The sequence below is a fragment of the Parahaliea aestuarii genome, from assembly GCF_008064635.1.
In the GTDB taxonomy this organism is placed as follows: Bacteria; Pseudomonadota; Gammaproteobacteria; order Pseudomonadales; family Halieaceae; genus Parahaliea; species Parahaliea aestuarii.
In genome coordinates, this window is record NZ_VRYZ01000003.1 from 57,672 (window position 1) to 283,868 (window position 226,197).

The 226,197-nt window shown below is 63.6% G+C and carries 218 protein-coding genes (1 of these 218 cut by a window edge); 105 read left to right on the top strand and 113 right to left on the bottom strand.

From position 1 onward, the window contains the following. A protein-coding gene (locus FVW59_RS07440) for a YqgE/AlgH family protein (RefSeq protein ID WP_148063629.1) crosses the window boundary here: on the top strand, positions 1-395 show its 3' portion. Its footprint begins 196 nt before the window's first position; only the last 395 of its 591 coding nucleotides appear in the window; its start codon lies off the left edge, out of view; it ends in the stop codon at positions 393-395. Positions 396-435: 40 nt separating this feature from the next. Further along, positions 436-852 carry a Holliday junction resolvase RuvX gene (ruvX, locus tag FVW59_RS07445; protein ID WP_148063630.1) on the top strand — a complete coding sequence of 139 codons (417 nt, stop codon included), beginning with the start codon at positions 436-438 and terminating at the stop codon, positions 850-852. Here the strand turns inward: ruvX and FVW59_RS07450 are convergent. Continuing rightward, complete coding sequence (locus FVW59_RS07450) at positions 849-1,985, bottom strand: PilT/PilU family type 4a pilus ATPase (protein ID WP_148063631.1); 1,137 nt, start codon at positions 1,983-1,985, stop codon at positions 849-851. The genes ruvX and FVW59_RS07450 overlap by 4 nt on opposite strands. A 41-nt stretch (positions 1,986-2,026) precedes the next feature. Next, positions 2,027-3,061 carry a type IV pilus twitching motility protein PilT gene (locus FVW59_RS07455; protein WP_148063632.1) on the bottom strand — a complete coding sequence of 345 codons (1,035 nt, stop codon included), beginning with the start codon at positions 3,059-3,061 and terminating at the stop codon, positions 2,027-2,029. Positions 3,062-3,203: 142 nt separating this feature from the next. On the opposite strand from FVW59_RS07455, the gene FVW59_RS07460 reads away from it, so the two are divergent. The 8 genes from FVW59_RS07460 to hemW all read left to right on the top strand — a co-directional run bounded on the left by FVW59_RS07460 (position 3,204) and on the right by hemW (position 9,483). Next, complete coding sequence (locus tag FVW59_RS07460; RefSeq protein WP_148063633.1) at positions 3,204-3,887, top strand: YggS family pyridoxal phosphate-dependent enzyme; 684 nt, start codon at positions 3,204-3,206, stop codon at positions 3,885-3,887. A 60-nt stretch (positions 3,888-3,947) separates the two neighbouring features. Further along, positions 3,948-4,769, top strand: a complete 822-nt coding sequence (gene proC, locus FVW59_RS07465; RefSeq protein WP_148063634.1) for a pyrroline-5-carboxylate reductase — start codon at positions 3,948-3,950, stop codon at positions 4,767-4,769. Positions 4,770-4,805: 36 nt separating this feature from the next. Then, positions 4,806-5,393 (top strand): YggT family protein, encoded by a 588-nt coding sequence (locus FVW59_RS07470; protein WP_148063635.1) that lies wholly within the window; start codon positions 4,806-4,808, stop codon positions 5,391-5,393. Beyond that, a complete protein-coding gene (gene metX, locus FVW59_RS07475; protein WP_148063636.1) occupies positions 5,394-6,554 on the top strand; it encodes a homoserine O-succinyltransferase MetX in 1,161 nt (386 codons plus the stop codon). After that, positions 6,554-7,144, top strand: coding sequence for a methionine biosynthesis protein MetW (gene metW, locus FVW59_RS07480; protein WP_148063637.1), 591 nt, complete (start codon positions 6,554-6,556; stop codon positions 7,142-7,144). The genes metX and metW overlap by 1 nt, the downstream gene beginning before the upstream one ends. Next, positions 7,144-7,602, top strand: coding sequence for a DUF4426 domain-containing protein (locus tag FVW59_RS07485; protein WP_148063638.1), 459 nt, complete (start codon positions 7,144-7,146; stop codon positions 7,600-7,602). The genes metW and FVW59_RS07485 overlap by 1 nt, the downstream gene beginning before the upstream one ends. 1 nt (position 7,603) lies before the next feature. Further along, on the top strand, positions 7,604-8,224 hold the full coding sequence (gene rdgB / locus FVW59_RS07490) for an RdgB/HAM1 family non-canonical purine NTP pyrophosphatase (protein WP_148063639.1): 621 nt from the start codon (positions 7,604-7,606) through the stop codon (positions 8,222-8,224). 116 nt (positions 8,225-8,340) lie between these two features. Beyond that, positions 8,341-9,483, top strand: coding sequence for a radical SAM family heme chaperone HemW (gene hemW / locus FVW59_RS07495; RefSeq protein ID WP_148063640.1), 1,143 nt, complete (start codon positions 8,341-8,343; stop codon positions 9,481-9,483). A gap of 3 nt (positions 9,484-9,486) precedes the next feature. Here the strand turns inward: hemW and rfbB are convergent, their stop codons facing one another. Continuing rightward, a complete protein-coding gene (gene rfbB, locus FVW59_RS07500) occupies positions 9,487-10,548 on the bottom strand; it encodes a dTDP-glucose 4,6-dehydratase (protein WP_148063641.1) in 1,062 nt (353 codons plus the stop codon). A gap of 4 nt (positions 10,549-10,552) precedes the next feature. Beyond that, on the bottom strand, positions 10,553-11,449 hold the full coding sequence (gene rfbD / locus FVW59_RS07505) for a dTDP-4-dehydrorhamnose reductase (protein WP_148063642.1): 897 nt from the start codon (positions 11,447-11,449) through the stop codon (positions 10,553-10,555). Positions 11,450-11,553: 104 nt separating this feature from the next. On the opposite strand from rfbD, the gene FVW59_RS07510 reads away from it, so the two are divergent. Then, entirely contained in the window at positions 11,554-13,089 is a 1,536-nt protein-coding gene (locus tag FVW59_RS07510; protein ID WP_148063643.1) for a hypothetical protein, read from the top strand. On the opposite strand, the gene FVW59_RS07515 is transcribed toward FVW59_RS07510, so the two are convergent. Next, complete coding sequence (locus tag FVW59_RS07515) at positions 13,077-13,691, bottom strand: sulfotransferase family 2 domain-containing protein (RefSeq protein WP_222711449.1); 615 nt, start codon at positions 13,689-13,691, stop codon at positions 13,077-13,079. The two genes, FVW59_RS07510 and FVW59_RS07515, sit on opposite strands and share 13 nt — an antisense overlap. Positions 13,692-13,844: 153 nt before the next feature. On the opposite strand from FVW59_RS07515, the gene FVW59_RS07520 reads away from it, so the two are divergent. Both FVW59_RS07520 and FVW59_RS07525 read left to right on the top strand, forming a co-directional pair. Beyond that, positions 13,845-14,531 (top strand): lipopolysaccharide kinase InaA family protein, encoded by a 687-nt coding sequence (locus FVW59_RS07520; RefSeq protein WP_187275811.1) that lies wholly within the window; start codon positions 13,845-13,847, stop codon positions 14,529-14,531. Then, on the top strand, positions 14,528-15,304 hold the full coding sequence (locus tag FVW59_RS07525; protein WP_148063645.1) for a sulfotransferase: 777 nt from the start codon (positions 14,528-14,530) through the stop codon (positions 15,302-15,304). The genes FVW59_RS07520 and FVW59_RS07525 overlap by 4 nt, the downstream gene beginning before the upstream one ends. A gap of 43 nt (positions 15,305-15,347) precedes the next feature. Here the strand turns inward: FVW59_RS07525 and FVW59_RS07530 are convergent, their stop codons facing one another. Genes FVW59_RS07530 through tfpB form a run of 9 tightly spaced genes read right to left on the bottom strand, consistent with a single transcriptional unit; the run spans position 15,348 to position 26,652 of the window. Further along, on the bottom strand, positions 15,348-16,199 hold the full coding sequence (locus FVW59_RS07530) for an alpha/beta hydrolase (RefSeq protein WP_148063646.1): 852 nt from the start codon (positions 16,197-16,199) through the stop codon (positions 15,348-15,350). A gap of 5 nt (positions 16,200-16,204) precedes the next feature. Continuing rightward, entirely contained in the window at positions 16,205-16,972 is a 768-nt protein-coding gene (locus tag FVW59_RS07535; protein WP_148063647.1) for a lipopolysaccharide kinase InaA family protein, read from the bottom strand. Beyond that, a complete protein-coding gene (gene rfaP / locus FVW59_RS07540) occupies positions 16,969-17,811 on the bottom strand; it encodes a lipopolysaccharide core heptose(I) kinase RfaP (RefSeq protein ID WP_222711450.1) in 843 nt (280 codons plus the stop codon). Before rfaP ends, FVW59_RS07535 begins: the two co-directional genes overlap by 4 nt. Continuing rightward, positions 17,804-18,943 (bottom strand): glycosyltransferase family 4 protein, encoded by a 1,140-nt coding sequence (locus FVW59_RS07545; protein ID WP_148063648.1) that lies wholly within the window; start codon positions 18,941-18,943, stop codon positions 17,804-17,806. Before FVW59_RS07545 ends, rfaP begins: the two co-directional genes overlap by 8 nt. Before the next feature lies 1 nt (position 18,944). After that, positions 18,945-19,937: a lipopolysaccharide heptosyltransferase I gene (waaC, locus tag FVW59_RS07550; RefSeq protein WP_148063649.1), complete on the bottom strand. Its 993-nt coding sequence runs from the start codon at positions 19,935-19,937 to the stop codon at positions 18,945-18,947. Beyond that, positions 19,925-20,971 (bottom strand): lipopolysaccharide heptosyltransferase II, encoded by a 1,047-nt coding sequence (waaF, locus tag FVW59_RS07555; RefSeq protein ID WP_148063650.1) that lies wholly within the window; start codon positions 20,969-20,971, stop codon positions 19,925-19,927. The genes waaC and waaF overlap by 13 nt, the downstream gene beginning before the upstream one ends. Positions 20,972-21,005: 34 nt before the next feature. Continuing rightward, on the bottom strand, positions 21,006-21,932 hold the full coding sequence (locus tag FVW59_RS07560; RefSeq protein ID WP_148063651.1) for a branched-chain amino acid transaminase: 927 nt from the start codon (positions 21,930-21,932) through the stop codon (positions 21,006-21,008). 13 nt (positions 21,933-21,945) lie between these two features. Next, on the bottom strand, positions 21,946-24,852 hold the full coding sequence (gene glnE / locus FVW59_RS07565) for a bifunctional [glutamate--ammonia ligase]-adenylyl-L-tyrosine phosphorylase/[glutamate--ammonia-ligase] adenylyltransferase (RefSeq protein WP_246139668.1): 2,907 nt from the start codon (positions 24,850-24,852) through the stop codon (positions 21,946-21,948). 24 nt (positions 24,853-24,876) lie between these two features. After that, positions 24,877-26,652: a type IV pilus assembly ATPase TfpB gene (gene tfpB / locus FVW59_RS07570; protein ID WP_148063652.1), complete on the bottom strand. Its 1,776-nt coding sequence runs from the start codon at positions 26,650-26,652 to the stop codon at positions 24,877-24,879. 133 nt (positions 26,653-26,785) lie between these two features. On the opposite strand from tfpB, the gene FVW59_RS07575 reads away from it, so the two are divergent. From FVW59_RS07575 to FVW59_RS07595, 5 genes are all read left to right on the top strand, one after another. Beyond that, a complete protein-coding gene (locus tag FVW59_RS07575) occupies positions 26,786-27,466 on the top strand; it encodes a TIGR00153 family protein (RefSeq protein WP_148063653.1) in 681 nt (226 codons plus the stop codon). Positions 27,467-27,478: 12 nt separating this feature from the next. After that, the gene (locus FVW59_RS07580; protein WP_148063654.1) at positions 27,479-28,756 is read left to right on the top strand and encodes an inorganic phosphate transporter; all 1,278 of its coding nucleotides are present in this window, start codon (positions 27,479-27,481) and stop codon (positions 28,754-28,756) included. 494 nt (positions 28,757-29,250) lie between these two features. After that, a complete protein-coding gene (argE, locus tag FVW59_RS07585) occupies positions 29,251-30,402 on the top strand; it encodes an acetylornithine deacetylase (RefSeq protein WP_148063655.1) in 1,152 nt (383 codons plus the stop codon). A gap of 90 nt (positions 30,403-30,492) precedes the next feature. Beyond that, on the top strand, positions 30,493-31,812 hold the full coding sequence (gene argA / locus FVW59_RS07590; protein ID WP_148063656.1) for an amino-acid N-acetyltransferase: 1,320 nt from the start codon (positions 30,493-30,495) through the stop codon (positions 31,810-31,812). A 108-nt stretch (positions 31,813-31,920) separates the two neighbouring features. Further along, entirely contained in the window at positions 31,921-32,478 is a 558-nt protein-coding gene (locus FVW59_RS07595; RefSeq protein WP_148063657.1) for a DUF3833 domain-containing protein, read from the top strand. 30 nt (positions 32,479-32,508) lie between these two features. On the opposite strand, the gene FVW59_RS07600 is transcribed toward FVW59_RS07595, so the two are convergent. Next, complete coding sequence (locus FVW59_RS07600) at positions 32,509-33,615, bottom strand: carboxylesterase/lipase family protein (protein WP_148063658.1); 1,107 nt, start codon at positions 33,613-33,615, stop codon at positions 32,509-32,511. A gap of 119 nt (positions 33,616-33,734) precedes the next feature. On the opposite strand from FVW59_RS07600, the gene thpR reads away from it, so the two are divergent. Then, positions 33,735-34,265: an RNA 2',3'-cyclic phosphodiesterase gene (thpR, locus tag FVW59_RS07605; RefSeq protein WP_148063659.1), complete on the top strand. Its 531-nt coding sequence runs from the start codon at positions 33,735-33,737 to the stop codon at positions 34,263-34,265. A gap of 108 nt (positions 34,266-34,373) precedes the next feature. Further along, complete coding sequence (ilvD, locus tag FVW59_RS07610) at positions 34,374-36,218, top strand: dihydroxy-acid dehydratase (protein WP_148063660.1); 1,845 nt, start codon at positions 34,374-34,376, stop codon at positions 36,216-36,218. Between the two features lie 6 nt (positions 36,219-36,224). On the opposite strand, the gene FVW59_RS07615 is transcribed toward ilvD, so the two are convergent. Genes FVW59_RS07615 through FVW59_RS07630 form a run of 4 tightly spaced genes read right to left on the bottom strand, consistent with a single transcriptional unit; the run spans position 36,225 to position 39,230 of the window. Next, positions 36,225-37,097: a DUF6279 family lipoprotein gene (locus FVW59_RS07615; protein WP_148063661.1), complete on the bottom strand. Its 873-nt coding sequence runs from the start codon at positions 37,095-37,097 to the stop codon at positions 36,225-36,227. A gap of 28 nt (positions 37,098-37,125) precedes the next feature. Then, complete coding sequence (locus tag FVW59_RS07620; RefSeq protein ID WP_148063662.1) at positions 37,126-37,563, bottom strand: VOC family protein; 438 nt, start codon at positions 37,561-37,563, stop codon at positions 37,126-37,128. Between the two features lie 4 nt (positions 37,564-37,567). Then, positions 37,568-38,515, bottom strand: coding sequence for a pyridoxal-phosphate dependent enzyme (locus tag FVW59_RS07625; protein WP_148063663.1), 948 nt, complete (start codon positions 38,513-38,515; stop codon positions 37,568-37,570). A gap of 1 nt (position 38,516) precedes the next feature. Beyond that, positions 38,517-39,230, bottom strand: a complete 714-nt coding sequence (locus FVW59_RS07630) for a hypothetical protein (RefSeq protein WP_187275812.1) — start codon at positions 39,228-39,230, stop codon at positions 38,517-38,519. Between the two features lie 133 nt (positions 39,231-39,363). Here FVW59_RS07630 and FVW59_RS07635 point away from each other — a divergent pair, with 133 nt between their 5' ends. The 7 genes from FVW59_RS07635 to FVW59_RS07665 all read left to right on the top strand — a co-directional run bounded on the left by FVW59_RS07635 (position 39,364) and on the right by FVW59_RS07665 (position 45,999). Next, positions 39,364-40,710 (top strand): alanine/glycine:cation symporter family protein, encoded by a 1,347-nt coding sequence (locus FVW59_RS07635; protein WP_148063665.1) that lies wholly within the window; start codon positions 39,364-39,366, stop codon positions 40,708-40,710. A gap of 130 nt (positions 40,711-40,840) precedes the next feature. Continuing rightward, entirely contained in the window at positions 40,841-41,629 is a 789-nt protein-coding gene (locus FVW59_RS07640) for an SDR family NAD(P)-dependent oxidoreductase (RefSeq protein ID WP_148063666.1), read from the top strand. A gap of 102 nt (positions 41,630-41,731) precedes the next feature. Beyond that, entirely contained in the window at positions 41,732-42,919 is a 1,188-nt protein-coding gene (locus FVW59_RS07645; RefSeq protein ID WP_148063667.1) for an amidohydrolase family protein, read from the top strand. A 1-nt stretch (position 42,920) separates the two neighbouring features. Continuing rightward, the gene (locus FVW59_RS07650; RefSeq protein ID WP_148063668.1) at positions 42,921-43,913 is read left to right on the top strand and encodes a Rieske 2Fe-2S domain-containing protein; all 993 of its coding nucleotides are present in this window, start codon (positions 42,921-42,923) and stop codon (positions 43,911-43,913) included. A 13-nt stretch (positions 43,914-43,926) separates the two neighbouring features. Then, entirely contained in the window at positions 43,927-44,751 is an 825-nt protein-coding gene (locus FVW59_RS07655; protein WP_187275813.1) for an acetoacetate decarboxylase family protein, read from the top strand. After that, positions 44,744-45,607: an SDR family NAD(P)-dependent oxidoreductase gene (locus tag FVW59_RS07660; RefSeq protein WP_148063670.1), complete on the top strand. Its 864-nt coding sequence runs from the start codon at positions 44,744-44,746 to the stop codon at positions 45,605-45,607. The genes FVW59_RS07655 and FVW59_RS07660 overlap by 8 nt, the downstream gene beginning before the upstream one ends. Positions 45,608-45,612: 5 nt before the next feature. Continuing rightward, entirely contained in the window at positions 45,613-45,999 is a 387-nt protein-coding gene (locus FVW59_RS07665) for a VOC family protein (RefSeq protein WP_148063671.1), read from the top strand. An 18-nt stretch (positions 46,000-46,017) separates the two neighbouring features. Here FVW59_RS07665 and FVW59_RS07670 read toward each other — a convergent pair whose 3' ends face one another. From FVW59_RS07670 to leuA, 4 genes are all read right to left on the bottom strand, one after another. After that, entirely contained in the window at positions 46,018-46,953 is a 936-nt protein-coding gene (locus tag FVW59_RS07670) for a LysR family transcriptional regulator (RefSeq protein ID WP_187275814.1), read from the bottom strand. Positions 46,954-47,025: 72 nt separating this feature from the next. After that, positions 47,026-49,314: a TonB-dependent receptor gene (locus FVW59_RS07675; RefSeq protein ID WP_187275815.1), complete on the bottom strand. Its 2,289-nt coding sequence runs from the start codon at positions 49,312-49,314 to the stop codon at positions 47,026-47,028. Beyond that, a complete protein-coding gene (locus FVW59_RS07680) occupies positions 49,298-50,686 on the bottom strand; it encodes a spinster family MFS transporter (RefSeq protein ID WP_148063674.1) in 1,389 nt (462 codons plus the stop codon). Before FVW59_RS07680 ends, FVW59_RS07675 begins: the two co-directional genes overlap by 17 nt. Positions 50,687-50,854: 168 nt before the next feature. Beyond that, the gene (gene leuA / locus FVW59_RS07685) at positions 50,855-52,528 is read right to left on the bottom strand and encodes a 2-isopropylmalate synthase (protein ID WP_148063675.1); all 1,674 of its coding nucleotides are present in this window, start codon (positions 52,526-52,528) and stop codon (positions 50,855-50,857) included. 368 nt (positions 52,529-52,896) lie between these two features. Between leuA and FVW59_RS07690 the strand changes: the two genes are divergently transcribed. From FVW59_RS07690 to FVW59_RS07710, 5 genes are all read left to right on the top strand, one after another. Then, a complete protein-coding gene (locus FVW59_RS07690; protein WP_148063676.1) occupies positions 52,897-53,373 on the top strand; it encodes an Lrp/AsnC family transcriptional regulator in 477 nt (158 codons plus the stop codon). A 194-nt stretch (positions 53,374-53,567) separates the two neighbouring features. Then, a complete protein-coding gene (locus tag FVW59_RS07695) occupies positions 53,568-54,347 on the top strand; it encodes an SDR family NAD(P)-dependent oxidoreductase (RefSeq protein WP_148063677.1) in 780 nt (259 codons plus the stop codon). Positions 54,348-54,399: 52 nt separating this feature from the next. Further along, positions 54,400-55,605: a multidrug effflux MFS transporter gene (locus FVW59_RS07700; protein WP_148063678.1), complete on the top strand. Its 1,206-nt coding sequence runs from the start codon at positions 54,400-54,402 to the stop codon at positions 55,603-55,605. 55 nt (positions 55,606-55,660) lie between these two features. After that, entirely contained in the window at positions 55,661-56,668 is a 1,008-nt protein-coding gene (locus tag FVW59_RS07705; protein WP_148063679.1) for a cysteine synthase A, read from the top strand. 100 nt (positions 56,669-56,768) lie between these two features. Beyond that, positions 56,769-57,389: an NADPH-dependent FMN reductase gene (locus FVW59_RS07710; protein ID WP_148063680.1), complete on the top strand. Its 621-nt coding sequence runs from the start codon at positions 56,769-56,771 to the stop codon at positions 57,387-57,389. Positions 57,390-57,445: 56 nt separating this feature from the next. Here the strand turns inward: FVW59_RS07710 and FVW59_RS07715 are convergent, their stop codons facing one another. From FVW59_RS07715 to FVW59_RS07725, 3 genes are all read right to left on the bottom strand, one after another. Next, entirely contained in the window at positions 57,446-58,084 is a 639-nt protein-coding gene (locus tag FVW59_RS07715) for a thiol:disulfide interchange protein DsbA/DsbL (RefSeq protein WP_148063681.1), read from the bottom strand. A 136-nt stretch (positions 58,085-58,220) separates the two neighbouring features. Next, complete coding sequence (locus tag FVW59_RS07720; RefSeq protein WP_148063682.1) at positions 58,221-58,850, bottom strand: c-type cytochrome; 630 nt, start codon at positions 58,848-58,850, stop codon at positions 58,221-58,223. A gap of 36 nt (positions 58,851-58,886) precedes the next feature. Then, positions 58,887-59,192: a c-type cytochrome gene (locus FVW59_RS07725; RefSeq protein ID WP_148063683.1), complete on the bottom strand. Its 306-nt coding sequence runs from the start codon at positions 59,190-59,192 to the stop codon at positions 58,887-58,889. 131 nt (positions 59,193-59,323) lie between these two features. Here FVW59_RS07725 and yihA point away from each other — a divergent pair, with 131 nt between their 5' ends. Then, positions 59,324-59,989 carry a ribosome biogenesis GTP-binding protein YihA/YsxC gene (gene yihA, locus FVW59_RS07730; RefSeq protein WP_148063684.1) on the top strand — a complete coding sequence of 222 codons (666 nt, stop codon included), beginning with the start codon at positions 59,324-59,326 and terminating at the stop codon, positions 59,987-59,989. Between the two features lie 272 nt (positions 59,990-60,261). Here yihA and polA read toward each other — a convergent pair whose 3' ends face one another. Next, complete coding sequence (gene polA, locus FVW59_RS07735; protein ID WP_148063685.1) at positions 60,262-62,979, bottom strand: DNA polymerase I; 2,718 nt, start codon at positions 62,977-62,979, stop codon at positions 60,262-60,264. Between the two features lie 388 nt (positions 62,980-63,367). Here polA and FVW59_RS07740 point away from each other — a divergent pair, with 388 nt between their 5' ends. Beyond that, positions 63,368-63,646 (top strand): hypothetical protein, encoded by a 279-nt coding sequence (locus tag FVW59_RS07740; RefSeq protein ID WP_148063686.1) that lies wholly within the window; start codon positions 63,368-63,370, stop codon positions 63,644-63,646. A 52-nt stretch (positions 63,647-63,698) separates the two neighbouring features. Here the strand turns inward: FVW59_RS07740 and FVW59_RS07745 are convergent, their stop codons facing one another. The 4 genes from FVW59_RS07745 to FVW59_RS07760 are packed head-to-tail and all read right to left on the bottom strand — an operon-like array spanning position 63,699 to position 66,773. After that, on the bottom strand, positions 63,699-64,358 hold the full coding sequence (locus tag FVW59_RS07745; RefSeq protein WP_148063687.1) for an SCO family protein: 660 nt from the start codon (positions 64,356-64,358) through the stop codon (positions 63,699-63,701). Between the two features lie 36 nt (positions 64,359-64,394). Further along, positions 64,395-65,300, bottom strand: a complete 906-nt coding sequence (cyoE, locus tag FVW59_RS07750; RefSeq protein ID WP_148063688.1) for a heme o synthase — start codon at positions 65,298-65,300, stop codon at positions 64,395-64,397. A 21-nt stretch (positions 65,301-65,321) separates the two neighbouring features. Next, positions 65,322-66,002: a hypothetical protein gene (locus FVW59_RS07755; RefSeq protein ID WP_246139669.1), complete on the bottom strand. Its 681-nt coding sequence runs from the start codon at positions 66,000-66,002 to the stop codon at positions 65,322-65,324. Continuing rightward, complete coding sequence (locus tag FVW59_RS07760; RefSeq protein ID WP_148063689.1) at positions 66,003-66,773, bottom strand: SURF1 family protein; 771 nt, start codon at positions 66,771-66,773, stop codon at positions 66,003-66,005. A gap of 73 nt (positions 66,774-66,846) precedes the next feature. Here FVW59_RS07760 and FVW59_RS07765 point away from each other — a divergent pair, with 73 nt between their 5' ends. Beyond that, a complete protein-coding gene (locus FVW59_RS07765) occupies positions 66,847-67,113 on the top strand; it encodes a DUF2909 family protein (protein ID WP_342779692.1) in 267 nt (88 codons plus the stop codon). Here FVW59_RS07765 and FVW59_RS07770 read toward each other — a convergent pair whose 3' ends face one another. From FVW59_RS07770 to coxB, 4 genes are read right to left on the bottom strand one after another with little or no spacing between them, the layout of a single operon-like run. Further along, positions 67,114-68,079, bottom strand: coding sequence for a cytochrome c oxidase subunit 3 (locus FVW59_RS07770; RefSeq protein ID WP_148063690.1), 966 nt, complete (start codon positions 68,077-68,079; stop codon positions 67,114-67,116). It abuts the gene before it with no gap. Positions 68,080-68,124: 45 nt separating this feature from the next. After that, positions 68,125-68,685: a cytochrome c oxidase assembly protein gene (locus tag FVW59_RS07775; RefSeq protein ID WP_148063691.1), complete on the bottom strand. Its 561-nt coding sequence runs from the start codon at positions 68,683-68,685 to the stop codon at positions 68,125-68,127. A 14-nt stretch (positions 68,686-68,699) separates the two neighbouring features. After that, positions 68,700-70,280 carry a cytochrome c oxidase subunit I gene (gene ctaD / locus FVW59_RS07780; RefSeq protein WP_148063692.1) on the bottom strand — a complete coding sequence of 527 codons (1,581 nt, stop codon included), beginning with the start codon at positions 70,278-70,280 and terminating at the stop codon, positions 68,700-68,702. A 15-nt stretch (positions 70,281-70,295) separates the two neighbouring features. Then, positions 70,296-71,450, bottom strand: coding sequence for a cytochrome c oxidase subunit II (gene coxB / locus FVW59_RS07785; protein WP_148063693.1), 1,155 nt, complete (start codon positions 71,448-71,450; stop codon positions 70,296-70,298). A gap of 386 nt (positions 71,451-71,836) precedes the next feature. Here coxB and FVW59_RS07790 point away from each other — a divergent pair, with 386 nt between their 5' ends. Next, positions 71,837-73,117 (top strand): MATE family efflux transporter, encoded by a 1,281-nt coding sequence (locus FVW59_RS07790; protein WP_246139670.1) that lies wholly within the window; start codon positions 71,837-71,839, stop codon positions 73,115-73,117. 109 nt (positions 73,118-73,226) lie between these two features. On the opposite strand, the gene FVW59_RS07795 is transcribed toward FVW59_RS07790, so the two are convergent. Further along, a complete protein-coding gene (locus tag FVW59_RS07795) occupies positions 73,227-73,469 on the bottom strand; it encodes a YheV family putative zinc ribbon protein (protein WP_148063695.1) in 243 nt (80 codons plus the stop codon). A gap of 88 nt (positions 73,470-73,557) precedes the next feature. Between FVW59_RS07795 and FVW59_RS07800 the strand changes: the two genes are divergently transcribed. Continuing rightward, positions 73,558-74,115 (top strand): gamma carbonic anhydrase family protein, encoded by a 558-nt coding sequence (locus tag FVW59_RS07800; RefSeq protein WP_148063696.1) that lies wholly within the window; start codon positions 73,558-73,560, stop codon positions 74,113-74,115. A 50-nt stretch (positions 74,116-74,165) separates the two neighbouring features. Here FVW59_RS07800 and aroE read toward each other — a convergent pair whose 3' ends face one another. The 6 genes from aroE to FVW59_RS07830 form a co-directional block, all read right to left on the bottom strand. Beyond that, positions 74,166-75,002: a shikimate dehydrogenase gene (gene aroE, locus FVW59_RS07805; RefSeq protein ID WP_148063697.1), complete on the bottom strand. Its 837-nt coding sequence runs from the start codon at positions 75,000-75,002 to the stop codon at positions 74,166-74,168. Positions 75,003-75,030: 28 nt separating this feature from the next. Beyond that, the gene (gene hemF / locus FVW59_RS07810; RefSeq protein ID WP_148063698.1) at positions 75,031-75,939 is read right to left on the bottom strand and encodes an oxygen-dependent coproporphyrinogen oxidase; all 909 of its coding nucleotides are present in this window, start codon (positions 75,937-75,939) and stop codon (positions 75,031-75,033) included. Positions 75,940-75,991: 52 nt separating this feature from the next. Further along, a complete protein-coding gene (gene tsaC, locus FVW59_RS07815) occupies positions 75,992-76,552 on the bottom strand; it encodes an L-threonylcarbamoyladenylate synthase type 1 TsaC (protein WP_148063699.1) in 561 nt (186 codons plus the stop codon). Further along, positions 76,552-77,055, bottom strand: a complete 504-nt coding sequence (gene purE, locus FVW59_RS07820; RefSeq protein WP_116368468.1) for a 5-(carboxyamino)imidazole ribonucleotide mutase — start codon at positions 77,053-77,055, stop codon at positions 76,552-76,554. The genes tsaC and purE overlap by 1 nt, the downstream gene beginning before the upstream one ends. Positions 77,056-77,188: 133 nt before the next feature. Continuing rightward, on the bottom strand, positions 77,189-78,319 hold the full coding sequence (gene dprA, locus FVW59_RS07825) for a DNA-processing protein DprA (RefSeq protein ID WP_148063700.1): 1,131 nt from the start codon (positions 78,317-78,319) through the stop codon (positions 77,189-77,191). Between the two features lie 227 nt (positions 78,320-78,546). After that, positions 78,547-79,572 (bottom strand): LysM peptidoglycan-binding domain-containing protein, encoded by a 1,026-nt coding sequence (locus FVW59_RS07830; protein WP_148063701.1) that lies wholly within the window; start codon positions 79,570-79,572, stop codon positions 78,547-78,549. 214 nt (positions 79,573-79,786) lie between these two features. Between FVW59_RS07830 and def the strand changes: the two genes are divergently transcribed. From def to FVW59_RS07855, 5 genes are all read left to right on the top strand, one after another. Next, positions 79,787-80,293 (top strand): peptide deformylase, encoded by a 507-nt coding sequence (gene def / locus FVW59_RS07835; RefSeq protein WP_148063702.1) that lies wholly within the window; start codon positions 79,787-79,789, stop codon positions 80,291-80,293. Next, on the top strand, positions 80,286-81,248 hold the full coding sequence (fmt, locus tag FVW59_RS07840) for a methionyl-tRNA formyltransferase (RefSeq protein WP_246139671.1): 963 nt from the start codon (positions 80,286-80,288) through the stop codon (positions 81,246-81,248). Before def ends, fmt begins: the two co-directional genes overlap by 8 nt. After that, positions 81,248-82,540 carry a 16S rRNA (cytosine(967)-C(5))-methyltransferase RsmB gene (rsmB, locus tag FVW59_RS07845; RefSeq protein WP_148063703.1) on the top strand — a complete coding sequence of 431 codons (1,293 nt, stop codon included), beginning with the start codon at positions 81,248-81,250 and terminating at the stop codon, positions 82,538-82,540. Before fmt ends, rsmB begins: the two co-directional genes overlap by 1 nt. A gap of 154 nt (positions 82,541-82,694) precedes the next feature. Further along, positions 82,695-84,071 carry a Trk system potassium transporter TrkA gene (gene trkA, locus FVW59_RS07850; RefSeq protein ID WP_148063704.1) on the top strand — a complete coding sequence of 459 codons (1,377 nt, stop codon included), beginning with the start codon at positions 82,695-82,697 and terminating at the stop codon, positions 84,069-84,071. A gap of 18 nt (positions 84,072-84,089) precedes the next feature. After that, a complete protein-coding gene (locus FVW59_RS07855) occupies positions 84,090-85,538 on the top strand; it encodes a TrkH family potassium uptake protein (protein WP_148063705.1) in 1,449 nt (482 codons plus the stop codon). Positions 85,539-85,547: 9 nt separating this feature from the next. Here FVW59_RS07855 and djlA read toward each other — a convergent pair whose 3' ends face one another. Beyond that, positions 85,548-86,345: a co-chaperone DjlA gene (gene djlA / locus FVW59_RS07860; RefSeq protein WP_148063706.1), complete on the bottom strand. Its 798-nt coding sequence runs from the start codon at positions 86,343-86,345 to the stop codon at positions 85,548-85,550. Between the two features lie 47 nt (positions 86,346-86,392). Then, a complete protein-coding gene (locus FVW59_RS07865) occupies positions 86,393-87,286 on the bottom strand; it encodes a lysophospholipid acyltransferase family protein (RefSeq protein ID WP_148063707.1) in 894 nt (297 codons plus the stop codon). A 96-nt stretch (positions 87,287-87,382) separates the two neighbouring features. Here FVW59_RS07865 and glyQ point away from each other — a divergent pair, with 96 nt between their 5' ends. From glyQ to gmhB, 3 genes are read left to right on the top strand one after another with little or no spacing between them, the layout of a single operon-like run. Further along, positions 87,383-88,339 (top strand): glycine--tRNA ligase subunit alpha, encoded by a 957-nt coding sequence (gene glyQ, locus FVW59_RS07870; protein ID WP_148063708.1) that lies wholly within the window; start codon positions 87,383-87,385, stop codon positions 88,337-88,339. Beyond that, complete coding sequence (gene glyS, locus FVW59_RS07875) at positions 88,336-90,426, top strand: glycine--tRNA ligase subunit beta (RefSeq protein WP_148063709.1); 2,091 nt, start codon at positions 88,336-88,338, stop codon at positions 90,424-90,426. The genes glyQ and glyS overlap by 4 nt, the downstream gene beginning before the upstream one ends. Before the next feature lie 6 nt (positions 90,427-90,432). Beyond that, complete coding sequence (gene gmhB, locus FVW59_RS07880; RefSeq protein WP_148063710.1) at positions 90,433-90,996, top strand: D-glycero-beta-D-manno-heptose 1,7-bisphosphate 7-phosphatase; 564 nt, start codon at positions 90,433-90,435, stop codon at positions 90,994-90,996. Positions 90,997-91,109: 113 nt separating this feature from the next. Here gmhB and FVW59_RS07885 read toward each other — a convergent pair whose 3' ends face one another. After that, entirely contained in the window at positions 91,110-93,278 is a 2,169-nt protein-coding gene (locus tag FVW59_RS07885; RefSeq protein ID WP_148063711.1) for an FdhF/YdeP family oxidoreductase, read from the bottom strand. A 137-nt stretch (positions 93,279-93,415) separates the two neighbouring features. Between FVW59_RS07885 and FVW59_RS07890 the strand changes: the two genes are divergently transcribed. The 3 genes from FVW59_RS07890 (at position 93,416) to FVW59_RS07900 (ending at position 96,690) form a co-directional block, all read left to right on the top strand. Further along, the gene (locus tag FVW59_RS07890; protein WP_148063712.1) at positions 93,416-94,759 is read left to right on the top strand and encodes a DNA recombination protein RmuC; all 1,344 of its coding nucleotides are present in this window, start codon (positions 93,416-93,418) and stop codon (positions 94,757-94,759) included. A gap of 108 nt (positions 94,760-94,867) precedes the next feature. Then, positions 94,868-96,166: an energy transducer TonB gene (locus FVW59_RS07895; RefSeq protein WP_187275816.1), complete on the top strand. Its 1,299-nt coding sequence runs from the start codon at positions 94,868-94,870 to the stop codon at positions 96,164-96,166. Between the two features lie 5 nt (positions 96,167-96,171). Continuing rightward, on the top strand, positions 96,172-96,690 hold the full coding sequence (locus tag FVW59_RS07900) for a hypothetical protein (RefSeq protein WP_148063714.1): 519 nt from the start codon (positions 96,172-96,174) through the stop codon (positions 96,688-96,690). Positions 96,691-96,727: 37 nt separating this feature from the next. Here FVW59_RS07900 and FVW59_RS07905 read toward each other — a convergent pair whose 3' ends face one another. The 19 genes from FVW59_RS07905 to dnaA form a co-directional block, all read right to left on the bottom strand. Continuing rightward, positions 96,728-97,051 carry a hypothetical protein gene (locus FVW59_RS07905; RefSeq protein WP_187275817.1) on the bottom strand — a complete coding sequence of 108 codons (324 nt, stop codon included), beginning with the start codon at positions 97,049-97,051 and terminating at the stop codon, positions 96,728-96,730. 322 nt (positions 97,052-97,373) lie between these two features. Further along, positions 97,374-97,778, bottom strand: a complete 405-nt coding sequence (locus FVW59_RS07910; protein ID WP_148063716.1) for a hypothetical protein — start codon at positions 97,776-97,778, stop codon at positions 97,374-97,376. 25 nt (positions 97,779-97,803) lie between these two features. Next, complete coding sequence (locus FVW59_RS07915) at positions 97,804-98,286, bottom strand: hypothetical protein (RefSeq protein ID WP_148063717.1); 483 nt, start codon at positions 98,284-98,286, stop codon at positions 97,804-97,806. An 8-nt stretch (positions 98,287-98,294) separates the two neighbouring features. Then, positions 98,295-103,163, bottom strand: a complete 4,869-nt coding sequence (locus tag FVW59_RS07920; protein ID WP_148063718.1) for a hybrid sensor histidine kinase/response regulator — start codon at positions 103,161-103,163, stop codon at positions 98,295-98,297. Between the two features lie 38 nt (positions 103,164-103,201). After that, positions 103,202-105,658, bottom strand: a complete 2,457-nt coding sequence (locus FVW59_RS07925; protein ID WP_148063719.1) for a FimL-related protein — start codon at positions 105,656-105,658, stop codon at positions 103,202-103,204. Between the two features lie 3 nt (positions 105,659-105,661). After that, positions 105,662-106,513 carry a CheR family methyltransferase gene (locus FVW59_RS07930; RefSeq protein WP_148063720.1) on the bottom strand — a complete coding sequence of 284 codons (852 nt, stop codon included), beginning with the start codon at positions 106,511-106,513 and terminating at the stop codon, positions 105,662-105,664. Then, complete coding sequence (locus tag FVW59_RS07935) at positions 106,510-108,606, bottom strand: methyl-accepting chemotaxis protein (protein ID WP_148063721.1); 2,097 nt, start codon at positions 108,604-108,606, stop codon at positions 106,510-106,512. The genes FVW59_RS07930 and FVW59_RS07935 overlap by 4 nt, the downstream gene beginning before the upstream one ends. Continuing rightward, positions 108,603-109,166 carry a chemotaxis protein CheW gene (locus tag FVW59_RS07940; protein ID WP_148063722.1) on the bottom strand — a complete coding sequence of 188 codons (564 nt, stop codon included), beginning with the start codon at positions 109,164-109,166 and terminating at the stop codon, positions 108,603-108,605. Before FVW59_RS07940 ends, FVW59_RS07935 begins: the two co-directional genes overlap by 4 nt. Positions 109,167-109,169: 3 nt before the next feature. Then, the gene (locus FVW59_RS07945; RefSeq protein ID WP_116368492.1) at positions 109,170-109,580 is read right to left on the bottom strand and encodes a response regulator; all 411 of its coding nucleotides are present in this window, start codon (positions 109,578-109,580) and stop codon (positions 109,170-109,172) included. Positions 109,581-109,752: 172 nt separating this feature from the next. Beyond that, on the bottom strand, positions 109,753-110,376 hold the full coding sequence (locus FVW59_RS07950; protein ID WP_187275818.1) for a chemotaxis protein CheB: 624 nt from the start codon (positions 110,374-110,376) through the stop codon (positions 109,753-109,755). Next, positions 110,366-110,971 carry a hypothetical protein gene (locus FVW59_RS07955; protein WP_148063724.1) on the bottom strand — a complete coding sequence of 202 codons (606 nt, stop codon included), beginning with the start codon at positions 110,969-110,971 and terminating at the stop codon, positions 110,366-110,368. Before FVW59_RS07955 ends, FVW59_RS07950 begins: the two co-directional genes overlap by 11 nt. Then, complete coding sequence (locus FVW59_RS07960) at positions 110,964-112,265, bottom strand: AAA-type ATPase lid domain-containing protein (RefSeq protein WP_148063725.1); 1,302 nt, start codon at positions 112,263-112,265, stop codon at positions 110,964-110,966. Before FVW59_RS07960 ends, FVW59_RS07955 begins: the two co-directional genes overlap by 8 nt. A gap of 98 nt (positions 112,266-112,363) precedes the next feature. Beyond that, positions 112,364-113,809, bottom strand: coding sequence for a serine hydrolase domain-containing protein (locus FVW59_RS07965; protein WP_246139672.1), 1,446 nt, complete (start codon positions 113,807-113,809; stop codon positions 112,364-112,366). A gap of 62 nt (positions 113,810-113,871) precedes the next feature. After that, positions 113,872-115,848 (bottom strand): metallophosphoesterase family protein, encoded by a 1,977-nt coding sequence (locus FVW59_RS07970; RefSeq protein WP_148063726.1) that lies wholly within the window; start codon positions 115,846-115,848, stop codon positions 113,872-113,874. Between the two features lie 27 nt (positions 115,849-115,875). After that, positions 115,876-116,226: a DUF3127 domain-containing protein gene (locus FVW59_RS07975; protein WP_148063727.1), complete on the bottom strand. Its 351-nt coding sequence runs from the start codon at positions 116,224-116,226 to the stop codon at positions 115,876-115,878. Positions 116,227-116,281: 55 nt separating this feature from the next. Continuing rightward, on the bottom strand, positions 116,282-118,699 hold the full coding sequence (gene gyrB / locus FVW59_RS07980) for a DNA topoisomerase (ATP-hydrolyzing) subunit B (protein WP_148063728.1): 2,418 nt from the start codon (positions 118,697-118,699) through the stop codon (positions 116,282-116,284). A gap of 30 nt (positions 118,700-118,729) precedes the next feature. Beyond that, on the bottom strand, positions 118,730-119,866 hold the full coding sequence (gene recF / locus FVW59_RS07985) for a DNA replication/repair protein RecF (RefSeq protein WP_148063729.1): 1,137 nt from the start codon (positions 119,864-119,866) through the stop codon (positions 118,730-118,732). Positions 119,867-119,953: 87 nt separating this feature from the next. Then, positions 119,954-121,057, bottom strand: a complete 1,104-nt coding sequence (gene dnaN / locus FVW59_RS07990; RefSeq protein WP_148063730.1) for a DNA polymerase III subunit beta — start codon at positions 121,055-121,057, stop codon at positions 119,954-119,956. Positions 121,058-121,164: 107 nt separating this feature from the next. Next, positions 121,165-122,628, bottom strand: a complete 1,464-nt coding sequence (dnaA, locus tag FVW59_RS07995) for a chromosomal replication initiator protein DnaA (protein ID WP_148063731.1) — start codon at positions 122,626-122,628, stop codon at positions 121,165-121,167. A gap of 514 nt (positions 122,629-123,142) precedes the next feature. Between dnaA and rpmH the strand changes: the two genes are divergently transcribed. The 5 genes from rpmH to mnmE all read left to right on the top strand — a co-directional run bounded on the left by rpmH (position 123,143) and on the right by mnmE (position 127,118). Next, positions 123,143-123,277, top strand: coding sequence for a 50S ribosomal protein L34 (gene rpmH / locus FVW59_RS08000; protein WP_148063732.1), 135 nt, complete (start codon positions 123,143-123,145; stop codon positions 123,275-123,277). A 16-nt stretch (positions 123,278-123,293) separates the two neighbouring features. Continuing rightward, positions 123,294-123,704 (top strand): ribonuclease P protein component, encoded by a 411-nt coding sequence (gene rnpA, locus FVW59_RS08005; RefSeq protein ID WP_148063733.1) that lies wholly within the window; start codon positions 123,294-123,296, stop codon positions 123,702-123,704. Then, the gene (gene yidD / locus FVW59_RS08010; RefSeq protein ID WP_148063734.1) at positions 123,704-123,931 is read left to right on the top strand and encodes a membrane protein insertion efficiency factor YidD; all 228 of its coding nucleotides are present in this window, start codon (positions 123,704-123,706) and stop codon (positions 123,929-123,931) included. Before rnpA ends, yidD begins: the two co-directional genes overlap by 1 nt. 12 nt (positions 123,932-123,943) lie before the next feature. After that, positions 123,944-125,668: a membrane protein insertase YidC gene (gene yidC / locus FVW59_RS08015; RefSeq protein ID WP_148063735.1), complete on the top strand. Its 1,725-nt coding sequence runs from the start codon at positions 123,944-123,946 to the stop codon at positions 125,666-125,668. A gap of 70 nt (positions 125,669-125,738) precedes the next feature. Beyond that, on the top strand, positions 125,739-127,118 hold the full coding sequence (gene mnmE, locus FVW59_RS08020) for a tRNA uridine-5-carboxymethylaminomethyl(34) synthesis GTPase MnmE (RefSeq protein WP_148063736.1): 1,380 nt from the start codon (positions 125,739-125,741) through the stop codon (positions 127,116-127,118). Here the strand turns inward: mnmE and FVW59_RS08025 are convergent. Next, positions 127,077-127,991 carry a DMT family transporter gene (locus FVW59_RS08025; protein WP_148063737.1) on the bottom strand — a complete coding sequence of 305 codons (915 nt, stop codon included), beginning with the start codon at positions 127,989-127,991 and terminating at the stop codon, positions 127,077-127,079. The two genes, mnmE and FVW59_RS08025, sit on opposite strands and share 42 nt — an antisense overlap. A gap of 540 nt (positions 127,992-128,531) precedes the next feature. On the opposite strand from FVW59_RS08025, the gene FVW59_RS08030 reads away from it, so the two are divergent. From FVW59_RS08030 to FVW59_RS08095, 14 genes are all read left to right on the top strand, one after another. After that, positions 128,532-129,404 (top strand): DUF2971 domain-containing protein, encoded by an 873-nt coding sequence (locus FVW59_RS08030; RefSeq protein WP_148063738.1) that lies wholly within the window; start codon positions 128,532-128,534, stop codon positions 129,402-129,404. Positions 129,405-129,497: 93 nt separating this feature from the next. Next, positions 129,498-131,396, top strand: coding sequence for a tRNA uridine-5-carboxymethylaminomethyl(34) synthesis enzyme MnmG (mnmG, locus tag FVW59_RS08035; protein ID WP_148063739.1), 1,899 nt, complete (start codon positions 129,498-129,500; stop codon positions 131,394-131,396). A gap of 6 nt (positions 131,397-131,402) precedes the next feature. Beyond that, positions 131,403-132,047 carry a 16S rRNA (guanine(527)-N(7))-methyltransferase RsmG gene (gene rsmG / locus FVW59_RS08040; protein WP_246139673.1) on the top strand — a complete coding sequence of 215 codons (645 nt, stop codon included), beginning with the start codon at positions 131,403-131,405 and terminating at the stop codon, positions 132,045-132,047. Positions 132,048-132,115: 68 nt separating this feature from the next. Beyond that, positions 132,116-132,967 carry a ParA family protein gene (locus FVW59_RS08045; protein ID WP_148063740.1) on the top strand — a complete coding sequence of 284 codons (852 nt, stop codon included), beginning with the start codon at positions 132,116-132,118 and terminating at the stop codon, positions 132,965-132,967. Continuing rightward, the gene (locus tag FVW59_RS08050) at positions 132,964-133,869 is read left to right on the top strand and encodes a ParB/RepB/Spo0J family partition protein (RefSeq protein WP_148063741.1); all 906 of its coding nucleotides are present in this window, start codon (positions 132,964-132,966) and stop codon (positions 133,867-133,869) included. Before FVW59_RS08045 ends, FVW59_RS08050 begins: the two co-directional genes overlap by 4 nt. 214 nt (positions 133,870-134,083) lie before the next feature. Then, the gene (locus tag FVW59_RS08055) at positions 134,084-134,539 is read left to right on the top strand and encodes an ATP synthase subunit I (protein ID WP_148063742.1); all 456 of its coding nucleotides are present in this window, start codon (positions 134,084-134,086) and stop codon (positions 134,537-134,539) included. Beyond that, positions 134,540-135,418: a F0F1 ATP synthase subunit A gene (atpB, locus tag FVW59_RS08060; protein WP_148063743.1), complete on the top strand. Its 879-nt coding sequence runs from the start codon at positions 134,540-134,542 to the stop codon at positions 135,416-135,418. Between the two features lie 45 nt (positions 135,419-135,463). Next, the gene (gene atpE, locus FVW59_RS08065) at positions 135,464-135,691 is read left to right on the top strand and encodes a F0F1 ATP synthase subunit C (protein ID WP_009020576.1); all 228 of its coding nucleotides are present in this window, start codon (positions 135,464-135,466) and stop codon (positions 135,689-135,691) included. 76 nt (positions 135,692-135,767) lie between these two features. After that, complete coding sequence (locus FVW59_RS08070; RefSeq protein ID WP_148063744.1) at positions 135,768-136,238, top strand: F0F1 ATP synthase subunit B; 471 nt, start codon at positions 135,768-135,770, stop codon at positions 136,236-136,238. A 12-nt stretch (positions 136,239-136,250) separates the two neighbouring features. Continuing rightward, positions 136,251-136,787 (top strand): F0F1 ATP synthase subunit delta, encoded by a 537-nt coding sequence (locus tag FVW59_RS08075; protein WP_148063745.1) that lies wholly within the window; start codon positions 136,251-136,253, stop codon positions 136,785-136,787. Between the two features lie 16 nt (positions 136,788-136,803). Then, on the top strand, positions 136,804-138,348 hold the full coding sequence (gene atpA, locus FVW59_RS08080; protein ID WP_148063746.1) for a F0F1 ATP synthase subunit alpha: 1,545 nt from the start codon (positions 136,804-136,806) through the stop codon (positions 138,346-138,348). 16 nt (positions 138,349-138,364) lie between these two features. Continuing rightward, on the top strand, positions 138,365-139,228 hold the full coding sequence (gene atpG, locus FVW59_RS08085; protein WP_148063747.1) for a F0F1 ATP synthase subunit gamma: 864 nt from the start codon (positions 138,365-138,367) through the stop codon (positions 139,226-139,228). A gap of 84 nt (positions 139,229-139,312) precedes the next feature. Beyond that, positions 139,313-140,710: a F0F1 ATP synthase subunit beta gene (atpD, locus tag FVW59_RS08090; RefSeq protein ID WP_148063748.1), complete on the top strand. Its 1,398-nt coding sequence runs from the start codon at positions 139,313-139,315 to the stop codon at positions 140,708-140,710. 20 nt (positions 140,711-140,730) lie between these two features. Next, on the top strand, positions 140,731-141,159 hold the full coding sequence (locus tag FVW59_RS08095) for a F0F1 ATP synthase subunit epsilon (RefSeq protein WP_148063749.1): 429 nt from the start codon (positions 140,731-140,733) through the stop codon (positions 141,157-141,159). Between the two features lie 103 nt (positions 141,160-141,262). Here FVW59_RS08095 and FVW59_RS08100 read toward each other — a convergent pair whose 3' ends face one another. Then, positions 141,263-142,012, bottom strand: a complete 750-nt coding sequence (locus FVW59_RS08100) for a TrmB family transcriptional regulator (RefSeq protein WP_246139674.1) — start codon at positions 142,010-142,012, stop codon at positions 141,263-141,265. Positions 142,013-142,141: 129 nt separating this feature from the next. Between FVW59_RS08100 and glmU the strand changes: the two genes are divergently transcribed. After that, positions 142,142-143,515, top strand: a complete 1,374-nt coding sequence (gene glmU / locus FVW59_RS08105; protein WP_148063750.1) for a bifunctional UDP-N-acetylglucosamine diphosphorylase/glucosamine-1-phosphate N-acetyltransferase GlmU — start codon at positions 142,142-142,144, stop codon at positions 143,513-143,515. A gap of 2 nt (positions 143,516-143,517) precedes the next feature. Then, complete coding sequence (gene glmS / locus FVW59_RS08110) at positions 143,518-145,347, top strand: glutamine--fructose-6-phosphate transaminase (isomerizing) (protein WP_148063751.1); 1,830 nt, start codon at positions 143,518-143,520, stop codon at positions 145,345-145,347. A gap of 85 nt (positions 145,348-145,432) precedes the next feature. Here glmS and secF read toward each other — a convergent pair whose 3' ends face one another. From secF to ahpC, 15 genes are all read right to left on the bottom strand, one after another. Beyond that, positions 145,433-146,338: a protein translocase subunit SecF gene (secF, locus tag FVW59_RS08115; RefSeq protein ID WP_148063752.1), complete on the bottom strand. Its 906-nt coding sequence runs from the start codon at positions 146,336-146,338 to the stop codon at positions 145,433-145,435. Between the two features lie 573 nt (positions 146,339-146,911). Further along, positions 146,912-148,060, bottom strand: coding sequence for a DUF6607 family protein (locus FVW59_RS08120; RefSeq protein WP_148063753.1), 1,149 nt, complete (start codon positions 148,058-148,060; stop codon positions 146,912-146,914). A gap of 40 nt (positions 148,061-148,100) precedes the next feature. After that, the gene (locus tag FVW59_RS08125; RefSeq protein ID WP_148063754.1) at positions 148,101-149,477 is read right to left on the bottom strand and encodes a class II fumarate hydratase; all 1,377 of its coding nucleotides are present in this window, start codon (positions 149,475-149,477) and stop codon (positions 148,101-148,103) included. A gap of 101 nt (positions 149,478-149,578) precedes the next feature. Beyond that, positions 149,579-151,267, bottom strand: a complete 1,689-nt coding sequence (locus tag FVW59_RS08130) for a Na(+)/H(+) antiporter subunit D (protein WP_148063755.1) — start codon at positions 151,265-151,267, stop codon at positions 149,579-149,581. Further along, positions 151,264-151,554, bottom strand: coding sequence for a hypothetical protein (locus FVW59_RS08135; RefSeq protein WP_222711452.1), 291 nt, complete (start codon positions 151,552-151,554; stop codon positions 151,264-151,266). Before FVW59_RS08135 ends, FVW59_RS08130 begins: the two co-directional genes overlap by 4 nt. Before the next feature lie 4 nt (positions 151,555-151,558). Then, a complete protein-coding gene (locus FVW59_RS08140; RefSeq protein WP_148063756.1) occupies positions 151,559-153,025 on the bottom strand; it encodes a proton-conducting transporter transmembrane domain-containing protein in 1,467 nt (488 codons plus the stop codon). Then, complete coding sequence (locus FVW59_RS08145; protein WP_148063757.1) at positions 153,022-154,506, bottom strand: monovalent cation/H+ antiporter subunit D family protein; 1,485 nt, start codon at positions 154,504-154,506, stop codon at positions 153,022-153,024. The genes FVW59_RS08140 and FVW59_RS08145 overlap by 4 nt, the downstream gene beginning before the upstream one ends. After that, on the bottom strand, positions 154,500-154,853 hold the full coding sequence (locus tag FVW59_RS08150; RefSeq protein WP_148063758.1) for a cation:proton antiporter subunit C: 354 nt from the start codon (positions 154,851-154,853) through the stop codon (positions 154,500-154,502). The genes FVW59_RS08145 and FVW59_RS08150 overlap by 7 nt, the downstream gene beginning before the upstream one ends. A 3-nt stretch (positions 154,854-154,856) precedes the next feature. Then, positions 154,857-155,849: a Na(+)/H(+) antiporter subunit B gene (locus FVW59_RS08155; RefSeq protein WP_148063759.1), complete on the bottom strand. Its 993-nt coding sequence runs from the start codon at positions 155,847-155,849 to the stop codon at positions 154,857-154,859. Positions 155,850-155,864: 15 nt separating this feature from the next. After that, the gene (gene mnhG / locus FVW59_RS08160) at positions 155,865-156,209 is read right to left on the bottom strand and encodes a monovalent cation/H(+) antiporter subunit G (protein WP_148063760.1); all 345 of its coding nucleotides are present in this window, start codon (positions 156,207-156,209) and stop codon (positions 155,865-155,867) included. Next, positions 156,209-156,403: an MrpF/PhaF family protein gene (locus tag FVW59_RS08165; RefSeq protein WP_246139675.1), complete on the bottom strand. Its 195-nt coding sequence runs from the start codon at positions 156,401-156,403 to the stop codon at positions 156,209-156,211. The genes mnhG and FVW59_RS08165 overlap by 1 nt, the downstream gene beginning before the upstream one ends. A 74-nt stretch (positions 156,404-156,477) precedes the next feature. Beyond that, positions 156,478-156,948, bottom strand: a complete 471-nt coding sequence (locus FVW59_RS08170) for a Na+/H+ antiporter subunit E (RefSeq protein ID WP_148063762.1) — start codon at positions 156,946-156,948, stop codon at positions 156,478-156,480. A 51-nt stretch (positions 156,949-156,999) separates the two neighbouring features. Continuing rightward, complete coding sequence (locus FVW59_RS08175) at positions 157,000-157,455, bottom strand: Rap1a/Tai family immunity protein (protein WP_148063763.1); 456 nt, start codon at positions 157,453-157,455, stop codon at positions 157,000-157,002. Positions 157,456-157,616: 161 nt separating this feature from the next. Further along, complete coding sequence (gene ahpF, locus FVW59_RS08180; protein ID WP_148063764.1) at positions 157,617-159,209, bottom strand: alkyl hydroperoxide reductase subunit F; 1,593 nt, start codon at positions 159,207-159,209, stop codon at positions 157,617-157,619. 140 nt (positions 159,210-159,349) lie between these two features. Further along, positions 159,350-159,913 carry an alkyl hydroperoxide reductase subunit C gene (gene ahpC, locus FVW59_RS08185; RefSeq protein ID WP_116367829.1) on the bottom strand — a complete coding sequence of 188 codons (564 nt, stop codon included), beginning with the start codon at positions 159,911-159,913 and terminating at the stop codon, positions 159,350-159,352. 143 nt (positions 159,914-160,056) lie between these two features. On the opposite strand from ahpC, the gene FVW59_RS08190 reads away from it, so the two are divergent. Then, positions 160,057-160,989 (top strand): hydrogen peroxide-inducible genes activator, encoded by a 933-nt coding sequence (locus tag FVW59_RS08190; protein WP_148063765.1) that lies wholly within the window; start codon positions 160,057-160,059, stop codon positions 160,987-160,989. Between the two features lie 156 nt (positions 160,990-161,145). On the opposite strand, the gene FVW59_RS08195 is transcribed toward FVW59_RS08190, so the two are convergent. The 3 genes from FVW59_RS08195 to FVW59_RS08205 form a co-directional block, all read right to left on the bottom strand. Further along, positions 161,146-161,520: a hypothetical protein gene (locus FVW59_RS08195; RefSeq protein ID WP_148063766.1), complete on the bottom strand. Its 375-nt coding sequence runs from the start codon at positions 161,518-161,520 to the stop codon at positions 161,146-161,148. A gap of 61 nt (positions 161,521-161,581) precedes the next feature. Next, positions 161,582-162,640 (bottom strand): SPOR domain-containing protein, encoded by a 1,059-nt coding sequence (locus FVW59_RS08200; RefSeq protein WP_148063767.1) that lies wholly within the window; start codon positions 162,638-162,640, stop codon positions 161,582-161,584. A 68-nt stretch (positions 162,641-162,708) separates the two neighbouring features. After that, positions 162,709-163,569, bottom strand: a complete 861-nt coding sequence (locus tag FVW59_RS08205; protein WP_246139676.1) for an SIS domain-containing protein — start codon at positions 163,567-163,569, stop codon at positions 162,709-162,711. A gap of 139 nt (positions 163,570-163,708) precedes the next feature. Here FVW59_RS08205 and uvrD point away from each other — a divergent pair, with 139 nt between their 5' ends. Both uvrD and FVW59_RS08215 read left to right on the top strand, forming a co-directional pair. After that, positions 163,709-165,859 (top strand): DNA helicase II, encoded by a 2,151-nt coding sequence (uvrD, locus tag FVW59_RS08210; RefSeq protein WP_148063768.1) that lies wholly within the window; start codon positions 163,709-163,711, stop codon positions 165,857-165,859. Between the two features lie 85 nt (positions 165,860-165,944). Next, positions 165,945-167,123, top strand: a complete 1,179-nt coding sequence (locus FVW59_RS08215; protein ID WP_148063769.1) for a TRAP transporter substrate-binding protein — start codon at positions 165,945-165,947, stop codon at positions 167,121-167,123. Here the strand turns inward: FVW59_RS08215 and FVW59_RS08220 are convergent, their stop codons facing one another. The 3 genes from FVW59_RS08220 to FVW59_RS08230 are packed head-to-tail and all read right to left on the bottom strand — an operon-like array spanning position 167,124 to position 169,404. Then, positions 167,124-167,516, bottom strand: a complete 393-nt coding sequence (locus tag FVW59_RS08220) for an acyl-CoA thioesterase (protein WP_148063770.1) — start codon at positions 167,514-167,516, stop codon at positions 167,124-167,126. It lies immediately after the preceding gene. Positions 167,517-167,536: 20 nt separating this feature from the next. Then, a complete protein-coding gene (locus tag FVW59_RS08225; protein WP_425468399.1) occupies positions 167,537-168,877 on the bottom strand; it encodes a TRAP transporter large permease in 1,341 nt (446 codons plus the stop codon). Positions 168,878-168,900: 23 nt separating this feature from the next. Further along, on the bottom strand, positions 168,901-169,404 hold the full coding sequence (locus tag FVW59_RS08230; RefSeq protein ID WP_246139677.1) for a TRAP transporter small permease subunit: 504 nt from the start codon (positions 169,402-169,404) through the stop codon (positions 168,901-168,903). A 108-nt stretch (positions 169,405-169,512) separates the two neighbouring features. Between FVW59_RS08230 and yaaA the strand changes: the two genes are divergently transcribed. The 6 genes from yaaA (at position 169,513) to FVW59_RS08260 (ending at position 174,253) form a co-directional block, all read left to right on the top strand. After that, the gene (yaaA, locus tag FVW59_RS08235) at positions 169,513-170,295 is read left to right on the top strand and encodes a peroxide stress protein YaaA (protein ID WP_148063773.1); all 783 of its coding nucleotides are present in this window, start codon (positions 169,513-169,515) and stop codon (positions 170,293-170,295) included. 41 nt (positions 170,296-170,336) lie between these two features. After that, positions 170,337-171,800 (top strand): flavin-containing monooxygenase, encoded by a 1,464-nt coding sequence (locus FVW59_RS08240; RefSeq protein WP_148063774.1) that lies wholly within the window; start codon positions 170,337-170,339, stop codon positions 171,798-171,800. 3 nt (positions 171,801-171,803) lie between these two features. Further along, complete coding sequence (locus tag FVW59_RS08245; protein WP_148063775.1) at positions 171,804-172,406, top strand: DUF938 domain-containing protein; 603 nt, start codon at positions 171,804-171,806, stop codon at positions 172,404-172,406. A 3-nt stretch (positions 172,407-172,409) separates the two neighbouring features. Beyond that, entirely contained in the window at positions 172,410-173,276 is an 867-nt protein-coding gene (locus tag FVW59_RS08250; RefSeq protein ID WP_148063776.1) for a sulfotransferase family protein, read from the top strand. Positions 173,277-173,386: 110 nt separating this feature from the next. After that, positions 173,387-173,809 (top strand): thiol-disulfide oxidoreductase DCC family protein, encoded by a 423-nt coding sequence (locus FVW59_RS08255; RefSeq protein ID WP_148063777.1) that lies wholly within the window; start codon positions 173,387-173,389, stop codon positions 173,807-173,809. Positions 173,810-173,902: 93 nt separating this feature from the next. Next, complete coding sequence (locus tag FVW59_RS08260; RefSeq protein ID WP_148063778.1) at positions 173,903-174,253, top strand: DMT family protein; 351 nt, start codon at positions 173,903-173,905, stop codon at positions 174,251-174,253. Between the two features lie 12 nt (positions 174,254-174,265). Here FVW59_RS08260 and FVW59_RS08265 read toward each other — a convergent pair whose 3' ends face one another. From FVW59_RS08265 to FVW59_RS08275, 3 genes are read right to left on the bottom strand one after another with little or no spacing between them, the layout of a single operon-like run. Next, complete coding sequence (locus tag FVW59_RS08265; protein WP_148063779.1) at positions 174,266-175,426, bottom strand: GNAT family N-acetyltransferase; 1,161 nt, start codon at positions 175,424-175,426, stop codon at positions 174,266-174,268. Then, complete coding sequence (gene ubiA / locus FVW59_RS08270) at positions 175,423-176,289, bottom strand: 4-hydroxybenzoate octaprenyltransferase (RefSeq protein ID WP_148063780.1); 867 nt, start codon at positions 176,287-176,289, stop codon at positions 175,423-175,425. The genes FVW59_RS08265 and ubiA overlap by 4 nt, the downstream gene beginning before the upstream one ends. A gap of 36 nt (positions 176,290-176,325) precedes the next feature. Next, a complete protein-coding gene (locus FVW59_RS08275; RefSeq protein WP_187275819.1) occupies positions 176,326-176,949 on the bottom strand; it encodes a chorismate--pyruvate lyase family protein in 624 nt (207 codons plus the stop codon). A 232-nt stretch (positions 176,950-177,181) separates the two neighbouring features. On the opposite strand from FVW59_RS08275, the gene FVW59_RS08280 reads away from it, so the two are divergent. Together FVW59_RS08280 and FVW59_RS08285 are read left to right on the top strand one after the other, a co-directional pair. Continuing rightward, entirely contained in the window at positions 177,182-178,552 is a 1,371-nt protein-coding gene (locus FVW59_RS08280) for an FAD-dependent oxidoreductase (protein ID WP_148063782.1), read from the top strand. Next, complete coding sequence (locus FVW59_RS08285) at positions 178,552-179,112, top strand: DUF1415 domain-containing protein (RefSeq protein WP_148063783.1); 561 nt, start codon at positions 178,552-178,554, stop codon at positions 179,110-179,112. The genes FVW59_RS08280 and FVW59_RS08285 overlap by 1 nt, the downstream gene beginning before the upstream one ends. A gap of 10 nt (positions 179,113-179,122) precedes the next feature. Here FVW59_RS08285 and FVW59_RS08290 read toward each other — a convergent pair whose 3' ends face one another. Both FVW59_RS08290 and recG read right to left on the bottom strand, forming a co-directional pair. Beyond that, the gene (locus FVW59_RS08290; RefSeq protein WP_148063784.1) at positions 179,123-179,575 is read right to left on the bottom strand and encodes an SRPBCC family protein; all 453 of its coding nucleotides are present in this window, start codon (positions 179,573-179,575) and stop codon (positions 179,123-179,125) included. 99 nt (positions 179,576-179,674) lie between these two features. Next, positions 179,675-181,762 (bottom strand): ATP-dependent DNA helicase RecG, encoded by a 2,088-nt coding sequence (gene recG / locus FVW59_RS08295; RefSeq protein ID WP_148063785.1) that lies wholly within the window; start codon positions 181,760-181,762, stop codon positions 179,675-179,677. Positions 181,763-181,860: 98 nt separating this feature from the next. Here recG and FVW59_RS08300 point away from each other — a divergent pair, with 98 nt between their 5' ends. Then, complete coding sequence (locus FVW59_RS08300; protein ID WP_148063786.1) at positions 181,861-182,751, top strand: NAD(P)H-binding protein; 891 nt, start codon at positions 181,861-181,863, stop codon at positions 182,749-182,751. 16 nt (positions 182,752-182,767) lie between these two features. Here the strand turns inward: FVW59_RS08300 and FVW59_RS08305 are convergent, their stop codons facing one another. The 5 genes from FVW59_RS08305 to FVW59_RS08325 form a co-directional block, all read right to left on the bottom strand. Next, the gene (locus FVW59_RS08305) at positions 182,768-183,151 is read right to left on the bottom strand and encodes a RidA family protein (protein WP_148063787.1); all 384 of its coding nucleotides are present in this window, start codon (positions 183,149-183,151) and stop codon (positions 182,768-182,770) included. Positions 183,152-183,174: 23 nt separating this feature from the next. Beyond that, positions 183,175-185,304 (bottom strand): bifunctional GTP diphosphokinase/guanosine-3',5'-bis pyrophosphate 3'-pyrophosphohydrolase, encoded by a 2,130-nt coding sequence (gene spoT / locus FVW59_RS08310; protein WP_148063788.1) that lies wholly within the window; start codon positions 185,302-185,304, stop codon positions 183,175-183,177. Positions 185,305-185,343: 39 nt separating this feature from the next. Next, positions 185,344-185,604: a DNA-directed RNA polymerase subunit omega gene (gene rpoZ, locus FVW59_RS08315; RefSeq protein WP_148063789.1), complete on the bottom strand. Its 261-nt coding sequence runs from the start codon at positions 185,602-185,604 to the stop codon at positions 185,344-185,346. Positions 185,605-185,803: 199 nt separating this feature from the next. Then, on the bottom strand, positions 185,804-186,421 hold the full coding sequence (gmk, locus tag FVW59_RS08320) for a guanylate kinase (protein ID WP_148063790.1): 618 nt from the start codon (positions 186,419-186,421) through the stop codon (positions 185,804-185,806). Positions 186,422-186,514: 93 nt separating this feature from the next. Further along, complete coding sequence (locus FVW59_RS08325) at positions 186,515-187,399, bottom strand: YicC/YloC family endoribonuclease (protein ID WP_246139678.1); 885 nt, start codon at positions 187,397-187,399, stop codon at positions 186,515-186,517. Between the two features lie 116 nt (positions 187,400-187,515). Here FVW59_RS08325 and rph point away from each other — a divergent pair, with 116 nt between their 5' ends. Continuing rightward, complete coding sequence (gene rph / locus FVW59_RS08330; RefSeq protein ID WP_148063791.1) at positions 187,516-188,238, top strand: ribonuclease PH; 723 nt, start codon at positions 187,516-187,518, stop codon at positions 188,236-188,238. A 1-nt stretch (position 188,239) separates the two neighbouring features. On the opposite strand, the gene FVW59_RS08335 is transcribed toward rph, so the two are convergent. After that, on the bottom strand, positions 188,240-189,013 hold the full coding sequence (locus tag FVW59_RS08335; protein WP_148063792.1) for an exodeoxyribonuclease III: 774 nt from the start codon (positions 189,011-189,013) through the stop codon (positions 188,240-188,242). A 226-nt stretch (positions 189,014-189,239) separates the two neighbouring features. Here FVW59_RS08335 and pyrE point away from each other — a divergent pair, with 226 nt between their 5' ends. After that, on the top strand, positions 189,240-189,887 hold the full coding sequence (gene pyrE / locus FVW59_RS08340) for an orotate phosphoribosyltransferase (protein WP_148063793.1): 648 nt from the start codon (positions 189,240-189,242) through the stop codon (positions 189,885-189,887). A 44-nt stretch (positions 189,888-189,931) separates the two neighbouring features. Continuing rightward, positions 189,932-190,558: a hypothetical protein gene (locus tag FVW59_RS08345; RefSeq protein WP_148063794.1), complete on the top strand. Its 627-nt coding sequence runs from the start codon at positions 189,932-189,934 to the stop codon at positions 190,556-190,558. On the opposite strand, the gene slmA is transcribed toward FVW59_RS08345, so the two are convergent. The 4 genes from slmA to coaBC all read right to left on the bottom strand — a co-directional run bounded on the left by slmA (position 190,559) and on the right by coaBC (position 195,948). Further along, positions 190,559-191,200: a nucleoid occlusion factor SlmA gene (gene slmA, locus FVW59_RS08350; protein ID WP_148063795.1), complete on the bottom strand. Its 642-nt coding sequence runs from the start codon at positions 191,198-191,200 to the stop codon at positions 190,559-190,561. A 106-nt stretch (positions 191,201-191,306) separates the two neighbouring features. Then, positions 191,307-192,209, bottom strand: a complete 903-nt coding sequence (gene argB, locus FVW59_RS08355) for an acetylglutamate kinase (protein ID WP_148063796.1) — start codon at positions 192,207-192,209, stop codon at positions 191,307-191,309. 36 nt (positions 192,210-192,245) lie between these two features. Further along, on the bottom strand, positions 192,246-194,702 hold the full coding sequence (locus FVW59_RS08360; protein WP_148063797.1) for a phosphomannomutase/phosphoglucomutase: 2,457 nt from the start codon (positions 194,700-194,702) through the stop codon (positions 192,246-192,248). Between the two features lie 43 nt (positions 194,703-194,745). Further along, positions 194,746-195,948 carry a bifunctional phosphopantothenoylcysteine decarboxylase/phosphopantothenate--cysteine ligase CoaBC gene (coaBC, locus tag FVW59_RS08365; RefSeq protein WP_148063798.1) on the bottom strand — a complete coding sequence of 401 codons (1,203 nt, stop codon included), beginning with the start codon at positions 195,946-195,948 and terminating at the stop codon, positions 194,746-194,748. A gap of 132 nt (positions 195,949-196,080) precedes the next feature. Here coaBC and radC point away from each other — a divergent pair, with 132 nt between their 5' ends. The 5 genes from radC to FVW59_RS08390 all read left to right on the top strand — a co-directional run bounded on the left by radC (position 196,081) and on the right by FVW59_RS08390 (position 198,703). Further along, positions 196,081-196,755 (top strand): RadC family protein, encoded by a 675-nt coding sequence (gene radC, locus FVW59_RS08370; RefSeq protein ID WP_148063799.1) that lies wholly within the window; start codon positions 196,081-196,083, stop codon positions 196,753-196,755. 200 nt (positions 196,756-196,955) lie between these two features. Further along, on the top strand, positions 196,956-197,192 hold the full coding sequence (gene rpmB, locus FVW59_RS08375; RefSeq protein WP_148063800.1) for a 50S ribosomal protein L28: 237 nt from the start codon (positions 196,956-196,958) through the stop codon (positions 197,190-197,192). 27 nt (positions 197,193-197,219) lie between these two features. Then, complete coding sequence (gene rpmG, locus FVW59_RS08380) at positions 197,220-197,375, top strand: 50S ribosomal protein L33 (RefSeq protein ID WP_009576369.1); 156 nt, start codon at positions 197,220-197,222, stop codon at positions 197,373-197,375. A gap of 97 nt (positions 197,376-197,472) precedes the next feature. Beyond that, positions 197,473-198,288 carry a bifunctional DNA-formamidopyrimidine glycosylase/DNA-(apurinic or apyrimidinic site) lyase gene (gene mutM, locus FVW59_RS08385; RefSeq protein WP_148063801.1) on the top strand — a complete coding sequence of 272 codons (816 nt, stop codon included), beginning with the start codon at positions 197,473-197,475 and terminating at the stop codon, positions 198,286-198,288. A gap of 52 nt (positions 198,289-198,340) precedes the next feature. Further along, positions 198,341-198,703 (top strand): hypothetical protein, encoded by a 363-nt coding sequence (locus tag FVW59_RS08390; protein WP_148063802.1) that lies wholly within the window; start codon positions 198,341-198,343, stop codon positions 198,701-198,703. 20 nt (positions 198,704-198,723) lie between these two features. Here the strand turns inward: FVW59_RS08390 and coaD are convergent, their stop codons facing one another. Beyond that, positions 198,724-199,212, bottom strand: a complete 489-nt coding sequence (coaD, locus tag FVW59_RS08395; RefSeq protein ID WP_148063803.1) for a pantetheine-phosphate adenylyltransferase — start codon at positions 199,210-199,212, stop codon at positions 198,724-198,726. A 76-nt stretch (positions 199,213-199,288) separates the two neighbouring features. Beyond that, positions 199,289-199,879, bottom strand: a complete 591-nt coding sequence (rsmD, locus tag FVW59_RS08400; RefSeq protein WP_148063804.1) for a 16S rRNA (guanine(966)-N(2))-methyltransferase RsmD — start codon at positions 199,877-199,879, stop codon at positions 199,289-199,291. Positions 199,880-199,960: 81 nt separating this feature from the next. On the opposite strand from rsmD, the gene ftsY reads away from it, so the two are divergent. The 6 genes from ftsY to trmB all read left to right on the top strand — a co-directional run bounded on the left by ftsY (position 199,961) and on the right by trmB (position 204,970). Then, positions 199,961-201,193, top strand: coding sequence for a signal recognition particle-docking protein FtsY (gene ftsY / locus FVW59_RS08405; protein ID WP_148063805.1), 1,233 nt, complete (start codon positions 199,961-199,963; stop codon positions 201,191-201,193). Positions 201,194-201,196: 3 nt separating this feature from the next. Beyond that, positions 201,197-201,859, top strand: coding sequence for a cell division ATP-binding protein FtsE (gene ftsE, locus FVW59_RS08410; RefSeq protein ID WP_148063806.1), 663 nt, complete (start codon positions 201,197-201,199; stop codon positions 201,857-201,859). Next, positions 201,859-202,827, top strand: coding sequence for a permease-like cell division protein FtsX (gene ftsX / locus FVW59_RS08415; RefSeq protein ID WP_148063807.1), 969 nt, complete (start codon positions 201,859-201,861; stop codon positions 202,825-202,827). Before ftsE ends, ftsX begins: the two co-directional genes overlap by 1 nt. Positions 202,828-202,958: 131 nt before the next feature. Beyond that, a complete protein-coding gene (rpoH, locus tag FVW59_RS08420) occupies positions 202,959-203,813 on the top strand; it encodes an RNA polymerase sigma factor RpoH (RefSeq protein WP_148063808.1) in 855 nt (284 codons plus the stop codon). Positions 203,814-203,888: 75 nt separating this feature from the next. Next, the gene (locus tag FVW59_RS08425; RefSeq protein WP_148063809.1) at positions 203,889-204,266 is read left to right on the top strand and encodes a DUF423 domain-containing protein; all 378 of its coding nucleotides are present in this window, start codon (positions 203,889-203,891) and stop codon (positions 204,264-204,266) included. Beyond that, complete coding sequence (gene trmB / locus FVW59_RS08430; protein ID WP_342779694.1) at positions 204,263-204,970, top strand: tRNA (guanosine(46)-N7)-methyltransferase TrmB; 708 nt, start codon at positions 204,263-204,265, stop codon at positions 204,968-204,970. Before FVW59_RS08425 ends, trmB begins: the two co-directional genes overlap by 4 nt. Positions 204,971-205,000: 30 nt before the next feature. Here trmB and rfbC read toward each other — a convergent pair whose 3' ends face one another. Beyond that, a complete protein-coding gene (gene rfbC, locus FVW59_RS08435; RefSeq protein ID WP_148063811.1) occupies positions 205,001-205,549 on the bottom strand; it encodes a dTDP-4-dehydrorhamnose 3,5-epimerase in 549 nt (182 codons plus the stop codon). Then, positions 205,539-206,444 (bottom strand): glucose-1-phosphate thymidylyltransferase RfbA, encoded by a 906-nt coding sequence (gene rfbA, locus FVW59_RS08440; protein WP_148063812.1) that lies wholly within the window; start codon positions 206,442-206,444, stop codon positions 205,539-205,541. The genes rfbC and rfbA overlap by 11 nt, the downstream gene beginning before the upstream one ends. 313 nt (positions 206,445-206,757) lie before the next feature. Here rfbA and FVW59_RS08445 point away from each other — a divergent pair, with 313 nt between their 5' ends. Genes FVW59_RS08445 through FVW59_RS08455 form a run of 3 tightly spaced genes read left to right on the top strand, consistent with a single transcriptional unit; the run spans position 206,758 to position 209,772 of the window. After that, the gene (locus tag FVW59_RS08445) at positions 206,758-207,990 is read left to right on the top strand and encodes a glycosyltransferase family 4 protein (RefSeq protein ID WP_246139679.1); all 1,233 of its coding nucleotides are present in this window, start codon (positions 206,758-206,760) and stop codon (positions 207,988-207,990) included. Next, the gene (locus FVW59_RS08450) at positions 207,977-208,693 is read left to right on the top strand and encodes a class I SAM-dependent methyltransferase (RefSeq protein ID WP_148063813.1); all 717 of its coding nucleotides are present in this window, start codon (positions 207,977-207,979) and stop codon (positions 208,691-208,693) included. Before FVW59_RS08445 ends, FVW59_RS08450 begins: the two co-directional genes overlap by 14 nt. Next, positions 208,690-209,772, top strand: a complete 1,083-nt coding sequence (locus FVW59_RS08455) for a prenyltransferase/squalene oxidase repeat-containing protein (protein ID WP_148063814.1) — start codon at positions 208,690-208,692, stop codon at positions 209,770-209,772. Before FVW59_RS08450 ends, FVW59_RS08455 begins: the two co-directional genes overlap by 4 nt. A 27-nt stretch (positions 209,773-209,799) precedes the next feature. Here FVW59_RS08455 and FVW59_RS08460 read toward each other — a convergent pair whose 3' ends face one another. Then, positions 209,800-210,414 (bottom strand): class I SAM-dependent methyltransferase, encoded by a 615-nt coding sequence (locus tag FVW59_RS08460; RefSeq protein ID WP_148063815.1) that lies wholly within the window; start codon positions 210,412-210,414, stop codon positions 209,800-209,802. A 142-nt stretch (positions 210,415-210,556) separates the two neighbouring features. Between FVW59_RS08460 and hldE the strand changes: the two genes are divergently transcribed. After that, positions 210,557-212,002, top strand: a complete 1,446-nt coding sequence (hldE, locus tag FVW59_RS08465; protein ID WP_148063816.1) for a bifunctional D-glycero-beta-D-manno-heptose-7-phosphate kinase/D-glycero-beta-D-manno-heptose 1-phosphate adenylyltransferase HldE — start codon at positions 210,557-210,559, stop codon at positions 212,000-212,002. A gap of 15 nt (positions 212,003-212,017) precedes the next feature. Here the strand turns inward: hldE and FVW59_RS08470 are convergent, their stop codons facing one another. Together FVW59_RS08470 and FVW59_RS08475 are read right to left on the bottom strand one after the other, a co-directional pair. After that, positions 212,018-212,809, bottom strand: a complete 792-nt coding sequence (locus FVW59_RS08470) for an aldo/keto reductase (RefSeq protein ID WP_148063817.1) — start codon at positions 212,807-212,809, stop codon at positions 212,018-212,020. After that, positions 212,806-214,002: an FAD-dependent oxidoreductase gene (locus FVW59_RS08475; protein ID WP_148063818.1), complete on the bottom strand. Its 1,197-nt coding sequence runs from the start codon at positions 214,000-214,002 to the stop codon at positions 212,806-212,808. The genes FVW59_RS08470 and FVW59_RS08475 overlap by 4 nt, the downstream gene beginning before the upstream one ends. Positions 214,003-214,051: 49 nt before the next feature. Here FVW59_RS08475 and waaA point away from each other — a divergent pair, with 49 nt between their 5' ends. Further along, the gene (waaA, locus tag FVW59_RS08480) at positions 214,052-215,416 is read left to right on the top strand and encodes a lipid IV(A) 3-deoxy-D-manno-octulosonic acid transferase (protein ID WP_342779695.1); all 1,365 of its coding nucleotides are present in this window, start codon (positions 214,052-214,054) and stop codon (positions 215,414-215,416) included. Between the two features lie 18 nt (positions 215,417-215,434). Here waaA and FVW59_RS08485 read toward each other — a convergent pair whose 3' ends face one another. Next, positions 215,435-216,850 carry a TolC family outer membrane protein gene (locus tag FVW59_RS08485; protein WP_148063819.1) on the bottom strand — a complete coding sequence of 472 codons (1,416 nt, stop codon included), beginning with the start codon at positions 216,848-216,850 and terminating at the stop codon, positions 215,435-215,437. A gap of 294 nt (positions 216,851-217,144) precedes the next feature. Here FVW59_RS08485 and FVW59_RS08490 point away from each other — a divergent pair, with 294 nt between their 5' ends. The 5 genes from FVW59_RS08490 to FVW59_RS08510 all read left to right on the top strand — a co-directional run bounded on the left by FVW59_RS08490 (position 217,145) and on the right by FVW59_RS08510 (position 222,095). Further along, complete coding sequence (locus tag FVW59_RS08490) at positions 217,145-217,594, top strand: DUF1249 domain-containing protein (RefSeq protein WP_148063820.1); 450 nt, start codon at positions 217,145-217,147, stop codon at positions 217,592-217,594. 19 nt (positions 217,595-217,613) lie between these two features. Further along, the gene (gene cpdA, locus FVW59_RS08495) at positions 217,614-218,459 is read left to right on the top strand and encodes a 3',5'-cyclic-AMP phosphodiesterase (RefSeq protein ID WP_148063821.1); all 846 of its coding nucleotides are present in this window, start codon (positions 217,614-217,616) and stop codon (positions 218,457-218,459) included. Positions 218,460-218,520: 61 nt separating this feature from the next. Then, a complete protein-coding gene (parE, locus tag FVW59_RS08500) occupies positions 218,521-220,410 on the top strand; it encodes a DNA topoisomerase IV subunit B (protein ID WP_148064042.1) in 1,890 nt (629 codons plus the stop codon). Between the two features lie 74 nt (positions 220,411-220,484). Beyond that, complete coding sequence (locus FVW59_RS08505) at positions 220,485-221,087, top strand: YceI family protein (RefSeq protein ID WP_148063822.1); 603 nt, start codon at positions 220,485-220,487, stop codon at positions 221,085-221,087. Positions 221,088-221,099: 12 nt separating this feature from the next. Continuing rightward, positions 221,100-222,095, top strand: a complete 996-nt coding sequence (locus FVW59_RS08510; RefSeq protein WP_148063823.1) for an alpha/beta fold hydrolase — start codon at positions 221,100-221,102, stop codon at positions 222,093-222,095. 16 nt (positions 222,096-222,111) lie between these two features. On the opposite strand, the gene FVW59_RS08515 is transcribed toward FVW59_RS08510, so the two are convergent. The 3 genes from FVW59_RS08515 to FVW59_RS08525 form a co-directional block, all read right to left on the bottom strand. Beyond that, positions 222,112-224,370, bottom strand: a complete 2,259-nt coding sequence (locus FVW59_RS08515) for a tetratricopeptide repeat protein (RefSeq protein ID WP_246139680.1) — start codon at positions 224,368-224,370, stop codon at positions 222,112-222,114. A 102-nt stretch (positions 224,371-224,472) separates the two neighbouring features. Further along, positions 224,473-225,555 (bottom strand): glycosyltransferase family protein, encoded by a 1,083-nt coding sequence (locus FVW59_RS08520; protein ID WP_148063824.1) that lies wholly within the window; start codon positions 225,553-225,555, stop codon positions 224,473-224,475. 10 nt (positions 225,556-225,565) lie between these two features. Then, a complete protein-coding gene (locus tag FVW59_RS08525; RefSeq protein WP_148063825.1) occupies positions 225,566-226,024 on the bottom strand; it encodes a phosphatase PAP2 family protein in 459 nt (152 codons plus the stop codon). Between the last annotated feature and the right edge of the window lie 173 nt (positions 226,025-226,197).

The following is a 226,197-nucleotide window of genomic DNA, read 5'->3' on the forward strand; positions in this document are numbered from 1 at the left end:
ACCTGGATATCGAGGCCGGTGATGACTTCAGCGACAAGCCGGTGATGGCTGGCGGCCCGGTGCAGATCGACCACGGTTTCGTCCTGCATCGCGACCCCGCCAGTCGCTGGGAAGCCAGCCTGAAGGTGACAGAGGGCATTTCCCTCACCACCTCCCGCGATATCCTGCGCGCCATCGCCGCCGGACACGGCCCCGACCAGTACCTCATCGCCCTCGGCTACGCCGGCTGGTCCGCCGGGCAACTGGAGCAGGAGCTGGCCGACAATGCCTGGCTGACCCTGCCCGCCAGCAGTGACATCATCTTCGGCACCCCCCATCAGCAGCGCCTCAACGCCGCCGCGGCCCAGCTCGGCATCGACATGAACCTGATTTCCAACCAGGCCGGCCACGCCTGAGCCAACGCCGATTTTGCCCCGCACTCCCCCACAGACCGCCATGGCCTTCGACTACGGCCTGCGCCAGATTGGCGTAGCCACCGGCAACTGCCTGCTCGGCACCAGCCAGCCACTGACCGTACTGAAAGCGCGGGACGGCATACCGAACTGGGACGACATCGAAAAACTGTTGCGGGAGTGGCAGCCCGATGTGCTGGTGGTGGGGCTGCCGCTGAACATGGACGGCAGCGTCAGCAAACTGAGCCAGCGGGCGGAGAAGTTTGCCCGCCGGCTGCACGGCCGCTTCGGCCTGCCGGTGGACATGGCCGACGAGCGCCTGTCGAGCTTCGAGGCAAAATCGCAGCAGCGGGAACGAGGGCACCGGGGCGACTACAAGGCCAGCCCGGTCGACAGTCAGGCGGCGGAACTCATCTTGCACACCTGGCTGGCCGAGCGGGACAGCGCGCGCCCCTCCTAGCGAACATAGTGGCCGCTGGAATCCTTCTCGTCGTAGCTCAGGCCCTGCCCCTCCTCGAAGGTCAGCTTGCCTTTCTCGTGCATCTTGATCATCAGCCGCACGTCGTTGCCGGAATCGGCATAGCGTTCGGCATCATCGCGGGTAATACGGCCGGCCTTGTAGGCCTCGAACAGGGACTGATCCAGCGTCTGCATGCCAATCTCGTTGGATTTGGCCATCACTTCCTTGATCAGGTGAACCTGGCCTTTGCGGATGTAATCCTGCACCAGTGGTGTATTGAGCAGTACTTCAATCACCGGGGTGCGCCCCTTGCCGGACCGGGAGGGCAGCAACTGCTGGGCAACCATGGCCTTGAGGTTGAGTGACAGGTCCATCCACACCTGGGAGATCAGCTCCGCCGGGAAGAAGCTCTGGATTCGGTCCAGAGCCTGGTTGGCGTTGTTGGCGTGCAGGGTACACAGGCAGAGATGGCCGGTTTCGGCAAAGGCCAGCGCCTGCTGCATGGTATTGGCGGAACGCACCTCGCCAATCATGATCACGTCCGGCGCCTGGCGCAGGGAGTTCCTCAGCGCCACGTCAAAGGACTCGGTATCCATGCCCACTTCGCGCTGGGTGATGATGCAGCCGGCGTGCTCGTGGATGAACTCGATGGGATCTTCAATGCTGATGATGTGGCCGCGACTGTTGCGGTTGCGGTAACCGACCATGGCCGCCAGCGAGGTGGACTTGCCGGTGCCGGTGGCGCCGACGAAAATCACCAGGCCACGCTTGGTCATGGCCAGTTCGCGAATGATCGGTGGCAGGCCCAGGGCGTCGATCTCGGGGATCTTGGTCTCGATGCGCCGCAACACCAGGCCACAGGCGCCGCGCTGCACAAAAGCGCTGACACGGAAGCGGCCCAGTTCATCGTCGGCCAGGGCGAAATTGGCCTCGTGGTGCAGGCGGTAGTCTTCCTGCTGGGCCTTGGTCATGGTGGAGAGCACAATGTCCTCCGCCTCGTCCTCGCTCAGCACCTTGTCGGCGATGGGGTAAATCTGGCCATCGACCTTGATGCAAGGCGCGGCGTGGGCGGAGATGAAGCCGTCCGAGGCGCCTTCCTTGACCACCCGTTCCAGTAGCTCCCGAATCTTCATCGTTCCTCCGCGCGGGTCGTTGACGCCCGGCTTCTGTGCCTCTAGAAATTCTCCGGCATGCGCGCCTTCTCGCGGGCGACTTCCCGCGAAATAACGCGCTTGTCCACCAGTTCGTGCAGACACTGATCCATGGTCTGCATGCCCAGCGCCTGCCCGGTCTGGATGGCGGAGTACATCTGCGCCACTTTGTCCTCGCGGATCAGGTTGCGGATGGCTGAGGTGCCGCGCATGATTTCGTGGGCCGCCACCCGGCCGCCGGTGGTGCGCTTGAGCAGGGTCTGGGACACCACCGCCTGCAATGATTCTGACAGCATGGAGCGCACCATGGCTTTCTCGGCCGCCGGGAACACATCCACTATCCGGTCGATGGTTTTCGCCGCGGAGGTGGTGTGCAGGGTACCGAACACCAGGTGGCCGGTTTCCGCGGCGGTCAGCGCCAGGCGGATGGTTTCCAGGTCGCGCATTTCGCCCACCAGGATAATGTCCGGGTCCTCGCGCAGGGCCGAGCGCAGGGCTTCGGCGAAGCCGAGGGTGTCGCGGTGCACTTCGCGCTGGTTAACCAGGCATTTCTTCGACTCGTGCACGAACTCAATCGGGTCCTCGATGGTCAGCACGTGTTCGTACTTGTTGTCGTTGATGAAATCCATCATCGCCGCCAGGGTGGTGGACTTGCCGGAGCCGGTGGGCCCGGTCACCAGCACCAGTCCGCGCGGCATCATGGCAATATCGCGGAACACCTGGCCCATGCCGAGATCCTCCATGGACAAGACCTTGGAGGGGATGGTGCGGAACACCGCGCCGGAGCCGCGGTTCTGGTTGAAAGCGTTGACACGGAAGCGGGCGACGCCGGGCACTTCGAAGGAGAAGTCGGTTTCCAGGAACTCCTCGTAGTCCTTGCGCTGCTTGTCGTTCATGATGTCGTAGATGAGTTCGTGTACCTGCTTGTGCTCCATCGGCGGCAGGTTGATGCGACGCACGTCGCCATCGACACGAATCATGGGGGGCAGGCCGGCGGAAAGATGCAGGTCAGAAGCGCCCTGCTTGGCGCTGAAGGCGAGTAACTCTGTAATGTCCACCGTCCCCTCCCCTGGGCGACCCAGCCTGGCAACTATCCCCGGTGCCAAACGGCTGGCCTGCGCGGGCGTGCTGCCCGTGCGTGTTATTCTTGCGCTGCCGCCCGGACTGACACGCGGGCGTGAACCGCTTCAGGACCAGTACATGAGTGAGCGACAGCTTTCCGACAATATAGCAAACCTGCTGGCGAGAGTAAGCCGGGCGGTCGAGAAATACCAGCGCAATGCCGACGAAGTGACGGTATTGGCAGTGAGCAAGACACGGCCCGCAGGGACTGTGCGGGCAGCGGCGCAACTCGGCCTGCGAGCCTTCGGGGAGAATTACCTGCAGGAAGCGCTGGAGAAAATGGTCGACCTTGCAGACCTGGACCTGCAGTGGCACTTCATCGGGCCCATCCAGTCCAACAAGACCCGCGCCATCGCCGAACATTTTCACTGGGTACACAGTGTCGATCGACTGAAGGTCGCCCGCCGTCTCAGCGAACAGCGGCCGTCCCACCTGCCGCCGCTGCAACTCTGCCTGCAGGTGAACATCTCCGGCGAACCGAGCAAGGCGGGGGTCGACCTCGACGAGTTGCCGGCACTGGCGGCGGCGGTAGCCGGATTGCCCAACATCACCCTGCGCGGCCTGATGACGATTCCCGCCCCCTGTGACGATCCGGCGCGGCAGCGCGCCCCCTTCGCCGCGCTGCGCGAGGCGATGGCCGCGCTGCCGCTGGCGGGACTGGATACCCTGTCCATGGGCATGTCCGGAGACTTCGAGGCCGCCATCGCCGAAGGGGCCACCCTGATCCGCGTGGGCACCGACATCTTCGGGGCTCGCGGGTGATTTAGTCCGCGGGCGGCGTGTATACTGCCGCTTCGTTTTTTCACGGGCTGGAGCAGACTGTTGAGCACCCCCACCATCGCCTTTATCGGCGCCGGCAACATGGCCCGCAGCATTCTCGGCGGGCTGCTGGAGAGCGGCCACCCGGCCGGGTCCCTGCGCGCCGCCGACCCCTTCCCGGACAGCCTCGAACAACTGCGGGCGCTGGGTCCGATTGCCACCTTTACCGACAATGCCGAAGCGGCGCGCGGCGCCGACGTGGTGATTCTGGCGGTCAAACCCCAGGTCATGGCCGAAGCCCTGTCGGCCATTGCCAGCCAGGTGGCCGAAAATAACGCGCTGGTGATCTCCATCGCCGCCGGTATTACTGTCGACAGCATGCGCGCGCGGCTGGGGGACGGCACGGCTATCGTACGTTGCATGCCCAACACCCCGGCCCTGCTCGGTTGCGGCGCCAGCGCTCTCTACGCCACCGGGCAGGTGGGACCGGCCCAGCGCGCCCATGCCGAGGCCATTCTCGGCGCTGTCGGCATTGTCGAGTGGGTGGATAGCGAGAGCGCGCTGGACGCCATCACCGCCCTCTCCGGCAGCGGCCCCGCCTATTTCTTCCTGCTTATGGAAACCATGATCGACGCCGGCGTCGAACTTGGCCTCGGCCGTGAAACCGCTACCGTCATGGCCCGGCAAACCGCCCTCGGCGCCGCGCGCATGGCTGTCGAGGGGGATGTGGATCTGGTGGAGCTGCGACGTCGCGTCACCAGCCCCGGCGGCACCACCCAGGCCGCCGTGGAAAGTTTTGAAGCCAGCGGCCTGCGCGACACTGTGGCCCGCGCCATGACCGCCGCCGCCGAGCGCGCCGCCGAAATGGCCCGCGAACTGGCCTAGCACCCGGCACCTGGATACCAAGGAGATTTACACCCTGTGAGCGCCTTTAACGAAATCCTCGTCTACCTGCTGCAGACCGCCCTCAGTCTCTACATGGTGGCCATGTTGTTGCGCTTCCTGCTGCAGCTGGTGCGCGCCGACTTCTACAATCCGGTCAGCCAGTTCCTGGTGAAAATCACCAGCCCGCTGGTGGTGCCCCTGCGCCGGGTGCTGCCCGGCTTTGGCGGTATCGACCTCGCCTCGCTGCTGCTGGCGCTGGCGCTGCAGGTGCTAGGCATTGTGGTCATGCTGTGGCTCTACGGCCTGGCCATTCCCAATCCGGCGGTGCTGCTGGTGTGGGCGGTGCTGGGCCTGGTGGCGCTGCTGGTCAATCTGTATTTCTTTGCCCTGCTGGCGGTGATCATCCTCAGCTGGGTGGCGCCGGGCAGTAACAACCCGGCCCTCTACCTGCTGTACCAGCTCACCGAACCGGTGATGGCGCCCTTTCGCAAAATGCTGCCGTCCATGGGCGGGCTGGATTTCTCCCCCATCCTGGTATTCATCCTGATCAACGTGATCCAGATCGCCCTGCGCCACATGGCGGCCGGCGTGGGCCTGCATCCGGCACTGGTGATCGGCCTGTAAATGACTACAACCGTCAGCGATTCCGTCGGCTCTGTCGGCTCCGTTGGAATAGTCTCGCCGCAGACAGCGCGCTTCGAGGAGCCACTGACGCTGGCCTGTGGCCGCGAGCTGGCGCCCTATGAACTGGTGTACGAAACCTACGGTGAGCTGAACGCCGCGCGCTCCAACGCGGTGCTGATCTGCCACGCCCTGTCCGGCCACCATCACGCCGCCGGTTACCACAGCGACCAGGATCGCAAGCCCGGTTGGTGGGACGAGTACATCGGCCCCGGCAAACCCATCGACACCGCGCGCTTCTTCGTGGTCAGCCTGAACAACCTCGGCGGCTGCCACGGCTCCACCGGGCCGACCTCCATCAACCCGGGCACCGGTAAACCCTGGGGGCCGGACTTCCCGCCCCTGCGTGCCAGGGACTGGGTGCACAGCCAGGCGCGGCTGGCGGACCGCCTCGGTATCGACGCCTGGGCCGCCGTCATCGGCGGCAGCCTCGGCGGCATGCAGGCCATGCGCTGGGCGCTGGAATACCCGGAGCGGGTGAAGCACTGCGTGGTGATTGCCTCGGCGATGAAACTGAGTGCCCAGAACATCGCCTTCAACGAAATCGCCCGCCACGCCATCCAGTCGGACCCGGACTTTGCCGGGGGGCGCTACCTGGAGCACAACAGCCTGCCAGCGCAAGGGCTGGGGCTGGCGCGCATGGTGGGCCACATCACCTACCTGTCGGACGACGCCATGGCCGCCAAATTCGGCCGCGACCTGCGCTCGGGCACCCTGGAGCGGGGCGGCGAAGACGACGTGGAGTTCCAGGTGCAGAGCTACCTGCGCTACCAGGGCAGCCAGTTCTCCGGCAGCTTCGATGCCAACACCTACATCCTGATGACCCGGGCCCTGGACTATTTCGACCTGGCGCGGGAATACGGCGACGATCCGGTGGCGGCCTTCCGCCACGCGCAGTGCCGCTTCCTGGTGATCTCCTTCTCCACCGACTGGCGTTTCTCGCCGGTCCGCTCGCGGGAAATCGTCGACGCCCTGATCGCCGCCGGCCGCCCGGTGACCTACGCCGAGATCGAAGCCAACGAGGGGCACGATGCCTTCCTGATGCCAATTCCGCGCTATCGCGACCTGTTCGCGGCCTATATGCAGCGAGTGGGGAGCGACTGATGCGCCTCGACCTGACCCGTATCCAGCCCTGGATCGCCCCCGGCTCCCGCGTGCTCGACCTCGGTTGCGGCGGCGGCGAATTCCTGCAGCGCCTGCAGCACGAGCGCCAGGTGCGCGGCATGGGACTGGAGATCGACCCGGACAACATCACCGCCGCCGTGGCCCGCGGCCTCGACGTGGTGGAACAGAACATGGACGAGGGCCTGGGCAACTTCCCCGACCAGAGCTTCGACACCGTGGTGATGGCCCACGCCCTGCAGGCAGTGCACTACCCGGACCGGGTGCTGGATGAAATGCTGCGGATCGGCCGCGAGGGCATCGTCACCTTCCCCAACTTCGGCCACTGGCGCTGCCGCCTCTACCTCGGCACCCGCGGCCGCATGCCGGTGTCGAAGTTCATGCCCTACACCTGGTACGACACGCCGAACATCCACTTCTGCACCGTGCAGGACTTCGAGGCCCTGTGCCGGGACAAGGGCATCCGCATCCTCGACCGGGAAATGGTGGGCAACACCGAGCGCAAGCCCCTGCTGGCCGGCGCCTGGCCCAACCTGTTCGCGGTGACCGCCATCTACCGCCTGTCCCGCTGATGATACGCGCGAACAGCCAGCACTTTTTCGCCCCCCTGCTCGCCCTGGCCCTGGCGGCACTTTTAGCGCCCGCGGCCTTTGCCCAGCAGAGCGAGCGCTTCGGCCCCTATGAATTGCACCACAGTGTGGTGAACACTACCTTCCTGTCGCCGGAGGTGGCCGCCGAGTACAACATCGTGCGCGGCAAGAAGCGGGGTATCGTCAACCTCGCCATCCGCGAGCACCTGGCCGACGGCACGGCAGTCAACCGCGCCGCCCTGCTCAAGGGCCGCAGCTGGGATCTGATCCAGGGCCAGGCGCTGGAATTCCAGGAGATTCGCGAGGGCCAGGCGGTGTACTACATCGCGCCCTTCAAATTCATCAACCGCGAGTGGCGCCACTTCGAAGTGCATTTCCGCCCGGAGGGCGCAGAGCAGACCTATACTTTCAAATTCAAGCACCAGCTGTATGTCCACTGATATGAGTACCGTCGTCCTGGCCAGCGGCAATGCCGGCAAGCTGAAGGAACTGGATCGCATCCTGGCGCCGCTGGGCCTCAAGCTGCGCTCGCAGGCCGAGTTCGAGGTGCCCGAAGTGCCCGAGGACGGCCTCACCTTCGTCGAGAACGCCCTGATCAAGGCCCGCGCCGCCGCCCGCCACACCGGCTTTGCCGCCATCGCCGACGACTCCGGGCTGGAGGTGGACGCACTGCGCGGCGCCCCGGGCATCTACTCCGCCCGCTACGCCGCCGGGGAGGCGCATCAGTGGGGCGAAGGTGACGCCGGCAACAACCGCAAACTGCTGGCGGCGCTGGAAGGCCTGCCCCGGCGTGAGCGCCGGGCGCGCTTCCAGTGCGTGCTGGTGTACCTGCGTTACGCCGAAGACCCGACCCCCATCATCTGCCAGGGCAGCTGGGAAGGCCTTGTACTCGAGGCCCCCCGCGGCGAACAGGGCTTTGGTTACGACCCCCTGTTTTATGTACCGGACCAGGATTGCAGCGCCGCGGAACTGCCGCGCGAAGTAAAAAACCGCATCAGTCACCGCGGGCAGGCCTGCGCGCTGCTGTCTGCGGCGCTGGCCCGGCGCGGTGACAGCAAATAGCGCAATTAACATGGTCCTGCCTGCGCAGGAATGATCCGCGGACCTGACCGCCTGCCCCGTCCTCCCCAGCTCATCCGCCGCCGGTCGGGACAACGCCGCCCATACAGGGACAAGCCATGCTCTCACTGCCCCCGCTCAGTCTCTACATCCACCTGCCCTGGTGCGAGCGCAAGTGCCCCTACTGCGACTTCAACTCCCACGAGGCCCGTGACATTCCGGAGCAGGCTTACGTAGAGGCCCTGCTGCTGGACCTGGAGGGGGAAATACCACGATTGCAGGGCCGCGAGATCCAGACTCTGTTCATCGGCGGAGGTACACCGAGCCTGTTCAGCGCAACGGCCATCGGGCAACTGATGGCGGGCATCGCCGCGCGCGTACCGCTGGCCCGCGACCTCGAAGCCACCATGGAGGCCAACCCCGGCAGCGCCGAGGCGGAGAAGTTCGCCGGCTTTCGCGCCGCCGGCATCAATCGCCTGTCGCTGGGCATCCAGTCTTTCCAGGATGAGCAGCTGCAGACGCTGGGCCGCGTGCACAACAGCGACCAGGCGCGCCGGGCCCTGGCCATGGTGCGCGACGCCGGTTTCGACAACTTCAATATCGACCTGATGCACGGCCTTCCGGGGCAGAGCGTGGAGCGCGGCCTTGCCGACCTGGCAGGCGCCCTCGAATTCGACCCGCCTCACCTGTCCTGGTACCAGCTCACCATCGAACCCAACACCGTGTTCCACAAACGTCCGCCGGTACTGCCGGTGGAAGACACGCTGGCGGATATCCAGGATGCCGGGGAGGCCCTGCTACAGGGCAATGGCCTGCGCGCCTATGAAGTGTCGGCCTGGTCGAAGCCCGGCAGCGAGTGCCGCCACAACCTGAACTACTGGTCTTTCGGCGATTACCTGGCGATTGGCGCCGGCGCCCACGGCAAGGCGACACACCGCGACGGGCGCATCGAGCGCTACGCCAAGCGGCGTCAGCCAGCGGACTACCTGGCCAGCGAGCGCGGCGGCTTTGGCGCCAGCCAGCGCTGGCTGGAACCCGAAGAGCTACCCGGGGAGTACATGCTGAATACCCTGCGCCTGGCCGGCGGGGCGCCACTGGCGAACTTCAGCCGCTACACCGGCCTGCCACCAGACGCCGTGCAGGACACCATCGACCGCCTGCGCGAGCGCGGCCTGCTGCAAGTCAGCGGCAGCCACCTGCACTGTACCGCCACCGGCTGGCGCTACCTCGACAGCGTGGTGGCGGAGTTTTTCCCCGGCTGAGCTTCAGTCGAGCAGCAGCGGCCGCCACCAGTCCTCGTTGGCGAGGTACCAGTCCAGGGTAAGCTCAATGCCGGTCTCGAAGGTTTCCACCGGCACATAACCGAGTTCGCCGTTGATTTTGGAAGCGTCGATGGCGTAGCGCCAGTCGTGGCCAGCGCGGTCTTCGACAAAGGTAATCAGGCTGCGGGACTCGCCCTTGAGGGCCGGGGAATCGGGGAAGCGCTTGCACAGTTCGGCGTTGCCGGCAAAGCGGCGATCCAGCCGGTCGCACAGCAGCTGCACGATGTCGAGGTTGTTCCACTCGTTGTTGCCGCCGATGTTGTAGGTCTCGCCGACGCTGCCTTTTTGCAGCACCAGCTCGATACCGCGGCAGTGATCCTGCACATAGAGCCAGTCGCGAATATTGCTGCCGTCGCCGTACACTGGCAGCGGCCGGCCGCGCAGGATATTGGTCAGGCAGAGGGGAATCAGCTTTTCCGGGAAGTGGAAGGGGCCGTAGTTATTGGAGCAGTTGCTGGTGCTGACCTGCAGTCCGTAGGTGTGGTGCCAGGCCCGCACCAGGTGGTCCGAGGCGGCCTTGCTCGCGGAGTAGGGCGAATTGGGTTCGTACTTCTGCTCTTCATGGAAGGCCGGCGCATCGGGAGCCAGCGATCCGTAGACCTCGTCGGTGGAAACGTGGTGAAAACGGTGGTCGCTGCCGTCCCCGGCGAGCCACACCGAGCGCGCCGCTTCCAGCAGGCTGTGGGTGCCGATCACGTTGGTCTGGATAAATTCGCCCGGCCCGGTGATGGACCTGTCCACGTGGCTCTCCGCCGCGAAGTGCACCAGGGTATCCACACGGTGATCGCGCAGGGTCTTTTCCACCAGCGACTGGTCACAGATGTCGCCCTGCACGAAGTGGAAATTGTCCCGCGCTTCGAGGCTCGCCAGGTTGGCGCGATTGCCAGCGTAAGTCAGGGCATCGAAGGCCACCACGGTATCGTCGGGATGGGCGGCAACCCAGTGGTGGGCGAAGTTGGCGCCGATAAAGCCGGCGGCGCCGGTGACCAGCAGGGACTTGGCCATAGTGCTATTCCTTGTTGAATTCGGGTTCTGCGGCGAGGCCGTCCAGCATGTGGCGCAGTTGCACGCGCCAGTGGGTGCCGCTCGTTTCCAGGTCGCGCCAGCTCCCGGACTTGTCCAGCACGCTGTAAGCCGGGCGCTGCGCCGGGGTGGGATAGTCGGCTGCGGGAATCGGTGCGACCTCGACGGCACGCGGCAACAGCCCCCGGGCCAGGCCCTCTTCGGCGATGGCCACGGCAAAGTCGTACCAGCTGCACACACCGGCATCGCTCCAGTGATAGACACCGCCGAGGGCGGGCCGTTCGGCGAAGGCCCAGAGTGCCCGAGCCAGACCGGCGGCCCAGGTGGGCGTACCGACCTGGTCGGCAACCACGCCGAGGCGCTCGCGCTCGCCCATCAGGCGCAGCATGGTTTTCACGAAGTTGCCGCCGAAGCGGGAGTAGACCCATCCGGTGCGCAGGATCAGGGCCTCCGGCAGTGCCGCCTGCACCGCCTGCTCACCCGCCAGCTTGCTGGCACCGTAGACTCCCAGCGGCGCCGTCGCGTCACCCGGGCGGTAGGGCCGGCTGACGCTGCCATCAAAGACGAAATCGGTGGATACATGAAACAGACGGGCGCCGGTCTCACTGCAGGCACGGGCGAGATTGGCCGGGCCATCGGCGTTGATGGCGAAGGCCTGGTCGCGCTCGCTCTCGGCGCGATCGACTGCGGTGTAGGCGGCGGCATTAATCACCAGATCAGGCTTGAGCCCTGCAACGCGCCGCAGTACCGCCTCGCCATCCACAATATCCAGGGCATCGCGCCCCAGGGTCAGCACTTCCACCTGCGGTGCGGTGGCGGCGAGCTCACTGCCGAGCTGACCGCCGGCGCCTGTCACCAATACTCTCTTCACTTGCTTTCCCATGGCTAACTTGAAGGGGCGCGCAAAACAGGGACACTTCGCACACCCCGTTGTATAGCGATTGGCGCCGGCCATCGGTAGACTAGCGGCAAAACAGAGTTTAATCCGTGCCTGCCAACACCAAGCCCGCTCCCACCTCACAGCGCATTGACATCGACCTGCGGCTGGTTGCCATCGCCAGCCTGCTACTGTCACTGTGGCTGATCTATCTGGACCCGCTGATCAACCGCGACGGCGTACTCTACCTGCGCGCGGCGCAAGCCTACCTCAGCGAGGGTCTGGCCGCCAGTCGCGAACTGTTCGGGCGGCCGGTGCTGTCCATCCTGATCGCCGAATTGCACCGCCTCAGCGGCCTGCCACTGGCCACCCTGGGGCAGGCCCTCACCACCCTGTGCTATATCGGACTCAGTGTCGGCATGGTCGCCACCGTGGCCACCCTCGGCGGCGACCGCCGGGTGCAACTGTTCGCCGCCATTCTGATTCTGTCCTACCCGGTGCTCAACGACTATCGCAGCTCGATCATGCGCGACCCGGCCTACTGGGCGTGCATGATCTGGGCCCTGCGCGGCCTGCTGCGCTACGCCCACCAGCCTTCCGCAGGCCGCCAGTGGGCCTGGTACGGGTGGATGCTGCTGGCCATCCTGTTCCGCTTTGAAGGGCTGTTTTTCCTGGTGCTGGCGCCCCTGGCCCTGCTACTGCCGGGCGTCGTCGCCCGCAAAAGCGACGCGCTGCGACTGCTGCTGCCGCCGCTGCTCGCCGTGGCCGTCGGGCTCGCCGCCGTTGTCATTCACCAGGGCACCCAGCCCGACGGCGGCCAGCTGTTCCCGATCATCAGCCACTACGTCGAGCAGGTTGTCGGCCTGCCCGACCGCTTCCACCAGCTGGCGTCTGACACCGCCGCCGCCCTGCTGGTATTCTCGGCGCGAGAAGATGCCGGCTGGGTTGCAGTGACCGGGCTGCTTACCATCCTGATGCTCAATGTGTTCCGCGCCATCAGCTGGCCCTGGCTGGCCGTGCTTGTGTGGGGCTACCTGCGTCGCGGCTGGGAGCGCATCGCGCCGCGGGACCAGCGCCTGCTCAACGCCAATATCTGCATAGCCCTGCTCTACCTGGCCCTGTTCACCTTCGGCAAACACTTCATGCTGGAGCGCTACGCCAGCATTGTTGCCCTGCTCTGCATGCCCTATCTCGCCTTTACCCTGAGCGGTCTGTGGCAGCGGGCCGGCGGACGCGCAGGTAAAGTGATAGCGGCGCTGCTGTTGATCGGCACCGTGGGTGACGTGCTGCACAACGGCGACTACAAGAAGGCCTTCATCGCCGACGCCGCGCGCTGGCTGCGGGAGCAGACGCCCGCCAACGCCAGCCTGGCCGCCAACGATATGTATATCGCCTGGTCCAGTCAGCGTTCCTATGACTGGAGCCAGTACAGCGCCCACGACTACGGCGTGAATGACCTCTTCCAGCGCCCGGACCTCTGGCAGGGCCGCGACTATCTCGCCATGGAGGTCAAGCGCGCCGAGTTGCCGCAATGGCAGCGCTTCCTCGAGCAGGAACAGCTACAGGAAGTGCAGGTCTTTGGCAGCAGCGGACGCCGCAGCATTCATATTGTGAACCTGCGCGGCGCAGCGACTCAGAAACCGTAGCCGAACAGCTCGATGTCGGCGGCGAACGCCTCGGCGACAATGGCCTGGCTCTCGGCGCTGTAGTATTCCCGGTAACCGCCGCGCTCCGAGGGTTTGGCGTGACCCAGGCTGGCCTGCGTGCCGATGCGCTGGCAGATACTGTCGAAGTCCTGCTGCAGGTTTTCAAAACGCCCGACAAAGGTCACCAGCATCTCGCCGTTTTCGTCCACCAGCCAGTCGCGCTGGGCCATAAACATGCGCGGCTGGTCGTAGTAGCGCGGGTCGCGCTCCAGGTAACAGCGCTGCAGCCATTCGGCAAAGGGGATGGTGTGCTCGCCGAGGCCGGTCTGGTTGGTTTTCACCCGGTAGTGGTAGTGGCTGACCACCTTGTCCCAGGGGTTGCGCACTACGCTAAAGACAAACTTCTTCGCCCAGGCTTCGGCGCCCAGCTGGCGGTACTTTTCCAGCGCCGTGCTGTGGTCGAGGCCGGCGCCCAGTGCTTTTTCGATGCTACTGCCGCCGGTCTTGTTGATATGGATGAACACCCATGGCCGCAGGTGGCGTTCCCTCAGGGTGCGGTGCCAGTACCTGAATCGCGCCGCGCTGTCGCTGGCAATGCCCATGTGGTCTCCGGGAGAGGTGGTGTGCACTAAAGACGGGACGCATCCCGGCGCGTAGAATAACACGCCAATTGCAGCGGGAGCGCCGTCATTACCGATACCGGAAACCAGACCCCCGACTACCACGCTACCGCGCTGCGGCTGGCGGGTGACGAGGTGCCCGAGGGCTGGCAGGTGGTGGCCAGTTCCCCCTTCGCGCGGGTGGCGAGGGAGGCTAGCCTCGGTGTGTTCTACAAGGAATTTCTGCCGCGCAGCCCGCTGGAGCGCATCAAGGGCCTGTTGCGCGGCAGTCGCGCCACCCGCGCCCGCCGGCAGTCGGACAGCCTCAATCACGCCGGCTTTACCGCCCCGGAAAACCTGGCCTGGGGGCAGCTGCCCGGCGGTCGCGAATACCTGTTCACTCGCGCCGTGCCGGGCGAAGGCATCACCCACTGGCTGCGCCACGGCCTCACCGGCCGCGACCCAGCCTCGCTGCTTCTGCGGCGCAACCTGCTGCGGGAACTGGGCACTTATATCGGCCGCCTTCACGCCACCGGTTTCATTCACGGTGACCTGCGCCCGAGCAACGTACTGGCCAATTACAAGGGCGGCCAGTTTCGCTTTGCCCTGATCGACAACGAGCGCAACCTGCGTCGCCAGCCCGCCCCCGGCAAGCTGGTGCTGAAAAACCTGATGCAACTGAACATGCTGCTGCCGGACGACCTGACCCGCACTGATCGCTGGCGCTTCTTCCAGGCCTGGCGCCGTCAGCACCCGGAACTGGGTCATCTCGAGGCGCGCATTCTGGCGCTGGAGTCCTACCAGTGGGCCATGCGGCGGCTGCGCGCCAAAGGCAAGGTATGAAGCGCCTGCACATTGTCGGTTGCCCGCGCAGTGGCACCACCCTGCTGATGGAACTGCTCTGCAACTGCTTCGCCAGCGACGGTTTCTGCGCTCACGAAAGCAGTATCTTCGCAGCGCCCACGGTACCCGATGCCGGGCTGTACTTCAGCAAGCAGCCCAACGATATCAAGCAGCTGCGCCACATTTTTTTCCGCGACGAAAACCTTTACATCATCTACCTGGGGCGCGACCCGCGGGCGGTGATCAGCAGCAAACACCGGGAGAATCCCGGGCAGTACTTCTGCAACTACCGCGTATGGGCCGAGTGCGACAGCGCCGCCCGGCGCTACGAGGGTCACCCGCGCTTCCTGCGCCTGCGCTACGAAGATCTGGTCGCTGACCCCGACCGGGTGCAGGCAGAGATCGCCGGCCACTTTCCCTTTCTCGAACAGCGCCACCCCTTCAGCGAATACCATCTGCACGCCGCGCCCTCGGCCGACGCCAGGCGCGCCATGAACGGCCTGCGCGCCGTCAATCCCGACAGCCTGCAGAAGTGGCGGCAACACCTGCCGCGGATCAAGGAGCAGTACCAGCGCCACCCCGAGTTGGCTGATGACCTGCAACGCCTGGGCTACGAAACGAATCGGCAGTGGCTACAGGCACTGGAATCAGTAGAAGCCCAGACTTACCCCTGTCGCTACCCGGAACGGCGGGAGCTGCTGAAAGACTGGGAGCGCAATCTGCGGGTGTGGTGGAAGTCGCACCGCTACCTGGCAGGGCGAACGGGCAGCTGACACACGGCTAAGCGCGATTACTGTGACTTGCGGGGCCAGTGATCTACAGCCGCTCTCGAAGCCAGGTCTCCAGTTCTCCCAGCACCTGCAGGCGCTCCGGTTCATTAAAAATTTCGTGGTAGAGCTGTGGATAGAGGCGCAGGGTCTTGTCGCTGGAGCCGGCACCCTCATGGAAGGCTACCGATCCGCTCGGCGCGGTCATCACGTCGCCCTCGCCGTGCATGACCAGCAGCGGCAGGTTGATCTCGCCGCGCCGCGCCTCCACTTCGCCCATAGCGCGGAACAGTTCGCTGACCAGGCGGGCACTGGCCTTGCCGCTGTGCACCAGGGGGTCGGCGATATAGCGTTGCACAACCTCCGGATCACGGGACACCTGGGTCGCGTCGAGCTGCAGCAGGCCCAGCCTGGGGAACAACTTCGACAGCAGGGCGTTGATCCACAACAGCGGCGCCGCGGGCTGCGGATCCACCGCAAGCGCGGCCCCAGACAGTGCCGCGGCATAAAAATCCCGCTGGTGGTCGAGCAGGTAGCGGGCGCCGATCAGTCCGCCCATGCTGTGACCCACCAGCGCACAGGGCAGGTCGGGATACCAGCGGCGAAGGAGATTGCGCAGTTCTTCCAGGGGCGGGAAAAAGTCCTCGAAGCGATCGATGTAGGCCCGGTGTCCCGGCGACTGGCCGTGCCCCGGGTGGTCCGGGGCGACAACAGCGTAACCGCGCGTACAGAAATAGTCGGCAAAGCCCTGGTAGCGACCGCTGTGTTCGCCCAGCCCGTGCACCAGCAGAATAACCGCGCAAGGATCGCCGACAGCGCGCCAGTGGCGGTAGAACACCTCGCCCGCCAGCCGGCCTTCTTCGGCGTTAACCTGTGCTTCAGATTCGCTATCGGCATCCATCGGGCTTATCTCCCCAGTAACTCGTGGCCGCGGCGGCCGTATTTGTGGGCGTGGCGCTTGCGCAGGGTTACCAGCGGCGCAATAACAGCGCGGGTGACATCGGCCCAGTTGCGGCCGGTTTCCTGGCAGTAGGTTTCGAGAAAGACATCGTAGTACTCCACCGGCAGGGAGAGTTCCTCGGCGTTGAGGGTAAAGCGGGCGAGATCCACCGCCAGGTGTTTACTGGCCTGGCTGGCCCGGCTCACACCGTCCAGATCCACCAGTACACAGTGATCACCTTCCAGCACCAGGTTGGCCCACTTGCAGTCGCCGTGGGCGTAGCCCGCCCGGTGCAGCGCGGCGACACTCTGGGCGCAGCGCTGCATGATGGAGAACCAGTCCAGGGCGTGCCCCGGGTCCCCGGTCCACAGGGTCTTGAGATCGGCGCCATCCAGCGCTGCCGTCGCCAGCAGAGCGCCCTCTTCAAGCCACAGGCAGCACAGGGGCTCCGGCACCCGCACCCCGGCCTCGCGCAGACGCCGCGCGGCATCGAAACCGCGCACTGCGCGACTGATACTGAAACGAAACAGCAGACCCTGCCAGCGGGACTTGCTGGCGAATAATTTCAGGTAGCACTCGCGCCCGTCGATACCCGCCAGCACCACCATGCTGCGGTTCTCCTGCTTCAGCAGACGTCCGCGATCACCCAGCCAGCGACGCAGATTGTCGGTACTCGCGAGTTCACTGCACAGGGCCTCGTGCAGCGGCCCTTCGCGCAGGACCTGCACGTTCACTGCCGCTGCTCCCAGGGTCCGCCCGGCGGCGCCACGCCGTGATCCTTGCGGTACAGCGCGAGGGCGCCTTTTTCCACGCTGCGCCAGAAGAAACGCCGGGGCGCAACCGCCTGCCGCAAACCACCCGGCTGGTAATGGCGCAGGAAGCGCAGCAGGTCGCGCTGTGTCAGGCCGGTATCCATAGCTGAAAAATACAAGCCGGCGAGGTCTTTGACCAGCCAGCGCTGCGGCACTTTGTCGCGCAACTGGGCCCGGTGCAGATCAATCAGGTAACAGCGCGGGCTGCTCCGATGCAGGGTGGCGGGATCGAGATGGAAATGACAGAGGTAGAAATCGCGGTGATTGACGCCCGCTTCATGCATGCGCCGGGCGCTGTCGGCCACCTTGCGAATCAGCTTCTGGCGCAGGGCGAAGGGCGGCGGCGATGCGCGCCAGTCGCGGCAGTAATCTTCCAGGCTGACAGTGCCGGTCAACTCATCGGTGACGATCAGCGAACGCTGCCGGGCCGGGTTCAGACCGGCGCGGGCATAGGCTGCCACCGTCATGGTATCCACCCCCAGCGCACGCAGCAGATTGACCGCGCGGTATTCGTTGCCGGCGCCCAGGATCGGCAGGCGCAACTGGCTCAGGTTCTTGAAAATTTCCCCCCAGCCGATGCCGCCGTGGTACTTGAGAAAGTAGGCGCGCCCGTTGCGCAGCAGGCGCACTGTGCGGCGCCCTTCACGGGCGCGATAGACATCCTCCGCGGGAACTTCAGCAGCCACCCGCCGGCCCCAGTCCAGCAGATCCTCTTCGCCGATCTCACGCGCGAGATCGTCCCGCAGCCACTGCTCAGCCACCGCTGTCTCCCGTCTTTGCCGGCAGCAGTTGTTCAATCAGTTCGGCGCCCGTGCGATGCATGGAGTAAAGGTCTTCCCGCCCTGCGTAGTCCAGTGCCGCAGCCCGGCAGCGCTGGTTTTCTTCCGCGGCCAGCACCTCCTCGAGGGCCCGCTCCAGCGCGCCCTGCACAAAGGGTGACGGCAACACCCGGCCCGCGTTCGCCGCGGCAATATGATGAGCGTAGCCGCAGACATCGGTAACCACCACTGGCAGCCCCGCCACCAGCGCTTCCAGCAGCACGATGCCGGCCGCCTCATCCAGCGCCGGGTGCACCAGGGCATCGGCCGCCAGCAGCAGGTCCGGCACATCGTCGCGACCGCCGAGGAAGTGCACCTGACCGCCCACACCGAGCTTCGCCACCTGGCGCCGAAAGCCGGCCTCCTTGTCCTGGCCGACGATGTAAAGCTGCGCCGGCAGGCCCCGCCGGCGCAGGGCGTCCAGGGCGCGAATGGCGCGCCCCAGGCCCTTCTTGATAAAACCGGAACCGACAAAGAGCAGCATCTGTTCGCCCTCGGCGAGACCCAGCTCAGCCCTTTTGGCCCTGCGCCGCTGCGCCGCGTCCGGCCCGGCCCGCCGGTCCGCCGAAATGCCCGGCGGCAACATGTGCAGGCGCGCTTCCGGGGTGTGGTAGTGGCGCAGGAACTTGGCTTTTTCGGTGTCCGAGATGAGCAGGATCTCGGTGGCCGCATCGGCCGCAAACACGGCGCGCTCGTAAGCGGCAAAATGGCGGAAGCGTGGCGTCAGCCGATACAGCCAGCCGCGCTCGTTCAGGGCTTTGTCGAGGTAGCAGGAATCGGCGGCATAGTAGACATCCAGCCCCGGCATCTTGTTGAAGCCGACCACGCCGTCCACGGGATCCCGGGCGAGATCCGCCTGCACCCAGTGGAGATAGCGCTCATTGCGGTGGTAGTTGGACAATCCCTTTGCCGGCACCTGGCGTGCATCCACCCCCGACAGCGGCTCACCCTGCCAGCGGATAAAGTACACGCGGATGGTGTGACCCCGCTGCTGGCATTCCTCGACAAAGCGGCGGAAGTCGCGCTGCATGCCACCGTAGGGAAAATACTTGTAGAGCAGGAAGGCGAGGCGCATTTCAGCCCTCCGGCAATAAAGGCAACAGGGATTGCCACACCATCGCCGGTGTAATCGAGGCCATCATCGCCACCGGGTCGGCACTCTGTCCGGGGCCGACCGGCGACTGGATGTGTACCTGATTGTGGCCGTAGGCGCCGATCAGGCTGGTGCGGGTGGGTCCGTAGAGGGAGACTGAGGGCACGTCGAGAGCGGCACTGAGATGGCCGAGGCCGGTATCCACCGCCACCGCGCCGTCCACCTCCAGCAGCATACCCGCCAGCCCCAGCAGATCCAGCCGCGGCAGCAGGCGGGCGTTGGGGGACTGTTCGGCAATGCGCTGGGCCCGGGATTTTTCCTTTTCACTGCCCCAGGGCAGATTGACCTGGTAGTCCGCATTCGCCGCCAGTGCGGCGAGTTCAATCCAGTGCGCCTCGGGCCAGAGTTTTTCATCCCGCGCGGTGCCGTGGAAAAAGAGCAGGCTGCGCTGCGACCGGTGGGCGCCGGCCACCAGGTGCTGGCGCACCCCGTAGTCGCCCTTCGTCTCCGGCAACGCATAGTTGAGGGCGGCGGCGAACAGGCGCCGGGTGCGCTCCACCGCGTGCAACTCCCGCGGCACCGGGATACGGTGGTGATAGACCTTCGCCGCCAGGCGCTCGCGGGCGCTGTCGCGGTCATAGCCAAAGCGCGGCGCCTTCACCAGGCGGGTAATAAAGGCGCTCTTCATCAGGCCCTGGGCGTCGATCACTGCGGCGTAATGATGGCGCGCCAGTTCGCTGCGGAAACGCCGCCACTCAGCGCCGCCGAAGGATTGCAGCGGCGTCTTGCGCCAGCGGCGCAGGGCCACTGGAATCACCCGGTCCACCGCCGGGTGCCAGGCGGGAATCTCGGCAAAGCCCTCCTCCACCACCCAGTCGAACTGAATGCCGGGAATGGCACGAGCGGCGTCGGTGAGCGCCGGCAGCGTGTGGATCACGTCTCCCAGGGAGGACATCTTGACGATCAGGACGCGCAAGCGGGGCTCTCCAGCAGGCTATCGAGACGGGCGCCCACGGTATGCGGCAGTTGATCGCGCATGCAGCGATGGTGCCCCAGCGGACACTCGCGCTGAAAACAGGGCGCACACGCGATATCGCTCACCACCGTGGCCGAGCGCGACGACAGGGGCGGCGTAAAGCCCGGAGAGGTCGCACCGTAGATGGCCAGGGTGGGCCGGTTCAGGGCCGCGGCGATATGCATCAGGCCGGAGTCGTTGCTGACCACGGCAGTGGACAGGGACAGCAGATCCACCGCTTCGCCGAGACTGGTCTGCCCGGCCAGGTCGAAGCAGTCGGCGGACGCGCCCGCGGCGCTGCGGATGGCCGCCGTCACCGGCCGGTCATTGCCGGAGCCGTAGAGACAGACCTGCCAGCCGCGCTCCAGGTAGCGGCGGGCAAGCTCGCCGTAGTGCGCTTCCGGCCAGCGCTTGGCAGAACCGAATTCCGCGCCGGGGCACAGGGCGAGGATGGGGCGCCCGGTGTCCAGTCCAAAGCGCGCCGCAGCGGCGGCGGCGCCTTCGGCATTGGCCACCAGTGCGGGGGGCGGAATGTCCGCCGGCAGAGCGCTGCCTTCATCCAGCCCCAGGGCGACAAAGCGCTGCACCATCAGCGGCAGTTCGCGCTCTTTCAGCAGGCGGATGTCGTTGAGCAGGCCAAAGCGCATCTCGCCGCGCCAGCCGGTGCGCAGGGGAATGCCGGCAAACATCGGCAGCAGCGCCGACTTCAGCGAATTGGGCAACAGAATGGCCTGGTCGTAATGCCGCCCTGCCAGTTGCCGGCCCAGGTGCCAGCGCTTGCCGAGGCCCAGTTCACCGTGGGCCAGCGGCAGGGTCAGGCTGGCGCGCACCTCGGGCATGCGCGCGAGAATGGCCTCGCTCCAGGCCGGGGCGAGCACATCGATGGCGCAACCGGGGCGCGTGTCCTGCAACACGCGATAGAGGGACTGGGACATCACCATGTCGCCGACCCAGGAGGGGCCGACGATGAGAATCTGTTGCGCGGAGGCTGTCATGCCGGGGGCAGACGCTGGAGGGTGGCTGGCGCCCTCAGGCGACCGGGCTTAGCCACTCGCGATTCTGGCTGCGATTGCCGCGCACCGAGTCGAAGTACATGGTCTGCAACTGCTCGGTGATAGGGCCGCGGGAACCGCTGCCGATGGCGCGGCCGTCCAGCATGCGGATCGGCACTACCTCGGCGGCGGTACCGGTGAAGAAGGCCTCGTCCGCCACGTAGACCTCGTCGCGGGTGATGCGCTTCTCGCGAATCTCGTAACCCAGTTCCTTCGCCAGGGCGAACACCGTGTTGCGGGTGATGCCATCCAGGCAGGAGGTGAGATCCGGGGTGTAGATCTGGTTGTCGCGGATGATGAACACGTTCTCGCCGCTGCCCTCGGCCACGTAGCCCTCGTTGTCCAGCAACAGGGCCTCCTCGGCGCCGCTGTCCAGGGCTTCCTTCAGGGCCAGCATGGAGTTGATGTAGTTGCCGTTGGCCTTGGCCTTGCACATGGTGATGTTCACGTGGTGGCGGGTGTAGGAGGAGGTGCGCACCTTGATGCCGCGGTCGCGGGCCTCCGGGTCCATGTAGGAGGGCCACTCCCAGGCGGCCACCATGACGTGGGTCTGGAGGTTGTCGGCGCGCAGGCCCATGCCCTCGGAGCCGAAGAAGCACATCGGGCGCAGATAGGCTTCCTCGAGGTTGTTTTCGCGCACGACCCTGCGCTGGGCCTCGTTCAGGGTATCCTTGTCGAAGGGCATGGCCATGCCCAGGATATGGGCCGAATTGAACAGGCGGTTGGTGTGTTCATGCAGGCGGAAAATACAGGTGCCGTCGTCCGGTGTTTTGTAGGCGCGCACGCCTTCGAACACGCCGAGGCCGTAGTGCAGTGTGTGGGTGAGCACGTGCACTTTCGCCTCGCGCCAGGGGATCATTTCCCCGTCCAGCCAGATCAGTCCGTCGCGATCCGCGAATGTCATTGCCCTACTCCTGTCAGTTAGCCTGGTCGCCGTTGCCCGGCGCCTCATCCTCATACGATGCAAACAAATGCCGCCACTTGGCGGTGACGGCATCGCGGTGTTTGCCATAGTCCCCGGCCGGTACGACATCCGGTTGCTGTTGCAAGGCAAGTTGGTGGGCAGCGGAACGGTAGGCCAGATAAGCCAGGGTGAGTGACTCGCACTCCTGCTGCTCGAATAAGCCTTCGCGGCCCAGGGTCTCGAGGATGCGGATATTGTCGGACCAGTGTGCCAGCGCCGGCACCCGGTGGGACCACGCCAAGACCGCATATTGCACCATAAATTCAATATCGACGATACCACCGACACCCTGTTTTAGGTGAAATTCCCCATTTGCCGCGGCGTCTGCCGGCAGCAGGTGCTCGCGCATGCGACGGCGCATTCTCACCACCTCCCGCGCCAGTTCGCCCTCCTCCCGCGACTGTCGCAGGATACCCTCGCGGACATCGTAGACGGTTCGCCCCACCCTCTCGTCACCAGCCACCAGCCGCGCCCGCACCAGGGCCTGGTGTTCCCAGGTCCAGGCGGTGTCCTGCTGGTAGCTGGCAAAACCGCGGGTGGAGGCCACCAGCATGCCGGAATCCCCCGAGGGGCGCAGGCGCATATCCACCTCGTAGAGCTGGCCCAGGGCCATGCGGGTTTCCAGAATGTGGATCATGCGCTGGCCGAGACGGGTGTAGAACACCGTGTTGTCGATACTGCGGGGGCCGGCGGTACTCCCTTTGGCCTCGGCGTCAAAGACGAAGACCAGGTCGAGATCGGAGGAGTAGCTGAGCTCGATGCCGCCGAGCTTGCCGTAGCCAAACACCGCAAAGCCGTAGCCCTCCGTCTCTCGCGCCGGCTCGCCGTACTTCGCCGTGAGGTCGTACCAGGCCACTGCCAACACCTGTTCGAGAATGACTTCCGCCAGCCAGGTGAGCTTGTCCGAGACCTTCATCAGGCTCAGGCGCCCGGTCAACTCGCTGGCCGCCACGCGCAGCACATGCGCGGCCTTGAAATAGCGCAGGACGTCCATCTGCGCCTCCAGATCGTCGATCGGCAGGCGCGCCACCTGCTGGCGCAGCTCGTCCTGCAGCAGGGCCTTGTCCGGCGCCGTATAGAGGCTGGCGCGGTCCAGCAGCTCGTCCAGCAGCACCGGGTGCTCCGCCATCAGGCTGGCAATCCAGGGGCTGGCGGCGCACAACTGCACCAGTTCATCCAGCGCCGCGGGGTTTTCCAGCAACAGGGCGAGATAGGCGCTGCGGCGCAGCACCGCGGTCACCAGCGGCAAGACCCGGGACAGGGCGAGATCCGGGTCGCTGGATTCGGCACAGGCCCGCAGCAGTTGCGGCATGAAAGCCTCCAGGCGTTCACGGCCCTGGCTCTGCAGGGACAGCACGCGCTTGCTACCCTGCAGTTCCAGCAGGGGAGCGACGCTGGCCTCGGCGTCGCGGTAGCCCAGCGCTGTCAGGCTGACGGCCGACAGATCCTCGCCCCACAGGGCCAGATCATCCGCGATCTCGTCTTCTTTTTCCTCCGGCTCTGCAATCAGGTCGCGGAAGTGGGCCGCCACCCGCTGCCGGTGAGCCTGCAGGCGAGCGAGGTAGCTGTCCCAGTCACCACAGCCCAGCAAGCGTGCCGTGGCGGCCTGCTGCTCCGGTTCTGTCGGCAGGGCCTGACTCTGCTGGTCGCGATAGCCCTGGATGGCGTGCTCGCTGTCGCGCAGGAACAGGTAGGCCTCGCGCAGTTCCGCTACCGCCGCTTCGGGCAGGCAGCCCAGCTCGGCGCACTCTGCCAGCACCGCTAACAGCTCCCGCTGCTGCAGGCCGAGATCGCGGCCACCGCGTATGAGCTGGAAGCACTGGGCGATGAACTCCACCTCGCGAATACCGCCGTGACCGAGCTTCACATCGTTGTCCAGGCCGCGCCGGCGCACCTCGGAGGAGATCATCTGCTTCATGCTGCGCAGGCTGTCGATGACCCCGAAATCCACATACTTGCGGTAAATGAAGGGCCGCAGCATCTGCTCCAGTTCGGCCACATCGCCGGCGCGCCCGGTGAGCGCGCGGGCCTTGATCAGTGCGTAGCGCTCCCAGTCCCGGCCCTGCTCCTGGTAGTAGTCCTCCAGGGCGTTGAAGTTGTGTACCAGGGCGCCGCTGTCGCCGTAGGGACGCAGGCGCATATCCACCCGGAACACGAAGCCGTCGGCGGTGGTGGCATCGAGAGCGTTGATCAGGGCCTGGCCCAGCTTGGTAAAGAACTGCTCGTTGCTGATGACCTTGTCGCCATCGGTTTCGCCGGCTTCGGGGAAGGCGAAAATCAGATCGATGTCCGAGGAGACATTGAGTTCCCGCGCCCCCAGCTTGCCCATCGCCAGCACCAACAGCTCCTGGGGCTCGCCACTGTGGCGCCCCCGCGGCAGGCCAAAGCGGGCTTCCAGCCCGGCCCGGCTGTGGGCCAGCGCACAGCGAATACTGGCCTCGGCCAGCAGGGAGGTGTCCCGCGTGGTCTCCAGGGTTGGCGCCAGACGGCAGAAGTCGCGCCAGATAATGCGCAGCATGTGGCGGCTGCGGAACTGTCGCAGCACCGGCAGCAACTGCGCCTGTTCCACGGCAAGTGCGTCCTGCAACTGGCGTTCGGTCTCACCCTCGTCGAGACTGCGTAGCAGCTGGCCGGACGCCAGCAGATGCAGCATCGGCTCCGGGTCGCGCTGCAACAGGTCCGCCACGAAGGGGCTGCAGGCCAGCATGTGGTCGAGATGCCCGGGGTGGGGGTAGTCAGCCCAGGCACTGTGCCAGCGGGCGCGTTGCTCCGCGCTCCAGCGCTCGTCGATGCGACCGCGCAGTGTCGCCGCGCGCTGTGCCAGTACAGGGGGGAGGGGATCGGACAGAAATTCGCTCACAACAACTCCAACACTGGAAACCCGTCAGGCGTCGAGAACCGGCGCCACGCGCATCACTTCCTCGATGGTGGTCTCGCCGCGGGCCACCCGGGCGGCGCCGCTCAAGCGCAGGGTCTGCATGCCCTCGCCCATGGCGGTGCGCCGCACCTCGGCCGCCTCCATGTGCGGGTTGATCAGTGCCTGTACCGCGGGACTGTTCACCAGCACCTCGTAAATGCCCTGGCGGCCCACGTAGCCGGTATCGCGGCAGGCCGGGCAGCCCACCGGCCGCGCCACCTGCTCGGGCATGGCCAGATCGTAGGGCTCCACCAGCTGCTGCCAGGCATCGGGGTCGGTGGGCGCCAGCTGTTTGCAGTCCGGGCACAGGATGCGCACCAGGCGCTGGGACATAATGCCGCGCACCGTGGCCTTGATCAGGTAGGCCGGCACTCCCAGCTCCAGCAGGCGCGAGATGGAGTTGGGCGAGTCGTTGGTGTGCAGGGTGGACAACACCAGGTGGCCGGTCAGCGCCGCCTGCACTGCCATGCTGGCGGTTTCCAGGTCGCGGATCTCCCCCACCATGATGATGTCCGGGTCCTGTCGCATCAGGGCCCGCACGCCGGAGGAAAAGTTCAGGCCAATGCCGTGGTTGACCTGCATCTGGTTGAAGGCGCCTTCGACCATCTCGATGGGATCTTCAATGGTGCAGACATTGACCTCGGAAGTGGCCAGCTGGCGCAGGGTGGAATAGAGGGTGGTGGTCTTGCCCGAGCCGGTGGGGCCGGTGACCAGCACAATGCCGTTGCCGTAGCTGGTCATATCCTTCCAGTGTTGCAGGTCCTGGTCGGCGAGACCCAGTTGCTCGAAGGATTTCTGCAGTACATCGGGGTCGAAAATCCGCATCACCAGCTTTTCGCCGAAGGCGGTGGGCAGGGTGGCCAGGCGCAGCTCCACCTCGTTGCCCTCCGGGGTGCGGGTCTTCAGGCGGCCGTCCTGGGGGCGGCGCTTCTCTGCCACGTCCATGCGCCCGAGAATCTTGATACGGCTGGTGACCGCCGCCGACACCTGCTGCGGCAGTTCGTATACGCTGTACAGCACGCCGTCGATGCGAAAGCGCACATTGCCCACCTTGCGCCGGGGCTCGATATGGATATCCGAGGCGCGCTGCTCGAAGGCGTACTGCAGCAGCCAGTCGACGATGCTCACCACATGCTGGTCGTTGGCATCCACTTCCTTCATGGAGCCGAGATCGAGCATCTGCTCCAGGTTGGTGATGCCGGCCGCGCTCTCCGGCGCACTGCGGCCGTGGGCGCCGCGCACCGAGCCGGCCATGGTGTAAAACTCGGCGGTGTGGCGGGCGATGTCGCGCGGATCGGCCAGCACCCGACGAATCGGTTTGCGCAGTACGTGTTCGAGGTTTTTTTCCCAGCCGCGGATATAGGGCTCGGCGCTGGCGATCAGCACCTCCTCCGGATTGACCTCTACCGCCAGGATGCGGTGGCGCTGGGCGAAAGCCCTGGACATCACCTCCGCCACCGCGCTTACGTTGATTTTCAGGGGATCGATGCGGTACACACTTTGGTCGGTGCGCGCTGCCAGCCAGTGCAGCAGGTTGTCCATCTCCAGCTGGCGGCCCGGACGGGCCATATCATCCAGCTTCTGTTCGGCGATAAACACCAGCGGGTGAACCCCGCGCACGCTGGCCGTACCCAGGCGCGCCAGCTCGGCGCTGCTGAGGCGGCCATCGCGGTGCAATTCCTTTATTACCCAGGGCAGGGAGAGGGGCGCTTCGTTCAATTGCTCGCTCATCGGGGCTGACATGGATCACCGTTGACTGGCTGCGGTCGCTGGCCAGCATGCTACCACAGCGACGGCCCGCCACAGGGGCACCGGGGCCTGTGACATCGGTGGCATGAGGCCCTATACTGCGCGCGAATCTCCAGGGAGCAAAACCATGCCGGGATCCAACCCCATCGGCAGCCTGTTCGGCAGGTCGCCCATTGGCCCCATCCAGGAGCACATGCAGGCCGCCAACGAGGCCGCACAGCTCCTGCCGCTGTTCTTTGAAGCCAGCGCCCAGGGCAACTGGCCCACCGCGGAGGCCACGTTCAAGGAAATCTCCGACGCCGAGCGCGCCGCCGACAAGCTCAAGCGCTCGGTGCGCCGCCACCTGCCCAAGAGCCTGTTCCTCCCGGTACCGCGCACCGACCTGCTGGAACTGGTGACCATCCAGGACCATGTCGCCAATATCGCCAAGGACACCGCCGGCCTGATGCTGGGCCGCCAGATGCAGTTCCCGGAGAGCCTGCAACTGCCCCTGGCCGAGCTGGTCGCCACCTGCGGCGACACCGTCAGCCAGGCTCTGGTGGCAATTCGCGAGCTGGACCAGCTGCTGGAAGTGGGCTTCAGTGGCCGCGAAGTCAAGCGCGTGGAGGGCCTGATCAAGGAACTCGACAAGCTGGAAGGCCGCACCGACAAACAGTCCGAAGTCCTGCGCGGCAAGCTGTTCAAGATGGAGGCAGAACTGCCGCCGGTCGATGTAATGTTCTATTACAAAATCATTGAGCTGCTGGCAGCCATGGCCGACGCCGCAGAACGCGTCGGCCACCGCCTGCAGATCCTGATGGCAAAATAACAGAGCAAGTCCATGGAAATCATTGCGAACTACGGCAGTACGCTGCTGATCATTGCCTGCTGTGTCGGCTTCTTCATGGCCTGGGGTATTGGCGCCAACGACGTCGCCAATGCCATGGGCACGTCGGTCGGCTCCCGCGCCCTGACCATCACCCAGGCCATTTTCGTGGCCATGATCTTCGAATTCCTCGGCGCCTACCTGGCCGGTGGCGAGGTCACCGCCACCATCCGCAAGGGCATCATCGACCCGGAGTCGATGGCAGACCAGCCGGAGTTAATGGTGTTCGGCATGCTCTCGTCCCTGCTGGCGGCCGGCACCTGGCTGCTGATTGCCAGTATCAAGGGCTGGCCGGTATCCACCACCCACTCCATCGTGGGCGCCATCGTCGGCTTTGCCGCGGTGGGTATCTCGGTAGATGCCATCCACTGGGATAAAGTCGGCACCATCGCCGCCAGCTGGGTGATATCTCCGCTGGTGGCCGGCACCATTTCCTTCGGCCTGTTCATGAGCGTGAAAGCCCTCATCCTGGACACCGACGACCCCTTCCACCGCGCCAAACGCTACATCCCGGTTTATATGTGGATGGTGGGCTTCATGATCTCCATGGTCACGCTGCTCAAGGGCCTCAAGCACATCGGCGTCGAGGTCGACCTCGGCCTGGGCAGTAAATTCGCCAATGCCGTGCCGGTGTCCGCCGCTATCGGCCTGGTGGTTGCCGGCATCGGCGCCCTGCTGCTGCGGCGGGTCAAGGAGTTGCCAAATCAGCAAAACCGCTTCGCCAATGTGGAGCGGGTCTTCGCCATCCTGATGGTGTTCACGGCCTGCTCCATGGCCTTCGCCCACGGCTCCAACGATGTCGCCAACGCGGTAGGCCCGCTGGCGGCCATTGCCGCCACTATCGAGTCCGGCGGCCAGGTCGCGGCCAAGGCCGCCCTGCCCTGGTGGATTCTGCTGGTAGGCGCTTTCGGCATTGTGGTGGGCCTGGCGACCTACGGCTGGAAGGTGATCGCCACGATCGGCCGCAAGATTACCGAGCTGACCCCCAGCCGCGGTTTTGCGGCGGAGCTGGGCGCGGCCTCGACGGTGGTGGTGGCTTCGGCCACGGGCCTGCCGATTTCCACCACTCACACGCTGGTGGGGGCTGTGCTCGGTGTGGGCTTTGCGCGCGGTATTGCGGCGCTGAATCTGCGTACCATCGGGCAGATTTTCATGTCATGGATCATCACGCTGCCGGCCGGTGCGGGCCTGTCGATCATGTTCTTCTTTATGTTCCGCGGGATGTTTGTCTAGTCCCTGAGGTTCGCTCTGTTGCTGGCGGGTTTGGCGGGTCCAGCATTCTTTCGCAACAAAGCACCCATGGTGCGGTTTCCCCGCCGCGTTGACGGCGAGTAGGGGAGTTCTTTTACGGACTTGGAGGGCGGCGGCTGTGAGCGCGGTCTGCCCTTACAGCGTCACCAGCCCCCGCGAAGGGCACTACCGAACTTCAGAAGTATCAACGTGCCCAAAATTCTGTACACACAGAGGTCACAACGAAGCCGGCTGCAACTAGCGAGGAAAAAATCGCCCAAAGGAAGGCACAGCCGATCGTCCCGGAATGGAGTAAAAGAAGCTCCCCTGATCGCCGGCGACGCAGCGGCCCAAAGGGCCGCCCGGAATGGAGCAAAAGAACTCCGATGATCGCCGACGACACAGCAGACCCAAGGGCGCCCCCAACAGAGCCACCTTGACGCCAACCACACCCTCCCGCTACCGTGCCCAGACCCCACCTCGCGGCACCTTCCACCATGCCCACCACCGAACAGCACATCATCCGCCAGCTCCGCACCCTGGTCGGCACCCCCAGCGTCTCCTCCACCGACCCCGCCTGGGACCAGGGCAACCGCGCCGTCGTCGAGCAGCTCGCCGAGTGGCTCAGCGCCATGGGCTTCGCCACCGAAATCATTGACGTCAACGAAGATGGCAGCAAAGCCAACCTCGTGGCGACCCTCGGCAGCGGCCCCGGTGGCCTCGTGCTGGCCGGGCACACCGACACCGTGCCCTTCGACCAGGGGCGCTGGCAGAGCGACCCCCTGCGCCTGACCGAGCGCGACCAGCGCCTGTACGGGCTGGGCAGTACCGACATGAAGGGCTTCTTCCCGCTGGCCATGGCAGCCGCGCAGAGCTTCCTGCTCAAACCGTTGCGGGAGCCGCTGATCATTCTCGCCACCGCCGACGAGGAAAGCTCAATGGATGGCGCCCGGGCGCTGGCGGCGGCGGGCTGGCCGAAGGCGCGGGCGGCGATTATCGGCGAACCGACCGGGCTGGTGCCGGTGCGCATGCACAAGGGCATCATGATGGAGGCCATCCGCATCACCGGCCGCGCCGGCCACTCCTCCAACCCGGCGCTGGGCAACAGCGCCATGGATGCGATGCACGCGGTGATGGGGGAGTTGATGACCTTCCGCAGCGAGCTGGGGCAGCGCTTTTCCAATGCGGCCTTCGACGTGGCCTTCCCCACCCTCAACCTCGGCTGCATCCACGGCGGCGACAGCCCCAACCGCATCTGCGGGCAGAGCGAACTCCACATCGACCTGCGCATGACCCCGAGCGGTAGCTGGCAAGCGGTACGGGAGGAGCTGGACGGTCGCCTGCAGCAGATCGCCGCTGAGCGCGAAATCGCCATTGACCTGCAAGCGCTGGTAAAGCCGGTACCGCCCTTTGAGCAGAGTGCCGACAGCGAACTGGTGCGCGTGGCGGAGCGGCTCACCGGCCACAACGCCCAGGCGGTGGCCTTTGCCACTGAAGCGCCCTTCCTGCAACAGCTGGGAATGCAGACCATTGTCATGGGCCCCGGCTCCATCGACCGCGCCCACCAGCCCGACGAATACCTGGAACTGGAGCAGCTCAAACCCTGCATCGCCCTGCTGGAGCAGTGCATCGCGCACTACTGCCTGTAGCAGCGCCTGTGCGACCCGCTGTGTATTATTGCCATTAGGCGCAACCGCGCCCATTCGGTAACCTTGACCCCTTTCACGACTTTCCAGACGATGGCGGGCAACACAGTGAGCACAACGGGCCAGGATCACATCCGCTGGTTCAGAAATACCGCACCCTATATCAACGCACACCGGGGCAAGACCTTTGTGCTGATGCTGGGAGGCGAGGCTGCACAGCACCCGAATTTCTCCCATATCATCCACGACATCGCCCTGCTCAACAGCCTCGGCGTACGCCTGGTGCTGGTGCACGGCAACCGCCCACAGATCGACGAGCGCCTGCAACAGGCCGGGCTGGAGCGCCGCTTTCACAACGGCATGCGTATCACCGACAGCGCCGCCATGCCGCTGGTGACCGACGCCGCCGGTTCCCTGCGCGCGCAGATCGAGGCCCTGTTTTCCATGGGCCTGCCCAACTCGCCCATGCAGGGCAGCCGCATCCGGGTGTGCTCGGGCAATTTCGTGTCCGCGCGCCCTATCGGCGTGCTGGGTGGCGTCGACTTCCACCACACCGGCCGGGTGCGGCGGGTGGACGTGGCGGGCATTCGCGAACAACTCGCGGCGGGCGCCATTGTGCTGCTGTCGCCGCTGGGCTATTCCCCCACCGGGGAAATTTTCAACCTGGCGCTGGAGGACATCGCCGTGCACTGCGCTTCCGCCATCGGCGCCGACAAGCTGCTGCTGTTCGGGGCCGACGAAGGCCTGCAGAACATTGAAGGCGAGCTGCTGCGCCAGATCGCGGTGGGCGAAATGCCCGACCTCGACTTCGCCAGCGATGAGCAGGCGCGCCTGGCCGACACCGCACGCCGCGCCTGCCTGGCGGGTGTGGAACGCTGCCAGGTGATCAGCTTCCGCGACGACTGCGCGATGCTGCAGGAGCTGTTCACCCACGACGGCGCGGGCACCCTGGTGGCCAAGGACGACTACGAGCAGTCGCGCTGGGCCACCATCGACGATGTCGGCGGCATCCTGGAACTGATCGAGCCGCTGGAGCAGCAGGGCATCCTGCTGAAGCGCTCACGGGAATTGCTGGAAACCGAGATCAGCCACTTCCGCCTGCTGGAGCGGGACGGCCGCATTCTCGCCTGCGCCGCGCTGTACCCCTACCCGGAGGACCGCTGCGGCGAACTGGCCTGTGTAGTGGCCAACCCCGAGTATCGCGGCGGCAAGCGCGGCGAGCGGCTGTTGCGGGGGCTGGAGCGGGAAGCGCGGCAGCAGGGCCTGGAGCAGGTGTTTGTGCTGACCACGCAGACCGCCCACTGGTTTATCGAGCAGGGCTTCCGGGAATGCGGCCGCGATGCACTGCCGGCGCAGAAACAGAATCTCTATAACCTGCAGCGCAATTCCAAGGTGTTCTTCAAAACCCTGTAGGGCATCGGCCGGCTCACCACCGGCCGGCCAATCTCCCGGCCAGCCGGTCATCCTCATTGCTCCCGCTCGCGTACCAATCCCACTGCAAGCAATCCGGGAGTCTCCGTCATGGCATATCTGGCTGTTAAATTCACCCTGCTGCTGGCCGCCCTGCTGCCGCTGGTGGCCTGCACATCGGCTGACATCAGCCACCACGCCGGCCGCAAACCGGCGCTGCAACTGGAACAGTTCTTCGATGGCTCGCTGACCGCCCACGGCGTGGTGAAAAACTGGCGCGGCGAAGTCATTCGCACCTTCAATGCCGACATCAAGGCCTACTGGAAAGACGGCGTGGGCACGCTGGAAGAGGACTTCGTGTTTGACGACGGCGAGGAGCAGCGGCGGGTGTGGACCCTGACCCCGGACGGTCAGGACGCCAGTGGCAACCAGCGTTATATCGGTACCGCCGGCGATGTGGTGGGGGATTCCGAAGCGCGGGTCGCCGGCAATGCGCTGTTCATGGAATACGTACTGCGCATTCCCTACAACGACAGCACCCTCGACCTCACCATAGACGATCGCATGTACCTGGTGTCGCCGACGGTCATCGTCAACGAATCCACCATGAAAAAATTCGGGCTGACGGTGGGCAGGATTCTGCTGGTGATCGAACGGCGCCCGCAGTGACCTCACTGCGGGCGCGCGAAGGTGCGCGGGCTAGCGTATGTGCCGCATCAGGAAGGACACATGATCCTCGCCGGACGGGTCCTGCAGGATGAATCCGGGCTGCTCCGAGTAGCCGACGCTTTCCAGGCCGACCTCCACCGCACGGTCATGCACGGCGATCGCGTGCAGGCCGTGGTGCAGGAACAGGTTCAGCAGGTCGTCGGGGCTGGTCTCGTAGTTGTGTACATAGATCGGCGCGTCGCCGGCATCCATTAATTCCAGCATATCGATATTGGCCCGATAGTCGATATTGGCCTGGCTCTCCAGTTCGTCGACGCTGGTGGCGCCGAGGAAGGTCAGCAGGTAGTTCTCGGTGCCAATGGCCTGGCTCACAGTGACGATGTCGGTGCCACCCAGCAGTGCGGCGAAGGGTTCGATCACCGGCGCCAGGATATCGGTCCAGTCGATCAGGTCGTAGGTCGCCTGGGTGGCCAGCGCACCGACGGCGCTGACCCGGGTGGACTCGCGCAGCACCGGGTCCCCGGCTTCCGGGTCCGCCATGTCGTCGTGGGTGCCCAGCCACAGCGCGGTACCGGCGCCCGCCGAACCGCCGTAGAGGGCGACGTTGTCCACATCCAGGTTCAGGCTGTCGAAGTAGTAGCGCATGAACTGCAGGGCGCGAGCGCTGTCCTGCATGGAGGTGAGAACGCCGCCCTGCTCCGCCGCCGCCACGATATCGCCGTCAGCGTCGGGCACTTCCAGCAGGGTATAGTTGATGCTGGCGTAGGCCACACAGTTCTGCAGAAACTCGCGGATGTCGTTGCCAAAGTTCTCGTGGGCGCTGCCCTTGTCGCCGCCGGTAAAGCCGCCGCCGTGGATGTAGATCACCAGCGGCGTGGGGTCGTCGCAGTCGCGCGGCAGGTAGATATCGAAGACATTGCGTTCCTTGTCGCCATAGGAAACATCCGCGGCAAACTCCGCGTTGATGCCGTCCAGGGCGATGGGCGCCTCGGAGTAAGTCAACGCCAGGGCCGGGCGCGGGGGTTCACTGGGCTCCGGCGGGGTGACCGGTGTATTGTTGTGGCTGTCGCCGCTGTCGCTGCAGGCAAACAGGGTGCTGCAGGTCAACAGCAGGGCAATGCGGGTAAAGTACGTCACAGTCATATCCTGTTTATGCTTATGTTGTCGCCGCGAACATTAGCGTATTTCCCCTGCCGTCACCACAGTGACGGCCGCGATCACCGGCGCCGGTTTATCCCTTTGTCACAGGCACCATCATGCGCGTATTTTTTGGTATCGAACCCGACCAGCCCACCGCGCTGGCCATCGACGACTGGCGCGAGCGCCAGTTCAGCGCGGCCGCGCGCCCGGTACCGCTGGCCAACCTGCACCTGACCCTCGCCTTCGGCGGCGAACTGCCCCTGGCGGCCATCGACGAACTCTGCGACCGGGTGGACGCCTGGCTGTCCGACGAACCGCCTGGCGCCGCCCAACTGCTGCTGGACCAGACCGGCTTCTGGCCCGGCAACGGTATCTACTGGCTCGGTCCCAGCCACTGGCCGGATGCGCTGGACCGGCAGGCTGGCAAACTGCGGCAACTGCTGGCCAGCGCCGGCGCCCGACGCGACCGGCAGCGCTTTCAGCCCCATATCACCCTGTTCCGGCGCTGCGAGCAGGCGCCGCCGCTGCCGGCACAGCCGCCGGCTATCGCCCTGCAACAGCGGGAAATCTCCCTGTACGAATCGCAGCGCCAGCGCGAGGGGGTGGCCTATCACGTGGTGGCGGCCTGGCCGCTGCCGCAGCGCTGAACAACGGTGATTGCCGTGGCCTCTTCGGTGGCGGCCACATTTTTGCTATCCTTCCAGCCCTTTTTCCGACCAGTGAACGCGCGCCACTGAGGTGCGCAGGTGTGTCCCATGCCCGACTATCGCTCCAAGACCTCCACCGCCGGCCGCAACATGGCCGGCGCCCGCGCCCTGTGGCGCGCCACCGGCATGAAAGACGAGGACTTCAAGAAGCCCATCATCGCCGTGGTGAACTCCTTTACCCAGTTCGTGCCCGGCCACGTCCACCTCAAGGACATGGGCCAGCTGGTCGCGCGGGAGATTGAAAAAGCCGGCGGTGTGGCCAAGGAGTTCAACACCATCGCGGTGGACGACGGCATCGCCATGGGTCACGACGGCATGCTCTACAGCCTGCCCAGCCGCGACCTGATCGCCGACTCGGTGGAGTACATGGTCAACGCCCACTGCGCCGACGCCATGGTGTGCATCTCCAACTGCGACAAAATCACCCCCGGGATGCTGAATGCGGCCATGCGCCTGAACATCCCCGTGGTGTTCGTCTCCGGCGGGCCGATGGAAGCCGGCAAGACCAAACTGTCGGAACACAAGCTGGACCTGGTCGACGCCATGGTCATCGCCGTCGATGACAGCGCCGACGATGAAACCGTTGCCGAATACGAGCGCTCCGCCTGCCCCACCTGCGGTTCCTGCTCCGGTATGTTCACCGCCAACTCCATGAACTGCCTGACCGAGGCCCTGGGCCTGTCCCTGCCCGGCAACGGCTCCACCCTGGCCACCCACGCCGACCGCGAGCGCCTGTTCCAGCGCGCCGGACACCTGGTGGTGGAACTGTGCCAGCGCTACTACGGCGACGGCGACGAATCCGTATTGCCGCGCAACATCGGCAACTTCCAGGCCTTCGAAAACGCCATGAGCCTGGACATCGCCATGGGCGGCTCCACCAACACCATCCTGCACCTGCTGGCCGCGGCCCAGGAGGCGGAGCTGGACTTCACCATGACGGACATCGACCGCCTGTCGCGCAAAGTCCCCCAACTGTGCAAGGTGGCACCCAACACGCCCCTGTACCACATGGAAGACGTGCACCGCGCTGGCGGCATCATGGGCATCCTCGGCGAGCTGGACCGCGCCGGCCTGTTGCACCGCGACTGCCCCACCGTACACAGCCCCAGCATGGCCGCGGCGCTGGACACCTGGGATATCAAGCGCACCAGCGACGCGGCCGTGCACGAGTTCTTCAGGGCCGGCCCCGCCGGTATTCCAACCCAGACGGCCTTTTCACAGAGCACCCGCTGGCCCTCCCTGGACGATGACCGCGAGGGCGGCTGTATCCGCTCCATCGACAACGCCTTCTCCCTGGAAGGGGGTCTGGCGGTACTCAGCGGCAACATCGCCGTAGATGGCTGCGTGGTAAAAACCTCCGGGGTGGACGAATCCATCCTCAAGTTCTCCGGCCCCGCCTATATCTGCGAGAGCCAGGAAGACGCGGTGGCGGACATACTCGCCGGCAAAGTGAAGGAAGGCGACGTGGTCGTCATCCGGTACGAAGGCCCCCGCGGCGGCCCCGGCATGCAGGAAATGCTCTATCCCACCAGCTACCTGAAGTCGAAAGGTCTGGGCAAAGCCTGCGCCCTGCTTACCGACGGCCGCTTCTCCGGCGGCACCTCCGGACTGTCCATCGGCCACGCCTCGCCCGAAGCGGCCGCCGGCGGTGCCATCGGCCTGGTGGAGCACGGCGACATGATCGACATCGACATCCCCGGCCGCAGCATCAACGTGCGCCTGTCCGACGAGGAACTGGCAATGCGGCGCGTGGCGATGGAGGCAAAGGGCGACGCCGCCTGGAAACCCCTCAAAGAGCGCCCGCGCAAGGTCAGCGCGGCGCTGAAGGTCTACGCCAAGATGGCCACCAGCGCCGACAAGGGCGCGGTGCGGGATCTGTCGTTGCTGGATTGAGCACAATCAGGGGGCAGTTACCGGCTCGGCCGTGGCCTCACCCCCTTCCGGCATCCCGTCCCGGCTCAAGGCCAGAAAATCCTCTCTCAGGCCAGTCACTTTATTGCGCAGGTGGCGATCCTGTCGTTCGCTGCGACTGTTCACCACTTCGACAACCGCGCGCTGGATCACGCTGATATTGTGCTCGTACATGCGCCGGTACTCGGGGCTGGCGCTGCTCCAGCGGGTGGCCAGGGCTTCGCGCACACCGTCCTGCCAGCCGGGTTCGCGCTGCAGGAGGAGTCGCAGGCGCTCTATCCACGCCTGCCGTTCCGCCAACCAAAGCTGGTCGGAGCGCTCCAGGCCGGCGATATTGCCGCGCAGGGTGTCTTTCTGCTGCCGGTCCAGCCGGCCCAAATAATCCTGGACGTTGTCCTGCAGCCGGTCGTAGGCATCCTCACGATACTCTTCGAGATCGCGATCGAGGTATTCCTCTTCCAGTTCTTCCTGCCTGTCTTCCAGCTTGACGATAAATTCTTCTATCTGCTCGTCACTCAGCTGCTCGCCAATCGGCAGCAACCAGTCGAGTGAGCGGGTCTGCAGGCGCTCGCCGGCCAGTTCCATGTGGCGCGTCAGCTCACGCAGTTCGGTCAGGCTGAGGCCATCGCTGTCGAGCATATCCTCGGCTTCGTCCAGCAATCCGATGTAGAGCGGCAGCTCCTCGCGACGGTGCCAGTCGAGGAAGGGTTGCAGTAACTGCGCCAGGGCCTCGTCCTGTTCACGATCCAGGTCCACATAGTCGTCCACATACCAGGGCACCAGGAAGTCGAGGCGGTTGTAGAAAAACGTGGTGCTGCTGCAACCGGCCACGGCCAGCAGCAGGATCGCCAGGGCCGGCAAGCGGCGCCAGCGGAGCGGAAGGAGCCTGTCAGGGATAGTCCAGGCCATCGGTGGCGAACAACATGTCGATGTTGCGGAAGGCCTTGAATTCCAGATGATTGCCGGCGGGGTCGCGCACGAAGAACGTTTTCTGTTCGCCGCGGCGCCCCTCGAAGCGCACGCTGGGCTCGATCACAAAGGGCACTGCCTGCTGCTTTAGCTGCGCTTCCAGGGCCTCCAGTTGCGGCCATTCCAGGATCACGCCGAAGTGGGACGCCGGCACCGCCTCGCCGTCTACCGGGTTGGTGGCGGCGGCGGGCACATCGCCGGCATCGACAAGGTGCGTAACCAGTTGGTGGCCCCAGAAATCCCAGTCGATCCAGCGGGAAGACTCGCGGCCGCGAGGGCAGCCCAGCACTTCGCCGTAGAAGCGCTCGGCGGCTTCGAGGTCGTCGACAGGCAGGGCGAGATGAAACCGTTGGCTCATGGCATTACCAGGGTAAGTGGTCGAGGTCGATATTGCCGCCGCTGATCACCACACCCACTTTGCGGTCGCGGAAGCGCTCGGGGTGTTCCAGCAGGGCGGCAAAGCTCACTGCACCGGAGGGCTCCACCAGGGTCTTGAGCCGGGTCCACTGCAGGCGCATGGCCCTGACGATACTCTCTTCTTCCACGGTGACAATAGTGTCCACGTGGCGCTGGATGATGGGGAAATTGAGTTCGCCCAGCGCGGTGCGCAATCCGTCGGCGATGGTCTGGGGGTTGCTCTGGGGCTGGCGCTCGCCAAGGCCGAAGGAGCGAAAGGCGTCATCGGCGCCGGCGGGTTCCGCCGCCAGCACTTCGATATCCGGCTTCATCGCCTTGATTGCCGTGGCGACACCCGCCAGCAGGCCTCCGCCGCCGACTGGCACCACCACCACATCGAGGTCCGGCACCTGGGCCAACAGCTCCAGCGCCACCGTCCCCTGGCCGGCGATCACACGGGCATCGTCGTAGGGATGCACCACTTCGGCGCCGGTCTCGGCCGCGACCCGCCGCAGGGTCTCTTCACGCGCGGCCAGGGTCGGTTCGCATTCAATGACAAAGGCGCCGTAGCTCTCAACCGCGGCTTTTTTTACCGCCGGCGCATTGGCCGGCATGACGATATGGGCCGGGATGCCGCGGCGCTGGGCCGCCATGGCAAGGGCTGCGCCGTGGTTGCCGGAGGAGTGCGTGGCCACACCGCGGGCGGCGGCCTCGTCATCCAGACTGAGCACGGCATTGGAAGCACCCCGGGCCTTGAAGGCGCCCACCTTCTGCAGGTTTTCGCACTTGAAGTGGACCTGCGCCGTGCACAGCGCATCCAGCCACTGGCTGGTATGGACCGGCGTGCGGTGGATATAGCCGGCGATGCGCGCGGCGGCGGCTTCAATATCATCAAGTTGCGGTGCGCTGTCCATATCAGTCCTTCCTGTTCGTAGCGGGCGGATTATCCGCTGCCGCCAGGCCCCGCACAACGCTCAGCTGCCAACCGGCGCGGCGCCAGAGAAAATAGCCCAGCAACACATTGGTTTGCAGCAACAGGCTGAGGTTCCATTCAAAGGCGTCTTCCACAGTTTCATAACCCGCATTGTCCACGGCATCCCAGAGCACAGTGACCACCCCCAGGGCGAGCAACAGCGCACACAGCGCGAGCATTGTATTGACCAGCCTGCCCAGCTCCAGTGCCAGCGGCTGCAGACCGCGAAGCTGCGCTACCAGCAGCAGCTGCGCAAGGTAGGTAAAGGCGAAAAACAGCACCACGCCAATACGGCGCTGGCGCTGCCACTGCTCACCGGCCTCACCGAGGACAGTGACATAGGCCACCAGCCCGAGGCTGGCGACGCCCCCCATCGCCAGCATCCAGCGGCGCAGGCGGTCGCCGCTTCCCAGCGCGGCCAGCCAGGCGCTGTTCAACCACCAATAGGCAAACAGCAATACCGCAGACGGCAGCATGGTCGCGCGAAACAGGTAGCTGGCCGGGGGATGGCGCCCGGTGGCGCTGATGGAGGTGCAGGAGTCGACGTAGGGAAAGCACCAGTCCACCAGAGTGTGGCTGGCAGCCAGCAGGTAGGTGAGGTGAACGGCCACAAACGGCAACAGGGCAGCCCACAGCGCCACGGGACGAGGATTCATGGCCTTCAGTCTAGCAGCCAGTCCGGGGAGCGCCCCGTGGCCCTGTGGTAAGCTGGCCGCCACGCGCGGCGCAAGCATTCACGGCATTTCACCAGAACAGCGCGGAATTACCACACTTTCGACCGGGGCCACCATGGATACACTGCAGGAACTTTCCGCCCGCTTTGCCGACGCCGTCTGGAGCACACCACTGGTGATGCTGTTGCTGGGGGGTGGCATATTTTTCGCCCTGCGCTCGCGCTTCCTGCCCTACCGCCACTTCAGCCACGCCGTGGGCATCATGCTCGGCAAGCACGACACGCCGGACGAGCCGGGCGAACTGAGTCACGGCCAGGCGCTGGCGGCGGCGCTGTCCGGCACTATGGGCCTCGGCAATATTTCCGGGGTGGCCCTGGCCATCGTCGCCGGCGGCCCGGGCGCGGTGTTCTGGATGTGGGTATCGGCAATGGTGGGGGTGGCCACCAAGTTCTTCACCTGCACCCTAGGCGTGATGTACCGCGGCGAAGACAGTCTCGGCCGCCTGCAGGGCGGGCCCATGTACATCATTCGCGAAGCCCTGCCCAGGGCCTTCTACCCACTGGCCATCCTGTTTGCCGTGGCCGGGCTGGTGGGCACCCTGCCCATCTTCCAGGCCAACCAGCTCACCGCCCTGATCCGCGAACAGGTCTTTCCTCAAACAGATCCCACCCTCACCGGCTTCGGCATCGGCTGCGCCATGGCGGTACTGGTGGGCATCGTGATTTTCGGCGGCCTGCCGCGGGTCGCCAGGGTCGCCGTGGCATTGCTGCCAATAATGGTGGTGACCTACCTCGGCATGACGCTGACCCTGCTCGCCATGCACGCCAGTGAGGTGCCCGCCCTGCTCGGCGCCATCGTGCGCGACGCCTTCAACCCCCAGGCAGTCGCCGGCGGCCTGCTCGGCGTGATTCTGGTGGGTATCAGCCGCGGCGCCTTTTCCAACGAGGCCGGCGTGGGCACCGAGGTCATGGCCCACGGCGCGGCGCGCACCAGTGAGCCGATCCGCGAAGGCCTGGTGGCGATGATGGGACCGGTGCTGGACACGCTGGTCGTATGCACCTGCACCGCCCTGGTCATCCTGCTGGCGGGCACCTGGCAGGACCCCCAGGGCCTGTCCGGCATCAACCTAACCGCCAATGCCTTCCGCCAGGATTTCGGCACCACCGGTGTGGTGCTGTTGTTTGGCATCACCCTGATTCTGGCCAGTACCACGATGTTTACCATGTGGTATTACGGCGCCAAGTGTTTTGGTTTTCTGTTCGGCGCCGGGATCCAGCACCACTACCGCTGGTTCTTCGTCGGCACCGTGATCTTCGGCGCCACGGTGAGCATCGACGTGGTCTTCAACCTGATCTCGGGCAGCTACGGACTGATGGCCATCCCCACCATGGTGGCGACCCTGATGCTGTCCGGGAAGGTGATGGCGGCCGCGCGGGACTACTTCCGGCGGCATCCCTACTAGCCCGGCCTCGCCCGTCCCGACCCTGGCCACAGCGGCAAAGCCCGGAAACAGTCTGTCTATCGCCAGCGCCTAACCGGCCGTGCCGTTCGTGCCACTATGGCCGGAAAGTCTGCAGGGACGGGGAGACAGCATGGCGCAGGCAGCAAAATCCTTTGGCGAACGCTACGGCCCCTGGGTGCTGGTGACCGGCGCATCCGCCGGTATCGGTCGCGAATTCGCCCGGCAACTGGCCGCGCGGGGGCTGAACCTGGTGCTGGTGGCGCGCCGCGCCGGCCTGCTTGAGGAACTGGCGACGGAGCTGGCACAGCAACACCGCATCGACACGCGGACCCTGGCACTGGATCTGTCCAGCGAGGCAGCACTGGCGCCCCTGCTGGCGACCCTCGATACCCTCGATATCGGCCTGCTGGTCAACAATGCCGGCGCTCCCAGTTACCACGGCCACTTCAGCGCCCGCCACTGGGAGGACATCGAAGCCACCCTCCACTTCAACACCCGCCTGCAACTGCGCCTGATTCACCACCTGTTGCCGGCGCTCCTGCAACGCAGCCGCGGTGGCGTCATACAGGTCAGCTCCATTACCGGCCACACCCCGGTGCCCTACATGGCGGAATACGCCGCCTGTAAGGCCTACCAGCTGGCGCTGGGGGAATCCCTGCATTTTGAACTGCGCGAGCGCGGCGTAGATGTGCTGGTGCTGTCCCCCGGGGCGACCCGGTCGGAGCGGGTCAGTTTCGGCATGGAACCGGCGCAGGTCGTCGACGAGGCCCTGGCGGCGCTGGGCAAACGGCCCAGCCTGCTGCCCGGCCGCGGCAACCGCTGGCGCGCCTTCCGCTATCGCCACCTCAATTCCCGGCGCCGCGCCCTGTGGCGCATGGGCCTGTTCCAGCGCGGCCGGCTGCGCCCGCCACCGGGCTGATGCATTGTTTCCGGTGCAAGAACAATCAAACCACCGCCAGCGGTTTATCCCCTGCCAGCCGGGAGCGTAGTCTGCCCACACTGACTGCGACTGGAGTGTGTCATGGATCGCTATTTGATTGTTTCAACCGACGGCCACGCCGGCCTGCCCATGGAGGGCTACCGGGACTACCTGGATGCCCGCTACCACGAGGCCTTCGACAAGGCCCTGCCCATCCAGCGGGAGATGACCCGCAGGGCCGAGGAAAAATTCCTCATCTCCGACTTCAACGACAACTGGCGCAGGGGCATCGAGGACGACCTCACCGGCGCCTGGGACGGCGCCGTGCGCAACCGCGTGATCGACGCCGACGGGGTGGCGGCGGAAGTGCTGTTCCCCGACGGCATCACCGAGATGAATGCGCCGCCCTTCGGCGCCGGGCTCGGCCTGCGCCCCTGGGGCATCGACCCGCAGCTGCAGTGGGCCGGGGCCCGCGCCCACAACCGCTGGATCGCCGAGTTCTGCCGCCAGGACCCGGACCGCCGTATCGGCCTCGCCATCGTACTCATGCTCTACGATGTGGACGAGGCGCTGCGGGAAGTGAAATGGGCCTTCGACCAGGGCCTGCGTGGCATCCTGATCCCCGCACTGATGGGGGATCACGACCCCTACAACCACCCCAAGTACGATCCGGTCTGGGCCTTCTGCCAGGATCACAACATGGTGGTACACACCCACTCCGGCCCCTCGCCGGACTACAACTTCGACCTGCCCGGCGCGGTGGGCGTCTACCTCACCGAGTTCGCCTGGTGGGCCAGCCGGCCGCTGTGGCACATGATCTTCGGCGGTGTGTTCGAGCGCTTCCCGCGCCTGCACTTTGTCATCACCGAGGTCAGCGAGTTCTGGATTCCCCACATGCTGGAGATGATGGACGTGCGCGCCTCGGTCAAGCACACCAGCGGCAAGCTCGGGGACTTCCGCAGCAACCTGACCATGAAGCCCAGCGAGTACTTCCGCCGCAACTGCTGGGTGGGCGCCTCTGCCCTGTTTGACGAAGGCTCCACCTCGGTGCGCCACGACATCGGTATCAACAACGTGATGTGGGGTACCGACTACCCCCACCCGGAGGGGTCCTGGCCCAATACCCGCGAGAAGCTGCGCGAGTTCTTTACCGGCATGCCGGAGAGCGAGATCGAGGCCATTCTCGGCGGCAATGCGGTGGACTGCTACCACCTGGACCGCAACAGGCTCGACGCCATCGCCGCCCGTATCGGTCCCGAGCGCCGCGAATACCTGGCGGGGGCCGCCTGACATGAACGCACGATTCCCGATGCCCATCCCGGTGGGCTGGTACTGTGTCAGCTACAGCGATGAACTGGCAGTGGGCGAGGTGCGCAATGTGCACTACTTCGACCGCGACATGGTGCTGTTTCGCACCGAGAGCGGCGCGGTGGGCCTGGTGGATCCGGCCTGCCCGCACCTCGGCGCCCACCTCGGCCACGGCGGCGAGGTGGTGGGCGAGACCCTGCGCTGCCCCTTCCATCACTGGCGCTACGACCGCGCCGGCATGGTGGCAGACATCCCCTACGCCAAGGCCATTCCGCCCAAAGCCCAGGACAAACCCTGCCTGCGCAGCTACCCGGTCACCGAGGCCAACGAGGTGATCTGGGCATGGTTCCACCCGGACAATGCGGCGCCGGATTACGAAGTCATCCAGTTGCCGGAACTGCAGGACCCGGACTGGGTGGAGCAGGATCGCTATTTCTGGGCCTTCGATTCCCACCCCCAGGAAATCGCCGAGAACGGCGTCGACGTGGCCCACTTCAAGTACGTCCACAGCATGGAGGCGGTGCCCGAAGGGGAAACCACCTACGACGGCCACATCCGTCGCAGCCAGGTCAGCGGCCGGCGCAAAGTCGTCAATCCCGAGGGGCGGGAAATCGAGATCAATGCCTCCATCGAGGTGGTGCAGAACGGCGCCGGCCAGAAATGGACCCGCTTCACGGGCCTGGTGGACTACCTGCTGCAGGTACTGGTGACGCCGGTGAGCGGAGACCGGGTGGAGGTGCGCTTTGCCTACACCCACCAGCGCTACCCGGAAGACTCCTTCGAGTACCAGGCCCTGCGCGAGAGCATCGCCAACACCAATGGCCAGCGCGGTATCGAGGGCGACATCCCCATCTGGCAGCACAAGTTCCACCTCAGCGAGCCGCTGCTGTGCGATGGCGACGGGCCGATCATGCGCTTCCGTCGCTACTTCTCACAGTTCTACCCCCAGACCGAACCACTCACGCGTCAGCAATAACGAGGATAAGACCATGGCAACACTGCGCTACGTCCGCGACCCCGGCCGCACCCCCGAGGCGCGCCCGGGACTCAACTGCACTGTGACTTCCCTGCGCTGCGTCTACGCCACCGACCCGGCCATCCACGCCGCCCTGCTGCCCGCACCCCTGGAGCCCAGCGCGGAACCGCACATCTTCATCCAGCACGCCAATGTTGCCATGCACGTCAGCGATACTGACACGGTGGAAATCGGCGCCGCCACCGTGGGCGTGAAGTGCCGCTACCGCGACACCGAGGGCCACTATGTGCTGGCCATGCCCATGCACGGCGAGTTCGTGGTGATCAGCGGCCGCGAGCGCTTTGGCGAGCCGAAGAAGATCGCCGAGGTGGCTGACATGGAGCGCGACGGCAATGCCATACGCACCCGCATCGCGCGCCACGGCATCACCTTCCTGGAGATGGCCGGAGAGGTCGGCGCCGCCGAGCCGACGCCAGAACCCTTTACCGAGTATTTTTTCTGTCACAAGGCGCTGCCGCGCATCGATGGCGAGCCCGGCTTTGACGGCCCGGTGTTCCTCACCCGCCTCAATTGGGAGCGCAACTACGAGAGCGTGTACACGGTGAACAACCCGGAAGTCATCCTGCGCGACAGCCCCTTCGATCCGCTGGTGGACGTGCCGGTGGAACAGGTGATTCGCATGCAGCTGGCGCAAGGCGCCACCCGCACCAGCGGCCAGATCCTGGCGGAAATCCCCGGGGAGAATCTGGTCAACTTCATTCACCAGCGCTTCGACGACACCAACGTCCCCGCCCTGGACATCGCCACCGCCACACCGGGTATCGCCGCCAATGGATGAGTTTCACGGCAGGACCGCCGTGGTCACCGGCGGCGCCTCGGGCGTCGGCTACTGCCTGTGCCAGCGCTTTGCCGAACAGGGCATGCAGGTGGTGATGGCCGATGTGGAGCAGGAGAAGCTGCAGGAATCCGCCGCCCGCCTGCGCGAGGCCGGGTTAAACGTAACCGGCCTGCAAGCCGATGTCACCGACCCGCAGGCCATGGAAGCGCTCGCCCTGGAGGTAAAGAATACCTTCGGCCCGGTGCATGTGTTGTGCAACAACGCCGGTGTCGGCATCAAGGAGGCACAGCGCCGCCTGTGGACCCTCACCCCCAATGACTGGCGCTGGGGCTTTGACGTGAATGTAATGGGCATCGCCAACGGCATCCGCGCCTTCGTGCCGGACATGCTGGCCCACGGCGAAACGGGGCATGTGGTGAATACCTCCTCCGGCAACGGCGGGCTGACCTCCCTGCCCACTACCCCCATTTACGCCGCCAGCAAGGCAGCCGTCACCAGCATCAGCGAGGTGCTGCACTATCAGTTCCTGATGGAAAAAGCGGCGCTGCAGGCCCACGTACTGTTCCCCGGCCCCCACGTGGTCAACACCAACATTCTCAACTCCATGCGCAACCGCCCGGCGGATCTGCGCGACGATGAGGACCTGCCGGCCTACGTCAGCATGCGCGATCTGCTCAAGGCCTCCGGCATCGAGAACCCCCAGCTCACCGAGCCGGAGGAGGTGGCCGACACCTGCCTGGCGGGTATCCGCGCCGGGCAGTTCTGGATTTTGCCGCAAAGCTCGGGCCAGGACGCTAAAATCCAGACGCGCACCGAGAGCATTCTCGCGCGCCGCAACCCCACCCTGCCGGAGTAAACTGCATGGCCAACACCCTGGGACAGTACTGCATCACCGTCACCGATCTCGAGCGCTCCGTCGCTTTCTACCGCGATGTGCTGGGATTGCTGGATCTACAGCGTATTTCGATTCCCGGCGCCGAGGAGGCCATCCTCGGGGCGGCGGATTCCGACGGCCGCATCCAGCTCGCCCAGCGCGACGACGTGCCCGGCCCCATCGACCACGGCAATGCCCTGTGGAAGTTCTACCTCTATTGCGACGATGTGCAGGCGGTGTACGACGCGGCGCTCGCCGCGGGTGCCACTTCCGACATGGCGCCGACACCACTGGAGGGCTGGCCGGTAATCGCGGCCTTTATCCGCGACCCGGACGGCTACTCGATCGAGATGCTGCAGCGGCTGCAGGGCTGAGCGCCCGACACCCTGGAATCACGGCTGCGCCGGTCGCGGCCGCTCCATGAACTTGCCGGCCTGGGGTTTGAAGTTCTGGTTGATGTAGTGGGTCATGAACTCAATGAAGTAACGCACCTTGGCGGACAGGTGCCGGGAGTGGGGATAGACCGCCCAGGTCTCGCGTTCGTAATGGCTCCAGTCCTGGTGTTCCAGCTTTTCCAGCTCGCCCTTGTCCACCGCTTCCTGCACGTAGAAATCCGGTAGCTGGGCGATGCCGATACCGGCCCGGGCCGCCGCCAACAGGGTGGCGCCGTCCTCGCTCAGCCAGTTGCCCGCCACCTTCACTTTCACGGTGTCGCGACCATCGGGCGTGTTGAACAACCAGAAGCGATCCGAGGTGGTGAGGCAGTTGTGTTGCCTCAGGTCTTCGCGGCCGGTCGGTTTGCCGTGCGCCGCCCAGTAGTCCGGCGCGGCGCACAGGCACAGGGAGTAGGAACCGAGTTTGCGGGCAATCAGGCTGGAGTCTTCCAGCTTGCCGTAACGCACGGTGAGATCGAAGCCCTCCTCCAGCAGGTCCACGTCCTTGAAGCTCGAGTGCACTTCCACGGACAGCCCCGGATGCTCCCGCGAGAACGCCGCCACCACGCTGGCCATGTAGTGCACGCCATAGCGGCTGTTGATGGCCAGCTTGAGTGTGCCGCGCGGCGCCAGCTGTAAATCCGACAGGGTGGATTCCGCCTGGTCGAACTGCTCGGCCATGGCCCGGCAGTGGCCGTAGAACACTTCGCCGATTTCGGTCAGGGTGAGGCGGCGGGTAGTGCGCTGCAGCAGGCGTACCCGCAGGCGGTCTTCCAGCTGGCTGACCTGCTTGCTGACGTAGGATTTGGACACACCGAGGCGATCGGCGGCGGCGGTGAAACTGCCCGCCTCCACCACGCAGATATATTCCTCAATCCCTTCCCAGCGCCCCATAAGCCTCCCACCCGTAGACGGCAGGCTCAGCATACGCGCCGCTCCCTGTTGCGCAAAGTCTCCATCGCGCAATCAGAAGTCGTAGTTCAGTTCGATGCCGTAACTGCGCGGGTCGGCCCACTGGTTCACGGTGAACACCGACAGGTTGATCGCCGTGTTCCAGTACTCTTCGTCGGTCAGGTTATTGCCCCAGGCCGCCACGCGCAGCTGGCCGTCACCGATGGGAATCTGGTCCAGCTGCAGCCTGGCGCTCAGCAGGCCATAGGCGTCGACATTGGTGGCCGGGTCATCCACGATGCCAACGTAAAAATCGTCCTTCCAGGCGTAGTCCACCCGCGCCGACAGCTCGCCGAAGGAGAAGGGATCGAAGGTGTACTTGGCCGAGGCAAACACCGTGTTGCGCGGTGAGTAGGAGAAGTAGCGCTCGTCTGACACATCCGTGCCGTCGTCGCCGATGAAGTTGTCGTAGTCGGTATCCAGGAAGGAATAGTTGAGCACCAGGTCCAGATTCCGGGTGGGACGTGCCAGCAGCTCCAGCTCTACCCCCTGCATGGTGGCGTCGCCGGCGTTGACGACAACGATACTGATGGCGTCCTCGCCCAGGCGCCCGGCCTGGAAATCCGAATAGTCGTTGTAGAACGCGGATACGTTGAGCTGTACGCGCTGCTCAAACAGGCGGCTTTTGAGGCCCAGTTCGTAGGTGGTCATGGTCTCCGGATCGAAGGGTGTCTCGAAGGCGAAGTTGGTTGCCGCCACACCGTTGAAGCCGCCGCTCTTGAAGCCGGTGGAGATCTTCGCGTAGCCGTTGACGTCCTCGCTGAAGCGCCAGGCCGCGACGGCCATCGGCGTGACCTCGCTCCAGCTGTCATCGACTTCCAGCGGCATCAACTCACCGGCCGCAGAGAATACCGGGTTGCCCTGGGCGTCGCGCACATAGGCGCCGGCATTGGGGTCGGCCGGGTTGACGTCAAACACGCTGCGATCCACCCACACCGAGTGCACGTCCTTGGTTTCCCGGGTCCAGCGGGCGCCGAAGGTCAGGTCCAGGCGCTGCTCAAAGGCGTCCGGGGTCCAGGTCAGCTGGCCAAAGGCCGCCACCGATTTATCCTCTGCGCCGCGCTCGCTGACATCGAAGCTGTCGCCGCCGAACTGGAAGATCCAGCGCGGGTTGTCGGTGGTCCACTCGTCCTCGTAGTAGAACAGTCCCAGCACATATTCCAGCTGGTCGGTGCTGCCGAGCAGCTGGAATTCCTGGGTGAACTGCTCGAAGTCGTTCTCGATGCGAAAGCGGAACATGTCCTGGCTGGTACCGTCGAAGTCCGACAGGCTGAGGGTGTAGAGGTCGCGGTAACCGGTGATGGATTTCAGGGTCAGGTCACCGAGGGCGGTACCGGGCATGTCGTAGGTCAGCGTCAGGGCGTGGCCGTCAATCTCTACCTCGCTGGTGAGGGCGCTGTCATTGGCGATTTCGTCGGGGCGATCCTCGCTGGTGGCGGCGGCCACCAGGGGGTAGAGGGGCGGAATCACAAAAGCGAAAGCATCGGAGTTGGTGAGCGCCAGCATCGGCGGCCGCTGGTCGGCGTCGAAGGTGTCGTAGCCGTATTCCACCAACAAATTCTCGGTGGGCTGCAGGCGCAAATCGACACGGCCGCCCCACTGGTCGCGGTTGTCGAAATCCGCGCCGGAACTGTCAGTGTTGTCGTAGAAGCCATCCCGCTCGCGGTAGAAGCCCGACACCCGCGCACTGAACTCACCGAGGCCGCTGCCCACCTCACCCACGGCGGGCAGGTCCAGCGCACCGCGCGCTTCCAGCAGGTTTTCGTTGCCGGCGCCCACTTCCAGGTAGCCATCCAGTTCACCGCTCGGCTTGCGGGTGACCAGGTTGATGGCGCCGCCGATGGTGTTCTTGCCGTAGAGGGTGCCCTGGGGGCCGCGCAGCACTTCAATTCGCTCCAGGTCCACCGCGTCAAAAATGGCGCCGGAGGTCTTGGCAATCGGCACCCCGTCCAGGTACATGCCCACTGCGTTGTCGCGGCTCAGGTTGTTGGTGCTGTTCACCGCCCCGCGAATGGCGATGGAGGCGTTCACCGAACCGCCCACGGTGGGAGTCACCAGCAGGCCCGGGGTGTAATCGGAAACACCCTCGATATCCCGCGCGCGCAGTTCGTTCAGGGTCGCGGTGTTGAGGGCAGTCACCGAAATCGGTGTTTCCTGCAGGTTCTCCTCGCGGCGCTGGGCCGTGACGATCACTTCCTCCAGCGCCGCCTGCTGCGCCAGCGCGGGGGCAGCGTAGGCCGGCAGCAGTGCGATTCCGGCGGATAACAGGGACAGGGAACGGGCAATATTATGTGGCTTGTACATAGTCGACTCCTTGATCCCCCGGAGGGGCGGTGTGCGAGTGGGAATCCCTCTGCATGGCGTGAACCTGCTCGGCGCAGCGGCGGTAGTGCGGCAGGCCGAGCCAGAGAATGACGACAATGGTGGGCGCGATAACGGCCGACGCCAGGGCGATGGAGTAGCGCAGGGCGGCGTCATCGGCGAACACAAAATCGGTGAGGGCGGCGATCAGGCTGGCGCCGAATCCGATGCCCAGAATGTTCACCAGGAACAGCATGATGGCCAGCATCTGGGCACGCATTTCATTGGGCGTGATTTCCATCAGGGCGGCGGTGGTCACCCCCACCGATACCTGGCCGAGGAAGGTGGCAAAGGCCATGCACAGCAGGGCCAGCTGGGCATTTGGCATCAGCGGGCCAATCACCAGCGGCAGCGTTTTACACACCGCCGCAATCAGCATCACCCGCATATTGGCGTCGGCATAGCCGCGCCGCATCAGGTAACCGCTGAGCCAGCCACCGCTGAGAATACCCGCGGCGCCACACAGGCCCATCACCAGGCCATAGGAGTAGCCGGCGTCACTGGGGGTCATGCCATAGGTGCGCATCAGGAAAGTCGGGTACCAGATGGCGGTACCGATGGCGAGCATGCCGAGGAAGGACACCGCCATCAGGTGGGCACTGTAGGCCTGCCAGCGCGCGCGCATATAGCCGGTGAGCACCGCTATCGGAATGCGCTCGCCCTCATTCGCGTACAGGCGTTCCTGCCGCCGCGGCTCGCGAAAGGTAAACATCAGGCAGGCGATCAACAGCCCCGGCAGGCCGACAATGATGAAGGCCAGCTGCCAGGTACGGAAGGTGCCCAGCCAGCCCAGTTGCAGCTCGTCCACCCCCGCCAGCAATTCCAGCACCAGGCCGCCGATGATCAGGGCCAGGCCGCCCCCCACCGGGTAGCCCAGATGGTAGACGCTGAAGGCCATGGCGCGGCGCTCGGGTTTGAAGCTGTCGGAAATCAGCGAGGCCGCCGCGGGACTGAGTGCCGCCTCGCCCACCCCCACGCCCATGCGGGCGACAAACAGCTGGCCGAAGGTCTTGGCCATGCCGCACATGGCGGTCATCAGGCACCAGAAGGTGATGCCGATGGCGATAATGCCACGGCGGCTGCGGCGGTCCGCCACCCGCGCCAGCGGTATGCCCACCACCACGAACAGCAGGGAGAAGGCAAAGCCCTGCAGCAGACTCACCTCGAAGTCGGTGAGGCCGAGATCAGCGCGCACCGGGCCCACCAGCAGCGTCAGTATCTGCCGGTCGATGGCGGAAAAGGTATAGGCCAGAAACAATACGGCAACGGTATACCAGGCCGTCGACACCGCCGGGTAGGCGTCGCGCTCGGACATAGGCTCACTTAATTATGTTTATAACAGTGGCCGGCAAAGTACCGTAGGGGCGCTGCGCCAATAAACGGCTGGCGGAGCAATGATTGTTTCCGTTTACGTCACAATGCAGTGACGGCAGGGGAAAACCGCCCTGACCGGGCGGTGTTCATGGCTTCCCGTTTGTCGACCTCAGGCCGCTGCGTGGGCGGCCTGCTTCTCTGCGCGATTGATCGCCCCGAGAATACCGTCCAGGGAGGCCTGGATGATGTCGTGGCTGCGGCCCACGCCGCAGTGGCGCTCGCCGTCGATGTTGAGCTGGATGTAGCACACGGCTTCAGCGTCGGCGCTCTGGCTCAGGGCGTGCTCGGAATATTCCACCAGCACAATCTGCTTGCCGACGAAGCGGCTCATGGCGTCCACGAAGGAGGCCACCACGCCGTTGCCGGAGCCTTTCAGGGTGTGACTGGTGGCCCCCTGCTGCAGCTGGGCCTGCAGCTGGTCGGTATTGTCGGCCCGGTTCACCTGGTAGTCGCCGAGCCGGTACTCGCCGCCCTCTTCCAGGTAGGTCTGCTGGAACAGCTGGAAAATTTCTTCGCCGGAGACTTCTTTTTCACGCTCCTCCGCAAAAGCCTGCACGGTGGCGGAGAAATCGATCTGCAGCCAGCGCGGCAGCTCGAAGCCATAGTCCCGCTGCAACACATAGGCGATGCCGCCCTTGCCGGACTGGGAATTGATGCGGATCACTTCCTGGTAGCTGCGGCCGATATCCGCCGGGTCGATGGGCAGGTAGGCGACCTCCCAGTGCTCCCGCCCCTCCTGCTTCGACAGGCATTTCTTGATCGCGTCCTGGTGGCTGCCGGAGAAGGCGGTAAATACCAGTTCGCCGGCCCAGGGATGGCGCGGGTGCACCGGCAACTGGGTGCACTCCTTCACCGTCTGGATGATTTCGTCCATGTGACCCAGCTGCAACCGCGGGTCGACACCCTGGCTGTAGAGGTTCATGGCCATGGTGACGATGTCCATGTTGCCGGTGCGCTCGCCGTTGCCCATCAGGGTCCCTTCAACGCGGTCGGCGCCGGCCATCACACCCAGCTCCGCCGCGGCCACGGCACAGCCGCGGTCGTTATGGGTGTGCAGGGAGATCAGCAGGCTTTCGCGGCGGGCCACGCGATCACAGAACCACTCAATCTGGTCGGCGTAGACGTTGGGCGTGCTCATCTCCACGGTGGCGGGCAGGTTGATGATGACCGGCTTTTCCGGGGTGGGCTGCCACACGGCGGTCACCGCATCGCAGACCTCAACCGCGAAATCCAGCTCGGTGCCGGTAAAGCTCTCGGGGGAGTATTCGAAGACCCACTCGGTCTCCGGGTATCTGGCGGCGCACTCCTGCACCAGCGTCGCGCCGCGTACGGCGATGTCGATGATGCCCTGGCGGTCGAGGCCGAAGACCTGTTCCCGCTGCACGGTGGAAGTGGAGTTGTACACGTGCACCACGGCGCGGCGGGCGCCCTTCAGGGCTTCGAAGGTTTTTTCAATCAGGTCGGGGCGGGCCTGGGTGAGTACCTGTACGGTGACGTCCTCGGGAATGCGATGGTTGTCGATCAGCTCGCGGACAAAGTTGTAGTCGTGGCTGGAGGCGGAGGGAAAGCCGACTTCGATTTCCTTGAAGCCGACCTTGACCAGCTGGTCCCAGAGTCTGGACTTCTGGCGCGCCGTCATCGGCTCGATCAGGGCCTGGTTGCCGTCCCGCAGGTCCACCGAGCACCACAGGGGCGCTTTCTCGATCTGGCGGTCGGGCCAGCGGCGGGCAGCCATCCTGATGGGCTGGAAGGGTTTGTACTTGCGGTGGTCAAAGTTGCTCATGGCCGTTTCCCTGATCCTGTCGGCGAAGTGTGATGTCGGTCTTTTCAGTTTAGTGTTTTTGCGGTCGATTTTCCGGCTTGCGGGCCATTGCTGCGGACAGCGTGCCTGGGGATGGCTGCTCACCTGATGGGCCCGCCGGGAGCCCGCCCTCGTGAGGCTTCGCGCTGCGGCCGGCGGGGCGGTAACCACGGCGGCGCGGCAACAACAGGTGATGAATCAGCCGTGGACACAGTCTAACGTCGCCGGCGTAGGGAATAACTGCAAATTTTCATATGGATTGGGACACTTGAGCCGAATATCACTACCAATATTTATTCTGGTAGATAAACTCACCACAACGAGCCCGATAGCCAACAGAGAGCCCTAAAATGAGCTTTGACCGCACCGACCGGCGCATCCTCGACATCATGCAGCGCGACGCCCGCATCACCAACCTCGAACTGGCGGAGAAAGTCGGGCTGTCACCCACCCCCTGCGCGCGCCGGGTCAAGCGGCTGGAGGAATCCGGCCTGATTCGCGGCCACGTCACCCTGCTGGACCAGAGCCGCCTGGGTCTCAAGCTCACCGCCTATATCGGTATCACCATGGACCGCCACACCCCGGACCGCTTCGAGGCCTTCGAGCTGGAAGTCAGCGGCTACCCGGAGGTGGTGGAGTGCTCGGTAGTCACTGGCCAGAGCGCAGACTACCTGCTGAAGGCGGTGGTGGCCGACATGCAGTACTACGAGCGCTTCCTGCTGGGCAAGCTCACCCGCATCCCGGGGGTCACCGGTGTGCACTCCAGCTTCGAGCTGCGCCGGGTGTTGCAGCGCACAGCCCTGCCTCTCGAACACCTGGCCGACTGAGTAAGGAAGCACTTACTCCATTTGAATCGCCCGGCCGCCTGCCGGGCGATTCCGCCAGTTTGTCTGGCCGGATCAAACCTTGTCCAGCGGCCACTGCCACCGCAGTATCGGGATCAGTATCTACCGGGCTGCCCGGCAGTCCGTCACCTGTGCACCGTTGAATAAAAACCACTGGATAAGAGCAAGGGGGCAACATGAAGGACGTAGAGGGCAAGGTCGCCATCGTCACCGGCGGCGCCAGCGGCATGGGGCGCATCATCGCCCTGCGGCTGGTGAATCGCGGCGCCAGGGTCGCCATCTTCGATGTCAACGAAGAGGGGCTCAAGACCACCGCCGCCGAGTCGCCCCAGATCACCCCCCTGCGCTGCGATATCGGCGACCTCGCCGATGTGCAAGCGAAGGTCGGCCAGGTGGAGAGCGAACTGGGCCCCGTGGACCTGCTGGTTCACGCCGCCGCCCTGATGCCCGCCCACCAGCTCATCGACCACAGCCACGAGGCCATGGAGCGCCTGTTCCGCATCAACTATTTTGGCACCACCTACATGGTGCGGACGGTGCTGGCGCCGATGCTGGAACGCAAGCGCGGTCGTATCATCGCCTTTGGTTCCATCGCCGGCCATGCCCTGGTTCCGCACATGGGCGCCTACTGCGCCACCAAGAGCGCGGTGAATACCTACCTGGAAGTGCTGCAGAACGAGATCCGCGACAGCGGGGTGAAAGTCCAGCTGGTCTGCCCACCGGCGGTGAACACCCCGCTGATCGACCAGAGCCTGAACACCGACAGCCCCGGCAGCCTGCGCAACGCCAAGCAGAGCGGGCGCCTGTCGGACCCGGAAAAAATTGTCGATGCCATCGACAAGGGCGTGGAAAAAGAGCGCGACATTATCTACCCCGGTGAAGCCCGCTTTCTAATGCTCTGGCACGCCTTCGCCCCACGCCTGTGGTGGAAGACCGTGCTCGGCTTCGAAAAGTAAGCGCGTATTTGTCACAGACGGGGCGGCAGCACCGTGCTAGCATCGCCGCCCGATGTCTTCCACTAACTCACGCTTTATCGCCACTGACTCGCCCTGGCTCCTGGTGCTGCTGGCCGCCATGGTGGCACTCGGCCCACTCAGCGTGGACATGTACCTGCCGGCGATGCCGGTCATGCGCGATGCGCTGGGCACCACCAGCGCCAGCATCCAGCTCACACTCAGCGCCTATCTCGCCGGCTTCGCCGCCTTCCACCTGGTGTGCGGGCCACTCGCGGATCGCTACGGACGCAAACCGGTACTGATCGGCGGCACCCTGATCTTCGTCGCTGCCTGCATCGGCTGCAGCTATTCGCAAACGGTCGAGCAACTGATCGCCTTCCGCCTGTTGCAGGGGCTGGGGGCCTGCGTCGGCCCTACCCTCTCCCGCGCCATCACCCGCGACCTGTTCGGCCCGCGCCGCGCCGCGCGGGCGCTGTCGCTGATCGCCATGCTGATGGCGCTGGCGCCGGCGGTGGCGCCCAGCCTCGGCAGCGTAATGATGCTGGTGTGGCCCTGGCCGAGTATTTTCGTGTTTCTGGCCGTCTACGGCGTGTTGATGATCGTCCTGATCCTGCGCCTGCTGCCGGAGTCACTGCCGCAGCGACAGAGCCTGCATCCCGCCGTCATTGCCCGCAATTTTTTCACCCTGCTGCGCTCGCCGGCCTTTCTCGCCGTGGCCCTCGGCAGCTCGCTGGTCTACGCCGGCATGCTCGGCTATCTCTCGGCCTCCGGCTTCGTCTACATCGAGATGCTGGGCGTTCCCATGAAATACTTCGGGCTGATCTTCCTGACCACCGTGGTGGGCTATTTCATCGGCAGCGCCAGCAGCGCGCGCCTGGCCAGCCTGTTCGATTCCGGCCAGGTGGTGGTACTGGGTGCCGGGCTGGCGGCTCTCGCCTGCCTGATCATGCTGCTGTGCTACAGCCTCTGGCCCGCCAGCATCTACTCGCTGATGCTGCCGATGATGCTCTACACCGCCGCCATGGGCCTGGTGCTCCCCCATGCCATGAACCTCGCCCTGCAGCCCTACCCGCACATGGCGGGCACCGCCTCGGCCCTGCTGGGATTTATCCAGATGGCCATTTCGGCGACCTCCGCGGGCACTATCGGCGCCCTGATGGGCGACTCGCCGGCGCCCATGGTGTGGCTGATGACCGCACTCAGCCTGCTGGCGCTGGCCTTGCTGGCCCCGATGCGCAAAGCGGCGGGGACGGCCTGACCCCCATTGGGCCCTGTGGCATACTGTGGCGCCCACGCATTTGCGGAGTAGTACCGTGCAGCACGCCGCCGACGTCACCCAGCTCATTGGCAACACCCCCCTGCTCTACCTGCGCCAGGTATCAGAGCGCACGGGTTGCACCATTCTCGGGAAAGCGGAGTTTCTCAACCCCGGCGGCTCTGTCAAGGATCGCACCGCCCTCGGCATCATCCGCGCCGCCGAGGCCAGCGGTGAATTGCAGCCCGGTGGGCGCATCGTCGAAGGCACTGCCGGCAATACCGGCATCGGCCTGACCCTGCTGGCCAACGCCCTGGGCTACACCAGTACCGTGGTCATGCCGATGACCCAGAGCAAGGAAAAAATCGACACCCTGGAGCTGCTGGGCGCCGACCTCCACCTAGTTCCGGCCGCCTCCTACGCCGACAGCGGCCACTACATTCATACCGCCGAGCGCCTGGCGAAAGAGTACGCCGCAAAAGAAAGCCGCGGCGCCGTGTGGGCCCGGCAGTTCGACAACCTCGCCAATATGGCCATCCACCGGGACACCACCGGCCAGGAAATCTGGCGCCAGACCGACGGCAAGGTGGACGGATTTATTTGCGCGGTCGGAACCGGCGGCACCCTGGCCGGCGTGTCCCAGGCGCTGAAAGCGCACAACCCGGCAGTGCACATCGGCCTCGCCGATCCCTGCGGCGGGTCCCTCACCGGCTATTTCCGCAGCGGGACGCTGGCAGTCAGCGAGGGCAGCTCGATCACGGAAGGTATCGGCATCAATCACGTCACCGGCAATATCGCCGAAGCGCTCGTAGACCACGCCTGGACCATCAGCGACCAGCAGGCACTGCCCTTCCTCTACGACCTGCTGCAGCACGAGGGCCTTTGCCTGGGCGGCTCCTCCGCCATCAATATCGCCGGCGCGGTCAAGCTGGCGGAAGAACTCGGCCCGGGCCATACCATCGTCACCATCCTCTGCGACTACGGCAACCGCTACCAGAGCAAGCTGTTCAATCCGGTGTTCCTGCAGAACAAGGATTTGCCGGTGCCTGACTGGCTGGCTATTTAGTGGCGCCTCTCCAACTGCCTGGCGGTCACATCGACAGGTAATGACCCACTGGACTCCCGCTTTGCCGGGAGTGACTCAATGTACAAATCAAGGAAGTAAAATGAAACTCGGTATCATCTGCGGCAGTCACCGCCCCAACTCCCAGAGCGGCAAAGTCGCCCGCTATATCGAACGCGCCCTGAAAGACCAGTCCATCTGCGACGACACCTGGCTGCTCGACCTGGCGCACAGCGACCTGCCCTTCTGGGACGAAGGTGTGTGGGACAGCGAGAACCGTGAGTGGCAGGCGCATCTGGACCCGCTGCGCGAACAACTGCACAGCTGCGATGGCTTTATCGTAATTTCACCCGAGTGGCACGGGATGGTGCCGTCCAAACTCAAGAACTTCTTCCTGATGTGGACCGCCGGCGAGGAAATCTCCCACAAGCCAGCCCTGATCGTAACCACCTCGGTGGCCGACGGCGGCTCATTCCCCATCGCCGAACTGCGCACCAGCAGTTACAAAAACAGCCGTATCTGCTACCTGCCGGAGCACCTGATCATTCGCTATGTGGATACAGTGTTTAACGACAATCCGGAAGACAACAAGGCCAGTGCGCAGGAATACTTCGAAGCGCGGCTGACTTACTGTCTGGAGCTATTGCGGGAATATGCACTGGCGTTCCGGGGGATTCGGGCGAGCGGGAAAGCCTCACTGCAAACCTATAGCAGCGGCATGTAGACAAAAAAGGGCAGCCCCCTCACAGGGGCCGCCCTTTCAGGGAAGTGCCTGCCGTCTTACTCGGCAGCGCCGCCGGCAGCGCGCTCCTTCTCAATCAGGAAGTCGGCAATCTTCAGCATGTCCGCCTGACTACCTGCCTTGCGGGTGCTGATACGGTACTTGCCGGCCACCATCATCTCCGGGGTGCCGGTGATCTTGGCGGCGCGGGCGCGGCTGTTGGCCTGGCGCACCTGGCTGTTGACCCCGAAGGAGCCATAGGCCTTGTCGAAGTCCTCGCCGGACACGCCGTTGGCGGTGAACAGCTCCTTGATCTCTTTATCCGACTGCAGGCGCTTGCGATCCACATTCATCGCCTGGAACAGCACCGGGTGCATGGTATCGAGAACGCCGAGTACCTCGGCGGTATAGTAGGCCTTGGCATGCAGTTCCATGGGCTTGTTCCAGACCGCCGGTGACCCGACAAAGGCAACATCCTCGCCCAGTCCTTTCTTCCACTGGCCGATCAGCGGTTCGAAGTTGTAACAATGGCCGCAGCCGTACCAGAAAAATTCCACCACCTCGACCTTGTCACCGCTTTCGGTGCGGATCGGGGGGCTGATCAGGTCGTAGTGTTCGCCTTCTTTGTAATCGTCGGCCTGCGCTGCGAAGGGGGCCAGGGCCACCATTGCAAAGGCCAGTACCAGGTGCTTCAGCATGTTGTTCTCCTGTGAGTGCTCCAGCGTGAGACCGCTAACCAGCGGAAATGTTCAGTGATGGGCAGGGCGGCGGCCCTCTTACAGAAAAAAGGTGGCCGAAAGGCCACCTTCCTGAATCCGCGAACCCACTCTGTACCTATTTCAGGCCGGCCGCGTAACTGGAAACCGCCTGGATTTCCTTGTCGCTGAGGCCAAAAGCGGTGCTGCGCATGATGCGGGTATCGCCATCGTTGGTACGGCCGGTTTCATCCTCGTAGCCCTTGCGATACATCTCCAGCTGGGTGGCGATGTACTCGGCGTGCTGTCCGGCCAGCGAGGGAAAACCGGCGGGCGCATTGCCCTTGCCGTTGGGCGAGTGGCAGGCCATGCAGGCGGGCACACCGCGCTCGGCAACGCCCGCACGATAGACCTTTTCGCCCAGCTCGAGCAGGGCCGGGTCAGTCTGGCTGCCACTGCGCGACTGGGCGGCATAGAACGCCGCGATATCAGCCAGCTCCTGGTCACTTTTGCCATCCAGCTGGCCGGCCATGGTGGGTACCGGGCGGGCGCCGTCGCGGATATCCTGCAATTGCTTGAACAGGTAACGCTCGTTCTGGCCCGCCAGCTTGGGGAAGGTGGGCGCCGGGCTGTTGCCGTCGGCGCCGTGACATGCGGCACAGACCGCCACCATACCTTTGCCCGCATCGGCATCGCCCGTTGGCGCCGCGGCGGAAGCCCCCTGGCTCAAACCGATTAGCAGGCCGAAAATTGCTACAGATCTTTTCATTTTTCTTCCAAGCGTAAACTTTCGGTGGTCGCCGGCCTACTTGGCCGGTGTGGACATGAACTCGATCAGGGCCTTGTAGTCCTCATCGCTACAATCAAAGCACATGCCCTTCGGCGGCATTGCATTGAGGCCGTTGTGAACCGACTTCATCAAGGTCTCTTCGCCCTTGGCCAGATGCGGCTTCCAGGCCTCCACGTCATGTGTCTTGGGAGCGCCGGCAGTGCCAGCAGCATGACAGATAGCGCAGCTCTTGTTGTATTTGTCCATGGGAACCTCTGCCAGGGCAGTGGCAGAGAGGGTCGCCGTGAACAGCACGGCGGCGGCAGCAGTCAGTGTTTTCATTAACCCACCTCGAAAACTCGAATGGTTTGGTATTTCCCCGCACCATATTAAAAAATTAGCCGGGGAACCGGCATAAAAAGCTGTGGCATTATATACGACTTATCCACCGCAGAAAAAGGCAACCCTGGCCCATGTCCGAGGCACCCGATACCCCCGCAGCCCCCCCCAGGCCGGACTACCGCAAGGCAGAGTTCCTGACCAGCGCCGGCAAGTTCTCCCAGTGCCCGGAAGACAGCGGCTGGGAAGCGGCTTTCGCGGGCCGCTCCAACGCCGGCAAGTCCAGCGCCATCAACAGTCTGACGGGCAATACCAAACTGGCGCGAACCTCCAAGACCCCAGGCCGCACCCAGCTGATCAATTTCTTCTCCCTCAGCCCCGAGCAGCGCCTGGTGGACCTGCCCGGCTACGGCTTTGCCAAGGTGCCGCAGAAGGTCAAGCTGGAATGGACCAAACAGCTCGAGGCCTACCTCGCCCAGCGCCAGAGCCTGCGCGGCCTGGTGCTGCTAATGGACGTGCGTCACCCCCTGCAGCCCTTCGACCAGCAGATGCTGGGCTGGGCCCTGGCCGCCCAGATGCCGGTGCACATCCTGCTCACCAAGGCGGACAAGCTGAAGAAGGGCCCTGCCGGCAATACGCTGCTGCAGGTAAAGAAGGAGCTGAAGGAACACGGGGACCTGGTGAGTGTGCAGCTGTTTTCGGCGCTGAAACACACCGGGCACAAGGAGCTGATCCGGGTACTGGACGGGTGGCTGACGGATGGGTCGGTGTACGAGGAGGAAGTGATCGAGTCGGTGTGAAGGTCGGGAATTTTGATGCTTATTATTGTGTATTGAAGCCGCGCGCACGCCACCCGAGATAGCGGGTGGACACTACTATACATAAAAAAAGCCCGGTGCCTGTAGGGGGGTAGGTCACCGGGCCAGCTTGGGTCTCTGGGGAAGAGACATTGCTCTGGTGGCGGCCCATGGAGAGTGACCGCCGGAGCGTGTAGCAGCAAGCTACGAATAATCAGACTGGTCGGGCCTGTGATAGTTCCGGCCCGGTGCAAAAATTTCGGAAATTTTTTCCCTCAGTGGGCCTCATCCCAGTTTGCGCCCACCCCCGCCTCCACCAGCAGCGGCACCGCCAGGCTGGCGGCGCCGGACATCAGCTCGCAAATCCGTGCGCTGATAGCCTCCACCTGCTCTGTTGCCACCTCCAGCACCAGTTCATCGTGCACCTGCATGATCAGGCGGGCGTCGGCGCCCTCCTCCCGCAGCCAGGCGTCCACCGCCAGCATGGCCTTCTTGATGATGTCAGCGGCGCTGCCCTGCATCGGGGCGTTGATCGCTGTGCGCTCGGCGGCCTGCACCCGCATCTTGTTGCGGGCGTTGATCTCCGGCAGGTAGAGACGGCGCCCGAACAGGGTTTCCACATAGCCCTTTTCATGGGCCTGCTCGCGGGTGCGGTCCATATAGTCCTGCACCCCGGGGTAGCGCTCGAAGTAGCGGTCGATGTATTCCTGGGCTTCGTTGCGGCCCAGGTGCAGCTGGCGACCCAGGCCAAAGGCGGACATGCCATAGATCAGGCCGAAATTGATCGCCTTGGCCTTGCGTCGCTGCTCGGCGGTCACCGCGGCCAGTTCCATGCCGAAAACCTCCGCGGCCGTGGCCCTGTGCACGTCCAGTCCGTCGCGGAAGGCGCCCAGCAGCCCCTCGTCGCCGGACAGGTGGGCCATGATGCGCAGCTCGATCTGGGAGTAATCCGCCGCCACGATACGGTAGCCCTCGGGGGCGACAAAAGCCTGGCGCACGCGCCGCCCCTCCTCCGTGCGGATCGGAATGTTCTGCAGGTTCGGATCCGACGAGGACAGGCGGCCGGTGGCCGCCACCGCCTGGTGGTAGGAGGTGTGTACGCGACCGGTCCCGGGATTGATCATCTCCGGCAGTTTGTCGGTGTAGGTGGATTTGAGCTTGCTCAGGCTGCGGTACTCCAGCAATACCTTGGGCAGGGGGTAATCCAGGGCCAGCTCCACCAGCACTTCCTCGGCGGTGGAGGGCGCACCCTTGGGGGTTTTGCGAATTACCGGCAGTTCCAGCTTCTCGAACAGGATCTCGCCCAGCTGCTTGGGCGAGCCGAGGTTGAAGGGCTGGCCGGCGAGGTCGTGGGCCTCCTGCTCCAGTTCCTGCAGGCGCTTGCCCAGCTCACCGCTCTGCTGCTGCAGGAGTTTCCGCGACAGCATCGCCCCCTGCCGCTCGATGCGCGACAACACCGGCACCAGCGGCATTTCGATATCGTGGAAAACACGCGCCAGCTCCCCTTCCGCCTCCAGCCGCGGCCACAGGCACTGGTGCAGCCGCAGGGTGATATCGGCGTCTTCCGCGGCATAGGGGCCGGCCTGTTCCAGCGGAATCTGGTTGAAGGTCAGCTGTTTGGCGCCCTTGCCGGCAATGTCTTCGAAATGAATGGTTTTGTGGCCCAGGTACTTGAGCGCCAGGCTGTCCATATCGTGGCGGGTGGCCACCGAGTCCAGCACATAGGATTCCAGCATGGTGTCGAAGCGGATGCCGCGCAGGGTGATGCCATGGTTGGCCAGCACACTGGCGTCGTACTTGAGGTTCTGACCCACCTTGGCGCGGTTTTCATCCTCCAGCAGGGGCCGCATCTGTTCAAGTACAGCAATCCGGTCAAGCTGGTCCGGCGCACCGGGGTAGTCGTGGGCCAGCGGCACGTAGGCCGCCTCCCCCGCCGCCACAGCAAAGGACAGACCGACAATTTCCGCCTCCATGTAGTTGAGGCTGGTGGTCTCGGTATCGAAGGCAAACAGTTCGGCCTGTGACAGTCGCGCCAGCCACTCGTCCAGTTCTGATTGCGCGGTAATGGTGACGTAGCGGGTTTCCATCGCCTCGCTCTGGACGACCTCCCCCTCCCCCAGCAATTCGTCCAGCCAGGCCTTGAACTCCAGCCTTGTATACCACTCGAGCAGTACCTCCCTGTCGGGCTCGCCGTTGGCGAGATCCCCTGGCGCTTCCTCCAGTTCGACATCCGTCTTGATGGTCGCCAGCTCGTAGGACAGGAAGGCCTTGTCGCGCTCGGCCTCCAGTTTGGCGGCCATCGACTTGGCACCGCGAAAACTCAAACCGGCAATTTTGTCGAGGTTGGCGTACAGCGCCTCGAGCCCGCCAATGCCCTGCAGCAGCGCCAGGGCCGTTTTCTCCCCCACGCCGGGAACACCGGGGATATTGTCAACTTTGTCGCCCATCAGGGCGAGAAAATCGATGATCAGCTCGGGGGAGATGCCAAACTTCTGCTCCACGCCAACCCTGTCCATCACCGTGTCGGTCATAGTATTCACCAGGGTGGTGTTGTCATCCACCAACTGGGCCATGTCCTTGTCGCCGGTGGAAATAATCACCGCCCTGCCCTGTGCGCTGGCCTGCCGCGCCAGTGTCCCTATCACGTCGTCGGCCTCTACCCCGTCTACGCACAGCAGCGGCAGGCCCAGCGCCCGCACCAGGGCGTGAATCGGCTCTACCTGTTCGCGCAGCTCATCCGGCATGGGTGGACGCTGCGCCTTGTACTCGGCAAACAGCTCATCGCGGAAGGTTTTGCCCTTGGCGTCGAATACCACCGCCACCGGACTCTCCGGGTAATCCTTCATCAGGCGCTTGATCATGCTGATCACGCCCTTCACGGCACCGGTGGATTCCCCTTTGGAATTGGTCAGGGGAGGCAGGGCGTGAAAGGCGCGGTAAAGGTAGGAGGATCCGTCCACCAGGACGAGGGGCGCAGATTGGGAGGCGGGCATAGGCATTCTCGGGTCGCAGTGTATCCAGGCTCGCGTGGCCGCTGTCATCGACAGCGGGGGCGCGGCTGACCAAGCGGGCATTAAAGCCCAAGCCATCGCGGAATGCCACGTCGATAGCGCTCCGTCAGCGAGCCCCGCAATGGCTGCAATCAGCTGTTACTTCTCCCAAATCTCCATCAAAAACATGAATATTTTGTTAACTAAAATGGAACCAATCACTATAAAGATGCAATTATTCTTATTAAACAATGGGTTACGTCGCATACGTGAATTTGCACAAAGTTAACCGCCCCCCTTGAAACGTCACGAAATAAGGCCACAATACACACCCAAGTAACAAAAGTGTTACCCAACACGGAAATAGGTAACACCTACAGAGGATGACATCATGAAAGTACGTTCTGTTTTAGCTCTTTTAGTCTTTGCAGTGGCCCCGATTGCCAATGCCCAGTCCGTCGACCAGGTACTGGTGCGCGCGGCGCAGGCAGCCAAGGTAGAAATGGCAGAAGAAGCCGCACAGGAAGCTCCCGCCGGTGACCAAGATATCGCCAAGTTGGAGACCAAAGTGGAACTGGTTGCGGCGGATCTCGATCAGGTGCTGGATCAGCGCTTTGATCGCGGCGGCGACATCCCGCGCCCGTCCGAAGCCATGCTGGTGAGCAACTAAGCCACGCGTCGCACTGGCGCGCCAGAGCGGCGCGCCGTCGTCACCCTGCCGCTCAGTGGTCCCAGAGATAGCGGGCGGAGCGGTAGGTGACCTTCATCTTCGCCAGATCCAGCGGCGCCTTGAAGAAACCGTGGTAGTCACCACGGGGATTGACCAGCACCACATTGGCGCTGTGATCCACCTGGTAGTTCTCTCCCTGCCCGGGCACCTTGCGAAAGGGGGTGTTCAGGGCAGTGGCGAAGCGGTGTAGATCGAGAAACTCACCGGTTACCCCGACAAAATCCGGGTTGAAGTAAGGCACGTAGCGGGCGAGTTGCTCGGGCGTGTCCCGCGCCGGATCCACTGACACCATCACCACCCGCGTATCCGCCGCCTCGGTACCCTGCAGTTCGGCAACGAAGTCGTTGAGGAAGCTCATGGTGGTAGGGCAGATATCCGGGCAGTAGGTAAAACCGAAGAACACCAGCGTCCAGTGACCCTCCAGGCTGGCAGGCGTGAACGGCTCCCCGGACTGATCCACCAGTGCAAACTCACCGATATCCCGCGGCGTTTCGAACATGTAGGCGCCGTTCGCCTTCATTTCTGCATCGTTCATGATGCGCGGCAGGCCGATGCGGTGCACGAAGCCGGCCACGACTACCACCATGAACAGCACCACGGCGGCCACCGTCCACACAATACCGCGTCGCTGGCGGCGCTTTTCATCAGTCATGGAACACTCTCATCGGCTCGCCCATCGCTTCGGCGCTCACAGGGTCGCTACCGGGAACAGGTAGTGGTCGACCAGCATCACCACGAACAGGGCCATCAGGTAGATAATCGAGTACTTGAAGGTTTCCATTGGCGCCTTCGGGTTGCGGTCACGCAGCAACTCGATGGCCCAGTAGAGGAAGCCGCCACCCAGCACCACTGCCCCCAGCAGGTACAGCGGCCCGCTCATGCGGGTGACAAAGGGGAGGAGGGTGATGGCAAACATCATCAGGGTGTAGAGCAGGATGTGCACCTTGGTGAACTTCACCCCGTGGGTCACCGGCAGCATGGGGATGTCCACTGCGGCGTACTCCTCGCGGCGGTGAATCGCCAGGGCCCAGAAGTGGGGCGGCGTCCAGGCAAAGATGATCAGTACCAGCAGCAGGGCGTGGCCGTGAATCTCTCCGGTCACCGCGGTCCAGCCCAGCAGGGGAGGAGCGGCCCCCGCGAGGCCGCCGATCACGATGTTCTGGGGCGTGGCCCGCTTCAGGAACATGGTGTAGACAAAGGCGTAACCCACCAGCGAGGCCAGGGTCAGCCAGGCGGTGAGGGCATTGATCCAGATCATCAGGATCGCCATGCCGCTCACACCGAGCAGGCTGGCGAACACAATGGCGCCGCGGGTGCTGACCCGCCCCCTGGCGACCGGTCGATTGCGAGTGCGGGCCATGCGCTGGTCCACCTGCTGGTCCACCAGGTGGTTGACCGCAGCCGCAGCGCCGGCGCAAAGCGCGATGCCCAGGTTGCCCAGAATGAGCACATGCCAGGGCACCATGCCGGGCACGGCCATGAACATGCCGATGGCAGAGGTGAGAATCATCAGCAGGACGACATTGGGCTTGGTCAGCTCCTTGTAGTCCCGCCAGTTGGCTTTCTGGCTCGCGATTGCGCTGCTTTCAGACATTATGGGTAACAGTTCAGGTAATCAGGTGCTGGAGTTTTTCAGCAGGAATTTAAGATCGGCGATCACGTCCTTGTAGGAGACGCTGTCGTCGTAACGCATCATGATCCAGCCGGCCGGATCTACCAGGTACCAGCTGTCCGGGGCGCTGGCATGTTCCGCAAACAGGCTGCGCATCTGGCCTGTGTCGCCCTGCAGCACCCGCATTTCCCCGTGTTCGCGTTGCAGGTATCCGGCAAAATTCGCCGGAAGCGGATGTCCGTCACTGAGATGATCCACCTCCAGGCGGGTGTCCGCGGGGACCACGTCGCTCACATAGAAGCGGCGGATGCGATTGTACTCCTTGCCCATGGCCAGGTGTATCTGCCGGGTCAGGTAAAGCAGGTGTTCGCAGGCAGCGTCACAGCTTGCGCTCTCGTTCGCCACTACAAATGTCCACTGGAGCTCCAGCGCAGCGAAGTCGAAGGCGCTCCCATCGACTTGCGTCAGGCCTGCTTCGGCCAGTTGGCGGGGAGGCTGCACCAATTGGCCGCGGTTGGCGGTACCCAGCATGCCGACTATGTCGAGGTTGCCCTTGACCACAAAGAACCAGAGCCAGGTCGCAGCCAGGATCATGGTCACCGGCAAACCGGCAATCAGTAGCAGCACCAATCGACCGTGATTGTCACCGGCCGCGCCGGGGGGATGGCTTTCGCTTTGCACCACTCAGTTCTCCAGGATTTCTCGTCGGCGCAGCCATTGCCAGATGTTGGAGCTGCGCAGCAGGAACAGTATCACCAGTGCCAGCGCCATGCAGAACCACTGCACAGCGTATCCGGTGTGTTTGGCCGGACTGGCATTGACCAGCGGCCACTCGGCCGCCAGCGCCGCCGGTTCTTCCGGCCCCAGGCGCAGGGACCAGGGGAAGACCTCGCGGTCGAGGCGCGCGCCCAGGGCCGCGGCAAACCCGGGGGCTTCCAGCGCCTGCACGACCAGGGGCCAGTCGCCGTTCAGCGACTGCTCACCCAGCAGGTAGGGCTCGTCCGGCGCCACATAGATGGTGCCGCGAATAACCTGCGGCCCGGTGGACAATTCGACCCGGGGCAGGGTACGCCGGGCCGGATCTCCTGCCACCCAGCCACGATTCACAAGCAGGCTGCGGCCGCTGCCGTCACCCAGGTGGAAGAGGGCGATCACCTCGTAGCCAAAGCGGCCCTGCCGCACCCGGTTGTCCAGCAGCAGGTAGCGCCGGGGGTCAAATTCGCCGCGGGCGAGGGCGGGGCGATAGGCCAGTTCGTCGGCACTCGCCTGCCACAGTGTCGCGATGTCCGCTGGTGCCAGTGCGCGGCGCTCATCGAAGGTCTGCGCCAGAGCCCGCTTTTCATCGGCCCGCTCCAGCTGCCAGAAGCCCAGCCCAATCAGCAGGGGCAGCAGCAGGGCGGTGAACAGGGTCGTACGCCACTCCAGATCGAACTGCAGGCGCTGCGCTTGAACCATCAGCAACGCCCCGAAAGCAGCCGCGAGATGCCTGGTTTATACTGCCCGGCCCTGTAAGAGGAAGTGAACATTGTTGAAGATCGCGATAATGCTGCTGATGGTGGCGCTGGTTGCCAGCCTGATAAGTGGATTCTATTTTCTGATGGTGGATCAGGGGGATCGCCGCAAGCGTCGCCTGTGGCATTCCCTCGGCGTGCGCCTGGCCCTGGCCATTGGCCTCGCGGCCCTGATTGTCTATGGCGTGGCCACCGGCCAGCTGGGCCACCGCAATCCCTGGGATGCCGGGCCGGCCGCAGCGCAACAGCCGCCGGCCGAAGCCGAACCGGCGGCAAGCGACTGATTACAGAATGTAAACGAACAGGAACAGGAACACCCACACCACGTCAACGAAGTGCCAGTACCAGCTGGATGCCTCGAAGCCGAAGTGGTCGTCTGCGGTGAAGTGACCGTACTTCACAGAGCGAATCCACTGGATCAGCAGCATGGTCATGCCCATCATCACGTGGAAGCCGTGGAAACCGGTCAGCATGAAGAAGGTGGAACCGTAAATCCCCGAGTTCAGGGTCAGGCCGTAGTGGGCGTAGGCTTCGTAGTATTCCAGCGCCTGCAGGCCGACGAACACAATACCCAGCAGCACGGTCAGGCCCAGCCAGATATTGAACTTCTTCTTGTTACCATCCAGCAGTCCCAGGTGAGCGATGTGCACAGTCACGCTGGATGACAGCAGGATGATGGTGTTCCACAAGGGCAACCACAAATACCAGGCCGCAGCATCGGAGAAGGCCATGCTCTTCTCGTAGCTCTGGAACTCACCGTTGTTGGCGATCAGCTGGCTGCCGACGCCGCCCACGGCTTCCTGGGGGGTGGAGGCCATCGGCCAGCTGTACTGGAAGCCTTCCCAGAGCAGGTTGTTCATACGCCCCGCTTCACCTTCACCCGCCAGCCAGGGGCCGGCCAGGTTGCGCACATAGAACAGCACGCCGAAGAAGGCGAAGAAGAACATCACCTCGGAGAAAATGAACCAGAACATACCCAGCACATAGGATTTCTTCAGCTGGGCGCTGTTCATGCCGGCGATGTTCTCGCGGATGGTGGTGCGGAACCACACGAACAGCGTGCCGGCGAAAAAGGCCAGGCCCACGTAGAGAATGGTCCAGGAGGGGGCACCGTCGCCAAAGGTCATCTGGTTCAGGCCGTGGGATGCACCGAAAATGCTGAGGATCAAGCCGATGGTCGCGAAGATCGCCAGCTTGCTCTTCTCCGGTACGTAGTACTTTTCGTACTCAGTGGATGTTTCGGTATTCATGTTATTGGTTCTCCATTGAACTCACACCGGCCCCAACCGGTGATCTCAGCGGGTCGCAACTGCGCCCGCCGCCATGTCGGTCACATCAAATATCGTATACGAGAGCGTGATGGTGTGGATATCACGCGGTAAATCCCTATCGACGATAAACACCAGCGGCATTTCTGCGCTGGACTCACCTTCCAGGGGCTGCTGGTTAAAGCAGAAGCACTCTGTTTTGTGAAAATACGCCGCCGCGCGACTGGGCGACACGCTGGGAATCGCCTGCGCCACCATATTCTTCGGCAGCGGGTTGTAGGCGGTAAACACCGTGTCGTTGGACGCGCCCGGGTGCACTTTCATTACCGTCTGGCTGGGTGAAAACTCCCAGGGCATGCCCTCGTTGTTGGTGGCCACGAACTGGATGGTCACCGTACGGCTCTCATCCACCCCGGACTGCACTGCCGTGTAGGCCTGGCCCGACGTCTTGCCGTTGATGCCCAGGGCATCGCACAACACATTGTACAGGGGCACCATCACCACGAACACAAAGGCGAACATGCACGCCGCTACCGCCACCAGCTTGATGGCGGTATCGATGGCAGGGTTCGCGCTAATGCGGATCACGGCTGGTCATTCCCTCAGGAGTGCGCGTGGCTCGGGTCGATCTTCGGCGGCGTCTCGAAGGTGTGGTAGGGCGCCGGAGTCGGTACCGTCCACTCCAGGCCTTCGGCACCATCCCAGACTTTCTCGTCGGAGGTGGGCTTGCCGGCCACGATGGTCGCGATCACGTTGTACAGGAACAGGATCTGCGAGGAGCCGTAGATGAACGCGCCGATGCTGGACATCATGTTGAAGTCAGCAAACTGCAGGGCGTAGTCCGGAATCCGTCGCGGCATGCCCGCCAGCCCCACAAAGTGCTGCGGGAAGAAGGTCAGGTTGAAGCCGATAAAGGAGATCCAGAAGTGGGTCTTGCCCATGGTCTCGTTGTACATGCGGCCGCACCACTTGGGCAGCCAGTAGTACACGGCGGCGGTCATGGAGAATACCGCCCCGGCCACCATCACGTAGTGGAAGTGCGCCACTACGAAGTAGCTGTCGTGGTACTGGAAGTCCGCCGGGGCGATGGACAGCATCAGGCCGGTGAAACCACCGATGGTGAACAGCACCAGGAAACCCAGGGAAAACAGCATCGGGGTTTCGAAGGTCAGTGCGCCGCGCCACATGGTGGAAATCCAGTTGAACACCTTCACCCCGGTGGGGACGGCGATCAGCATGGTGGCGTACATGAAGAACAGCTCACCCGCAATCGGCATGCCCACCGTGTACATGTGGTGGGCCCACACGATGAACGACAGGAAGGCGATGGACGCGGTGGCGTAGACCATGGAGTCATAGCCGAACAGCGGCTTGCGCGAAAAGGCAGGGATAATCTGCGATACCACGCCGAAGGCCGGCAGAATGATGATGTACACCTCGGGGTGACCGAAGAACCAGAACACGTGCTGGAACAGGACCGGGTCACCGCCTCCGGCGGCGCTGAAGAAGCTGGTGCCGAAGTGGATATCCATCAGCATCATCGTCACCGCTCCCGCGAGCACCGGCATCACCGCCACCAGCAGGAAGGCGGTGATCAGCCAGGTCCACACGAACAGCGGCATCTTCATGTAGGTCATACCCGGGGCGCGCAGGTTCATCACCGTGGCGATAATGTTGATCGAGCCCATGATGGAGGAGATCCCCAGCACGTGGATACAGAAGATGAAGATGGTCACCGACGGCGCCGCGTAGGTGGTGGACAGCGGGGCGTAGAAGGTCCAGCCGAAGGCCGGGGCGCCGCCGTCCATGAACAGGGTGCTGGCCAGCAGCAGGAAGGCCGGCGGCAGGATCCAAAAGCTCCAGTTGTTCATCCGCGGCAGGGCCATGTCCGGCGCCCCGATCATCATCGGGATCATCCAGTTGGCCAGGCCCACGAAGGAGGGCATGATCGCGCCGAACACCATCACCAGCCCGTGCAGGGTGGTCATCTGGTTGAAGAACAGTGGATCAACCAGTTGCATGCCGGGCTGGAACAGCTCGGCGCGGATGATCATGGCGAACGAGCCGCCAAGAATGAACATCGCGAAGGAGAACCACAGGTACATGGTTCCGATATCTTTGTGGTTGGTGGTAAACAGCCACCGTGAAAGGCCCTTGGCAGGACCGTGATGATGATCTCCCATCGTTATCTCCTCCAGTTAGCCTTTCTTGTGATTAAAGACGTCGATCGGCTGCACCATGTCACCCATGTTGTTGCCGAACGCGTTGCGTTGATAGGTAATGACGGCCGCCATGTCGACGTCGTTGAGCTGGCCACCAAAGGCCTGCATCGCGGTGCCGGGTACGCCGTTGATACCCACTTCCAGGTGGCCGGACAGGTCGCCGGTGGCGATCGGGCTGTCGGCGATGGCCTTGCCGAGGCCGCCTTCGCCGTTGGCGCCGTGACAGGCTGCGCAGGAGCGGTCGTAAACACTCTTGCCGCGCTCCATCAGCTCATCCATGGAGAAAGTCTGGGCCATCAGCTTCTTGATTTCGGCGGCTTCCGCCTGTTTCTCGCTGAGCCAGCTGGCGTACTCTTCCTTGCTCACCACATTGACCACAATCGGCATGAAGCCGTGGTCCTTGCCGCAAAGTTCGGCGCACTGGCCGCGGTACACACCCTCTTCTGTGGCGTGAGTCCAGGTCTCATTGATGAAGCCGGGGATGGCGTCTTTCTTCACCGCCAGCTCCGGCACCCACCAGGCGTGGATCACGTCATTGGCGGTGACCAGGAAGCGGACCTTGGTATCCACCGGGATCACCAGGGGCTCGTCCACTTCCAGCAGGTAGTGCTCGCCCTTGTCCGCGGTGTTGTAGATTTCGCTCTGGGGCGTACGCAGGTTACTGAAGAAGGCAACGTTCTCGCCGCTTTCATTCAGGTATTCGTATTTCCATTTCCACTGGTAGCCGGTAATGAGCACGTCCATCTCGGCGTCCTCAAAATCGTAGATCTCCAGCAGGGTAGACGTGGCGGGAACCGCCATACCGATCAGGATGAAGAAGGGCACGACGGTCCAGGCGATCTCGACCTTGGTGCTCTCGTGAAAGGTAGCGGGAGTGACACCCCGTGATTTGCGGTGGTAGTAGATGGAGTAAAACATCACCCCGAATACCAGCACGCCGATGATGACGCAGATCCAGAAGATGGTCATGTGCAGATCAAAGATACTCTGACCCACATCGGTGGCGCCCGGTGACATATTGACTTCATTCACCTTGGCAGCCGCAGCAACGGTACCGGCGTGCAGCAGGCCGAACAGCATCAGCACAGGACCAAGCGCCAGGGCGGTAAGCCGCTTCGCTCTCAAGAACATTTCCCGTGTCTCCATTATTTATATCGGTTATTGTCCCCACAGCCGATGCGCCCGGTGACGTCCGCTTGCCGCACCCCTGTGTAAAGTCCGTAGCCGCTGGCAGATGCGGCCACTGACCCTGGGGAGTGCAGAATTAGGAGACGTCTTGAACGTACCAGCTGACACAGTCGCCGCCCCTGCGACGAATTGTCGCGGGAGGCAGGCCGGCCGAGTATACCGAAAGAAAACCGCAAAACCTACACAGAGCAAGGGTTTCCAGCGCTCCCCAGGAAGGCCATTGCAGCGTTCCGGCGGTGGATCAACCGGCCTTATTTCCTGCCTGCATACCAGATATGCCCTCACTTAGCCCGTTAGACCGCAAAATCTGGGGTATTGCCTGGCCGGCCATGCTCTCGAATATTTCCATCCCCCTGCTCGGGCTGGCGGATGCCGCCATCCTCGGCCACCTGGACAGCCCACTCTACCTCGGCGCTGTCGCGATCGGCGGGGCTCTGCTGGCCTTCCTGTACTGGGGCTTCGGCTTTCTGCGCATGGGAACCACAGGCCTGGTGGCCCGGGCTGTGGGTGCCGGGCGCGAACAGGAGGCTCTGCTGGTACTGGCGCGCTCGGCGGTGCTGGCACTGGTTATCGCCGCCATGCTGCTGACCCTGCACCCACTGCTGCTGGCAGCCGGTTTTGCCCTGATGGCGCCGGCATCAGACATCCTGCCCCTCGCTGACAGCTACGTGCGCATCCGCCTGTACAGCGCGCCCGCGGTACTGGTGACCTACGCAGTGGTGGGCTGGTGCATTGGTCGGCAGGACACCCGTCGCCCACTGCTGATCGTGATCAGCACCAATGTCCTCAACATTCTGCTGGACCTGTTCTTCATCCTCGGCCTCGGCCTGAACAGTGACGGTGCCGCCCTGGCCACAGTCATTGCCGAATACAGCGGTTGCGCCCTCGCCCTGTGGCAGGTGTGGCTGGCCCTGCCCGAAGCCAGGTGGCGTGAGATCGCCCGCCAGTTGTGGCGTCCCGCTGACTACCACGAACTGCTGCGCAGCAACTGGCACCTTTTCGTGCGCACTATTTGCCTGCTGGCGGGCTTCGCCTTTTTTACTGCCGCTGGTGACAAGCTGGGCAGTACCGTGCTGGCCGCCAACGCCCTGATGCTGCAGTTGTTGATGTTCTGCGCCCACGCCCTTGACGGCTTTGCCTTCGCCGCCGAAGGGCTGACCGGACAGCGGCTGGGGGGCGGGGACCGGGCCGGTTTTCAGGCCGCGGTGAAGCGCTGCGCACTGTGGTGCGGCGTCACCGCTGTGCTGTTGACGCTGCTGCTGTGGCTGGGCGGGTACTTTCTGCCCCAGTGGCTGACCGCCCTGGAGATGGTGCGCGAAACCATGCGAGCGCACTGGCCCTGGCTCTTGCTGATGCCACTGGCAGCGGGCCCCAGCTATCTGCTGGATGGGGTATTTATCGGCGCCGCGGAGACACGGCCGATGATGGTGACCATGCTGGTGAGCGCAGTGCTGGTTTACCTGCCGGTGTGGTATCTGAGCCGGGACTGGGGCAACCACGGCCTGTGGCTGGCCTTTGTGCTGTTCAACGCCGCCCGCGGAGCGACGCTGTACCCCGCCTATCGGCGGCGCTGGGGTGGAAAACAGAGCTTGCGCGGGATAACAGGTTGATGCGATGCCGGTATGTCGTTCAGCGCCCGAAGGGCGTGATTGAGTTGCATGGCAGACAATGGGCCCCAGCCTTCGATGGGGCGACTGGGTGGGTTCTTGGCCCCCTGTTTTACTTGTCTTTTACCGGGTCCACCAGGCGCACGGTCTCAGCCGGTGCCTCGCTGCGCCGCGCCGGTCGATTGACCCGGGTGTGCGGCTCCTGGCGGGGAGCGTCCGAGGGACGGGCCTCGCTGAAGCCGCAGGCCACACACTCCCGTTCATCGGTATCCGCATCCACCACGATGGTGTCCATCTCGCTGCAACGGGGACAGACGGCTCCGGCGATAAAGCGGCGGCGGTGGGGGGCTGGCATGGAAAGACCTCGGCGTCGGCGCTGCCAGGAGGGCTGGCAGGGTGAAAACAGGGCCGCTATTGTAGCAGTTTTGCCGGAGCAGACAGCCATGAAACACTACACCGAGACCAGCCTGCGCAGCTTCCGCGGCCAGCGCCCGGTGCTGGGCGAACGGGTAATGATCGACCCCAGCGCCGTGGTACTGGGAGATGTGGAACTGGGAGACGACGTCTCCATCTGGCCCCAGGCCGCGGTGCGCGGCGACATGCACCGCATCCGCGTGGGCGCCCGCACCAGCGTACAGGACGGTTGCGTACTGCATATCACCCACGCCGGCCCCTACAACCCGGAGGGCTGGCCACTGCTTATCGGCGAAGACGTGACCATTGGCCACAATGCCACCCTGCACGGCTGCAGCATCGGCAACCGGGTACTGGTGGGCATGGCCGCCACCGTGATGGACGGCGCCGTGGTGGAGGACGAGGTAGTGATCGCCGCCGGCGCCCTGGTGACCCCCGGCAAGCGCCTGCGCAGCGGTTACCTCTATGCCGGCAGCCCGGCGCGGGAAGTGCGCGCGCTGTCGGATGCCGAACGGGACTACTTCTGCTACAGCGCCAACAACTACGTGCAGCTCAAGGAACAGCACCTGGCGGAACTGGAGGCCTAGCGGATGGTGCGTACGCGCCGTTCAGCGAACGCTGCGCACGGCGCTCTCGCTCAGGCGGCAGCGAGCGCCTGCCGCAGCTGGTTGATCACCGGCCCGGTGGCCGGGCGCACACGGCGCCAGCGGTAGAAGGACTCCGCTGCCTGCTCCACCAGCATGCCGAGGCCATCGGCCACCGCCCAGGCGGTATTCAGTGCAGCCCAGCGCATGAACACGGTCGGCTCCGCGCCGTAGACCATGTCGTAGCAGCAACTGCGGGCGGTGAGCAGACTGCCGGGGAGGTCGGGCATTTCACCGCTGAGACTGGCGCTGGTGGCGTTCACCACCAGGTCGAACTGCCGGTCCGCCAGCAGTTCATAGCCACCGCCATCGATGGCGCCCAGTTCGGCGAATTCGGCCACCAGCTCGCGCGCCTTCTCCGCCGTGCGATTGACAATTGTGAGGGAGCGGGGCTTTTCACGCAGCAGGGGCTCCAGTACCCCGCGCACGGCGCCACCGGCACCGAGCACCAGAATGCGCTGCCCCTGCAGCGTCCAGCCGAGGTTGGCCACCATGTCGCGCACCAGGCCGACGCCGTCGGTATTATCGCCGTAAAGCTGGCCTTCATCCGTCAGGTACAGGGTATTCACCGCACCCGCGCGCTGCGCGCGCTGGCTGCACTCGTCGGCCAGTGCAAACGCCTGCTGCTTGAAGGGGACGGTGATATTGAGGCCGGCACCACCGCCCTCGAAGAAATTCCGCACCGAGCGTTCGAAGGCATCCAGTTCCACCCGCACTGCCCGGTACTGCATGTCCTGGGCGCACTGTTCGGCGAAAGCGGCGTGGATAACCGGGGATTTGCTCTGCTTGATGGGATTGCCGAAGACGGCGTATTTGTCGCTGTTACTCATAGCCCTTGCTTCCGGTTCGGGTTCCGGCTCAGGCCGGCTGCAGCCAGTCCCGCGACTGCAGGAAATACTCGGTCAGTTCCGCTTCGGGCGTGCCGGCAACGGGCCGGTAGTCGTACTCCCAGCGCACCAGCGGCGGCAGTGACATCAGGATCGCCTCGGTGCGGCCGTCGGATTGCAGCCCAAACAGCGTCCCCCTGTCAAACACCAGGTTGAATTCGACGTAACGACCCCGCCGGTAGAGCTGGAACTGGCGCTCGCGGTCGCCGTAATCCGCAGCTTTGCGGCGCTGCACGATAGGCAGATAGGCGGGAAGGTAGGAGTCGCCGATGGCCCGCATGAAGGCAAAGCTGGTGTCAAAATCCCAGCGATTCAGGTCATCGAAAAACAGGCCGCCGACGCCGCGGGGCTCGCGGCGGTGCTTGAGATAGAAGTAGTCATCACACCACTGCTTGAATTCCGGATAGACCTCCTGGCCGAAGGGCTCACAGGCCTCGAAGGCGGTGCGGTGCCAGTGCCGGCAGTCTTCGCGGTTGCCGTAGTAAGGCGTGAGATCGTAGCCCCCGCCGAACCACCACACCGGCTCTTCGCCCGGCTTTTCCGCCACGAACAGCCGCACATTGGCGTGGGAGGTGGGCACATAGGGATTGCGCGGGTGAACCACCAGCGACACCCCCATGGCCTGGAAGCTGCGCCCGGCCAGCTCCGGCCGCGCGGCGCTGGCGGAGGCCGGCAGGCCGTCACCGTGGACATGGGAGAAATTCACCCCGGCCTTTTCAAACACCGCCCCGTCGCTCAATACCCGGCTGCGGCCACCGCCGCCGGCTTCGCGCTCCCACTCATCCACGATAAATCCGGCCCGGCCATCCTCAATGGCCAGCGCCTCGCAGATGCTGTCCTGCAGGGAAAAAAGATAGTTTTTTACGGCGTCGATTTGCATGCTTGGAAAAACCGCGGAGCTCACAGGCGGGGCATTATAGGCCGCCCGGGACTCAGGTTCGAATAATTTGGTCGCTAACCAGGTCGCGGATCACACTGGGGCGGGCAGCGCCGCCGACGGCGCCGGGTACCAGGGCGTCGAGTTCGGCCCCGAAGTAGCGCTGTACCTGGAACGCAGAGCGCGGCGCCTGGCAGCCGCTGCGGTTGGCGGAGGTGGACACCAGCGGGCCGCCCCAGGCATCGCACAGGGCCGCCATACCGGGGTGTGCGGTGACCCGCACCGCCACGGCCTCCCGGCCGCCGTGAATCCATGCCGGCACCAGGTCGCGATGGGGGATGAGCCAGGTGGTGGGGCCGGGCCAGGACAGGGCCAGCTTGCTGCGCTGGGCGTCCGTGAGGCCCTCGAGCAGCGCGGCGACCTGGTCCGTCGATGAGGCCACCAGAATAACGCCCTTTTCCACCGGGCGCTGCTTCAGCGCCAGCAGGCGCTCCACCGCGGCGAGGTTGTCGGGATCACAACTCAGGCCCCACACCGCTTCTGTGGGGCAGGCCACCACACCGCCCGCGGCGAGAGCGCGGACGGCTTCCTGCAGACGCAGGGGCGTGGCGGACATCAGCCTTTCAGAGAGGCCTGCAGGGCTTCGTCCTTCTGGCGGATGGCCTCGGCGTTGGCAGCGCGCTCTTCGCGCAGCTTTTCCGCCAGGCTTTCGTCGCCGACAGACAGGATCTGGGCGGCCAAGTAGGCGGCGTTCTTGGCGCCGGCCTTGCCAATGGCCACGCTGGCCACGGGAATGCCCGCGGGCATCTGCACGGTGGACAGCAGGGCGTCCAGGCCGTCCATGGAGGCGTTCATCGGCACACCGATCACCGGCTTGACCGTGGTGGCCGACACGGCACCTGCCAGGTGGGCAGCCATGCCGGCAGCGGCGATAAATACCTGGCAACCGCGGGCCTCGGCGTCCTTGATGAAGGCCTTGGTCACTTCCGGGGTACGGTGGGCAGATGTGATGCGGGCCTCGAAGGGAATGCCGAAGGAGCGCAATACAGCAAAGCTTGCCTCCATGACCGGCAGATCGGAATCGGAACCCATAACGATAGCAACAAAGGGCTTGCTCATAGCGTTTCTCCGCGAATTGGGGTGGACCCTGTCAGTCCGGGGGTGAAAGAGCGCGAAATGTACCCAAAGCCCCCTCCGAAGGCAAGGCGGGACGGGGCTTCGCGTACACAGCCGCCAACCTGATCAGCGCTGCTCAGGCCCGGCTGTAGGCGCCGTTTTGTCGCCGCACCTGCCCGGCCAGCTCGAGTGCCGACAAGCGCGAGAGCACCTGGGCCAGGGGCAGGCCACTGTGCAGCACCAGTTCATCGGCGCTGGCGCGGCCGTCGCCGAGCAGTGCCAGCAGGGGATCGACGCCAGGCTCATCCACCGCTTCCCCGCCACCGGAATCCGGCGGTTGGTGCAGCGGCAGGCGCAGTGAAACACCGCCCGGCAGCAGCGCCAGTTCCGCCAGCAAATCCTGGGGATCCTGCACCAGCCCGGCCCCGTCGCGCAGCAGGCGCAGGCACCCGGCGCCGCCAGGATGGTAAATCGACCAGGGCAGGGCAAAGACCTCCCGCCCCTGGTCCAGGGCAGTGCCGGCGGTGATCAGCGAACCGCTGGGCAGGGCGGCCTCCACCACCAGCACCCCGAGGGCGAGGCCGCTGACAATGCGGTTGCGACGGGGAAAATGCTCGGGCAGGGGCTGGCTGCCCGGAGCGAACTCGGTGATCAGGCAACCGCTGGCGATCAGCGACGCCCCCAGTGCGCGATGCCGCCGGGGGTAGATCTGCTCGATACCGGTGGCCATCACCGCCACGCTGGCCCCTCCAGCGGCCAGCGCGCCCCGGTGGGCGGCGCCGTCCACACCCAGCGCCAGGCCACTGGTCACCACCAGCCCGGCCCGGGCCAGTTCACCGGCAAATTCCGCGGCCGCCCGCAGCGCGTCGTGGCTGGCCCGCCGCGCTCCGACAATGGCCAGCTGCGGGCGCCGCAACAGCGCCGTGTCACCACGACAGTAGAGAAGGGGCGGCGCATCCTGGATGGCCCTGAGCTGTTGCGGGTAATCGCTGTCGCTGCTGCAGAGCAGACGGGCCTCACAGGAGAGAACCGCGTCGAGTTGTCTTTCCACATCAAAGCGGGCGTCCGGGCTGCGGCCGCTGTCCCGCAGTTTGCCAAAGTCCGCGGCGAGGGTCGGGGCGGCCCGGCGCAATCGCCAGTCGTCGGGATCCGACAGCCACAGGCCATCGACGCCGCCATAGCGGCCGAGGAGTTGCCGCAGCTGTCCCGGCGACAGTTCCGGCAACGCCTGCAACAGCAGCGCGCGCCGCAGTGTTTCAACAGCCATAACCCTCGTCCCTGAGTGCCCTGATACTGCCTGTGTACAGTGGTGGAAGCTATGCGGCCAGCGTTCGCGGCCACAGTCTGCAACTATGGGAGCGACACCTGCGGTATGCAACAGGCTGCCGGAAAAGGATCAGGTTTTCTGTAGGGCAACATCACAACTGCCGTTGCTGGTGTGGCGAGGGCGGGAAGGGAAGGCGCGCCGGAGGCGGTTCCCGCCTCCGGCCTGAATCAGGGATTCTTTACCTTGTCGCCAACTTTCAGGGGATGGCTGGCCTTGAGGACAATGGCGTAGCTGGCCTTTTCCGCGGTTTCGAACACCATGGCCAGACCGGCACGCACATCCGGCAGTAGTACGTTGTCACGAGCCACCTGGTCGAAAACCAGTTCGCCGGTCTGGTAAATGGCCAGTACATCACCAACGCGCAGGCCCTCGCGTTCACCGCGGTTGAGCACCACGATGTCGGTGGTGCCAATCTGGGTGACACCACCATCGACGGCAATCATAAAGCCGTCCTCAATCTCCCGCTCCGGCGCCCGTGGATAGAAGGTGGCGTCCAGCACGCGCTCTTCATTGGGCAGCAGGCGATCGGCTATTCGCACTTCCTCGGTGACGCGGGTCACTTCCAGCTCGGTCACCTCATCGCGATTGCTAGTGAGCAGGCGGGCACTGCCGATATCTTGGGCGCGATAGCCCAGCAGTTCGTTGCTGATCGGGTCGCGATAGGCCTCGCCGGCGCGATAGATGCCATAGGCCCGCTCGCCGTCAGGGAAGGGGCCGCGACCGAAAACATGGTCGCCCGGCGCGCTGATCAAATGCCCCTGGGCACCGGCCACTACGTAGGCGGAGTTATTCAGGTCGTCGGCGCTCATGATGCGATTGCGGTTGAGGAAGGCGCCGATCTGATCCAGCGGAATAGCCGGAATGGCCAGATCCAGCGGGCTCACATGCATATTGGGGGAGAGCTTCATGTCGCCGCGCCGCACACGCAGGCGGGGCTGGCCATCGACCCAGACCAGATAGAGTTCGTCGCCGGGGTAGATAAGGTGGGGGTTGTCGATCTGCGGGTTCACATCCCAGAGTTCGGGCCACAGCCAGGGTTCGCGCAGGTAGATACCGGAAATATCCCAGAGGGTGTCGCCTTTCTTGACGATATACACCTCGGGAACATCTTCGTTGAGCTCTACGGCCTGCAGCGGCCCGCACAGCAGCAGCAATACCGTCAACAGCAGTCCCGAAAGTGCCCTGGTTCCCATTGTCCTGTCCCTGCCCAAGCTTGTTATTATCCGCCCCGCGGCCCTCTTCCCGAACCGGCCACCAGCGCCCCTTCCCCAAGTGCCCGGCGCTGGGCACAATTCCGCTGACGGATGTATAATTGCAAACAGTTTGCGGTGGTCATTCGCCACTGGCAAGTGCAAATGTTATTAATTCACTCGGGCCGCCCGGCCTGCCAATCTCTCCAGGAAACCGATGGCCATTCTCGACATCCTCGAATTTCCCGACCCTCGCCTGCGCACCAGGGCGCGCCCGGTGACCGAGGTCACCGATGCTACCCGCACCCTCATCGATGACATGTTCGAAACCATGTACGCCGCACCCGGAATTGGCCTCGCCGCCACCCAGGTCGACGTACACGAGCGCCTGCTGGTGATCGATGTCAGCGACGATCGCTCTGAGCCGCTGGTCTTTATCAATCCTGAAGTGGAAGTGCTGGACCCGGAGCTGGGCGAGTACGATGAGGGCTGCCTGTCCGTACCGGGCTTCTACGAAACGGTGAATCGCCCGCGCCGCATTCGCGCCAGCGCGCTGGATCGCAATGGCGAGCCCTTCACCCGCGAACTGGAGGGCCTCCTGGCCATCTGCCTGCAGCATGAAATAGACCACCTGGACGGCAAACTCTTCGTCGATTACATCTCGCCACTGAAGCGCCAGCGCATTCGCAAAAAGCTGGAGAAAGACCAGCGCCGCCGTGCCTGACAACTCCCCATTGCGCCTGCTTTTTGCCGGCACCCCGGAATTCGCCGCCCTCCACCTGGACGCCCTGCTGGGCAGTTGCCACCAGGTGGTGGCGGTCTACACCCAGCCCGACCGCCCCGCCGGCCGCGGCAAAAAACTGCAGGCGAGCCCGGTCAAGCAGCGTGCACTGGCAGCGGATGTCCCGGTATACCAGCCCCAGAGCCTGCGCGACACCGAAGCCCAGTGCGAGCTGGCGGCGCACAACGCCGATGTCATGGTGGTGGTGGCCTACGGCCTGATCCTGCCCCAGGCCGTGCTGGATACACCGCGCCTCGGCTGCCTCAACGTCCACGCCTCGCTGCTGCCTCGCTGGCGCGGTGCGGCGCCCATCCAGCGCGCCATCGAGGCGGGCGACAGCGAAACCGGCGTCACCATCATGCAGATGGATGCCGGGCTCGACACCGGCGCCATGCTGGCCACCGCCCGCTGCGCCATCGGCCAGGACACGAGCGCCGCCAGCCTCCACGACGAACTGGCCGCCATCGGCACCCCCTGCCTGCTGCAAGTACTCGAAGACCTGCCCGCCTACCAGGCACGCGCCGAAACGCAGGACGACAGCCTGGCCAATTACGCCAGCAAGATTCTCAAACCGGAAGCGCAAATGGACTGGACACTCACCGCCACTGAACTGGATCGTCGCGTCCGCGCTTTCAATCCCTTCCCTGTCTGCTTCAGCGAACTGGGGGAGCAACGCGTGAAGATCTGGCGCGCGCGCCCCGAAGGAGGGGGCCGGCTGGCCGCACCCGGCACTATCCTGCACAGTGACCGCGATGGCATCCGCGTGGCCTGTGGCGAAGGCAGCCTGTGCCTGCAGGTGCTACAGCTTCCCGGCGGCAAGGCCCTGCCGGCGGAAGCGGTACTGAACGCACGGGGCGAGGCCTTCACCGCGGGCGCCGTATTCGGCAGCAGCCAGTGATGGCCGGGGATTGCCGGGCGGCGGCCGCCCGGGTCCTGGCCCTGGTGGCCAGCGGCCAGTCGTTGAACCAGGCGCTGCCCGGGCAACTCAATGCCGTCGCACCCCGGGATGCCGCCCTGCTCAGGGAACTCTGCTACGGCAGCCTGCGGATGTGGCCGCGCCTGGAGGCGCTGGCGGACCAGCTGCTGGACAAGCCCCTGCGCGGCAAGGATAGCGATGTCTACGCCCTGATACTGGTTGGCCTCTACCAGCTCGGTGAAACCCGGGTGCCGGATCACGCCGCTGTGGCCAGTACCGTGGGTGCCACCCGCTCGCTCGGCAAAGGCTGGGCACGCGGACTGGTCAACGCCCTGCTGCGCCGCTATCTGCGCGAGCGGGAGACCCTGGAAAATGCCCTTCCGCCCGCCGCCCGCGCCGCCCATCCTGCCTGGCTGATGCAGCGCCTGCAGGGCGAGTATGACAACCTGGACACCCTGCTCGCCGCCAACAACAGCCGCCCGCCCATGGCACTGCGGGTCAATCTGTCCCGCGTGGCCCGCAGCGACTACCTGCAACAGCTTGAGGGCGCCGGCATCGCGGCCAGCGCCGGGGCTCTGGCGGATAGCGCCCTCTACCTGCAACAGGCGGTCGACGTGAACAGCCTGCCGGGCTGGGAAGCGGGGCTGGTCAGTGTGCAGGACGAGGCCGCCCAGCTCGCGGCGCCGCTGCTGCAGGCCCGCGCCGGCGAGCGCATCCTCGACGCCTGCGCCGCTCCCGGCGGCAAAAGCTGCCATCTGCTGGAGAGCCAGCCAGGACTTGCCGAACTGGTGGCCATGGATATTGATGGCGAGCGACTGGAACGGGTAGAGGAAAACCTGGAACGGCTGCAATTGGCCGCCCGGGTCATTGTGGGCGACGGTGCCAAGCCGCCGGCGGAGCTCGCGGCGGAGAGTTTCGACGCCATCCTCACCGACGCGCCCTGTTCCGCCTCCGGCGTGATTCGCCGCCACCCCGACATCAAACTGCTGCGCCGCGCCTCGGATATCGGCCAACTGGCCGGTCAACAGCTGGCCATCCTCCACGGCCTGTGGCCGCTGCTGAAGCCCGGCGGGCGCCTGCTCTACGTCACCTGTTCGATACTGGCGGAAGAAAACAGCGCTGTCATCGCCCGCTTCCTGGCACAGCAGGAAGGCGCCAGCGAACAGCCTCTGGCGGTGAACTGGGGCCAGCCGCGGGATCACGGCCGCCAGCTGCTGCCACAGGAAAACGGGCCGGATGGACTCTATTTCGCACTGCTGACCAAGGCACTGTAGAGTGAGGTCGAGCGCCCCACGCTGTTTACAGCGGACTGGTTTTTTTCAGGAGCTGCGCTGTTTACCAGGGCCGCGCTATACAGCCCTCCATCATGTGCTTACAATCCAGCGTATCCATTAAGGTGCTGAAAACTTCCCACGGGGTCCCCGGGTCATGAAAATCATTATTCTGGGCGCTGGTCAGGTCGGGGGAACACTGGCCGAACACCTGGCCAATGAACAGAACGACATCACCGTCGTCGATACCGATGCGGACAAACTGCGCAATTTGCAGGATCGTCTCGATATCGGCACCGTGCTCGGCGGCGCCTCGTACCCCAACACCCTGTACCGGGCCGGCGCCGAGGATGCCGACATGCTGATTGCCGTCACCAACAGTGACGAGATCAACATGATGGCCTGCCAGGTGGCGCACAGCATCTTCAATACGCCCACCAAGATCTCCCGGGTGCGCTCCCCCAACTACCTCGCCCACCAGGAGCAGCTGTTCAACCCGGCCAATGTGCCGGTGGATGTCATCATCGGCCCGGAGCAGCTGGTCACCAAGAATATCCGCCAGCTGATCGCCAATCCGGGCGCCCTGCAGGTGCTCGATTTTGCCGACGGCAAGGTACAGCTGGTGGCGGTGCGGGCCTACTACGGCGGCCCGCTGGTGGGCCAGGAGCTGCAGGAAATCCGCAAGCACATGCCCAAGGTGGACACCCGGGTGGCGGCCATCTTCCGCCAGGATCGCCCGATTCTGCCGGAGGGCAGCACCGTGATCGAGGTGGACGACGAGGTGTTCTTTATTGCCGCCCGCCAGCATATCCGCGCGGTGATGTCGGAACTGCGCAAGGTAGACAAACCGTACAAGCGGGTGATGATCGCCGGCGGCGGCAATATTGGCGCCACCCTGGCCCAGAGCATCGAAAGCCAGTACCAGGTGAAGGTGATTGAGAAGTCCTACGACCGCTGCCGCATGCTCTCTGAGCGGCTCAAACACGCCATCGTGCTGTGCGGCAGCGCCGCCGAGCCGCAGTTACTGACCGCGGAGAACATCGAGAATACGGATGTCTTCTGTGCCCTCACCAACAACGACGAGTCCAACATCATGATGTCCATGCTGGCCAAACGCATGGGCGCCAAGAAGGTGATCACCCTGATCACCAACGCCGCCTACGCCGACCTGGTCGGGGATGAGATCGACATCGCCATCTCGCCCCAGCAGATCACCATCGGCAGCCTGCTCACCCACGTGCGCAAGGGCGACATCTCCAACGTACACTCCCTGCGCCGCGGCGCCGCCGAGGCCATCGAGCTGATCGCCCACGGCGACGCCTACTCGTCCAAGGTGGTGGGCCGCCAGCTCGATGAAATCAACCTGCCGGACGGAGTGACCATCGGCGCCATCGTGCGCGGCGACGACGTGCTGATCGCCCACGGCAACGTCGTGGTGGAAACCGATGACCACGTGATCCTGTTTCTGGTCGATCGCAGCCGTATTCCCCAGGTGGAAAAGCTGTTCGCCGTCGGCTTCGGCTTTTTTTCCTGACGCCGGCCGCGCGATTTCATGCACATAGGCACCACACTCCGCGTTCTCGGCATTCTGCTGATGTTGTTCAGCAGCACCATGCTGGTGCCACTGGTGATCGGCCTGATCGCCGACGACCACACGGTAGAGGGCTTCCTGGTGGCGCTCTCCATTACCTTTTTCTCCGGCCTCGCCATGTGGCTGCCGGCCCGGGCCTCGCGCCATGAGCTGCGCATTCGCGACGGCTTCCTGATCACCTCGCTGTTCTGGACGGTACTGGGGCTGTTCGGGGCGCTGCCCTTCGCCTTCGAAGACGCCCTGGATCTCAGCCCCACCGAGGCGATATTCGAATCCATCTCCGGCCTGACCACCACCGGAGCCACGGTGATTACCGGCCTCGACAGCCTGCCCCATTCCATTCTCATCTACCGCCAGATGCTGCAGTGGCTGGGTGGTATCGGGATTATCGTGGTGGCAGTGGCAGTACTGCCGATGCTGGGGATTGGCGGCATGCAGCTGTACCGGGCGGAAATTCCCGGCCCCACCAAGGATTCCAAACTCACTCCCCGCATCACCGAAACCGCCAAGGCCCTGTTCTCGGTGTACCTTGCCCTCACCGTGGTGTGCGCCCTGTGCTACCACCTGGCGGGAATGAGTACCTTCGACGCTATCGCCCACGCCTTCTCCACGGTGGCTATCGGCGGCTTTTCCACCCACGACACCAGCATGGCCTGGTTCGAGAGCAATACCATCCTGCTGATCTGCAGTGTGTTCATGTGCATCTCGGCCATGAATTTCGGCCTGCACTACCTGGCCTGGCGCCGGCGTTCGCTACGCCACTACCTGGGGGACTCGGAAACCAAGTTCTTCAGCAGTATCGTGCTGGTGTGCATCGCCATTACCTGTGGCTACCTGATACTGTCGGGCGTCATCGCGCCGGAGGATGCCCTGGTACACGGCCTGTTCCAGGCCATCTCCATCACCACCACCACCGGCTTTGCCAGTGAGAATTTTGCCCTCTGGCCGACCTTCCTGCCGGTGATGCTGTTGATGTTCTCTTTCATGGGCGGCTGCGTAGGGTCCACCGGGGGCGGCATCAAGGCCATGCGCCTGATGCTGATCTTCAAACAGGGGATTCGCGAACTGAAGCAGCTGGTCCACCCGCAGGCGGTGATTCCCCTGAAGATGGGCAAGCGGCGGGTGGATGCGGCGGTAGTCAGCGCGGTGTGGAGCTTCTTCGCCGTCTACATGTTCTCGTTTATTACCATCCTGCTGCTGCTGATGGGTACCGGGATGGACTTCATTACCGCTTTCTCCGCTGTCGCCGCATCGCTCAACAACCTCGGCCCCGGGCTGGGGGACGTCGCCGCCAACTACGCCGGTATCAGCGAAACCGCCAAGGGCCTGCTGTGCTTTGCGATGCTGCTGGGGCGGCTGGAGGTATTCACCCTGCTGGTGCTGTTCACCCCCATGTTCTGGCGCCTGTAGTAGCGCTACTCAGCGGCCGCCGCGGTGCTTGCGCACCATCTCGTAGGCCGCCTGGATATCCTGCGATTTCTCCGTCGCCACCTTGACCATGTGCTCGGGCACCCCCTTGGCGATCAGCTTGTCCGGGTGGTTTTCGCTCATCAGCTTGCGGTAGGCGCGCTTGAGTTCGCCGTCACTGACACCTTCACTCACCCCGAGGGCAGCGTAGGCATCGGCCAGGCTGGTGGCACTGGATTGCGCACCACCTCCGGCTCCGCCCTGGTGGAAGCGGCCCTGGGCCTGGGCCATGCGCAGCATTTGCTCGAGCTGGGCGGCGCTGACTCCCATCAGCTGGGCAATGCGCATCAGTGCCTGCCGCTCGGCATCGTCCAGGTCGCCATCCGACAGCGCCAGCGACACCAGGAACAGCAGCATGCCCTGGGCCAGCTGGCGCTGACTGCCGCAGGCCTGCAGGAAGGAGGCCACCACCGGTTCCGGGTGAAAGTCCGCCGCCGAGCCGCGCTTGAACAGGGCGATGGCCTCCTGCCGCTGCTCCGGCGTCAACCGCATCTGGCGAATGACTTCCTCGGTGTGAGCCACTTCCACCTCGGACACCCGGCCATCGGCCTTCGCCAGGTAACCCTGCAACTGGAAACTGGTCTCGAAAAAACTGCGCTGGATACGGGCGATATTCTCCGGTGAGGCAAAGGCCTGTACCCGGTTCAGGCCGCGGTCGAAGAAATGGCCCAGTACCAGGCCGAGGATCAGGCCAATGGGCCCGCCCAGTATCAGGCCGAGAGTACCGGCGACAAGTTTGCCGTAGAACATGCTGCTCCTTGATTTACGTTGAGAATGCGGCGTATGCCGCCTGGACTTCAGAGGCCGGCGTAAACCCCGGGCCCCTGCCGCGGGCGCACCCGGAAGCGCTTGTACTCCCACTGGTACTGGGCGGGGCAGTAGCTTAGACAGGTTTCCACCCCGCGGTTCAGTGCCGCCAGGGAAAGGGGGTCATCGGCATCGTAGATGGCATCCTCCGCCGGCAGATAGCGCACTACCCAGCCGCCCCTGACCCGCTCAGCCAGGGCGAACACGGCCAGGGCACCCGTGCGGCGAATCATGTTGCAGGCCAGGGTGCCGGTGAAGCAGGGGCGGCCCATGAAGGGCACATTGATGCCCGAGCCCAGGTCGGCCGGGCACTGGTCCGGCAGGATGCCCGAGATGCCACCGCCGCGCACACTCTTCAGCAGTTTTGCCAGGCCGCGACTGTCGGTGGGCACCAGGGTGGCGCCGCTGTGCTCCCGGCCGCGGCGAATCAGCGGCCCCAGTCCCGCCAGCTTCGGCGGCTCGTAAAGGGCCACGGTTGGGCCGAGGGTACCCAGGTGCTGCCCGGTGACTTCCCAGTTGCCGAGGTGCGGTGCCAGCACAATCACCCCGCGCCCCGCGGCCAGGGCCGCGGTTACTGCTTCGGCGCCCTCGACCCGCACGATATGCGCCCGCACGTGGTCCCAGCCACGCAACCAGACATGGCCCATCTCCGCCATCAGTTCGGCGGTGGCCGCCAGGCTGGCCCGGGCCAGCACCCGCTGCTCCGCCGCTGTCAGGTTCGGGTAGGCGAGGGCGATATTGCGTTCGGTCACCCGCCGGGAGCGGGCGTTGAAGGGCCAGTACAGGGCTGCCGCACCACGGCCGAGGGCGCGCGCCAGCCCCAGAGGCAGCAGGGCGCTGATTCTGAGCAATGTGGCGACGGCCAGGGCCTTGAGACGGTCCATTCAATCGTTCCGGGCAGGTGGGCGAAAGCGCGTATTATGCCGAGGAAAGTGCCTGTATAATACCCGGCTTTTTGCAAGCCCCTCACAGGTGGACCCGTGTCCCAGGACAAAGCGAAAACCCTCACTTTTCAGGAACTTATCCTTCGCCTCCAGCAGTACTGGGCGGAGCAGGGCTGCGTGGTGCTGCAGCCGCTGGACATGGAGGTGGGCGCCGGCACCTTCCACCCGGCCACCTTCCTCAAGGCGGTGGGGCCGGAGAACTGGAACGCCGCCTACGTGCAGCCCAGTCGCCGCCCCACCGACGGCCGCTACGGCGAGAACCCCAACCGCCTGCAACACTACTACCAGTTCCAGGTGGTGATGAAGCCCTCCCCGGCGGCCTTCCAGCAGCTCTACCTGGACTCCCTGAAAACCCTCGGTATCGACACCGCCATCCACGACATCCGCTTTGTCGAGGACAACTGGGAATCACCCACCCTGGGCGCCTGGGGCCTGGGCTGGGAAGTGTGGCTGAACGGCATGGAAGTGACCCAGTTCACCTACTTCCAGCAGGCCGGCGGCCTCGAGTGCTACCCGGTCACCGGCGAGATCACCTACGGCCTGGAGCGCATCGCCATGTACCTGCAGGGCGTGGACAGCATCTACGACCTGGTGTGGGCCGAGGGCCCTGCCGGCACTGTCACCTACGGTGATGTGTTCCACCAGAACGAGGTGGAGATGTCGCGCTACAACTTCGAGGAGGCGGATATCGACTTCCTCTTCTCCCACTTCGATCACTGCGAGGGCGAGGCCCTGCGCCTGGCGCAGAAGAACCTGCCCCTGCCGGCCTACGAGATGGTGATGAAAGCCTCCCACACCTTCAACCTGCTGGACGCCCGCCACGCCATTTCTGTCACCGAGCGGCAGCGCTTCATCCTGCGCGTGCGCACCCTGGCCCGGGCCGTGGCCGAGGGTTACCTGCAGGCCCGCGCGGCCCTCGGCTTCCCCCTGGCGGAGCCGGCCCTGGCCAGAGAAGTACTGGATAAACTGGACGCGGAGGCCGCCAAGGCATGAGTACCGAAACCGTGACTGACACTCTGCTGGTGGAACTGGGTACCGAAGAGCTGCCCCCCAAGAACCTGAAAACCCTGGGCCTCGCCTTCCGCGACGGTATTGTCGAGGGTCTCGCCCAGCGCGAACTGCACCACGGTGAGGTGCGCTGGTTCGCCAGCCCGCGCCGCCTGGCGGTGCTGATTGAAAGCGTGACCCTGCAGGCGGCGGATAAAACCGTGGAGGCCCTCGGCCCCCCCGCGGACCGCGCCAAAGATGACGCCGGTAACTGGACACCCGCGGCGGCCGGCTTTGCCAAAAAGCAGGGCATTGCACCCGAGCAGCTGGAAACCATAGACACCCCCAAGGGCCCGCGCCTCGGCCTGCGCCAGACCGTGGCCGGGGCCAGCACCGCCGACTGCCTGAACGACATCATCAACGACAGCGTGCGCAACCTGCCCATCGCCAAACGCATGCGCTGGGGCGCCAGCCGGGTGGAATTCGTGCGCCCGGTGCACTGGGTGGTCGCCATGCTGGGCGACAACTGCAGCCACGGCGAGGTGCTGGGGCTGGCCACCGGCAACACCACCCGCGGCCATCGCTTCCACAGCAGTGGCGATATCGTGCTGGCGCGCCCGGAAGATTACGAACAGGCCCTGGCCGACGCCAAAGTCGTGGCCGACTTTGAGCGCCGCCAGCAAATGATTCGCGAGCAGGTGGAGGTGGAGGCCAGTGCCCTGCAGGCCACGGCCGTTATCGATGCCGACCTGCTGGACGAGGTGACCGGCCTGGTGGAGTGGCCGGTGGCCCTCACCGGCGCCTTCGAAGAGCGCTTCCTGGCGGTGCCCGCGGAGGCCCTGGTGTCTTCGATGAAGGAGCACCAGAAGTACTTCCACGTGGTGGATGGCGACGGCGGGCTGCTGCCGCATTTCATCACCGTCAGCAATATCGAGAGCGAAGATCCGGTACAGGTGATCGACGGCAACGAGCGGGTGATCCGCCCGCGCCTGTCGGACGCCGCGTTCTTCTTTGAAACCGACAAGAAAACCGCGCTGGCCGAGCGCCTGCCGGCGCTGGAGAAAATTGTCTTCCAGCAGCAACTGGGCACCCTGGCGGAAAAGAGCCGGCGCATCGCGCAACTGGCGGCGGCATTGGCGAAAAACATCGGTTCCGACCCGGAACTGGCGACCCGCGCCGCCCTGCTGGCGAAGACCGACCTGGTCACCGAGATGGTGCTGGAATTCCCCGACATGCAGGGCATTGCCGGCGCCTATTACGCAGCCCACGACGGGGAACATGCCGACGTGGCCGCTGCCCAGGCCCAGCAGTACTGGCCGCGTTTTGCCGGCGACCGCCTGCCGGAGAGCGCTACCGCCGCCGCGGTCGGCCTCGCCGACCGCCTGGACACCCTGGTGGGCATTTTCGGTATCGGCCAGCCGCCCACCGGCTCCAAGGACCCCTTCGCCCTGCGCCGGGCGTCCCTGGCGGTGCTGCGCATCCTGGTAGAGAAAGAACTGGACCTGGACCTGCGCGAGTGCCTGCAACTGGCGGTACAGCAGTACCCCGCCGGATTGCTGGCAGAGGGCACTGCGGAGCAGGTGCTGGCCTATATGCTGGAGCGCTTCCGCACCTGGTACGAGGAGGAGGGCATCGCGGTAGAAGTCTTCCGCGCGGTGAGCGCCACCGATCCCAGCCGCCCGCTGGACATCCAGCGCCGGGTACACGCCGTGCACGCCTTTACCCGGCTGCCGGAGGCGGCCGCCCTGGCCGCCGCCAACAAGCGGGTAGCCAACATCCTGGACAAGCTCGACGCCGGCCACAACTTTTCTATAGTAAGCACTGACTTACTCCAGGAGGCTCATGAGAAGGCACTTGCAGAATCCCTGGCCAGCGTGGGTGCGGAGAGCGCCGGGCACCTGGAACAGGGCGCCTACACAGAGGCACTCGCCGCTCTGGCCGCCCTGCGTGAGCCGGTGGACGCCTTTTTCGACGGCGTAATGGTCAACGCTGATGACGAGGCCCTGCGCAACAACCGCCTCAACCTGCTCAACGCCCTGCGCCAGCGCTTCCTGCAGGTGGCGGACATCTCCCAGCTGGCGGTGGTCAAGTAGTCGCTGATGACGCTGTTTATTCTCGACCGCGACGGCGTTATCAACGAAGACTCGGATGACTACATCCGCTCGCTGGACGACTGGCACCCCGTCCCCGGCAGTATCGCGGCCATCGCCGCACTGAGCCGGGCGGGCTACACGGTGGCGGTGGCCACCAACCAGTCCGGCCTCGGCCGCGGCTACTTCGGCCTCGATGAACTGGAAGCCATCCACAGCCGCCTCAGGGAACTGGTGGCGGAGGCGGGCGGCCATATCGCCTGCATTGCCTACTGCCCCCATCTGCCCGATGCTGGCTGCGACTGTCGCAAGCCGGCCACCGGACTGCTGGAGGCTATCAGCCGTGAAACCGGCGAAGCGCTGGACGGCGCATTCTTCGTGGGGGACAGCCTGAAGGATCTCCAGGCCGCGCAGCGCGCCGGCTGCCAGCCGCTGCTGGTCACCACCGGCAAGGGCCAGGATACACTGGCCAGGTTGCGCAAGGAGGACGGCGACAGCCTGCAGCTGAGCCAGCCCCACGCCATTCCCGTGTACGCCAACCTCGCTGCAGTGGTGGCGGCCAAGCTGGCCTGACAGCGGTGAGCTGGCGCTCGGAATTACCTGATTAGTAAGTGCTCACCCAAATCAAACGCCCGTAGAACCAAGCCCGGCGCGGCAGGATTGGACGGCAACGCCGCCCGGGCCATCTAGACCTCGATACGCACAGGCACTGACTTGAAGTTGGGCGTGCGACTGCGCGGATCAACCCGTCGCTGGCAGAGAACGTTGGCCTCGGGGTAGTAGGCCAGCATATTGCCCGGCGGCAGGTCGAATGCCTGCACCTTCACGCCGGCCATGCGCCCGTTGGCGGACACCACAGCCACCCGCTGCCCCTCGCGCAGGCCGAAGCGGCCGATATCTTCCGGCGACAGCAGCACGGCATCGCGACCGGCGCCGTAGCGATAACTGTCCTGCTCTTCGTAGATGATGGAGTTGAACTGGCCCTCGCTGCGCACGCTGGCCAGCAGCAGGGGATAATCGTCCTGCCGCGGCCGGGGAATGGGGTGTACCTGGAAGGCGGCCCTGCCACTGGGGGTGTGGAACTGCGCGCTGTGCAGCAGGCGTCCGGCCACGTGAAACTCGCGCCTGGCGACACCGATATCCCTGAGTTGCTCCATGCCCGGTACCGTGGCGGCAATGGCGTGCCGCAGCGTCTCGTGGTCGGCAAAGCGGCGGCAGTCTACCGGGCCGTCCGGCAATACCCGCGCCGCCAGTTCAGAGAGTATGGCGACTTCCGAGCGGGCGTTGTCCAGGCGGCGAATACCACCGTCGCTCAGGCGCACAAAATTGAACATGGACTCCTGGGTGGTGGACTGGGGCTCTTCGTCCCGCGCGCACACCGGCAGCACCAGGGCCTCGCCATCCTCGACCCCGTGCAGGTGACTCTGGTTGAGCGTGGTGGTGAGGTAGAGCTTGAAGCCAATGCGCTCCAGTGCCCGCCGCGCCCACTGCGAATCCGGGGAGGCACTGTAGAGATTCCCCCCCACCAGGCAGGCGCAGTCGATGGCACCGGCATGAGCGGCCTCCAGGCAGCTCAGCGTATCCATGCCGGGCTGGCGTGGCAGACTGACCCCCAGTTCCCGCTCCAGCGCCTCGAACACCGCTTCCGCCAGTACCGGCTTGACGCCGATGGTGCCGATGCCCTGGACGTTGCTGTGGCCGCGCAGGGGCAGCAGCCCCGCGTAGCGGCGCCCCAGCATGCCCCTGAGCAGGGCGAGGTTGGCGATGTACTCGACGTTCTGGGCACCGAACTGGTGGTGGGTCATGCCCATGCCCCAGGCAAACACCGCGGCTTTGGCGCGGGCGTAGAGCGCGGCGACGCGCTCGATGTCCGGGCGCGCGACGCCGGCTGCTGTCTCGATGTCCTGCCACCCGGTGGCGGCGATGTCGTCCAGGAAGGCCTGGCTGTTGTCGCAGTGGGCGTCGAGAAATGCCCTGTCCTCGGCACCGGCCGCCAGCAGGGCCTTGGCGATACCCTTGAACAGGGCGATATCGCCGCCGATGTTCGGTTGCAGGTAGGCGGAGGCGATTTCGGTACCGCCGGCAATCATGGAAGCGGGACTCTTGGGCACCGCGAACTTCACCAGCCCCGGTTCCCGCGCCGGGTTGATCACCACCACCTCGCCACCGCGGTCACGGCAATTCTTCAGCTGGTGGATAAAGCGTGGGTGGTTGGACGCCGGGTTGGCGCCGATCACGAACACCAGATCGCAGCCGGTTAAATCCTCCAGCTCCACCGTGGCGGTGCCGCTGCCAATCGTGCTGCCGAGGCCGACACTGGTGGCCTGGTGGCAGTAAAAGGAACAGTTGTTGACGTTGTTGGTGCCGTAGAGTCGGGCCAGCAACTGCAGCATGAAACCGGCCTCGTTCGAGGAGCGGCCGGAGGAATAGAAAAAACTGCGCTCGGGTGCACAGGCGCGCAGGCGCCCCGCGGCGTGATCCAGAGCCCAGTCCCAGTCCACTTCGCGGTAGTGCTGTTCACCGGCTGCCTTGTAGATCGGGTTGCCAAGCCGCCCGGCATGTTCCAGTTCTTTCGGGGTTAGCTCGCGCAGTTCCGCCAGGCTGTGGGCGAACAGCTCCGGCGGCAGCGGCGGCTGGATATCGGTGGACTGGGCCTGCACGCTCTTGTTGCAAACCGAGGGGAACTCTCCCTTCTCGTTGGTCATGCCCCCCTGCTGGCCCCCCATCCCGAGGCCACAGGCCTTGCAGGTGTTCTTCGCCGACAGCGCCTTGGCAGAGTTTTTCAGGCCGATACGGCGCACCGTCTGCAGGGTGTAGAGCACCTTTCTGGGGCCACCGCCCACCAGCTCAGTCATCGCTACCGTCCCACTGTGTCCATTGGCCATCAACGTCGCCCGATTCTACCCCACCGCCCAGGCGACAGGTATCGGCGGGCCGGGCGCGCTGGCGCGGGGTCATTGCAGTAAACTGGTCGGCACAACAGGGAGACGCCATGGAACTCGACAGCCAACAACTACTGCTGGCCGGCAGCGGCCTCGCCGCCGGTCTGATTGCAGTGACCCTCGGCTGGCTGCTCTACCGGCTGCGCCGGCAGGGTCGACGGGAGCAACAGTTGCAGGCGCGCTACCAGAGCCTGGAGGCCAGCCACCGGCGGCTGCAGCAGGATTACGCGGTGCTGGAGGAGCGCAGCGGCGAGCGCGAGCGACAGCACCGCGAGCAACTGGGGCTGCTCAACGAACACCGCGACCAGCTGAAACGGGAATTCGAAAACCTCGCCAACCGCATCTTCGAAGAGCGCAGCCAGCATTTCGCCAGCCACCAGAAGCAGTCGCTGGAAACGCTGCTGCAACCCTTCCGCGAACAGATCGGCGCCTTCCAGCAGCGGGTCGACCAGGTACACAGCGAATCACTGAAAGGGCAGGCCAGCCTGGCAGGGGAACTGCGCCGGGTGCTGGAAATCGGGCTGCAGATGAACGAGCAGGCGGGCAACCTCGCCGCCGCCCTGAAGGGCGATAAGAAAGCCACCGGCAACTGGGGCGAGGCCCAACTGGAGCGCAGCCTGCAGCTGGCCGGCCTGCAGGCCGGCCAGCACTACGAGGCGCAAGCGGCCCTGCGCGACGAAGACGGCCGCCGCAAGCTGCCGGACTTCCTGATCAAGCTGCCCGACGGCAAGCACCTGGTGATCGACAGCAAAGTCTCCCTGGTGGATTACGACCGCGCGATCGCCGCCGGCAGCGACGTCGAGCGTGAAGCCGCCCTGTCCGCCCATGTACGCGCTGTGCGCCAGCACATGGACGATCTCGCCGGCAAGGACTACGCCCACCTGCCCAATCTCGGCAGCCCCGACTTTGTGCTCATGTTCCTGCCGGTTGAGCCCGCCTTTATCGAGGCCCTCAGGCACAGTCCGGAGCTGTTCAACGACGCCTACCAGCGGGGCGTGGTGCTGGTTTCCCACACCACCCTGATGCCGGTGCTGCGCACGGTAGCCAATCTGTGGATGGTCGATCGCAGCAACCGCGAGGCGCGGGAGATCAGCAACCGCGCCGGCGAGATCTACAACCAGGTGAGCCTGGTGGCCCAGCGCCTCAATCGCCTCGGCAACAGCCTGCGCAGCGCCGGCAATCACTACAACGACACCGTGCGCGCCCTCGCCGGCCAGCAGGGCCTGCAGGGCAAGGTGGAGCGCTTCCAGCAGCTGTCTGGTCGCGCCAGGCGGGAAATGCCGGAACTGACACCGATTCACAATGACCTGGAGCAGGAGCGCCTGGTTGCCGGGGAGGGCGACACCGAAAGCGCAGTGGCGCAAATCGGCAATCCGACCCATTCAGTGCCCTGAGTGATGCAGGGCCCAACTTCTGTACTTTTCTCCGTTTTTTTGTTGCCTTGCCTTTCGCCCATCTGCAAAGCTAGCCGCCACAAAAACGTAAAAACAGCGGCAAACGCAATGAAACAACCTGTCAAACGTTGGTTTCTGACCTTGGGGCTGTTCTCGGTGCTGGCCTCTGCCTGTCAATCGGTGGTCGCGGCGGACGACCTCAGCCTGGCCGGCCTCGCCATGCACCGGGAGACCGGTCGCGACATCTATCTGGGCGCACTGCGCTCGGAGCAGGCGCTGGTCAGGGTCGCCGATATCGCCAACGCCAGCGGTGTGCGGGAAATGGAATTTCGCATCGTCGCCCGTCGCACCAGTATTCGCAGCCTGCTGGGTGGCATTCTGCTACAGGCAGAAGTGGCCAGCGGTGCCGCGCCCCCGGCGGCCACCGTGGATTTTGCCAACGCCATCATGGGCGTGGTACAGGGCAGCCTGTACACCAATGACAGCTTCACCCTGCGCAGTGACAGCGACCAGCTGATCGCCCTGGTGAACGGTCGGGAGATGGCCAGCAGTGCCGCTCCGGGGGTATTCACTTACTTCCTGTCCGGCTGGATTGACGAGCGCGGGGCCTCCACCGCCTTTCGCGACAGCCTGCTGGCCGATGATATCGACATCGACCTGCGCGCCACCTACAGCAGCCTGAAACCGAGCGCAGAGCGCATTGCCGCCGTCAGCGCCTGGGGTGTGGCAGAGGAAGCCCAGCCCGAGCCAGCGGCCGCACCAGCTCCCGCCGCACCACAACAGCAGATGGCTGCAGCGGCCGAGCCGGTCAAAACCGCCGAGGAAGAAGCCACTGCCGCGCAAGCAGAGGCACCGGCCAAACCGGCATTGGCAGAAGCGGTCAAGCCGGTGCCTGCCGATGTGGTGGCAGCCACCGAAGCGGCCGCTGCCACGGCACCGGTCGAGGCCGCCTCCACCCCCAGTATCGCCATGGCCCAGCCGAAGCCGGTGATCAAGGCCGAACCTGAGCCGGCCGCGACTCTCGCCCGCGAAACAGCGCCGGCTGACCCCAATGACATCACCGGCCTCAGTATCATCGAGTACTCCCAGCGACTGGCTGCCTTTAATTCCATGGTATTCCGCATGGTCAACCTGGAAATACGCTATCCCCGCGCCGCCATTCGCCGCAGCATCCAGGGTGAACTGGAACTGGACGTGGTGCTCGATGCCCAGGGCGCCCTGCTCGATGTCAACATCGGGCGCACCTCGGGCCACGGCATGCTGGATGACTCGGCATTGAAAGCCGCCCGGGAAGCCTTTGAGCAACCGCTCGCGGACCCCGTGGACAAGGTCGCCGTCGCCGAATACAGTGGCGACGGCCGGCGCCTGGTGATTCCCGTTCCGGTCAACTTTGTCCTTACCGAGTAAGTGCGATGTCTGAGTTTCAACTGACCCACACGGCCCTGGTCGGAGCCCGTATCAATACCTTCCGGCCGTACGGCTTCAACTCCCGGGAAGAGCTGACCATGTGCCGGGTGGTACCGGAGATGCCGGCGTCCCGCCCGGGCAGCCAGACCTCGCTGAAGGACATACTGACCGAACAGTTGCCCCTGTGGATTCACAACATCATTACTGACCCGGACTTTCCCCAACGCCACCGTTTGCTGATGCCGCTGCGGCGCTTCGAGGGGGAACTGCGCGACAACAAACACGATGAAGTAATTTCATCGGTATTGCGCCACGGCTTTCGCAGCCTGCAAATGGACCCGCTGGATCTACCGCGCAGCATGCCCATGCGGCAGCGTTGCGCCATGGTGGTGCACCTGAAAGTGTGGCAGGAAGCCTACGACCGACTGTGCGGGGAAGTGGTCGACATTCTCGCCGCCAACACCGAGCAACTCGGCCGCTGGTGCGAGTTCGCCCGGCACCCCGAGCACGCGGCGGTGGGCTGAAACGGTTCCGGCGTGAGCCAGCGCGCTATGCGCTGGCTCAGTGTTCGTCGGCGGGACGGCGCCCTTCGTTGCCGCTGACCATGCGCACCGTGCGCTGGCAGGTATCCAGCCAGGGTACCCGGGTATCGGTTTTCAGTACCCGTACAAAACCGCCGTCGGTGCGACAGCAGATACTGGTCTTGTTCGGTGTCCAGTCGCCCTCGGCCGTGCGCGGCTTGCGGGTACTGTAAAACCACAGTCCGCGACAGTCCTGCATCACGTATTTGGCCTCGGTCGGCAGATACACTTTTTTCCCCTCGATCACGGCAAATACTTCCAATTCTGCGGTGGCCTTGTTACCAAGCTCCGCCGTAGGCGTCATTGTCAGCATCCCTCTGTCCCCCAGGTTTTCTTTTTGCTTTCGTTGTTCGCGGTGGCCAAACCCCGGGCCGGTACCGCCTTTCGCACTGGTTTTTATTGCGTGCGCATTGACGTTATAGGTTTATGGAAATGCCTTGACAACGTTTGTTAGTGCTATTTATTGGCAAATTTGCCGGCGGGGGACTTTTTTTGCCATATTTTTTCTGTCGAAAGAATTTCGGCCGTAATTTTTTACTGATGTGTGCCAAATTTTTACGGGCCATACGGCATTAATGTTTTTGGCGGGGCTGAAAAAATCCGGCTGGCCGGGGCGCAAACGGCCCTTAACTGCGGATCAGGTTGAGATGTGGCGGGCCACCGGGGCGGCGGTTGAGGGACTGTAGCGGCTCCGGCTGCGGACCGAGCGGCAGGTTACCGGCCTGTTCCACCGAACTCATCAGCATATAGAGAGACAGTTCGGAGCGCCCCTCGGTGCTGCCGGCGTGAGCGGTCAACCGCTCCAGTTGCTCGTCGCTGATAATGTTCAGCAGCACCGCATTGGTGAGATAGTCCCGGATAATCTGGCGGTTAACCTGATCCTGCAGATACCGCTGGTAGCCCGCATCGGAAAACACCCGGTTCAGGGTGTCGATATCACCGTCACTCAGGGTGCGGTCAGTGAAGGGCATATCACTGCCGAACGCACCGTCGATGCGATCCGCCAGTTGATTGAGTTGCACTGAGTCCACGCTTGATCCCCGGCCCGCTGCTGGCTCAGGCCCCGAGCCCGGCGCTCAGCTCTTCTTCCGCGGACAACGCGGCCTGCCGGCTGCCCAGTTCATCCTGCAGCGCCAGCAGGTCGGGCACCTGGTAAGTGACGTTGTTCCAGCGGAAAGCCGCCAGCGAACGGGGCAGGACTTCTCCCGGCTTGTCTTCCATTTCCTGGACAGGCACCTGTTGCAGGCCCAGCCCCTGACCGCGCAGGGCAATGGCAAAGTAGGGACAGCCCCGGCCCTCCACTCCCAGCAGGATGGCTACCAGGCCGGTGCCGGCGCGAACGTCGCGCCAGCGGGTCTCGCCCTGTTCGTCCAGGTCCAGTAGCGGCACTTCCACCCCGCGCCAGCTCACCGTGGCCGGCGGTGTCTCGGCCACATTGTAGAGCGTGATGATCTCCGCCAGGCAGGACTGGGGAACCGCCCAGATTTCCTGCGCCGAGCCGGGCAGGAACAAACAGCGCGTAGATTGCGAATCCGCCATTGTCATCCTCAGTTCAGCTGTAAGCGGTGGCCGGTGAGCTGGGCGATCTGCTCCACCAGCACCGGGAAATTAAACGGCTTGCCCATATAGCCATTGCAGCCGGCCTCCTGCGCCAGTGCGCGGTGCTTGGGACCGGTGCGGGAGGTCACCATGATCACCGGCAGGTGCTTGTAGCGGGCTGACTTGCGAATTTCGCGCAGTGTCTGGATGCCGTCCTTGACCGGCATCTCCACATCCAGCAACACAATATCGGGCAGGCGGTGGGTGGTATTGAGCAGGTCGATCGCCACCATGCCGTTTTCCGCGGTGACAGTTTCCACGCCAATACTGTCGAACTGGCTGGTCGCCACCATGCGCTGGGTGCGCGAATCATCCACCACCAGCACCAGCATGCGCTCGTTCTTCTCCCGCTCGAAGGCGGTGGAAGACACCACGCTACTGGCGATGCTGCGCACCAGGGCGTTGAGATCCAGGGCGACAATCGCCTGGCCATCGGAAGTGGTGGCGCCACCAGCCACCCCCGGTACCTGTGCGAACTGCACGCCGAGGGAGCGAATGACCAGCTCCAGCGCTTCCTGAACGTCGTCCACCGCGATGGCCATGTAGCGCTCTTCGCTGCCGGCGACGATCACCGGCACCGTGCTGCCATTCCAGGCGCCGGGCTCGGGCAGTTTGTCGCCGTTGCACAGCGTCGCCAGGTAGGCAGGCTCGCAGTCCAGCTCAAACAGCGACAGTTTTTCACCGGCGGCAATGGCGGCGTAAAAGGTATCCACCGGAATCTGCTCCACCGCCACCAGCCCGTCCAGCGGAATGGCGTAGGCCGCTTCGCCGGCGTTGACCAGCAGGGCGCCGTTGACGTTGACGTTGGACGGTACACGCACCGTGAAGGTGGTGCCCTGGCCGGGTATCGACTCGATATCGATATCACCGCCGATCTGCTGCAGCTCGCTCAGCACAATATCCATGCCGACACCGCGACCGGAAATTTCCGACAGGCGGGCGGCGGTGGAAAAGCCCTTGTGGAAGATCAGGCGCAGCGCTTCGCGATCGCTGAGCTCGCTGGCGTTAACCCCCAGCCCGCGGGTGATTGCGGTCTCCCGCAACACCTCCGGGTCCATCCCCCGGCCATCGTCCGCCAGCCGTATCAGATAGTCGGAGCCGTGCTTGCGCACGTCGATGCTGACCAGGCCGGTTTCGCTCTTGCCGGCGGCAAGGCGCTGCTCCGGCGTTTCGATACCGTGATCGAGGGCGTTGCGCACCATGTGCTCCAGAATAATCTGGCAGCACACATGGCTATCGCGGTCGAGCTTGCCCATCTCGTTCAGCACGCGGAAGTTCACCGACTTGCCGAGGTCGGCCCCCACCGTGCGCACAATGCGGCGCAGCCCGGGCATCAGGCGCGAGACCGGAACCACCCGCGCGTCGCGGATGGAGGAGCCGAGCGACGAGATCACCGCTGTCTGCTGTTTCAGCAGCGCCTCGGCCGAAGCCGCCTGGCGGCTGGACACGTGAATCAGGTCATCGAGATCCTCGATCGCCTCCCGCAGGATGCTCGCCGCTTCCTGCAGTTCCGAGTAGCGATCCATCTCCAGCGCATCCATTTCGCTGTCCATGCGCGCGCCGTGAGAGGTGACGTTCTGCAGTGCGCGGTCGGCAATCTTGGTAATGTGGGAGCGTACCGAGGACAGACGCGCACCGAGCTCCGCCGCGGCGCGTTTGCCGCGCACCGTACTCTGTGAGGCACGCACGCCAAGCTGCTGGGCCTGGTTGTTGAGGTTGAGCAGATGGTCCAGCGCCTGCGAGGTCATGCGGATGGTCTGCTGGGCCGCCAGAACCTTGGCGCCCTCGTCCGCCAGTTGCTTGTCCTGCTGCTTTTCCTGGGGCGCCGCCTGAGTTACCGCATTGCGGTGTACCGCACTGTTGTCGTCCACGGCTGCCGCGGCATCGTCCTGCTGCAGGGGTTGTACCACCGCCTCGGCCAGCGGCAGTTCGCTGGCGACATCGGTTTCAGTATCCTGTATATGGGCAAAGCCGTTCACCGCCGCGTCAAGCCAGGCGTTGACGATGCGGAAGTAGGCGGCCTCGCTTCCTGGCGCCGGGCGCGCCAGCCCTTCCAGCAGGGTTTCAAAATTGTGGATCAGCGTACCGTAGCGTTGCAGCCCCACTCCCTTGGCAATACCCTTGAGCGTATGCAGTACACGCGGCACGGTATCGCGACCCGCCGCCGAGTTGATATCCTGCTCCCACTGGCCGATGGCATCTTCCAGTTTCTCGATTTCCACCGCGCCCTCTTCAAGGAAGGCGTCGAGGAAGTCACGGAAAACTTCCGTACCGCTGCGACTGGTGTAGTTGAAACGGATATTGGACGGGATACACCAGGCCATTTCGTCATCAACGGCCTCCGGGCTGACAGGCGCGGGTGTGCTATCACCGCTGGCCACGGCAGCTACAGGTGGCGCAGCGTCACTGTCACGCGCTTCTATGTCCTCGTCGGATGACAGCTCTTCGAGAACAGCCCCGTAGATATCATCGATCTCGGTTTCCATACCACCGAGACTGTCAAACAGGGCCTCGACATCGGCATCGCCGGTGTCGGTATGCTCGTCATCCCAGTCATCGAGATCTGCCGCGGAAAAGATAGCGGGAGCTGGCCCGTCCTGTTCCCCGTCTGTCGCCATCGGCGCCAGCGCATCCTCGAGCACAGCGGCAAACGCCGGCGACTCTTCGCCGTCGGGAGTGTCAACCTCGAGACTTTCGATCAAGTCATCCGCGCTTGATGTATTCGCGCTCAATGCACCAGCAGATAATTCATCGGCAGCTAATTCTTCGGCGGATGATTCATCGACGGTTGATTTCAGCTCCCCGGCAAAGGCGGGCCAGTCCTCCGCCGGATCGAACTCTTCCGCCTCCGGCGACAGTTCACCCAGCAGCAGGTTGTCCAGCTCCATGTCATCCGGCCCGGGGGGGAACTCCGCACCTAAAGCCCGCACAACCTCGCCTTCATCGCCTTCATCGGCACTCGTTTCAGTGACCCCGGGGCTGTCGCCATCGTTCGCCGACTCCGAGTCGGTAGCGAAGTTGCTCGCCATACCGGCGCCACCGGCGTGGAGATCGAAGGTGATGTGGTGGTCGTCGCCCGCCAGGGAAGACCAGGGATTGTCGGCCCCGGCACTGTCGTCCTGTTGCGACGGCAACGGCAGTTCAAAGTCGGCATGTAACAGCCGGTTGCAGGTATCGCCACTGGCGCACCATGCCAGGCGCAGGCACAGCGCGTCGCGTTCCTCGGGCTGCAGGCCGAGCAGGGCGGCCGGCAACTCCGGACACACCTCGGCCACCGGCAGGTAACCCTCAGCGACACTCTGGCGGCGCGACAGGGGATCCGTCGCCAGCATGGCATCCAGCAACACGCTCTCTTCGGCTTGGCCCAACTCGGCCAGGCGCCGGGCCACGGCTCCCGACACCGATTCCATCACTGGCGCCAAGACCTGGGTTAGAACAGCAACCGTTGCCGGATTGAAATCCTGGGGCAGACTGAAGTCCTGGTGGTAGTCGAGATTGGAGTCGAGCCAGGGGTCGACGGAAACGACACCTTCCGTGCGCTCGACTTCCAGTCCGTCAATATCGCAGTTGCTATCGGCAAGGCTTCCGCCCTGTAGCAGGTAGCGGTCAAACTCGCTGTCGTCGCTGGGCGGCGCGTAGCGACTGACGTAGGAATACACATCCCCGGGCTGTTCTTCCTCGGGCTCTGCTGCTGTGCCGTCCGGGGCTTCATGCTCCCCGGATTCAGCGATGTGCCAGGCATCGCCGAGCGTTTCGCTTTCCGCGGTGATGCTATCGCCTACCGCAGGCACAACGGTTCCGCTCAGAGGGTCGGTGTCCTGCCAGTCGCTGCTGTCAAAACCCAGTGGCAGCTCTTCTGATTCCAGTGCTTCGTCCCCGGAGAAACTGTCCATCCTCGCGGCGAGTTCGCTGAGGTCGAGTTCGCCATCGAGGAAATCGATGTCTCCGTCAGCCGATTCCGGCGCAGCAGCTGGCGCTCCGGCGAGCGCTTCCGCGTCCTCCATCGCGCTGAAGAAGGTACTGTAATCAGTGGGTGAATCCGTATCCGGCGAAGAATCCGACGCCCCGCTATCCACATCCAGCCGCTCACCGGCTTCCAGTGCATCCCAGACACTTTGCCCATCGGCGAGGTTGTCGGCGGCCGCACCTTCATCTGTCTGCTCGTCAGCCGACACCGGAGCAGCCGACGATTCGACCTCGACTGCGTCCATTTCCACTGCGCTGTTCTCTTCACCAGCCAGCGTGGTCGCTGCCTCGCCTGCAAGCTCCGCTATTTCTACTACTTCTGCGGGTTCAGGTTCGGGCTCTGGCGGCAAGACCGGCGCCGGCGGCACCGGTGTGGACGGCCTGGAGTGACGCTGCAAAAACAGGGGTTGTGCGCCAATATCGTCATCGTCGAGGAGGCCGAGGATATCGCTGCCGTCGGCGACCTGTTCCCGGTCGTCGCCACTCGCCTGCTGGCGACGGCGGTGGTCGATGGCCATCACCCCCGGGCCGGCTCCGTTGTGGCCGGTGTTGTCCCGGCCTTTGCGGGAATCGGCGTAGATATCACTGCCGCTGTCTTCGGAGAGCACGATTTCCTCGTCGACAAAGGCGGACAGATCATCGCCGGCGCCGTTGCCACCCATCATATGGCGTCCGGCAACCGCGGTTTCACTCTCGCTCAGGTCACCGACAGGGAATGCATCGTCGGCAAGGCGGAACAGGCTGTCACCCTGCTCGGACAGATCCTGTTCCAACAGCCATTTCAGGGTTTTCTTGCGCTGCTCCTGTTCCGGCGTAGACGCCTCGTCCTTGCCGCTGTTATCTGAATACACCTTGCGCCCTCCCTCTCCTGTACCGCCCCGAGCGCTGCTCAGGAGTGTCCCGCCGGATGCAGGGCGGAAGCGGGACTGCCGCCAACAGAGCTGGCCTGCACTGCCGTCTCATCCAGGAGCGGCATATCCGAAGCCAGGTCATCAACGCCGGTTTCCGCCATACGGAAGCAGCGGTTGGTCAGTTCCCGGGTGGTGGTCGCGTCAAAGCCGCTCATTTCACCGAAGGAGGCCACCAGCGCGGGCAGGGCATTGACCACGTCGCGCAGCAGGGCCTGCAGGTTGTCCTCCGGCGCGATGTCGCCGTCCAGTACCCGGTCCAGCATGTCCTGGGCGGCCCAGCCCAGCTCGCCCAGCACATTGGCGCCGACCGCGCGGCCATTGCCCTTGAAGGTATGGAAATGGCGGCGCATGTCCTTCAGGTTCTGGTTCGGTTCCGGGTCCAGTTCCCACACCGCCATCAGGCGGGTGAGTTCGGCGACTATTTCTTCCGATTCCTCGAGAAAGACCTCGCGAAACTCCGGCGGAATATCCTTGTCCTCAACGTACTTGCCCGCTGGCGCTGAGGGCGAAGCGGCGACACTGACAGCCGCTTGGGCCTCGGGCACCGCCACAGCGGCGCCAGCCGAAAGTTCCTCGATGTAGTGATCGAGCGCCGCAGCGCGCTGCTCGGCGAAGGCGATCAAGTGCGCGGTGTCATCGAGGGGGTCGATCAGCGTGCGCTGCAGGTGCAGCTCGATCTGGGCAAAGGCATCGGCAAAACAGCGGAAGGCCTCGTCCTCGCGGACACAGCCCGCTTTGCCGGCCGCTTCAAGCCAGCGCCGGCACTGCTCCATGACTGCGCCCTCGCGCTCCATTCCGGCAAAGGTCAGGGCACCGGAAATCTCTGACAGCAGCTGGATGGATATCGCCATTGCCTTGCGTTCCGGAACGTCGTCCAGCTGGCCCTGGAACTGCTGGGCCAGATCGTAGAGCAGATCGACATCGGCCTCGCCGTTGTCGGCGTCGGCCACCGCCTTGCGCAATTCCGCGTGACCGCGCTCGGTTTTGTTGAGATAGCGGTGCAGGGCATGGGTCAACTTCAGGGTGTCATCCATGCCGAAAGGTTTGCGCTTCAGGGCCTGGGCCAGGGCCTTGCCACGCAGCACTGCGTGCAGGTGGTTTTCCACCAGCGCCATTTGCCCGAAGGTGGCATTGACCACACTTTCACGCAGTTCGAATTCGCGGCTTGAGAAGGCGCTGCAGACGCCGTGTTCAAGCTTGTATTCCACATCCAGCTTCACGTCCACGATACCGCGGACGATGCCGGTAATGGCCTGCTCCAGCTTCAGCGCATCGCCGCGGTAATCACCGCGATAGAGGTTCTGCAGTTTATTGAACACCGATTGCAGCGACTCGGCGTGAGCTTCGTGCCCGGCGGCGGACAGGCGGAACATGGCCTGTTCCACGTGATCGAGTGCTTCTGTGCCGGCGGACTCCTCGGGGTTGCGAATACTGTGGAGGTCGTTGGCATTGATAAAATCGGCCACCGCATTAAGGTGTTCCAGCGCACCGCTCAGCGCGGTCACCAGTGCGTCGATGTGAATCAGGCCGCGCTGGCTCTCTTCCAGCGTGTTGTCGTCGATACCAAACACTTCGCGGATGTTGGCGATGTGTACCGGTTTGGCGCGGCACGAGGCAATGTAGTACAGCATCTGCTGCAGGTAGCCGTTGTAGTCGACACCCGGGTCGATCTCGCTGCCATTTTCCCGCGCGTACTTGATCATGAAGGCGCCGGTCTTGAACACCTGGGCGATGCATTCGTCGGGCGCGATCAGGCCGCCGGCAATGCCTTCGCACAGGCCCACCTGGGTGAACCAGAAGCGCTCGGGTTCAGTACCGGCGAACAGGGTCTGCATCTTGCGCGCGATGCGCGCCACCGTCTTCATGCTGTCGCCGACATTGCGCTTGCGCAGGGCGGACTTGGCCATCTCCAGGTACAGCGCCAGCATGACATTGGCGCGACTGCGAATTTCCTCGTCCGGCGCAGGGCTGGCACCGACGCTGATGCCGCAGCCCTCGGGGATGTCCATGTGAAAGAAGAAGGCCTGGGGGCGCGGGCGCTCACCCACCCAGCGACGCAGGTCGTTGACGTACTGTTCCAGACCCTGGCCGGTATCCACGCGACTGGTCTGCACGTGGGCCAGGTAGGCGGGCAGTATCTTCAGTGCCTGCATCAGGCCGCCCATGGTGAGCTTGCGGCGCTCGCCCTGCACCCGGTCCTTGTAGAGGAAGTTGAGACTGCGCTCCATCTCGATGGACAGCATCTCGCCCTTCTTGATCCCCAGTGCACGCAGGGTCGAGGTAATCTGGTGTACCGCCCACATGCACTGCAGCAGCGGTTTCTTCTGGCCCGGATCCTTGCTGTACTCCACCAGCGCCTGTTCGGCATTTTCCGCCTGCTTGTTCATCAAGCCGATGACCCACTTGAGGGACACGATGTCGGTCTTGTTAGTCACCACTTATACCTCCAGTTTTTTATAGGCGGTCACGCCCGGCCAGGCGGCCCGCTGCATGCGCGGGTTGCTCCAGCCCAGGTCCTCGCCGGCGCCCAGCACCAGCAGGCCACCGCTGCGCAGGCGGTCGCACAGCTGGTCGATAATCCACAGCTGCGCCTCCCGCTCGAAATAGATCAGTACGTTCTGGCAGAAAACAATATTGAAATCGGCGAAGGGCGCGTCGTTCACATGCAGCAGGTTGCTGTGAAAGAAGTGACAGCGCGGGCGAATGTCGTCCGCAATCGCCCAGAGCTCGCTGTTGACGCGCCGCGTATAGGCGCGGCGAAAATGCGCCGGTATACGGGCGATTGCGCCCTCGCGGTAATGGCCCTGCTGCGCTTCGGTTATCGCACCAAAGCTGAGATCGGTGCCGATACCGTGCCACTCCAGCCAGGGTTCACGCGCCCTGAGACGCTGCTCCACCACCATGGCAATGGAGTAGAGTTCCTGTCCCGCGCTGCAACCGGCACTCCAGAAGGAAAAGCCATTGCCGGTGTCGTCCCGCTGCAGCCATTGATCGATGTAGTCCGCCACTGCATCGAGGGCCGCTGGCTGACGGAAAAAACGCGTCTCCTTGACGGTCAGCAAATCGATCAGCGCGAGCCATTCCGCGCGGGCGGAAATGCTGTCGTCAAACAGTGCCAGATACTCGTCGTAGTCGGTCAGCTCCAGTGCCCGCAGGCGCTCGCCCACACAGCCCTCGATCACCCCCTGGGGGCTTTCGATGCGAATCCCCGCCCGGCGCTGTAGCTGCTGCATCAGCAGCTGGAACTGGCGTCCGTTGAGGTGGGGTTGCTGGCGGGCGGCAAGGCTCATACGGAGACTTTCTCCTTCGACTCAGCCTCTTCCAGGGCGCTCATTTCCTGTTCGTCGTAGATGCGGCGCGCTTCGGAGATGTGTTTCATCTCGTCCAGTTCGGCGAGACCGGCATCGCCGGCGGCGGCGTCCCGCTCGATGCGGAACTGGCTCAGGCTCTCGGCCACGGCGCGCATGGACTGCTGCAGCGCGCTGACGCCCACCTGGGTGTGCTCGCTGTACTCGGAGATGTCCAGATTGCGCTCGCGAATCTCGGCCATCGAGCTGTTCATGTGCTGGGCGCTGTCGGCGGACTGGCCGGCAGCATCGTCCACCGAGTTAATGATGGCGGTGATCTCGTTGGAGCCCTCGCTGATTTCCTCCAGCGAGGCATCGAGGCGATCGATGTACTCCAGAATGGTGACAACGGTGCCCACGGTGTTTTCCATGGAGGAGAGGTTTTCCGCCGACAGGTTCTGCAGCATACGCACTTCGGAAATAACCTTGCGGCCTTCCTCCTCCGCCTCGCGCAGCAGATCGCCGATGGCTTCGGCAATCCCCAGGAAGGGACGGCCGTGCTCGCCGGCCTTCTCGGCCTCGATCCGGGTGTTGATCGCCACCACCGAGATCTTGGTGTTCAGGGCCTGGATGTACTCCGCCGCGGTGGTGACTGATTGAATCAGCTCGCCCTGGCGCTTGGCCGACTTGGAGGTTTCCTGCACTGCCTCGCGCACGTCGGCAGAGGCCTTGGACATGTCCTTGGTCAACTCGTAGCCTCTCGCCACCTGCAGGCGGTTGCGTTCAGAGGTCTGCGCCGCCTTCACGGTGGAGGCCTTGATCTGCTCGCTGGTGCGCACCATTTCGGTGGCGGCGGTGGTGGATTCCACTACGGAGCGGGTCAGTTCCTTGCCCTTGTCCACCTGGCCCTGGGCGGTTTTGCCGATCTTGTTGATCTCGTCCACGGCGATTTCGAAGGGCGTGCGGATATTGCGGATCAGCTCCCGCTGCCGACCGGTGGATGCGTTGATCTCCTGCGCAATCTCCTGGGTAACGCTGTTTTCTTCCGGCGCGTGTACGGTGAGGTCACCCTCGGAGATTTTCACCAGGGCCGCATTGATCTCCGCCACGCCCTGCTCGGTGTAGACCACCCGGCGGCGCTGGTTGCGGAACATCAGGATCAGCAGTGCCACGGAAAGCAGGGCCGGCGCGCCGAACAGCACCATCAGGGTACTACGGTCGTTGATGCGGGCGTTGGTCATGCGATCGATAGCGGGAATCAGGGCGGATATAGCGTCCGACAACGCTGCGTTGGACACAGCCACCGCCTGCCGCGCGGCGGCGGCATTGCGCATTTCCGGCGCTGCTTCGGCGATCTGCTCGATTGAGCTGGACACCACCGCGAACAGCTTGTTTGCCTCGCTGATGGCGTCGATGGCATCGGCGTCAGTCACCCGCTGCACCCCCATCACCATGTTGCCGTTGCGCAGTGCGTCGACGGTGCGGTTGAAGTCCGCGGCATCGGTGCGGAACTCATCGGCCGCGCGCTGGTTCTCGGCGCCGCCGGCGAGGATCTTGTCGATGTTGCGGGCAATGCGCTCGGTCAGCCACAGGGTCTTCTGGGCTGCGGTGACCGTATCGTTGGAGACCGACTCGTCCAGCAGGATGTCCACCACCGCGGCAAACTCACTCTGGATCGGGCGGATATTGTTCTCCAGCTGCTCGGATACCCCGTGGATGAACACGATGCGCGGTCCCGCATCCACCAGGGTGCGGGCGGCCGCCTCGATCGGCTGCCACTGGTCGCTGATCTCGTTCACCTCTGCACCGAGACCTGCGCCCTGGAAACTGGCGAGAGAGGCATTGAATTGTTCGACCTGGGCGTTGAGGAGATCAAAGGTCTGCTGGGCGCCCTGTTCGGTTTCCCGCGCGCGGGCGACAACCTGCTGGGCCTGCAGACGCAGGTCGTTGGCCATGCTGCGGTGCTCACCTTCCTGGCCGGCGTCCTGCTGGATCATGACGAACGTGTAAATCACGCCACCAAGACAGGCCAGAATCGCCAGTGCAATGACGCCTACCCAGAAGGAGGAGGCTGCACTTTTCTTCGCTTCGGTCATGGGTTTTTATCCTCGTTGCTTTCCCCTGTTGTCACCGCAGCGCTGCCGAGATCGCTGTCGGTAACCAGTTTGTCGATGTCCAATACCGCCAAAAACTGTTCTTTGTAGATAAAACCGCCGAGACACATCCCGGCGAAATCCCCATCGATGCTCTGTGTCATGTCGCGCTGCTCAATAGGAAATTTGAGATCCCGGTAAACACCGCTCAGGGTCATGGCGAAGTGCAGGCCGTGCTTGCGCACCACCATGCAGTACTCGCGCGGCCGGCCGCTGTAGGGCTGGCGCCGGAACAATATATCCCCGGAAAATACCGGCAGCAGGCCACCCTTGTGGGCTGCCAGCCCCAATACCCAGGGCTTGGTACCGGGAATGCGTGTCACGGCCGGTGTTTCAATAATCTCGTCCAGCTCCCCGGCCCCCACCAGCAGGGACACCCCCGCGATACTGAGGTGGGTTCCCACCCAGTACATTACGTGCTTGCCGCGGGACGGGCTCGGCGCCGCCGAGTGGGCGTAGTGACGCTCCAGCTCGCGGAATACGGAAAGGGCGCTGGCACTCACGGATCAAGCTGCCTTGCGCGCCGCGGTGTGGTCGGCGATCAGTTGCCGCAGCACTGAGTCCGGTGGAATTTTGGTGACATGGGCGGTGGCGCCGCGGGCCGCACCCTTGGCGATATCGAATATGCCGTCAGACGAGGACAGCATAATCACAGGCGTATTGCGGGTATCTTCGGCATTGCGGATCAGCGTGCAGGTCTGGTACCCGTCGAGTTCCGGCATGGTGATATCGAGAAAAATGATGTCGGGCTTGAAGCGGCGCAGCATGCCCAGGGCTTTGTAGCCATCCTCGGCACACTCCACTTCGCAACCCATATTCTTCAGGGTGTGCGACATCATCATGCGAATGGTCTTGGCGTCGTCCACGATGGCGACCTTGACCCCGCTGATGTCGAGTTCTTCTGTCTGGTCCGTCATTTGTAACCTCGCAGCTTCTTGATTCGTGGCCGCAACCAGGGCAACCGGCGACCACAGTATTTAAATTGCGTCGCGGCCCAGCAAGGAAAAACTGGAGTTTTCTCCAGTTAGCACAGAAGTGTGATGCGGTTCACAAAAAAGTCCGGGGGAGATCCGTGCGAGGCCACGCTCCTCAGTCGTAGAGCTGCTCCAACGCCGTTGCCAGCAATTCCGGAGTGGCGCTGCGATGCACCAGACCGCTGGCGATAGCCGCTTCGGGCATCCCGCGGCACACCGCAGATGCCGGCTGCTGCACCCACAGGCGACAGCCGGTGGTGTCGAGTACATCGAGATTGCCGGCGCCATCGCGCCCCATGCCGGAAAACAGAATCAGGCCCCGCGCCGGCAGCCGCGCCGCCGCCAGCAGGACTTCCAGTTCATCGATGTCGGGGCTGTGGCCCCCTGTCGTCCAGGGCTGCTCGCGTTCTGCCCAGACAGCGTCGGCACCGATACCGATACGCCAGCGCGGCGGCACGATCAGTACCTCTCCCGCCAGCAGCGCGTGGCGCTCTTCGATCAAACCCATGTGAAACAGAGGGCTCGGACTGCTCAGATGACGCAACTGGTCCTGACGCAGGGGGTCGTAATGCTGTGCGTAGAGGAAGGCGACCGGGGGGCGGCGGCGAAAGGCACCCAGAAAGCGCTGCACCGCCGCGGTGGCCCCCGCCGATCCGGCCAGTAACCACACCGCCTGTACCGGAGCGGCCGCGGATGAAGGGGTATCAGCGGCGCGCAGGCCGCGGGGTTCAGTCGCCACGGGGAAACATGAAATTGCGGAAGGGTTCCAGGTGGCCGGGCTGGAAGTCGCCCAGCTCGTAGATGTTCAGCCGGTACATCAGGGTAAGGCAGCGCTGGAAGGCCTCCTCGGCATCGTAGGCCGACGGCGGAATCCGGTAGCGGTCGGTGACCTGGGCGAAGATCAGGGTGGCGATCTCGCGGCGGCCCTGGTCTTCCCGGTACAGCAGGTGATCCACCGGTGATGACACCACACCAGGGCCGTAAACCAGGAAGGCCTCCCAGTGCCGGGTGTCCTGGTGTTCACCGAGCAGCGACATCAGAAAGCGCACCATGGTATTGAGTTCATCCCGCGGCGGCAGTACATCCTTTTGCAACCAGCTGCGCACCTCCGCCTCGCGCCACTGCGGATTGATGGCCAGCAAGCTGATAACCCGGCCCTCCGCCAGCGGCGGCACCGCACCGCTGAGGTCCCACAACATATTGAGCCGGGCGGAAAAACCCAGCGCCGAGGGCGCGGGTTCACCCAACAGCGCGCGATACTGTTCTGCATACTCCGCCGGCGGACGACGCTGCACACCGGCTTCCCCCGGCTTCCTGGCACTGCCTTCAGCCATGACTGACCTCCGCCTCCCGGGCCTGTTTGAGGCGCTTGTTGTAGGTGGGTACCGACACGCCGGCCGCGGCGGCACGCTGTTTGACGGCGACACCACTGCCCTGGTTTTCGAGCTGTTTCAGCACCAGCGTCCGCGCCCAGGAAAGGGGGTCGGCAGTGCCGTCACATCCCTCCGCAAGCCAGTTGCGCACCAGTGTATCCATATTCTTCCACAGCATGCTGTCGCCGCGCGCTGCCGCACGTTCGCCAATACGCGGCTGCCAGCGCTGCAGATTGCGTGAGTTAGTGCCGAGCCTGCGCGCGGCGCGGGCGAGGCGCCCGCCGCAGTCCGCTATGACCGCCACCACGATCTCGTCCTCCAGCCACTGACCCAGCGGTGCGGGGACGTCGCCGGAGAGGGCGTGGTGCAGCGCCTCCGCCAACATCTGTTCCAGGGCTTCCGCAGCGCTCGGCCGGTAGCGGCCGAGACTGGAGAGTTCGCCGCCAAAGCCGTCGACAATGGGCTCCAGCAGGGGCCGTTCGACATCCTGTGCCGCCCCCAGCAGGCCGAGATCTGCGGGTCGGACCCGAGCGCCTTCCGCCTGCGTCAGTGCCTGACCGATACGCTGGCGCATCTCGCTGATATTGCCCTCCCAGGTATGCGCCAGCATGGCGCCCTCCGCCTCGGGCGTGAAACGGTGTGGGTCCAGCTCCCGGTCCTCGCACTCCTGCTGCAGGATCTTGTCCGCCCAGCGCAGTACCGCCCGCTGGCGATCGCGAATGGGCGGCACGTAGATGGGATAGCCGGCAAATACTGTGGCCAGTGGCTCCTGCAACTGGCGGGTGCGCACCAGGCGCTCAATGGAATCCGGCAGCAGGGCGACAAACCGCGCCCCGCTCAGCGGCCGGGGGGGATGACCGTCGAGCAACAGGGTGCGGCTGCGGAGTTGCCGCGCCAGTCGCAGCTGGGCATCGGCGCACATCAGGTGGGGATACTTGAAAACCAGGGTTTTATCGCGGCTAGCGGCCAGGGTCGCGCTGATGGCGCGGTTGGCGTTGTCGCAGTTGCGAAACTCGCGGCAGTCAATGGCGACAAAGTGGCCGGGCAGGCCGCCGGATTCCTGGTGCACGACCCGGGCCACGTACATCTTGCCGGTGCCCCGGGCGCCGATGATGGCGATGGGCATATGGGTCTTGGCGAGAAAGGCGGCGCGATCCACCGCGCCCTCCATATTGTCGAGCACGTAGCCGGCCTTGGCACCGCCACGGTGCGCAATGCCGCTCCCCTCGACATCCCAGAGTCCTTGCTGCTTCACCTGCTGTTACATCTTTTTATCTGTGATTGGAGCCCGCTGGCTCGCCAAGGGGTCCAATATAGGGGGTCGGGCGGTTCATGACCATAGGCGATAGCGGCTTAGCGCCGGATGGCCTTGATAACCTCGCGCGCCAGGTCCCAGCGATCAAAGCCCTGGGCGCCGTAATCGAGCCCGCGCCGCACAATCACCAGGTCGTGGGAGGGCACGACGATCACAAACTGGCCGCGGTTGCCGGCGGTGCTGTAGGCATCTGCCGGCACCTCGCCCTTGCGCTCGTCCGGTACCAGCCACCACTGGCCACCGTAGAAATTGCCGCTGTCCGCAGTGGCCGGGGCCGGTGTTCGCACGAAGTCTATCCACGCTTCGGAAATGATCTGCTCTCCCTGCCAGCGCCCCCGCTGCAGGTAGAGCTGGCCGAAACGCGCAAGGTCGCGGGCATTGCTGTAGACCTGGCTGCTCAGAATAAAATCGCCGAAGCGATCGGTACTGAGCAGCGTGTTGCGCATACCGAGCTTGTCCAGCAGTGCGCGGCGGGGATATTCCCGGTAGGCCTCTGCGCCAAGCGCCTGCTTCATCGCCAGCACCGCCAGCAGGGTGTCGTAGTTCTCGTAATCCCAGAAGCTGCCCGGGTGGCGCACCAGCCCGCGATCCAGTGCGCCGGCGACCGAACTGGCGCCGGCCCAGTAGGCCAGCCCGGAGCCGGTGGCGTATTCGCGGCCAAAGCTGTCCACCGGGTACAGCCCACTGGACATATTCAACAGGTGGCGCAGTGTTATCTGCGCGCGCGGATCAGACCCGCCCTCCAGTGCCGGGGACCAGGGCAGGGACAGCGGTTCGTCCAGGGCGAGCCGGTCGGCCTCCACCAGTTGCCCGATGAGGGTGGCGGCAATACTCTTGGCGGTGGACCAGGTGCGGGTGCGGGTGTGCATATCAAAACCGGGAGCGTAGCGTTCGTGCACGATATTGCCCTGGTACAGCACCAGCAGGCTGATGGTGTCCTGCTCGGGGGTATCGCGGTCAAAGGCCCAGTCGGAGGCCGCCTGGAGCGCAGCCCCATCGACGGAAGCGGGCAGCGGCCCAGCAGGCGTCAGATCCCCCAACGGCCAGGGAATCGCGGCGGCATCACCCGGAGGCGGCGGCATATCCAGCCGCGGCAGGGCATCGATATCCTCTGGCGTCTGCCCGGGCGCCATCACGACGCAACCGATACCGGGGCGAAATACCGCACTGATCGCCTGGTCGCCGTCGGCGCCGGCGCCGGCGCCGGCGCCGGAGACCGTCACCCGCTGCTGTTGTCGATCAACCTGCAACTTGCCGGCTTCTGTGTTTTCGTCGAAGCGCACCAGATAGGCCAGCTCCTGCCGCCTGACCTGTTCCAGCTTGCGCCCGGAGGTGAACAGGCCATTACAGGCGAGCACGGCTTCAACCCCGTGGCGGATCAGTTGGCGCTGGGGCTGGAAATAGTCGGTCGCCACAGCGGGCTGACAGAAGAGGGCGATAAACAGTGTGGTACCAGTGAACAGGCGTCGCGATGCGGCAGGCAAGGGAAATTCCTCGGGAGACGGTGGCCCCGGCAGTGTAAAGAAGCCCGGTGGCAGCCGCCAGTTCAGCGCCAGCGCGATTCATGTTCCCGCCGGGTGAACTCCACCACGCCGCCGTCAGCCAGATACTGGCAGATGCGCGTGGGAACGCCTTCGTCATCCAGTTCCACCAGTCCGATACCCGCCCCGTTGAGGAGCCGCCTGCCGTGCGGCGTTCCCTCCGGTTTGCGCGGGATCACGCGCATGCTGCGCCGACGGGTCAGCCAGTTGAGCGGAGAGCGCGGCGAGTAGAGCCAGCGGTTCAGGTGGTCGAGGGTCGCCAGCAAGCGCTCCGGAAAACTGTTGGCCAGGCCGCTGCTGCAGATCTGGTAGATGTCCGGCCCGCGCAGGCGACCGCGCAGCTCCACGTCGTAGACAAAGGAGTAGTGCACATCGCCGGACAGGATGACAAAGTGACCCGGCGTTCGCGAATGGCGAAAAATATTCAGTATGGCGGAGGCGGCGCCCCGGTGAGACATCCAGTTCTCGGCGTCCACCATCAACGGCAAACCGACATAGGTAAACACGCGCTGAATCACTTCGATCAACTTGACCCCGAAGATGGGTGCCGAGGAAACCAGGAGCACCGCCGGCAGGCCCTTGAGGTCGTGCTGCAGGTCGGTGAGGGCCTCCCAGTCCATCAATCCCGACGGCTTGTCGGCCGATGATTCCGAGCGCCAGCGGTGGGTGCGACAGTCGGCGACCACCAGCGGCGGGTTTAAATTCCATACGTAATGCCAATGATCAAAACGCAACAGATCAACCAGCAGATTGTCGTGTTCTTCGCCACCGGGAAGCTTGAGGGTATTGGCAACGCGCTGCATGAGCTCCGCTGGAAAGGCATCCGGACTGTTGCCCCAGCCCTGGCACAGCAGGTAGGCCAGCAGGGCATTGCCGATCACCCTGCTGGAGAAGGGATGCCCGTAGGCGCTCTCTTCCCAACCCCGGGTAAGGTTCCAGTCGTCTGTCACATCGTGATCGTCGAAAATCATCGCCACCGGGATGTGGGCAAAAAGACGCTGCACCGCTGCCAGGCCTTCGGCGAAACCCTCAACGGCATCGTCCTGCTTGCGATACAGATCCTGCTCTTCCTGATCCAATCCTTTTGGCATTCCACATGTACCGCAACGCCAGAGCGTCGGCGACCATACCAGGAGGTACATCACCAGCATTTCGGCTAGCGTAATCAGGTGGTTGCGCGCATTGGCCGTGGTGAATACCGGCTTCTCTGCGCCGCGAAACAGCACTTGCGCCAAGCCACGGTTGCGCCGGGTTTGCGGCAGCAGGCGATCGCGCCGGTAGTAGCAATCGGGGTGCTGATAGAGTGCCTCCGCGCTGCCGGCCTTCACCTCGTCACCGGCCCCGGCCAGTGGTTCGTCGGGCAGCCCCAGCAGTGGAATCAGGTGGTGTATGCGGCGCAGCAGGGGGCCGGCGACATCGTCGGCATATATCTGGTCGCCGCTCAGCATCAGCGCGGCGGGCCAATCGCTGTGGGTGCTGTCCTTGCTGTTCGCATCGCTGCCAGCATCACTATCGGCGAGCCATTGCGCCAGCAATTGATCCGCCCTTACCAGGCCATCGCCAGCGCCGTGATGGGGTTTGCGACAGGAGCCGTGAAGAACCGAATGGACCCGGCCAGACAGGCGGAAGCCCGGCAGGGAATGACCGTCATAGCACAGGTCCGGAGCCAGCTCGCCCAGGTCGCGCCAGTGCGCGGCCCCTTCACCCCCGGTGCCCAGGGCTAGCTGATAGGCCACCCAGGTGTCGCTGGGCAATTCCTCGTCCAGCGGCACATCCAGCAACAGAAAATGCAGGTGCTTTCCTGCCTGAATGGCATTCAGGCCCGCCTCGCCGGCTCGCAGGTGATAGGACTGCTCTGGCGCCTGCGACGGGCTGAGCGTCAGCTTCAGGTCGCAGCGCTGGCTGGTCGCCAGCCAGGCGACAAAGCGCTTGCGCTCAACACGCCGCAGTATCGGGCCGGCCAGCAGCAGAGGCAGTTCCATGATCCCGGTGCCGAGCCTGTGACCGGATCAGAAAGGGATGTCGTCGTCGCCGTAGGGCGGCGGCTCTTCGCCGCCGGCCGGAGCCCCGTAGTCAGCACTGGTCTCGGCGGCTGCGGCAGCCTCCACCTTCCAGCCCTGCAGGTTGTTGAAATAGCGCCCGTTGTACTCGCGCCCGCGGATATCGAAACTCACAGTGACTTCCTGCCCGGGCTGCAGGCCGTCCAGCAGGGAAATCTTGTCCTGTACAAACTCCAGGTTGATCTCCTGCGGATAGCGGCCATCGTCCACGGTCACCACCATTTCCCGCTTGGTAAAGCCACTGTTGAAAGTCTGGGGTTCCTGGATAAGTTTGATCTTTCCGGTCAATTCGTAGGCCAAGCCTTGTCTCCTGTTATAGCGAGAGGAAAAGAGCTAGCAAATCTAGAAAGATTCGCTACACATCCAGGTTGGCAACGGACAACGCATTTTCCTCGATGAAATCCCGACGGGGCTCCACATGATCACCCATCAGGCAGGTAAATATCTGGTCGGCGGCAATGGCGTCCTCGATGGTCACCCTCAGCATGCGACGCACTTCCGGGTCCATGGTGGTTTCCCAGAGCTGATCCGGGTTCATCTCACCCAGGCCCTTGTAACGCTGGATATTGTAGCCCTTGCGCGCCTCTGCCATCAGCCAGGACAGACCGGTTTCGAAATCACGGGTGTTGAGCACCTTGTCGCCACGCTGGAAGTAACCGCCTTCCTCGATCAGGTTGTTAATGGTGTTTCCGAGAGCCACCATGCTGCGGTATTCGCCGGAGGCAAAGAACTCGTGGTGGTATTCAGTCTCGGACTCGATACCGTGAGCCAGCAGTTTCACCACCGGGAAGAAAATCTGCCGCTCCTGATCCTTGCGGACGACAACGTCGTATACACTGCCCTTTGGTGCCACTGGTAGTAAGCGCTCACTCAGCATCTGCGCGAAGGCAGCCACACGGGCCTCATCCTTCAGGTCGTCGACGCTGATGTGCTCCCCGTAGACTATTTGCCACAACACTGCGGGAGCATACAGACGACTCAGGCGGTCCACCGTGGCAGCCACTTTGCGGAACTCGCCGACCAATTGCTCCAGCCCCTCGCCGGTGATGGCCGGCGCGTCCGGGTTGACCACGATGGCAGCGCCGTCCAGGGCCGACTGGGTCAGGTACTGGCGCAGGGCATCGTCGTCCTTGAGATAGGTGTGTTGCTTGCCCTTGGCCACTTTGTACAGCGGCGGCTGGGCGATGTAGATATGACCGCGCTCGATCAGTTCCGGCATCTGCCGGAAGAAGAAGGTCAGCAACAGGGTTCGAATATGAGATCCATCGACATCGGCGTCGGTCATGATGATGATGCTGTGATAGCGGAGTTTATCGGCATCGAACTCGTCTTTGCCAATGCCACAGCCGAGGGCGGTAACGATGGTGCCCACTTCGGCAGAGCCAAGCATCTTGTCGAAACGGGCCTTCTCGACATTGAGAATCTTGCCCTTCAGCGGCAGGATGGCCTGAAAGCGACGGTTGCGCCCCTGCTTGGCTGAACCGCCAGCGGAGTCACCCTCGACCAGGTACAGCTCGGACAGGGCAGGGTCTTTCTCCTGGCAGTCCGCCAGTTTGCCGGGCAGACCGGCAATATCCAGGGCGCCTTTGCGGCGGGTCATTTCCCTGGCTTTGCGCGCGGCTTCGCGAGCCCGTGCGGCGTCCAGCATCTTGCCCACCACAGACTTCGCTTCCTGGGGATTTTCCAGCAGGTAATCATTGAACTCGGCATTCATTGCCTGTTCTACCGCGGTTTTCACCTCGGAGGAGACCAATTTATCCTTGGTCTGGGATGAAAACTTGGGATCGGGGACTTTCACCGAAATAATAGCGGTCAGACCTTCCCGGGCATCATCACCGGTCGTGTTGACTTTGGCCTTCTTGGCCATCCCCTCGCGCTCGATGTAGCCATTCAGGCTGCGGGTGAGTGCGGCGCGAAAGCCGGCAAGGTGGGTGCCGCCGTCTCGCTGGGGAATATTGTTGGTGTAGCAGTAGATGTTTTCCTGGAAGGTGTCGTTCCACTGCAGGGCCACCTCAACACCAATACCTTCGTCGGTATCGACCTGAAAGTGGAAAGGCTTGTTGACCGGCGTCTTGTTCTGGTTCAGGTAGTTTACGAAGGCATTCAACCCGCCCTCGTAGGCATAGGCTTCCTCTTTACCGCTGCGTTCGTCCTTCAGCACGATGCGCACGCCGGAATTCAGGAAGGCCAGTTCCCGCAGACGCTTGGCCAGCTGATCGAAGTGGAACTCAATATTGGTAAAGGTCTGGGCAGAGGGCTTGAAGTGAACACTGGTGCCGGAGCTTTCGGTCTCGCCGATCGCTGCCAGCGGCGCCTGGGGTACACCGTGGCGGTAGATCTGCTCGTACATCTTGCCTTCACGACGGATTGTCAGGGTCAGTTCTTCGGAGAGGGCGTTTACCACCGAAACACCCACGCCATGCAGGCCGCCGGAGACTTTGTAGGTATTGTCATCGAACTTACCACCGGCGTGCAGCACGGTCATGATAACTTCGGCGGCAGATACCCCTTCTTCGTGCATTTCGGTCGGGATGCCGCGACCATCGTCACCCACTGTAACCGACTCATCGGGGTGGATAACAATATCGATCCGGGAGCAATGGCCGGCGAGCGCCTCGTCGATGGAATTGTCGACCAGCTCAAACACCATGTGGTGCAGGCCAGTACCATCGTCAGTATCACCAATGTACATGCCCGGCCGTTTGCGGACGGCGTCCAGACCCTTGAGTACCTTGATGCTTGAAGAATCGTAGTTCCTTTCCTGATCGCTCATATTCCGAATGACTCTTTCCGATGACTCTCTTTATTTCGCCCCAGCTGCGGCGGGGTCGAGGCTTGTTTCACCAAAACTTTGCTCTGTCACTTCGCCATGTTCCACGTGGAACATGGCCAGATCCTGCGCTTGTGACCACTGATCCGCAAGATCGTCCTGCGCGACACAGGTGATGAATACCTGTGCGCCCAACCTGTCCAATTCTTCGCACACGCGGCGGTTGTGCTGCGCATCCAGCTCCGAGGGCAAATCATCCACCAGGTAGATACACTGCTTCTGGGCCCTGTCCTGCATCAACTGACCCTGGGCCAACTTCAAACCACAGATCACCAGCTTTTGCTGGCCGCGGGAAAGCACATCCTCGGCGGCCCGGCCATCGATCACGACCTTGAGATCAGCTCGCTGCGGACCAACCTGGGTGAAACCCTTTTCCCGATCTGAGGCAAGGGTTGCAGCCAGCGCCTCCCCGTAACTCAGGCGCTTGTCCCAGCCCTGTCGCAAGCGCAATTCGAGCTCGCCCAACTGCGGTAGCAAGCGATCCATCAACGAGCGAAACAAAGGCGCCAGGTCAGCAAAATAGGCCTGGCGATAGCTGTTTAAACGCTGTCCGGATTCAGCCAGCTCCCGCGTCCAGACGGACAGTTCGCGGTCGGCCAGTCTATCACGCCGAAGCCCGCTATTCCGCTGTTTAATACAGCGCTGGAAGCGCTGCCACTCAGGGAAGAAACGATGTTCCACGTGGAACACCCCCCAGTTCAGATACTGCCTTCGTGCGGGAGGACTCCCGGTCAGGAGCGCAAAGCTGTCGGCGTTGATGACCTGCAGCGGCAGGTGATCCACCAGTTCCGACACCGCCCTTGCCGGGGCGCCCTGCACCCGAAGTGATACCTCTCCGTTCAACAGGCGCTGGACGCCCAGCAGCTTTCGTGCGCCGCCGCTCCTGGCGACAGCGCCCTGTACGATGCAGTCAGGATGGCCATGGGTAATGAGGGTCCTGGCACTGGTTCCCCGAAAAGAGCGCGCCATACCAAGCAGGTGGATGGCTTCGAGAATACTGGTCTTACCACTTCCATTCTCGCCAAAACAGACGTTGATGCGGGCAAAGCGGGGCAGGGACGCCGCCTGGATATTACGTACGCGATGTATATTGAGTTGTTGCAGTGCCACAGGTGGGGGCTGCTTCAGCGATGGGCGCGGAGAACCGGTGAGAAAACCCGGCCACCCACACCAAGGTAGTGGGCGGCCAGCGCAAGATTACAGCCGCATGGGCATAACAACATAAACAGAGTCGTCAGTTTCGGTTTCTTCCAACAGGGCGCTGCTGTTGGGGTCGGAGAGCGACAGGCGAACCTTCTCCCCGCTCAGCACACCCAGCACATCGAGCAGATAGCTGACGTTAAAGCCGATTTCCAGGCTGTCCCCCTGGTAGTCCACCGGAACCGACTCTTCGGCCTGTTCCTGCTCGGGGTTGTTGGCGACGATTTCCATGGCGTCGTTCACCAGTTTCAGGCGCACTCCACGGTATTTTTCATTGGACAGAATCGCCGTGCGAGTAAATGCCTGACGCAACTCGGTGCGAGAGCCAATGACGCACTTATCGGCAGCGCGGGGCAAAACGCGCTCATAATCCGGGAACTTGCCGTCAACCAGCTTGGAGGTAAAAGTGAAATCCGCTGTCGTGGCGCGCAGGTGATTGCTTCCCAACACAATACCGATGTCCGCTTCATCTTCCATCAGCAGGCGGGCGAGCTCCAGAACCCCCTTGCGGGGCAGAATGACCTGCAGATCCTCCTGAGTGTCGACATCCGACGGCAGGGTACACATCGCCAGGCGATGCCCATCGGTGGCGACCACCCGCATGCGGCCTTCCTTAAGCTCCCACAGCATGCCGTTCAGGTAGTAACGAACGTCCTGCTGGGCCATGGCAAAGCCAGTACGGTCAATCAGGCGGCGCAGCTGGCCCTGTTTCAACGCAAACTGGTGGGTGCCGATACTGTCATCGACACTGGGAAATTCGCGGGCGGGGAGGGTAGACAAAGTGAAACGGCTGCGGCCCGATTTAACGGTGACCTTGCCATCTTCAGCATTGAACTCGATGTCATTCCCTTCCGGGAGGGACTTACAGATATCTACCAGCTTGCGGGCGGGAACCGTGAGTTCACCGTCGACACCGGGTGCGGGCAACTGCACCCGCCCGACCAGTTCAACTTCCAGATCGGTACCAGTCAGCGACAACCGGTCCCCTTCCAGGACCAGCAGCACATTGGACAGGATCGGCAGGGTCTGGCGCCGCTCTACAACACCGGCAACGAGATTGAGTGGCTTGAGCAGAGCGTCCCGAGAGATCACAAATTTCATAACGAGGTGTATTCCTTAACACACCGCCCAGCGCGGTGGTAATTCAGCCATTCCCCAGCCAGCGCCCGCGGCCCCGGCCCACCAGTGCAACAGCAACACCAGACCACTCAAGTGGTGAGTGAGCGCAGCAAATTCTTATAGTCTTCGCGGATATCCGAACTGGTTTCACGAAGCTCCTTGATTTTACGACATGCGTGCAGCACTGTCGTGTGGTCGCGACCACCAAAACTGTCGCCAATTTCCGGCAGGCTGTGATTGGTCAATTCCTTGGCCAGGGTCATGGCCACCTGCCTCGGACGCGCCACAGAGCGACTGCGGCGCCGGGACATCAGATCCGCCACCTTGATTTTGTAGTACTCCGCCACGGTGCGCTGGATATTGTCCAGGCTGACCTGCTTGTCCTGCAGGGCCAGCAGATCCTTGAGGCTTTCCTTGATCAAGTCGATATCCACCGGCTTGCCGGTGAAGTGAGCGCTTGCTATCACCCTCTTCAACGCGCCTTCCAGTTCGCGAACGTTGGAGCGAATCCGCTGGGCAATAAAGAAAGCCGAGTCCGGCGGCAGCTCTATGCGCGCCTGGTTGGCCTTGTTCATAAGGATCGCCACCCGGGTTTCCAGCTCCGGCGGCTCCACCGCCACAGTGAGCCCCCAGCCAAAGCGCGACTTGAGGCGCTCCTCCAGGCCATCCAGCTCCTTGGGGTAGCGATCGCAGGTAAGGATCATCTGCTGGCCACCTTCCAGCAATGCATTGAAGGTATGGAAGAACTCTTCCTGGGATCGATCCTTCTTGGCAAAAAACTGAATGTCATCGATCAGCAGGGCATCCACCGAGCGATAGTAGCGTTTGAATTCGTTGATGGCATTGAGCTGAAGCGCCTTGACCATGTCCGCCACGAAACGTTCGGAATGCAGGTACACCACCTTGGCATCGGGCTTCTGCGCCCGCAGGGCATTGCCCACCGCGTGCATCAGGTGGGTCTTGCCCAGGCCGACGCCACCGTACAGAAACAGGGGGTTGTAGGCAGAGCCGGGGTTTTCCGCCACCTGCCGGGCTGCCGCCAGGGCCAACTGGTTGGACTTGCCCTCTACAAAACTGTCGAAAGTAAACGATCCGGACAACCCGGGCTGATGGGCAACCGCAGGTTCGGCGCGATGCGAGTTCGCTGGTGATGTCGGGGCACGCCGCTCATAGGAGCCCTGCGACGCCGACCGGGAAAGAACCGGACCGCTTGCCCGCTCTACTGGCTCCAGCGCAAAACCGCCCGCTCCCGACGGTGCGGATTGAGTCGCAGCGGGCGCAATATGCGCAGCACTGTCCGCTGTCTGCGGGCGGCTACCGATCTGTAGCACCACGTCGGGCGCGTGATCACCTTCAATCTCCCGCACCAACTCGTGAATACGGCCGGAGAACTTGTTGGCGACGAAATCCTTGATGAAACGATTGGGAGCAAACAGCGTCAGCATTTGCCCGTCCTGGGCGGCCTGCAGGGGCCGAATCCAGGTATTGAATTGTTGCGACGGCAGCTCGCTCTGCAGTCGGTCTACACAGCGCTGCCAGGTGATGCCAGGCAAACTATCCCCCTGATCGCCACCTCACGGTGGCTGGCCTTGATATGGTTGTTTTTGCGTTTGGTCTTGCTTGAATCTTACTGTGAGTAAGTTCTTATCCCAGTGGCATAACGACTGCCGAGAAGGGGCATCATACGCCCCGGCAAATCACTTATCCACAAAAAACCCTCCTCGACCGCCAGTTTTTTTATTATTAGAAATCAGTACCTTATATGCGTATTTCTGGCAAGAGCCGGGTGCGGAAAAAGCTTATACCGCAATCAATCCACCTGTGTATATCCTGTGGGTTTCTTTGTGGGAAACTGTGCACCGAACGCCACAGGCCGCGCCGCCTCTGCCTTCCGGAAAAATGGATGTAAGCGTGAAATAATCCGCCGGCAGCGGTCCGTAGAGGAGAAAAAAACCCTGGGAGCTGATTGTATTGGCCCCGGCGTTTCACTAGAATACCCACCCTTTTTTCCGGCCCCGGTGCCAACCGGGGTCTTATGACTTTTATATACCTACTGGAATCAGTGTCATGAAAAGAACTTTTCAGCCCAGCGTAATCAAGCGCAAACGCACCCACGGTTTTCGTGCGCGGATGGCCACCAAAAACGGCCGTCTGGTTCTGAGCCGTCGTCGCGCCAAAGGCCGCAAGCGCCTCGCCGCCTGATCCAGGCGCCTGCGCGATGAGTGGTGTGGCGCAGCCGCAGGGCTCGCAACACAGCTTCGGCAAAACCAGCCGCCTGCTCACCGCCAGGGACTACAGCCGGGTTTTTGACGGCGCCGAGGCCAGGGCCTCACACAAGCACGTTTTGCTGCTGGCAAAACAGAACGACCGACCCGGGCATCGCCTGGGTTTAGTCGTGGCCAAAAAAAATGTCCGCCAGGCAGTTCAGCGCAACAGGGTCAAACGACTGGCCCGGGAAATGTTTCGCCAGGCTGGGGCCCAGCCGCCCTATATGGATGTTGTTCTGCTCGCCCGTCGCGGAATCGACCAGTTGGATAATGCAGAGCTATCCTCTATATTGCGCGGGCAATGGCGGAAACTGGCCAGACGGGTTTCCGAAGCTGACACTAGTGAAAGCCGGGGACGCTGATGCGCCGTTTGTTGGTCTTCTTTATTTCGGTCTACCAGGCCTGCCTGAGTCCATTCCTCGGCAATCGCTGTCGCTTCTATCCCAGCTGCTCGAGTTACGCCCGGGAAGCCATTGAAGAGCACGGCGTAATAAAAGGAAGCTCCCTGGCCGCCCGGCGGCTGTCGCGCTGCCACCCATGGCACGAGGGCGGCGTTGACCCGGTGCCCCCCCGCACACAGACTCACTGATACGAACTCACTATGGATTTGCAACGCTCACTGCTGATCGGCGCCATTGCCGTGCTCTCCTTCATGCTGCTGACCGAGTGGGTGGCGTTCAAGGACGCCAGGACCCAGGCCGCCGCCCCGGTCACCACCCGCCTCACGGAAAGTGTCAACACGGCAACAGCCGACGCCAGCGCTGACCTGCCGGCGCTGGCCGAGCCCGCAACCGATGCCGCACCGGATCTGGATGACCTGCCCGCCGCACCCGGCGCCACTGCCGACACGCCAGTACAGACGCCTGCATCGCAACCGGCCTCCAGCGACAATATCGTTCGCGTCTATACGGACGAACTGCAGGTAGCCATCGATCTGCGCGGCGGCGACATAGTCGAACTGGCACTGGTGGAGCACCTGGAATCCCTGGAAGGCAAACCCTTCGTACTGCTGGAACAGAACGCCGGCCGCACCTACATCGCCCAGTCCGGCCTGATCGGCCCCGACGGCATCGACGCAGGAGGCCGCGCCCAATTCAGCAGCGCGCAGAGCGAATACCGCCTCACGCCCGGGCAGGACAGCCTGCAGGTCGATCTGCAGTGGTCCAACGATGAAGGCATCGAAGTCACCAAGCGCTACACCTTCCGCCGCGCCCACTACCTGGTGCAAATGGAATACCTGGTCAGTAACAACAGCCAGCAGCGCTTCCAGGCAAACCTCTTTGGCCAGCTCAAGCGCGACAGCAGCGATGCGCCGGAATCCGGTGCCGGCGGCGGTGGCATGGGTATCCAGCCCTTCCTCGGCGCCGCGATCACCCAGCCCGACGAGCGCTTCACCAAGTTCAGCTTCGACGACATGAAGGAAGAGCCCTTCAAGGCACAGTTGCCCGATGGCTGGATCGCCATGATCCAGCACTACTTCCTCAGCGCGTGGATCCCCACTCCCGGACAGACCCACACCTACAGCACCCGGGTCACCGCCAACGGCTTCAACATTGCCGGCTTTACCAGCCCCGCACTGGTAGTGCTGCCCGGTGAAAGCGGCAAAACCGGCGCAGAATTCTACGCCGGGCCCAAGGACCAGTACCGTCTGGAAGAGATTTCCCCCTACCTCGATCTCTCTGTCGATTACGGCTGGCTGTGGTGGATCGCCCAGCCCCTGTTCTGGCTGCTGACCAAAATTCATTCCCTGGTAGGCAACTGGGGCCTGGCGATTATCTGTCTGACCGTTCTGATCAAGGCGGCGTTCTTCAAACTGTCCGCCACCAGCTACCGCTCCATGGCCAATATGCGGCGGGTAGCGCCCAAGATGCAGGACATCCGCGAACAGTACGGCGACGACAAGCAGAAGCAGTCCCAGGCGATGATGGAGCTGTACCGCAAAGAGAAGATCAACCCGATGGGCGGCTGCCTGCCCATCCTGGTACAGATGCCGGTGTTTATCGCCCTGTACTGGGTACTGATGGAAAGCGTGGAACTGCGTCACGCGCCCTTCATGCTGTGGATCAAGGATCTGTCGGTGATGGACCCTTACTTCGTGCTGCCCCTGCTGATGGGCGCCAGCATGTGGTTCATGCAAAAGCTGAACCCGCCGCCACCGGACCCGATGCAAGCCAAGATCATGCAGTGGATGCCCATTGTGTTCACCTTCTTCTTCCTGTGGTTCCCCGCCGGCCTGGTATTGTACTGGGTGGTGAACAACCTGCTGTCCATGGCCCAGCAGTGGGTGATTACCCGGCAGATCGAAAAGCAGGGCACGGCCGCCTGATCAGCGGCACTTTCCCGCCAGCGGCGGCCGGGACATTCTTTCCCGGCCGCCGCCTCCGTATACTGCTGCCATGAGCACACTGTCACACCTTGACGGCGACACCATTGTCGCCATCGCCACCGCCCCCGGCCGCGGCGGGGTGGGCATTGTTCGCCTGTCTGGCACCGCGGCCAGGGCCATCGGTGAAAGCCTCTGCGGCGCCCCCCTGACACCGCGTCACGCCCACTTCCGGGTGTTCCGGGACAGCAGCGGGCAGCAACTGGACAGCGGCATCGGCCTGTACTTTCCCGGCCCCAACTCGTTTACCGGCGAAGATGTGGTGGAACTGCAGGGTCACGGCGGCCCGGTCATTCTCGACCTGCTGGTGAAAGCCTGTTGCGCCGCCGGGGCCAGGCTTGCGCGGCCGGGGGAATTTTCCGAGCGCGCCTTCCTCAATGACAAGCTGGATCTGGCCCAGGCCGAGGCCATCGCCGACCTGATCAACAGTACGACAGAGCAGGCGGCGCTCTCCGCCACCCGCTCCCTGCAGGGCGCTTTCTCACGGGAGATCGATGCACTGGTAGAGGCAGTTACCCGCCTGCGGGTCTATGTGGAGGCCGCCATCGACTTCCCGGAGGAGGAGATCGACTTCCTCGCCGACGGCAAGGTGGCAGAACAGGTCGAAGCGCTGCAGACCCGCCTGCAACAGGTACTACAGGCCGCGCGCCAGGGCAGCCTGTTGCAGGAAGGCATGAAACTGGTTATCGCCGGGCGCCCCAATGCCGGCAAATCGAGCCTGCTGAACGCCCTGGCCGGGCAGGACACTGCCATCGTCACGCCCATCGAGGGCACCACCCGCGATGTGCTGCGCGAGCATATCCAGATCGACGGCATGCCCCTGCACATTGTCGACACCGCCGGTCTGCGCGAGTCTGCCGACCTGGTGGAGCAGGAGGGCATTCGTCGCGCCTGGGAGGAGATGGCCTCCGCCGATCGCATCCTGCTGGTGGTGGACGGCAGCTCCCCCGATGCCGATATCGCCAGCGCCGCCCTGTGGCCGGAGAAGAACCAGCGCCTGGGCGCAGACCTTCCGGTCACCGTTGTGCACAACAAAGCCGACCTCAGCGGCCGCCCGCCCGCCGTCATTCAACAAGGCGGCGATACCATCATCGAACTGTCCGCCCTGACCGGCGCCGGCATGGATTTACTGCGCGAGCACCTGAAACAGTGCATGGGCTACAGCGACGCCGGCGGCGACAGCTTCAGCGCCCGCCGCCGACACCTGGCGGCGCTGGCAGAAGCCGCCGCCTGCCTGGAAGCCGGCCGCGAACAGTTGCAGCTCGCCGGCGCTGGTGAGTTGCTGGCAGAAGACCTGCGCCGCTGTCACAACGCTCTGGGCAGCATCACCGGCGTGATCAGCAGCGATGAACTACTGGGCGAAATTTTTTCCAGCTTCTGTATCGGCAAGTAAAGGCTCCACCGGAGTCGATGCAGCACTCACTCGCGCCTGCACAATACCCGCGGCGATAATCAACAGGCACCCCGTCACCTGCAGCGGCGACAGGATCTCTGCAAACAACAGCCAGCCGAACAGGATAACCGCCACCGGCTCACTGTAGGCCAGTGTACCGAACTGGGCCGTGGGCAGGCGCTGCATCGCCAGCACCGTGCAGGTCAAAGCCAGGAAACCGGGCAGCAAACCCGTTGCCAGCATCCAGGGCAGCGCTTCCACGGGCACAGCGAGTGCCGTCGGCCCCGCCACCCACAGCATGACCAGGGCCCCCACCAGCAACTGCCAGAACACCGCCTGCAGCGGCGGTATGCGATCAGGGTTGTGCCGGTTCAGCAACATGAAGGCCGCGTAGCAAAGCAGCGCCAGACCGGCAAAGCCAAGCCCCTGCAGGTCAGCCGCCGACAGTTTGACCCTGAACTCCATCATCGTAGCGAATCCCAGCAGGGCCGCGCCGATACACGCCGCCTGCCAGCGCCCGAGCCGCTCGTGCCAGATAAAGTGCCCGGCCAGCGCAGCCAACGGCGGTGCCAGGTACACCGTCAGCACCGCGTTGGCCATCGTCGTGTGGTCCATGGCCCGCACGTAAAACACAATAAATCCCGCCAGCAGGGCGCCGGACACCAGGGTCAGGACATGGGGCCTGCGCCAGTGCGCGCCAGGCAACAGCGCCAGTAACAGGGCGACAAACAGCGCCCCGAGTCCGAGCCGGTAAAAAGTGATGACGGCGGCATCGACCCCGGAGTAACGGGCCATGACTCCCATGGTAGCCATGCCCACGGCACCGGCAACCGCCAGCCCCGACGGACTGACTGCAAAGCGTTGAACTGACATAGAAACCTGGCGCCCGAGCGGGCACTACGAAATAAAAACCCAATGACCTGCGCTACCTATTTGCACGACGGCAACAGCCATACACAGGCCGGGCACAGCTTAATCGCAGGCAATCCACAAAGCACCCACAAGCTACCCACAGGATGAAAAAATTACACACATTACGCACAGGAAATACCGTCGCTATACACAAGAAGGATAAGTGCGTTATCGCCATCCACAGATTCTGTGGGTAAAGACGGAACAATCCCTGTACCTGGGCGGGGTGAAATCTGGATAAGTGGCGGTTCGGAACGAGACCCCAAAACTGTGCCCAATTCCTCCCCAGCCGCATAAGAGCTTGTGACCCCATGGATACCGCTGTTGCAGCCCCGCTTATGATTTCTGCAAGTCACTGAATAAAAAAGGAAAAATCCTCATGTCCACAGAGCGCGGCTAGTCATATAACAACAATAACTACAAACTAAACTCTATATACATAGATAACAGTGTATTTACTTAGTAAACATAAACCCGCTAACTGACTAAAAAACGACCACTATGATCGACAGCATCATTCAGCGGCTATATGCCGAAGAGCCCCGGGATACGCTCTACCACTACACGTCGCTCAGCGGCCTGATGGGGATTATTCATTCCGGACACCTGCGCGCCTCCGATATCCGCTACATGAATGATTCCGCTGAAATCCGTCACACCCTGGACCTGATGGGGGACCACATCAGCCGGCGCGTGATTGCCGGTACCGATCGCCCGGTTTTGCTGAACCAGTTGTCCGACTGGCTGAACCACCGCATCGTCGGCGGCCCCATGCTGTTCGGCGCCTCTTTTCGCGCCAACGGCAATCTGCTCAGCCAGTGGCGTGGTTACAGCGTGCACGGCAAGGGAGTCAGTCTCGGCTTTGCGCCGCAGCACATCCTGGCCTGCGCCAGGCAACAGCACTTCCAGGTGGGCCGCTGTATCTACGACCCGCAACGCCAGGCCGAACTGATCGAGGAAGTGGTGGATGGGGTCGAGGCCTATGCCGCTGCAAGTGACAACAGTGACAGCGACGAAGCGGCAAACCTGCGTATCTTCGAGCGCATCGAGGGGCGCCTGCTGCGTTTGGCTGCCCTGCTCAAACATCCGGCCTTTGAGGAAGAGCAGGAGTGGCGTATCGTGTCCCCGGTCATTGCCGACAATATCGCCGCTCCGGTGCATTTTCGCGAGGGCATTTCCATGCTGGTACCCTGGTACGCCTTTGAACTGCAGGTACCGCCGGAAACCGGGGACATGGGCCTCAATCACGTATACCTGGGTCCAACCAGCAACATTGATCTGTCGATGAACTCGTTGAAGCTGTTTCTCGACCAGCGCGGGCTCACGCCGAAGCAGGGCATCAGCTACTGCCAGATTCCCTACCGGCAGCGGTAAAATCCCGGTAGAACATTTTTTGTACAAGTGTGGCTCGCGCCGTATAATCGCCGGCCCCAAAATCCCGATGCCCCAGGGGCGAGGACAGCAGACGTGGATTACCCACAACAGTTTGACGTGATCGTGATCGGCGGCGGCCATGCCGGCACCGAGGCCTGCCTGGCCGCGGCGCGTATGGGCTGTCGCACCCTGCTGCTCACCCACAGTGTCGATACGCTGGGGCAGATGTCCTGTAACCCGGCCATCGGCGGCATTGGAAAAAGTCACCTGGTGAAGGAAGTTGACGCCCTCGGCGGCGCCATGGCCCGCGCCACAGATCGCGCGGGCATCCAGTTCCGCGTTCTCAACGCCCGCAAGGGGCCGGCGGTCCGCGCGACGCGCGCCCAGGCTGACCGGGTGCTCTATCGCAACGCCATCCGCGAAATTCTCGAGCAGCAGGACAACCTGAGTATTTTCCAGCAGGCCGTGGACGACCTGTTGATCGAGAACGGCCGTGTGGCCGGCGCTGTTACACAGATGGGCCTGACCTTTCGCGCACCATCGGTTGTGCTGACCACAGGCACCTTCCTCGGCGGCAAAATTCACATCGGTCTGGAGAACAGCGCGGGTGGCCGCGCCGGCGATGCGCCCTCCATTGCGCTGGCGCGGCGTCTGCGCGAATTGCCCTTCCGGGTGGAGCGGCTTAAAACCGGCACCCCGCCGCGCATTGACGCGCGCTCGGTGGATTTCTCCAGCCTCGAGCAGCAGTGGGGCGACACACCCGTGCCGGTGATGTCCTACCTCGGCAGCGTGGCTGAGCACCCCGAGCAGCGCTGCTGCTGGATCACCTACACCAACGAGCGCACCCACGAGATTATCCGCGGCGGACTCGACCGGTCGCCGATGTACTCCGGGGTGATCGAGGGCGTCGGCCCGCGTTACTGCCCCAGTGTGGAAGACAAGATTCACCGCTTTGCCGACAAGAGTTCCCACCAGGTTTTCATCGAACCCGAGGGCCTGACCTCCACCGAACTCTATCCCAACGGTATTTCCACCAGCCTGCCCTTCGATGTGCAGTACGCGCTGGTGCGTTCCATTGCCGGGTTTGAAAACGCGCATATCACCCGGCCGGGCTACGCCATCGAATACGATTTTTTCGATCCGCGAGACCTGAACTACTCCCTGGAGACCAAAGCCGTGCCCGGCCTGTACTTTGCCGGCCAGATCAACGGCACCACCGGCTACGAAGAAGCCGCGGCCCAGGGTTTGCTCGCCGGTTTGAATGCCGCTCTGGCGGTGAAAGGGCATGAGCCCTGGTGTCCGCGCCGCGACGAGGCCTACATCGGTGTCCTGGTGGACGACCTGATTACCATGGGGACCCACGAGCCCTACCGCATGTTCACCTCTCGTGCAGAGTACCGGCTGCTGCTGCGGGAGGACAACGCGGACCTGCGATTGACCGAAAAAGGCCGTGAGCTGGGTTTGGTGGACGACCTGCGCTGGGCCCGTTTCGACGCCAAGCGCGAGGCTATTGCCGTTGAGACCGAACGGCTGGCAGCCACTTTTGTGCACCCGGGTTCCGCCGAGTCCGCGCAGTTGGAGAGCAAGCTGGGCAAGCCCCTGACGCGGGAGTACTCCCTGGCCGATTTGCTGAAACGGCCAGAACTGGAATACGCCGATCTCGCCGGTCTGAAGGGCGAGCCACTCGCCGATGCCCAGGCGGCGGAGCAGGTGCAGATCCAGGCCAAGTACGCGGGTTATATCGACCGCCAGCAAGAAGAAATCGATCGCCTGCGCCGCTATGAGCACACCCGCTTACCGGCGGATCTGGACTACAGCGCTGTCGACGGCCTGTCCAATGAAGTGAAGCAAAAGCTGGGCGATGCGCGGCCCGAGACGCTGGCGCGGGCCAGTCGCATTCCAGGCGTGACCCCGGCGGCGGTATCCCTGTTGCTCATCTACCTGAAGAAGCGCGGCGCCCTGGGACGCGCCGACCAGCGCCAGTCCGCCTGATCGACCGTGGCAGAGTCCATTGATCCGGCGCTGCGTGCGGAACTGGAAGCGGGTTGCGAACGACTCGAACTGTCGCTCGACAAGCGACAATTGCAGCAACTCTGTGATTATCTCGGCCTGCTGGCCAAGTGGAACAAGGCCTACAACCTCACCGCCGTGCGCGATCCGGCCGACATGGTGCGCAAACACCTGCTCGACAGCCTCGCCATCGCGCCACTGGTGAGTGGTGAGCGACTGATCGATGTCGGTACCGGTGGCGGCCTGCCCGGTGTGCCCCTGGCCATCGTGTTTGCGGAGCGGGAAATCCATTTGCTGGACAGCAACTCCAAGAAGACGCGTTTTCTTTTTCAGGTGAAAACTGCACTGGGCTTGGATAACATGGCGGTGCATCACGCGCGGGTGGAATCCCACCGTCCCGCTGCTCCCTTCGAGGCCGTGCTATCCCGGGCTTTTGCATCGCTGGGGGATATGGTGACTGGCTGCCGGCACCTGTTGGCCCCGGGCGGTCAGTTTCTGGCCATGAAGGGCCAGTATCCCGAGGCGGAGCTGGAAGCGGTGGCTGGCCAGTGTGATATCAGGGCGGTAACGCCTGTGGCAGTACCCGGCCTGGCGGAACAGCGACACCTGGTCGCCATGACCCTGCGCGCCTGACGCCGGCTCCCGGGGCGGGTGACCCGGCCGCTAACCGCAGGCCATCGACAGAGGGACGAGAGTTTAGCGTGGCCAGAATACTCGCAATAGCGAACCAGAAAGGCGGAGTCGGCAAGACCACCACCTGCGTCAACCTCGCGGCCTCCCTCGCTGCTGCCAAAAAGCGTGTTTTGCTGGTGGATCTCGATCCGCAGGGCAATGCCACCATGGGCAGCGGTGTCGACAAGCACGCAGTGGATCACAGCGTCTACGATCTGCTGGTGCACGGCGTCCCGGTCCTGAATATCGTGGTGACCGACGCCGGTGGCGGCTATTCAGTACTGCCCGCCAATGGCGATCTCACTGCTGCCGAAGTTGAACTGGTCGGAGTTACAGGGCGCGAACGGCGCCTGCGCGATGCTCTTGAGGAAGTCGACGTCCTGTTCGACTACATCCTGATCGATTGTCCACCGTCCCTGAATTTGTTGACCCTCAACGCCCTGGTGGCGGCCGAGGGGGTCATCATTGCCATGCAGTGCGAGTACTACGCGCTGGAGGGCCTGTCCGCGCTGATGGACACCATCACCAAAGTCGCCGCCGCAGTGAACCCGCAGCTGGTTGTGGAGGGCATCCTGCGCACCATGTACGACCCGCGCAACAGCCTGACCAACGATGTCTCCGCGCAACTGCACAGCCATTTCGCCGGCAAGGTGTATCGCACGGTTATTCCGCGCAATGTGCGCCTGGCAGAAGCGCCCAGTCACGGATTGCCGGTGATGTACTATGACCGTTACTCGCGTGGTTCAAAGGCCTACATGGCGCTGGCCGGAGAGATCATCCGCCGCAACGAAGGCGCAGCGCCGCCTGCCGACGACGACCATAACAGCCAACCCATTGTGACGCCGACCCTGATCATGGCCGCCGACGGAGATAGTCAATGACAGCGAGAAAACGGGGTCTCGGACGCGGGCTGGATGCGCTGCTAGGCGCCTCTGCCACTGCCCAGCAGGCCGTCGCCTCCGCAGAAACCGCCACCAGCGCTGACAACAGCGACACCGACAACACCCTGCGCAACCTGCCGGTGGACCTGATCCAGCGCGGCAAATACCAGCCGCGGCGGGATATCGACCCTGAGTCCCTGCAGGAGCTGGCCGACAGCATCAAGGCCCAGGGTGTGATGCAGCCCATCGTGGTGCGCAAAATATCCGACAAGAGATACGAGATCATTGCCGGCGAGCGCCGCTGGCGCGCCACCCAGCTAGCCGGCCTGGACAGCATCCCGGCGGTGATTCGCGATGTGCCCGATGAAGCCGCCATCGCCATGGCGCTGATAGAGAACATCCAGCGCGAGGACCTCAGCCCGATGGAAGAGGCCTTTGCCCTGCAGCGTTTGCAGCAGGAATTCGAGCTGACCCAGCAGGAAGTGGCCACCGCGGTGGGTAAATCCCGCACCACTATCACCAACCTTTTGCGCCTGATGAGTCTCGAGGACGATGTACGCGTGTTGCTGGAGCGCGGCGACCTGGAAATGGGCCATGCCCGGGCGCTTCTGGGTCTGTCTGGCGGCGACCAGAGCCAGGCGGCGCGCACGGTGGTCGGCAAGGGGATGTCCGTACGCCAGACGGAAGCGCTGGTGCGCAGCGTGCTGGCCGCAAAGGACAGGCCCGCCAGCGCAGAGACAGACAGGCGGCTTGATCCCAATATCCGCCAGCTGCAGGATGACCTTTCCCAGCGGCTGGGCGCGCGGGTGCAAATACAGCACACCGCCAAAGGGCGGGGAAAACTGGTGCTTTCCTACAGCAGTCTGGATGAGCTGGACGGAATTTTGAGCCACATCAAATAAGTGTTGGACGAAACCTGTTACTGCATGTGGTGTAACAAAATGGGGCAGGTACCAGATGCTGTGGTTGCTGATCAGAAAAAGTTAACACCGGAAAATTTGTTCCTATCTGTTGGGAACTTGCGGGGAACTTTCGCTGTCAACTCCCCTTCGGCTCTGTTGAACCCTCCCCGCATTGCACCTATAATGCGCGCGCCCAAAAGGATGAAGTTTTCCCGTGGAGCAGCGCAGCAGGCGCGATAACAGACCGTTCCCGCCCGCGGGCGGGGCTCGAATCGCGAAACCACCTGTTTACCGCATTAGCCTGGCACAACTGATGATGCTGGCTGCGGTATGTTTGTCGCTGGCATTTGTAAAACGGGAGTGGGTGCTGTCCGCCCTGTGTGGCGGGCTGGTGGCGATAGTGCCGCAGGCGTGGTTTGCCGTGAAGGCCTTCGCACACAGCGGCGCGCGTTCCGCGCGGGAGGTAGCCAACGCCGGTTATGCCGGTGAGGTGGTCAAGTTCCTCCTGAGTGCAACGGGGTTCGCAGCGGTTTTCATCCTGTTGCGGCCGGTATTTCCGATAGCGGTGTTCAGCGCCTTTATCGCGATGCAGGCCATACAGATTACTGGCAGCTGGATGTTGTTACGGCAACCTCCGGCGACAAGAGTACAGACGCAAGAGTTGGATTAGATGGCAGGCGAAACCCAGACTGTATCCGAGTACATCGTTCACCACCTGACGAATCTCACCTATGGCAAGCTGCCTGCCGGTTACGAGCGCTACGACGGTTCCGTGGTCGGTGAAGGCGGCGCCTGGGTCATGGCCCACGGCGGTGAAGAAGCGGCGGCCATGGGCTTCAATGCCATCCACGTCGACTCCATGGCCTGGTCTATCGGCCTCGGTATTATCTTCTGCTGGCTGTTCCGCCGCATGGCAGTGAAAGCCACCACCGGTGTACCCAGCGGCATGCTGAACGCGGTGGAAATGATCGTCGATTTTGTCGACGGCACCGTGCGCGATACCTTCCACGGGCGCAACAAGCTGGTTGCTCCCCTCGCCCTGACCATTTTTGTCTGGGTATTCCTGATGAACCTGATGGATCTCATCCCGGTCGACCTGATTCCACACACCCTGATGTTGCTGGGCGTGGAATACCAGAAGATCGTGCCCTCCACCGATCCCAACATCACCATGGGCATGGCGGTGGGTGTGTTCATCCTGATGCTTTACTACTCCATCAAAGTGAAGGGTTTCGGCTTCGTCAAAGAGCTGACCATGAACCCCTTCAACCACTGGGCCTTCATCCCTATCAACCTGTTCATGGAAGTGGTTGGCCTGCTGGCCAAGCCTTTCTCACTCGGCCTGCGACTGTTCGGCAACATGTACGCCGGCGAGATGATCTTTATCCTGATTGCAGCGCTGTTTAGCGCCGGACTGGCCTGGGCTGTTCCCGCTGGGCTGCTGCAAATTGGCTGGGCGATTTTCCACATTCTGGTAATCACCTTGCAGGCATTCATCTTCATGGTGCTGACGATCGTGTATCTCAGCATGGCCCACGAAGATCACTGATTTACATTTCAACAACCTCTTGGTTATTAACGTTAGGAGAAAACCATGGAATTAATCTACGTTGCTGCCGCGATCATGATGGGTCTGGGCGGTCTGGGCGCCGCCATCGGCGTTGGTCTGCTGGGCGGTAAGCTGATCGAAGGATCTGCCCGTCAGCCCGAGCTGGCTCCCAAACTGCAGGTGACCTTCTTCCTGGGCGCCGGCCTGGTAGACGCGATCCCGATTATCGGTGTGGGTATCGCGATGTACCTGATCTTCGTAGTTGCCGGCTAAGCCGCGGGCTGAACGAGCAACGGCTGAGAACGGGGCCGCGTAATGCGGCCCTTGAGTAATCTGTGAGGAGCACGGCGTGAATATTAATCTTACGCTTATCGGGCAGATGGTCGCGTTTGTCTGTTTTGTGGTTTTCTGCATGAAGTACGTGTGGCCCCCGCTGTTGGCTGCCATGCAGGAGCGCGAAAAGAAAATTGCTGACGGTCTGGCTGCTGCCGATCGCGCCAATCACGATCTGGAACTGGCCAAAGAGAAGGCGGTAGAACGCCTGAAAGAAGCCAAGGGCGAAGCGGCGGGCATTATCGATTCTGCCAACAAGCGCGCCAACCAGATTGTCGAGGAGGCCAAACAGGCCGCCACAGTGGAGGCGGATCGCGTCAAGGCTTCCGCACAGGCCGAGATTGAGCAGGAAACCAACCGCGCCCGCGAACAACTGCGCGCGCAGGTGGCAGCGCTGTCACTGGCCGGTGCCGAGAAGGTACTGGGCAAATCTATCGACAAAAGCGCCCACGCCGAGTTGGTCGACCAGCTGGCTTCAGAGCTTTAAGGCGAGGAACCCATGGCTGAACTAAGCACACTGGCACGACCCTACGCCAAAGCGGCCTTCGAGTACGCCCGCGATGCGGGTGAACTGGCCGCGTGGGAAGGGCAACTGGCCACTGCGGCGGCGGTCGTCGCCGACCCTGCTATGGCGGCGATGCTGGGCAACCCGGCACTGACCAACGAGCAGCAGGCGAATACCCTGATCGAAGTGTGTGGCGACGCCCTGGCTATCCCGGCGCGCAACTTTGTCAGCATTCTGGCTGACAACAAGCGCCTGGCCCTGCTGCCGGAAATCTATTCCCAGTTCGCCCTGTTCAAGGCCAACCAGGAAAAGTCGGTGGACGTGGAAGTGATTTCCGCCTTCGACCTGGACGATGCTGCCCGCGACAAAATCGCGGCGGCACTGGGCAAGAAGCTGGAGCGCGAGGTGAAAGTCAGCACCTCTACCGACGAGAACCTTCTCGGCGGCGTATTAATCCGGGCCGGTGATCTGGTGATCGACGGTTCTGTGCGCGGCAGGCTGAACAAGCTTGCCGAAGCAATGAATTTGTAGGATTGAGGAACAGAGCATGCAGCAACTGAATCCATCAGAAATTAGCGAGATTATCAAACAGCGCATCGACCAGCTCGACGTGTCCTCTGAAGCTCGCAACGAAGGTACGGTGGTTTCCGTTACCGACGGCATTATCCGCATCCACGGTCTGAACGACGTGATGTACGGCGAGATGATCGAATTCGACGGCGGTGTCTACGGCATGGCGCTGAACCTCGAGCGCGACTCTGTCGGCGCCGTGGTACTGGGTGACTACAAAGGGCTGGCGGAAGGCCAGTCCTGTCGTTGCACCGGCCGCATTCTGGAAGTGCCGGTAGGTCCGGAGCTGCAGGGTCGCGTTGTCGACGCCCTGGGTAGCCCGATCGATGGCAAGGGTCCGATCAACGCCAAACTGACCGACGCCCTGGAGAAAGTGGCGCCGGGTGTAATTGAGCGCCAGTCGGTTGACCAGCCGGTTCAGATCGGTCTCAAAGCGATTGACGCCATGGTGCCGATCGGCCGCGGCCAGCGCGAGCTGATCATCGGCGACCGCCAGGTGGGTAAAACCGCGATCGCGGTAGACGCCATCATCAACCAGAAAGGCACCGGCATTAAGTGTGTCTACGTGGCGGTTGGCCAGAAGGCCTCCTCGGTTGCTTCCGTAGTGCGCAAGCTGGAAGAACACGGCGCCATGGAACACACCATCGTGGTGGCGGCGACAGCCTCCGACCCGGCGGCCATGCAGTACCTGGCGCCTTTCGCCGGCTGCTCCATGGGCGAGTACTACCGCGACCGCGGCGAAGACGCGCTGATCATTTACGATGACCTGACCAAGCAGGCCTGGGCCTACCGTCAGATCTCTCTGCTGCTGAAGCGTCCTCCGGGCCGCGAAGCCTACCCCGGCGACGTGTTCTACCTGCACTCCCGCCTGCTGGAGCGCGCCGCGCGCGTGAACGCCGACTATGTCGAGAAGTTCACCAACGGCGAAGTGAAAGGCAAAACCGGCTCTCTCACCGCACTGCCGGTGATCGAGACCCAGGCTGGTGACGTTTCCGCCTTCGTACCGACCAACGTGATCTCCATCACCGACGGTCAGATCTTCCTCGAAGCGGACATGTTCAACGCGGGTATCCGCCCGGCGATGAACGCCGGTATCTCCGTATCCCGTGTGGGTGGCGCCGCCCAGACCAAGATCATGAAAAAGCTGTCCGGCGGTATCCGTACTGCGCTGGCGCAGTACCGCGAACTGGCGGCGTTCTCGCAGTTTGCCTCTGACCTCGATGATGCCACCAAGGCCCAGCTGGACCACGGTGAGCGCGTGACCGAGCTGATGAAGCAGAAGCAGTACTCGCCCCAGAGTGTCGCGGAAATGGGCGTTCTGCTGTACGCCGCCAACGAAGGCTACATGAACGACGTGGAAGTGGCCAAGATCGGCGCCTTTGAAAGCGCCCTGCTGTCCTACATGCACGCCGAACACGGCGATCTGATGAAGGACATCGTGGCGACTGGCAAGTATGGCGATGATGTCGAAGCCTCCTTCAAGGCGGCCGTCGAGAAGTTCAAAGCCACCCAGACCTGGTAAGGCCGAGGCAGCTTAAATGGCAGTCGGAAAAGAGATACGGACCAAGATCTCCAGCATCCAGAGCACGCAGAAGATCACTTCCGCCATGGAAATGGTGGCGGCGAGCAAGATGCGCAAAGCCCAGGATCGCATGGAGCTCGGCAAGCCCTACGCCCGGCGCATGCGCGCCGTGGTGGGCCACATCGCCAACGCAGCCCCCGAGTACCGCCACATGTACATGGTGGAGCGGGAAGTAAAGCGCGTGGGCTTCATTGTGGTTTCCACCGATCGCGGACTCTGCGGCGGCCTGAACATCAACCTGTTCAAGGCCACTGTGAAGGCGATGAAGGAGTGGGCGGAGCAGGGTGTCGAGATTGATCTCGGCCTGATCGGCGCGAAGGCGGCGGCTTTCTTCAACAGTTACGGCGGCAACGTCACTGCGGCGGTGCGCGACATCGGTGAAGATCCCTCCCTGTCGGACCTGATCGGCTCGGTCAAGACCATGCTCGACGCCTACGCCGACGGCAGGATCGACCGCCTGTTCCTGGTGAGCAACGAGTTCGTCAACACCATGACCCAGAGCCCCGGCGTGGAGCAATTGCTGCCCCTGGTCGCCGAGGATTCGGATGAGATGGCCCACCACTGGGACTACATTTACGAGCCCGACGCCGAGGAATTGCTGGAGGGCCTGCTGACCCGTTATATCGAGTCCCAGGTGTACCAGGCCGTGGTAGAAAACGGGGCCTGCGAACAGGCCGCGCGGATGCTGGCGATGAAGAACGCCACCGACAACGCCGGCGAGCTGATTGACGACCTGCAGCTGATTTACAACAAGGCGCGTCAGGCCGCGATTACCCAGGAACTGTCCGAAATTGTGAGCGGCGCGGCAGCGATCAGCTAAGACTTAATTGGGGTCAGAGCCCTTTTCCGCATCGCGGAAAAGGGCTCTGACCCCGGAAAGAATATATTTAGAGAGGATCCGAACATGAGCAGCGGACGAGTCGTACAAATTATCGGCGCGGTGATCGATGTGGAATTCCCGCGCGATAGCGTGCCGAAGGTCTACGATGCACTGACCGTGACCGAGAAGGGTCTGACCCTGGAAGTGCAGCAGCAGCTGGGCGACGGTGTTGTCCGTGCGATTGCCATGGGGTCTTCCGAGGGCCTGTCCCGCGGACTGGCGGTGGATAACACCGGCGCGCCGATCTCCGTACCCGTGGGTGTTGAAACCCTGGGCCGGATCATGGACGTACTGGGCAACCCCATCGACGAGCGCGGCCCCATCGGTGAGAAAGAGCGTGCCTCTATCCACCGCAAGGCGCCCAGCTACGAAGAGCTGGCCGCTTCCGAAGAGTTGCTGGAAACCGGCATCAAGGTAATCGACCTGGTCTGCCCCTTCGCCAAGGGCGGTAAAGTCGGCCTGTTCGGCGGCGCCGGCGTGGGCAAGACCGTTAACATGATGGAGCTCATTAACAACATCGCCACCGAGCACAGCGGCCTGTCCGTATTTGCCGGGGTGGGTGAGCGTACTCGTGAAGGTAACGACTTCTACTACGAGATGCAGGAATCCAAGGTTGTTGACGTGGAGACCCTGAGCAACTCGAAAGTGGCGATGGTGTACGGCCAGATGAACGAGCCGCCCGGCAACCGTCTGCGCGTGGCCCTCACGGGCCTGACCATGGCCGAGAAATTCCGTGACGAAGGCCGTGACGTACTGCTGTTCGTGGACAACATCTACCGCTACACCCTGGCGGGCACCGAGGTATCTGCACTGCTGGGTCGTATGCCTTCCGCGGTGGGCTACCAGCCGACCCTGGCGGAAGAAATGGGTGTTCTGCAGGAGCGTATTACCTCCACCAAGGTGGGCTCCATTACCTCCATCCAGGCGGTATACGTACCCGCGGACGACCTGACCGACCCGTCTCCGGCAACCACCTTTGCTCACCTCGACTCCACCGTCGTACTGAGCCGTGACATTGCCTCCAAGGGCATTTACCCCGCTGTTGATCCGCTGGACTCTACCTCCCGCCAGCTCGATCCGCTGGTGATTGGCAACGAGCACTACGAAGTTGCCCGCGGTGTGCAGACGGTCCTGCAGCGCTACAAGGAACTGAAAGACATCATCGCGATTCTGGGTATGGACGAACTGTCTGAAGAAGACAAGCAGACCGTAAACCGGGCGCGTAAAATTGAGCGTTTCCTGTCCCAGCCCTTCCACGTGGCGGAAGTCTTCACCGGCTCCCCCGGCAAGTATGTGTCCCTCAAGGACACCATCGCCGGCTTCAAGGGTATCCTGGCGGGTGAGTACGACCACCTGCCGGAGCAGGCGTTCTACATGGTTGGTGGTATCGACGAAGCAGTCGAGAAAGCCAAGAAGCTGTAACGCTCGGTTAGAGGCCCCCTATGGCTATGACAATACATTGCGATATCGTCAGTGCGGAGGAAGAAATCTACTCCGGCCTGGTCGAGGTGCTGGTCGCAACCGGCGAGATGGGTGAGCTCGGTATCAACTACGGGCACGCCCCGCTGCTGACCGCGCTGAAGCCCGGCCCGGTGCGCATCGTCACGCAAAATGGTACAGAGGAAGTCTACTATGTGTCCGGTGGCTTCCTGGAAGTGCAGCCCGGTGTGGTAACTATCCTCGCTGACACCGCCCTGCGCGCGGATGACGTGGACGAAGCCGCCGCCGAGGAAGCCCGTCGCGAGGCGGAACACGCCCTGGCCAACCAGACCGGTGAGTTCGACTACGGTCGCGCCTCGGCGCAGCTGGCCGAAGCCGCCGCCCAGTTGGCGACCCTGCGCAAGATGAAGAATCGGGCGGGCCGCGGCTGATTGTTGCGATTGTCCCCCCCAAAAAGCCCCGGTATTGTCCGGGGCTTTTTTTTATCCTCTGTCGTCACTCCCCGCGAAGGCGGGGATCCATTGTCCGCCGTTGCTATAACAGTCCCCACAAGGTATCAAACATCAGCTGCTGGGTAAGCGCGATCGCCTGCGAGTCGATGATGACCACCACCGGATAGTTCTGCGCCGCCAGCGTAATCATCGCCACCTTGGGCGGGTAGATAGCAATATAGGAAGCGTCGGTTCCCTCTCCGGCGGGCAACCACTTCCGCTCCGCGAACTCCGCATCATCACCGCCCGCACCGACCGCCAGCACCCGCACCCGGATACCGCGCTCGATCCGCTGCCGGGTGAAATTCGGGAATGGCCGGTAGAGGTGCTCGCGCAGGGAGCGGGTGGAGATCACCGAGTAGCCCCGCTCCGGGTCGCGTCCAGCACACTCCAGTAAATCCCGCAGCACCAGTTCGACCCCGTCGTCCCCTTCATAGAAGCGAACATTGCCCGGGCTGAAAGTCGTCTGGGTCTGTTTCAGGGCGGGAATGATATCGTTGCGTAACTGTTCTACCGCCAGGTTGAGGGCCTGCTGTTTGCTCTCTGCCAGACTCATCAATCGTTCCGGGTCTTCTGCCTGGAACACCCGTCGCCGCCCCTTGGGGAAGTAACTGACCACACCCTTGGTGGCCAGCTGTTTCAGGGTTTCGTAGGCGCTGCCGCGATTGATACCGGCTTCGGCAGCCACGTCACGGATGGAGGCCGGGCCGAGCTTGAGCAGGGCGCGGTAGATCCTGACCTGCCGTTCGTCGAGGTCAAGATGGCGCAGGGCGTCGAGCTTTATCGTTGTCATTTATTTTGTGACAAATAGCGTTGTAATGAAAAAGTTCAATACTAATATGTGCCTTCTGCGATAAATATGTCAAAAAAATAATGACATTAGGGATTCGCAGAACACAGGGAAGCAATACCGGAAAAAGCCATGAAGCTAGAAGTCATTGTCCTTGCCGCCGGCAAGGGAACGCGTATGCGTTCCGAAAAACCGAAAGTACTGCACCGGCTGGCGGGGCGTTCGCTGCTGGATCATGTACTGGCAACTGCGGAGCAGCTGGGCGCAGAGCGACTGCACGCGGTGATCGGGCACGGCGCCGAGCAGGTGCGAAAGTCTCTCCGTGAGCGCGAGGTGAACTGGGTCGAGCAGCGCGAACAGCTGGGAACCGGCCACGCTGTGCTGCAGGCGCTGCCACAGGTGGACCCGGAGTCGACGGTGCTGGTGCTATATGGCGATGTGCCATTGCTGGGCGTCGCCACCCTGCAACCGCTGGTTGCGGCTGCCACCAGGGACATGGCCCTACTCACCGCAAACGTCGAGGACCCCACTGGCTATGGCCGCGTGGTGCGCGGTGCAGAAGGGGATTTCAGTGCGGTGGTAGAGGATCGCGACTGCGATAGCGCACAGCGCGCCATTCGTGAAATCAACAGCGGTGTGCTGGCGGCGCCCGCGGCGCTGCTGAAGGAATATCTGCCCCGGGTTGGCAACGACAACAGCCAGGGCGAGTACTATCTGCCGGACGCCTTGCGGCTGCACGTCGCCGCCGGTCATCAGGTGGCGACCCGGCTGGCTGCCTCGGAGCTGGAAATCCTCGGCGTCAATGACCGCCTGCAACTGGCCGCGGTGGAGCGCGCCTACCAGCAGGGCCTGGCGCGACAGCTGTTACTGGACGGCGTGCAACTGGCCGACCCCTCCCGCATCGATATTCGCGGTTCGCTGCGCTGCGGGCGCGATGTGTTTATCGACGTCAACGCCGTGTTCGAAGGGGATGTGGTACTGGAGGACGGCGTCACCATCGGCCCCAATTGCCTGGTGAAAAACAGTCGTATTGGCAGTGACACCACCGTCTATGCCATGAGCCATATTGTCGGCAGCCGGGTGGCGGAAAAATGCAGTATCGGCCCCTACGCCCGCCTGCGCACCGGCACAGATATGGCCGACGGCGCTCGTGTCGGCAATTTTGTGGAGACCAAGAAAGCGGCGATCGGCTCCGGCAGCAAGGTCAATCACCTGTCCTACATCGGCGACTGCGACATGGGTGGCGAAGTCAATATTGGCGCCGGTACGATCACCTGCAACTACGACGGTGTGAACAAGCATCGCACGGAAATTGGCGAGGGCGCCTTCGTCGGGTCCAACAGTACACTGGTCGCACCGATAGCCATTGCCGAAGGCGGCTTTGTGGCGGCGGGCTCGACCATTACCAAACCGGTAGAGGCGAATGAACTGGCAGTGGCTCGCGGGCGCCAGCGCAATATCGGCAACTGGCAGCGCCCCGGCGCAAATACCGAAAAAGAGAGCTGACTATGTGTGGAATTGTTGCCGCCACGGCGCGCCGTGAAGTTTCGGAAATTCTGCTGGAAGGTCTGCGTCGCCTGGAATATCGCGGCTATGACTCGGCGGGCATGGCCCTGATCGACGCCGAACACAACCTGCTACTCCACAAACGCCTGGGCAAGGTGGCCGAGCTGGAACAGGCCCAGGCCATGACGCCGCACCACGGTTGCAGCGGTATCGCTCACACCCGCTGGGCTACCCACGGCGAACCCTCCGCAGCCAATGCGCATCCCCACCTGTCCGGCAACCGTGTGGCGGTGGTGCACAACGGCATTATCGAGAATCACGAATCCCTGCGTGAGGAACTGAAAGGCCAGGGCTATGAATTCCAGTCGCAGACCGATACCGAGGTGATTGTTCATCTGTTGCACCAGCAACTGGAGGAGCGGGTAGAGTTTTTCCAGGCCCTGAAAAACACCATTGCCCGCCTCGATGGCGCCTACGCCATCGCCGCCATTGACGCGGAAAACCCGGATCGGGTGGTTGCAGCGCGGGCCGGCAGCCCCCTGGTGATCGGCGTCGGCATTGGTGAGAACTTCCTGGCTTCGGACCAGCTCGCGCTGCGCCAGGTCACCGACCGTTTCATCTTCCTGGAAGAGGGCGACATGGTCGATATGGGCGCCACCCGCCTGCATGTGGAAGATGCCAGCGGCGCCGTGGTGGAGCGGACCATGCAGCGCGTGTCTGCTGCCGTGGAGACGGTCGATCTCGGCGGCTACGAACACTACATGCTGAAGGAAATTCACGAACAGCCGCGCGCCCTGGCGGAGACTCTCGGGCTGGAGGCGAGCCACCAGGTGGAAGACGAGCGCTTCGGCGCCGGTGCTGGCGCCATCTTCGACCAGGTCAAGGCGGTGCAGATTGTCGCCTGCGGCACCAGCTATCACGCCGGCCTGGTAGCCCGCTACTGGCTCGAAGACCTGTGTGGTATTCCCTGCGACGTCGAAGTGGCCTCGGAATTCCGCTATCGCGCCCGCGCCCGACGCGAGGGCACCCTGCTGGTGACCGTTTCCCAGTCCGGTGAAACCGCAGACACCCTCGCCGCCCTGCGCGGACAGGGCGAAGACGAATTCATCGCCTCGCTGGTGATTGCCAACGTTGACCACAGCTCACTGGTGCGCGAATCCGACCTGGTGTTCCTGACCCGGGCCGGCGCGGAAATCGGCGTGGCTTCCACCAAGGCCTTTACCACTCAGCTGGTCGCCTTCCTGATGCTGGCCATCGCGCTGGGTCGCCGTCACCAGCTGTCCGAAGAAGCCACACGCGAGCTCATTGATGCCCTGCACCAGCTGCCGGATTGTGTATCGCGCACCCTGCAACTCGATGCCGACATCAAACGCCTGTCAGAGGCCTTCATCCTCAAGAATCACGCCCTGTTCCTCGGCCGGGGCATCCAGTACCCGGTGGCATTGGAGGGGGCCCTGAAGCTGAAGGAAATTTCCTACATTCACGCCGAGGCCTATCCTGCCGGCGAACTCAAGCACGGCCCACTGGCCCTGGTAGACGCCGAAATGCCGGTCGTGGCGGTTGCCCCCGGCGACGAGCTGCTGGAAAAACTGAAGTCCAATCTGGAAGAAGTGCGTTCCCGCGGCGGCGAGCTGTTTGTATTTGCCGATGACAACGCCGGTATGAAGGGCGATAGCCGGGTGCACGTACTGGGCATGCCGAGCTGCCCGGCGGTCATTCAACCCGTAGTCTACACCGTGGCCCTGCAGTTGCTCGCCTACCATGTAGCAGTGCAGAAGGGTACCGATGTGGACAAGCCGCGCAACCTGGCGAAATCGGTCACCGTCGAGTGAGTGGGTTCGGGGGCTTTTTCACAGCCCCCTGATCGGCACATCCAGTTGCCGGCGAACTTGTGGCCATTTCGTCTTATGCCCTTGCCTAGCTTTCGCCTTCGTCGTTCTCCAGCGCTGGCGGCAGCAGATCCTGACGGCTTACGCCCAGTGTCTGTAGCAGGCTGGATGCGATGAAGATCGATGAGTAGGTACCGACACAGATGCCTACCAGCAGGGCAGTCGCGAATCCGAGGATCATTTCCCCGCCGAATACTGCCAGCGCTACCAGCACCAATACGGTGGTAAACGAAGTTGCCAGGGTTCTGTCCATCGTCTCCGAGATGGAGATGTTGATGGTGTCCGGCACGGTGGCAATGCGCAATTTGCGGAAGTTCTCCCGGATGCGGTCGAACACCACGATGGTGTCGTTGATGGAATAGCCAATGACCGCGAGGATGGCGGCGAGCACCGTGAGATTGAACTCCATGCCCGTCAGCGAAAAGAAGCCCAGCGTGATAATGACATCGTGGATGAGCGCTGCGACCGAAGCTACCGCGAAGCGCGCCTGAAAGCGGAAGGAGATGTAGAGCATGATGCAGGCGGACGCCAGCAGCATGGCCAGACCGCCTTGTTCCCGCAACTCCTCTCCGACCTGGGGACCTACAAACTCCTGTCGCTTGAGTTCCAGGTCAGGGTCAAGCTGTTGCCTGATCAGTGTCACCAGCACCTGGCTGGATGCCTCCGGGACGCTTTTTGGCAGACGGATCAGCGCATCGCGATCCGTACCGTAGGACACCACAATCGCATTGGGTTCTCCGGCATCCAGGATAGTGCTGCGAAGATCTTCAATATTCACCGACTCGCTGAAGTGAAGTTCCAACAGCGTCCCGCCGGTGAAGTCGAGCCCCCAGTTGAGTTGGCGTAGCGCCAGACTGGTGACGGATATCGCCAGTAACAGGCAGGAGATTGCCAGGGCGATCTTGCGATGCCCCATAAAATCCAGCTTTTTCATAAGTAGTAGCTCTCGTTCTGGTATACAGCTGTAAGTCCAGAAATCTGCGAGCGGCATCGAGCAACCGGTCGTCCCCCATGAACAGGGGTTCGACAGGCGTGTTCGTAGATATCTGGTGTGCGTTACACCAGACGGGGAGGTGCCTGGGGGCAGGCCGGGTAACGGCTAACCTGCGGTCGGGCCACTGACGGGGCTTCGTATTCTGCATCTATGGTGCGGTTGATGGTTACCGGGTGAGGGGCGCCTGGCGCTTTGGGCGGTGGGCCCGCTGCCGGTTGCCCGTCGTGGCCGCTGAGGAGAAACGGTGGGGAGTGATCCGCTGCCGTCAAATACCGGCCCCCATCCACTTCCCAGGCTGAGGGCGATGACCACACCACGACACACTGTAGAAGGAGAGTGGCCAGCACCAGCTGGCGACTCAGCGACGGCAGGCGCAGTGTTGACGGTGACAATTGATCGTACCTTTCAAAGGAACCGGGGTGGTTAGCCATCCGAATATGGTGCCTATTGCGCCGTTATTCAATGCCAACCACTCCGGCAGAGTAACTGTTTATCTGCTTGCAGTATCGCAAGCTATCGCGAGCTGAAACGCGCTAGCGTTTCGGCGATAAAGGCATTCCCCGCGCTGCTGTCGTAGGGCTGTTTCGCGCTGATGCCGTCCGCGTACTCGAACATGACGCTGAACAGCTTTTCGCCTTCACTTTCTTCCAGCAGGGTGACGCGTGCGTTGCTGGCGAGCAGCCTGTCCCAGGCCTTGCGCACATCCGCCCAGAAGGAGCCGGTGCGCTCCCAGTACTCGTCGCCGGCGCTGAAGTCGTGATCGCGTATGCGCTCATAGCGATTGAAACCCGCTTCGCGCGCCAGGTAGGGCTGCCCGGTGGCTGGCTCGCCGCGGCCGGCCAGCACCAGCTTGAGGTTGTCCTCCTCGTGAATCCAGCCAGTGGGTGTGATGGTGTGCCGGTTGGTGCCGGCCAGTGCATCGTAGTCATCGCGCACACTGAACTCCCGGCGCGGCAGGGGGCGCCAGGTGGTGTCGCTCTGCCAGCTGGAGTAGCCGGGTGAGTGCTGCCAGCGTCCGATGCCCTCGTAGCGGGGTGAGTCGTCGACCTGGAATACGGCCTGCGACCAGGCGCCCGCTACCTCGCTTTCGCCCAGCTTGCGCTGCTCCCAGGTGCCATCGCCGATAAAGACGTTCAGCAGGCGATCCTGGTAGCGCCAGTCCTGGCGCCAATGCTTGATCACTACTGGTTCGGATTCCGTTCCGTCTGGCATTTCAAACTTCATCACCATGATGTGCTGCAGGCTGATGAAGTCCGGCTCGTCGGCTAGCACGTACACGAACTCGGTGCCCCAGGACTGGTAGGGGCGTGGCGGTGTGTAGTCAGGGGTGAAGCCCACAGTCTCGATAAAATCGAAACTGGCCCTGTAGGGCCCGGCCATCGCCAGGATGGCGCGGCGGTCCCGCTCTTTGGCGCTCAGGCCGCCTGCCTGTAGTGCCTGCCAGGCGGCAGAGGGCTCCTTGACCAGCGTGACATTGGAACCGGTGGAGGTGCCGCCGCGGGGAGCCATGTCGCCCTTGGCGGTGTAGGGCCAGGCGTAGGTGTACTGGCGCTGCTCGGGGGCCTGCCCGGTCGTTTGCGACGGGTTTTCGGCCACAACACGGCCAGCGCCGCTAACGGCGAGAAGGGTCAGCAGGGCGCCGGCGATTGTCAGTCCTGGCATGTTCTGTCTTTCCTCTTGTTGCCTGTAGATGGCCGGTCTATCAACCGCCGTCCGCGAGTTTGGCCGGGTCGAGCAGATCGAGCAGCTCACTGCGCGAGATATCCGTCTGTTCCCCGGCCACATCGATGATGGGTCGGCCTTCGGCATAGGCTTGCTTGGCGATCTCCGCCGCCTTCTGGTAGCCGATGATCGGGTTCAGGGCGGTCACCAGAATGGGGTTGCGTGACAGCGGCCCCTGCAGCTGTTCCTCGCGCACGGTAAAACTGGCGATCGCCCTGTCTGCCAGCAGGCGGCTGGCGCTGGCCAGCAGTTCGATACTGTCGACAAGGCGATCCGCCACCAGCGGCAGCATCACGTTCAGCTCGAAATTGCCTGACTGGCCGGCAATGGTAATGGCGCTGTCGTTGCCGATCACCTGGGCGCAGACCATGGCCACCGCTTCCGGAATGACCGGGTTTACTTTGCCGGGCATGATGGACGAGCCGGGTTGCAAAGCTTCCAGTTCAATCTCCCCCAGACCCGCCAGCGGGCCGGAATTCATCCAGCGCATGTCGTTGGCGATCTTCATCAGCGACACCGCAGTCGTCCGCAGTGCGCCGGACAGTGCCACGGCGCAGTCCTGTGAGCCAATGTGGGTGAAGAAGTTTGGCGCCGGGGAAAACGGTATCTGGCAGGCCTGGGACAGCGCCCCGGCAAACCTGGCGGCAAACTCGGGGTGGGCGTTGATGCCGGTACCCACCGCAGTGCCCCCCTGGGCGAGGCTGCGCAGGTCCGACTCCGTCTGCACGAGGCGCAGCTGGTTGTACTGCACCTGATCCGCCCAGGCCTTGAGAGACTGGCTGAGGCGCACCGGCATGGCGTCCATCAGGTGGGTGCGCCCGGTTTTCACAATGTGGTGAACGCTGTCCGCCTTGTCGCGTGTGGTGTGAACCAGGTGAGAGAGCGCGGGCAGCAATTGCTCCTGCAGCGCCAGGCAGGCGCTGACGTGGATGGCCGTTGGAATAACGTCGTTGCTGCTCTGGCCTCGATTCACGTGATCGTTGGGGTGAACTTCCAGGCCGCCCTGCTGGCTGGCGAGACGGGCCAGCACCTCGTTGGCGTTCATGTTGGTGCTGGTGCCGGATCCGGTCTGGAACACGTCCACCGGGAAATGCCGCATGTAGTCTGGGTCCTGGAGCAGGCCCCCGGCGGCCTGGCTGATGGCGGTGGCGATGGGTTTGTCCAGCTCGTCGAGCTCGGCATTGGCGCTGGCCGCGGCCGACTTGATGAGTAGCAGGGCGCGGATAAACAGCGGCGGCATGCGCCGCCCGCTGATCGGGAAGTTGTTCACGGCGCGCTGGGTTTGAGCGCCGTAGAGGGCGTCCACCGGGACGGCAAGTTCGCCCATGCTGTCGCGTTCGGTGCGGGTGGTGGTCATGGTCTTGCTCCTGCTGTGGAGATTCAGCGAATTCAATGCTGCAGCGTAGATTAGAACGTAGCGGCCAAGCAGTCCAAGCAGGCGCTACGGCGGGAACAACTTCAGGTAAAACTCAGAAAAAGGTAGACCGCCAGCAACAGCGTAACCCAGAGCACCATCGTGCCTGTGCCGACATCGCGGGACAGTACCCCGCCCGGTGAGTGCAGCTGCCGGGCCAGACCGATGACCTGCTGCAGCCGCTGCAGGGCAAACTGGCGCAGACGGCGGTCGACAGTAACAATGGCGGCTATCAGTGGCAGCGCAGCTTGTGGCAGCAGGCGCCGATAGGTCCAGTCAAAGTCCAGATGTACTGCGTTAAGTTCCGGCGGATACAGGCCGCGCCGATTGAGCCACACAAAGGCGAGGGCCGAGAACAGCAGCAGCTGCATTTGGGTCAGCACATGTGTGACATCGTAGGGAGTATAAGTGACATCAAAAGGCAGCGCGTCATACAACAGCTGCGGATAAACCCCGATGGCAATGCAGAGCACTGCGGCAATCAACATCGCCAGTTGCATGTTGCCCGGCGGGTCCGACACGCGGATACCGGAATCGTGGGCAAAGAAAGCAAAGTAGGGAATCTTGATGCCCGCGTGGTGAAACACCCCGGCGGAGGCGAACAGCAGCAGCAACCAGACCCCGAAGAACTCCTCCTTCAGCGCCGCCGACATGATCATCGACTTGCTGACAAAGCCGCTGAACAGGGGGAAGGCCGAGATGGACGCGGCGCCGACAATGCAGAGAACTGTGGTGCGCGGCATGGTTTTGTACAGGCCGCCGAGCTCCGATCCGTTGACCCGCCCGGTCATGGTCAGCACGGCGCCCATCGACATGAATAGCAGGCCCTTGAAGATGACGTCGGTGAAAGCGTGGGCCACCGCGCCGTTGATGGCCAGCTGGGAGCCAATGCCAATACCCACCACCATAAAGCCCAGCTGGTTAATCAGGCTGTAGGCCAGCACCCGCCGCAGGTCGTTTTCCACCACGGCGAAAAAGATGGGGAAACAGGCCATGGTGGCACCCACGTAGACCAGCAACTCGGTGCCGGGAAAACCGCGGGTCAGGGCATAGATGGCAACCTTGGTGGTGAAGGCGCTGAGGAAAACAGTGCCGGTGGGGGTGGCCTCGGGGTAGGCGTCCACCAGCCAGCTGTGTAGAAGAGGAAAGGCGGCTTTCAGGCCCAGTGCCAACAGGATCAGCCAGCCGTAGGTGGCGTCGGTGCCAATGTAGCTGAAGGCCAGCGAACCCGTTTCCCGCCACAGCATGATCAGGCCCGTGAACAGCAGTAGCCCCGAGATAATCTGAATCACCAGGTAGCGCACGCCGGCGCTGTAGGACGCCGGGCTGCGTCGAGCCCACACCAGGCACACCGAGGTGAGGGCCATGCCCTCCCAGAACAGGAAGAAGGTCAGCAGGTCGCCGGCGAATACGGCTCCCAACGCGCTACCGGCGTAGAGCAGGGCGCTGACCTGCTGCAGGGTATCGCGCACATGCAGGGCGTAGATCAGTGCTATGAGCGCCGCGATGTGAAACAGGTAGCCAAACAGCAGCGACAGCCGGTCAATGCGCAGCCATTCCAGCTGCAGACTGAACAGGCTCTGTGTCAGCGCAGCATCGGTTGGCAGCGTCCATAAATTCAACGCGCCCAGCAGTGGTGTAGCCACCAGGACTACACTGCGTACCCGGCCCCGGGTCAGGGCGACCGCCAGCGCCGCCAGGTAGAACAGGGCAAAAGGTGGCAGCGCGATCACGGTGCGTCCTCCTCGCGCGACGGGTGTGGGGGCAGGTCGCTGCGCTGGTAGTAGTCCTTGGGGCGAATGATGAGGCGGCGCATCCACTTGGCGGCCAGCACCAGTATCACGCAGCCTACGAAACCGTAGGCCGGGTAAAAACCGATGATTCCCTCCCAGGGATGCTCCGTATGGCGATGCACTACCAGATCGAGGGCCAGCACCAGGGCGCAGGCAGCGTACAGCAGCCAGAGGATGCGTTGCACGTTGCGCGGCTTGTCCAACAGGTACTGCTTTTCAGTGCTCATACTGTCAGCCTCCAGCACCGGGTATGCGGCTGACCAGCGTATACAGGGGCTGCGGATACAGGAACAGGGCTAAGCAGGTGAGCGTGGTGATGCCGATGGCGAGGCAACAGGCCAGAGGCGCTTCCCTTAGCTGACCGGCGCTTGATTCGCTTCCGGTCGGCCAGAAAGCGCGCACGGGTATCAGCCCCAGGTAGACGATGTTGAGCAGAGTGCTGATGATCAGCGCCGCAACCAGAAGCAGGGCGCCGGCTTCCAGGGTGGCCAGCATCAGGTACCATTTGCTCCAGGTTCCCCCGGTGGGCGGCAGGCCGGCGATACTGAGGCTGGCAATCAGGAAGGCGCCCATGGTGAAGGGCATCTGTCGGCCCAGCCCGCGCAGCTGACTGACCTCGGTCTTGTGCGCCGCCACCATGATTGCGCCGGCGCAGAAAAACAGGGTGATTTTGCCGAAGGCGTGCATGGCGATGTGCAGGCCGCTGCCGGTGATACCACCGGGTACCGCCAGCAGCACGCCCAGGCTGATATAGGCGAGCTGGCTGACTGTGGAATAGGCCAGCCGCGCCTTGAGATTGTCCTGGCGCATGGCGACGATGGACGCGGCCAGCAGCGTAAAACCGGCCAGGTAGAGTAGAACCTCGCGGCTGGCGGCAGCGTTCAACTGCTCCAGCCCGAAAATATAGACGCCGATTTTGACCAGGCTGAACACCCCCGCCTTCACTACCGCCACGGCGTGGAGCAGCGCGCTCACCGGCGTGGGCGCCACCATGGCTGCCGGCAACCAGCGGTGAAAGGGCATCATGGCCGCCTTGCCGACACCGAATACAAACAGCACCAGCAACCCGGCTATCAGCACGGGCGGGGTATCGGGACTGAACACCCCGCCCGGCGTGAAGGTCAAGGTTCCACTGGTAGTCCAGGTCAGGATGATCGCCGGCAGGAAGAATAGAATCGATGTACTCAGCAGCACGCCGAGGTACACACGCCCACCATGACGTGCGCGATCCGTGCCGGCGTGAACGACCAGCGGCCAGGTGGCAAGGCTGAGGAGTTCATAGAACAGGAACAGGGTGAGCAGATTGCCGGCGTAAGCGATGCCTGTCGCGCAGGTAATCGACAGGGCGAAAAAACTGAAGAAGCGCGCCTGATGTTTTTCGTCGTGACCTCGCATATAGCCAATGGCGTAAACGGAAGTGACCAGCCACAGGCTGCTGGCGATCAGCGCGAACAGCATGCCCAGCGGTTCAACTGCGAGTTCCAGTCGCAGGCCGGGGAGGATGTCCGGCCCGCGCCAGCTCGGCGGTGCGCCACTGTTCAGTGCGTTCAGCAACTGCAGGTTGATAATCACCAGCGCGATGCCCGCTGCCAGGCTCAGGCCTTCGCGTGGATTGGGATGCTGACGCAACAGGGTGATACCCGCGACCGCGAGTGGGCCGACTGCCAGACTGGCGAGTAACAGGGCGGTGCTGCTCACTGTGCTGCCTCCCCCAGCAGCGCTGCCGCGGCGCCGCCGCTGGCACTGACCTGCAAGCGGGTATCAAACCCGAAGTAAATATTGGCCAGTGCCAGCATCAGGGTCGCGGCGAGCAACACAGAAGGAGCCTCTCCATCCCCGCCAGTCGCCTTCTCCGGCGCGCTGTCCAGCCAGGCGATCTCGACAAAGCGCCATATGTATACCGCAGTCAGCAGGGAGCCCGCGACGATCAGCAGAACCAGGAACCACTGTTCGCCCGCCAGGGCCGCCGTCACCAGATACCATTTGCTGACAAAGCCCGCGGTGCCGGGAATGCCGATCAGGCTGATTCCAGCCACCGTAAAGGCCGCGCAGCTCCAGGGCATGCGCCGCCCGATGCCCCGCAATTTGCTGAATTCGTTGCCGCCCACCTGTATGGCGATGGCAGCGAGCGCAAGGAACAATGTACCTTTCATCAAAGCGTGGTTAAACAGGTGAATCAGGCTTGCCTGCAAGCCTGCGGCGGTACCGATGCCGATACCAATGGTCATGTAACCGACCTGGGCGATGCTCGACCAGGCGAGGCCGCGCTTCAGGTTGTCGGCAAAGATGGCCACCAGAGAGCCGGCGAACACGGCAACGATCCCCAGGGTGATAAACACCGCTTCGAGTGACAGGGCCAGCCGCGAGCTTTCCAGGTGGAACACCGAAAAGCTGAACCGGATCAGGACATACAGCGCGACCTTGGTTGAAGTGGCGGCGAGAAAGGCGGTAACGATGGCGGGAGCGTGGGTATACGCGCCGGGTAGCCACAAGTGCAGCGGAAACAGGGCCAGCTTGAGGCAGACACCCACCACGATAAAAGCGTAGGCAGCGAAAACGGTGCGCGATTCTCCCAGGCCGGGCAGCCTCTGGGCAAGGTCGGTCATGTTTAACGTGCCAGTCAGCATGTAAACAAAGCCGATACCGATAAGTATGAAAGTGGCGCCGATGGTGCCCATCACCAGGTAATTGAAGGCGGCGAGCAGGGCGCGGCGGTCGCGCCCGCAGGCCACCAGCGCATAGGTGGACAGGGAAGAAATCTCCAGGAAGACAAAGAGATTGAATGCATCGCCGGTAGCGGCAATGCCCAGCATTCCGGCCAGGCACAGCAGGCAGGCAACGTAGAACAGCCCGCGCCGGTTCTCCGCGATGTCGTGCCAGACACTCGTTCTGGAAGCCACCAGCACGGTGGTGGCGATGCCTGACACCAGCAGCAGCACCAGAGCGTTGAGCAGGTCGACGCGGTATTCGATGCCCCAGGGCGCCGCCCAGCCGCCCAGGGAATAGTGGATAACACCGTGCTCGAAAGTCAGCTTCAGCAGTATGGCGGCACTGAGAAAGGCCAGGGCGGCAACACTACTGGCAAAGCCCCAGGCGAAAACCGGCCGGCGCAATATGGCGCAGGCGGGGGCGCCGATCAGCGGTAACAATACCGGTAGCAATGCGATATGGCTCAGCACTGCTGATCCTGTTTCAGGATATCGTTCTGGTTCACGCTGCCATAGGCGGCGTGGATGCGAATCACCAGCGCCAGGCCCACCGAAGTGGTCGCTATACCCACCACAATGGCGGTCAGTATCAGTACATGGGGAAGCGGGTTGGAGTACAGCGTCACGTCGTCAGACAGGATCGGGGCCGACCCTCCGATTACTTTGCCGGCGCTGATGTAGAGGATGAACACCGAGGTCTGGAAGATATTCAACCCAATGAGCTTCTTGACCAGGTTGGCGCGGGCGATGACGATGAAAAAGCCGAGCATCATCAGCACCACCACCGCCCAGTAATTGAAATAGGAAAGCACATCCATGACTCAGGATTCCGCGGTTTCGAACTGGTTGGCAAAGGCGTAGTAAATCACGGTGATTACCGAGGCCACCGTGATACCAACACCCAGTTCGACAACAAGAATGCCAATGTGCTGGGCGGTCACCGGATCGTCAGCAAACACGCTGTAGTCGAGGAATGGGCGCCCGCTGAGCATGGCGAACACGCCGGTGATACCAAAGATCAGCACACCGACAGCAGACAGCCACTCGACCACTGCCGGACGCACTACCCGACAGACGGTGGGCAGGCCATAGAGCAGGCCGTAGAGGATGATGGCCGAGGCAAAAATGACGCCGGCCTGGAAGCCGCCCCCGGGGCCGTACTCGCCGTGGAACTGCACATACAGCGCAAACAGCAGGATGAAGGGAATCAGTATCCTGCTCACAATCTGGAGGATGGTGTGCGGGTCACGGTGGTTGTCCGGTACATAGCGCGGACGCGCCGAACCGCGCTGACCGGGCGTGGCAAGGATTAACAGAACCGCCACACCGGCGGTAAAAATCACCAGCACCTCGCCCAGCGTGTCGAAGGCGCGGTAGCTCGCCAGCACGGAAGTCACGACATTCGGAATACCGATTTCCTCCCCCGACAGCTGCAGGTAGCGTGGCGCCACGTGAGTGTGCGCCGGCGCATCCGGGCTGCCAAAGGGCGGCATGTCGAGAGTACCGATAATGAGCAGCGCGGCGGTGACAGGAACCAGCACAATGGCCAGAACCGGCAGGGCGCCGACCGGGCGCGGTTCACCGCGACCAATGGCTGCCACTGTCAGCAGCAGTAGCAGCGGCGATACCCCGGCGCCGACTGCCGCTTCGGTAAAAGCCACATCCACGGCGTCCATGGTCACAAAGAAGCTGGCGCACAGCAGGCCGTACACGCTTGTCAACATAGTCGAGGCCAGCAGGCCGCGCACCACGACCAGCGCGCCGGCGGTGGCGACCAGCAGAATCAACAACACGATATTGACCAGCAACTCCATGCAGTTGTCCCCCGCTCACCGGTCGCCTGGGGGAAGGGCAATGTCCCGCCTGCCGCGGCGGTCGCGCGGCCTTACCCCGGCGTTCCAGGCGGCCTTGGCCAGGGCGTGACTTGCGGTGGGGCTACTGAACAGCACGAACAGCAGAATCAACAGGAGCTTGAACTGGGGCAGGGCGCTGTCCGTCGCCTGCAGCATCAATCCCAGAATGATCAGCGCGGTCGCCAGGGTCTCGGTAACGCCACAGGCGTGGAGCCGGGCGTAGAAGTCGGCAAAGCGCAGGAAGCCCAGTGCCCCGGTCAGCAGCAGGAAGCTGCCCAATAACAGGCAGACGCTACTCAGCGGTTCCAGTATCGCGCTCATCAGCCATCCGCTCCCTGCTGTTCGTTGCGCAACTCGGTGATACGCAGTACCCCGATCACACTGATGTAGTTGATCAGGGCGTAGACCAGCGCAATGTCGAGGAAGTCCGGTGAGCCGAAGAGGTAGGAGATAGTCGCGATGAGCAGCACTGTCTTGGTGCCGAACAGGTTGGCGGCGAGGACTCGGTCGAACACATTCGGTCCGGCGAATGCCCGGAGCAGGGCCACGACCATGACCAGGAGCAGAACAATAACGGTCAACGCCAGTATCATTGCTCCAGCTCGCTTACCCGGCGCGACATTTCGCCGCCTTCAAGTGACGCCATGCCCCGGGCCGACAGCGAGTGCACCAACAGGTGATCGGCGCTGATCTCCACCGTCAGCGTTCCCGGGGTAAGGTTGATCGAGTTGGCGTAGACCACGCGGCAGATATCGCTTTGCTGCGGCAGCGGCAGGCGCGCCACCTGCGGCTCGTAGTCCGGGTTGCGACTCCAGGTCTGCCGCACCAGGTCGAGGTTGCTGGCAATGATCTGCCCGCTCAGCCAGAGGAAGTAGCGCGGTACGCGGCTGAGCAGGTGCAGCGGCATGGACTCCCGGTCCACCACGTCCATGCGTCGGGCGATCCAGGTCACCAGCACCACCGAGGCAGCGCCCAGGGTTAGCAGGAGGGGACTGTAGTGTCCCGAGTTCATCAGCCAGAACAGTGCAAGTGCCCCGGCCATTCCCAGTGTGTATCGCACATCGACCTCCCGGAAATATTGCGGTGAATGATGTGTGAATCGACCTGGCAGTCAGGGCGGGCAGGGGTAGTCCCGCTCCAGAATTTCGACCACCAGGCCGGTGGCGGAGCGGTTGGCTACAGATGCGGGATCGCGAGCGGCGATCGCCTGCCGAACCTGTTCGACACTTTCCAGACTGCTGAGGCAGAAACTCGGCGATTTAAGGGATGCGGTTTCCGGGTGGGCCGGGGCGCGCGTCCGCATCACCCGTTGCATGTATTCGGAGGGTTGCTCATCGCTGAAGCCCACCTCGGGGTGAGCCTGCAGGAAGCCGAGCAGGAAGCCTTCACACAGGCCGCTGAGAGTCAGGCCGTTCGTGCCTACCGGCATGCGACAGGCCTCGACCAGTTGGCTGCCGGAACCCAGCACTTGCGCGCTGCCCTCGGCGTTTGCCTCCTCGTGTGCCAGCATCACCAGCAGTGTCGTGCTGCACAGGAACGAGGCAGCTTGAACCAGGATTCTCGTCATGGGCGCACCTTTTTGTTGCGGCTGAATTCACTGTGGCACCGAATGTGAGAAAAGTGTAGGCAAAATGTAAAAAAATTGTAGCGAGGTCGAGCTCATGCCCGGCGTTGTTGGCGCAGGCCCCTGGTCCGTTGGCGGACACAGGGGCCTGGTCTTCGCCGCCCTCAGGCGGCCTTTGATGCCACTGCCTGTTGGGGCTGCTTGAGCAGGTATTCGAAGGCCGACAGGGAGGCCTTGGCGCCCTCGCCCATCGCCACCACGATCTGCTTGTAAGGCACTGTGGTTACGTCGCCGCAGGCGTAGATACCCTCGGCGCTGGTTTCCCCGCGCTCGTTGATGATTACCTCGCCATGGGGCGTCATGTCCACCACACCCTTGAGAAAGCCGCTGTTGGGCAACAGGCCGATCTGGACGAAGACACCCGCCAGTTCGCGCTGCAGTTCCTCGCCCGTCGCGCGATCCTGATAGGCAATGGCGTTGACCTTGCCGTCCCCGGCCAGAATCTCTTTGGTAGCGACATTTTTCAAAATGGTGATGTTGTCGCGGGCCGCGGCCTGCTGTACCAGCACCTGATCGGCTTTCAGTTCCGGCAGGAACTCGAATACCGTCACTGACTTGACGATACCCGCCAGGTCCAGCGCGGCCTCGATACCGGAGTTGCCGCCGCCAATCACCGCCACATCCTTGCCCTTGAAAAAGGGGCCATCGCAGTGGGGGCAGTAGGCCACGCCGTTGCCGATGTTTTCCTTCTCGCCCGGCACACCCAGTTCGCGCCACTTGGCGCCGGTGGCGATGATCAGGGTGCGGGTCTCGATCTGTTCGCCCGAGGACAGCGTCAGGCGCTTGATGTCGCCCGATTCGACACTGTCCACCCGCAGGTGCTCTTTCAGGGTAACCGGGTATTCGTTGAGGTGGGTCAGCAGGGCGTTACTCAGCTCCGGCCCCGTCGTTTTGGTCACGGAAACCAGGTTCTCGATGCCCATGGTGTCCTTCACCTGGCCGCCGATGCGGTCGGCTACTACGGTGACGGCCAGGCCTTTGCGGGCGGCATAGATGGCCGCGGCCACGCCGGCGGGGCCACCGCCGATCACGGTGACATCCTGCAGCGGCAGTTGCCGGCTGGCCTCAGCGGCGCCGGCCTCGGTCAATTGCGGGTACAGGCCGACCAGTTTGTCGAGCAGGGCCGCGGTGTCGATCTTGCCGTTGGCGAAGGGCTTGCCATTGAGGAACACGGCGGGAACGCCCTGGATATTGCGCTCTTCGATCAGCTCGGGGTACAGGCCACCGTCGATCATCTCGCTGCTGATGTGCGGATTCAGCAGGGCAAACTGGTTGACTGCCTGCACCACGTCCGGGCAGTTGTGGCAGCTGAGGGAGACGAACACCTCGAAGTGCAGGGGTTCGGCCACCCGGCGCAGCAGGGTCTGGATGCTGCTGTCGAGTTTCAGCGGCACGCCTCCACTCTGCAGCACCGCCAGTACCAGCGAGTTGAACTCGTGGCCGCCGGGGATGCCGGAGAACACAATGCCGGTTGGCTCGCCACCGGTTTCCAGTGCAAAACTGAGCGGGCTGCGCAGGGCGTCATCGCTGTCGCGCTGTTCAAGGATCAGCTTGTCGGAAACAGAAGTGAACGTGCTCAGGAAGTCCACCAGCTCGTCACGCTTGTCGTGGTCACCGTTCTGCAGAACCAGGGTGACCGGTTTTTCCAGCTTTTCCGCGTAGCCCTTCAGGGCCTGAAGAATGTCATTGTTCAACATGATTCCGCTTCCTCGGTGTTTGTTTCGGGCGCAGGAATCCCTGCCGCAGCGAGTCCGCGGTGTTTCCTTTGCCTCGGTTTGAATTCGGGGTTGCCCCCGCCGCAGGGCGGGGGCTGTGGCGCTGCTGCGCCGGGGTGGTCCTAGATCTTGCCGACCAGGTCCAGGCTCGGGGTCAGAGTGGCTTCACCCTGTTCCCAGGCGGCGGGACAGACTTCGCCATCGTTTTCGCGCACGTATTGCGCAGCTTTTACCTTGCGCACCATGTCCTTGGCGGAGCGGCCGATGCCACCGTTGTGGATTTCAGCCACCTGGATGATGCCGTCGGGATCGGCCAGGAAGGTGCCGCGCATGGCCAGGCCGTCTTCCTCGATCATCACGTCGAAGCCGCGGGTCAGGGTGCCGGTGGGGTCGCCCAGCATGTAGTAGTTGATCTTGCCGATGGCCTCGGAAGAATCGTGCCACGCCTTGTGGGAGAAGTGGGTGTCGGTGGATACGGAGTACACTTCAACGCCCAGGCCTTGCAGTTCTTCGTAGTGCTTGGCCATGTCTTCCAGCTCGGTGGGGCAGACAAAAGTGAAGTCAGCCGGGTAGAACAGGAAGATGGACCATTTGCCTTTCACGTCATCGGAAGTGACGGTTTTGAATTCGCCGTTGTGGAAAGCCTGTACTTTGAATTCGGGGATGGATTGATTGATCTTAGCCATGTCGGCCTCCTCTGAGTTGATGTGAACTGCGCGGTTTGCGTCAGCGGTGGAGTGATAATGGGCGTTGGCTGTGTTTAAATAAATCGAATTAAACTGAAGAAATGGTTCAGATAAACCGAACCAGTATCTGGAGGTATATCAGCGTGGTTTCCCTCAAGCAGCTCACTTATGCCCTGGCGGTGGAGAAGACGCGGCACTTCAAGAAGGCCTCGGAACTCTGTTCGGTTTCCCAGTCCGCGTTGAGCACCGCTATCTCCGAAATGGAAAGCCAGCTGGGGGTGCAGGTATTCGAGCGCGACAACAAGCGGGTGCTGGTAACACCGGTGGGCCAGCAGATTCTCGACAAGGCGCGGGCCATCAAGCTGGAGCTGGACGACCTCTACCAGCTGAGCCACCAGAGTCATTCGCCCCTGAGTTACCCGATGTCGGTGGGGGTGATTCCCACTATTGGCCCCTACCTGTTGCCCAAAGTGCTGCCGGCGGTGCGCAGCGAATACCCCGGTTTCCAGATGACCATCGATGAAGACCAGTCACGGGTTCTGGTGGAAAAGGTGCGCAACGGTGAGCTGGATACGGCCGTGCTGGCCCTGCCCTATGAAACTGACGGCTTGCACTGTTTCGAGTTCTGGGAAGAGGATCTCTACCTGGTTACCCACCGCGATGATCTGCTTGCAAGGGAGGATTCAGTCAGGAGCGAGCAGTTGGAAGGTGCGAACCTGCTGTTGCTGCGCGATGGCCACTGCCTCAAGGATCATGCCCTCGCCGCGTGTCGCCTGCGTCCTTCGGAGCTGGAGCAGTCCCTCGGCGGCGCCAGTCTCTACACCCTGATCCAGATGGTGGCGGGTCGCATGGGCTCGACCCTGGTGCCGGCCATGGCCCTCGATCAGCTGCTGGCGGCCAGCAGTGAGCTGGCGGCAATACCGCTGGCAGAACCCGGGCCCCATCGACGCATCGCGTTTATTACCCGGCTGAACTACGCCGGCGTCAACGACATTGAATTGCTGCGCAGCCTGTTCCGCCGTGAACTGGAAAAGGCGGCAAGACTGACGCAGAAAAAGAACCATAAAAGGCAGTGAAGGCAGGCATCGGCAAACCCGGTGTACTGGCAGGTTGTCGATGTGAATACCGGCCCGGTCCCGTTGATGCCCGCCCGGGGGGGGGCCTGAGTACGTGCAGTGCTGCTGGTGCGGGTTTCAAGGGCGGCAGGCTAACTCCCGCCCTTGGAGTGACCGTCAGCCGGGATTGGCGGCTTTGTACTCGCGAATTTCGGTATTGAACTGGCCGGCGACCGATTCCTCCAACGAAACTGCTGCGTTGTAGGCTTCAACCGCTTCGTTGTAGTTCTTCTGGGTTTCAGCAAGAACGTCTTCCGTCAGGCCGCCCTCTTTCACCCTGGCTTCAGCCGTGGTGAACACTTCTTCCAGGCACTTCATGTATTCGACGTTGGCCGTCTGGAAAGTCTTCACGGCTTTCTGGCCGGCGAGCATGTCTTCCATGGTTGCACTGGCACCGTTGGGCAGGGTGGGCGATTCGGGTTTGGTGCATTCCGCGAAGGTGGCGCTGCTGCCAAGGGCCAGCGCGGCGAGTGCAAAACTGAGTCTGTTCATCATTGCCTCCTCAGGCTGAACGGGATGCAAAACAGTAGCAGGCCCGTTCTGCCCTGCCAAGTCAGTCTTCACCCACCCACAGTTCCGACAGGTTGTAGCGGGACTGCAGGGCCGAGGCCACTGACTGGGCCGTGGCCTTGTCCGGCAGGGAGATAATCCGCACCCGGTAGAGGTCGCCCCCCGGTGCCGCCTGAACCACGACCTTGCCGGCCGCGGGTTGCAGGCGCCTGGCCCAGCTGTCGGCCAGTTCGCGCTGGCGGTAGGAGCCAAAGTTGACGAACCAGTCGCCGCTTGCGCTGCTGGCGGGCGCCTTTGTCGCCGCAGGCTTGGTTGCGGGCCTGGCTGCGGGTTTGGCCTGGGCTGCTTTCTCTGATGCCTGGCGTGCCGCAGCCTGTTGTACTTCAAGCTGGCGTTCGAGGCCGGCCACGGTATCGCTCAACTGGCGGTTTTCCAGTCGCAGGCTGTCGAGGCTCGCAGCCAGGGATTCGTTGCGCTCTACCAGGTCGCGCTGGGTGCTGCGCTCCTGCGACAGCTGGTCGGGGTTTACCGCGACCGCGAGTTCGGCGCGCAGTTCGCGAATTTCTTCGCGCAGTGCGGCCCGCTCCTGCAGGACGCCGAAACCGCCCACTGCCAGAAGCAACAGGGCGACAACGCCGGCGGCAATCAGTCCCAGCGGCCAGGGGCCGAGCAGGCCGCGCTCGTCGTCGTCTTCCTCGCCCCGCTCGTCGTCGTCCTCGTAGTCATCCCACTCCTCATCGTCATCATCATCGCGGTCGTCTGCGCGAGAGGGGTAGGATGCACCGTCGTCGTCATCGTCATCGAACCGGGGGTCGCTGTCGTCATTGTCGAACAGGTCGTCGGGGCTGTCATCGGCGGGGCGGTGGGCGGTGGCACTCATGCCGTCGGCAGGGTCCGGCCAGGCGACGCCGGCGGCGGGCTCCTCGACATCGTCGAGAATTTCGTCGGGGTCGTAGTTGTCTTCACCGGAACGATAGTCCAGGGCGTATTCATCGTCCTCGTCGTCCGGAATCAGGTTATCCAGGGCATCGTCAGCTTCACTGTCACTCTGCGGCCGGCGTGACGGCGAGAATGGATTGCCGTTATCGCTGTGATTGCTCATGGCCTGCGCCCTGTTTGCCCCGGTAATGTCGGCGATACTAACAGAGCTGCCGCAGGGGGTCAGCCGATTCAGTCGTCGCTGCGCAGCGACTGCAGACCGCGATTGAGTTTGTGCAGATGACGGTTGACCTCGTCGCCCTTCATTTTCGATACCCCGGCGGCGAGGATGTCGATCACCGCGAGATGGGCGATGCGTGAGGGCAGGGGGGTGTAGCTCTCCTCGTCGGGCGAGGCGACATCGATGGGAATGGCGATGGTGGCACGCGCCAGCACCGGGGTGTGGGAGGGGGCGAGGGCAATAAGCACCGCGCCGGCCTCGCGCACGTAGTCCATTGCCTCTAGCAGGGCCGTGCTGCGCCCGGACTGGGAAATCGCCACCACGACATCGTCCGCTGTCAGCGACATGGCAGACATGGCCTGGATATGGGGGTCGGAGAGCGCGGCGCTGGCAATCTGCAGGCGGAAGAATTTGTGCTGGGCGTCGATGGCCACCGGGCTGGAGGCACCAAAGCCGTAGAATTCCACCCGGCGGGCATTGCACAGGGCGTCCACGGCCACCTCAATGGCATCCGGGTCGAGGGTGTCGCGCACCTGGGCCAGGGTTTCCATGGTGGCGTCGAAGACCTTGTAGGTGTAATCCCGGGCGGTATCCAGCTCGCTGAGCACAAAGGGTTCCTGGCTGGTGTTCTGGGCCAGGGACTGGGCCAGGGCGAGCTTGAAACTCTGGAAGCCCTGGCAGCCGATGGCGCGACAGAAGCGCACCACGGTAGGCTCCGATACGTCGGCCGCTGCCGCCAGGTCGACGATGCGCATGTGTATCACCCGCTCCGGCTGCGCCAGCACCAGCTCCGCCACCTTGCGCTCGGAGCGGCGCAGGGTCGGGAGTGCGGATTCGATATCCCTGATGTTGGCTCTGCCGTTAGTGGCCACGTGGTCGCTTGTCCCGCAGTAGAATTGTTGGCGTACAGGTGCGCTCAGTATACAGGTGTCGGACTGCGCGGGCGCGATGCGGGGTGATTTACATCTCGCCGGCCTATGGCTGGCGCGGCGGAGCGAGTAAAATGCGCCGATGGATGTATCTGATATTCTCTCCCCCCTGAACCCCGCCCAGCGCGAGGCGGTGGCCGCCGAAAGTGACAACCTGCTGGTGCTGGCCGGTGCCGGCAGCGGCAAGACCCGCGTGCTGGTGCACCGCATCGCCTGGCTGATCCGCGCCCTGGGCCTGTCGCCCCAGGCCATTCTGGCGGTGACCTTTACCAACAAGGCCGCCAAGGAGATGCGCGGGCGCATCGAGGAAATGATGCAGATTTCCACCCGCGGCATGTGGGTGGGTACCTTTCACGGCCTGGCCCACCGCCTGCTCAAGGCCCACTGGAAGGACGCCGGCCTGCCACAGAACTTCCAGATTCTCGATGCCGATGACCAGCTGCGGCTGGTGAAGCGGGTGTGCCGCGAGCTCGACCTGGACGAATCCCGCTGGCCGCCGAAACAGGCGATGTGGTACATCAACGGCCAGAAGGACGAGGGCCTGCGGGCCGCCCATATCGACGTGCCCCACGGCGATCTCTACGGCCAGATGATGCTGCGCATCTATCGCGCCTATGAACAGGCCTGTGAACGCGCCGGCCTGGTGGATTTTGCCGAGCTGCTGCTGCGCGCCCACGAGCTGTGGCTGAAGGCGCCGGCGGTGCTGGCCCACTACCAGGGTCGCTTCCGCCAGATCCTGGTGGATGAGTTCCAGGACACCAATACCATCCAGTACGCCTGGCTGCGGGTGCTCGCCGGCAAGACCATTCCGGTGGTGGCGGTGGGCGACGACGACCAGTCCATCTACGGCTGGCGCGGTGCCAAAATCGAAAATATCCAGCGCTTCTCCGATGATTTCTCCGGTTGCCAGACGGTGCGGCTGGAACAGAATTACCGCTCTACCCAGACCATCCTGCAGGCCGCCAACGGGGTCATCGCCCACAACTTCGGCCGTCTCGGCAAGGAGCTGTGGAGTGCCGGCGAGTCCGGCGAACCCATCACCCTCTACGCCGGCTTCAACGAGCAGGACGAAGCGCGCTTCATTGTTGAACAGGCCCAGTCCTGGATTGACGACGGCAACGCCCGCAGTTCAGTGGCGGTGCTGTACCGCTCCAACGCCCAGTCCCGGGTGCTGGAAGAGGCGCTGATCCGCGCCGGTCTTCCCTACCGCATTCACGGCGGCCAGCGCTTCTATGAGCGCATGGAAATCCGCAACGCCCTGGCCTACCTGCGCCTGATCCAGAATCGCGGCGACGATGCGGCAGTGGAACGGGTGATCAATACGCCGCCCCGGGGCATCGGCAGCAAAACCCTGGAAACCGTGCGCGAAGTCGCGCGCAACCGGGAAGTCGCCCTGTGGCAGGCGATCCGCATGGCCATTGCCGAGAAGTTGTTGCCGGCCCGCGCGCTGTCGGCGCTGGAGGGCTTCATTGTACTGGTGGACGAGATGGACGGCGGCAGCGATGACATGCTGCTGGAAGAACTGGTGGAGCACGTGGAGCATGCCTCTGGCCTGCTGGATTTTCACCAGAAGGAGAAGGGAGAAAAAGGCCAGGCGCGGGTGGAAAACCTGGAGGAACTGGTCAGTGCCGCACGCCAGTTCGAACCCGAGGGCGAGGAGCTGTCGCCCCTGCAGCAGTTCCTCGATAACGCGGCGCTGGATGCCGGTGAGGCCCAGGCCGACGCCCACGAGGACAGCGTGCAGCTGATGACCCTGCACTCCGCCAAGGGGCTGGAGTTTCCGCTGGTATTCCTGGCAGGCATGGAGGAGAACCTTTTTCCCCATCGCATGTCGCTGGAGGAACCCGGCCGCCTGGAGGAAGAGCGGCGTCTCTGCTACGTGGGTATTACCCGCGCCATGGCGCGGCTTTACATCACCTATGCGGAAACCCGGCGTATTCACGGCAGCGAATCCTACAACAGTCCGTCGCGCTTTATCCGCGAGATTCCGGTGGATCTGCTGCAGGAAGTGCGCCTGAACAACACCATTGCCGCGCCGGTGAGCTCACTTACCCAGGCTGCAGTACCCGATACCGGCCTCAGCCTGGGGCAGCGCGTGTTCCACCAGATCTTCGGTGAAGGGATCGTGTTAAACTTCGAGGGCCGCGGCAACAATGCCCGGGTGGAAGTTCACTTCGATGCCGAGGGCAGCAAGTGGCTGGTGGTGCAGTACGCCAACCTGCAGGTGCTTTGAATAACGGCGCTTTCAACCCGAATGGGTGATAACGCGATGCTGTTGCAGCGCTGATAATAACAACCGTTTGTAAATTTGAGTCTCGATGTCTGACAGTCAACGCAACGCGCAACGGAACTACGCCCCCCTCGTTATCCTGTTGCTGGTGGCCGCCCTGGTCCTGGTGATCGGCCTGTGGGCCACAGGCGCCGGGCGCGAGGCGCGCAGTGCCGGCCCGGGAACCGGAGCCATCGCCGGTGAACAGGCTGGTTATCACTGGAAGATCGTCACCACCTGGCCCAAGAACCTGCCCGGTCTCGGCACTGCGCCGGAGAACTTCGCCCGCATGTTGGGGGAGATGAGCGGCGGGCGCCTGACAGCTCGAGTCTACGGCGCCGGCGAAATTGTGCCGGCCTTCGAGGTGTTTGACGCGGTGTCGCAGGGTGTGGCGGATGCCGGTCACGGCGCCGCCTACTACTGGAAGGGCAAGATTCCCTCCTCGGTCTTCTTTACCGCCGTGCCCTTCGGCATGACAGCCCAGGAAATGAACGCCTGGCTGTACTATGGGGGTGGCATGGAGCTGTGGCGGGAGGTGTACGCCGGCGCCAACATCGAGCCCTATGCCGGCGGCAGCACCGGGGTGCAGATGGCGGGCTGGTTCAACCGCGAATTGAACAGCGTGGCGGATCTCAAGGGCCTGAAGATGCGCATCCCCGGGCTCGCCGGCGACGTCTTCACCCGCGCCGGCGGCACCTCGGTGCGTATCCCCGGCGGGGAAATCTACACCTCCCTGCAAACCGGCGTAATCGATGCCGCCGAGTGGGTTGGCCCCTACAACGACCTCGCCCTGGGCCTGCACGAGGTGGCGAAATACTACTATTACCCCGGCTGGCATGAGCCCGGCGCCATGCTGGAATTTATCGTCAACAAGGATTCGCTGGCGGCTTTGCCCGAGGACCTCCGGGCGATTGTGAAAACCGCTGCGCGGGCCGCCAACCAGGAAATGCTGGACGAATTCACCGCACGCAATAACACCGCTCTCAGAGATCTGGTGGAGAACCACGGTGTGCAGTTGCGGCGCCTGCCGGACGATGTGTTGAAAGCGCTGTTTGACGCCAGTGAGGAAGTGCTGGCGGAGCTGGTGGCGGCAGACCCGCTGGCCGCCCGGGTCAACGCCTCGTTCCAGGATTTTTACGGCAAGGTGCGGGCCTACCACCATATTTCCGAGCAGGCCTTTATCAATGCCCGCGACGTGGTACTGCCGCCGGAGCGGAAAGATCCCTGATCAGGGATTGATCGCGCGGGTGCGCCCCTTTTCGTCGATAGCGACGAATACGAACTCCCCTTCGGTCACCTTCAGCGGATCGCCATCGTGCTTGGAGTTGATCCACACCTCCACCACGATACGGATGGAGCTGCGGCCGATTTCCAGCACATCGCAGTAGCAGGTGACCACCGCGCCCACATGTACCGGGGTGAGGAAGGCCATGCCGTCGATGGCTACTGTGGCCACCCTGCCTCCGGCCACTTCGGTCGCGGTGATGGAACCCGCGATATCCATCTGCGACAGTAGCCAACCGCCAAAAATGTCCCCGTTGGCATTGGTGTCCTTGGGCATGGCGATGGTTTGCAGGGCCAATTCACCCTGGGGAATGGGGGCGGAATCTATGTCACTCATGGCAATCGCATCGGGTCAGGTTATCGGGCCAGCTGCGCCGGCAGCCAGGTTGCCAGTGCCGGCCACATCCACAGGGCCACCAACACCGACAGCTGGATGATTATAAAAGGAATGACGCCCCGGTAGATAGCGCCGGTGGCCAGTGAATCCGGCGCGACCCCGCGCAGATAGAACAGGGCGAAGCCGAAAGGCGGGGTCAGGAAGGAAGTCTGCAGGTTGATGGCGATCATGATGCCGAGCCAGATCGGGTCCAGCCCCATGGCCAGCAGGATGGGGCCGACAATGGGCACCACGACGAAGGTAATCTCGATAAAATCGAGAATAAAGCCCAGCAGGAAGATGATCAGCATGACCACCAGCGTTGCGCCAAGGACACCGCCAGGTAGCTGTTCGAAGAAGTGGTGAATCAGTTCCTCGCCGCCGAAACCGCGGAAAACCAGTGAAAACAGTGCCGCTCCGATCAGGATCATGAATACCATGCAAGTGACTTCCATGGTGTCGCGGGATACCTCCCGCAGGCGCGAAAAGTCCATCTGCCCCTTGGCAAGGGCCAGCAACAGGGCGCCGACAGCACCCACGCCAGCGGCTTCGGTGGGGGTGGCGGCGCCGACCAGGATCGAACCCAGTACCACCGCGATCAGCAGCAGCGGGGGCACCAGTCCCTTGAGCAGTTCTGACGCGGGTACCGGCTCCTGTTCCGCCGGCGGTGCCTGTTCTGGCTTCAGCCAGGCAACCACCAGCACATAGACCATGTACAAAGCCACCAGCAGCAGGCCCGGCAACAGGGCGCCAATGAACAGATCGCCCACCGAAACGGTCTTCGGGTTGAAGATGTTCATCGATAACTGGGCCTGCTGGTAGGCGCTGGACAGCACATCTCCCAACAATACCAGGGCAATGGAGGGCGGAATGATCTGCCCCAGGGTGCCGGTGGCGCAGATGGTGCCGGCCGCCAGCGACGGTTTATAGCCGCCCTGCAGCATGCTTGGCAGGGATAGCAGGCCCATGGTCACTACAGTGGCGCCGACGATGCCGGTGCTGGCTGCCAGCAGCGTGCCCACCAGAATCACCGAGATGCCGAGCCCGCCGCGCAGGCGGCCGAACACCCGCGCCATGCTCGCCAGCAGTTCTTCAGCCACACGGGATTTTTCCAGGATGACTCCCATCAGGATAAACAGCGGCACCGCGATCAGGGTGGCATTGTTGACGGTGCCGAACAGGCGCCCCGGCAGGGCAGAGAGAAAACTGGCGTCGAATACGCCGGCGATAATGCCCCCGGCGGCGAAGGCCAGGGCAGTGCCAGCCAGGGTGAAGGCCACCGGGTAGCCCAGCATCAGCGTCAGGCACACCGCGGCAAACATCAGCAGGGCGATATAGCCACTCACTATTCGCTGGCCCGCATCAGCACCGCTGCGCTGCGCAGGGTTTCCGCCAGGCCCTGTAGAAACAGGGTCGCCGCCATCAGCGGTAGCAGCGACTTCAGCAGGAACACGGCGGGGATGCCACCGGGTTCCGGCGAGCTTTCGCGTATCGCCCAGGACTCCGCCACGTAATTCCAGCTGATGCAGAAGATAAAGGCGCACAGGGGTAGCAGGAACACGATGCTGCCGACGCCGTTGACCCAAGCCTGAGCGCGGGCCGAAAAGCGCCGGTAGAAGATATCCACCCGCACGTGGCCATCGCGCTTCAGTGTGTAGGCGGCGCCCAGGGTAAACAGTGTGCCGTGTATATAGGTGATGGCTTCCTGGGCGGCGATGGAGCCGATGTTGAAGCCATAGCGCAGCACCACGACCAGCGCAGTGAGCAGTGCCATGGCCACCGCCAGCCAGGCCAGCAGGCGGCCGCTGGCTTCGGTAAAGCGGTCGATAGCGGCGACGAGGGCCAGCATTCGGGGCATTCTTTATTGGTCTTTTGCAACGGTGGGGCGCAGCGTATCATAGCCCCTCAACTCACGCGAAAGCTTCCCAGCTCGCGCCCGAGCCCCGGACGAGGATTCATGCTCACAGTTATCTCACCGGCAAAAACGCTGGATTTCGACACGCCCCCCCATATCCGCAAAACCACTCAGCCACAGTTTATCGAGCGCGCCGCCGAACTGGTGGAAGACGCTCGCGGCCTGTCGCCAGAGGACATTCGCGCACTGATGGGGGTGAGCGAGAACATCGCCGAACTCAATCACGCGCGCTTCATGAACTGGGCAGCGCCCTTCTCGCTGGACAATGCCAAGCAGGCGGTGCTGGCATTTCGCGGCGATGTGTACACCGGGCTGGATGCGGACACCCTGAGCGCGGCACAGCTGGCCTGGGCGCAAAAGCACCTGCGCATCCTGTCGGGCCTATACGGCCTGCTGCGACCGCTGGATCTGATGCAGCCCTACCGGCTGGAAATGGGCCTCAAGTTTGCCAATCGCGGCGGCAGGAACCTGTATGAATTCTGGGGTAACGAGATTACCGGGGCACTGAATGACAGCCTGAAAAAGTCGGGCAGCCCGGTGTTGGTTAATCTCGCTTCCAACGAGTACTTCCGCGCGGTAAAAGCCAAATCACTGGATGCCGAAATCATCACGCCAGTGTTCAAGGACCTCAAAAACGACAGGTACAAGGTCATCAGCTTCTTTGCTAAAAAGGCCCGCGGCCAGATGGCCCGCTATATCATCGAGCAGGAGCTCGACGATGTGGCCGGGCTGAAGAAATTCCGGGTGGACGGCTACCGTTACAGCGCCAGTGAATCCACTGCCCGGGAACTGGTGTTTACCCGCGACAGGCCCCCCGGGGCCTGAACAGCAACCTCGCCTCCATACAATAAAATCCAGAGGAGCTCATGAGCAGCGAAATTCTCAGCGTAGCGATTATCGGGGCCGGCATGTCCGGTTTGTGCATGAGCATCCAGCTGCGCAAGCGCGGCATCGACGACTTCGTGATACTGGAAAAATCCGCCGGCGTGGGAGGCACCTGGTACGACAATACCTATCCGGGAGCCTGCTGCGACGTGCCCTCGGTGATGTACAGCTACTCTTTCGAGCCCAATCCCTGGTGGTCGCGCAAATACTCGCCACACAATGAAATTCGCGCCTATTTTGCACACTGTGCCGACAAATACGGCCTGCGCCCGCGGTTGAGGCTGAACACCGCAGTGGCCGAGGCCCGCTTCAATGAGACCCGGGGCCTGTGGCAAATAACGTTGGAAAGCGGCGAGCTGATCGAGGCCCGCGCCCTGGTCAGCGGCCTCGGCCAGCTTAACCTGCCCTACACGCCGGAGTTCGAGGGTGCGGATAGCTTCAGCGGCGACAGTTTCCACTCCGCGCGCTGGAACCACGATATCGATCTGACCGGCAAGCGGGTGGCCATCATCGGCAACGCCGCCAGTGCCTTGCAGTTCATTCCCCATGTGGCGCGGGAGGCGGCGCAGGTCTACGTTTACCAGCGCAGTGCGAATTACGTTGTGGAACGCAATGACCGCGCCTACACGGCGCAAGAACAGCGTCGCTTTTCCCGACATCCCTGGTGGCAGAAAGTGCATAGGCTCAGTACCTACCTATGGGGTGAAGCTATATTCGTGGGTGCTTTACTGAAACGGGGCTTACTGCGGAAATTGCTGGAGCGCCGATGTGAAAATTATCTGGCGCGTCACATCAGCGATCCGGTACTGCGCGAGAAGCTTACGCCTGACTACCCACTTGGATGTAAGCGGCTCCTGGTCTCTGATAATTACTTCCAGGCGTTTAATCGCGACAATGTGGAACTTGTGACCGCTCCCATCCAGGCGATGGATAGCACCGGGGTAATATCGGAGGATGGCCGGGAACGACCCGCCGATGTAATTATCTACGGCACCGGCTTTCGTACCACCGACATGCTCAGCGGGGTGCGTTTTGTCGGCAGCGACGGCCGCGATCTACGCGAAGCCTGGCGCGACGGGGCGGATGCCTATCGCGGCGTGTGCGTGTCGGGCTTTCCCAATTTCTTCATGCTCTATGGTCCCAACACCAACCTGGGTAGCAACTCCATCATCTTCATGGTGGAGCGGCAGGTGAACTACGCCGTGGCCTGTATCGAAAAGCTGCTGGCCAACGGCCTCAGCAGCCTGGATATCAACGCATCGGTCATGCGCGACTACAATGTGAAGATGCAAAGAGATCTTGCCGACACTGTCTGGGTGGCGTCCTGTGACAGCTGGTACAAGAATGACGCCGGCAAGGTGGTTAACAACTGGCCCCACACCACCACCCGCTACTGGTGGCATATGCGCGAGCCGGATTTCAGCGATTTTGACATGAAGGGTTGAGCGATGGACGGGTTGCCCTGGTCACAGGCCTGCGAAAACAACAAGGCACCTATTCTCGACATCCTGCGCCGGGTGCTTGCCGACAAGACCCAGGTGCTCGAACTGGGCGCGGGCACCGGCCAGCACGCCACCTGGTTTGCCGGCCACCTGCCACACCTGATCTGGCAACCCACCGACCTCCATTCCAACCTGCCCGCCCTGGCACCGCGCTGCGCGGCGTACGAAGGCGGCAACCTGTTGCCGCCACTGGCGCTGGATGTATGCCAGCATCCCTGGCCGGCGCAGGTGCCCGATGCCGTGTTCACCGCCAACAGCTTTCACATCATGCCTTTTTCCGCCGTGGCCCAGTGTTTTGCCGAGCTCGGGCGGCGCGCCAGGCCCGGCACCGCACTTTGCGTTTATGGACCCTTCAACTACGGCGGGCAATACACCAGCGACAGCAACGCGCGCTTCGACCAGTGGCTGGCACAGCAGCACCCGGACAGCGCCATACGTGATTTCGAGGCGGTGGATGAACTGGCGCGACAGGCGGGTTTTGCCCTGCTGGAGGATAACGCCATGCCGGCCAACAACCGCCTGCTGGTGTGGTGGCAAACGGACCGGTAGAGAATGACATTGAATCCCGGGTTCTTTGTCGGTATCGGCGCGGCCAAGTCCGGAACCTCATGGCTCGCCAGTTACCTTTCCGCGCATCCCGACATTGCCTTTTCGCCCATCAAGGAGCTGCATTACTTTGATGCCATGTTCCTCGAGAATCCGCGGGGCGGATGGAATCTCAAGTGGTCGAATATCCTTTCGGACCTGCTGGAGAAGCAGCGACAGTTTCCCTGTCGCGACATCGAGGAAAAAATTCGCTGCGTCAAACTGCGATTGGAGATGGTGAGCAACCCGGGGGTGTGCCGGGACTATTTTTCTGCACTGCTGGACCGCCACCACAGGGCGTTTGGCGAAGTGACCCCGGCCTATGCACTGCTGCCCGAGGCTGGCTTCAGGGCCATCCTTGAACTGTACCCCGAGGCAAAATTCATCTTCATCATGCGCGATCCGGTCGACCGGTACCTGTCGCAGGTTCAGTTTTCACAAACTATTCGGAAGATTCAGGGCCAACCCCCGATGGATGATTTTGACCCGGATTTGCAGGCCGTAGCGCAACTTGCCAATCCGGCTTACACCAGGCGGGGAGATTATCGGCAAACGATGGAAACGCTTATGAACGTGACCGCTGGTGACAATCTCTGCACCTTGTTCTACGAGCATATTTTCGACGATGAGAAGTCGGCGTCAGAACTCGGCAAGTTATGCCGGTTCCTGGATGTTCCTCGTGCCACCGGAGATGTAGGCGCAAGAGTCAACAAAAGCGAAGGAATGACCTTTGCAGCGGAGACGATTGAAAAAGTCAGAGATGCGTTGTCAGGTACTTATGACTACGTGTTGAAGGAGTTTGCAGCGGAAGTACCCTCCCACTGGCTTCGATAGCCGGGCAAACTCCGTGCCGGTACCAGCATCACCTGGAAAACCACTAGCGGCATAGCTTTCTGCCTTGATACGCTGAAGCCTGATGGCCCCTGACTGGATCTCACCTGGACATGTCCAAGCAAACCGAACCCGGGAGTCGTGTGGTGCTGTTCGACGGCGTTTGCAAACTCTGTTCGGCCTGGACACGGTTTCTTATTCGCTTCGACCGCAAACACCGCTTCAAACTGGCCACGGTGCAATCGCCGGAGGGCCAGGCACTGTTGGCGCGACACGGGTTTCCAACCGACACCTATGAAACCATGGTGCTTGTCGAGGGATCGAAAATCCACACCCGGTCAGCAGCCTTCCTGGGTGTTATGCGCCGGCTTCCCTTTCCCTGGCCCCTGGTCTGTGTAGCCTGGCTGATTCCCCGATTCATCCGGGACTGGCTGTACGATCGCATTGCACTGAATCGCTACAGACTGTTCGGCCGCTACGACACCTGTTTTATCCCGGACAGCGAGCAAAAGGCGCGCTTCCTTGGCGGTGATTGAGAGTCGGGGACAGAGGCTGGCAGAGCGAAGTACCCTAGTTGGTAAACTATTCGGTGCGACGAAGCAGGGCGCACAGAGAAAAGTAGAGATCCTATGAATCCTGTACTGGTATCAATCTCTCTTCTTGTATGCAGCAATGTATTTATGACATTTGCCTGGTACGCACACCTGAAGGAGCTGAACGGCAAGCCCTGGATTGTCGCCGCGCTGGTTAGCTGGGGTATAGCCCTGTTCGAATACCTGTTTCAGGTGCCGGCGAATCGCATCGGCTACAGTGTTTTAAGCGTGGGTGAGTTGAAAATACTGCAGGAGGTAATCACCCTGTCGGTATTTGTTCCATTCTCACTGCTCTACCTGAAAGAACCGCTAAAGCTTGACTATCTGTGGGCCGGGCTCTGTTTGTGCGGGGCGGTGTTTTTTATGTTCAGAAGCAAAATGGTATAGACAGCGCCGGCCCTAGGCGCCGGCCTTCCTGAACGGCAACAGTCCCGCCGCCTCCTCGCGGTAGCGGGCAACGTGCTCCGCTTCTTCCCGGGTAAAGTCCTGCACCGCCGCCGCCAGGCGCTGATCGGCAATCCAGTGGTTGGAGAAGGTGTAGACCGGCGTAAATCCGCGCTGGATTTTGTGTTCGCCCTGGGCGCCGGGGTCGAAACGCTGCAGCCCCTGCTCAATACAGTACTCAATGCCCTGGTAATAGCAGGCTTCAAAGTGCAGGCAGTCGTACTCCTGCTCGCAGCCCCAGAAGCGGCCGTAGAGGGTATCGCTGGAACGGAAGTAGAGGGCCGCGGCGATGTCGCGGCCTTCGCGCTGCGCTACGACCATCATGGTCTGCTCCCCCAGCGATGGCGCCACTTCGGTGAAAAAGGCCTCGCTGAGATAGCCGCCGTGGCCGCTGCGCTTGGCGTAGGTGAGCTGGTAGAAGCGGTGAAAGCGGGCCCAGCGGTCGGGGCTGATGTCGGCGCCGCACAGGCGCTGCAGGGTGATGCCCTGTTCCGCCACACGGCTGCGTTCGCGGCGCAGGTTTTTGCGTTTGCGGCTGGCGAAGGTGGACAGAAAGTCATCGAAGCTCTGGTAGCCCTGGTTCAGCCAGTGGAATTGCACGGCGACGCGTTGCGCGGTGCCGAGTGCGAGCAGCTTGTCCGAGGTCGCCTGTTGCGGGAATAGCAGGTGCCAGGAGGAGATGCCCTGTTCCTCACTCAGGGCGCGAATGCCCTGCAACAGCAGCGGCCAGGCATCGTCCTCCGCAAAGCCTTCAGCGCAGCACAGTCGCGGCCCGGTGGCGGGGGTAAAGGGAATGGCCGATACCAGTTTGGGGTAGTAGTTGAGGCCCATGCGGCGCCAGGCATCGGCCCAGGCCCAGTCGAACACGTACTCGCCCCAGGAGTGATCCTTCAGGTAGAGGGGCAGCAGCGCGACCAGGCTCTGCCCCCGCCAGAGCAGGGCATGGCAGGGTTGCCAGCCGGTGTCGGCGCTGGTGCAGCCACTGCGTTCCAGCCCGTAGAGGAAGCTGTGGCGCAAAAAGGGATAGTCGCTGCCGGCCAGGGTGTCCCAATGTTCGGGGGCGATGTCCGCCAGGCTGGTGACAAACTCGATGCGCAGTGCAGTCGCGTCGCTCATGTAGTGCTGGCGTAGTGCAGCACAATACCGGCAAAAACCGCCAGCCCGGCCCAGTTGTTGTGCAGGAAGGCACGGAAGCAGGCCATGCGCTCGCGTTCGCGAATCAGCCACTGGTGGTAGATGAACAGCCCGGCCGCTACCGCGAGCCCGGCGCCGTACCAGGGTCCCAGGTCAAAGGTGATGCCCGCCATCACCCAGCAGCCCAGGCAGGCCAGTTGCAGCAGGCCGATGATCAGGCGATCGGCATCGCCGAACAGCACGGCGGTAGATTTGATGCCGATTTTCAGGTCGTCGTCGCGGTCGACCATGGCGTACTGGGTATCGAACACCACCGTCCACAGCAGGTTGGCCGCAAACAGCCACCACAGCCCGGCGGGCAGGGCGTTCTGCTGGGCGGCGAAGGCCATGGGGATGCCCCAGGAAAAGGCCGCGCCCAGGACCACCTGGGGCCAGTGGGTGTAGCGTTTCATAAAGGGGTAGGTAGCGGTCAGCGCCACCGCGGCAAAAGACAGGGCGATGGTTAGCGGATTGGTGAGCAGCACCAGTGCGAAGGCCGCCAGGCACAGTAGCAGCATGAATACCCGGGCCTCGCGCACACTCACCGCGCCGGTCACCAGGGGGCGTTGGCAGGTGCGTTTCACGCTGCCGTCGAAGTCGCGGTCAGCGAGGTCATTGACGATGCAGCCCGCCGACCGCATCAGGAAGGTGCCCAGGGTAAAAATCAGCAGCAGGCTGATATCCGGTACGCCGCCGGCGGCGATCCACAGGGCCCAGTAGGTGGGCCACAGCAACAGCAGGCTGCCGATTGGCTTGTCGAAGCGGATCAGCTGCAGCAGGGCCTGGGGTTTGGCGAGGGTAGTCATGGCGTCGCTAGCGGGGCAGTTCAGTCGTCTGCCAGCTTACTGTTTTGACCGCAGGATTGCAGCGTTGACCTTGCCGTGCTGGCTGCGGTGCACCGGCAACTCCGCCGGCCACGGCCGGAAGGCCTGCAGAAAGACTTCACTCACCAGCAACTGGCGGCCCCCAATGTCGAAGCAGGAGCGGCGCCCCCAGGCGCTGGCTGGCTGCTGCAGGGAGTGCGGCAGGTAGCTGCTGTTGCCATCAATCCGTGCCACTTCAAAGGGGCTGCGCTGCATACCCGGCATGCGGAACAGAATGGCGCCCAGCGGCCGGTTGCGCAGCTGGCGCAGGTGGCGCAGTTCGCCGGTCAGGCTGGACACGGGGAACAGGCTGCGGGCGAAGACCAGGGGCACGTCATCTACCTGCAGAATCACCTCCCGTACCAGGGCGCGCTGGCGCAGGGGGATGTCGAGCAGGCGGCGCTCGCTGGGCAGCGGGGTCACCCATTCCTGGCGCAATCGCTGCACCCGGAAATGGCCCGGATTATTGGCGACAATGCGGCGGGTGAGGGAGCTGTCGTCCAGCAGCCAGGTGCGCTCCCGGTGGCCCAGGCGGTAATTGGGAATGCGTCCGGCAGGCCGCCACCGCGGCTCGGCCTGCGGGGGCAGGAGAAGTCCTGGCACAGTGCGGTCCGGTAAAAATGCAGGGCGAGCATGCGATATCGCCGCAGTCGGTGCAAGGGCGGTTGCACAGGATTTATCCGCGCGGGGTCGTATATATGCAACCGGGCGGCCAGCGGGTGGCGCTTGTGGCTCTTGCACATTTTTCACACAACCCTATAGTGTGCGTCTCTAATTTTTAGCGGAAACGCCCACGTACGGCGCTTTTCGCGGCAAACCAGAGCGAGTTTTCAGTATGAGCAAGTGGGAATGTATTGTCTGCGGCCTGATCTACGACGAGAAGGAGGGATGGCCCGACGATGGCATCGCACCCGGGACCAGGTGGGAGGATGTGCCCGAGGACTGGCTCTGCCCCGACTGCGGTGTCGGCAAGGAAGACTTCGAGCTGCTCGAGGAATCTGTCGTGGATGACACGCCCCATCACGAGGAGCCGGTCGCCGACGCGGTGAGACCGCCCGTTGTGATTCTCGGCACCGGCCTGGCGGGTTACAACCTTGCTCGCGAGTTTCGCAAGAATGACGATGTGACACCGTTGATCCTGATCACTTCCGACGACGGCCGCGCCTACTCCAAGCCGATGCTGTCCACTGGCTACACCAAGAACACCACCGCCAGTGACCTGGCCCAGTCCGACGCCGGCAGCATGGCCAAACAGCTCAAGGCCAGCGTATGGACCATGACTCACGTCAGTGAGATCGACACCGCCAACCAGATGATCAAGGTGGGCGACGCACAGACCGCCATCCACTACGGCAAGCTGGTACTGGCGCTGGGCGCCCAGGTGATCCAGCCCCCCATCGGTGGCGACGGCCTGGAGAAGGTGTACTCCGTCAACGACCTGCTGGACTACGACGACTTCCGCACCGCGGTGCAGAAGAACGACGTGAAGAAAGTCTGCATCATCGGCGGCGGCCTGATCGGCTGTGAATTCACCAACGACCTGCTCAATGGTGGCTTCGAAGTGGAAACGGTCGATCCGCTGGGTTACTGCCTGCCCACCCTGCTGCCGGAATCCGCCGGCAAGGCCGTACAGGCGGCGCTGGAAGCCAAGGGCGCCAAATTCCACTTTGGCCCGTTGGTGACTGAAGTGAACAAGGCCGACAAGGGAGTCGTGGTCACCTTGAACAATGGCCAGACCATTGCCGCGGATCTTGTAGTGTCCGCCGTGGGCGTGCGCCCGCGCATTGACCTGGCCCAGGCTTCCGGTATCAACACCAACCGCGGTGTGGTCACCAATCGCCTGCTGGAAACCAGCGCCCCCAATGTTTACGCACTGGGTGATTGCGCCGAAGTGGACGGGCAGGTGCTGGTGTATGTGGCGCCCCTGATGGCGGCCGCCAAAGCCCTCGGCAAGACCCTCGCCGGACAACCCACCGAGGTGGCCTACCCGGCCATGCCGGTCACCATTAAAACCCCGGCCTGTCCGGTGGTGGTGGCGCCCCCGGCTGTCGGAGTTGCCGGTGACTGGAAAATCGATGCGGATGGCAACAATGTGCGGGCGGAATTCCGCGACGCCGGTGGTGCCCTGCTCGGTTTCGCCCTCACCGGCGAAGCGACCAGGGCCAAGCTGGAGCTGCAGAAGGAACTGCCGGCTATTCTCGGCTGATGTCGCCGCCGCCCGTGCCCGGCGCTGTCGAAAGGCAGACCCGGGCGTGGCTTGCCGAGTTCGTGGTGGGGCTGAATCTCTGCCCCTTTGCCCGCCCCCTGCTCGATTCACCGGCGCTGCGGATCTCTGTCTCCACCGCAGCAGAGCGCGCCGCGTTGCAGCGCGCCTTCCTGCAGGAACTCGATAAGCTGCAATCCACGCCGGAAGCAGAAATTGCCACCACGCTGCTGGTTTTCCCCCGTGCGCTGGCGAGCTTTGACGACTACCTGGATTTTCTCGACGAAGCCCAGTTCCTGCTGGAACAGGCGGGTCTGGACGGCGTTGTGCAGCTGGCCAGCTTCCACCCCGATTACTGTTTCGAGGGAGAGGCGGAAAGTGCCGCCAGCCATTTCAGCAACCGCTCTCCCTGGCCGACGATACACCTGCTGCGCGAAGCCATGGTCACCCGGCTGGTGACCGGCCACCCGGACCCCGAGGCGATTCCCGGGGCCAATGTCGAGCACCTGAACGCGCTGGGCCGGGAGACTCTCGAAACGCGTTGGCAGGCCCTCTTCGACTAGTCTTTCCGGTTCAGCCGGGACCGTCCGGAATCTCGGGTTCCACCAGTTTGGCCAGCAGCGCCAGTGATTCCTGCCAGCCGAGGTAGCAGGCCTCCTCCGGAATCATGTCGGGTACGCCTTCCTGGGTGACCCGCAGTTGCGTGCCGCAGGAGACGGCTTCAATGACCACCGTCACATCAAGCTCGCCGGGGAGGTTGGGGTCTTCGAACTGGTCGGAATAGCGAATCCGCTTTCCCGGCACCAGTTCGTGAAATGTGCCGCCAAAGGCGTGGCTGCTCCCGGTGCTGAAATTGGTGAATGACATCCGGTAGGTACCGCCCACCCGGGCGTCCATGTGGTGAACTTTGCCGGTGAAGCCATTGGGCGGCAGCCACTTGCACATGGCGTCCGGGTCGATAAAGGCGCGGTAGACGCGGTCGGGGGTGGCCTGCAGGATGCGATGTAAGCGTATGGTATGTGGCATGGTGTGAGCTCCGTTTTGTTGCCAATGGGGTATAGCTCACATTAGTCGTATCGCCCACCCGGCAATCGACACTGCGCTGCGCCGTTTCTCCCCGGCATCCTACACACTGGCGAAGCGCTGCTTTTCCCCGGTCCAGCGACGAATGAGTTCCGCTTCGGTGTGGCGGTCCCGGGCCAGCGCCTCGCCGGCGGTGCGCGCTTCATCCAGCAGGTCTTCATGCACGCTGAGGTCGGCAATGCGGAAGCTCATGTCGCCCGTCTGGCGTGTGCCCAGCACTTCACCGGGGCCGCGCAGGGCGAGGTCCTTCTCGGCGATGTAAAAGCCGTCGTTACTCTCGCGCATGGCGGCGAGGCGCTCCCTGCCGTTCTGTGACAGGGGGCTCTGGTACAGCAGTACACAGTGGCTGGCGGCCTGGCCGCGACCGACCCGGCCACGCAGCTGGTGCAGCTGGGCGAGGCCCAGGCGTTCGGGGTTCTCGATCACCATCAGGCTGGCGTTGGGCACATCGACACCCACCTCTATCACGGTGGTGGCGACCAGCAGCTGCAGTTCGCCGGCTTTAAAAGCCGCCATCACGGCTTCCTTTTCTGCCGCCTTCAGTCTGCCGTGAATCAGGCCCACCCGCAGCTCGGGCAGGGCCTCTGCCAGCTCCTGGGCGGTGGATTCCGCCGCCTGCGCCTGCAGGACATCGCTCTCTTCCACCAGCGTGCACACCCAGTAGGCCTGGCGCCCGTCGGCGCAGGCCGCCGCCACCCGCTCCACTACTTGCTCCCGCCGCGCGGCGTCGATCAACACCGTCGTCACCGGCTGGCGGCCCGGTGGCAATTCATCAATCACCGAGCAGTCCAGGTCGGCGTAGGCGACCATGGACAGGGTGCGGGGGATGGGGGTGGCGGTCATGACGAGCTGGTGGGGCCGGCCACTGCGGCCGCTGGCCTTTTCGGTCAGGGCCAGGCGCTGGTGCACGCCGAAGCGATGCTGTTCGTCGACGATCACCAGCCCCAGGCGGTGGAACTCCACATCCGCCTGGAACAGGGCGTGGGTGCCCACCAGCAGTTGCAGGTCGCCGCTGGCCAGTGCCGCGAGGGTCTCGCGGCGCGCTTTGGCGCGCGTTTTGCCAGTCAACAGTACGGGTTCAATGCCGAGCCCGGCGAGCCATCCGCTGAAGTTCTGCCGGTGCTGCTCGGCGAGGATTTCGGTGGGCGCCATGATCGCCACCTGGTAGCCGTTGCTGATCGCCTGCAGGGCGGCACAGGCGGCCACCAGGGTTTTACCCGAACCGACATCGCCCTGTAGCAGGCGCAGCATCGGTTGCCGGCGGGCCAGATCCGCAGCGATTTCGGCAATGACCCGCCGCTGGGCTGCGGTAGGGCGAAAGGGCAGGGCCTGCAACAGTTGCCGCTGCGCCTGCTCCTGTGGTGGCAGCGCCGGTGATTGAACGCTCAGCTGTTGTTCCCGCAGGCGCAACAGGGCGAGGTGGTGCGCCACCAGTTCCTCCAGTGCCAGGCGCAGTTGCGCCGGGTGACGGCCGGCCTGCAATTGCTCCAGAGGCGCATCCGGCGGCGGGTTGTGCAGGTAGCGCAGGGCGGCAACCAGACCAAAGCCGTGAGCGTGCTGCGGCGGCAGCAAATCCTGTGGCGCCGCGCGCTGAAGCAGCGCCAGCGCCTGTTCGCACAGCTTGCGCCACTGGTTCTGGCCGATGCCGGTGGTGGTGGGGTAAATCGGGGTCAGGCGGTCTTCGTTGACGGACTCCCCCTCCTCCAGCTGGCGGTATTCAGGGTGATACATTTCCAGCCCGCTGCAGCCGCGGCGCACATTGCCATAGCAGCGCAGGCGACTGCCTGCCCGCAGGTTGTTCTTCTGCGCTGCGCTGAAGTGGAAAAAGCGCAGCGTCAGGGTGCCACTGCCGTCCTGTACCCGCGCCACCAGACTGCGGCGGCGGCCAAATACGATATCGGCGGCACGCACTTCCACTTCGATGACAGCGTCGGTATTGGCCTGGAGCGCGGCGATGGCGGTGACACGGGTGCGATCCTGGTAGCGCAGGGGCAGGTGGAACAGCAGATCCTCAACCCGGTGTACGCCGTAGTCCGACAGTTTGCCGGCGAGCTTCGGTCCCACGCCGCGCAGGCTCTGGAGGGGTTGGGTAAGAACATCGATTACCACCGCAGGCACCCGCCGGCACATGACGTAGTGGGGTGGTAGATTGTGGCTGCCTTGCGGGAGCGGGTTGTGGAGGTCATTATGCCGGGCTGTTGTGTCCGTGAGGATGGAGTGTACCCAGAGTGAGCCCCGACAGTGAACGCTCAATTACAGGCAAATCCCTGGTGGTACTCGGCTGCGGTGACCTCGGGCTGCGGCTGGCTGCGGCCCTGCCGCAGTGGCAGGTTACCGGCCTGTGCCGCAGTCCGCAGCGGCTGCCAGACGCGCTGCGCGGGCCGGCTGTGGATTACACCCGCCCCGGCAGCCTGGATTTTCTGGCCGGGCTGGCTCCCGACTACATCGTCACCACCCTGAAACCGGTTGGCAAAGGAGAGCCCGGCTACATTGCCGGATTTACCGAAGCCACGCGAAATCTGTTGCGCGGGCTCGGCAACCACCGCCCCCGGGCGCTGCTCATGGTGAGCAGCACCCGTGTCTATGCCGAGCAGCACGGCGGCTGGGTGGACGAGCACTCGCCGCTTACCACCCAAGATCCGTGCGCACAGGCGATCATCCAGGCAGAACAGCTGTTGCTGGGCGCTGGCTGCAACGCCGCGACAGTGCGCTGCGCCGGTATCTACGGCGACCCGCAGGGGCGCCTGTTGACGCGCATTGCCAGTGGTGAACTCTGTGCGCCGCAACCGACGCGTTACAGCAACCGTATTCACCGCGACGATGTGGCGGGCTTTCTCGCCCATTTGCTATTGCAGGCCGCAGGGAATAAACAACTGGCGCCTGTCTACCTCGCCTGTGACGATCAACCGGCGCCGCAGGCCGAGGTCGAGCAGTGGCTGGCGGGGCAGCTTGGGGTACCGCGGGAAAGCGCGCAGTTGGTGAAAGCACCGCCTCAGGCCCACAAGCGCTGCCGCAACCGCGCCCTGCGCGATAGCGGCTTTCAGCTTCGGTATCCGGGCTATCGCAGCGGTTACGCTGCTGTGCTGGCGCAGCGCGCCAGCGGCGAGGGTGGCGATTGAGCGGGGCGCTTCCGCCTCAGACCGCGAGGATGGCTTCCACTTCGATGGCGACACCCTTGGGCAGGCCGGCCACCTCGACGCAGGCGCGGGCCGGGTAGGGTTCCTGCAGATATTCGGCCATCACGGCATTGACCGCGGCAAAGTCGTTCATGTCGGTGAGGGAGATGTTCAGCTTCACCGCGTGGTTGAGGCTGCCACCGGCGGCTTCGGCGACGGCGGCCAGGTTCCTGAACACCTGGTGGGCCTGGGCCTCAACGCCCCCTTCGACGACTTCCATGGTCTCCGGCACCAGCGCGATTTGCCCGGACAGCCACACAGTGTTCCCGACTTTGACGGCCTGGGAGTAGGGACCGATGGCCGCCGGTGCATGGGGGGTGGAAATAATGGCGCGATTGGTCACGGTAAGGGCTCCTGCGCTGGGGGTTAATTCTTGATGCGGGTAACGCGACGGACTGAGCTGTGGTTGCGCAGTCGCCGCATGATGTCGGCCAGGTGTACCCGGTTGCCGACCAGCACTTCCAGGTCGACAAAGGTGAACTGGTAGTCCTTGTCTTCGGTGGCGATGCGCTCGATGTTCACGCCCATGCTGTTGATGCGGGTGGCCAGCACGGCGATCATGCCGCGGCGGTTTTCAACCTCGATGCGCAGGTGGGAAAGGTACTCTCCCTCCACCTCGTCGGCCCAGCGCAAGGCCACCAGGCGCTCGCGATTCTCGCGCATTTCGGCCAGGTTCTTGCAGCTTTCCCGATGTACCACCACGCCTTTCTCGGAGCTCAGGTAACCTTCGATCGGGTCGCCGGGAATGGGGTGGCAGCACTTGGCGTAGCTCACCATGAAACCCTCGGTACCGCGGATGGCGAGGGACTGTCCGTCGTGGTCGGCGCGCGCCAGGTCGGGGGAGGCGTGCGCAGTGTCGGATTCACCGAGCAACTGCTGGGCGGTGATCGGTGGCAGGCGGTTGCCGCGGGCGATGTCGTCCAGCAGGTCGTTCAGTTCGTCGTAACCGTGGCGCGCGAGATAGTCATTGACGCGTTCCTCGCCGAGCTGCTCGAGACCGGAGCCAGAGCCGGTGAGCGCCTTTTCCAGCAGGCGCCGGCCCAGGGCGACGGAGTCGTCACGGGTCTGGTGCTTGAGGAAGTGACGGATATTGGTGCGCGCCTTGGCGGTCACTGCGTAGTTAAACCAGCTGGGGTTGGGGCGGGCGCCCGGGGCGGTGAGAATCTCCACCGTCTGGCCACTCTGCAGGGGCTCGGACAGCGGCGCCAGGCGGCGGTTGATGCGGCAGGCCACACAGCTGTTGCCGACATCGGTGTGTACGGCGTAGGCGAAATCCACGGCGGTGGCGCCCCGGGGCAATTCGAGAATGCCTCCTTTGGGGGTGAACACGTAGATCTCGTCCGGGAACAGGTCGATCTTGACGCTCTCGATAAACTCCAGCGAGTTGCCCGCCCGCTGCTGCATTTCCAGCAGGCCCTGCACCCACTCCCGGGCGCGGGCGTGGCTGGCGTTGGCGCTCTGGCCCTCGCTCTTGTACAGCCAGTGGGCGGCGATGCCGTTGTTGGCCATCTCTTCCATTTCCAGGGTGCGGATCTGGATCTCGATCGGCACCCCGTGCATCCCCATCAGCACGGTGTGCAGGCTCTGGTAGCCGTTGGCCTTGGGAATGGCGATGTAATCCTTGAACTCCCCCGGCACCGGCTTGTACAGGCTGTGCACACAGCCCAGTACCCGGTAGCAGGTGTCTACCGAGTCGACGATGATGCGGAAGGCGTAGATATCCATGATTTCCGAGAAGGACTTCTTCTTCGACTTCATCTTCTTGTAGATGGAGTAGAGGTGCTTCTCACGGCCGATCACCTCGCAGTCGTGGCCCTCCTGCTCCAGCGCCGCCTCGACCTGGTGGCGAATCTTCTCCACCAGTTCCTTGCGGTGCCCGCGGGAGGCGCGGCGGGCCGCTTCGATACGACTGGCGCGCATCGGGTGGAGGGCGCGAAAGCCGAGGTCTTCGAATTCCATGCGCACGGTGTTCATGCCCAGGCGCATGGCGATGGGGGCGTAGATTTCCAGGGTTTCGCGGGCGATGCGGCGGGCCTTGTCGCGGCGCAACACGCCGAGGGTGCGCATGTTGTGCAGGCGGTCGGCCAGTTTTACCAGGATCACGCGGATGTCCCGGGCCATGGCCAGGGCCATTTTCTGGAAGTTCTCCGCTTGTTTCTCTGCCAGCGAGTCGAACTCCATCTGGGTCAGCTTGCTGACCCCGTCCACCAGTTCGGCCACGGTGGAACCGAACTGGCTGCCGATGGCGGATTTGTCGATACCGGTGTCTTCAATGACGTCGTGCAGCATGGCGGCCATCAGGCTTTGATGGTCCATGTGCATGTCAGCGAGAATCCCGGCCACGGCCAGGGGGTGGGTCACATAGGGTTCGCCGCTGCGGCGCAGCTGCCCGTGATGGGCCTGCTCGGCGAAGTAATAGGCGCGGCGTACCTGCTGGGTCTGTTCCGGGTTCAGGTAGCTGCGGAGCGTGGAGTCGAGGGCATCAATGGTTTGCATAGTGAAATACGCGTTGGCTACCAGAGACGCCCCCCATAATTACAGCGACTCGCTGGCCTCCATGACCTCGGCCAGTTCGTCTTCCGCATCCATCTCGTCTTCACGCAGCAGGATGTCGGGGCTAACCAGGCCTTCAGCAATTTCGCGCAGGGCGATAACGGTGGGCTTGTCGGATTCTTCCTCGACCAGGGGGTCTTTGCCGCCGGTAGCGATCTGACGGGCGCGTTTGCTGGCAACCATCACCAGTTCAAAGCGGTTAGCTACGTTTTCCAGGCAATCTTCAACAGTTACACGTGCCATGCGTTCGGGTTTCCATGCAGTTCTGTGCCGCCCGCAGCCGATGCCGCAGGTCGACGGGTTGTAAACCGGGTTCATTGTGCGCAGCCTGGGCTGGCAGACTCGCGGGCCGGGCCGTTGTGACCACTCCGGAGGACCGGCAATTATAACGCGGTCACCGGGGTGTCCGTCCAGCCCGCAACGCCGTGAATAATGCCGCGGCTCAGTTGAGGAGATTGTCCAGCATGGCCGTCAGGTGCACGGCCTGGCGCGGGGTGCGCAGACGCTGGCTGGTGACAATGGCGCCCAGTTCGGCGAGGGCGGTGTCGAAATCCTGATTGACCACCAGGAAGTCCGACTCGATATAGTGGGACATTTCCTGCACGGCTTCGGCCATGCGCGATTCGATGATGCTGCGCTCGTCCTGGCCGCGGTTCGTCAGGCGCTGCTCCAGGGTTTCCCGGGACGGTGGCAGGATGAAGATGGCGCGGGTTTGCGGCAGCAGATGTTTGACCTGTTCCGCGCCCTGCCAGTCGATCTCCAGGATAACGTCGATGCCGGCGGCCAGTTGCTGCTCCACCCAGTGCTGGGAGGTGCCGTAGAAGTTGCCGAACACCCGGGCGTGCTCCAGAAAGGCCGCCTGCCCCAGCATGGCGCTGAATTCGGCTTCACTGACGAAGTGGTAGTTGACGCCGTCGGTCTCCCCGGGGCGAATCGGGCGGGTGGTGTGGGATACCGATACCTGGAGGTTCTCGCAGCGTTCCACCAGGGCTTTTACCAGACTGGTTTTGCCGGCTCCGCTGGGGGCGGAAACGGTATAGAGAGTGCCTGCTGCGGTCATGGGGCCGGTGTGTCCTGCTGGTTTGGAGGTGACAAGGGGGGCAATTGTACCCTTAATGTTGCCGTCCGGGGCAGCGCCGGGCCGTTGTGTGCGCTACTCGATATTCTGGATCTGCTCCCGCATCTGTTCGATCAGCACCTTGAGTTCCACGGCGCTGGCGGTGGTGCTGCTGGCGGTCGACTTGGAGGACAGGGTGTTGGCCTCGCGATTGAACTCCTGCATCAGGAAGTCCAGCCGGCGACCACAGGGCCCGCCCTTCTTCAGGGTGCGTCTGACCTCCTGTATGTGGGTGTCGAGGCGGTCGAGTTCCTCGTCCACGTCGGCCTTCTGGGCCATGTAAACCAGTTCCTGTTCCAGGCGTGCCGGGTCGGCTTCCAGGTCCAGGTCCTCGATGCGGGCGATCACCCGGTCCCGCTGCTGCTTGAGCAGTGCGGGCAGTCGCTCGCGGGTGCTGGCGACCTCTGCTTCCACCTGGTCCAGGCGTTCAAGGATCAGGGCGGCCAGCTTTTCGCCCTCGCGGGCGCGGTTTTCCTTCAGTGTGTCGAGGGCTTTGGCGAACAGTTTGGCGGCGGCGCTCTGCAGGACTTCCTCGCTGTCGGCGCGGCTGGCGCAAACACCGGGGAATTGCAGCACCTGTAGCGGATCGAGCGGCTGCGTGCTGGCAGAGTGCCGGGCCACCAGGTTGGCGGCTTTAAGCACTTCGCCGAGCCGGGCTTCGTCGATCACCAGCGGCCCTGCGGCGGTATCGCCCTGTTGTTGCAGGCGCAGCAGACAGTCAAGCTTGCCCCGCGAGAGGCTTTTGGACGCCTGCTCGCGGAAGCGCCCTTCCAGTTCTCGCAGGGAGTCCGGAATCTTGAAATGGCAGTCGAGATAGCGGTGGTTGACGCTGCGCAGCTCGAGGGTCAAGTTGCCCTGCTCGGTGGCCAGGCTCTCCCTGGCGAAGGCGGTCATGCTGTGGATCATGGCGAGGCAATTCACTGGTCGACGCGGCTCCCGAGTGTAGCAGCTTGCCCGCCGGGCTCACAGCGGAGGGCCCGTCCTGCATCGCACCGGCCACTGCCGTATACTGGCGCGCCAGCAGACAGGAGATTTTCATGCAACGTCCCAGCGGCCGTGCGCCAAACCAACTGCGCGACATCACCATTACCCGCCATTTCACCTGCCATGCAGAGGGTTCGGTGCTGGTCAGTTTCGGCAACACCCGTGTGATCTGTACCGCATCGGTAAATGAGGGCGTACCGCGTTTCCTGCGCGGCAGCGGCAGTGGCTGGGTCACTGCGGAATACGGCATGCTGCCCCGCTCTACCGGCAGCCGTATGGATCGCGAGGCCGCGCGCGGCAAGCAGGGCGGGCGCACGGTGGAGATCCAGCGCCTGATTGGGCGCTCGCTGCGGGCGGCGGTGGATCTGAAAAGGCTGGGGGAGCACACCATTACCATCGATTGCGATGTAATCCAGGCGGATGGCGGCACGCGCACCGCATCCATCACTGGCGCCTGCGTGGCCCTGGTGGATGCCCTCAATTATCTACAGCGCAAAAAACTGATTGTCACTGACCCGCTCAAGCAAATGATTGCCTCGGTGTCGGTGGGGGTATACAGGGGAGTGCCGGTGCTGGACCTGGATTACCCGGAAGACGCTGCTGCCGATACCGATATGAATGTGATCATGGGCGAGGATGGAGGATTCATCGAGGTTCAGGGCACTGCCGAGGGCGCGCCATTCGCCCGCGATGAACTCAATGTCATGCTGGACTTGGCAGCCGGTGGGGTCTCGGAACTGGTTGCCGCCCAGAGAGCGGCACTGGCGGAGGGCTAAATCAGCTGCCGCTGGGCTCGATGTCGTAGTCCATGATGACCGGCGCGTGGTTGGAAAACTCCCGCGCCTTGTACAGGGCGCCGTAGTCGACACTGTACTTCAGCCCCTTGGAGACAATCTGGAAATCGGTGCGCATGCCGTTGCTGTCGCGATCGCCTTCCGGCCACCAGCTGAACTCGTCGCGGTCGGAGTTGATTTCGCGGAAGGCGTCCACGTAACCCGCTTCGATCAGTTCGTCCATCCACTGGCGCTCCTCGGCGAGAAAGCCGGGGATACTGGAATTGCGCTCGGTATCCTGCACGTCAGCGGCGGTGTGGGCGATGTGCCAGTTGCCGCAGATAATGAATTCGCGCCGCTTGTTGCGGATTTTCAGCAGGTGGTTCTGCAGCAGGCTGAAGAACTCGGATTTGCGCGCCAGCTGATCGGCGTTGCCCGGTTCGGCCCGGGGGGCCAGCAGGCAGCCGACGCTCAGGTTTTCGAAGTCCGCCTGGATGTAGCGGCCCTCCATGTCGAAATCGGAGAAGCCGAGTCCGGTCATGATGGCCTTGGGCAGCTGCCGGGTGTAGATGGCCACACCGTTGGCCTTGCCGCCGACGTCGTCAAAAAAGTAGGCGTTGTACTCAGGGGGGAAATACAGATTGTCCTGCAGGTCGTATTCGCTGCATTGCAAATCCTGAATGCAAACAAACTCCGCATCCTGCTCTTTCAGCCAGTCGTAAAACCCCCGATCGGCAGCGTTCTTGATGCCGTCGGCGCTGAAACTGATAATCCTCATTCATGGCCCCTTGTTTATAGAGGGTGTATGATACCTGAGCCTGTCAATTCAGAATACTCTGCGGGCGCATTCATATCCTCACACGGGCCCGGAGACGGCCGCGAGTGGCAGGAAAGACACTGTTAGCCCGCTTTCTGCCGGGCTCATTGTTATTTGAATTCAGAATCTCTTATACACAAAACCAGCCCGGCTGGGAACAGTCCGGCTCACACAGGAAGCGCCTTCCATGCACCCATACCAGATCGAGTTTATAGAGTTGGCCCGCCAGTACGAAGTACTGAAGTTCGGCGAATTCACACTCAAATCTGGACGGGTCAGCCCTTACTTTTTCAATGCCGGGGCTTTCGACAGTGGCCGCGCACTGGCGGCGCTGGGTCGTTGCTACGCCCAGCGCATCGTCGATTCGGGTCTCGAGTTCGATGTCTTGCTGGGGCCGGCCTACAAGGGTATTCCGCTGGCGGCGGCCACCGCCGTGGCGCTGGCCGATCAGCACGGTCGCGACGTGCCTTTTGCCTACAATCGCAAGGAAGCCAAAACACACGGTGAAGGCGGGGTGTTGGTCGGCGCGCCACTCAAGGGGCGCGTGCTGGTCATCGACGATGTGATTACCGCCGGTACCGCCGTGCGGGAAGTCATTGAGATGATCGAGTCCGCCGGCGCTTCCCTCGCCGGCGTCGCCATTGGCCTCAATCGCCAGGAGCGCGGCGCCGGGGAACTGTCGGCAATCCAGGAAATCGAGCAGGCCCATGCCGTGCCGGTGCTGAGCATTATCGATATGGCGCACATCATCGAGTATCTGGAAAACCAGGGTGGAGATTCGGCCGGGGCCCTGGCTGCCATGCGCGATTACCGGGAGCACTACGGCGTCGCCTGAACAACGGGCTTGAGCGCAACCCTGGGGAAATCTATAGTGCAGGGATGAAGACAATCCCCCGCACACTCCTGTTGTTCGCCGCCCTGGCGCTGCCGGTCAGTGCCGGAGAGCGGCTCTACCGCTACACCAATGCCGAGGGTAATGTCGTGATCGACGACAAAGTGCCCAGCGAGTTCGTCAGCAAGGGCTACGAAGTGCTCAGCAGCAAGGGCAAGGTGCTCGAGGTCATCCCTCCCCGGCGCACCGACGAAGAAGCCCGCGAGGTGGCGGAAGCGGAGGCGGCGGCCCGGGAAGCGAAAGAATACGACCGCAACCTGCTGTTGCGCTACAGCTCGGTGGAGGACATCGAGGCCGCCCGGGATCGCGCGCTCGATGAACTGAAAATCCGTATCCGCATTCTCGAAAGCAACCGCATCACGCTCAACCAGAGCCTGGCCAGTTACCAGTCCGAGGCGGCGGACGCGGAACGCCGCGGAGTGGAAGCCGACGACAAACTGCTGGAAGAAATCGACAACCTGCAGGAGGAGCTTGCCGGCAATGAGCAGCGCATTGGCCAGCGGCGAGTTGAGCTCGACGCAGTTGCCGCCAGCTATGAGCGGGATATTGCGCGCTTCGAGGAAATTCTGGATCTGGTGAAGTTGCGCCAGCAGCGCGAGCGCGGCGAGTTGTGATCAGCTCTGGCTGGCAAAGCTGCCAGCCGGTTGTGTTGCTGCACGAGTGATCGCTTCGCGGAAAAAACCGGCCATCAACAAATCCCACTGCTCGCTCCAGCCGTCTGTAGGAGAGCGGCTGAAGCCGCTGCGCACGAACTGGGAGATGCGCCCCTCGGCCGCGGCCATCAGCAGGTTGGCCGCCTGGTTGAGGGGGATGGTGGGGCGCAGGCCCTCGCGCAATTCCGCCTCGCGTATCACCTGCCGCAGCTGGGTTTCGTAGCGATCGTATAGCTGGGCCACGCGCACATGCAGGCGCTCGGTTTCCCCCGCCAGCGCGTCGCCGGTGAGTATGCGGGTGATGCCGGGGTTGCGCTCGGTGAAGGCCAGCAGCAGGCTGAGCATCTTTTCGCAACGACGGGCGGCGCTCGGCTCTTCCGCAAGAATCAGGTTGATGCGGGAGAACAGGGTGTCCTCGATAAACTCGATCAACCCTTCAAACATCTTCGACTTACTGGGGAAGTGGCGGTATAGCGCTGCCTCGGATACCCCCACCTGGCGCGCCAACCCGGCTGTGGTAATCCGGTTGCCCGGGTTGGCCTCGAGCATTTGCGCCAGGGCTTCGAGAATCTGCTGCCGACGTTGTGATTTTCTAGGGGACATTGCGCTCACAGAAGGGCCGCCACCCAGTTATGCTAGCGACAAGCTCAGGCCCCTGCAATAAAAGCCGGACCTGCCAGTGCTTTTATTTGGTCTATGGTGGCCTCGATCAGTTGCGGCGGTTGGAAATCAGGGTGCCGATGCCGACGTCGGTGAAAATCTCCAGCAGGACTGCATGGGGAACGCGACCGTCGATAATGTGGGCGCTGGATACCCCTGCCTTGACCGCGTCCAGGGCGCAGGCGACCTTGGGCAACATGCCGCCACTGATGGTGCCATCGGCAATCAGCTCATCGACCCGTTCGGTAGTGAGGCCGGTGAGAATGCGCCCCTCGCCGTCCAGCACCCCGGCGACGTTAGTCAGCAGCATCAGCTTTTCCGCCTGCATCACCTGGGCGATTTTGCCTGCCACGAGATCGGCGTTGATGTTGTAGGTGTTGCCCTCGGCATCGACCCCGATAGGGGCGATCACGGGGATGAAATCGCTGCCGAGGATCACGTTCAGTACACCGACATCGATTTTGTCGACTTCCCCGACATGGCCGATATCGATGATTTCCGAGGCGCCCAGCTCTGGGCTGTAGCGATTGACCTTGAGCTTGCGGGCGCGGATCAGGCCGCCGTCTTTGCCGGTGACGCCGATGGCCTTGCCGCCACTGCGGCTGATGGAAGATACAATCTCCTTGTTCACGCTGCCGCCCAGTACCATTTCCACTACGTCCATGGTCTGGGCATCGGTCACCCGCATGCCGTTGACGAACTCGGTGTGAATATTGAGCTTCTCCAGCAGGGCGCCGATCTGGGGGCCGCCGCCGTGCACCACCACGGGATTCATGCCCACCAGTTTCATCAGCACGACATCGCGGGCGAAACTCTCGTGCAACTGGGGGTCGACCATGGCGTTCCCGCCAAACTTGACTACCACCGTGCGGCCGTTGAAATTCTGGATATAGGGCAGGGCCTCGGTCAGTACCCGGGCAATCTGTAGGGCGGACTCGCGGTTCAGTGACATAGTACTTCCTTTGTGGGCCAGTGTCGGGCCCGGTGGTTAAAACGGGTTTTGCAGTGCCGGCGCAACGCGGGCCAACTGCTCGCGGAAAGTCGCCATGATGTCTTCCAGCTGTTCCTGCGTGTCGCCCTCGAAACGGGCGGTCAGCGCCGCCTCGGTGTTGGAGGCGCGCAACAGACCCCAGCCGGCGTGGAAATCCACCCGCAGCCCGTCCAGGCTGGTCACCTTGCCAGCACCGAAATCGGCCTGTTCGGCCAGGCGCTTGATGACGGCGAATTTCTCCGATTCCGCCACCGGGATGCGCAGTTCCGGCGTGCTCACCGACCGCGGTAGTTGCTCCAGTAACTCGTCCAGGCTGGTGTCCTGGTTGGCGCAGAGCTCGGCGAGGCGGGCGGCCGCGTAGAGGCCGTCGTCGTGGCCGTACCAGCGCTCACCGAAGAAGATGTGACCGCTGAACTCGCCGCCCAGCAGGGCGCCTGTCTCGGCCATTTTCTCTTTCATGTAGGCGTGGCCGGTTTTCCACATCACCGGGCGGCCGCCCAGTTCGGTGATGAGTCGGGCCAGGTGGCGGCTGCATTTTACATCGAATATCACATCGGCGCCGGGGTTGCGGGCCACGACATCGGTCGCCAGCAGCATCAGCAGTTCGTCGGCGCGCACGATCTTCCCGCTGCCGGTCACCACTGCCACCCGGTCACCGTCGCCGTCGAAGGCAACGCCAAAGTCCGCGCCCCGGTCCTGCACCGCCTGCACCAGGTCGGCGAGGTTGCGCTCGTCACTGGTGTCCGGCGGGTGATTGGGAAAACGGCCGTCCAGCTCGCAGTGAAGGGGAACCACTTCGCAGTTGAGTTCGCGGAACAGGGCCGGCGCAATTTTCGCGGTGGCGCCATTGCCGGCGTCCACCACCAGCTTGAGAGGGGCCGGTATGGCCACGTCGCCGGCGATGCGCTCCAGATAAGCGGCACTGACATCCAGGTCGGTCAGCTTCCCCCGCTCGCCGCCCGGCTCCCCGCTCTGACCAGCCAGAATGCCCTGGCGCAACGCTTCGATACGGCCGGCGCCGATGGTTTTCCCCTCCATGACAATTTTCATGCCGTTGTCCCCGGCCGGGTTGTGGCTACCGGTCACCATGACCGCCGAGGGGATGTCCAGGTGATGAGTGGCGAAGTACACCATGGGGGTGGGGATAATGCCGATGTCGATGACCGCGAGGCCGCCGTCCAGCAGCGAGTTGATCAACTGGCCGCGAATACGGGGACTGGACAGGCGGCCATCGCTGGCGACGATCACCTGTGACTGCCCGCCCTCCTGCAGGGAGGCGGCGAGGGCGGTTGCGATACGCTGCACCAGGTCATCAGTCAGCTCGGTATCTGCATTGCCGCGTATATCGTAGGCGCGGAAGATGTGGCCCGGGAAGTGGTCGCCGGCGTCGAGGTCAAGGCCCAGTTCAAGCTCTCCGATGTCCTCGTCGATAAAATTGTTGTCCTGGTAGAGCAAGCTGCGCTCGGGCTCGTCGTGCTCGCCAGCGTCTATTGCGTGAGCGGGGTCTGCACTTTCTGCACGGGCTTTCCCGGCGGTGTGGGTCCTGCGCAGGTGAGAGCGTAAGCCGGCATTGTTGCGGGCTATCCACGCGGTAGCCGCCGCGCCCAACAGTCCACCGAGCAGCGCCACGGCGGCGACCAGGAGATAGGGGAAGCGATCTGGCTCGATAGCGGCGAGAAGTTCGGTACCGGGTGTGAACACTACCCGCCAGGGGGTTCCCTCTACCGTGGCGGTGCCGGCAAGCCCGGCAACTGAGTTCCCGGCATCGCCACTGGTGGCAATGCTGATCAGGTGGTCGTGACCGCGATTGTCGGTGAATTGCTGCTGCAAATCGTAGCGCCCGCCCTGGCCGCCGGTGGGTAGATACTGCATCACCGAATGGTTGGGGAAAGAGAGCAGGGCCACGGCCGGAATACCGGTAGTGCCCGGCAATTGCACCAACTGGGCGAGACTGGTCAGCCACAGCTCGCCGGCCTTGTAGGACTCCAGCGCCGGTGCTTCGCTGGCGCTGGCCCGGCGCAACAGGTCCACTTCGATATGGTTGCGCAGGCCCAGTGCGCTCAGGGAATAGTTGCTGGACTGCAGTTGCGGCAGCGGCAGCAGGCGCACGCCGCGCGACTCGGGGAAACTCTGCCGCAGTGTCTTCTCCAGCGCATCCAGGTCCGGCGCGGTCTCGCCGATACTCGGAGGCAGTGCGGTAACGGTGCCCGCCAGGCGTTGCTGGAACTGTTGCAGGCCCCGGCTCAGTTGGGCGGCCGCCTGCTCGGCCTGTAACTGACTCAGTTGCCCTGCCTGCCGGGCAATTTGCGCCGGCTGGTAGACCGTGAGCAGCCAGCCGAGGCCCGCTGCCAGCAGTAGTGCGGCGCAGAGGGCGCCGCCGACCAGTGGGCGCAACCCACCAGGCCTGGTGGCCGGCTCCGGATCCGTGGAGGCCTGTTGTTTGTTGCGGAACATTCCCTTCCCTAGTTGCTAATGGCCCAGCGCCCGGCGCCCCGTTTCACTGCGGCTGGCCGGCGTGTGTCGCAATCAGCTGGATGATCTGCCGGGCCAGGGTCTGCTTGCCGGCCCTGGCCAGGGCCTGTTCACCCTCGCGCCAGATCACCGTAACTTCGTTCTCGTCGCTGGCGAATCCGAGGCCTTCAGCAGCGACATCGTTGGCGACGATCATGTCGAGGTTCTTGCGGGCAAGTTTGTCGCGGGCATAGTTGAGCACGTCGCGGGTTTCTGCTGCAAAGCCCACCGTGAACGGCCGCGGCGACCCGGCCGCGACGGCGGCGACAATATCGGGGTTGCGCACCAGTGCGAGGCTGCTGTGCTCACCGCCTTTCTTTATTTTCTGATCCTGGATTTCCGCCGGCCGGTAGTCAGCCACGGCGGCGCAGGCGATGAAAATATCGCAACTGGCACTGCGTTCCTGGCAGGCTGCCAGCATGTCGCGGGCGCTGATCACGTCCACCCGCTCGACATGCTCTGGTGTGGCGAGGCCAACCGGGCCCGACACCAGGGTCGTCCTGGCGCCGGCTTCGACGGCGGCCCGCGCGAGGGCGTAGCCCATCTTGCCGGAGCTGTGATTGCTCAGGTAGCGCACCGGATCAAGGGCTTCGCGAGTCGGGCCGGCGGTAATCACCACCCGTTTGCCGGCCAGGGCAGTATTGGCGAACAGGGCGGCGGCGTGCTCGGCAATCAGGTTGGGCTCTTCCATGCGCCCCGGACCGACATCGCCACAGGCCTGTTCGCCGGCGGCGGGACCTACCAGATGCACGCCGCGCTGGCGCAGGGTATCGGCGTTGGCCAGGGTGGCCGGGTCGCGCCACATCTGCTGGTTCATGGCCGGGGCCAGCAGTATGGGGGCGGGCGTGGCCAGGGCCAGGGTGGTGAGCAGGTCGTCGGCGCGTCCGCCGGCCAGACGCGCCAACAGGTCGGCGGTGGCCGGAGCGATGAGCAGCAGGTCGGCCCAGCGCGCCAGCTCGATATGGCCCATGCCGAGTTCGGCTTCGCTGTCCAGCAGCTCGGAGTGCACCGGATTGCCGGACAGTGCCTGCAGGGTCAGCGGTGTGATGAATTCCTGTGCGCCACGGGTCATGACCACGCGCACGGTGGCGCCGAGTGTTTTCAGCTGTCGCACGAGCTCGGCAGATTTGTAGGCAGCGATACCGCCACTGACACCGAGAACGACATTGCGATTAAAAAGATGTGCCATTCACACTTCCGAGCTGGGACACTGGGCCTGGGAATCGGCAAGATACCACCCCGCTTCGCGGCTTGTCACCGCCGGACTCGGGAGTGGCGATTCCCCCTGCAATCAGCAGTGCCGGCGAGGCAGGGAGGCCCGATGGCAATCAGTGACTGGGGCGCGGGTGAGGGGCCGCGCGACAAATTACTGCAGCGCGGCGCGCAGGCGGTGAGCGACGCCGAGTTGCTGGCCGTGTTGTTGCGCACCGGACACCGGGGGAGCACTGCCCTCGATCTGGCGCGCGAGTTGCTGGGGCGCTTTGGCGGTATTCGCGGAGTGCTGGCGGCACCCGGTCAGCAAATGCTGGATTGCCCGGGCATGGGCGAAAGCAAGGTTGCCCAGCTGCAGGCCGCCCAGGAGCTGGCGCGGCGCCAGGTTCAGGAGGGGTTGGCCGAGGGGGATCTGATGGGCAACCCCCAGCAGACCCGTCTGTTTCTGAGTCATCACCTGGGCGGGCGGGAGCGCGAGGTGTTTACCTGCCTGTTTCTCGACAACCAGCACAGACTGCTGCGTTGCGAAGACCTGTTTTACGGTACACTGGACGGCGCTGCGGTCTATCCGCGGGAGGTGGCCGTTCGCGCTCTCCAGTACAGGGCGGCGGCGGTGATCCTGGCGCATAATCATCCCTCCGGTGTGGCGGAACCCAGCTCGGCCGACCGGCGTATCACCGAGCGCCTGCAGGATGCGCTGGGGCTACTGGATATCCGGGTGCTCGACCACATCATTGTCGGCCGGGGCCAGAGTTACTCTTTCGCTGAGCGGGGCCTGCTTTAGCGCAGGCGCTTGTTGCGCCTATATATAGAAGAAGGAAGGGTCGGTGTGTCGTGGAGGATGCTGGTCAATCTTTCGGCATTTCCCTTGCCTGGGCCGGGGTGTTCTGGTATAAAGTCGCGCTTCGCGCGGCTGGGTCTCATTTTTGACCCGGAAAGCCACACCAGTTTCTGATAATTCCCGGGTTTGTGGGAGAGGCAATCATGGCAAGAGTCTGTCAGGTCACCGGCAAGCGTCCGGTCACCGGTAACAACGTATCACACGCAAAAAACCGCACACGTCGTCGTTTTTTGCCCAATCTGCACCAGCACCGTTTCTGGGTTGAGTCCGAGAAGCGCTTTGTCACCCTGCGAGTTTCCAGCAAGGGCATGCGCATCATCGACAAAAAGGGTATCGAGACTGTTCTCGGCGATATCCGCGCCCGTGGTGAAAAGGTCTAATCGGCTTTACGCCAAGGGAGATTTCCGATGAGAGAAAAGATTCGTATGATTTCGTCAGCTGGTACTGGTCACTTCTATACCACTGACAAGAACAAGCGCACCACTCCAGACAAACTGGAAATGAAAAAGTTTGACCCGGTTGTGCGCAAGCATGTCATGTATAAAGAAGGCAAGATTAAGTAAGGTCTGCCTTCTTTAATCCCGCCAACGGCGGGTATGACGACCCCGAAAACCCCGGCTTGCCGGGGTTTTCCGCATCTGAGCCTCCCCCGGAGAATGCGTGCCTGAGTTGCCCGAAGTCGAAACCACCCGCCGCGGTGTAGCGCCTTACACCGAGGGCCGCATTGTGCGCGCCGTGGTGGTGAGAGAGGCGCGGTTGCGTTGGCCGGTGCCGGCGGATATTGGCCAACGCCTGGCTGGTCAGCGCATCCAGGGTATTGAGCGCCGCGCCAAGTACCTGCTGTTTCATAGCGCCCGGGGCAGCCTGCTGGTTCATCTCGGCATGTCAGGTTCGCTGCGGGTGTTGCCGGGTGGGGCGCCGCAGCCCGGGCGTCACGACCACGTGGATATCGTGCTGGAGGGGGGCGGTGTTCTGCGCTTCAATGACCCGCGCCGCTTCGGCTGCATCCTCTGGGTGGAACCGGGCGAGACCCATCCCCTGTTATCCCGGCTCGGCCCGGAACCGCTGTCGGAGGATTTTACCGGCGCACTTCTGATGCGGCGCTCCCGTGGTCGCAGGGGGCCGGTGAAGAGCTTCATCATGGACGGCCAGGTGGTGGTGGGCGTTGGTAATATTTACGCCAACGAGGCCCTCTATCTCTCCGGTATCCGCCCCGACCGGGCTGCCGGACGGATTTCTGCCCATCGTTACGACACCCTGGCAGAGAACATTAAGCAAGTGCTTACTTCGGCGATAGAGCAGGGCGGCACGACCCTCAGGGATTTTGTTGGCGGCGATGGCAAGCCCGGATATTTCGCCCAGCAGCTCTATGTGTACGGCCGCGCGGGCCAGCCCTGCAAGGGCTGCGGCGGGCTGTTGCGGGAGCAGCGCCTGGGCCAGCGCAGTAGCGTCTACTGCGTGACCTGTCAGCGCTGATCGGGCTACACTGGTTCGCCTCAGGGGAGCGGGCTTCGCCCGGGAGTGGAGAATGAAAATAACAGCAGTGACCCGTCGCCTGCCGACGGCGGTTTTGGTGGGTAGTCTGGCGTTGCCACAGATGCTGTGGGCGCAGGCAGCGGTAGATGAGAGTCCCAGTGCCGGCGCCATGGTCGGCGATTTGCTGGTGGCCCGGCCCATGGGGCTGGTGGCGACAGTGGGTGGCACGGCGGCTTTCCTGGTCAGCCTGCCCTTCACCCTGCTCGCCGGTCACGCCAGCGAGGCGGCCGAAACCCTGATGGTAGGGCCGGCTCGCACCACCTTCATGCGCTGCCTGGGTTGTACCGAGAACGGCTACACCAACAAAGACGTTGAGCGCTATCGGGAAATGCAGGGCGACGATTCCGGGGAGTAGGCTTCGCGCCCCTCACGCAGTCAGTCCGACTTGAAACGCTCCTGTAGAGCCGCCGCAACCACGGGCGGCACGAAGGGTGTGATATCCCCTCCCAGCGAAGCAATTTCCCGCACCAGCGAGGAAGAGATGTAGCTGAGATGTTCCGAGGGTGTGAGGAAGATGCTCTCGAACTCCGGGTTCATGGCCCGATTCATGTTGGCCAGCTGAAACTCGTATTCGAAATCCGCTACAGCGCGCAGCCCGCGCAGTACACAGCGGGCATTCTGCTCAAGCACGAAGTCGATCAGCAGGATGTTAAAGCCGACAACCTCGACGTTATCCAGGTGTGACAGGCAGTCCCTGGCCAGTTGCACCCGCTCCTCCAGCGTAAACAGCGGCTTCTTCTTCTCACTGTGGGCAATGGACACCACTACCCGGTTGAAGAGGCTCGAAGCGCGCTCGACCAGATCGACGTGGCCGTTGGTGATCGGGTCGAAGGTGCCGGGGTAAACGACGGAATGTTCTTTCATTTTCTTGTGCCGGTTAGCGCAGGAAAGCGGATGGTAAACACTCACCAGCGCCGCTGCAATTGAGGCCGCCCAGTGTTCAGGGCGTGTGGTAAAGGAGATAGCGGACATTGCCCGCTGTTTTGTCCCGGTGTAGATCCCAGCTGTCCGGTACGGCGGGCAGCATTTCCTGCCGTCCGCATTCCAGGTACACCATGGCCTCCGGCGCCAGGTGCCCGTCTGCCAGCAGGGTCAGTGCCGGCGCCGCCAGCCCGCGCTCAAAGGGCGGGTCGAGGAAGACAATGTCCCACGGCTCGCGGTTGCCATTGAGGAATTCCTCCGCGGTGCGGTTGTGGCAGGCGCCGCGATCTGCGGCGTCCAGGGTGTCCAGGTGCTTGCTGATCTGGCGCAGGTTGGCGCCGTTGGTGTCGACAAAGGCGCAGTGGGCCGCCCCGCGGGACAGGGCTTCGAGGCCCAGCGCGCCGCTGCCGCTGAACAGGTCCAGGCAGCGCGCGTCGCGAATCACCGGCGCCAGCCAGTTGAACAGGGTCTCGCGCACCCGGTCAGCGGTAGGGCGCAGGCCGTCGGCGGGCAGGAAGCTGAGCTTGCGGCCGCGCCAGTGGCCGCCAATGATGCGCAGCTGGGCTGTGCCGGATGTTGCCGTGTGGCGTGGCTTTGGGGGCGGCGACATTTCTCGCTCTTTCGCAGAGGTGGTAGGATACGCGTTTGCGCGGAGGTTCCGTCTGCGCACTCTACACCAGCACAGCAGATTATGAAGTTTTTCAGACGCAAGAAAGCTGCGGAAAAGCCGGCGGCTCCACCCGCCCCCGCGCCGGAAACACCGCAATCGGATCCTGCAACGGAGGCGGCCGCGGCCACCGAAGTCGTGCAGAGCGCTGTACCTGCGCCCGCAGCTCAGGAAGCCCAGGACGATCGGGCCGCCGCAGTGCCGGAGCCTGCCGCAGAGCCGGTGGCGTCACCGGTGCCCGCTGCATCCGCCACCGCACCCTCCGATGCCGAACCTCCGGCCACGGCGACAGAGCAGACCAAACCGGTTGGCAAGGAGAAGCCGGAGAAGGACGGCTTTTTCCGCCGCCTGCGGCGAGGCCTCGGTCGCACCAGCGACAACCTCGTTCAGGGGCTCGGCACCCTTTTCCTCGGTCGCAAGGAAATCGACGACGAACTGCTGGAGGAACTGGAGTCGCGCCTGCTGATGGCCGATGTCGGTGTGGAAGCCACGGTCGATATTATCGGCCGCCTCACCCAGCGCGTGTCGCGCAAGGAACTGACCCAGCCCTCCGCCCTGGAGCAGGCGCTGAAGGAAGAGCTGCAGGCCCTGCTGGAGCCCTGCGAAGTGCCCCTGGTGCCCGCCGGCCACAAACCCTACGTCATTCTTATGGTGGGCGTGAACGGGGTCGGCAAGACCACCACCATTGGCAAGCTGGCGCGGCGCTTCCAGTCAGAGGGGCGATCGGTGATGCTGGCTGCAGGTGACACATTCCGTGCCGCCGCCGTGGAACAGTTGCAAGTCTGGGGCGAGCGCAACAATGTGCCGGTGATTGCCCAGCACACCGGCGCCGACAGCGCCTCGGTGCTGTTCGATGCCCTGCAGGCCGCCCAGGCCCGGGGCACGGACGTGCTGATTGCCGATACCGCCGGCCGCCTGCACAACAAGGACCACCTGATGGAGGAGTTGCGCAAGGTGGTGCGGGTGATGGGCAAGCTGGACGCCGGAGCGCCCCACGAGGTGATGCTGGTCCTGGATGCCGGTACCGGCCAGAACGCCCTGTCCCAGGCCAGCCAGTTCCAGCAGGTGGTCGGTGTCACGGGTATCACCCTGACCAAGCTCGACGGCACCGCCAAGGGCGGGGTGATTTTCGCCATTGCCCGCAAACTCGGCCTGCCGATCCGCTTTATCGGTGTCGGCGAGGCGGTGGAAGACCTGCGACCCTTCGAGGCGGAACCGTTTATCCGCGCCCTGTTTGAGCGCGAAGAGGACAGCTGACGCATGATCCAGTTCGAGCGGGTCAGCAAGCGCTACGAGGAGGGCCACGACGCCCTGCGCGAAATCAGCCTCGAGATCGCCCGCGACGATCTGGTCTTTCTGACCGGACATTCAGGTGCCGGCAAATCCACCCTGCTGCGGCTGATCATGCTGATGGACCGGCCCACCCGGGGCAAGGTGCGGATCGACGGCCGCGACCTCGCCACGATCGGCTCCCGCGGCATTCCCGCTCACCGCCGCAACATCGGGGTGGTATTCCAGAATCACCAGCTGCTGTTTGATCGCAGCGTCTTCGACAATGTCGCGCTGCCGCTGGTGATCGCCGGTTACGACCAGCGCGAGATCGGCCGCCGGGTGCGCGCCGCCCTGGACAAGGTGGGCCTGCTGGCCCGGGAAAGGGCGCTGCCTATTACCCTGTCCGGAGGTGAACAGCAGCGCGTCGGTATCGCCCGCGCCGTGGTCGGGCGACCGCGCATCCTGCTGGCCGACGAACCCACCGGCAACCTGGACCCGGCCCTGTCGGCGGAAATCATGGCGCTGTTCGAGGCCTTCAACCAGGTGGGCGTGACGGTGCTGATCGCCAGCCACGACCTGGCGCTGATCTCGCGTCTGCAGCACCGCATTATTACCCTGCGTGACGGCCAGCTGGTGGGAGGTGCCGCCTGATGGCCGCCAACCCGGGCCAGCGCCGCGAGGGCGCCAGCGCCAGCCGCGCCCGCCTCGGTGATCGCTACCGGGCCTGGCGTGATCATCACAGCCTGTCGGCTGCGGACAGCCTGCGACGGGTGCTCGACAACCCCGCCTCCAGCATTCTGACCTGGCTGGTGATCGGCATCGCCATGGCACTTCCCGCGGCGCTTGGCATTGCGCTCGACAACGCCCGCGCGGTGAGCGGCAGCTGGGACAGTCCGGCGCAGATCTCCCTGTTCCTGAAAGCTGATATCGATGAACAGCAGGCGCAGGACCTGCGGCTGACACTGGCGGATCGCGGTGATGTGGGTAGCGCCCAGCTGGTGCCGCGGGATGCCGCGCTTGCGGAGTTTGCCGAACTCTCCGGCTTTGCCGATGTAGTGGCAAGCCTGGACGATAATCCCCTGCCGCACCTGGTACTGGTGGAGCCGGCATCCGGTGTTGACCCCGCGGTACTGCGGGAGGCGTTCGCCGCGCTGCCGGAAGTGGATCAGGCGGTGCTGGACATGGCCTGGGTGCAACGCCTGAACAACATCATGGAGCTGAGCCGGCGGCTGGTGCTGGCGCTGGGCGGGGTGCTGGTGCTGGGGGTGGTGCTGATCCTCGGCAATACTATCCGTCTGGCCATCGAAAGCCGCCGGGAAGAGATTGTTATCGTCAAACTGGTAGGGGGCAGCAATGCCTTTGTGCGCCGTCCCTTCCTCTATACCGGCCTGTGGTACGGCGTCGGCGGCGGTCTGTTTGCCGCCCTGCTGGTGCTGGTGGCGCTGTTATTCCTGGACGGGCCGGTCAGCCGACTGGCCAGCCTCTACCAGAGCGGCTTCGAGCTACAGGGCATTGGTCTGATCGGCAGCCTGCAGCTGATCCTGCTCGGTGGTCTGCTCGGGCTGGCGGGCGCCTGGTTGGCGGTTTCACGGCACCTGGGTGCCATCGAACCCCGCTGAAATGCCCCCTAAGTCACTGAAAATTAACAAATACTTCACAAAAATCCGATGTCGCGCCGGAACTTTGCCGCGATTAGCACTCTAATAGCATGAGTGCTAGACTTGGCACGCTTCACATGGAGAAACCTCAGATGAGCAATACCCTGAAGCCCGTCGACCAGATGGTGCCGGGCGCCAACCTTGCGGCCTACGTACAAGCCGTGAGCGCGATCCCGCTGCTGAGCGCAGAGCGGGAACGGGAATTGGCCGAGGATCTGTACTACAACGACAACCTCGAGGCCGCGCGCGAGCTGGTAATGTCGCACCTGCGTTTCGTGGTGCATATCGCCCGCAGTTACAACGGTTACGGTCTGTCCGAGGCGGACCTGATCCAGGAAGGCAACGTCGGCCTGATGAAGGCCGTCAAACGCTTCAATCCGGAAAAGGGCGTGCGCCTGGTGTCCTTTGCGGTGCACTGGATCAAGGCCGAGATGCACGAGTTCATCCTGCGCAACTGGCGCATCGTGAAAGTGGCCACCACCAAGGCCCAGCGCAAGCTGTTCTTCAACCTGCGCAGCGCCAAGAAGAGCCTGTCCTGGCTGACCGCCGAGGAAACCGAAGCGGTGGCCGCCGACCTCGGCGTGGACGTGACTGAAGTGCAGCGTATGGAAGGGCGTCTCAGCAGCCGCGATGTGGCTTTCGATTCGCCCATCGACAGCGACGATGACGACGCCTGGCAGTCGCCCCAGTACTATCTGGAAGACCAGCGCTACGATCCGGCGGTTGAGGTCGAAACCAGCCAGTATCAGGAGAACAGCGAAGCTGCCCTGCACAGCGCTTTGTCGGACCTGGATGAACGCAGTCGCGACATCCTCGCCCAGCGCTGGCTGGCGGAGGAAAAAGCGACCCTGCACGAACTGGCCGACAAGTACGGCGTGTCCGCCGAGCGCATTCGCCAGCTGGAGCAGAATGCGATGAAAAAGCTGCGCACGGCGATCGCCGCCTGACCCTGCCGCTTCAATACCTGTTACTACCCGAACCGGGGCGCTAAAGCGCCCCGGTTTGCGTTAGAATCCCTGCCCATGACTACACTCTTCCTGCCTCTCGGTGCGCTGGCTGCCATGCTCGGCGTTGTCTTTGGTGCCTTTGGTGCGCACGCCCTGCGTGGTCGGCTCGACGACTACGCCATGGGCGTGTTCGAAACGGCGGTGCAGTATCACTTCTATCACGCCCTTGCGCTGGTGGCGGTGGGCCTGCTGGCCCTGCACCAGCCCCAGACCACATTGCTGCGGCCCGCGGGCTGGCTGTTCCTGATCGGCCTTGTGCTGTTTTCCGGCAGTCTCTATGTGCTGGCATTGACCGGCACCAAATGGCTGGGCGCCATCACTCCGCTGGGCGGGCTGGCCTTTATCGCCGGCTGGGCCTGCCTGGCGGTGGCTGGTTGGAGGAGCCTGTCGTGAGCGATATCGCGGGCAGCGATTCCAGCGAGCGCCGCCACCGGCCTATTCGCAGCTACGTGTTGCGCACGGGGCGCATGACCGAAGCACAGAAACGCGCGTTCGATGCCGGCTGGGCACGCTGGGGGCTGGATTACTCGCCCGAAGCGCTGGACCTGGGGCGCGTTTTTGGGTCCTCAGGACCCTGTGTACTGGAAATCGGTTTTGGTATGGGCCACTCCCTGGCCACCATGGCGGCCGCCGCCCCTGGCACCAATTTCATCGGTGTGGAGGTGCACACGCCCGGGGTGGGGCGACTGCTGCATACCATTTCGGAACAGGGCATCGACAATATCCGGGTGTACTGCCACGACGCCGTGGAAGTGCTGCAGCATTGCATTCCGCAAAGCGCTCTCGACAGCGTACAGATTTTTTTCCCCGATCCCTGGCACAAGAAGCGCCATCACAAGCGACGCCTGATCCAGCCTGACTTTGTCGCCCTGCTGGTATCGCGTCTGAAACCCGGTGGGGTACTGCACCTGGCGACGGACTGGGAAAACTACGCCGAGCAGATGATGGAAGTGCTGTCCGCCAGCGAGTCCCTGGTCAATATCGCCGGAGAAGGCGCGTTTTCCCCGCGTCCCGGGCACCGGCCCCTCACCAAATTCGAGCAGCGCGGTGAGCGACTCGGTCACGGCGTGTGGGACCTGCTGTTTCGCAGGGTCTGACACAGTCCCGGCCGCGACCGGCTTCGCGGTTTAGTTGAAGAGTGGAATCTCCCCCCAGGCCAGTCCTTTTTCATCCTTGCCGGACAGCTGCGGGGTTGCGCCTGCCGGCAGCGGCCACTCCACGCCAACGGTGGGGTCATTCCAGGCCAGGGAGACCTCGCTGGCGGGATCGTAGAAATCCGTGCACTTGTACTGGAAGTCCGCCACCTCGGAGGTGACGTAGAAGCCGTGGGCAAAGCCCGCCGGTACCCACAACATGCGGTGGTTTTCCGCGGAAAGCTCCACCCCGTACCAGCGACCGAAAGTGGGGGATGACCGGCGCAGGTCCACCGCCACGTCGAACACTGAACCGGCCACTACCCGCACCAGTTTTCCCTGGGTGTGGGCCGTCTGGTAGTGCAGGCCGCGGAGGATACCGCGGGCCGATCGGCTGTGGTTGTCCTGCACAAAATCGGCGTCGATACCGAGTTCGCGGAAGGTGTTGGCGTTCCAGCTCTCCATGAAGAAGCCGCGTTCATCGCCGAACACCCTGGGGTGCAGCAGCAGGACGTCCTTCAGGGCGGTTTGCTCAACGTTCATCGAAAACCACTCCCTCTTCCCGCAGCAGGTGTTTCAGGTAGGTGCCGTAGCCGCTTTTCTCCAGCGGCGCGGCCAGCGCCAGCAACTGTTCCGCGCTGATATAGCCCATGCGGTAGGCCACTTCCTCGGGGCAGGCAATTTTCAGGCCCTGGCGCTCCTCCACCACGCGGATGTAATTGGCGGCGTCCAGCAGGGAGTTGTGGGTGCCGGTGTCGAGCCAGGCGGTGCCGCGGCTCATCACTTCCACCTGCAGGTCGCCGCGCTGCAGGTAGGCGCGGTTGACGTCGGTGATCTCCAGTTCGCCGCGGTGGGAGGGCTTGATGTTCCTGGCGATCTCCACCACGTCGTTGTCGTAGAAGTAGAGTCCGGTGACCGCGTAGTGGGACTTGGGTTTGGCGGGCTTTTCCTCGATGTCCAGGGCGGTGCCGTCCCGGTCGAAGCTGACCACGCCGTAGCGTTCCGGGTCGGTGACATAGTAGGCGAATACCGAGGCGCCACTGTCGCGCTGGGCGGCGGCGCGCAGGCTCTTGGTGAAGCCGCCGCCATAGAAGATATTGTCGCCCAGCACCAGGGCGCAGGGCGACGTGCCGATAAATGTCTCGCCGAGGATAAAGGCCTGGGCCAGGCCGTCGGGGCTGGGCTGGACCGTGTAGGAGATATTGATGCCCCACTGCTCGCCATTGCCCAGCAGATCGGCAAAGGCGCGCTGGTCACGCGGCGTGGTAATTACCAGGATATCGCGGATGCCCGCCAGCATCAGGGTGGCCAGGGGGTAGTAGATCATCGGCTTGTCGTAGACCGGCATCAGCTGCTTGCTGACCGTGCTGGTCAGGGGGTGGAGGCGGGTGCCGGAGCCGCCGGCGAGGATAATGCCTTTGTGGCGCGATTGGGTCATGGCTGAAGGTTCGCTGCAAAAAGTGGCTAATTATAGGTGGATTGCCGGCAAACTACGAAAAGTCGCCAAAGCGGTTTTCACTGTACGATCGTAAAGGGGCTGGCATTTTAAGTGGCCCTTGATAGAATCCAAGGGCTTCGAGGGGCTTTCGGGCACGTTCTGAGCTCCACGCAGGCACCGCTCGGTGTCCTGTGACCCACCCAGATGTGACGAGGACGCCCCCATCAGGCAGCTCGATACTATTTCTACAACGGACGCCGGCAGCGGTGGCCGAGACGCGGAGTCCGCGCCCGCGGAGGCAGCGCGCCCGGCTGTGCGCCCGCTGCGGATTGCCCTGCTGGGCTATCGTTCGGCGCCATTTGGTGGCGGCCAGGGGGTCTATCTCAAGTACCTGAGCAAGGCCCTGGTGGATGCCGGGCACCGGGTGGATGTGATTTCCGGCCCGCCCTATCCGCATCTCGACCCCCGTGTAAAGCTGATCCAGCTGCCGAGCCTGGACCTGTTCGAGAACGGCCTGGCGTCCCTGCGGCCACGACACCTCAACTCGATGGCCAACATCATCGAGTGGACCTCCAAGCTGACCGGTGGCTTTGCCGAACCCTATACCTTTGGTCGCAGGGCCGTGCGCTATCTGCGGCAGCACAGGGGCGACTATGACCTGGTGCACGACAACCAGAGTCTCAGTTACGGCATGCTGAAACTGCAGGCCATGGGCATCCCCCTGGTTACCACGGTGCACCACCCCATCACCAGCGATCTGCGCATCGCCCTGGGCGCCGCCAAAACGGCGTGGGAGCGGACCCTGATCCGGCGCTGGCACTCCTTCCTGCACATGCAGAAAAAAGTGGTGAAGCAGTTACACCATGTAGTGACCGTGTCGGACTGCTCGCGCCAGGATATCGCCCGTGACTTCGGCCTGCAGCCGGCCAGCATCGACCTGGTCTACAACGGCATCGACACCGACGAATTCCGCCCCCTGCCGGACATCCCGCGGCGCCCCCTGCGCCTGATGGCGACCGCCTCGGCGGATGCCCCCCTCAAGGGCCTGCGCTACCTGCTGCGGGCCTACGCCAGCCTGCTGACCCGCTATCCGCGGCTGGAACTGCTGCTGGTGGGCAAACCCCAACCGGGCGGCAAGACCGAGCGGCTGCTGCACCACCTCGGTATTGCCGACAAGGTGCAGTTTGTAAGCGGCATCACCACGCAGCAGATGGTGGCCTATTATGCCGAGGCGACCGTGGCGGTGGTGCCATCGGTTTACGAGGGCTTTGGCCTGCCTGCCGGAGAGGCCATGGCCTGCGCTGTGCCGGTGGTGTCGACCGACGGCGGGGCCCTGCCGGAGGTGGTGGGCGATGCCGGTGTTATCGTACCGGCAAAAAATGTCGAGGCCCTGGCCGCGGGTATCGCCGGCCTGCTGGAGGACCCCGAGCGCCGGGCCCGGCTCGGCGCCGCTGGCCGCCAGCGCATTCTGGAAAAATTCAGCTGGGAGGTCTGCGCCCGGGACATGAGCCGCTATTACCAACGGGTGCTCGATGCAAACAGTTGATTTTGATCACTTCGAGTTGCGCCCCGGCGACCGGGTGCTGGACCTCGGCTGCGGTGAAGGACGCCACGTCATCTCCGCCTACCTGGAGGGCCAGGTGCAGGCGGTAGGAGTAGATCTCGCACTCAGCGACCTTGTCACTACCCGGGAAAAGTTCGCGCCCTTTGCCCGCGCGGATGACCCGGCGCGAAGTTTTGGCCTGAGTTCCGCCACCGCCCTGGCGCTGCCCTTCGCGGACAATACCTTCGACAAGGTAATCTGCTCGGAAGTACTGGAGCACATCCCCGACTATCGCGCAGCCCTCGCCGAGATCGATCGGGTGTTGAAGCCCGGTGGACTGTTTTGCGCCAGTGTGCCGCGGCGCTGGCCGGAGAAAATCTGCTGGGCCCTGTCGCGGGAATACCACCAGGTACCCGGTGGCCACCTGCGTATTTTTCGCGCCGACAGGCTTTCCAGCGAAATCGAGGCCCTGGGCTTCTCCCGCTATCAGCGGCACTGGGCCCACGCCCTGCACGCGCCTTTCTGGTGGCTCAAGTGTCTGTTCTGGAACACCCAGGACAGCAACTGGCTGATTCGCCAGTATCACCGCCTGCTGGTGTGGGACCTGATGGAACGCCCGGCCCTTACCCGTACCCTGGAGCGCCTGCTCAACCCGCTGCTCGGCAAGAGCGTGGTCATGTACTACCGCAAGGAGGCTGTCGCGTGAGTGGTCTGTACCTGAGTCGGGGACTCTTCCCCCACGATTTTCTGCGGCCCACCGTGCAGTTCCTGCTGCGCGAGCAGTTGCCCAGCGGCGAAATTCCCTGGTTCAGCGGCGGCTATGCTGACCCCTGGGACCATGTGGAGGCCGCCATGGGGCTGTCCATTGCCGGCGAACTGGCGGCCGCCGAGCGGGCCTACTACTGGTTGCGCGAGAAACAGCTGGAGGACGGAAGCTGGTGGGCCGCCTACCGCGACGGCACAGCGGATAACACCGAGCGGCGCGAGACCAATTTCGTCGCCTACGTCGCCACCGGCGTCTGGCACCACTACTTGATCAGCCGCAGTGACACCTTCCTGGCCGCCATGTGGCCCTGCGTGGAAAAGGCCATTGGCTTTGTGCTGGCGCTGCAGTCTGAACACGGCGAGGTCGACTGGGCAGTGGACGAGGCGGGCCGGGCCAAGGGCGATGCCCTGGTGACGGGCTGCAGCTCGATCTACAAGAGCCTGGAGTGCGCCCACAATATTGCCGTCAGCCTGAACCGGGCGCGCCCCGACTGGCTGGCCGCCCGCGACGCCCTGGGCAATGCCCTGCGCCACAAGCCCGAGCGTTTCGACCGCACCTGGGAGAGCAAATCCCGCTACTCCATGGACTGGTTCTACCCGGTGCTGACCGGCGCCGTCCGCGGCAGCGAGGCCCGCGCCCGGCTGGCGGCGCGCTGGGACGAATTTGTGGAACCGGGCCTGGGTTGCCGCTGCGTGTGCGAGGAGCCCTGGGTGACGGTAGCGGAAAGCTGCGAGCTGGTGATGGCCCTGCTGGCCGCCGGCGATCACGCCCGGGCGGTGGAGGTCTACAGCTGGCTGCACCAGTGGCGGGAGCAGGACGGCGCCTACTGGACCGGTTACCAGATGGTGGAGGACCTGCTGTGGCCGGATGAGAAACCCACCTGGACCGCCGGCGCCATCCTGCTGGCGGCGGATGCCCTCACCGGCCACACCGCTGCCTCGCGGCTGTTTACCTCGATTGAGCTGCTGCCGGCCCTGGCCGGAGTCGAAGCCGAGCCTCGCCGCCGCAAGGCGGACTGAAACCGATTCGCCCCGCTGCGGCCGCCTTTACAGGCGCCGCAGTATCCCCAGGGTATTGACCCGCTCAACTTCTGCGAACAGCCCCGAGGCCAGCGCCATCTGGTAGATTGCCCAGGGTGCCTGGCCCCCTTCGTAAGGATCCGGGAACAAATCGTGAACCGCCAGAATGCCCCCCTGCACCAGATGGCAGCTCCAGCAGCGATAGTCGAGCAGGGCCGCATCCAGGCTGTGGCCACCGTCGATAAACACCATGCCGAGTGGCGTGCGCCAGTGCCGCGCCACCACGTCGGAACTGCTGACCAGCGGTACCACCGTGTCGTCCAGGCCAGCCGTGCGGATATTGCGGCGAAACTCGCGGAAGGTATCCACCAGCGCTTCCCCACTGTCATAGAGATCCGGGTCGTGGAACATCTCGCCGGCCTGGTGTTCCTCGGACCCGCGGTGGTGATCCAGGGCGTAGACGGTGCCGCCGTCGCGGCAGGCCAGGCCCAGGTAGAGGGTGGACTTGCCGCAGTAGCTGCCGACTTCGAGTACCGGTCCCAGCGCGCGCGCGGCCTGAGCGTGGCGGTACAGCGCAGCCCCTTCATCCGCGGCCAGAAAGCCCTTGATTTGCTCGATGTTGGCGGGAAGGTCGGGGATCATGGGCGGTCTCGTGGCGGGCAAAGCCCGACACGTTAGCGCCTTTGTCCTGGAGCGGCAAGCGGCCGGGAGGCGGCGGCGCCCGTGCTATCATGCGCGGCAATGTTGGCTGCGACTCCCGGGTCGCCAAGCAAGGATTGTCACCATGAAACTGACCATGCCCCGCTTCGACCAGGCTCGCGTACTGGTGCTGGGGGATATCATGCTCGACCGTTACTGGGCGGGCCCCACCTCGCGTATATCCCCCGAGGCACCGGTGCCGGTGGTCAGGGTGGAGCAGATCACGGACCGCCCCGGCGGCGCCGGTAACGTGGCGCTGAATATCGCGGCTCTCGGCACCGGCGCCACCCTCGGCGGCTACACCGGTCGCGACGAGATGGCCGACACCCTGCAGGCCATGCTGGAAGGGGCCGGGGTCAAATGTGTTTTCGAGCGCCTCGACGACATGCCCACAATCACCAAGCTGCGGGTGATCAGTCGCCAGCAGCAGCTGATTCGTCTCGACTTTGAAGCGAGTGAGTTTTGCGCTCCCGGCCACAGCCTGGAACAGCACTGGTCCAGCCTGTTAGAGGGTTGTGGCGCGCTGGTGCTGTCCGACTACGCCAAGGGTGCGCTGGTCGACCCGCAGCCGCTGATCGGTGCGGCGAAGGCGGTCGGGGTGCCGGTGCTGGTGGATCCGAAGGGCACCGACTTCAGCCGTTACCGCGGCGCCACCCTGCTGACCCCCAACCTGCACGAGTTCGAGGCAGTTGCCGGGCGCTGCCGCAGCGAGCAGGACCTGGTGGCGGCGGGGGAAAAGCTGATGACCGAGCTGGACCTTGCGGGCCTGCTGATCACCCGCGGTGAACACGGCATGACCCTGTTGCGCCCCGGCGTCGAGGAGCTGCACCTGCCGGCCCGGGCCCGGGAGGTGTTCGATGTGACCGGTGCCGGGGATACGGTGATCGCCGTACTGGCGGCCTCCCTTGCCGGCGGTGCGCCGTTGCCGGATGCGGTGGCCCTGGCCAATATCGCCGCCAGCATCGTGGTTGGCAAACTGGGCACCGCCGCCGTGAGCGCTCCCGAGCTGCGCCGGGCGGTGCAGTCGGAGACCGGCTCCGAGCGCGGCGCCCTGAGCCTGGACCAGCTGGCCGTGGTTGTCGCCGACGCCCGCGCCCAGGGCGAGAAAGTGGTCTTCACCAACGGCTGTTTCGACATCATCCACGCCGGCCATGTCAGCTATCTCGAGCAGGCGCGCAAGCTGGGTGACCGCCTGATTGTGGCGGTCAACAGCGATGCCTCGGTGCGCCGCCTCAAGGGCAGCGGCCGTCCCATCAACCCCCAGGATCGGCGCATGGCAGTCCTGGCCGGGCTGGAGGCGGTGGACTGGGTGGTCTGTTTCGACGACGACACGCCGGTCTCCCTGCTGGACGTTCTCAAGCCGGATGTACTGGTAAAAGGCGGCGACTACGACAAGGCGGGCGTAGTCGGCTGGGAGGTCGTCGAAGGCTACGGCGGCGAGGTCCAGGTGCTGGGCTTCGTCGACAATGTCTCTACCACGGCAATCGTGGAGCGCATCCAGCGCAACCAGGGGCAGGACCCGTCGCAGTAAGCGCCCGCGCTGCGGCTACGCGTCTTTCATCGCCGCGCGTGCCGCAGCCACATTGGCCGCCAGGTGGCTCGGGGTGATGGTGCCGATAATGGCGGCGCTGCTGCCCGGGTGGCCGAAGATCAGGTCCATGCTGGCCCGCACCGGATCATCCACAGTGCTGCTCAGGTGTCCGCTGGCCAGGGCTTTCTTGATCAGCGCGCCCCTGCCCAGGCGCGCACATTCCGCCAGCACCGCTTCTTCATCCCGGTAGTCCAGGTTGTAGGTCAGCATGACGCAGTCGCTCTGCTGCGCCGCCGCGATGCCGCCGGTCACCGTTTTGGTGGACATGCCAAAGGCGCGGATCAAGCCCTGCTTTTTCAGGTCCGCCAGCGCCTGCAGGGTGCCGAAGTTCTCGATGATCTGCAGGTCGTTGCCGTCGGAGTGCACCAGTACCAGATCGATGACCTCACAGCGCAGACGCGACAGGCTGCGCTGCACAGAGAAGTGCACGTGCTCCGGGCTGAAATCGAAGCGAGACTGGCCGCCCTCAAACTCCTCTCCCACCTTGGAGCAGATCAGCCAGTCCTTGCGCTGCCCCTCTAACAGTGGCCCCAGTCGCTCTTCGCTGCGCCCGTAGGCCGGGGCGGTGTCGATCAGGTTGATGCCGAGATCGCGCGCCTGGTTGAGCAGGGCGCGGGCCGCGCGGTCGTCGGGGATGACAAAACCCCCGGGGTATTTCACGCCCTGGTCGCGGCCCAGTTTCACCGTCCCCAGGCCCAGTGCACTCACCGCCAGGCCGGTGCTGCCCAGCGGCCGCAACCAGCTCATTTGAAGGCCTCATCCCAGCAGGGGGTGGCAATATCGGGGCGGCCCAGTCCCGCCAGCGCGGACAGATCAGTGGCAGGGCCGGGTTGCAGGCCCTGTTCCTGCAGGCTGGTCTCCACGGAGGTCGCCAAATCCGGGCTCAGGGTCAGTTTGGTGGGCCAGCCCACCAGCGCGTTGTCCACGCCTTCCACCGCGCCCAGGTAGGCGGCATCGGGCTTCAGCAGTCGCGACTGGCGTGGTTCTGCCCGGTCCAGGCGGATGGTGGCCCACTCGCTGCGCCCCAGGTCCAGCCAGGGCATCAGCTGGCGCAGTTCACTCTGCGCCTTGTGAATCAGTTCCTGGGGTTCGGCGTCGGTATTTTCGGTGGCCAGATCCCCGCCCAGGTACCAGACCGGCTCTTCGCTGGCGGTGCGGTGGCTGGAAATGGTCAGCCGCGGCGACGGGTTGCTGCCGCTGCAGTGGGCGAAAAAGGGCTCCCGGTACTGGTGTTTGACCAACACCTGCTGCAGGGGTCGGCGCTGCATGGCGGGGGCGGTGGCGCCGAGGCGACGGATCAGGTCCTCGTTGCCGGCCCCTGCGGTCAGCAGCAACTGGCGTGGCCGCAGGGTACAGTGCTGCCAGCGCAGCTCCGCGCGGCGGTTTTCACAAACCAGTTGGCAGGTATCCCAGTCGATACGGAATATGCTGTCGCGGTAGCGGTCGGCAAGCGTGTGCAGCAGGGACGGCACATCCAGCACCAGGTCCACAAGCCGGTACACCTGGCCCTGGAAAGCACTCGATCGCAGCGGTGCCGGGTAGTCCCGGCGGGCGAGCTTTTCCACGCGTCCGCGCAGCATTTTGCTGGCGAAGAAGGAGCTGACCCGCGAGCCGAGTCCGCCGCTGGACCACAGGTAGAAGTCCTCGCTCAGCACCTGGCAGCCGCGCAGGTCCACCGGGCCGTTTCCACTCAGGCAGCTGCGCCACAGGTCCGGCATGCTGGCGATGGCCTCGGAACCGGCGTTCAGGGCACCGCCCAGCGCGTATTTGATACCGCCGTGGATCATGCCCTGGGAGGCGATTGTCTGCCGGGAACCCAGCGCCTCCTGCTCAAACAGCACGGCGTTGTAGCCCCGCTGACGCAGGTGATTGAGAGTCCACAGTCCGGCGATTCCACCGCCGATAATTGCAACGTCTACCTGTAGCGTGGTCGCGCTCATAAAGCCATCCGCGAGAATGAGGCGCCAGTATACCTTCTGGCGAGCCGGCATGCGGCCCCGCGATGGTGGGGCGCTGTACTGGCGAGGGCTACGGGTGGCGGGTATCCTGCCACTGGCCAACACCGCCACCGGAGCCACGATGCGCCTGCTCTACAGTCTGCTGTTTTACTGCCTGATGCCTTTTGTGCTGCTGCGCATGTTGTGGCGTTCGCGCCTGGCGCCGGCCTACCGCCGCCGCTGGGCTGAGCGTCTCGGCTTTTTCACTGCCCCGGCAGATGTCCGGCCGCTCATCTGGGTACATGCGGTATCGGTAGGCGAGACCCTCGCGGCGGCGCCGGTGATCGAGGCACTGTTGCAGCGCTATCCCGGCCACCAGCTCGCGGTCACCACCACCACACCCACGGGATCAGAGCGGGTAATGGCCCTGTTCGGTGAGCGCGTATTTCACGTCTATGCGCCCTGGGATCTTCCCGGCGCGGTGCGGCGTTTCGTTCGACGCCTGCAGCCGCAGCTGCTGCTGATCATGGAAACCGAGCTGTGGCCCAATATGCTTCACTACAGCGCGGCCGCCGGTTGCCGCGTAGTGCTGGCCAATGCCCGCCTGTCGGCGCGGTCCGCCAAAGGCTACGCCCGCCTGGGTGGGCTGACCAGGAAGATGCTGGGCCAGCTGGACTGCGTGGCCTGCCAGGCCCGCGCTGACGGTGAGCGTTTTGTCGAGCTCGGCCTGCCGCGAGAGCGTCTGCATTTGACCGGCAGTATCAAGTTCGACCTTGAACTGGGTGAATCGCTGCGCCGGGAGGCGGCGAAGCTGCGCGGCGACCTGGCCTGTGAGCAGCGTCCGGTGCTGGTGGCGGCCAGTACGCACCCGGGTGAAGACGAACAGATTCTGGATGCCTTCAGCGCCCTGCGTGAGCAGTACCCGGCGTTGCTACTGGTGCTGGTGCCGCGTCACCCTGAGCGCTTCGACAGTGTGGCGGCGTTGTGCGAGGCGCGGGGCTGGCGGGTGCTGCGCCGCTCGGCCGGGCGAGCCCCGGCGCCGGCAGACGACATCCTGCTGGGCGATACCATGGGCGAGTTGCTGCTGCTGCTGAGTGCGGCGCGGGTGGCGATTATCGGCGGCAGCCTGATCGAGCACGGCGGGCACAATGTGCTGGAAGCGGCGGCCTGGGGCGCTCCGGTGGTCACCGGGCCGTGGATGTTCAATTTCGAGGAGATCAGCCGCCTGCTGGTGGCGGAAGGGGGCATGATCCGCCTAGAACAGCCGCAGCAACTGGCGGCAACGCTACTGCAATTGCTGGACGACGAGCCCCGCTGTCAGCGCATGGGGGCGGCGGGTCTGAAGGTGGTGTCCGAGAACGGCGGCGCCCGGGAGCGCCTGCTGCATCTGGTGGCGGAACAGTTGCCGCCGCCCTGAGGCGACGGCAGCCAGCTTTCAGGGTGTGCTGCTGGCGGTCGGTGCCGGGGGTTCTTCCAGCGCTCCGTCGAGACGGTAGACGTCTTCCGGGCTCAGCAGTCCGGCCTGCTCTTTCAGGCGCAGAATGTCGATGATGTAGTCGTAACGACTGTTGGCGTAGTCACGCTCGGCGGCAAACAGGGTGTTCTGTGCGTTGAGTACGTCAACAACGTTACGCGTCCCGACTTCGTAACCCGCCTGAGTGGCATCCAGGGCGCTCTTCGAAGAGACGATGCTCTGCTTGCGCGCGGCGACCCGGGATACATCGGTCATCACTGTCATGTGCAGGGAGCGGGTGTTGGTCACCGTGTTGCGGGTCAGGTTGATGCGGTTCTCGCGGCTGGCGTTGAACTGTTCGGCGGCCTGGCGGCGATTGGCGCTGATGGCGCCGCCGCTGAACAGGGGTACCTGCAGGCTGATCTGCCACTGGTTCTGCTCGGTGTCGTTGTCCGGCGAGGTGTCGAACTCGGTGGAGGGGTTCCGGGTCAGGTCGCCCTCGGTGCTGTAGTCGGAGTAGGCGTAGCTACCCACCACCTTGGGAGCATGCCCGTACTTGTTCGCCTTGGCGGTATTGCGCGCCACTTCCTCGGCGTAGCGGGCGGCCTGCAATTGGAAATTGTTTTCCAGCGCGAAGTCTACCCAGGCGGCGCGGTCGGTGGGCTCGGGGTTCTTCACCTCGAAGTCTTCGGACAGCACGCTGAGGGTGTCGTGGTGCTGGCCGGTGAGTACCGACAGCTGCTCCAGCGCCACACGGACATTGTTCTCATCGACAATGCGATTCACCCTGGACAGGTCGAAGGCGGCCTGCGCTTCGTAGACATCGGTAATGGCGATCAGGCCCACCTCGAAGCGCTGCTGGGTCTGCTCCAGCTGGCGCTCAAAGGCGCGTTCTGCGGCCTGTGAGGCGGACAGGTTGTCCTGGGCGCGCAGTACACCGAGGTAGGCTTCCACCGTGCGCACGATCAGGTTCTGCTGGTTGGCGGCGAATGTGGCCTCCGCCTGCTTGGTGAATTCCTTGCCGGACTGGAAGGTAAACCACGCGGGCAGGTCAAAGATGGCCTGGTTCAGGGAGACCTGGTAGCCGTCGGTGGCGGTGTCGGTATTGGTGAAGGTGTCGATGCGGCCAAAGCCGCCGCTGTCGACGATACCGACACTCTCCGCGCTGCGATCCTGGTCGGAGTCGGTGTAGTCGTAGGTACCGTTGATCTGCGGCAGCAGGGCGGCGCGGCCCAGGTTTTCATTTTCGAGGTTGGCGCGGTACTGGGCCTGTTCAGCCTTCAGTTGGGCGTCGTTTTCCAGTGCGAGCTCGTAGATATCGCGCAGCGATTCAGCCTGGGCGGCCTGCACGCCAAGAAACATTGACAGCGCGAGCAGCGCAAGTCCGTTAGATTTCATGGATTTTCCCTGTGTCAAGCGGGTAAGCGCGTGGCAGTTTACCAGTGTGGCTGCGGTGGCGCATGTTAATACGCCGCAATAAAAGCCGCCGGCCAGCCGTCGAAAGTGCCATGGTAAGTGCTACACTCAGTAATCGTCCACGCAGGAGCGGACTATCTGTCGCGCTACAGCGTGTATTCGTCGCAGACGACTCCCCCGAGCCGGCTGTACATCCGGGTCGGCACTGAACCTGTGTGCCGAGTACAGCTGGGTGAAAAGACAGCAGTAACCCTGCAACAGCAAGCGGAGACAGTAATGAGCGTACAGCGGGCTCGCAAGCGGGCCTTCAAAATGGATCTCGTCAAACTGCATGCAGTTTGTGAAGCCAATTACGCCCGTCTGCTGCGCCTGTTCCCGGACTATGAACACAGCAACAGCCGGGAGTTCCATGTCGGCCCTGCGCGGGTGGTGCTGGAAGTGCTGGAGCGCAGCCGTTACACCACCTTCTTCCGGGTGCAGCAGTACCATGCCGACGACCGCTGGCTCGGCAGTCTGCGGGTAGAGGTGCGGGCCTATCACGATGCCGGCATGCTCGAGGTCGGCGCCTTCCAGTCCCATCGTCGCATCGCGGCCCGCTACGACTACCCCAATACCCACATGCTGCAACAGGACGAGAAGATCCAGCAGAACCACTTTCTCGCCGAGTGGCTGGAGCACTGTCTCGGCCACGGCCGCGTCGATACTGTCCACGTCGTTAACGGCTGACTCCGGACGCTGCGGCGCCATGACACATTTCCTTGCACAGCGACAGGACCTTCCACACGACGGCGGCACGGTTCGCATTTGTCAGTTCACCGATTGCCATCTCGCCGGCGAGCGCGGCGGCCGCCTGCTCGGTATGGATACGGATCATTCCATGCTGGCAGTGATCGAGCAGGCGCGTCGCGATGGTCGCCGGGCGGATCTGGTGGTGGCGACCGGCGATCTCGCCGATGGCGGCGCGCCTGCGGCCTACCTGCGCTTGCAGGCGGCGCTGCAGGCCTTCTGCCCGCGGCAGTTCTGGCTGCCGGGCAACCACGATGACTGCGCCGCGATGGCCGCGGTGCCGGGCAGTGAGGAGCTGCTGTGCGGAGATCTGCGCATCGGCAACTGGCAGATATTGCTACTCAATTCCCAGATACCCGGCGAGATCGGCGGCGAGATCGGCGCCGACCAGCTCGGCGCGCTGCAGCGCGCGCTGCAGTCCGCCGCTGACGACCGCTTGCACACCCTGGTCTGCCTGCATCACCAGCCGGTGCCCATCGGCTGTGACTGGCTGGATGAGCAGCGGGTGGCCGACGCCGACGCCCTGTTCGCCGTGGTGGAGCGCTTCCCCGGGGTGAAGGCCCTGCTGTGGGGACACGTCCACCAGGAGGTTGACCGCCGTCGCGGCGATCTGCGCCTGCTGTCATCGCCCTCCACCTGTGTGCAGTTCGCACCGGGCAGCGAGGACTTCCAGGCCGACGATCAGCCCCCCGGTTACCGCTGGCTGGAGCTGCACGAGGACGGCCGTCTCGACACCGGTGTCAGCCGGGTGCAGGGAGTGACCTTCGAGGTCAACCTGCAGCAACGCGGATATTTGAAACACTGACGCTGCACAGCCGTGGCCCTTGTGTACAATGGGCCGCATTCACATCGATGTAACCGCAGGCATGACCCAGTACACCTCTGAAGATATCGAAGTCCTCACCGGACTGGAGCCGGTGCGCAAGCGCCCCGGCATGTATACCGACACCACGCGCCCCAACCACCTGGCTCAGGAAGTCATCGACAACAGCGTCGACGAGGCCCTGGCGGGACACGCCGACCGTATCGACGTGGTGCTGCACCGGGATGGCAGCCTGTCGGTGGCCGACAACGGCCGCGGTATGCCGGTGGATATCCACCCGGAGCAGGGCAAGCCGGGGGTCGAGGTGATCCTTTCCACCCTGCACGCCGGCGGCAAGTTCTCCAACAAGAACTACCAGTTTAGCGGTGGCCTGCACGGGGTGGGCGTGTCGGTGGTGAACGCCCTGTCCAGCGAACTGGAGGTGACCATCCGTCGCGATGGCGGGGTCCACCGCATCGTGTTTGGCGGCGGCGAGAAGAAGTCCGACCTCGAGCAAATCGACACCTGCGGCAAGCGCAATACCGGTACCTCGGTGCGCTTTACTCCGGATGCGAAATACTTCGACTCGGTGAATTTCTCGGTGTCGCGCCTGCGCCACGTGCTGCGGGCCAAGGCGGTGCTGTGCCCCGGCCTGCGTATCACCTTCAAGGACGAGAAGAAGGGCGAGAGCGATGAGTGGTACTACGAGGACGGCCTCACCGACTACCTGGCCGACGCCACCATCGACTTCCCCTGCCTGCCGGAGCAGCCCTTCACCGGCAGTTTCAGCGGCTCCACCGAGGCGGTGGAATGGGCGCTACAGTGGCTGCCGGAGGGCGGCGAGGTGGTGGCCGAATCCTATGTCAACCTGATCCCCACGGCCCAGGGGGGGACCCACGTCAACGGCCTGCGCACCGGCCTGCTGGACGCCATGCGGGAGTTCTGCGAACTGCGCAGCCTGTTGCCCCGCGGCGTGAAACTGACCCCGGACGATATCTGGGAACGCTGCTGCTACGTGCTCTCCTCCAAACTCCAGGATCCGCAGTTCTCGGGCCAGACCAAGGAGCGCCTGTCCTCCCGCGAAGCGGCCGCCTTCGTCTCCGGTGTGGCCAAGGACGCCTTCAGCCTGTGGCTGAACCAGCACACGGAAGAGGCGGAGAAACTCGCCGAGCTGTGCATCAACAACGCCCAGCGCCGCCTGCGCTCGGCGAAGAAAGTCACCCGCAAAAAGGTCACCGCGGGCCCCGCCCTGCCGGGCAAGCTGGCGGACTGTTCCGGGGAAGACCCGAGCCGCGGCGAACTGTTCCTGGTGGAGGGCGACTCCGCCGGCGGCTCCGCCAAACAGGCGAGGGATCGCGAGTTCCAGGCCATCCTGCCCCTGCGCGGCAAGATCCTGAATACCTGGGAGGTGGATTCCCAGGAAATTCTCGCCTCCCAGGAGGTGCACAATATTTCAATCGCCCTGGGTATCGACCCGGCCTCGGACGACCTCTCTGGCCTGCGCTACCACAAGGTCTGCATTCTCGCCGATGCCGACTCCGACGGCCTGCACATCGCCACCCTGATCTGCGCCCTGTTCGTGCGCCACTTCCGCCCCCTGGTGGCGGCCGGACACGTGTTCGTGGCCATGCCGCCTTTGTACCGCATCGACGTCGGCAAGGAGGTGTACTACGCCCTCGACGAGGCGGAAAAGCAGGGCGTACTGGACCGCATCGAGGCGGAGAAGAAAAAGGGCAAGGTCAACGTACAGCGCTTCAAGGGTCTCGGCGAGATGAACCCCCTGCAGCTGCGGGAGACCACCATGGATCCGGACACCCGGCGCCTGGTGCGCCTGGTGCTGGACCCGGGCGACGATACCAACGCCATGCTCGACATGCTGCTGGCGAAGAAGCGCTCGCCGGATCGCAAGGCCTGGCTGGAAAGCAAGGGGGACCTGGCGGAGGTGCTGGCCTAGGGAGGCCGGCGAAAGCGAGGGCGCCCGTGTTACAGTGGGCGCCCCTGTCCCATCAACAAGCAGAGGTAGCGACCATGGGTATCAGACAGACTTTTGCAGGACTGGCCACCGGCCTCGGCCTGTTGCTGGCCGCCAGCACGGCGGCGGCGCAGTGGGAACTGGACAACGACAGCTCCAGCCTCAATTTCATCTCCATCAAGAACGATGCCGTGGCGGAAACCCACCGCTTCGGCTCCCTGGTCGGCTTTGTCGGCGCAGACGGGGCGGTTCAGCTGGGTATTGACCTGGCATCGGTTGATACCGGTATCGAGATTCGCGATCAGCGCATGCGTGAGATGCTGTTCGATACCGCCAAATTCACCACGGCCAATGTGACCGGCCAGGTCGACCCGGCGATTCTCTCTCAGGTTGAGCCGGGCACGGTGCTGTCCACCGACCTGGAAGTGAACCTGTCGCTGCACGGGGTGGAATCCAAAGTATCGGTACCGGTGGTAGTGATCGGTGAAAGCACCGGGCTGCTGCGGGTGATTACCGCCCGACCGGTATTGCTCAGTGCCAATAACTTCGACCTGCTCAAAGGTGTTGCCGCGCTGCAGGAAGTGGCCGGTCTCAACAGTATCAGCACGGCGGTGCCGGTCACCTTCCATCTGGTCTTCAAGCCCGCCAGTTCCTCCTGAGGGCCTTCGCCCTTGGCCCAGGCCGCCTTTCAGCACCATTTCGTTGAGCAGGGTGATATCACCCTGCACTGCGTCAGTGCGGGCCAGGGCCCGCTGGTGCTGCTGGCGCACGGTTTCCCCGGGCTCTGGTACAGCTGGCGTCACCAGTTGCCCGCGCTGGCAGAGGCGGGTTACCGGGCCGTGGCGCTGGACATGCGCGGCTACGGTGACAGCTCGCGCCCGCTGGACAGCGATGCTTACCGCTTCGATCACCTGGCCGCCGACCTGTTTGCGGTACAGGCCTGCTTCGGTCAGGACAGCGCTGTCCTCGTGGGGCACGACTTCGGCGCCAACCTGGCCTGGCACATGGGCCTGCACCATCCGCAGCGCATCAGTGCGATAGCGGCGCTGGCCTCGCCGCGCGGCATGCCGCTGGCCGGGGGTGGCGATGTTCGCCCGTCGGAACTGTTTGCCGGTGTCGCGGCGCAGCATTTCTTCCACATGCACTACTTCCAGCAGCCGGGGGTCGCCGAGGCGGATCTGGCTGGTTGTGAAGAAAGCTTCCTGCGGCGCCTGTTCTGGGCCCTCGGCGCCGAGGGGGACCTGCTCGACTGGACCCGCTATCCCAGCGGTGGCACCACCTATATGGATGTGCTGGCAGAACCGCCACGCGCCCTGCCCTGGGACTGGATGAGCGAGGCGGACTTCGCGACCTACCTGTCCGCCTATCTGTCGCAGCCGGGAGCGGCGGTGTTCGCCGGCGGCCTCAATTCCTACCGTGCGATGGATGCCAACTGGGGCAGGTTTCGGGAGCGCCTGTTCGAGCCGCTGCCCTGTCCCGCGTTGTTCATCGCCGGTGAAAGCGATCCGGTCATCAAACTCTGCCCGGATGATGTGTTCGAGCGCCAGCGCGAGCTGGTGCCGGATTTACGCGGTGATATTCGCATCCCCAGCGCCGGGCATTTCGTGCAGCAGGAGCAGCCGCAGGCGACCAACGCCGCGCTGCTGACCTTCCTGCGCTCCCTGTGAATTACTGGGCTCTGAATTACCTGGCTTCGAGTTCTCTCAGCAACTGCCCGTAGGCCGGGTTGCGCGGGTCGGTGGCCTGCAGCTGCCTGGCGTAGCGGAGGGCGGCTTCCCGCTTGCCCTGCTCCGCGCTGTAGTTGGCCAGCGCCAGCAGCACGTCCGGGTTCTGCGGCGCCTGCCGCAACAGCTTTTCCAGTTCTGTAATAGCCTGCTGCGGCTGACCGAGGTCGTGCAGGGCCACCGCGTAGACATAGCGCTGGCGGGTGCCGGTGGTTTCCAGCCGGGCGGCGCGGCCGAGGTAGTCCAGCGCCTGCTCGCCGTTGCCGGCGCGGGTCTCCAGCAGACCCAGGGCATACAGGGTGGGGCCGTTGTCCGGCGCGATGTCCAGCGCCTGCTGCAGTTGCTCCCTGGCCTCTTCGTCGCGTTGCTGGGCGCGCAGCAGGTCCGCCAGGTTGAGCCGTGCCGGCACCAGTTGCGGGTTCATTTCAATGGCCCCGCGGTAGGCCGCCTCGGCGCCGGGCAGGTCGCCGCGGCTGGCCAGGAAAATACCCAGCTGCATGCGGTTGCCGGGCATGTCGGCGTGTTGTTTGGCGATGCGCTGGTACTCCCCGAACAGTTGGCGCAGTGCCTCCACGTCCGCTTCGCGCAATTGGTCCAGGGGTACAGGAGCCAGTTGTTCTGCCACCGCCAGGCGCACGGATGTCACCTCGTCGCCGGCCAGTGGGCGCAGCAACTGGAAGCGCTGGGGCAGGGGCAGGGCGGACAGGGCATTGACCGCGCTGGTACGCAGCAACGGGTCGCTTGACGCCAGCAGGTCGCGAGCCACGCCAATCGCCTGGCGGTCGCCGGTCTGTCCCAGGCTTTCCAGCGCCGCGGCGCGCCAGATGGTCGCTGTGCCGCTATCCGTGGCGAGTTCCACCAGGCGCGGCACCGCCCGGGCGTCACCGGCGGCGGCGCCGGCAAAGGCCCGCGCCGGGTGCGTCCCGGTATCGCTGAAGTTCACCCCCCAGCCACGCAGCGCCTGCAGCGCCCACTCGTCATCGCGATCGCTGTGACAGGCGGTGCAGGCGTTGGGGGTATCCAGCATCACACTGAGATCGGGTCGCGGGATACGCATACTGTGATCGCGACGCGGGTCCACCACCATGTAAGTGGTCTCCGGCATGTGGCAATTGGCACACTGGGCGCCGCTGCTGCCGGCCGGGTGGTGGTGGTGTTCGGGTACATCGTAGGTGTCCGCTTTGTGGCACTGGGCGCAGACGCCATTGCCCTCGGCGCGCAGTTTGAGACTGTGTGGCTCGTGACAGTTGGAGCACACCACCCCCGCCTGGTGCATCTTGCTCTGGGTAAAGGAGCCGTAGACGTAGACCTCGTCGCGAATCTGGCCGTCGTGATAGTACAGCGGCGCGTGGGGCAGGCTCAGGCGGTGGGTGTCGGCCAGGCTGCGGCCGTAGTGATACTCCCCCAGGGTGCCGCGGCGGGCGTGGCAGCGGCCGCAGGTATCGATCTGGGTGTTGGCCGCCACCGGGCTTTGGCGCCGGGCGATGGCTTCGCCTGCGGGGAAGGCCCACTCGCCGCGCTGGGCGAGATCCATGGGGAAGCCGCCGTGGGCGCTGCCGGCCAGCTTGCCGGCCTCGGCCAGTTCGCGGTGCTGTTCACCGGGGCCGTGGCAGGCCTCGCAGCTGACGTTGACCTCGAAATAGCGGGTGTCGAAGCTGTTGTCACCGGCACTGTAGTTTTTTTGCAGGTCGGTGCTGTGGCACTCGGCGCAGCGGGTGTTCCAGTTCTGGTAGGGGCCGGTCCAGTGCAGGGGGTCGCTGTGATCGATGGTTTCATCCGGGTAGAGATGGAACCAGCGCTGGCCGCCCTCACTGGCGGGTCGGCTGTCCCAGGCGATGGAGAGCGCCTGCAGACGGCCGCGCGACAGCGGCAGCAGATACTGCTGCAGGGGGTATACACCAAATACGTAGGGCACCGGGAAGTCGGCCAATTTGCCGTCCTCGCCGTCGGTGCGCACGTAATATTCGCCGTCTTTGCGGAAGAAACGGGTGGTGACGCCGTTAAAGCTGAACTCGGCGTTATCGAAATTGCCGAGTACGGTCTTTTCGGTGGCCGGCTGCATGGCCAGGTCGTGATGGGAGCCCTGCCACGCCTCGAACTCGGCGGCGTGGCAGCTCTTACAGGCCTCGCCGCCGATAAAACCGGGGTGGTCCCGATCCCCGGCAGCGCACAGGGGGAAAGCCACAAGGGCCAAAAGCAAGGGGAGGAATCGGCCCACGGAAGGACTACCTGTTGCACAAAAGAGCTAGGCTAACTCAGGGGCCGGTGAATCCCAAGCTCAGGGGCCGGTGAATCCCAGCTACCGCGGCAGATGCCCGTGTCAGGAGGCCGGCGCCGACAGGGCCTGCAGGGCGCTGTCGGCACGCTTGGGCAAGGCGCTCTTCGCGTACTGCGGCCACAGGCGTTGGGCCAGCGCAGCCGGTGCCTCCTGTGCGCCACTGGCCAGCCAGCGCGCCAGTACCTCGTGTACCCGCCCGTAGTGAACGACCGGCGGCGCGGGTGTGGTGGCAAGCCACTGCGCCAGTGCATCGCCGCAGAGGGAGTGAATCACCCGGGCGTAGTCGAGTTGCAGCAGGGCTCTGGCGTTGGACAGCTGCTCCATCTGCCCGGCCAGGGGCTTGGTCAGCACCGGCTTGCGCCACTGCAGGCACTCGCTGATCAGCTCGAAACCGCTGTTGCAAATCACTCCACGACTGCTCGCCAGGTCGTGTTTGAAGGCGTTGATACTGGTGGGGTGCAGCAGCACATTGCCGCGCTCACATTCATCCAGCCCGGCGGCGTACTGGCGGAAACGCTGCTGCGGAAACTGCTGCAGCCAGCGGGTCACCTCGGCCTGGTCCTCAAAGGGTAGATAGACCAGTACGTGATCCGCCTGTGCACGGGGCAGATCCGGCAAATCCAGGATCGGCGGCAGCACGTTGCCGGCGTAGGGGTGCCAGTGCAGGCCCAGCGGTACATCCACCGGCGCGAAATGGCGCATGATAAAGCGCGACAGCGCATTGCCGCCGCTGGTCGGCGTGGTGTCGCCAAAGGCGTACTGGTGCCCGATGCCGATGGTGCGAATCCCCGCCAGGCGCCCGGCCCAGGCGGAGACTGGCTCGAAGTCGGTGACGATGGCATCGTAGGCGTCGAGATTGAGTGAGCGGGCGTCGCGCAGGAACTGGAACAGGTTGTTGCCCACGACGGTGTTCAGGTAGCTGATACCGCCGGCGCGGGTGGCGAAAGTCAGTCCGCGGCGGTGCTGGAAGCTGCCAAAGGGCTCCATGTCGAACAGGCGCTCGCAGGGGCGCCCGGTAAACAGCCAGTCCACCTCGATATCCAAACCCCGAAAGGCGCGCGCCATGGCCCTTGCACGGCTGATATGGCCCTGGCCGGTGGCCTGCACCCCGTACAGGATGCGCATCAGGTGGCACTCACCAGGGCAGGCCCAGCAGGGTGGCGGTAAGCAGGACGCAGGAAGTGCCCATGAAGGCCCCGGCGAGCGTATCGCCGGGGAAGTGCACCCCGAGCACGATACGGCTCAGGGCGACGCAGCTGGCCCACAGGTACATGGCGATCACCGGGCCGCCGTAGACAAGCACCAGCACGGTGGCCAGCAGGAAGGCGGCGGAGCTGTGTCCCGAGGGGAAACTGAACTGGTCCGAGGCGGTGATCAGGCTGCGAAAACCGGGTACTGCCTCCTGCGGACGGCGGCGCTTGAGGGTGTTTTTCAAGGACCAGTAGAGTGTGCGTTCGGTGGCCAGCGAGAGCGCCAGCAGGGTGCAGAACTGATCCAGATTGCGCGCGCCGAGCAGTCCCAGCAGCAGGGGAATCAGCAGGTGGAGGTAGCCGTCCCCCGAGCGAGAGAGTGCTCTCGCGAGGGGTCTGACCATGCGCCGTTCGCCCTGTCTGAAAACCCTGGCGAGCAGGCGTAATTCAAGCTCTTGCAGTGCGTTCATGGTGGCAATTGTCCGCCGCCTGCATGGCAGTTGCGTGACGGTATTGTGGCAATTGCATGACAATTGCAGGCCGTGCACCTGCCTCCAAGGTGTTATGGACAGCTTGT

Bases quoted from the DNA above. Each gene is read 5' to 3' on its own strand.
- FVW59_RS07740 (WP_148063686.1), top strand. From the start codon at position 63,368: ATGAAAGTACGTTCTGTTTTAGCTCTTTTAGTCTTTGCAGTGGCCCCG.
- FVW59_RS07895 (WP_187275816.1), top strand. From the start codon at position 94,868: ATGAAACAACCTGTCAAACGTTGGTTTCTGACCTTGGGGCTGTTCTCG.
- FVW59_RS08225 (WP_425468399.1), bottom strand. From the start codon at position 168,877: ATGTTTGCCGCGGTGTGCCTGACGCTGATGCTGGGCTACCCGGTGGCC.
- FVW59_RS07620 (WP_148063662.1), bottom strand. From the start codon at position 37,563: ATGAGCCAACGGTTTCATCTCGCCCTGCCTGTCGACGACCTCGAAGCC.
- FVW59_RS08520 (WP_148063824.1), bottom strand. From the start codon at position 225,555: ATGCGCATCCTGTACGGGGTGCAGGCCACCGGCCAGGGCCATATCAGC.
- FVW59_RS07665 (WP_148063671.1), top strand. From the start codon at position 45,613: ATGGCCAACACCCTGGGACAGTACTGCATCACCGTCACCGATCTCGAG.
- FVW59_RS07715 (WP_148063681.1), bottom strand. From the start codon at position 58,084: ATGCTGAAGCACCTGGTACTGGCCTTTGCAATGGTGGCCCTGGCCCCC.
- rpmB (WP_148063800.1), top strand. From the start codon at position 196,956: ATGGCAAGAGTCTGTCAGGTCACCGGCAAGCGTCCGGTCACCGGTAAC.
- FVW59_RS08485 (WP_148063819.1), bottom strand. From the start codon at position 216,850: ATGAAATCTAACGGACTTGCGCTGCTCGCGCTGTCAATGTTTCTTGGC.
- FVW59_RS07760 (WP_148063689.1), bottom strand. From the start codon at position 66,773: ATGGTTCAAGCGCAGCGCCTGCAGTTCGATCTGGAGTGGCGTACGACC.
- spoT (WP_148063788.1), bottom strand. From the start codon at position 185,304: ATGCAAACCATTGATGCCCTCGACTCCACGCTCCGCAGCTACCTGAAC.
- yihA (WP_148063684.1), top strand. From the start codon at position 59,324: ATGTCCGAGGCACCCGATACCCCCGCAGCCCCCCCCAGGCCGGACTAC.
- FVW59_RS07725 (WP_148063683.1), bottom strand. From the start codon at position 59,192: ATGAAAACACTGACTGCTGCCGCCGCCGTGCTGTTCACGGCGACCCTC.
- ctaD (WP_148063692.1), bottom strand. From the start codon at position 70,280: ATGGGAGATCATCATCACGGTCCTGCCAAGGGCCTTTCACGGTGGCTG.
- FVW59_RS07575 (WP_148063653.1), top strand. From the start codon at position 26,786: ATGCCGGGATCCAACCCCATCGGCAGCCTGTTCGGCAGGTCGCCCATT.
- rfbC (WP_148063811.1), bottom strand. From the start codon at position 205,549: ATGAACGTTGAGCAAACCGCCCTGAAGGACGTCCTGCTGCTGCACCCC.
- FVW59_RS08490 (WP_148063820.1), top strand. From the start codon at position 217,145: ATGAGCGTACAGCGGGCTCGCAAGCGGGCCTTCAAAATGGATCTCGTC.
- rpoH (WP_148063808.1), top strand. From the start codon at position 202,959: ATGAGCAATACCCTGAAGCCCGTCGACCAGATGGTGCCGGGCGCCAAC.
- FVW59_RS07525 (WP_148063645.1), top strand. From the start codon at position 14,528: ATGAAGCGCCTGCACATTGTCGGTTGCCCGCGCAGTGGCACCACCCTG.
- FVW59_RS07640 (WP_148063666.1), top strand. From the start codon at position 40,841: ATGGCGCAGGCAGCAAAATCCTTTGGCGAACGCTACGGCCCCTGGGTG.
- cpdA (WP_148063821.1), top strand. From the start codon at position 217,614: ATGACACATTTCCTTGCACAGCGACAGGACCTTCCACACGACGGCGGC.
- FVW59_RS08360 (WP_148063797.1), bottom strand. From the start codon at position 194,702: ATGTTCCGCAACAAACAACAGGCCTCCACGGATCCGGAGCCGGCCACC.
- parE (WP_148064042.1), top strand. From the start codon at position 218,521: ATGACCCAGTACACCTCTGAAGATATCGAAGTCCTCACCGGACTGGAG.
- coxB (WP_148063693.1), bottom strand. From the start codon at position 71,450: ATGTTCTTGAGAGCGAAGCGGCTTACCGCCCTGGCGCTTGGTCCTGTG.
- FVW59_RS08215 (WP_148063769.1), top strand. From the start codon at position 165,945: ATGTCTGACAGTCAACGCAACGCGCAACGGAACTACGCCCCCCTCGTT.
- FVW59_RS07485 (WP_148063638.1), top strand. From the start codon at position 7,144: ATGATACGCGCGAACAGCCAGCACTTTTTCGCCCCCCTGCTCGCCCTG.
- FVW59_RS07930 (WP_148063720.1), bottom strand. From the start codon at position 106,513: ATGAGCCTTGCCGCCCGCCAGCAACCCCACCTCAACGGACGCCAGTTC.
- FVW59_RS07890 (WP_148063712.1), top strand. From the start codon at position 93,416: ATGGAACTCGACAGCCAACAACTACTGCTGGCCGGCAGCGGCCTCGCC.
- FVW59_RS07795 (WP_148063695.1), bottom strand. From the start codon at position 73,469: ATGCCAGCCCCCCACCGCCGCCGCTTTATCGCCGGAGCCGTCTGTCCC.
- FVW59_RS08390 (WP_148063802.1), top strand. From the start codon at position 198,341: ATGAAAATAACAGCAGTGACCCGTCGCCTGCCGACGGCGGTTTTGGTG.
- FVW59_RS08460 (WP_148063815.1), bottom strand. From the start codon at position 210,414: ATGATCCCCGACCTTCCCGCCAACATCGAGCAAATCAAGGGCTTTCTG.
- ftsE (WP_148063806.1), top strand. From the start codon at position 201,197: ATGATCCAGTTCGAGCGGGTCAGCAAGCGCTACGAGGAGGGCCACGAC.
- FVW59_RS08135 (WP_222711452.1), bottom strand. From the start codon at position 151,554: ATGAGCACTGAAAAGCAGTACCTGTTGGACAAGCCGCGCAACGTGCAA.
- rfbA (WP_148063812.1), bottom strand. From the start codon at position 206,444: ATGACCCAATCGCGCCACAAAGGCATTATCCTCGCCGGCGGCTCCGGC.
- tsaC (WP_148063699.1), bottom strand. From the start codon at position 76,552: ATGTCCGCCACGCCCCTGCGTCTGCAGGAAGCCGTCCGCGCTCTCGCC.
- FVW59_RS07865 (WP_148063707.1), bottom strand. From the start codon at position 87,286: ATGGACCGTCTCAAGGCCCTGGCCGTCGCCACATTGCTCAGAATCAGC.
- rfbD (WP_148063642.1), bottom strand. From the start codon at position 11,449: ATGGGAAAGCAAGTGAAGAGAGTATTGGTGACAGGCGCCGGCGGTCAG.
- dnaN (WP_148063730.1), bottom strand. From the start codon at position 121,057: ATGAAATTTGTGATCTCTCGGGACGCTCTGCTCAAGCCACTCAATCTC.
- FVW59_RS07970 (WP_148063726.1), bottom strand. From the start codon at position 115,848: ATGGAACTGCCTCTGCTGCTGGCCGGCCCGATACTGCGGCGTGTTGAG.
- FVW59_RS07830 (WP_148063701.1), bottom strand. From the start codon at position 79,572: ATGGGAACCAGGGCACTTTCGGGACTGCTGTTGACGGTATTGCTGCTG.
- gyrB (WP_148063728.1), bottom strand. From the start codon at position 118,699: ATGAGCGATCAGGAAAGGAACTACGATTCTTCAAGCATCAAGGTACTC.
- ahpF (WP_148063764.1), bottom strand. From the start codon at position 159,209: ATGTTGAACAATGACATTCTTCAGGCCCTGAAGGGCTACGCGGAAAAG.
- FVW59_RS07905 (WP_187275817.1), bottom strand. From the start codon at position 97,051: ATGACGCCTACGGCGGAGCTTGGTAACAAGGCCACCGCAGAATTGGAA.
- polA (WP_148063685.1), bottom strand. From the start codon at position 62,979: ATGCCCGCCTCCCAATCTGCGCCCCTCGTCCTGGTGGACGGATCCTCC.
- FVW59_RS07885 (WP_148063711.1), bottom strand. From the start codon at position 93,278: ATGACTGAGCTGGTGGGCGGTGGCCCCAGAAAGGTGCTCTACACCCTG.
- argE (WP_148063655.1), top strand. From the start codon at position 29,251: ATGCCCACCACCGAACAGCACATCATCCGCCAGCTCCGCACCCTGGTC.
- FVW59_RS07450 (WP_148063631.1), bottom strand. From the start codon at position 1,985: ATGAAGATTCGGGAGCTACTGGAACGGGTGGTCAAGGAAGGCGCCTCG.
- mnmE (WP_148063736.1), top strand. From the start codon at position 125,739: ATGAGCACACTGTCACACCTTGACGGCGACACCATTGTCGCCATCGCC.
- FVW59_RS07955 (WP_148063724.1), bottom strand. From the start codon at position 110,971: ATGGCTGAAGGCAGTGCCAGGAAGCCGGGGGAAGCCGGTGTGCAGCGT.
- FVW59_RS07670 (WP_187275814.1), bottom strand. From the start codon at position 46,953: ATGGGGCGCTGGGAAGGGATTGAGGAATATATCTGCGTGGTGGAGGCG.
- metW (WP_148063637.1), top strand. From the start codon at position 6,554: ATGCGCCTCGACCTGACCCGTATCCAGCCCTGGATCGCCCCCGGCTCC.
- djlA (WP_148063706.1), bottom strand. From the start codon at position 86,345: ATGTTCTACGGCAAACTTGTCGCCGGTACTCTCGGCCTGATACTGGGC.
- waaA (WP_342779695.1), top strand. From the start codon at position 214,052: ATGCGGCCCCGCGATGGTGGGGCGCTGTACTGGCGAGGGCTACGGGTG.
- FVW59_RS08255 (WP_148063777.1), top strand. From the start codon at position 173,387: ATGTCCAAGCAAACCGAACCCGGGAGTCGTGTGGTGCTGTTCGACGGC.
- FVW59_RS07855 (WP_148063705.1), top strand. From the start codon at position 84,090: ATGCACATAGGCACCACACTCCGCGTTCTCGGCATTCTGCTGATGTTG.
- gmhB (WP_148063710.1), top strand. From the start codon at position 90,433: ATGACGCTGTTTATTCTCGACCGCGACGGCGTTATCAACGAAGACTCG.
- ahpC (WP_116367829.1), bottom strand. From the start codon at position 159,913: ATGGCTAAGATCAATCAATCCATCCCCGAATTCAAAGTACAGGCTTTC.
- FVW59_RS07530 (WP_148063646.1), bottom strand. From the start codon at position 16,199: ATGGATGCCGATAGCGAATCTGAAGCACAGGTTAACGCCGAAGAAGGC.
- FVW59_RS08505 (WP_148063822.1), top strand. From the start codon at position 220,485: ATGGGTATCAGACAGACTTTTGCAGGACTGGCCACCGGCCTCGGCCTG.
- atpD (WP_148063748.1), top strand. From the start codon at position 139,313: ATGAGCAGCGGACGAGTCGTACAAATTATCGGCGCGGTGATCGATGTG.
- rfbB (WP_148063641.1), bottom strand. From the start codon at position 10,548: ATGGCCAAGTCCCTGCTGGTCACCGGCGCCGCCGGCTTTATCGGCGCC.
- secF (WP_148063752.1), bottom strand. From the start codon at position 146,338: ATGAAAAAGCTGGATTTTATGGGGCATCGCAAGATCGCCCTGGCAATC.
- atpA (WP_148063746.1), top strand. From the start codon at position 136,804: ATGCAGCAACTGAATCCATCAGAAATTAGCGAGATTATCAAACAGCGC.
- FVW59_RS07700 (WP_148063678.1), top strand. From the start codon at position 54,400: ATGTCTTCCACTAACTCACGCTTTATCGCCACTGACTCGCCCTGGCTC.
- FVW59_RS08250 (WP_148063776.1), top strand. From the start codon at position 172,410: ATGACATTGAATCCCGGGTTCTTTGTCGGTATCGGCGCGGCCAAGTCC.
- trkA (WP_148063704.1), top strand. From the start codon at position 82,695: ATGAAAATCATTATTCTGGGCGCTGGTCAGGTCGGGGGAACACTGGCC.
- argB (WP_148063796.1), bottom strand. From the start codon at position 192,209: ATGTCACTGAACCGCGAGTCCGCCCTACAGATTGCCCGGGTACTGACC.
- FVW59_RS08230 (WP_246139677.1), bottom strand. From the start codon at position 169,404: ATGCTGGCCCTCGTCGCCGCTATCGACCGCTTTACCGAAGCCAGCGGC.
- yidD (WP_148063734.1), top strand. From the start codon at position 123,704: ATGCGCCGTTTGTTGGTCTTCTTTATTTCGGTCTACCAGGCCTGCCTG.
- FVW59_RS07790 (WP_246139670.1), top strand. From the start codon at position 71,837: ATGCTCTCGAATATTTCCATCCCCCTGCTCGGGCTGGCGGATGCCGCC.
- glyS (WP_148063709.1), top strand. From the start codon at position 88,336: ATGAGTACCGAAACCGTGACTGACACTCTGCTGGTGGAACTGGGTACC.
- FVW59_RS08450 (WP_148063813.1), top strand. From the start codon at position 207,977: ATGCAAACAGTTGATTTTGATCACTTCGAGTTGCGCCCCGGCGACCGG.
- leuA (WP_148063675.1), bottom strand. From the start codon at position 52,528: ATGAGCAACTTTGACCACCGCAAGTACAAACCCTTCCAGCCCATCAGG.
- FVW59_RS08245 (WP_148063775.1), top strand. From the start codon at position 171,804: ATGGACGGGTTGCCCTGGTCACAGGCCTGCGAAAACAACAAGGCACCT.
- FVW59_RS08050 (WP_148063741.1), top strand. From the start codon at position 132,964: ATGACAGCGAGAAAACGGGGTCTCGGACGCGGGCTGGATGCGCTGCTA.
- rnpA (WP_148063733.1), top strand. From the start codon at position 123,294: ATGAGTGGTGTGGCGCAGCCGCAGGGCTCGCAACACAGCTTCGGCAAA.
- FVW59_RS08175 (WP_148063763.1), bottom strand. From the start codon at position 157,455: ATGACGAGAATCCTGGTTCAAGCTGCCTCGTTCCTGTGCAGCACGACA.
- hemW (WP_148063640.1), top strand. From the start codon at position 8,341: ATGCTCTCACTGCCCCCGCTCAGTCTCTACATCCACCTGCCCTGGTGC.
- aroE (WP_148063697.1), bottom strand. From the start codon at position 75,002: ATGAGTAACAGCGACAAATACGCCGTCTTCGGCAATCCCATCAAGCAG.
- ftsX (WP_148063807.1), top strand. From the start codon at position 201,859: ATGGCCGCCAACCCGGGCCAGCGCCGCGAGGGCGCCAGCGCCAGCCGC.
- FVW59_RS08200 (WP_148063767.1), bottom strand. From the start codon at position 162,640: ATGAGCAATCACAGCGATAACGGCAATCCATTCTCGCCGTCACGCCGG.
- FVW59_RS08095 (WP_148063749.1), top strand. From the start codon at position 140,731: ATGGCTATGACAATACATTGCGATATCGTCAGTGCGGAGGAAGAAATC.
- FVW59_RS07625 (WP_148063663.1), bottom strand. From the start codon at position 38,515: ATGGACAGCGCACCGCAACTTGATGATATTGAAGCCGCCGCCGCGCGC.
- uvrD (WP_148063768.1), top strand. From the start codon at position 163,709: ATGGATGTATCTGATATTCTCTCCCCCCTGAACCCCGCCCAGCGCGAG.
- FVW59_RS08120 (WP_148063753.1), bottom strand. From the start codon at position 148,060: ATGCCAGGACTGACAATCGCCGGCGCCCTGCTGACCCTTCTCGCCGTT.
- FVW59_RS07560 (WP_148063651.1), bottom strand. From the start codon at position 21,932: ATGACATTCGCGGATCGCGACGGACTGATCTGGCTGGACGGGGAAATG.
- rdgB (WP_148063639.1), top strand. From the start codon at position 7,604: ATGAGTACCGTCGTCCTGGCCAGCGGCAATGCCGGCAAGCTGAAGGAA.
- FVW59_RS08075 (WP_148063745.1), top strand. From the start codon at position 136,251: ATGGCTGAACTAAGCACACTGGCACGACCCTACGCCAAAGCGGCCTTC.
- FVW59_RS08345 (WP_148063794.1), top strand. From the start codon at position 189,932: ATGAAGACAATCCCCCGCACACTCCTGTTGTTCGCCGCCCTGGCGCTG.
- tfpB (WP_148063652.1), bottom strand. From the start codon at position 26,652: ATGTCAGCCCCGATGAGCGAGCAATTGAACGAAGCGCCCCTCTCCCTG.
- FVW59_RS07545 (WP_148063648.1), bottom strand. From the start codon at position 18,943: ATGCGCCTCGCCTTCCTGCTCTACAAGTATTTTCCCTACGGTGGCATG.
- def (WP_148063702.1), top strand. From the start codon at position 79,787: ATGGCCATTCTCGACATCCTCGAATTTCCCGACCCTCGCCTGCGCACC.
- FVW59_RS07635 (WP_148063665.1), top strand. From the start codon at position 39,364: ATGGATACACTGCAGGAACTTTCCGCCCGCTTTGCCGACGCCGTCTGG.
- purE (WP_116368468.1), bottom strand. From the start codon at position 77,055: ATGAGCAAGCCCTTTGTTGCTATCGTTATGGGTTCCGATTCCGATCTG.
- rpmH (WP_148063732.1), top strand. From the start codon at position 123,143: ATGAAAAGAACTTTTCAGCCCAGCGTAATCAAGCGCAAACGCACCCAC.
- FVW59_RS07720 (WP_148063682.1), bottom strand. From the start codon at position 58,850: ATGAAAAGATCTGTAGCAATTTTCGGCCTGCTAATCGGTTTGAGCCAG.
- pyrE (WP_148063793.1), top strand. From the start codon at position 189,240: ATGCACCCATACCAGATCGAGTTTATAGAGTTGGCCCGCCAGTACGAA.
- FVW59_RS08030 (WP_148063738.1), top strand. From the start codon at position 128,532: ATGATCGACAGCATCATTCAGCGGCTATATGCCGAAGAGCCCCGGGAT.
- FVW59_RS08525 (WP_148063825.1), bottom strand. From the start codon at position 226,024: ATGGTCAGACCCCTCGCGAGAGCACTCTCTCGCTCGGGGGACGGCTAC.
- FVW59_RS07710 (WP_148063680.1), top strand. From the start codon at position 56,769: ATGAAACTCGGTATCATCTGCGGCAGTCACCGCCCCAACTCCCAGAGC.
- coaBC (WP_148063798.1), bottom strand. From the start codon at position 195,948: ATGGCACATCTTTTTAATCGCAATGTCGTTCTCGGTGTCAGTGGCGGT.
- cyoE (WP_148063688.1), bottom strand. From the start codon at position 65,300: ATGTCTGAAAGCAGCGCAATCGCGAGCCAGAAAGCCAACTGGCGGGAC.
- ftsY (WP_148063805.1), top strand. From the start codon at position 199,961: ATGAAGTTTTTCAGACGCAAGAAAGCTGCGGAAAAGCCGGCGGCTCCA.
- atpB (WP_148063743.1), top strand. From the start codon at position 134,540: ATGGCAGGCGAAACCCAGACTGTATCCGAGTACATCGTTCACCACCTG.
- FVW59_RS07690 (WP_148063676.1), top strand. From the start codon at position 52,897: ATGAGCTTTGACCGCACCGACCGGCGCATCCTCGACATCATGCAGCGC.
- FVW59_RS07630 (WP_187275812.1), bottom strand. From the start codon at position 39,230: ATGAATCCTCGTCCCGTGGCGCTGTGGGCTGCCCTGTTGCCGTTTGTG.
- yaaA (WP_148063773.1), top strand. From the start codon at position 169,513: ATGCTCACAGTTATCTCACCGGCAAAAACGCTGGATTTCGACACGCCC.
- rsmB (WP_148063703.1), top strand. From the start codon at position 81,248: ATGGCCGGGGATTGCCGGGCGGCGGCCGCCCGGGTCCTGGCCCTGGTG.
- slmA (WP_148063795.1), bottom strand. From the start codon at position 191,200: ATGTCCCCTAGAAAATCACAACGTCGGCAGCAGATTCTCGAAGCCCTG.
- mnhG (WP_148063760.1), bottom strand. From the start codon at position 156,209: ATGAGCGCGATACTGGAACCGCTGAGTAGCGTCTGCCTGTTATTGGGC.
- FVW59_RS07460 (WP_148063633.1), top strand. From the start codon at position 3,204: ATGAGTGAGCGACAGCTTTCCGACAATATAGCAAACCTGCTGGCGAGA.
- FVW59_RS08260 (WP_148063778.1), top strand. From the start codon at position 173,903: ATGAATCCTGTACTGGTATCAATCTCTCTTCTTGTATGCAGCAATGTA.
- ilvD (WP_148063660.1), top strand. From the start codon at position 34,374: ATGCCCGACTATCGCTCCAAGACCTCCACCGCCGGCCGCAACATGGCC.
- thpR (WP_148063659.1), top strand. From the start codon at position 33,735: ATGCGCGTATTTTTTGGTATCGAACCCGACCAGCCCACCGCGCTGGCC.
- FVW59_RS08220 (WP_148063770.1), bottom strand. From the start codon at position 167,516: ATGAGTGACATAGATTCCGCCCCCATTCCCCAGGGTGAATTGGCCCTG.
- ubiA (WP_148063780.1), bottom strand. From the start codon at position 176,289: ATGACTACCCTCGCCAAACCCCAGGCCCTGCTGCAGCTGATCCGCTTC.
- rpoZ (WP_148063789.1), bottom strand. From the start codon at position 185,604: ATGGCACGTGTAACTGTTGAAGATTGCCTGGAAAACGTAGCTAACCGC.
- hldE (WP_148063816.1), top strand. From the start codon at position 210,557: ATGAAACTGACCATGCCCCGCTTCGACCAGGCTCGCGTACTGGTGCTG.
- radC (WP_148063799.1), top strand. From the start codon at position 196,081: ATGGCAATCAGTGACTGGGGCGCGGGTGAGGGGCCGCGCGACAAATTA.
- FVW59_RS07695 (WP_148063677.1), top strand. From the start codon at position 53,568: ATGAAGGACGTAGAGGGCAAGGTCGCCATCGTCACCGGCGGCGCCAGC.
- FVW59_RS07745 (WP_148063687.1), bottom strand. From the start codon at position 64,358: ATGACTGATGAAAAGCGCCGCCAGCGACGCGGTATTGTGTGGACGGTG.
- hemF (WP_148063698.1), bottom strand. From the start codon at position 75,939: ATGCAAATCGACGCCGTAAAAAACTATCTTTTTTCCCTGCAGGACAGC.
- FVW59_RS07900 (WP_148063714.1), top strand. From the start codon at position 96,172: ATGTCTGAGTTTCAACTGACCCACACGGCCCTGGTCGGAGCCCGTATC.
- FVW59_RS07650 (WP_148063668.1), top strand. From the start codon at position 42,921: ATGAACGCACGATTCCCGATGCCCATCCCGGTGGGCTGGTACTGTGTC.
- metX (WP_148063636.1), top strand. From the start codon at position 5,394: ATGACTACAACCGTCAGCGATTCCGTCGGCTCTGTCGGCTCCGTTGGA.
- FVW59_RS08100 (WP_246139674.1), bottom strand. From the start codon at position 142,012: ATGACAACGATAAAGCTCGACGCCCTGCGCCATCTTGACCTCGACGAA.
- rpmG (WP_009576369.1), top strand. From the start codon at position 197,220: ATGAGAGAAAAGATTCGTATGATTTCGTCAGCTGGTACTGGTCACTTC.
- FVW59_RS07595 (WP_148063657.1), top strand. From the start codon at position 31,921: ATGGCATATCTGGCTGTTAAATTCACCCTGCTGCTGGCCGCCCTGCTG.
- FVW59_RS08470 (WP_148063817.1), bottom strand. From the start codon at position 212,809: ATGAGCTGGTTGCGGCCGCTGGGCAGCACCGGCCTGGCGGTGAGTGCA.
- FVW59_RS08150 (WP_148063758.1), bottom strand. From the start codon at position 154,853: ATGGATGTGCTTTCCTATTTCAATTACTGGGCGGTGGTGGTGCTGATG.
- gmk (WP_148063790.1), bottom strand. From the start codon at position 186,421: ATGACCGCAGCAGGCACTCTCTATACCGTTTCCGCCCCCAGCGGAGCC.
- FVW59_RS07580 (WP_148063654.1), top strand. From the start codon at position 27,479: ATGGAAATCATTGCGAACTACGGCAGTACGCTGCTGATCATTGCCTGC.
- argA (WP_148063656.1), top strand. From the start codon at position 30,493: ATGGCGGGCAACACAGTGAGCACAACGGGCCAGGATCACATCCGCTGG.
- FVW59_RS08280 (WP_148063782.1), top strand. From the start codon at position 177,182: ATGAGCAAGTGGGAATGTATTGTCTGCGGCCTGATCTACGACGAGAAG.
- FVW59_RS07645 (WP_148063667.1), top strand. From the start codon at position 41,732: ATGGATCGCTATTTGATTGTTTCAACCGACGGCCACGCCGGCCTGCCC.
- FVW59_RS07770 (WP_148063690.1), bottom strand. From the start codon at position 68,079: ATGAATACCGAAACATCCACTGAGTACGAAAAGTACTACGTACCGGAG.
- atpE (WP_009020576.1), top strand. From the start codon at position 135,464: ATGGAATTAATCTACGTTGCTGCCGCGATCATGATGGGTCTGGGCGGT.
- glmU (WP_148063750.1), top strand. From the start codon at position 142,142: ATGAAGCTAGAAGTCATTGTCCTTGCCGCCGGCAAGGGAACGCGTATG.
- ruvX (WP_148063630.1), top strand. From the start codon at position 436: ATGGCCTTCGACTACGGCCTGCGCCAGATTGGCGTAGCCACCGGCAAC.
- FVW59_RS07800 (WP_148063696.1), top strand. From the start codon at position 73,558: ATGAAACACTACACCGAGACCAGCCTGCGCAGCTTCCGCGGCCAGCGC.
- dprA (WP_148063700.1), bottom strand. From the start codon at position 78,319: ATGGCTGTTGAAACACTGCGGCGCGCGCTGCTGTTGCAGGCGTTGCCG.
- FVW59_RS08290 (WP_148063784.1), bottom strand. From the start codon at position 179,575: ATGCCACATACCATACGCTTACATCGCATCCTGCAGGCCACCCCCGAC.
- recG (WP_148063785.1), bottom strand. From the start codon at position 181,762: ATGTGCCGGCGGGTGCCTGCGGTGGTAATCGATGTTCTTACCCAACCC.
- FVW59_RS08335 (WP_148063792.1), bottom strand. From the start codon at position 189,013: ATGAGGATTATCAGTTTCAGCGCCGACGGCATCAAGAACGCTGCCGAT.
- rph (WP_148063791.1), top strand. From the start codon at position 187,516: ATGCAACGTCCCAGCGGCCGTGCGCCAAACCAACTGCGCGACATCACC.
- FVW59_RS08025 (WP_148063737.1), bottom strand. From the start codon at position 127,991: ATGTCAGTTCAACGCTTTGCAGTCAGTCCGTCGGGGCTGGCGGTTGCC.
- FVW59_RS08240 (WP_148063774.1), top strand. From the start codon at position 170,337: ATGAGCAGCGAAATTCTCAGCGTAGCGATTATCGGGGCCGGCATGTCC.
- coaD (WP_148063803.1), bottom strand. From the start codon at position 199,212: ATGAAAGAACATTCCGTCGTTTACCCCGGCACCTTCGACCCGATCACC.
- FVW59_RS07655 (WP_187275813.1), top strand. From the start codon at position 43,927: ATGGCAACACTGCGCTACGTCCGCGACCCCGGCCGCACCCCCGAGGCG.
- yidC (WP_148063735.1), top strand. From the start codon at position 123,944: ATGGATTTGCAACGCTCACTGCTGATCGGCGCCATTGCCGTGCTCTCC.
- FVW59_RS08195 (WP_148063766.1), bottom strand. From the start codon at position 161,520: ATGAACAGACTCAGTTTTGCACTCGCCGCGCTGGCCCTTGGCAGCAGC.
- waaF (WP_148063650.1), bottom strand. From the start codon at position 20,971: ATGACAGCCTCCGCGCAACAGATTCTCATCGTCGGCCCCTCCTGGGTC.
- rsmD (WP_148063804.1), bottom strand. From the start codon at position 199,879: ATGTCGCCGCCCCCAAAGCCACGCCACACGGCAACATCCGGCACAGCC.
- FVW59_RS08155 (WP_148063759.1), bottom strand. From the start codon at position 155,849: ATGGAGTTGCTGGTCAATATCGTGTTGTTGATTCTGCTGGTCGCCACC.
- FVW59_RS08475 (WP_148063818.1), bottom strand. From the start codon at position 214,002: ATGAGCGCGACCACGCTACAGGTAGACGTTGCAATTATCGGCGGTGGA.
- FVW59_RS07515 (WP_222711449.1), bottom strand. From the start codon at position 13,691: ATGGGCATTGCCAGCGACAGCGCGGCGCGATTCAGGTACTGGCACCGC.
- FVW59_RS07935 (WP_148063721.1), bottom strand. From the start codon at position 108,606: ATGACCGAAGCGAAGAAAAGTGCAGCCTCCTCCTTCTGGGTAGGCGTC.
- FVW59_RS07660 (WP_148063670.1), top strand. From the start codon at position 44,744: ATGGATGAGTTTCACGGCAGGACCGCCGTGGTCACCGGCGGCGCCTCG.
- FVW59_RS07675 (WP_187275815.1), bottom strand. From the start codon at position 49,314: ATGTACAAGCCACATAATATTGCCCGTTCCCTGTCCCTGTTATCCGCC.
- FVW59_RS08425 (WP_148063809.1), top strand. From the start codon at position 203,889: ATGACTACACTCTTCCTGCCTCTCGGTGCGCTGGCTGCCATGCTCGGC.
- FVW59_RS08265 (WP_148063779.1), bottom strand. From the start codon at position 175,426: ATGAGCGACGCGACTGCACTGCGCATCGAGTTTGTCACCAGCCTGGCG.
- glmS (WP_148063751.1), top strand. From the start codon at position 143,518: ATGTGTGGAATTGTTGCCGCCACGGCGCGCCGTGAAGTTTCGGAAATT.
- FVW59_RS07945 (WP_116368492.1), bottom strand. From the start codon at position 109,580: ATGACGGACCAGACAGAAGAACTCGACATCAGCGGGGTCAAGGTCGCC.
- FVW59_RS08285 (WP_148063783.1), top strand. From the start codon at position 178,552: ATGTCGCCGCCGCCCGTGCCCGGCGCTGTCGAAAGGCAGACCCGGGCG.
- FVW59_RS07915 (WP_148063717.1), bottom strand. From the start codon at position 98,286: ATGGCGGATTCGCAATCTACGCGCTGTTTGTTCCTGCCCGGCTCGGCG.
- atpG (WP_148063747.1), top strand. From the start codon at position 138,365: ATGGCAGTCGGAAAAGAGATACGGACCAAGATCTCCAGCATCCAGAGC.
- FVW59_RS07680 (WP_148063674.1), bottom strand. From the start codon at position 50,686: ATGTCCGAGCGCGACGCCTACCCGGCGGTGTCGACGGCCTGGTATACC.
- FVW59_RS08125 (WP_148063754.1), bottom strand. From the start codon at position 149,477: ATGACCACCACCCGCACCGAACGCGACAGCATGGGCGAACTTGCCGTC.